Consider the following 227,405-nt stretch of genomic DNA (forward strand, 5'->3'; position numbering starts at 1 on the left):
CCGACAGCCCCGGCCAGGTGACGCCGGTGGTGGCGGGCGACGATGTCGCGGGTCGCTATTTCACCGCCGGCGTGCGAGTGAAGTTCTGATATGCGGGGATTGAGCAGCAACTGGTTCGCCGGCGCCGCGGCATTTGCCGCGGCGCTGGTCGCCCCGATCGCCGGGGCGCAGCAGATCGGGGTCCCGCAGGCCGGGGCGCGGGGCGATCGCTATTCCGGGCAGTTCTGGGCGACGAGGTCGCCGGTGATCGCACGAAACGGTATGGCCGCGACCGCGCACCCGCTGGCGACGCAGATCGCGGTCGACATCCTCAAAAAGGGCGGCAGCGCGATCGATGCCGCCATCGCCGCCAATGCGGCGCTGGGGTTGATGGAGCCGATCTCCGCCGGCATCGGCGGCGATCTCTTCGCGATCGTCTGGGATCCGAAGACCCGCAAGCTCTACGGTTATAACGCTTCGGGCAAGGCACCGGCCGGGCGCGATCTGGCGCAGATGATCGCCAAGGCCAAAGCGATCTCGGCCCGCATGGGCGTGCCCTATGTGCCGCACGTTCCCCGCTACGGCTCGCTGTCGGTGACGGTGCCGGGCGCGGTCGATGGCTGGTTCGCGCTGCACGATCGTTTCGGCAAGCTGCCGATCGGCGACGATCTCGCCCCGGCGATCGGCTATGCCCGGGACGGCTTTCCGGTCACCCAGATGATCGCGCAGAACTGGAAGCGCAACATGGGCCTGTTCGAGGCCGGCCGCGCGATGATCGAGGAATTCGACAATGCGCGCGGCACCTATCTGATCGACGGCCATAGCCCGGCCGAAGGCGAGATGTTCCGCAACCCCGATCTCGCCGCCACGCTCGGCAAGATCGCGGCCGGCGGTCGCGACGTCTATTACAATGGCGAGATCGCAAAGACCGCCGACAGCTATTTCAAGCGGATCGGCGGCGACCTGCGCTATGCCGATTTCGCCGGCTTTCGCGGGGAATGGGTCGAGCCGCAAAGCGTCAAGTATCACGGTTACGACGTGTTCGAGCTGCCGCCGAACAGCCAGGGCTTCGGCGTGCTGCAGATCCTGCGCCTGCTTGAACCCTATGATCTGAAGGCAATGGGGACGGGCAGCCTCGCCAGCGTCACGACCGTGCTCGAGGCCAAGCGCCTCGCCTATGAGGATATGGCGAAATATTATGCCGATCCGCATTTCGCGAAGATCCCGCTGAAGGCCCTGCTCTCGACCGGCTATGCCGACCAGCGGCGCACGTTGATGAACATGGACAAGCCCGATCCGGCGGTCGGCCCGGGCGAGGCGCAGTTCAGCGTCGGCGACACCACCTATCTCACCGTCGCCGACAAGGACGGCATGATGGTGTCGTTCATCCAGTCCAATTATCGCGGCATGGGCTCGGGCCTGGTCGCCGACCGGCTCGGCTTCATGTTCCATGACCGGGCGGAGCTGTTCTCGCTCAACCCGGCCTCGCCCAATGTCTATGCGCCGGGCAAGCGGCCGTTCCACACCATCATCCCGGGCTTCGTGATGAAGGACGGCGATCCCTTCCTGTCCTTCGGCGTGATGGGCGGCGACATGCAGGCGCAGGGGCAGGTGCAGCTGCTCGTCAACATCATCGATTTCGGGATGAACGTGCAGGACGCCGGTGACGCCGCGCGCTGGTATCACGGCGGCAGCACGACGGTGATGGGCGATCCGTCGGAAGGCCTCGGCACGGTCGCGATCGAATCCGGCTATTCGGACGCAGTGAAGGCCGGGCTGCGCGCCCGCGGCTTCAAGGTGATTCCGCCCGGCTGGGAATATGGCACCGACGAATTCGGCGGCTATCAGGCGATCCAGTGGGACAAGGCGCACAAGGTCTATTGGGGCGCGAGCGAGATGCGCAAGGACGGCGCCGCGCTGGGCTATTGATCGGGCGCGGATGGCGCCTTTGTGCGGGCGGGGCCTGGCGGTATCATCGGCCAGCCCCGCATGCGCAAAGGCCCGCCCATGAAGACGATATTCCCAAGCATCGCCGCACTCGCGCTTGCGGGCATGACGATCGGCGCCGCGGCCCAGCAGGGGCCGCCCGCTCCGATGATCGCCGAGGCCGATTATGTGGTGCCCGAGTTCCGCTTCCACACCGGCGAGACCCTGGCGGGGATGAAGATCCACTATGCGACGCTCGGCACGCCGAAGCGGGATGCGCAGGGTCACATCAGCAACGCCATCCTGCTGCTCCACGGCACCGGCGGCACCGGGCGCGGCATGGCCTCGGGCGATTTCGCGAGCGCGGTGTTCGGGCCGGGCCAGGTGTTCGACACCACCCGCTATTTCATCGTCCTGCCCGACGCGATCGGCCATGGCCGGACCGCGAAGCCGAGCGACGGGCTGAAGGTCAGGTTTCCGAAATACGATTATCGCGACATGGTCGACGCGCAGCATGCGCTGGCGGAGCATCTCGGCATCCAGAGGTTCGAACTGGTCGGCGGCCAGTCGATGGGCTGCATGCATAGCTGGACCTGGGCCACTGCCTATCCCGAGGCGATGAAGCGCGTCCTCGCACTTGCCTGCACCCCCACCGAGATCGCCGGCCGCAACCGGCTGACGCGGAAAATGGCGATCGAGAGCATCAGGAACGATCCGGCCTATCAGGGCGGCAACTACGCCACGCCGCCACTCCAGGGCCTGCGCGCGGCGACCTTCATCCTCAGTTTCTCGAATACCACCGCGGCAGTCCAGCAGCGGCAATTCCCGACCCGCGCCGCGGCTGACGCCGAGGTCGACCGCATGCTCAAGGCTGTGCCGGACCGCGATGCGAACGACATGATCTACCAGTTCGACGCCTCGCGCGATTACAATCCGGAGCCGGATCTCGCGAAGATCAGGGCGAAGATCCTGTGGATCAACAGTGCCGACGATCTGGTGAACGCGGCGGACGCGGGCGAGGTCGCGCGCATGGCGGCAAAGCTCGCACCCGGGCAGTTCATGATGATCCCCACCGGCCCCGAGACCGTCGGCCACGGGACGACGATGAAGCCGAAACTATGGGGCGATCGCGTCGCCGACTTGATGCGTGAATAGCCCCGCGCCTTTCGCGCACGAAAAAATTTGCAGGACCTTGTCGATTTCCGGAAACCCCGTTCGTCGTTCCGATGTCAGGCCGATGAGCCCGGCTCGAACCATGGAGACAGCCAATGCATGTGATGGTGTTCGTGAAGGCGACCGAAGACAGCGAAAAGGGTTTCGAACCCACGCCCTGGACGACCGAGATGATGGAGGCGATGGGCAAGTTCAACGACGAACTGCGCGATGCCGGCGTCCTGCTTGCTGCCGACGGCCTCAAGCCTACCTCCGAGGCCAAGCGCATCGCGTTCGATGGCCCCGGCCGCACGGTGATCGACGGGCCTTTCGCCGAGACCCGGGAGCTGGTCGCCGGCTTCTGGCTCTGGAACGTCAAGGATATGGACGAGGCGGTCGCCTGGGTGAAACGCTGCCCCAACCCGATGCCGGGCCCAAGTGAAATCGAGATTCGGCCGCTGTACGAAGCATCTGATTTTCAATGAAATTACGGCGCGATCGACATGGATGTGTTCCGGTCGTCGCGCACCCATCCGGAGCCTGCCATGACCATCACCATCACTGCCTTCGAGAGTTCCCCCGATCGCGGAAAGGGGCTGGCGCGCGACATGCGTGTCCGCTGGGCACTCGAAGAAGTGGGCCAGCCCTATGACGTCCGCCTCGTGTCGTTCGCCGAGATGAAGCAACCCGCGCACTGTGCGCTCCATCCGTTCGGGCAGATCCCGACCTATGAGGAAGGCGGGCTCGCCCTGTTCGAAACGGGCGCGATCATCTTCCACATCGCGGATCGCCATGCCGGCCTGCTGCCCGACGAGCCGAATGCCCGCGCCCGTGCGATCACCTGGATGTTCGCGGCGGTCAACACGGTGGAACCGCCGATCCTCGACCTCGTCACGGTGAAGCTCCTCGAGGGCGACAAGCCCTGGGCCGAGCAGCGCCTGTCGCTCGTTCAGGATCGCATCCGCGCCCGGCTGGCCGATCTTTCCGCGTATCTCGGCGATGCCGAGTGGCTCGACGGCGCGTTCAGCGCCGGCGACCTGATGATGGTGACGGTGCTGCTCCGGCTGAGCGCATCCGGGCTGTTGGTGGAATATCCGAACCTCGCTGCCTATGTCGCCCGCGGCGAAGCGCGGCCGGCCTATCAGCGCGCGTTCGCCGATCAACTGGCGGTGTTCACTGCGGCCTCGACCGGCTGATCCAGGTCCGCTCATCGCTGGCGCCCCGCTTGCCTCCGCCGTGCCTCTGCCCGACAAGGCGGCATGGCAGCAGGCGAGACGCATCAGGCGATCGAGGCGATTTTCCGCATTGAACGGGCCAGGCTCATCGCGGGCCTGGCCCGCTTCATGGGCAATGTCGACCGTGCCGAGGAAATGGCACAGGATGCCCTGGTCACTGCCCTGTCGGAATGGCCCAGGACCGGCGTTCCGGCCAATCCCGGCGCCTGGCTGATGACGACCGCCAAGAACCGCGCCATCGATGCGATCCGCCGCGACCGGATGCGCGAGCGCAAGCATGAGGAGATCGCCCGGGACCTGGACGAGGCGGTCGACGACACGGACCCGGGCGAAGCGACAGACGGCGATCCCGGCGACGAGTTGCTGGGCCTCATCTTCACTGCCTGCCACCCGATCCTCTCGGCCGACGCGCGCGCGGCGCTAACCTTGCGGGTCGTCGGCGGCCTGACGACGGACGAGATCGCCCGCGCTTTCCTGTCGAGCGAAGCGACCATCTCCCAGCGCATCGTCCGCGCGAAGAAGACGATCGCGAAGGCCGGCCTCGGCTTCGAGGTGCCGCGCGGCGCCGAGCGTGCGGCGCGGCTCTCCTCGGTGCTGGAGGTCATCTACCTTATCTTCAATGAGGGCTATGCCGCCACCGCGGGCGACGACCTTGTCCGGCCGGGCCTGTGCCTGGAGGCGCAAAGGCTGGGCCGCATGCTGGCCGCGCTGATGCCCGAGGCTGGCCGCGAGAACGCAGAGGTGTTCGGCCTGCTGGCCCTGATGGAGATCCAGGCATCGCGCCTGGGCGCGCGCATCGGGCCGGACGGCGCCCTGCTGACCCTGACCGACCAGAATCGCGCCCGCTGGGACCAGCTGCTGATCCGCCGGGGCCTCGACGCCCTGGCCCGAGCCGAAGCCCTTGGAGGCGATGGCCCTTATGTGCTGCAAGCCGCGCTTGCCGCCTGCCATGCGCGGGCGACCAGGGCCGCCGACACCGACTGGCCCCGGATCGCAGCGCTCTACGACCGGCTGCGATCGGCGATGCCTTCGCCGGTGGTCGATCTCAATCGCGCGATCGCACACAGCATGGCCTTCGGGCCCGAAACGGGCCTGAAGCTGCTCGACGAGATCGGCGACGAGGCGGCCCTGCGCAGCTATGCGCCGCTGCCGGCGGCGCGGGGCGACTTCCTGTTCCGGGCCGGCCGATTGAGCGAAGCGCGCGCCGCCTTCGAGGCAGCGGCCGCGCTCACCCGCAACGCGCGGGAAAAGACTTTCCTCCTCGCCCGCGCGAACGCTTGTGACTGAGGGCATCGGCCTCCAGTGCCGGACATAACCGCTGCACTTTCCACTAACAGCCGATCGGCGTACCCAATGGCGTATCGATCGACGGCCCGGGCCGATGATGGAGAGCGATTGCCATGCCACGCGTGACGGTGCGCCAGCTTCTTCGGTCGGCCGGACGCTGCACGATCGGGTTGGGAACGGCCTGCGTTGTCTTCGGCCTTGGTGCGCCGGCCTTTGCTGATCCGGTGCGCGGGCTGCCCGAAGGCTGGCTCATGTCCGATGACGCGACCTATGCGCCCGCCGACAAGCGCTGGGCCTATCGCGCACCCGCGACGCGGCGCGGCACCTATGCTCATGGCGCCAGCGGCGAGCTTGAAACGGCGCCCGGTATCGATGCCCAGGCGGCGGCGATGGCATGCTATCGCCGCACCGGCAGCTTCCCCGACACGGACGTGCAAGGAGAGGAATACTGGTATTTCGAGGCCGGCGGGGAAGCCCTGCTCCTGCTGAAATCGAACCTGCTCAAGGGGTACGATGCCGATTGCCGGGCAATGATCGGGGCGACTTTCACCGTCGAGCGCGCGGTGATTGGCCGCGATGGATTCACCCGCTTTGTCGAGACCGCCACGGGCTGGCACGGCGAGACGCGTCAGTTCACGGAGTATCGCAGCGCCCGGATCGACGACATCTTCGTGGGCAATGCGCGGCCGGCGCTTGCGCGGTTCGTGGTGCGCAAACGCCGCCTTTCCGACAGCGACCGCGGCGGCCGGATCGGCAAGGTCGAAACGCATTGCATCGCCTATTCGAGCCCGCCCGATGCGGGCGGCGGCCAGTGCTGGGCTGCGGGATCGGGCCCGGGCAAGGGCATCGTGACCTCGGACTATGAGATCCTCATGGGTTCACCCTATATCTATCAGTCCGTGTCCGATCTCGAGGACGGCGTCGCGCTCGACGGACGCTTGTTCGAATGGGATCGACCGATCCGCAACAGCGGCGCGGGCGCGCAAGGTACGGAACCCGCCACGCCGATGAAGGGCCAGCAATGACGATCCCCGCCAGCACGGACCAGTTCACCGGCGGTTGCCTGTGCGGTGATGTCCGCATCGTGGCATCGGGGCGCCCATATCGGGTCGGCATCTGCCATTGTCTCGATTGCCGCAAATATCATGGCGCGCTGTTCCACGCCTCCGCGATCTTCCCGCAGGATGCGGTGACGATCACCGGCGAGACGCGCGATTATGCCGGGCGGTTCTTCTGCCCCCGCTGCGGCTCGTCCGTGTTCGGCCGCAGCGACGACGAGATCGAAGTGAATCTGGGATCGCTGGACGCGCCCGACCAGCTGAAGCCGACTTACGAACTCTGGACCATCCGCCGCGAAACCTGGTTGCCGCCTTTTCCGCTTGCGAGGCGATATGAGCATGATCGAGGCGCGGGCCGTTTTGAGGAATAGGGCCGTTATCAGTCGAAGTGGATCGCTGGCCAACGACTCAATTGCAGACGTCAGTTATCGGATGCATGCTCCTCGGATGAGACGCTAACGCATTAGTGGAGCTATGCTGTGCGCACGGGGCGAAGTCGGCTTGGCGGGGGCAGATCGCGACGTCGGCCGCAATGCCGAATTGCGATGCTGGGTGCGCTCGGATTTTTGGCGGGATGCCAGCTGGATAATTCAGCTACCACGTCTACCAATACGGGTGTCAACGCCAGGGCTGCTTCTGCAGCGGCCTCCAACGGCAGCGATCCGCAGGTATATTGCAGCCATTGCGACGACCCGCCCCCGCCGACGCGGGAGGAATCCGTGCTGCCCGAATACAGGAAGTGTGGCGTTTCCGAACGTGATTCGTACGAAGCAGGGTCGCTGGGATTCATGGCAGCTCTTCCTGCCGACCGGGGCGCGGCGTTGCGCGTCGCGACTTGCCTTTTAAAGATGCCTGGTTCCGGCGCTACGCACTTGATAAGTGGTCACGCATACCGTCTTAGCTTACGGGATCCTCGCGGAGCAATATTGTTGCTGATGGCAGCAATCGATCAGGGCATGGCCGAGGCGCCGGGACCGAGCGCCAAATGCCCGCTTGCGTCCATCCCAGCGATCGATGCGGTTCGTATGCTCGACGCGCTGCGCGAGGACGGATTGGCACTTTTACCCGCCGAACGCAGCAAGCTGGCCAATGCCAAGGCCTTGGCCTGCCTGTAGCCGGGCTTATCGGTGGTTTACGCCTTCCGCTTTCTACCACCTCCGATCGTTCCCACCGCCTTCCACGCCCTTGCCAGCCGCCCTTCATGCGGGCAGCATCCGGCCATTCCGGGCGCTGTGGGGAGCGGGCAATGTCGAACGAAGTCGGTCCTGTCCTGAACCGGAACGCGGTGGTGGAACTGCGGGTGCAGATCTCGCCCGCCGGCCTGTTGTCGATCGCCGCCATCGTCCTCGCGGGGGCGGTGGTCACCGGGGTCGCGATCCGGGAAGCGCGGCGGCCAGTGCTGCCGCCCATGAAGCGGGGCATCGATCCCGACGACAATTGAGGGCGCGGGCGTCAACCGAACCGCGGATTCCAAGTTGGTATCGGGCTCGCGGTTTTCGGAGATAAACCCAAGCGTTTACTGCGTCTCGGAGAGCATCGTACGGGGGGAATGAATGCTTGGAATTGCCGCACTCGTCTTCATTTTTGCCTATGGCAGGATGTCCAAATCCTTCTCCTTGCGCTCAGTCGCGATCCTCGCGGTGATCGCCCTTTCGCTTACCTATGTTTCGGCGCTGCTGCTCCATGCCCCGCCCGACATGAGATTGCTGGTCGCCGCGGGCGCGCAATTCGTCTTTCAGCTGATCCTGTTCGCGCTCGGGGTGCTTCTCGGTAAATGGCTGGATCGCGACAAGGACGCTGCCTGACCAGGGCGGATCGACATTCGATGCGCGGCCTTCCTCTCCAGTGGGAGAGGATACGGAGACTTGAGAGCGTAGCGATCTAGTCGGAGTTGGTGAGGGGCTCCGGGAGCTATCGAGAGCTCCCGGAGCCCCTCACCAAGTTATGCTAGGCAGCAAGCTGCCAAGCTACACTATCCTCTCCCACTGGAGAGGAACAATTGTATCGCCGCTCGGTGAGACAGTCGCGGGCCATAGCTGACAGCCGGCCTCAAATCGGCAGCCGCGTCGTCGCCTTCACCTCCTCCAGCACCGCATAGGTCCGCGTCTCGCGCACGCCGGGGATGCTGGTCAGGATCTCGCCCAGGAACCGGCGATACGCCGCCATGTCCGCCACCCGCACCTTGAGCAGATAGTCGAACCCGCCCGCCACCATATGGCATTCGAGCACTTCGGGAATGTCGCCGACCTGCGCCGCGAAGGCCGTGAACACATCGTCGGTGGTCCGGTCGAGCACCACCTCGACGAAGATCAGCAATGCCTGCCCGAGCTTCGCCGTGCATTTGAACGCTCCGCCCATTGCGGACATTGCGGCATCTTCCAATCACTGGCACGCGTGGTGCCATGCTTCAGCTTCCAACCAAGCACGCGTTGTGGGTCGTCGAATATGGCGAGACCGACGAAAATGAGCTGACGATCAGCCTCATCGAGGCCAAAATCTCGTCCGAGGTCGTGCACACGGAATTTGGATCAGCACATCCGATCTACCCGGACGAGAGCAGTTCGGTGTTCACCGTGACATGGAGCGATTACGTTGCATTCGCAGTGAGAAACGAGAGCTTTGCTCTCCCCGAAGAGGGAGCGGCACTGGGATATGGCCTCGGGAAGAAGGCTCACTCGCATTTTCGTACTTATGTTGCTGCTTCAACATTCGCGGATGATGAATATCCCGGCCCACTGACCCATTGGTTCTTGAATGCTGAGAGGCATTGCTTCGATGTCATTTCTGCCAACGCTCCGGGGATTAGCGAGTTGGCCCCGGAAGAAGCTGCGAGCGTGCGGGCGCGGTATCGGCAAGGCCGCTAGCTAGCACCGAAAGGCATTCGTGATCTGATGCTGTCCAAACCGAATAACCCGCCCTCAGATCGGCAGCCGCGTGGTCGCCTTCACCTCTTCCAGCACCGCATAGGTCCGCGTCTCGCGCACGCCGGGGATGCTGGTCAGGATCTCGCCCAGGAACCGGCGATACGCCGCCATGTCCGCCACCCGCACCTTGAGCAGATAGTCGAACCCGCCCGCCACCATATGGCATTCGAGCACTTCGGGAATGTCGCCGACCTGCGCCGCGAACGCCGTGAACACATCGTCGGTGGTCCGGTCGAGCACCACCTCGACGAAGATCAGCAGCGCCTGGCCCAGCTTCGCCGGGTCGAGCAGGGCCGTGTATCCCGCGATCACACCGCTCGCCCGCAGCCGCTTCACCCGGTCGAAACAGGCCGCGGGGGACAGGCCCGCGCGGCTCGCCAGCTCCTGGTTGGTGATGCGCCCGTCCTCCTGCAAAATCCGCAGGATTCGCAGGTCGACCGCGTCGGCCGAAGATTCCATGGCTCGGGCGCTCATTTGTAAAATTCCTTCGGTATCGGTGCCAATATAACGAAGCACGTTCAGCCTGGAAAGCAGTATGACGAAGATGTTCAGCCATCTCCGCCACGCACCAAGGAACCCTTCGATGCCACGCTCGCCCTGGGACATGATCGACGACGCCAAATATCGCGACGAGGCGGAGACCATCGCTGAGTTGCTGGCACGCCAGCCGCTGTCCGTCCCCGAGCGCAAAGCCGTGGTGGCCGAGGCCGTCGCGCTGGTGGAATCGGCGCGCTCCGCGGCGAAGAAGCAGGGTGTAGTCGAGGATTTCCTCCAGCAATTCTCGCTCGGCACGCGGGAGGGCCTCGCGCTGATGTGCCTCGCCGAGGCGCTGCTGCGCGTGCCCGATGCCGAAACCCGTGACCGGCTGATCGCCGAGAAGATCGGCTCGGCCGACTGGGCCAGCCATGTCGGCAAGTCCGACAGCCTGTTCGTCAACGCCTCGACCTGGGGCCTGCTCCTCACCGGCAAGCTGGTCGAGGCGGACGAGACCGCGAAGAAGGATATCGGCGGCTACATCAAGCGCATCGCCGCGCGCATCGGCGAGCCGGTGATCCGCCAGGCCGTCGCGGCCGCGGTGCGTATCATGGGCGAGCAGTTCGTGCTCGGCCGCACGATCGAGGCGGCGCTCGCACGGGCGAAGAAGGAAGACACGCTCTGCTCGTTCGACATGCTGGGCGAGGGCGCCCGGACCGAAGTCGACGCCGCGCGCTTCGAGCGCATCTATGCCGAGGCGATCGAGACGGTGGGCAAGGCCGCGGCGGGCGCCGGGCCGGAGCTTGGCCACGGCGTGTCGGTGAAGCTCTCGGCGCTCCACCCGCGCTATGAGGCAGTGCAGGAAGCGCGTGTCTGGGACGAGCTGTATCCGCGCGTGAAGCGCCTCGCGCTGATCGCCGCGCGCCACGACCTGAATTTCGCGATCGATGCCGAGGAAGCCGATCGTCTCGTGATCTCGCTCAAGCTGGTCGACCGGCTGGTGCGCGAGCCCGAGCTTGGGGCATGGCAGGGGCTCGGCGTTGTCGTCCAGGCCTATCAGAAGCGCGCGCCGCTGGTGATCGCCGCGCTGGCCGATCTGGCGAGGGAGACCGGCCGCCGGATCATGATCCGCCTGGTCAAGGGCGCCTATTGGGACAGCGAGATCAAGCGCGCCCAGGTCGCCGGCCGGCCCGACTATCCCGTCTACACCACCAAGGCCGCGACCGATCTCAGCTATCTGGTCTGCGCCAAGGCGCTGATCGATGCCTCGCCCGCGCTCTATCCGCAATTCGCGTCGCACAACGCGCATACCCTCGCGGCGGTGCGTCACATGGCCGATGCGGCGGGCGTCCGCATCGAGCATCAGCGGCTGCACGGCATGGGCGAAGCGCTTTATGCCGGCGCTGACCAGCGCTATGGCGGCATCATCCTGCGCGCTTACGCGCCCGTCGGCGGGCATGAGGAGCTGCTGCCCTATCTCGTCCGCCGCCTGCTGGAGAATGGCGCGAACACCAGCTTCGTCCATGCCCTGCTCGACGAGGAAATCCCGGCTGCCGAGGTCGTCCGCGATCCGATCGCGATCGTCGAGGCGCACCCTCGCGCGCATGCCAAGATTCCGGTGCCGCAGCATCTCTACGGCGCTGCCCGGCGCAATTCGCAGGGCCGCGACTTCTCGCTGCTGGCCGCGCGCGACACGGCGGGCAAGGCGCTCGCGGTGGTCCGTGCCGAGAAGCTCAAGGCCGGCCCGATCGTCGGCGGCAAGCTCGTCACCCGCCCGACCGAGCCAGTGACCAACCCCGCCGATCGCAGCATGACGATCGGCCAGGTCGGCAGCGCGGTGCCCGCCGATATCGATGCCGCGATCAAGCTCGCGCGGAAAGCGCAGCCGCGCTGGAACGCGCTGACCGGCATTGGCCGCGCGGTCGTGCTGCGCGCCATGGCCGATGCGCTCGAGGCGGAGGAGGATCGGCTGATCGCTTTGCTCTCGCTCGAAGCGGGCAAGACGCTCAACGACGGCGTTGCCGAAGTGCGCGAGGCCGTCGATTTCTGCCGCTATTACGCGATGCTCGCGGAACGCCAGTTCGGCGCCCCGGTGATCCTCGACGGCCCGGTCGGCGAGGTGAACAGCCTCGAATTGCACGGCCGCGGCGTGTTCGCCTGCATCTCGCCGTGGAATTTCCCGCTGGCGATCTTCACTGGCCAGATCGCCGCCGCGCTCGCCGCGGGCAATGCCGTGCTGGCCAAACCCGCCGAACAGACCCCGCTGATCGCGGCCGAGGCCGTGCGCCTCTACCACAGGGCCGGGCTCGATCCGGCGTTGCTCGCGCTCGTGCCGGGTGACGGCGCGGTGGTCGGCGCGGCGCTCGTCGCGCATCCGGGCATTGACGGCGTCGCCTTCACCGGCGGCACCGACACCGCCGGATCGATCAACCGCACCCTCGCCGCACGCCCAGGCCCGATCGTGCCGTTCATCGCCGAGACCGGCGGGCTCAATGGCATGTTCGTCGATTCGACCGCGTTGCGCGAGCAGGTCGTGGACGACGTCATCCTCTCCGCCTTCGGCTCGGCCGGGCAGCGCTGCTCGGCGCTGCGCCTGCTGTACCTGCCCAAAGACACCGCCGAGGAAACCATCGCGACCCTGGTCGGCGCGCTCGAGGCACAGGTCCTCGCCAACCCGAGCGACCCGTCGACCGATATCGGCCCGGTGATCGACGAGGAAGCGCGCGAGGCGCTCAACAGGCATGTCGTGCGGCTGGAAAAGGAGGCGCGTATCGTCGCCCGCCTCGACCCCGGCGCGCTGGGCACGCGCGGCAGCTTCTTCGGCCCGGTGATCGCCGAAGTGCCGACCCCCGACTTTCTCGAACGCGAGGTGTTCGGCCCGATCCTGCATATCTATCGCTACGACCCGAACGATCTCGAAGCGGTCGCCGGCAAGCTGGCGGCGAGGGGCTATGGCCTGACGCTCGGCGTGCACAGCCGGATCGACCGCTTTGCCGAGGAAGTCCGCGAGGCGGTTCCCGCCGGCAACGTCTATGTGAACCGCTCGATCATCGGCGCGGTGGTCGGCGTCCAGCCGTTCGGCGGCGAGGGCCTGTCGGGCACCGGTCCCAAGGCCGGCGGCCCGCACGCGCTGCTGCGTTATGCGCTGGAACGGGCGGTCTCGGTCAACATCACCGCCCAGGGCGGCGACCCGGCGCTGCTCAATCTCTGACAGGGAGCTTGACCGAACTCGGCGCGTTACGGATAGGCGGGTGCGGAGCGCCCGTGGCGCGTAACGGCAAAGAGGGAAAATCGACGTGGCGGCTGACAAGATGGACATCGACCTGTCGACGCTTCTCGACAATGAGCACGAGCAGCAGGTCGAGTTCACCGGCGAAGTGGACGGCGACGAATATGAATTCGCGGTGCAATATGCGGTGCTCGAGGCGCTGAGCGGCGACGCGCCGGAAGACGACGCGATCGACATGTTCAACCGCTTCAGCGACACGATCGCCGAAGCCGGCCTGGTCGCGCTCGCACGCAACAGCGATCAGGCGCTGATCGTGATCAGCGAGAACGACCTGGAATAGTCTCGGGGCTGTCCGGCACTGCGAAGAGTCGATTCACGCGAAGACGCGAAGAGAGACGTGCAAGGATGGTTTGGCACGTCAGGGCCAATCCGATCGTCACCCCGGACTTGTTCCGGGGTCCACTGCGCCGCACATCAAGGCGCCGATGGGTGCGCGTGCCGTGGATGCCGGAACAAGTCCGGCATGACGGTTAAACCTGATCGCCAATAACCTTAGCCTTGCAAAATGCATGCTTCCCCGGCGAAGGCCGGGGCCCAGTTGGGAGCGGCCAGTTGGCTGGCGTCGCGTGCTGTTATTCGAGCCTTCCCAACTGGGCCCCGGCCTTCGCCGGGGAAGAAGAAATTATATGCTTCGGGGATATCTTCGCGTCTTCGCGCCTTCGCGTGAATCCGCTCTTCCGTGCCCGGACGCCAAAGCCCGAATGTTCACCCCAGCCGCTCCACCAGCGCCCGCGCCGCAGCGGTAACGTCGTCCCACGTCGTCTCGAACCCCTCGTCCGTCCCGTAATAGGGATCCTTCACCGCCTGACCCTCCCGCCCGGGCACGACATTCAGCAAAAGATCCAGCTCAGCAGTCCCGTCTGGAGGAGCGATCGCCAGCAAATCCCGCAAATTCTGCGGGTCGAGCGCGAAGATATGGCTGAACCGGCGAAAATCCTCCGCCTCCACCTGCCGCCCGCGATAGCCGGAAATGTCGATGCCGTGGCGTTTCGCCGTCGCCAGCGCGCGCCGGTCGGGCGCATGGCCGATATGCCAGTCGCCGGTGCCTGCGGAATCCACCTCCACCTCGAGCCCGGCCCGCTCCGCCTCGGCGCGAAACGACGCTTCGGCCAGCGGCGACCGGCAGATATTGCCAAGGCAGACAAACAGGACTGCGGGCGGCGAGGGATGATCGTTCATGCGTCCGGAATATCGGGTAGAGATTGTTTTGTCATCGCCCGCTGGCCTCATTATTCCATTAAGTAATTCATATACAAAGATATACTATAAAAATCACGTGCGTCGAAAATGTCAGCAACCCTCATGACATTCCCAACCACCCCTCCCATTTCCCACCCCCTCGATTCAACGCGCCGCGCCTGTGGTGCAGCATGCCGCCATGGCCCGTCCTTCACTCTACCGCCCGGAATTCGCCCGCTACGCTCGCATGGCATGCCGTGTCGGTGCCTCGAACGAAGATCTCGCCCGGCTCTGCTCGGTCGGGCTCGCGACTCTGTATCGCTGGCTGGATCGGCGCGCCGACTTCGCGACCGCTGTTGCCATTGGCCGAGCGCAAGCCGCCGCGCCGAAACGCAGATCGCTCTACCGGCGCGCCATCGGCGGCGATTATCTGGCGGAGCGCGTCTATCATGTCCGCGGATTCGGCACCCCGGTCGTCGCGCGCTACCGGCGGCGCATTCTCGCCGAGCCAAAGGCGGCGTTCCGGTGGCTCAGCGTGCGCCGCCCGGACGAATGGCGCATCGGTACCAAAGTAGAAGCGGAGAACAGGCGACAGTCGGCGATAGACGCGTTATGTCACGCCCTCCGCATTCTTTCCCCCGCACGATCAGGCCAAGACGGTACAAACCATTCTCATAACTCTGATCTACCTTATAGCCTAGATGGGCAGTCAGGTGCAGAGGATGGAGTACAAGCATACCCGTACACTATGGCCGTACTTACATCATTACTCGAAGTATATTTGCGATACCTGATAGGCGTCGAAAAAATCGACCCCCACGTCGGGTGGCGGAAACCCTCGAATACTATCGCCTTTACTTGCGCGGGTGCCGAACACGGGTCGCAGAACCGCCCTGCGCAGGCGGAATCAGGCGCGGGGCGTGAAATCCTCGACCAGATCGTAGCGATCGCCTGGGAAAAGCTGCTGCGCGACAGTAACCGGCGCGCCGTTCCGCCAGGTCCAGCGCTCGATCCGCAGGCAGGCGGCATGGGCCGCGATGCGCAGGTGCCGCGCGATGGCGGGCGGGGCGGGGACGGCGCTGATCCGGTGGCGCGCATCTGTCCAGGGCACATGATCGAGCAGCCAGGTGCCGGGCGCCAGCGCGCTGAAATCCACGTCCCGGGCCTCGGGCACGGTGCCCAGATCGAGCCAGCGCTCTTCCCAGCCGAACGGATCGGCGCCTGCGTGATGGACGCCGCACAGCCGCAACCAGGGCCCCGCCGAGTCCGCCACGTCTTCGGGCGGATCGGTGTCGATCGCCCGCGAGTCGAGCTGCCAGCGATAGGCCTCGCCGCGTGCCGCGATCAGCGCGCCGATATCGGGCACGCCTATCACGGCGGAGCGGATGCGCGGATGGGCAACGAACGAGCCCGCGCGCCGCCGCCGCTCGATCAGGCCTTCGCGCGCGAGCCGGCTGATCGCCTTGTTCGCCGTCGCGCGCGCGCAGCCATAGGTCACGACCAGCTCATGCTCGAACGGGATGCGCGTGCCGGGCGCCCATTCGCCGGAGCGGATGCGCTCCTCGATATCGCGCCGGATGCGCGCCTCGATCGTCATGCGTCGATCAGACGAGTCAGGACGGCCGCGAAGCGCCGCCGCGTCTCATCTCTGCGCACGTGCCTGCCCCCTTCGACCAGCCGCACGCCCCGGCGCCAGACACAGTCGATCCCAGCGCGCGACGCAAAAATCCAGCTGTCGAGCAGCCTGTCGCCCGACCGCGCGACGAGCGCCGGGTCATTGGCATCGAGCGAGACGAGATCCGCCGGATGACCGACCGCAATGCCGCCCGCCACGCCGAGCGCGCGCGATCCGCCGGCAAGGGCGCCCGCGAACAGGGTCGCACCGACCGATGCCCGCGCGCCGGCGAGCACACAGCGCTCGTGCCGGCTCAGTCGCTGGCCATAGTCGAGCAGCCGCAATTCCTCGGTCGCGGAGATCAGCACGTTGGAATCGCTGCCGATCCCGAACGCGCCGCCTTCGGCAAGATAGGCGGCGGCCGGGAAGATCCCGTCGCCGAGATTGGCCTCGGTGATCGGGCACAAGCCCGCGACCGCGCCGCTCCCGGCGATGGCCGCGCGTTCGGCATCGGTGACATGAGTGGCATGGACCAGGCACCAGCGCTCATCGACCGGCAACTCGTCGAACAGCCACTCTACCGGGCGCAGGCCGCACCAGGCGAGGCAGGCAGACACCTCCTTGAGTTGCTCGGCGATATGGATGTGGACCGGGCCGCCCGCCGCAAGCGGCAGGATCGCGCGGATTTCCTCGGGCGTCGCCGCACGCAGGCTATGCGGCGCGATGCCGACCACCGCATCCGGACCAACGGCATCGCGCGCACCCTCGACCAGTCGCGCAAACCCATCGGGATCGCTCAGGAACCGCCGTTGCGCCGCCCCCGGCACCGCGCCGCCAAAGCCACCATGCGCATAGAAGACCGGCAACAGGGTGAGGGCGATTCCGCTCGCCTCGGCCGCCGCGGCCATCCGCGCCGCCATTTCGGCCGGGTCGGCATAGGGACGGCCATCCACATCATGGTGGAGATAATGGAATTCCCCGACGCGGGTGAACCCGGCCTCGAGCATCTCGACATAAGCCAGCGCCGCGATCGCCTCGACATCCTCGGGGCCGAGCCGGTCGAGGAAACGGTACATCAAGTCGCGCCACGACCAGAAATCGTCGCCGGTCGTGCCGCGCTGTTCCGCAAGGCCGGCCATGCCGCGCTGGAAGGCGTGGCTGTGGAGATTGGGCAGGCCGGGCAGGCCGATCGCGTGGCGCTCGTCGCCGGCTGCGGGATCGACGCCGGTCGCGATGGCGGAAACCAGCCCGTCGGAAATCTCCAGCCGGACTCGATCGGCCCAGTCTTCGCCGACCAGCGCGGTCTCGAACCACAATGCGGACATCGGCACCTCCTGTCGAATATGTCTAGACATATTCATCGCTTTGGCCAAGTCTGTATCGCATGACGACTCCGGACCATCCCCGCTGCGACCGGCTGTGGCGCAATGCACGGCTGATGACCTGCGTCGATGACGGACTGGGGTTGGTCGAGGATGGCGTGGTCGCGGCGCGCGATGGGCGGATCGCCTATGCTGGCCCCGCGAGCGACGCCCCGGCCTTCAATGCGGCCGAGACGATCGACTGTGCGGACCGCTGGATCACCCCGGGCCTGATCGACTGCCACACGCACCTCATCCATGCCGGCGACCGCGCCCGCGAGTTCGAGATGCGGCTCGACGGCGCGACTTATGAAGAGATCGCCCGGGCAGGCGGCGGCATCCGCTCGACCATGGCCGCGACCCGCGCCGCGAGCGAGGCCGATCTGGTCGCCACCGCGCTCCCCCGTCTCGACGCGCTGATCGCCGGGGGCGCCACCACGGTCGAGGTCAAGTCGGGCTACGGCCTCACGCTCGACGATGAGCTGAAAATGCTCCGCGCGGCCAGGGCGCTGGGCGAGGCGCGCAAGGTCCGCATCCGCACCACCTTCCTCGGCGCGCACGCGCTCCCGCCCGAATATGCCGATAACCCCGATGGCTATATCGACCTCATCTGCGACTCGATGATCCCCGCTATCGCCGGCATCGCCGATGCGGTCGACGCCTTTTGCGAGGGCATCGGCTTCACCGCCGCGCAGACCGAACGTGTCTTCGCTGCCGCGGCCGCGCACGGCCTGCCGGTCAAGCTCCACGCCGAGCAACTGTCCAACCTCCACGGCGCCGCGCTCGCCGCGCGTTATCATGCGCTGTCGGCCGACCATCTCGAATATCTCGACGAGGCCGGCATCGCCGCGATGGCACGGAGCGGCACCGTCGCGACCCTGTTGCCCGGCGCCTTCTACTTCGTGCGCGAGACCAAGCTGCCGCCGATCGGCGCGCTGCGCGCCGCCGGGGTGCCGATCGCGCTGGCGACGGACTGCAACCCGGGCACTTCGCCGCTCACCTCGCTGCTGCTCGTCATGAACATGGGCGCGACCCTGTTCCGCCTGACCGTCACCGAATGCCTGCGCGGCGTCACCGTCAATGCCGCCCGCGCGCTCGGGCTGCAGGACGAGACCGGCACGCTCGAGGCGGGCAAGGCCTGCGACCTCGCCATCTGGGATGTGGGGCACCCGTCCGAACTCGTCTATCGCATGGGCTTCAACCCGCTCCATGCCCGTATCTGGAGTGGCCTATGAGCGCGATCACCCTGAAACCCGGCGCCGTGCCGCTGGGCGAGTGGCGGGCGATCTACCGCGGCGCGGACGCGCGGCTCGATCCCGCCTCCGCCGGTGCGATTGCCGCGAGCGCCGCTGCGGTCGAGCGCATCCTTGCCCGGGGCGAGCCCGTCTACGGCATCAACACAGGCTTCGGGAAGCTCGCCAGCGTGCGGATCGCGGGCGAGGATCTCGCCACGCTCCAGCGCAACATCGTGCTGAGCCATGCCGCCGGGACGGGCGGACCCTCGCCGGTCCCGGTCGTCCGCCTGATGCTGGCGCTGAAGCTCGCCAGCCTCGCCCAGGGTGCCTCCGGCGTGCGGCCGGAGACGGTCGCGCTGCTCGAGGCGATGCTGGTCCGCGGTCTGACGCCGGTGATCCCGGGACAAGGCTCGGTCGGCGCTTCGGGCGATCTCGCGCCGCTCGCGCACATGGCCGCGACGATGATCGGCGTCGGCGACATCCTGGTCGATGGCCAGCGCCTGCCTGCGGCTGACGCGCTCGCCGCAGCCGGCCTCGCGCCACTGACGCTCGGGCCGAAGGAAGGCCTGGCGCTGCTCAACGGGACGCAGTTCTCGACCGCGAACGCCTTGGCCGCACTGTTCGAGGCGGAGCGGCTGCACCAGTCGGCCCTGGTCACCGGCGCGCTCTCGACCGAGGCGGCCAAGGGCTCGGACACCCCGTTCGATCCGCGCATCCATACGCTGCGCCGCCATGCCGGGCAGATCGAGACCGCGGCGGCGCTCCGCACCCTCATGGCGGGCTCGGCCATCCGCGCCTCGCACGCGACGGGCGATGAGCGCGTGCAGGATCCCTATTGCCTGCGCTGCCAGCCCCAGGTGATGGGCGCGGTGCTCGACCTGCTGCGCCAGGCCGCCGGGACATTGGAAGACGAGGCCAATGGCGTCTCCGACAATCCGCTGATCTTCCCCGACACCGACGAGGCCTTGTCGGGCGGGAATTTCCACGCCGAACCCGTGGCCTTCGCCGCCGACATTATCGCGCTCGCTCTGTGCGAGATCGGCTCGATCGCCGAACGCCGCATCGCCATGCTGGTCGATCCCGCGCTGTCGGGCCTGCCGGCTTTTTTGACTCCGCGGCCCGGGCTCAATTCCGGCTTCATGATCCCGCAGGTCACGGCGGTGGCGCTGGTCTCGGAGAACAAGCAGCGCGCTTATCCGGCGAGCGTGGACTCGATCCCGACTTCGGCCAATCAGGAAGACCATGTGTCGATGGCCGCGCACGGCGCCCGCCGGCTGCTCGACATGGCGGAGAATCTCGGCGCGGTGATCGGCATCGAACTGCTCGCCGCAGTGCAGGGCTGCGAGTTCCATGCCCCGCTCACCTCGTCGGATGCGCTGGAGGCGGCCCGGTCGCGGCTGCGGCAGGACGTGCCCTGGCTCGACCATGACCGCCACATGCATCCGGATATGGAAGCGGCGAACGCGATTATCCGATCAGGTGCGCTGATCGAGGCGGTTGATGTCGCGCTACCGGGCGTCGCGGCATGAGCGCCGAGCCCACCCCCTGCCGTCACCCCGGACTTGTTCGCGAGTTAAGCGACCCACCCAAAAGCTGCGTCCCCGGCGAAGGCCGGGGTCCAGTTGGGGGACGATCGTGGTTCGCGTTGCGCGTCGTTACAGCAGCTTTCCCAACTGGACCCCGGCCTTCGCCGGGGAAGGGCGGGGTTTGTGGAACCGCTTTTCCATGTCCACCGTCGTTGCTGGTTGCACGATGGATGCCGGAACAAGTCCGGCATGACGCGTGGGGAGTGTTCGCATGAGCGTCGAAGTCCGGCGCGGCACGGCGCCGCTGGTCGTCAGCTTCCCGCACACCGGCACCGATATCCCAGCCGAGATCGAACCGGGCTTCGTCTCGCTTTGGCTGGCGCGGCGCGACGCCGATTGGTGGATCGACCAACTCTACGACTTTGCCGCCGATCTCGGCGCGACGACCGTGCGCACCACCATCTCGCGCAGCGTGATCGACGTGAACCGGGACCCTTCGGGCGCATCGCTCTACCCCGGGCAGGCGACGACCGAGCTGTGCCCGACCACGACCTTCGACGGCGAGCCGCTCTACCGCGAAGGCCAGGAACCCGATGGCGAAGAGATTGCTCGCCGACGCGCGCGCTGGTTCGATCCTTATCACGAAGCGGTGGCGGCGGAATTGGCGCGGCTGCGCGCAGAACATCCTAAGGTCGTGCTCTACGACGCGCATTCGATCCGCAGCCGCATCCCCCGGCTGTTCGAGGGCGAACTTCCCCAGTTCAACATCGGTACCTTCTCTGGAGCGAGCTGCGATCCCGCACTGGCCGACGCAGTCGAGGCCGAATGCGCGGCATCCGGCCTGAGCCATGTCCTCAACGGTCGCTTCAAGGGCGGCTGGACCACGCGCCATTATGGCCGCCCGTCGGACGGTATGCACGCCATCCAGATGGAGCTGGCGATGCACGGCTATATGGCTGAGCCCGAAACGCCGACCCCTGACACCTGGCCCACCGAACTTGACCCCGCCGCGCCGCTTCGCGCGCCGCTCACCCGCATCCTGAAGGCTTGCCTCGCCTTCGCCGAAAAGGACGCCGCATGAATCGCCTCGACAACAGCCGTATCATCCGCCCCGCCACCGGCACCACGCTTACCGCGAAGAGCTGGCTGACTGAGGCGCCATTGCGCATGCTGATGAACAACCTCCACCCCGACGTCGCCGAGCGGCCCGAGGAGCTGGTCGTCTATGGCGGCATCGGCCGCGCCGCGCGCGACTGGGAAAGCTATGATCGCATCGTTGCTGCGCTGACCCGGCTCGAGGATGACGAGACGTTGCTGATCCAGTCGGGCAAGCCGGTCGGCGTCTTCCGCACGCACTGCGATGCGCCGCGCGTCCTGCTCGCCAATTCGAACCTCGTGCCGCACTGGGCGACCTGGGAGCATTTCAACGAACTCGATCGCAAGGGCCTGGCGATGTACGGCCAGATGACCGCTGGCTCCTGGATCTATATCGGCACTCAGGGCATCGTTCAGGGTACCTACGAGACCTTCGTCGAAATGGGCCGTCAGCATTATGGCGGCGACCTCACGGGCCGCTGGCTGCTGACCGCAGGGCTTGGCGGCATGGGCGGCGCCCAGCCGCTCGCCGCGGTGATGGCCGGCGCCTCTTGCTTGGCGATCGAGTGCCAGCCGAGCCGGATCGAGATGCGGCTGCGCACCGGCTATCTCGATCGTTCGGCCGATACGATCGACGAAGCGCTGGCGATCATCGATCAGGCCAAGGCCGATGGAAAACCTGTCTCGGTCGGCCTGCTCGGCAATGCGGCGGACATCCTGCCCGAGCTGTTCGCCCGCGGCGTGCGCCCCGATCTGCTGACCGACCAGACTTCGGCGCATGACCCGCTCAACGGCTATCTGCCCAAGGGCTGGTCGCTGGAGGATTGGGTTCAGGGCCGTGAGCGCGATCCGCAATCCGTGATCGCCGCGGCCAAGGCGTCGATGGCGGTGCATGTCCGCTCGATGCTCGACTTCCAGGCCGCGGGCGTGCCGACGGTCGATTACGGCAACAATATCCGCCAGGTCGCCAAGGACGAAGGCGTAGCCAACGCGTTCGACTTTCCCGGCTTCGTCCCCGCCTATATCCGCCCGCTCTTCTGTCGCGGCATCGGCCCGTTCCGCTGGGTCGCGCTGTCGGGCGATCCCGAGGATATCTACAGGACCGACGCCAAGGTGAAGGAGCTGCTGCCCGACAACAAGGCGCTCCACACCTGGCTCGACATGGCGCGCGAGCGGATCAAGTTCCAGGGCCTGCCGGCGCGGATCTGCTGGGTCGGGCTCGGCGATCGCCACCGGCTCGGCATGGCGTTCAACGAGATGGTGGCGAGCGGCGAGCTCAAGGCGCCGATCGTCATCGGCCGCGACCATCTCGATTCCGGCTCGGTCGCCAGCCCCAATCGCGAGACCGAAGCGATGCGGGACGGGTCGGATGCGGTGTCCGACTGGCCGCTGCTCAACGCCCTGCTCAACACCGCGTCGGGCGCGACCTGGGTGTCGCTGCACCATGGCGGCGGGGTCGGCATGGGCTATTCACAGCATGCCGGCATGGTGATCGTCGCCGACGGCACCGAAGAGGCGGCGCGGCGGCTGGAACGCGTGCTGTGGAACGACCCGGCGACCGGCGTGATGCGCCATGCCGATGCGGGCTACGACATCGCAGTCGATTGCGCGCGGGAGAAGGGGCTCGATCTTCCGGGAATTCTCGGCTGAGCAGCCATCGCATCCTGCGGGCGGCAACGCGCCACCAGACGCCGTGGCGCAATGGCGGCGGGATGACGACGGAGGTCGCCACCTTCCCGCCGGGCGCTGGCATGGACGATTTCGTCTGGCGGGTGAGTATCGCCGAAGTGCGGGAAGCCGGGCCGTTCTCCGACTTTCCCGGCATCGATCGGACATTGTCGGTACTGGAAGGCACGCTCTCGCTGGCAGTGGCGGACATGCCGGAGCAGCGCCTGGACGCGGCGGCCGCGCCCTTCGCCTTTCCCGCCGACGTGCTCGCTTGGGGCGCACCGATCGATGGCGCGGTCCGGGATCTCAACGTGATGGTTCGCCGAGGCCATTGCACGGCGGCGGTCGAGCGGCTGCCGGTGGGAACGGCGCCGGTCGGCGGCGGCACTGCGACGTGGCTGATGATCGTCGCCACCGGCGATGCGACCGTTGCGCACGATACCGGGATCGAGACCCTGGCCCGGTTCGACGCGATCCTGTTCGAAGGCCCCATCCCGGAGGCAATCACGGTCGGAAGCGATCTGCCGAGCTTCGCGATCCGGTTGCAGGGCCTGTCCGCTCTGATTGACATTGATAACCGTTCGCAATAGCGAACCCATGACCGAAAAGGGGTTCAGCTTGCGCATTGTCATGTCCAGCCGCGGGGTCGCGCGATGCTGATCGCGATTCCCGATCTGCTGTCGTCCGGGCAGCTTGCCGAGGTGCGGGCGATCATCGACGCGGCGGCATGGGTCGACGGCAATGTCACCTCGGGCCATCAGTCGGCCCTCGCCAAACGCAACGAGCAGCTTCCCGAGGAGTCGGAGGCCGCGCGCCGTGCAGGCGGCATAGTGCTCGATGCACTGTCCGCCTCTCCCCTGTTCGTTGCGGCCGCACTGCCGCTCAAGGTCTTCCCGCCCTTGTTCAACCGCTATGCCTGGGGCCAAGCGTTCGACACGCATATCGACAATGCGATCCGCATCCGCCGCGGCAGCGATTTCCGCATCCGCAGCGATCTTTCCGCGACGCTCTTCCTCGCCGATCCCGACAGCTATGACGGCGGCGAGCTGGTGATCGAGGGGCAGTTCGGCGAGCAGAAGGTCAAGCTGCCTGCGGGGCATATGGTGCTTTATCCCGCCTCGAGCCGCCATCACGTAACGCCGGTGACGCGCGGCACCCGGGTCGCGTCCTTCTTCTGGATCCAGTCGATGGTGCGCGACGAAAGCGCGCGCAACATCCTGTTCGACCTGGATTCAGCGGTGCAGGCGGTCGCGGGCGACCGCGGGCAGGATGATGTGGCGGTGGTGCAGTTGACCGGGGTCTATCACAATCTGCTGCGCCGCTGGGCTGACGTCTGAGCCAATCTCGCAAACGATTCGCAATTGCAACACCGAGTGTGGATGCTAAAGCTCGGCGTGGGTCATCAGCGAGGGACTAAGGATGAGCAAGCTGGCGCTGCGGCGCACATGGTTTCAGGTGCACAAATGGATCGGCCTGATCCTCGCGATCCTGATCCTTCCGATCTCGGTGACCGGCGCGGCGCTCGTCTGGGACGAAGCGCTCGACCATGCGATCAACCCGCAGCGTTATGCAGTGAGCGGCGGCACCCTGATCGATCCCGATCTCTATGTGCAGGCAGCCCGCGGCGCACTCGGCCCGGGCGACCGGGTGACCACGCTGACTCTGCCCGACGACGATGGCGATCCCGTCATGGTCGCCGCCAGCGTGGCGGGCCCCGCCGCGCGGAGCGGCCCGCCGATGCGCACGACGCTCTATCTCGATCCGCCGACGGCGCGGGTGCTCGACAGGGCGACCGGCAATTCGGGCCTGATCCGCACCATGCATGTCATCCACGGCAGCTTGATGGTGCCGGGCCTGGGCCGCCAGATCGTCGGTTGGATCGGCGTGGCGATGATGTTCTCCTGCTTCACCGGGCTATGGCTGTGGTGGCCGACGGTGGGGAAATGGGTGCGCGGGCTGCGCTGGCGGCGGCACAATAATCTCGACACCAACCTTCACCATCTGATGGGATTCTGGATCGCGTTGCCGCTGTTCGTGCTGTCGCTGACGGGGGCCTGGATTTCCTTCCCGCAATTCTTTGGGTCACTCGGCGGGGGCGGGCAGCAGCGTGGGGCAGGGCCGGATCGCGCCGCGCAGGCGCGCGCAAGGCCGCTGGAGACGACGCGGCTATCGCTCGACACCGCGATCGCCAGCGCCCAGGCGGTGGTGCCGGGCGATGTGCGCCAGGTGATCTGGCCGACCGATCTCAAGCCGGAATGGCGCGTGGCGCTCGATGGCAACCCGCAGCCGACCGTCACGATCGATGACGGGACCGGCGTCGCCAAGGCCGGGCGCGTGCAGAAAGAGGATACGGCGCGGCTGATGCGGCGCATCCATGACGGCACGCGCATGGGGCTGCTCTGGCAGGTGATCATCGTGCTTGGCGGCATCCTGCCCGCGCTGCTGGCGATCACTGGCGTGATCATGTGGTGGCGCGCGCGGCGCTGGAAAGCCGACCTCAAGGCCCGGCAGGCGGCAAAGGCGGCCGCCGGATAACAGGGCTTGCCCTGACGCGGCGTGAAGCGGCATAGGCGCCGCCCTGTGTGCTGCGTCGGAGGTCGGCAATGGAAGATGTTGCCGCACGCACCGCGATCGGCCTGGATTTCGGAACCACCAACAGCGTGCTCGCCCGCACGGACGCTGACGGCGGCGCGACCCTGGTAGAATTCGACGGGCCGGAGGAGCGCGGCGCCGTGTTCCGCTCCGCGCTCTGTTTCTGGCATGACGATGACGCGCGCGGCGGGATGGCAGTCGAGGCCGGCCCCTGGGCGATCGCCGAATATCTCGATTATCCGCAGGACACGCGTTTCATCCAGTCGTTCAAGTCAGTCGCCGCCAGCCCGGTGTTCGAGCACGCCTCGGTGTTCGAGAAGCGCTACCGCTTCGAGGATCTGGGCCGGCTGTTTCTCGACAAGCTCTCCGCGCACGCCAGCGGCCTGAAGACACGGCCGCAGCGCGTCGTGGTCGGGCGTCCGGTCGAATATGCCGGCGCGCGGCCCGACGCCGCCCTGGCCCGCCAGCGCTACGACGCAATGTTCGCGGGCTTCGGTGCCGAGATCCATTATGTCTATGAGCCGCTCGGCGCCGCGTTCAGCTATGCGACCCGGCTCGAGGAGCCTGCCACCATCCTCGTTGCCGATTTTGGTGGCGGCACCAGCGATTTCTCGGTGGTGCGTGTCGCCGCACCCGGTGCGGCGAAACGCTGTGTGCCGCTCGGCCATGCCGGCATCGGCATTGCGGGGGATCGCTTCGATCAGCGCATCGTCGACCGGCTGGTGCTGCCAATGCTCGGCAAGGGCGGCAGCTATCGCTCGTTCGACAAGATCCTCGATATCCCGGGCGGCTATTTCGCCGACTTCGCCGATTGGTCGCGGCTCGCGCTGATGCGCAACCGCCGGACGCTGGAGGAACTGCATCGGCTGCAGCGCTCGGCGATCGATCCCGCCGCGATCGGTCGGATGATCGCGTTGATCGAGAACGAGCTTGGCTTCCCGCTCTACGATGCGGTCGGTCGTTTGAAGCGTGCCCTGTCGGCCGGGGACAAGGCGCATTTCCACTTCTCGGGTGCCGGGCTCGAGATCGAGGCCGATGTCGCCCGCACTGAGTTAGAGAGCTGGATCGCGGACGATCTGCGTCGCATCGACGCGACAGTCGATCGCGCGCTGTCGGTTGCGGGGCTTGGGGCGGACGGGATCGACCGGGTGTTCCTGACCGGCGGCTCCTCGCTGATCCCCGCCGTCCGCGCGCTGTTCTCCCGTCGCTTCGGCGATGCAGCGATCAGCTCGGGCGGCGAACTCACCTCGATCGCGCACGGTCTCGCGCTGATCGGGCAGCAGGACGACATCGCCGCCTGGTCGGCCTGACATCGAACCGCAACCTTGCCGTCATCAAAGCTGCATCGATCACCGGTACGCTGCCACATGTGATCGACTTTCGGGAGCGAACGGCATGATTCACCTCGGCGACATGGTGGCGGACCGGATCGACCTGCTGGCGCGGTTCAGCGCCACCTTCGGCCAGGACGTCTGGGTCCACCGCACCAATGGCTGGACCCTGATCGGCCTGGACGCGGCGTCGTTCGGCAAGGAAGCCGTTAACGGCCTGCAGACGGCCTGGCTGCGCGAGACCCTGCAGGGCTGTGACGGGCCGATCGGCCTGTTCCTGCACGAGCCCTGGTTCGGCGATTCGGCCGGTCGCGAGGTACCGCCGGCAATGCGGCACCATCTCGAGGCGCTGTTCGACGGGCACGACCTGTGCTTCGTGGTGAAGGGCTATACCCATCAAATCCAGCCGCATCCCGCCGACGATATCGGTACGGGTTGGGTGCCGGCGATCGGCTTCGCCGTGCCGGCCGCTGTCGAGGGCGATAGCCGGCTGGTCGGACTCGCCCGGCTGACGCTGGATCGCGACGGGCACCGGTTCGACTATGTCGAGGTGCCCGGCATGCCGCGCCTAGACCCAGCTGAGTATGTCACCGCCTTTGCCGCGCCTGCTCGGCGCGAACTTGCCGCCGCTTGAAGGCTCAGCCCTTGTAGAAGGGGAAGACGCCGAGCAGCAGGCAGGTGATCATGAACACCGCGCAGGAGCCGAGCGCCCAGCGGAAGGTGAAGCGCTGGTGGTCGCCCAGCTCGACCCCGGCGAGGCCGACCAGCAGATAGGTCGAAGCGACGAGCGGGCTGAGCAGATGGATCTGCTGCCCGATCAATGATGCGCGGGCCAGCTCCATCGGAGTCAGGCCATATTGCACGCCGGTCTGGCCGAGTACCGGCAGCATGCCAAAATAAAAGGCGTCGTTGGAGATCAGCACGGTGAAGGGAATGCTGACCAGCGCGGTGATCGGCGCCATGTACGGCCCGAGCGCGGGCGGGATGATGTTGATGACGGAGTCGGCCATCGCATCGACCATCTTGGTGCCCGACAGGATGCCAGTGAAGATGCCCGCGGCGAAGATCAGGCTGACCGTACCCAAGGCATTCCCGGCATGGGCGGCGATGCGTTCCTTCTGCTGCTGCAGCCGCGGATAGTTGACCATCGCGGCGATCGCGAAGGCGAGCATGAACAGCACGACCAGCGGCAGCGACCCGATCACCAGCAGCACCAGCAGAGTGGCAGTGAGCGCGAGGTTGAACCAGAACAGCTTAGGCCGGCGCATGCTGGTGTCGCCGCCCATCTCGTCGTCGATCACCTCCTGCGCGGTCGTCTGTTCATTGTCGTCGGTGAGCGCGAGAGCCGCGAGCCGGCGCCGTTCGCGCTTGCCGAAGACCCAGGCAACGAAGAAGGTCCAGACTGCGGTCGTCGCCATCGCCGGGATCAGCCCGACGAACAGCTCGCGCGGATCTACGTGCAGCGCAGTCGCGGCGCGGACGGTCGGGCCGCCCCAGGGCGCGATGTTCATGACCGCGCTCGACATGATGAGCAGGCAGGTCATCATGCGCAGGTCCATCTTCATGTGCCGGTAGAGCGGCAGCAGCGCGGACACGGTGATCATATAGGTTGTGGTGCCGTCGCCATCGAGCGAGACGATGAGGGCGAGCGCGACCGTGCCGATCATGATGCGCATCGGATCGCCGTGCACCAGGCGCACGATCAGCCGGATCAGCGGATCGAACAGGCCGGTATCGATCATCAGGCCGAAATAGAGGATCGCGAACAGCAGCATCACGCCGGTCGGCGCGAGCTCGATCACGCCCTTCACCATCATCGGGCCGAGACCATGGGTGAAGCCGGCGCCGATGGCGAACAGGGTCGGGATCAGGATCAGCGCGACGAGCGCGGAGAGCCGCTTCGTCATGATCAGCGTCATGAACGTCGCGACCATGACAAAAGCCAGAATAGCCAGCATCTTCCCTGCCAGTCCCCCCTGCCGGCGGAGGGCACATTTCCCCCCGCTCGGTTCTTAGCAGTCTGATATGCAGGCCGCTGCTGTCATCGACCTGTCATGGGCGATAACCGTATCGGTCGCCAAATCCTATTCGCAAACAGCCGCTTGCGGTGGGGAGCGGCCCGGCAATCCGCACTAGCCGCGGAGCGCGGCGGAGATCGCCTTCAGACCGCCCTCCAGCTCCTCGGCGGTGGGCCAGCCATAGCCGAGGCGGAAATAGGTGTCGGGCAGCTCGAACCAGTGGCCCGGGCCGACATAACAGCCATGCTCTTCGAGCAGGCGCTTGTAGAAGGCATCGGTGCCGCCGGGAGGTTCCCGGCGCATGCGCGGGAAACAGACCACGCCGCCGCTGGGCGCGACCCATTCGAGCAAATCCTCGCCCGCCATCCACTCCGTGATCCGCGCGAGGCGGCGACGCATCTCGGTCAGGACAGGCTGGAGGATCTCGTCGCGGCGCGACAGAATCTGCTCGCCGACCCATTCGTCGATCACGCTGCCGCAGATGCTGATCTGCTCCTTGGCGGCGAGGAAGCGCTCCTGCAGCGCCGGGTCCCTGCTGATGATCCAGCCGATGCGAATGCCGGGCACGCCATACGCCTTGGACAGGGAGGCAACACTGATGACATGGTCGCCGAGCGACGCGGCGAGCGGCAGCGTGCCGTCGAGCGACAGGTCGCGATAGGTCTCGTCGACCAGCAGCACGCAGCCGCGGTCTTTCGCCAGCTCGACCAGCGCGCGCAGTTCGGCCTCGGCGAGCATCGTGCCGGTCGGGTTGTGCGGGGTGGTGACGCTGATGATGCGGGTCTGCGGCGTGACCGCGGCGGCGATGGCGGCGGGATCGATACGGAAGCCGGACTCGAAGTCCAGCTCGACATGGGTGACCTTGCAGCCGATCGCGCGAGGGGTCTCCAGGTTGGTGGCATAGTTAGGCCGGACCACGACGAGATGGTCGTCGGCGCCGAGCAGGGCGGTGGCGATAATGAACAACGCACCGGCCGCACCGACGGTGACCAGCACGTCGTCTGCCTCGACGCCGCCGCTGGCCTCGGCGATCAGGCGGCGCAGTTCGGCGCCGCCGCGATGCTCGCCATAGAGCAGGGTGAGGTCGGGGACGGTCAGGCCGAGGCCGTGCACGGTGCGGTCAGCGACCGAGCTCTCGGAAAGATTATAGCGGATGCGGCCATAGCCATATTCCTCGGGCGACTCGACCTCGATCGGCATCCGGACATAGCGCATGGGGTTCTCCTTTGAATCGATGTGCCGTCGAAACTGCACGTGCGGCGCCGACAGCGCCATCCCCCGGAGGAGGGATCAGTGGAGGCTGCGCTGGCCTGCGAACAGCTCGGCGAGCGAACCGATGCCGAGCTTGCGGAAGATCGCCTTGCGGTGATCCTTCACGGTGTGGCGGCTGATCCCGAGCCGCAGCGCGACCGCTTCCGACGAGCAGCCGAGGAGCAGCAGGTCAGCGACCTCGCGCTCACGCGGCGAGAGGACCGCGTGCCGGTGCATCGGGGTAAGGCGGGCATGGCAATCGAACGCCGCCGTGATCGGCGCCTCGAGCGCGCCGAGCAGCCTGAGCGTGCGCGGCGACACCGGGCGGGCGGTACGCTCGCGGTAGAAGCCGCATTCCATGACTCCGCCACAGGCGGGGAAATAGAGGCCGACTTCCTCCAGCCGTTCGGGCCAGCCGATGGTGCGAAAGCCGAGCTCCTCCTCCGGCGCCGGAACGAGGTGTCCGATGCAGCCCTCGACCCGCCGGTCGGACGGGATGCGATAGTCCCGTGCGCGGAGGGCGCCGCGCGCGGGATGGCCGGTCAGGATCGGGTTGATGCGGTGGGTGACGCCGACATAATTCTCGATGCCCTGCCGCCCGCCGACCCGGTCGAAATTGTCGAACAGGGCGATCGGGACCTCGCTGCGGCGATGCAGGATCACGGCGGCGAGATCGAAACCGATCAGGCCGCCGACCAGGCCGGCCGCGATCGCTTCGAAATCCGCCTGCCCGATGGCGCCGATGATCCCTGCGATCGTGCTTTCCCTGGTCGCTATCATGGTCAGGCCGCCAGCGGCCGGCGAGTGTCGAGCGCGGCGATCGCGCCCTCGATCGTCGACACGACATGCGCGCGCTCCGCGCCCACCAGCGGCAGGCGCGGCGCGCGCGTCCATTCCGGCGCGCCATAGACAAGATGCTCGGCGAGCTTGATGTACTGCACGAGCTTCACATGGGTATCGAGGTGAAAGCTCGGGGTGAGGATGTGGTACAGCTCGCGCGCCTCGGCATAACGCTGCTGCGCGCAGAGATTGAAGATCGCGACGCATTCGGCTGGCCAGACATTGGTCATGCCCGATACCCAGCCGGTCACGCCGAGCGAACTGCTCTCGACGATGAGGTCGTCGACGCCGCAGAAGACGCTGAACCGGTCGCCGAACTCGATATAGGTGTCGGTCACGCGGCGGATGTCGCCGGTTTCTTCCTTGATGCAGACGATCTCCGGCACATCGACCAGGTCCCGCAGCACTTCGGCGGTGACGTCCACGCCGTAAGCGATCGGGTTGTTGTAGATCATGATCGGCAGCGAGGAGGCGCCGGCGATCTCGCGGTACCAATGAGCAGTTTCGCGCGGATCGGTTTTGTAGCCTAGGCTCGGGAAAACCATCATGCCGCGCGCGCCGAACCGCTCATAATCGCGGGCATGCGCCTTCGCTGTCTCGAGCGTGATCTCGGCCAGGCCGGAGAGCAGCGGCACGCGGCCGGCGACTGCCTCGACGCCGGCGCGGATCACCGTCTCGCGCTCGGTGGGCGCCAGCGAGGCGTTCTCGCCCAGCATCGGCAGCACGATCACGCCCGACACGCCGTTATCGACCAGCCGCGCGATGCTGGCCTGAGTCGCTGGCAGGTCGATCTCGCCTGCCTCGGTCATCTTGGTCGTGACGGCGGGGAATACCCCTTTCCAGATCGCCATTGTCTTCTCCGATACGTTCAAACAGGTGCGCGTCAGTGCTTCTTCTTCGCGTCGAGCGCGGCGATGCGGCGGGGGTCCGACGAAGGCTCCCAGACATCGGACGCGGTCGCGACCAGCTCCTTGCGTGTCGTCCAGGGGCGTCCGCCCGGCACGGTCTTCTGGCCGAGCGCGGCGGCGCGGGCATAGGCGACCATGCGCGCTTGCACTCGCTTCTTCTCGGACTCGGGCCAGGTCTCGTAGGGGTGGGGGCCACGGACCACGACCAGCTCCTTGGGGCCGTTGACCCGGCTGTTCGAATCCATCGAGCCTTCGAGCCCGGCGGCGTAGTCCCACAGGCCGCGCGCCTGGAAGAGGCTCGGCCATTTGTGGATGCCGGCGAGCACTGCCGAGCTGGGGAAGAACACGATGTTCTGCTGAAGCTCGGTACCGACGGTGAACAGCCCGCGATCGTCGCCAAGGCCGCGCGAATTGTCCTCGTCGGTCATCTGCGCGGGGACATAGCCCATGCCGCTGGAGAATTCGGAGAAGAGGATCGCGCCGCGGATCGTCTTGTCGCCGATCGCGGGGCCGCAATCGAGATCGGCCAGGTCGTAATGGCAGGTCTTGTCGAAGTTCATCGTCATGGCCCAGCCGCTGGCCATGGTGCCGCGCGAGCTGCCGAGGAACAGCACCGGCACGCCGGTGGCAGGCGCGGTGCCGCGGATCGAGGCCGCCGCGGCCTGGCCGCTGAGCGCCTGACCCCTGGGTGTCAGGGCACGCATGCCCTCACCCGAACGCAGGCTGGCGACGATCGCGAGCAGGTCGCGGCCCTGCTGCAGCGTGTTGGTGTCCGCCACACCAGTCGACAGGCCGACCCCGCGTCGATCGAAGATCAGCACGTCGAAGCCGGCGCGGTAGAGCACATCGGCGGTCTTGCGCCAGGTACGCTGGCCGACCGAGCCCGAGGTCTTGTTGGGATAATCGTTGAGCTCGGTCTCGCCGTTGGGGAGGATGCGGTAAAGCGTGTCGCGCGGATCGTCGATCGCCGCGACGCGCTGGCCGCCGCCGCCGCTCATGATGACGAGTGCACGGGTCCTGCCGCCCTTGTCGTTGGCGATGCCGGTGCCGCGCAGATACCAGCCGCGCAGCTTGACGGGGGTGTCCTGCTTCAGGTGGATCCGCTCATAGGGATCGACGGGTGCCGTGAACTCGACGGTCCAGCTGTTGGCGTCCGCCTGGGCGAAGGATTCGGTATAGGGCGCGCGGGCGAAGAAGGCGGGGCGGCGGATCGCCTTGAGGTCGATATTCTCGCCGACCGGTGGCTTCCCGAGCAGATAGAGCGCGTGCGGATCGGTGATGCGCGCTTCCTTGTTGGGTGGATGGCGCGCATCGACCTGATGCTGGACGCGTTTGGCGCAGGCCGTATCGGCCATGCAATCCTTGTAGCGCTGGCGCAGCTTCTCGTCGGTGAACTCGTTGACGTAGAAGTCGCCCGTGTAATCGGCGGGGGGCTGGGCGGCGGCGGTGGTGAAGCCGACACAGGTATCCGGGCCGAGCGCGGTCTTCATCCTGTAGCCGGGGACCTGCAGATCGCGGTCGAAGCCGGCATGGGTGACGCAGTCCGGCGGTTCGCTGCGCGGCTTGGCCGGGCTTGCGTCTGCGGGCGTCTGCGCGAAGGCGACTCCCGGGCTTGCCAGCAACAGCGCGGCCAGGCCCGCCCTCAGCATTTCGCTCTTCATGCTCGATCCCCTTCCATTCCTTGTCGCGAGGCTATCCGGTGATTGCCGTCACCAAGCTGTCACGAAACATCAGTCCTCCCGGCCGAGCTCCATCGCGCCCATGAAGGTCTCGACCGAGACGTTGCGGCCGCACAGCACCACCGCGACCTTCTTGCCGCGCCATGTTTCCGCGGTCTGAAGCAGCCCGGCGACGGCGACGCCGGCCGATCCTTCGATCATCCAGCGCTCGGCCTCGGCGATGCGGCGCATGCCGCGCGCGATCTCGATCTCGCTGACGGTCAAGGTCTCGTCGATCACTTGCTGGCAGATCGGGAAGGTGACCGATCCCTGTTCCACCGCGCCGGTCGATCCGTCGGACAGCGTGTCATATTCGGGCGTCTCGATGATGTGGCCGGCCTCGAGCGAGTCGAGCATGCAGCGTGAAGCCTGGGGCCAGACGCCGACGATTGTCGTGTTCGGGCTGAGTTGCTTCATCGCGGTGCCGACGCCGCTGATCAGTCCGCCGCCGCCGACGCAGATGAACACGGCGTCGAGATCGGGCGCCTGGTTGAACAGCTCCATACCGAGTGTGCCCTGGCCGGCGATCGTGTCGTAGTCATTGTACGGCGCGACATAGGGCTTGCCCTGCAGATCGGACTGGCGCCGTGCCTCGAGCTCGGCCTCCAGCGAGGGGCCGTCGAACACGACCAGGGTGGCACCGAGCGCTTCGATCGCGCGCATCTTGGCCGGCGGCGCCGAGCTGGGGAGGTACACGGTGACGGGAACCCCGGCGAGCTTGCCGGCGCGGGCGACGCCCTGACCGTGATTGCCGGTCGACGCCGTGATCACCCCGCCGCGGGCCGCCTCGCCGAGGGTGCGGATCTTGTTGGCTGAGCCACGCACCTTGAACGAGCCGGTCGGCATCAGGTGATCGGTCTTGAGCATCACCTCGCAGCCCAGCGCCCCGGACAGCTTGGCGCTGTACTCAAGGCCCGACACGGGGACTTGCGGGCGGATGCCCTTGTCCGCTTCCATGATTCGCTCGAACAGCGTGGCCATCGGGTTCTCCTTGCACGGCACGGTGATTTGGATAATAAGTCTAATCTGGACTTGATAGTCAGGAAAGTTTGAATGCGCAAGCTGGCGGAAAAAGAGACGGCGGATCTGGTCGCGGCATCGCCGTTGCGACCGCACTTCGCGGTGGCACGGGGCATCGCGGCGCTGTTCACGCCCTTCGTCGAAGTGGCGGTGCACGACCTGGTCAGCGACAGCGTGGCCTGTGTCGCCAACCCCTTTTCGCCGCGGAAGGTCGGCGATCCGTCGGACCTGCGCGAGAGCCGATTCGCCGACGATGTCGATGTGCTCGGGCCGTACGATAAGGTGAATTATGACGGGCGGCTGATCAAATCGATCTCGATCGTGCTGCGCGACGATCATCTCAAGCCGGTCGGTCTGATGTGCATCAACGCCGATGTCACCGAGTTCGACGCGGTCCGGCGGATGCTGCACGGTTTCCTCGGAGCGGCCGAGTCGACTGACGCGACGATCGCGCTGTTCAAGGACGACTGGCACGAACGGATCAACCGTTTCATCGCCGCCTGGACCAAGGAACAGGCAACGACGGTCGACCGGCTGGACCGCACCGGGCGCCGTACGCTGATCGAGGCGCTGTTCGTCAGTGGCGGATTCGAGGGCAAGCGCGCGCCGGAATATGTCGCGGCGATCCTGGGGGTCAGCCGGGCGACGATGTATGGCGAGCTTGCGCGGCTGAGGACCGGCGCATGAGAGTGGTCGAGCTTCCCGAGATCCTCGCCGCGATCGACGCCGACGAGATCACCGCCGCGATCGAGGAGGGTTTCCGCCGGTACAGCTCGGGCCAGGCCGAGGCGATGGCGGTCGGGCATCTGTCGTTCGACGATCCGCCGGGCGATTGCCATGCCAAGGGCGCCTGGTTGCGCGGCGACGATGTGTTCGTGTGCAAGCTGACCACCGGCTTCTACCGCAACGACCTGGTCGGGCTGCCGACGAGCAACGGGTTCAGCGCGGTGGCGAGCGCCAAGACCGGGGAGATCCTGGCGATCCTGCACGACCTTGGGCAGCTCACCGATCTGCGCACCGCGCTGGCCGGGGCAATCGCCGCGCGACTGATCGCGCGCGCCGATACGCGGGTGCTCGGTGTGGTCGGGTCCGGAACTCAGGCAGCGCTGCAGGCCAAGTGGATCGCGAAGGCGCTGGGAATCGAGACCGTGCTGGTCTGGGCGCGCGACCCGGCCAAGGCGGCGGCGATCGGCGAGGCCGTGCCGCTCGCGGAGCTGGCGGCGCGGGCCGACCTGATCGTGACGACCACGCCGTCGCGGGAAGCGCTGATCACCGCGGAGATGGCGCGGCCAGGCATGCGCATCGTTGCGGTCGGCTGCGATACGCCGGGCAAGAGCGAGATCGCGCCGGAAGTCATGGCGCAGGCCCGGATCGTGGTCGATTCGCGATCGCAGTGCATCGACCATGGCGACACCGCCAATGCTGTCGCGGCGGGGCTGATCGACGGGAACGGCCTGATCGAGCTGGGCGAGCTCATCGCCGCGCCGATCGCCTTTGCCGCGGAAGAGATCGTCGTGGCGGATCTGACGGGGGTCGCGGTGCAGGACGTGCAGATCGCCAAAGCGGTGTGGGCGAAGCTCGCGGCGTGATGACAGCCTGATGACAGCCGGCCCGCCATAGCCTCCCCATGCCCGCACCCAAGCCCCGATCAACGGCAGGCTGTCGACGGGCATTTTTGGGGGACATATGGTCTGGCAGAAACTCGTCGCGGCAGGTCTTGGATTGACGTTGGCCCTGGCACCCGCCGCCGCCCAGAAGGAAGGCAAGCTCGACGCCTCGGTCGACACCGAGTCGAAGGATGTGCAGACTCGGCTCGAGGCGCAGCAGCATGATCAATATGCGACTCAGCAGCTGCTTTATGCAGTCTTGTTCAACCAGACCTATGGCGACCAGGTGAAGATGCGGCAGGTGCTGTATCCCAACCGGGACGGCGACTTCACCCCGGCCTATGTTTTCACCCAGCGCGGCCAGTCGGTCGGCAAGAGGCCCGGGCTGGTCGTGGTCCACGGCTCCTATCACGGCAGTCTGGACCCGAACATATTCGGCCTGATCGTCGATGCGGTGGGCAGGGGCTATGTCGTGATCTTCCCCGAATATCGCGGCAGCCGCGGTTACGGGAAGGCGCACTATGACGCGATCGACTTCGGCGGGAAGGAAGTGGACGATGTGGCTGCCGCCGCCGAGTATCTCGTCCATACCCATTCCGAGGTCGATCCGAAGCGGGTCGCCATTTACGGCCGCAGCAAGGGCGGGATGATCACGCTGCTGGCAATCCAGCGCTTCCCCAACCTGTTCGCGGCGGCCGTGGACAATGTCGGCATTACCGACATGGTCGCCTATATGGCGTATAAGCCCAATTTCCGCGGCGACGACGTGGCCAGGCAGCCACGCTTCGGCGGCAAGACCCCGGCGCAGGACCTGGCGCCCTATATCGACGTGTCGCCGCTCAATCATGTCGATCTGATCCAGACGCCGCTGCTGATCCAGTCGACCACCGGCGATCGTTCCGTCCCCGTCGCGCTGCACGCCGGGCGCCTGATCGACCTGATGAAAGCACGCGGCAAGGTGTTCGAATCGAAGATCTACGACATGGCGCCGGGCGGGCACCAGTTCGCGCAGGTGGATTCCGACCAGGCGCATGACGCGCAGGACGCGGTCTTCACGTTCCTCGACAAATATGTCGGTCGATAGGGCGGCTGTTTCCTCCAACATTTCGGCTGTTTCGCGGTTCTGATTTTTCTTCCGCTGTTATGTTGGATTTTCGGGGCGGATTCCGCCTTGTCGATCAGCAGCTTGGTGCGGGTTTTCCCTGTTATGCATAACAGCGGAAAAATCGCGCTGTTCGGGCGCGGTTTTTCCGCTGCTTTCCGCTGAAAGGCGGGGAAAAACCGTCCAACATTTATGGATGACGATGAGAAAGAGCAGGTCGAGGCCTGGTGGTGGCTCCGGCCGTTCGACGCTTGCACGGCTTCCTAGCGGGTTGAATCGACCTGCTGCCTGTTCCCCGAACCGGGTCCAGTAAGGAAAGCTCAGGAAAAGCTTAGCCCCTGCCGCTCAGCCGCGTGACGATTTCCGGCAGCAGGCCGCCGCCGGCGAGCATGGCGACTTCGCTCATCGTCTCGATCGCGGCGCGAGCGGGGATTGGCTCGATCGAGCCGTCGGCGCGGTACACCGATACCGACACGGGGCCTCGCGGATCGAGGTCTGCCACATCTACATCGATCGCGATCCGGTCTCCCGGGCGCAGCGTGCGCAGGGCAAGGGCGGTCTCGCGCGGGACCTCGATCGGCAGGATGGCGAGGTTGATCAGGTTGCTGCGGTGGATGCGCTCGAAGCTCGATGCAATCACGGCGCGCACGCCGAGCAGCCAGGCGCCCTTGGCCGCCCAGTCGCGCGACGAGCCCATGCCGTAGCGATCGCCCGCGACGATCGCGAGCGGGGTGTCGCCGTAGAGGCGCGCCGCTTCCCACAAGGGCAGGCGGGTGCCGCTGGGGGCATGGATGGTCCAGCCGGCGGGCAATTCCTCGCCAAGCAGATTCCGGACCGCGGGGTTGGTGAACAGGCCGCGGACCATCACCTCCCAATTGCCGCGCCGCGACGAGAAGACGTTGAGGTCGGCGGGGTCGGCGCCATGCTCGACCAGCCAGCGCGCAGCGTCGCTGCCGCGCGGGATCGCGCCGGCGGGGGAGATATGGTCGGTGGTGATGTCGTCGCCGAGTACGAGCAGCGGATGGGCGAGCATTGCCTGCGACACGCGCCGCGCGTCCACGCTGGCGAAGGGCGGCGGGCGCAGATAGGTCGAGGCGGGATCCCAGGCGAACAGCGGATCGGACGGCGCGTCGAGATCGCGCCAGGCCGGGCTTTCCTCCGCCGTGTCGAAGGCGCGCTGGACGTCGGCCGGATCGGCCGCGCGGGCGAGCACGGCGTCGATCTCGCCGCCGGTCGGCCAGAGATCGGCGAGGTGGACCGGATTGCCGTCGGTGCCGAGGCCGATCGGATCGCGCGCGATATCGCCGGTCGCGTCGCCGTGCAGGGCGAAGGCGACCACCAGGGGTGGGGAGGCGAGGAAGCTCGCCTCGACCTGGGGATGAACGCGGCCGGGAAAGTTGCGGTTGCCCGAGAGGATCGCGACGGGCGAAAGGCCGCGCCCGACCGCCTCGGCCATAGCCGGCACGAGCGGCCCTGAATTGCCGATACAGGTGGTGCAGCCGATGCCGACAATGGCGAAACCCAAGGCCTCGAGCGAGTCGAGCAGTCCGGCACGGCGCAGCAATGCAGCGGCGGAGGGCGATCCGGGCGCGAGCGAGGTCTTGACCCAGGGTTTGACCGAGAGGCCGGCGCGCCTTGCCTTTTGCGCGAGCAGCCCGGCGGCGATCAGCAGCCTTGGATCGCTGGTGTTGGTGCAACTGGTGATCGCAGCGATGGCGACGGCGCCGTGCGGGATGGTCGGATCGGGCGCGCCGATCGAGGGCGGGACCTTGCCGGCAATCTCCTCGAGCGCAAGCAGGTCCTGCGGGCGCGAAGGGCCGGCGACCGAGGGCTGGATCGCGCCGAGATCGATATCGACGATCCTGTCGTAATCGGGCGTAGCCTGCGGATCGAACCACAGGCCCTGGGCCCGGGCGTAGGTGCGGACTCGCTCAGTCGCCTCGGGGCTGCGCCCGGTCGCGACGAGATAGTCGATGGTGCGGATGTCGATCGGGAAATAGCCGGTCGTCGCGCCATATTCCGGCGCCATGTTCGCGACCACCGCGCGCTCGCCGGCGGAAAGCGTGCCGACGCCGGGGCCGAAAAACTCGACGAAGCGGCTGGCGAGATCGACCTGGCGCAGGATGTGAGTCACCGCGAGCGCGAGGTCGGTCGCGAACACGCCCTCGCGCAGCTGGCCGGTCAGCCGGACGCCGACCACGCCTGGCACGCGCAGCATCACCGGCGCGCCGAGCATCGCTGCCTCCGCCTCGAGCCCGCCGACGCCCCAGGCGAGCACGCCGATGCCGTTGACCATCGGCGTGTGGCTGTCGGTGCCGATCAGCGTGTCGGGGATCAGCCAGTGTTCACCGTCATGCTGCTCGACCGTGACGACCGTCGCCAGCCGTTCGAGGTTGAGCGTGTGCATGATGCCGGTGCCGGGCGGGTGGACGGTCAGGTTCGCCATGGCCTGGCTCGCCCATTTCATCAGGCGGAAACGCTCGGCATTGCGGCCGGCCTCGCGCGCGAGGTTCAGGCGCATCGCGTCGGGCGTGCCGAAATGGTCGACCGCGATCGAATGGTCGGTCGAGACGTCGACGCGGATCACCGGATCGAGCGCGCGCGGATCGCCGCCCGCCGCGGCGACGCCGTCGCGCGCGGCGGCGAGATCGACCAGCGCCGGAACGCAGGTGGTGTCGTGCATCATGATGCGCGCGGGATAGAAGGGGATTTCCGCATCGCTGCGGCCATCACGCAGCCACGCCGCGAGCGTCGCCATCGCTGCCCGGTCACCCGCGCTGCGGCGGAGCAGATTCTCGATCAGGATGCGGTGCACCCAGGGCAGGCCGGTCATGGCAGGGCCGATCGCCGCCGGCAGGTCCAGGGTGCGGAGCGGTGCCTCCGCGATATCGGCAGTCACGCTTCTTCGGTCCTTGAGTCGGAGCTCAGCCAGGCGAACCACACCATCATGAAGGCGATGAAGATCAGCACGGCGAGGAAGATGAGGCCCGCGATGGCACTGCCGGTCGAATCCTTGACCAGTCCGATCAGATAAGGTCCGGCAAAGCCGCCGAGATTGCCGACCGAATTGATCGCGGCGATCGCGATCGCGGCGGTATTGCGCGAGAGGAACAGGCCGGGCAGCGCCCAGAAGGGCGCCTTGAAGGCATAAAGACCCGTCAGCGCGACGCTGATCAGCGCGACGGCGACAAAGGTGTTCGCGGCGAGGCCGATCGCGCCGAGCGCGAGCGTCGCGGCGAGCAGGGGCAAGGCCGTGTGCAGATAGCGCTCGCCCTGTTTGTCCGAATGGCGCGACCAGACGACCATGCCGATGGTCGCGACGATATAGGGCAGGGTCGAGATCAGCCCGACTTCGAAGGTCGATGCTTCGGTCGACAGGCCCTTGACGATCTGGGGCAGCCAATAGCCGACGCCGAGGCTGCCGCACTGATAGGCGAAATAGATGACGCCGAGGTACAGCACCTTGGGGTGGGTGATCGCCGCGAAGGTGCCGAGCGTGCGGCGGTTGGCGGCGGGGGCATGCTCGGTCGCCATCTCGCTCGCGAGCCAGGTCCGCTCGGGCTCGGACAGCCATTTTGCCTGGTCGGGACGGTCGGTCAGCAGCCAATAGGTCGCGATGCCGCCGAGCAGAGCGGGGACGCCCTCGATCAACATCATCCAGCGCCATCCGCTGAGGCCGAAGCCGCTGACATGTTCCATGATCAGCGTGCTCATCGGCCCGCCCAGGATGTAGGAGACGGGGATTGCCGCGGTGAACAGCGCGATCACCGTCGCCTGTTCCTTGGTGCGGAACCACAGCGTCAGATAGAGGATGATGCCGGGGAAGAAGCCGGCCTCCGCCACGCCGAGCAGGAAGCGCAGGACGTAGAGCTGCGCCGCGGTCTGCACGAACGCGGTGAGCATTGAGACGACGCCCCAGCTGAGCAGGATGCGCGCGATCCATTTGCGCGGGCCGAACTTCAGCAGCGCGACGTTGCTCGGCACCTCGAACAGGAAATAGCCGATGAAGAAGATGCCGGCGGCGAAGCCGAAGGCCTGGCTGGACAGAGCCAGCTCGGCATTCATCTGGAGGGCGGCATAGCCGATGTTCGCGCGGTCGATATACGAGATGATGTAGAGCGCGAAGCAGAAGGGGATGATGCGCCAGAACACTTTGCGCGGGACGGTGCGCTCCATCCTCTCGTGATCGCTTGCTGCGGCAGATTGCATCGGAGTCCCCTCGTCTTATGGGGATCCAATACATTATGTGAATGCAAAGTGCAATCTGATGCGTTGAGCTATTCCGTCAGCCGGTGGACCGCGCGTTCCTTTACCGTGAGCGCATGGCCGATATGCACGCGCAGGAAGTCGGCGGCGAGCAGGATGTCGCCGCGTTCGAGCAGGTCGAGCAGCGCGAGATGCTCGCGGCATTGCTGGTCGAGCCGGCTGCGGTCCGCGGTGACGCGGAACTCGATCAGCCGGCGCAGGCGGTTGATCCGCCGCAGCGAATCGAAAAAGAACGGGTTGCCCGACCAGCCGACGATGGTCTCATGGAAGCCGGAATTCAGCTCGAACAACCGGGCGCGGGACAATTCCTCGATCGTGCCGTCGAGCAGGTCCTGCTGCTCCCCACGCAAGCGGACGAGTTCCTCGGGCACGACCTTGTAGCCCGGCTGGAGCAGCGCCTGGGTCTCGATCATGCCGCGGAAGCGATAGGCCTGTTCGTAGGATTCGGCGGTGTGCAGGGTGGTGCTGAATTGCCAGCCATGGCCGGGCAGCCGTTCGACCCAGCCTTCCTCGGCAATCTGCCCCAGGGTGCGTTGCAGCCGGCTGCGGGTCACGCCGAAATGGCGCATCAGCTCGTTCTCGCTGACCTTGTCGGGCAGGGTCTCGCTCAGCCGCTGGTCGACGATCGCATTGTACAGGCCATCCTCGTCATCCTCGCCCGAATCGGGGAGCGGCGCCTCATCGACTGCATCGCCGACGAAGAAGCCGCGGTTCGGCACCGACCGCACCGCGCCGGTCTGTTCGAGCGCGCGCAATGCCGCGGTAACCGGCGCGCGCGAGACCTTGAACAGGTCGGCCAGTTCCTGCGCGACGAGGTGCGTGCCCTCGGGGAGTTCCCGGGCACGGACATGCTCGACGATGCGTCGCGCGACCCGATCCGCCAGCCTCTCGCTCATTCCACCCTCATGACAATTACCCTATGGACTTTTGTGTTCGCAAAATGCAAATGGCCACCAACAAACTTGGCGAGGCGGGCAGGAACGGCTGTGGCGGACGATCGCATCGAAAGGCCTATAGCATCAGCGCCGCGCGCTGCCACGGTCATCGCGCGCCGTACCTTGCTGGGCTCGGCGATGCTCGCCGCGACGGCGATCGGCGCGAGTCGCCTGGCGGCCGAAGGCGGTCTGTTCTCCGGGGAGGGACGAGATATGAGCGATCCGGCATCAGAATATCTGGCCTATATCGGTTGCCGCACCACGCGGGAGCGCAATGCGCGCGGCAACGGCATCACCGTCGCGCGGATCGGCCGCGAGGGCGCGTGGAGCCAGGTCCAGGCGCTGGACGGCATCGCCAACCCGGCATTTCTTGCCTTCGACCATGAACGCCGTTTCCTGTTCACGGTGCATGGCGACGGGACCGAGGTCAGCTCCTTCGCGATCGACCCGAAGCATGGCACGCTCAGCTTCATCGGCAAGCAATCGTGCCAGGGACGCAACCCGGTGCACCTGGCGGTCGACCCGTCGAACAAATTCCTGGTCGTCGCCAATCACCTGACCGTCGGCGATTATGTGTCGAACGTCGCGGTGCTGCCGATCGGCGCGGATGGCCGGATCGGCGCGGTCACCGAGCTGGTGCCGCTGAAAGGGCCAGTCGGCCCGCACCGGGTCGAGCAACCTTTCGCCAAGCCGCACCAGATTTGCTTCGCCCCGGCCGGCGGATTGATTGCGGTGCCCGACAAAGGCCTCGACCGGGTCCATAGCTTCCGCTTCGATGCTTCGGGCAAGCTCAGCCAGGCAGCGCCGCCGCTGGTGGCGCGCGAAGGGGCCGGGCCGCGGCACCTGGCGTTCCATCCGCGCCTGCCCTTTGCCTATGTGATCGACGAGCTGGATTCGACGGTGATTGCCGCGCGAGTCGATGCGGTGGCCGGATCGCTGGTGCCGTTCCAGATCCTCTCCGCGCTGCCCGACGATTTCACCGGCAACAGCCGCGGGTCGGAGATCGCGATCTCGCCCGACGGCGCTTTTGTCTTCGCCTCCAACCGCGGCAGCGACACGATCGTGTCCTTTGCGGTCGATGCGAAGAGCGGGCGGCTGGGTGCCGGCACATGGCAGGGCTGTGGCGGGAAGACGCCGCGCTTCTTTGCCGTCGCACCGGGCGGCGGCGCGCTGTTCGTCGCCAATGAGGAAAGCGACACGATCGTTCGCCTCGCGCTCGATCGCCACGGCAAGCTCGCCGCGCCGGTGCAGGTCATGACCACGGGCAGCCCGACCTGCATGGTGTTCGCGCCCGCCCCAACATCCTGGAAAATCTGATGCGTCTGCTCCTACTGCCCGGTGACGGGATCGGCCCCGAAATTTCCACGGCGACGCTGGCCGTGCTGAACGCCGCGGCGGCGGTGACCGGCGTGACGTTCGAGATCTCCGAGATGGATATCGGGCTGAAGAGCCTGGCCGAGCAGGGCACGACCCTGCCCGACACCGTGATGGCCGCGATCCCCGAGGCGGACGGCGTGATCCTCGGCCCCGTCTCGCATTATGATTATCCCAGGGGCATGCCCAATCCGTCCGCGGCGCTGCGCACTCAATTCGCGCTTTATGCCAATATCCGGCCGTGCCGGTCGCGCGAGGGGCTGAGCATCCTGCGCAAGCCGATGGACCTGGTGATCGTGCGCGAGAACACCGAAGGCTTCTACGCCGATCGCAGCATGTTCATGGGGCCGGGCGAGTTCATGCCCGACGAGAACAGCGCCTTTTCGATCCGCAAGATCACTGCCTTGGCCTGTGCACGGGTCGCGCGGTCGGCCTTCACTTTGGCGATGGGCCGCGACCGGCGGGTGACGGCGGTGCACAAGGCGAATGTGCTGAAGCTGACCGACGGGCTGTTCCTGCGCGAAGTGCGTAAGGTCGCGGCCGACTTCCCCGAGGTGACGCTCGACGAAGTGATCGTCGATGCGGCCGCCGCGCTGCTGGTGCGCAGCCCGGAACGGTTCGACGTGATCGTCACGACCAACATGTTCGGCGACATCCTGTCCGACGAGGCATCCGAGCTGAGCGGCAGCCTGGGGCTGGGCGGGTCGATCAACCAGGGCGACGAGATCTGCGTCGCGCAGGCGCAGCATGGATCGGCGCCGGATATCCAGGGGCAGGGCGTGGCCAATCCCACCTCGCTGATCCTGTCGGCGGCGATGCTGCTCGACTGGCAGGCGCGGCGGACCGGGGACCAGGCGCTGGCCGAGTGCGGGCGGCGGATCGAGGCAGCGGTCGAAGCGGTGCTGGCCGATCCGGCGCGACGGACGCGCGATGTCGGTGGGCCGCTCGGGACGCAGGCGTTCGCCGATGCGGTGATCGCGGCGCTGGCGGCATGATCGTCTCGATCAATCCCGCCACCGGTGCCGAGGTCGCGCGCTTCGAGGCGCAGAGCCCGGCCGAGGTCGATGCGATGCTCGAAGCGGCGGCGGGGGCACAGCGCACCTGGCGGACCGCGCCGGTCGCCGGGCGGGTGGCGCTGCTGCGCTCGATCGCCGCGACGCTCCGCAGGCGCAAGCCGGCGCTTGCCGCGCTGATCACGCAGGAGATGGGCAAGCCGATCGGCGAGGCCGAGGGCGAAGTCGAGAAATGCGCGTTCAACTGCGATTTCTACGCTGAATCCGGCCCGGCGATGATCGCGGATGTGCCGGTGCCGGGCGTCGCCAATACCGAGCTGATGTTCGATCCGCTGGGCGTCGTGCTGGCGATCATGCCGTGGAATTATCCTTTCTGGCAGGTGTTCCGCTTCGTCGCGCCGGCGCTGATGGCGGGTAATGGCGTGGTGTTGAAGCATGCGGCCAATGTCACTGGCTGTGCCCGGGCGATCGCGGATGTGCTGGCCGGGGCGGGGGCGCCGGCCGGGCTGTTCGGGCTGCTGGTGGTCGAGCCCGACAAGATCGAGGGTGTGATCGCCGATCCGCGCATTGCGGGCGTTACGCTGACGGGATCGACTCAGGTCGGCATGATCGTGGCGGGGCACGCCGGCCGCGCGCTCAAGCGGCAGGTGCTCGAGCTGGGCGGATCCGATCCGTTCATCGTGCTGGCCGATGCCGATCTCGACCATGCCGCGCGCATGGCCACGAGCGCGCGCTTCACCAATGCCGGGCAGAGCTGCGTCAACGCCAAGCGCTTCATCGTCGAGGCGGGCGCGATGGATGGGTTCGTCGAGCGGTTCATCGATCATGCGACGCGGCTGAAGAGCGGCGATCCGACGGATCGGGCGACGACGCTCGGGCCGCTCGCGCGCGCCAATCTGCGCGCGGCGATCGACGATCAGGTGCAGCGCAGCGTTGCCGGCGGCGCGCGATTGCTGACCGGCGGCGCGATGCCCAATGGGCCGGGCTTCTTCTATCCGCCGACCCTTCTCGGCGACGTATCCCCGGGGATGGCGGCGTTCGACGAGGAGACCTTCGGGCCTGCCGCCGCCATTGTCCGCGCGGCGGACGCCGACGAGGCGATCGAGCTCGCCAACCGCACGGCCTTCGGGCTGGGCGCGTCGATCTGGACTGCGGACCTCGACCGGGCGCGCGGGCTGGTGCGGCGGATCGATGCGGGCGCGGTGTTCGTCAACGCCGTCGTCGCATCCGACCCGCGCGTGCCTTTCGGCGGGATCAAACAATCGGGCTATGGCCGCGAGCTCGGCGAGCATGGGTTGAGGGAGTTCACCAACATGAAGACCGTGCGTATCGACCCGGCACCCGCAAAGGCCGCGGCATGAAGGGCGTGATCCTGCACCCCGCCGACCTGCCGGTGAAGGATCGGGGCGGCGGCATCCGGACGATCCCGCTGGTCACGTACGGTGTCGGATCGCGCTCGATGCTCAACGGCATCACCACGCTCGATCCCGGCGCCGCGGTGCCGCTCCACACGCATAATTGCGAGGAGAGCGTGGTCGTGCTGTCGGGGCATGCGCGGGCCTTTATCGACGGGGTCGAGACCGATCTGGAGGCGCGCGACACGACCTGGATTCCGGCGGAGGTGCCGCACTTCTTCCGCAACATCTCCGACAGCGAGCCGATGTCGATCCTGTGGACCTATGCCTCGATCGATGCGACGCGAACGATCGTCGCGACGGGCGTGACGACGCGGATCGACGAGGAGCATCGGCCGGCATGATCCAGGAGATCGCGCGTCTCGACGTGACGCCGGGCGAGGAGGCAGCGTTCGAAGCCGGTGCGACTGCTGCGGTGGCATTGTTTCGACGCGCGGCCGGGTGTCATGCGATGCAGCTCAGTCGCTCGCATGAGCAGGCCGGGCGCTATTGGCTTATCGTGTCGTGGGAGACCGTCGAGGCGCATCTGGCGTTTCGCGAGACGGCGGATTTCAGCGAGTGGCGCCGCCTGGTCGGTGGACATTTTGCCGGTCCGCCCCAGGTCGAGCATGGCATCCCCACCCAGGCCGGTTTCAGCAACATTGTGTCTGCTACGCGTCAGCCTCATGTCAGTTGATGTCGCTATGACCAAGTCCGCACATCACGGGCGGATCATCGACCATGCACATTGCTCTTCGCCGGACCGACTGCGCGCGGCCGCGCAAGCTCCGCGCCTTCTCCGCGAAACTTTCCTGCGGGCCGGCCTTCGTTTTGGCCTGCTTCCTGTCGGGTGGACAGGCCAAGGCGCAGGACATGTCGATCGACGACATCCAGGCACGCATCGTGGCGCTGGAGGCGGAGAATGAGCGCAAGATCGCCGAGATCCGCAAGGAAAATGCCGAGCAGATCGGCGCGCTGAAGGCAGCGCTCGCACAGGTCAGCGGCAGGCCGCTGCCGGCTACGACCGCGGCGGCACCGGCCCCCATAGCGGTCGCCGCCACCGGCCAGACCGGCGGCATCACGCTCCAGCCGCGCGCGACGGTGGACAATTCTGCGCTGCCCGTGGCGGTGCCCGTGAAGGTCGCGAACAATCTGCAGATCAGCGGCGACATGCGCGTGCGCTACGAGCAGAATTTCGGCGAACCACGGCGCGACCGCGGACGCGGCGTGCTGCGCGCGCGGTTGCGGGCGACCTATCAGATCGACAGGAATTTCAGCCTGGGCGCGCGCATCGTCAGCGGCGACCCCGATGATCCCAACAGTGCCGACATCACCTTGACTCAGTTCGACGACGATCTGGTCGTCGGGCTCGACCAGGCCTTTGCCAAGGCGACCTTCGGGGCGCTCGATCTCTATGCCGGCAAGTTCGACAATCCCTTTGTGCGGACCGATCTGGTGTGGGACGGCGACGTCAATCCGGAAGGGGCTTCGGCGACTTTTGCGCGCAACCTCGGCCCCGTGAAATTGCGCGCGAGCGGGCTGTATTTCATGATCGACGAGGCGACCAATGCGCGCGACAGCTCCATGGCGGGCGCACAGGTCGCACTGGCCGGCAAGCCCGGGTCCGACTGGCAGGCCGAGCTGGCGGGCGGGTATTACGACTATACGCTCGACCTGCTGACGGACGCCGATGCGGGGGATTTCCGCACCAATCTGCTGCGGCCGGGCGGCGGCTATCTCTCCGATTTCAACCTGGTCGATGTGGTGGGCAGCCTGACCTATGCCGGGCTTGGCCCGCGCTGGCCGATCCGGCTGACCGGCGATTATGTGAAGAATCTCGGCGCCGCGGTGAGCGATGACGAGGGCTTCGGTGCTGACCTGTTCGTCGGCCGTGCCGCGGACAAGGGCGATTGGCGCTTCCAGTACGGCTATGCGCGGATGGGCGTGGACGGCACGCTGACGGCCTTTTCCCACGACAATACCGATCTCGCGTCCAACTATGTGCAGCACACGCTGGCAATCGACCATGTTCCGGCGAAGCGCGTGACCCTGAACGCGACCTATTACCGGTACCGGGTGAAGAACCCGCTCTACACGCCGGGATTCGTGCCGGGGGACTGGTATAACCGGCTGCGCCTGAACCTTATCTACGCCTGGTAGGCGGTCAGTCCGTCGAGAGCGAGAAGCTGAAGCGCACGCCGGCTACGAGTGCATCGTCGCGCGATGAGACCCAGCCGGGGTTGATCACATATTGCAGGTCGGGCTGGACGGTGAGCCAGGACGTCACCGGGCGGGCATAGGTCAGCTCGATCGTCGTCTCGGCGCGGTCGGTGCCGCCTTCTGCGGCCAGGGTCGCGCGGCGGCCGGGCGTGCCGAGCTGGGCATGCGCCACTGCCAGACCGATTTCGTGCTTGTCGGTGCGCCACGCCGCGCCGCCGCCGAGATAGAGGCCGATCGGATTGGTCCGGTCGCTCGCCACGCCGATGCGGGCCCAGCCGAGCAGGGCTGCCTTGTCGCGTTTGGCGAGGGTGCCCTCGACCAGCGCGTAACCACCCTGGCTTGTCGCCTTGCCAGTGGCGGCGGGGTCGATCAGGTCGAAGTGGGTGGTGTAGTGCCACAGGCCGAGCTGGATCTCGCCGTCGCCGGGAAGCTTGCGCTCGACTTCGCCGACCAGCAGCGCGCCGCGCTGGCCGGGGATGCGGAACACGGTGCGGCGCGGGTTGGACAGGCTGCCGGCGACCGCGTCGAATATGCCGACGCGCGCGGCCCAGTCGTCATCCTCGTAGCGGAGCAGCGCGGCGGTGGCGGGGGCGGGGAAGATAGAGGGGCCGTTGACGCCCGTCTGCGAGAAATCGGGGCCGATGCCGAACGAGCTGTTGAGGAAGGTCCGGCCGACATCCTGCACGTCGAATTCGGTGTTGAGGTCGATCAGCCCGGCCTTGACCGTGAAGCTTTTGCCGAGCGGGACGGCGAGCCAGGCTTCATAGGGTCGGATCGCGCTGTTCGCCTGGACGTTGCTGACGGTCTGGGCGTCGCCGACATAGCGGCCGGAAAAGTCGGGCGGGTTGACCCCCATCACGTCGACGAAGAATTCCGCGCCGTCGATCCCGAACACGCGCCCGTCGACCGAGACGGTGACGTCGCCCCGTCCGAGCCAGGCCGTGCCGCGTCGGATGCCGCCATCGACCACGGACAGCACATCGGTCACATAAGTCGCGCCGAGTTCGACGGGCGCGCGCTCATCTTCGGCGTGCGCCGGGGAAGCGAGACAGGAGGCCGCCGCCACCATAAGAGTGACGGCAATTCTCATCAGGCGCGAATGCCCCGCAGATCGTGCACCTGGTCGGCGACCCGGTCTGCCTCGAAGCTGGCGACGGGATAGGCGCAATAATCCGCGGCATAATAGGCGCTGGGGCGGTGATTGCCCGAGGCGCCGAGGCCGCCGAACGGCATCGAACCGGCCGCGCCCGTGGTCGGGCGGTTGCGGTTGACCACGCCGGCCCGAATGCGGCGCTGGAACTTGTCCCACAGCGCGTCATCGTCGCTGATGAGCCCAGCCGAGAGGCCGAAGCGCGTGTTGTTCGCGGCGGCGATCGCGGCATCGAAATCGGCGACGCGCGTCACCTGCAGCACGGGGCCGAAAATCTCCTGGTCGGGCACATCGAGGCCCGTCACGTCGAGGATGGTCGGGCCGACGAATGCGGTCGAGGGGCCGGGGCGCCCTTCGAACGGGCGGATCGCCTGGGCGCCGAGCTTCATCAGCTCCTCGGCCTGGAGCGACACGCGCGCTGCGGCGGCCGGCGAGATCAGCGGGCCCATGAAGGGCTCGGGTGAGTCGTTCCACGCGCCGATGGTGATCCGGTCGGACAAGGCGGCGACCGCCGAGACGATCGCCTCGCCCTTCGCGCCTTCGGGCACGATCAGGCGGCGCGCGCAGGAGCAGCGCTGGCCGGTGGTGATGAAGGCCGAGCCGACCACGATCGAGGCGATCGCGTGCGGATCGCCGTCCCAGGCGATCAGCGGGTTGTTGCCGCCCAGCTCGAGCGCGAGGATCACCTTGGGGCGTTCGGCGAAGATGCGCGTGAAATGTGCGCCGGCGCCGGCAGAGCCCGTGAAGAGCAAGCCGTCGATATCTTCGGCGAGCAGTGCAGCGCCAGTGTCGCGGCCGCCCTGGACGACGGTGAACACGCCTTCGGGCAGGCCCGCCTTGCGCATCGCCGCGCCGATCAGCTCGCCGACCAGGGGCGTTTCCTCGGACGGCTTGAACAGGACCGTGTTGCCCGCGAGCAAGGCGGGGACGATGTGGCCGTTGGGCAGGTGGCCCGGGAAATTATACGGGCCGAGCACGACCATCACGCCGTGCGGGCGATGGCGCAACACGGCGCGGCCGAACGGCGCCTCCTGCTCGCGGCTGCCGGTGCGTTCGGCGTGCGCGGCGATCGACAGATCGACCTTGCCGATCATCGAGGCGAGCTCGGTCTTCGTCTCCCAGAGAGGCTTGCCGGTCTCGCGCGAGATTGCCGTGGCGATGGCCTCGGCATCTTCCCTCAGCGCATCGCGGTAGCGATGGACGAAGGCGATGCGTTCTTCCTCCGTCGTCGCCGACCAGTCGTTAAAGGCGGCGCGTGCCGTCGCGACCGCGGCGGCACAGTCTTCCGCTGACGCTTCGGGTCCGGACCATACCACCTCACCGGTGGCGGGATCGTTGGAGTGGAACAGGTTGCTCATGTCAGGCCGCCATTTCGCTCAGCATCGCGTTGCAGGTCTCGTCCATGCGCTCGAGCGCAATGTCCGCTTCCGCGTGCGACAGGTTGAGCGGCGGTAGTAGCCGGATGCAGTTCTCGCCGCCACCGGCGACCAGCAGCAGCCGGTCGCGCGCGGCGGCCATGAAGGCGCGATTTTCGACCACCATCTTCACGCCGACGAGCAGGCCCTTGCCGCGGACCTCGGCGATCGTCTCGGGATAACGTGCGGCGAGCCGGGCGAGTCCGTCGCGCAGATGCACGCTGATCTCGCGGACATGGTCGAGCATCTCGGGCGTGGCGATCTCGTCGAAGGCCGCGATCGCCACCGCCATCGCCAGCGGATTGCCGCCGAAGGTGGTGCCATGCACGCCGGGCACCATGCCGCTCGCCGCGTTGCGGGTGGCGAGGCAGGCGCCCACCGGGAATCCGCCGCCAAGCGCCTTGGCGATCGCCATGATGTCGGGCTCGACACCGTTGAACCATTGATGCGCGAACAGTCGGCCGGTGCGGCCCATGCCGCTCTGCACTTCGTCGTAGATGAGCAGCACGCCATTGGCGCTGCACGCCTGGCGCAGATTGCGCAGCAGTTCCTCGGGGATCGCGCGTGCGCCGCCCTCGCCCTGGACCGGCTCGATGATCACGGCGGCGGTGGTGGGCGCAGCGATGGCGGCGGCGATCGCCTGCCAGTCGTCGAGGCCGAGCTGGAGATAGCCGGGAAGGGCCGGGCCGAAGCCGTCGAGATAACCGGCATTCCCCGACGCGTTGATCGCGGCATAGGTGCGGCCGTGGAACGAGCCCTTGAAGCCGATGATGACGTTGCGGTCGGCGTTGCCCCGCGCGCTGTGATAACGACGCGCCATCTTCAGCGCGGCCTCGATCGCCTCGGTGCCCGAATTGGCGAAGAAGGCGAGATCGGCGAAGCTCGCCCTGGTCAGCCGCTCGGCCAGTGCTTCCTGGCCGGGGATCCTGAACATGTTCGAGATGTGCCAGAGCTTGCCGGCCTGCTCGGTCAGCGCCGCGACGAGCTTGGGATGGCAATGGCCGAGCGCGTCGGTCGCGATACCGCCGACACAATCGAGATAGCGGTCACCATTCTCGGCGATCAGCCAGCTGCCTTCGCCATGCGTGAAGGTGACGGGTGCGCGGTTATAGACGTTGAGGAGTTGGCTGGTCATCATTCGCTCCAGATGCTGGGGATGCATCGATCCATAGCGAATATGGGTGCGAGAAACCTCAGCTTCCTGTGCTGAACCGGCGATAGTTCATCAGCAATTGATGATGATATGGAATGAATTGTCGTCGTCACGATGCGAGTCCCTTGCGCAGCGCACGCCGTGTTGCCGCCGGTGCATCAGCCCAGGGGAAATGGCCTGCCTGCGGGATCACGATAGTGATGGCCTTCGGCCAGGTCTCGCGCAGTCGGGCCTCATATGCGCGAATCCAGTCCACTTCGCCGGCCAGGATGACGACGGGAAAGGTCGCGCCCGTTGCGGTCGTGCGGACATCATAGTGGCGGGCGTAATCGTCGGAGAGCGGTGCGACGTCCTGATGGATCGCTGAATCGGGGAGGGTCTTGAGGAACACGAGGCCCCTGGCGCGGTGGTAGAAACTGCCGAGGAACTTGATCTTCATCGCGGCCACGCGGTCGCCCTTTGCACGCGCCGCGTCATAGCGTGCCAGCTCGTCCGGGTTGAGGCGTGTGCGCCAGCTGTCGAGCGGGGCCGTCGGCGGCCGCATGTCGGGGCCGACCGAGTTCATCAGGATCAGCTTTGCGACATGATCGGGATGGACGGCGGCATAGGCCTGGGCGATGCCGCCGCCGAAGGAATGGCCGATCAAGGTGATGCGATCCGACCCGAGCGACCGGCGGAGCGCCTCCACATCCGCGACGCTGCCCGCAACGGTGAGGCGGCTGCCGTCGCCGAGCGCGGCGCGAGAGGCGCCGGTGCCGCGCTGATCGAGCAGGATCGCGCGGCGGCCGCTCGCCGCCACGTCCAGCGCGACATCGAGCATGTAGGCCGCGTCCAGCCCGGGTCCGCCGGGGAGGATGATAGTGACCGGACCTTGGCCGCAGCTCCGATAAGCGAGGTCACCCTGATCGGCGGCGAAGCGATGCGCGGCGCACGGCGTCGGCCGTGCCGTCGCGACCGAAGGCAGCGCGCATGTCGCAAGGATCAGGGCGAGCGCGGGTCTCACCGGGCCGCGGGTTTCGCGACCGGGAAATAGCGGTCGAGCCACGCAGTGACCTTGTCGAGCGCCTGGTGGTTGATCGCATCGTCGGGGCCGCCTTCGGGCACCTTGGCGAAGCCGTGCGAGACATTGGGGTAGAGGACAAGCTCGCTCGGCACGCCCGCGGCGCGGAGCGCATCATGGAGGCGCTGCGCCTGTTTTGGCGACACGGTGTCATCGGCCGTACCGTGCTGGATCAGGAAGGGCGGGTCGTGCGGATCGATATAGGCAAGCGGGCTGGCCGAGCGGGCGAGGCCGGGCGGGCAGGTGCGGCGGATCACGCAGCCGAGATATTTGTCCTCGCTGGCGTTGATGCCCGATGCGTCGTCCTTGCCCAGATCCGCCGCATGACCCTCCAGATCGATGATCCCGTACCAGTCGATCACGCCCTGCACGCAGGGCGAAGGCTGTAGCGACTTGCCCGCCGGCGGTGCGATCTTCGGGTCGTCGCAGCCAGTGCCGATCAGGGTGGCGATCTGGCTGCCGGCCGAGGAGCCCCAGGCGACGACGCGGGCGGGATCGATATTGTAGGTCGATGCGCGACGGCGCAGCCACTGGATGGCCATCTCGACGTCCTGCACCGGGCCGGGGAAGCGGGCCTCGCCGCTGAAACGGTAATTGACGCTGGCGACGACATAGCCGCGCGCCGCATAGGAGGCGAGGACGGCGGGGAAATCGCGGAAGGTGCCGCCGTCGCGCGCGGTACGATGAACCCAGGCGCCGCCATGGACAAAGACGATCACCGGCCTGGGCGCGCCGCCGTCGGGGGGCAGATACAGGTCGAGCGTCAGCGGACGGAAGCCGGAGAGTTCGGCAAAGGCGACGTCGCGCAGGCTGCGCACCCCGCCGGGATATTCCACCGCCGCGGTCGGCAGGTAGCGCGACGGGGCGTCGTCCTTATCCTGTGCGACTGCCGGGGCGGACAGCGCGATCAGGCAAGCGGCAAGGGCGGTGCGGTACAGCATCAATGAGTCCCCGGAACTGGCGGTGCGATGATATCCGTCTCATGCACTTCGACCACGCCGCGGCCCATCAGGCTGTGGCGATAGCCATAAGCGAAATAGAGCAGCAGCCCGATGCCGCCCCAGATCGGCAGGACCATCTTGGCGTCGAAGGGCAGGCGCAGATACAGGATCAGGCAGCCGAGGATCGTCAGCGGGCCGACCAGCCAGACCAATGGCGTGCGGAACGGCCGCGCGCGGCCCGGATCGGTGCGCCGCAGCACCATCAGCGCGATCGCCACCGCGACAAAGGCGAACAGGGTGCCCGCGTTGCACATGTCGGCGAGCTTGCCCACGGGCAGGAAGGCCGAGCCGAGCGCGACTCCGGTGCCGGTGATCATGGTGATGATGTGCGGCGTCTTCCACTTCGGATGGATGCGCGACAGGCGGGCGGGCAGCAGGCCGTCGCGCGACATCACGAAGAACATGCGCGCCTGGCCGTAGATCATCACGAGGATGACGGACGGCAGGGCGACGAAGGCGGCGAGCCCGACCAGGTTGCCGAGCTTCATATAGCCGATCTCGCGCAGGACATGCGCCAGCGCTTCGTTCGAGCAGGCGAGCGGCTCGACCGCGCCGCCGCCGACGATGGCGGCACAGCGGGCGGCAAGCTCGGCCGATCCGGGTGCCAGCCAGTGGCCGGTGGCGCTCATCACTGGCTGCGCGCCGAGCGGGGAGCCGATCGCCCCCGCCGCGACGAGCATGTAGAACACCGTGCAGATCACCAGCGAGCCGATCAGCCCGAGCGGCACGTTGCGCTGCGGGTTCTTCGTCTCTTCCGCCGCGGTGGAGACGGCGTCGAAGCCGATATAGGCGAAGAAGATCGAGGAAGCCGCGCTGACCACGCCGGCCCCGTCGCCGCTGGCCCAGCCAAGCGGCATCAGCGGATGGAAATTCTCGGCGCGCATCGCCGGGATCGACAGGATGACGAACAGGGCGAGCGCCGTGACCTTGACGCCGACCAGCATGGCGTTGACTCGCGCACTCTCGCTGGTGCCGATCATCAGCAGCCAGGTGATGAGCAGCGAGATGGTCACCGCCGGCAGGTTGATCAGACCGCCGGCATAGGGGCCCTGGGTGAGTGCCATCGGCAAGGTGATGCCGAACCAGCCGTGCAGTTGCCCGACGAAATAGCCCGACCAGCCGACCGCGACGGCGGAAGCGGACACGGCATATTCGAGGACCAGCGCCCAGCCGACCAGCCAGGCCATCACCTCGCCCATCACCGCATAGGTGTAGGTATAGGCCGAGCCCGATACCGGGATCATCGCCGCGACCTCCGCATAGCAAAGCGCTGCGGTCGCGCAGACGAACGCTGCGATGACGAAGCTGATCACCATGCCAGGGCCGGCCTTTTGCGCTGCCTCCGAGGTGAGCACGAAGATGCCGGTGCCGATGATCGCGCCGACGCCGAGCAGAGTCAGTTGCCACGCGCCGAGCGTCGGCTCGAGCGCGTTCCTGCGGGCCGAGGCCATGATGGCGTCGAGCGGCTTGATGCGCAGGAAGTTCATCGCCAGCATTCCGCTCCTCGATTATCGAGCTGCAGAAACCACCGGCTTGCTGTCATCTTGCTGTCATGCCGGCTGGAGCCCTCAGCGCAGCAGGAATCCGCCCCGAAGCGCGTCGTCCGGCTCGATCCAGAAGCTGTTCCGGCCAGTGAAGGAGGCGCTGCCGCGCACCTGCGGGATCACGGCGTCGTGCGGGCCGAACCGCGTCGTTTCAGCGACCTTTACGGTCATGGTCGTGTCGAGGATGCTCTCGATCACGATCTCCTCGCCGACGCCGATCTCGCCCCGGCTGAAATGGAGCGCGGCACGTGCGCTGACGCCCGATCCGGTGGCGGAGCGATCCACTTCGCCATCGGCGAAAATGCAGACGTTGCGGCTGTGATGCGCCGGGTTCCTGGGCGGTCCGGTGAAGATCGTGCCGTAGAGGAAGCTGAGGTCGGGCTCGGTCGGATGGATGACCGGGAAGGCGGCAGCGACGGCGTGCTTGATGCGCCGGCCATGGTCGATCAGTCGGTCATGATCCGCAGGCTCGATGGCGAGGCCGAGCGGTGCCGCCTCGACCAGGGCGTAATAGGCGCCGCCATAAGCGATGTCGAAAGCGACCGGGCCAATGCCCGGCACGTCGACCGAGGCGCCGGCCAGGGCGACATAAGAGGGCACGTTGCGAAAGCTGGCCGAGGCGACCCTGCCGCCCTGCCAATGCGGTCGCGCGACGATCCTGCCGCAGGGCACGTTGAAGACGATCTCCTCCCGCTCCGGCTCGACCAGCCCGGTCTCCGCCGCCAGCCGGGTCAGCGCGAGGATCGCGTGGCCGCACATGGTGCTGTAGCCCTCATTGTGCAGGAAGAAGACGTCGAAATCGCCGTCGGTCGAGCGATCCATCACCGTGCCGTACATGTCGGCATGGCCGCGCGGCTCCCACATTAGCGCGGTGCGGACATGGTCGAGATTGTCGCGGAACCAGCGGCGCTTTTCGAGGCAGTTGGTGCCCTGAAGCTGGGGCAGGCCGGAGACGATCACGCGGAGCGGTTCGCCGCCGGTGTGCATGTCGATGGTTTCGATCTGCAGCCAGTCGGCGTGAGGCGTCCAGGCCCAGTCGGTGAAGGGGTTGTTCATTGAGACAGCTCCTGGCCGAGGCCGCGTTCGACGACGATCGCTACCGCCCGCGAACAGGAGTGCCGCCATCGCCCGGATCGAGACAAGGCTGCGCGATTTCCTGTGATTTGTGAGAAAAAGGGACGGGGTTGCAAGAACCCCGTCCCTGGCAGTCATGCTCAGAACACCGTGCCGATCGAGAATTTGATCGTCGAGGGGGCGCCCTGTGCAAGCAACAGGCCGGCGGTCGATGCCCAGTAGCGCTTGCCGCCGATATTCTCGCCATTGATGCGGAAGGTCAGCTTATGGCCGTCGATCTCGGTCGTGTAGGATCCGCCCAGGTCGAACAGCGTGTAGCCGTCGATAAAGCCCTGGTTGGTCGGATTGATCGCCCGGTTGCCGACATAATAAGCGGCGGCACTGATCGCGAGGCCGGGAAGGACTGGCGTCAGGCGATATTCGCCGGCGACCGACCAGGTGGTCTTCGGCGTATTCTCCACGCGGCGGCCGACGAGCGTCGGAGAGATCGGCGTGCTCGTCAGGTTGGTCGGCGCGCCCGAGGTGTATTTCGCATCGAGGAACAGCGCGCTGGCGTAGATCGACAGGTCCTGGGTCAGGTTACCGGTCAGGCTCAGCTCGACGCCCTTGAAGGTCTGGCGACCGTCCTTGACGTAGAAATTGGCGCCGTTGACCACCGCGGAATCGCGCTGGATGTTGAAATAGGCCGCCTGGAACAACAGGCCGCGCTTCGGCTCCCACTTCACGCCGCCTTCATACTGGGTCGACTGGCTCGGCCCGAGCTGCACATTGGGGTTGTTCGAGGTCAGTGGCGCGCCCGGAGTGGATTCGAGGCCCTCGATATAGGTGCCATAGACGCTTACCGAGCTGATCGGCTTGACCACGACGCCACCCGACAGCGATGTCGGCTTGGCCTTGAAGGTCTTTACGCCAGTGTCGAGCCGCTTCTCGCTATAGTTGGATTTGCGCACGCCGCCCAGAACCTGCAGCCAATCGCCGAGCTTGATCCGGTCGAATACGAAATAGCCGATATCGGTGATCTGGGTCGGGTTGTTGAGCGTGTTGAGCGGCTCGCCGAGCTGCGGGATCGCATGTGGAGCGGTGATGCTCTGGCGGCAGGTCTGGCGGGTTGCACCGGCCGGTACCGGGGTGGTCGGGAAGCCGCCGCCCAGCAGCGTGCCGGTGCTGCTGTAGAAGCAGGTTTCCGCCGTGCTCGCCGAAGAACGGTTGGCACGCGTATTCTGCGAGGCGCCGATCAGGATTTCATGCACGAATGGCCCGGTGCTGAAGGTACCGGTGACCTCGGCGCGGTAGTTCTCGTTATTGTACTTGGCGAGCGGCTGATAGCTGATCGACAGCGGGTATTCGCCCAGCGGCCCGTTTGCGGCATTGGTATTGGGGTTGTTGGGATCGAGCGTGTTGAAATGCCGCGCGCGCTGGAGCTGCGACATGCCGGCGCTGGCGACGAATTCCCAGGCCGGCGAGAATTTCCAGATCACCTTGCCGAGAAGGTTGGTTTCCTCGGTCCGGTTCGATGCCCAGTCTGGACCGAAATTGGTCGACGGATCCTGCAACGCCGGGATCTTGATCGCCGGGTAGAGATTGCCCGCGGTGATCGCCGGCGTCAGGATGAAGCGGTAGATGCCGGGCTCATTGACGCGCTTGAAGAGATGCTCGCCGTCGAGCTGGATCGTGATCGTGTCGGTCGGTTTGATGTCGAACGCGCCCGCGATCACGGTGCGGATGCCGCGCGTGTTGTCGATGCCCGAATCCGGCTGTGCGTAGACGGCGTTGAGGCGATAGCCGAAGATGCCGGTGGTGCCGCCGACGTCGATATGGCCGCCGACCGCGCCATGGCTGTTGCCGAAGACATTGGCGGCAAAATACGGCGCCGCGGTCGGGCGCTTCATCGTCAGGTTGATGATGCCCGATGGCGTGGTGAAGCCGTAATAGAGCGCCGATGCGCCCTTCAGCGCTTCGACGCGCTCCTTGTCCTCGAGCGGCATGTCGGTGAGGTTGATGATCGGCAGCGTGCCGTTGAGGCGATAGTTGCCGCGGTTTTCGACATCGATGCCGCGGATCGCCAGGTTGTTGTAGACGGTCGGGGAGGTCTGCGACGTGGTGACGCCGGCGGTGTTCCGCAGCGCGTCGAGCAGGCTGATCGCCTGCTGCGTGTCGAGCACTGCGCGCGGGATGACGCTGATCGTCAGCGGCGTATCGAGCTGCTTTGCGCCGCGGAAGCTGCCGACCTGCACTGCCTCGGTGCCGGTACGGTCAGCAGTGACGACGATGTCCTCGAGCTGGGGGCCGTCGCTCGCGGGCTGAGCCTTGTCCTGTGCCGGGGCGGTGTCCGCCGCTGCCTGTGCGGTCGCCATGCCCGGCGCCAGCGTCAACGCGCCGATCGCGGTGGCACTGGCCAGAAGCATGTTTCGCAATGTGATCGTCGACATTTTTGGTCTCCCTTTATGCTTTGCGCGATTCCGAACGGCTTGTTTTTCCTGTTCGGAATCCTCATCGTTTATCTATGCCTGCCCCCCGCAGGCTGGGGTTCCTGTGATGCGAAAATGGTATGGATGAGCGGTCTCGCCGGCTGCTGCCGCCGATCGGTGCGCTGCAGAGCTTCCTGGCGGCTGCGCGGCATGAAAGCTTCTCCCGCGCGGCGGACGAGGTCGGGCTGACGCAGAGCGCGATCAGCCGGCAGATCGCCGTGCTGGAGGACTGGCTGCAGACCGAGCTGTTCGACCGGGTCGGCCGCAGCGTGACGCTCAATCCGGCCGGCCGTGGTTATGCCGAAGCGATCGCCCCGGCGCTGGCGGCGATCCGCGTCGCGACCGCGCGCGTGATCGCGCGGCCCGACGAGAATGCGCTGAGCATCGCGACCCTGCCGAGCTTCGGCATGCGCTGGCTGGCGCCGCGGCTGGGTCGGCTGACGCGCGACATGCCCGAGCTGGTGATCAACGTCGCCGCCCGGGTGCATGAATTCGATATCGATGCCGAGGGCTTCGACGCCGCGATCCATTTCGGCGCGCCGACCTGGCATGGCGTCGAGCACGACCCGCTGTTCCGCGAGCAATCGATCGTGGTGAGCGCGCCGGGCCTGCTTGCCGAACGACGGATCGAGACGCCGGACGATCTGCTGCAGGTGCCGCTGCTCGCCCAGGCCGAGCGGCGCGGGGCGTGGCGCCAATGGTTCGCCGCTGCCGGCGTCGACGAGGGCGCGAAGACCGAGGGTCCGGTATTCGAGCATTTCCTGATGGCCGCGCAGGCGGCGGTTGGTGGAGCGGGCGCGGCGCTGCTGCCCGAATTCATGATCGAGCCCGAGCTGGAGAGCGGGGCGCTCGTCCGGCTGTTCGACCAGCCGCTGGAGAGCGAGGGCTCCTATTACCTCGTCTATCCGGCCGACCGGCTGACGCGGCCCGCCTTTGCGCGCTTCCGCGCCTGGATCCTGGCGGAGGCCGCCACGGGCTGAGGCGTGAAGTGACGTCATGCCGCCGGATCCAGCGAGCCCGGCGACCAGCGTAACGTAGTGCCGGTCTGGGCATCCAGCGCCCGCGTTGCTTCGGCGGTCAGGGCGATCTCGTTGCCGGAGACCTGGGCCGAGGCCATGACCACGCGGAAATCGATCAGGTCCTCGTTGCAGACGAGATGCGGCGTTGCGGCAGGCGCAGCGTTGGGGGAGAGCATCGTCGGCAGCGCCTGGCGCGAGCGGGCGACGGTGGCGACCTGGTCGCGGTCGCAATGCATTTGCGGGCCCGCGTCGAACACGTCGACATAACCTTCGTAGCGGAAGCCCTCGCTCTTCAGCAGGGCCATGGCCGGCATCGAATTGGGGTGCGGTTTGCCGATCACGGCGCGCGCTTCTTCCGGCAGCAGCTCGATATAGATCGGGTGCTTGGGCAACAGCTCGGCGATGAAATCGGCGCCGCGTGTCGCGCTCAGCCGGTCGGCGGTGGCGAAATCCATGCTGAAGAAGCGCGCGCCAACGGCGTTCCAGAACGGGTTCTCGCCCTTCTCGTCCTGCCAGCCGCGCATCTCGCCCATCAACAGCGGCGCGAACAGATCGGGGCGGATCGCGACGAGCATGTAGCGGGCGCGGGCGAGCAACCGGCCGGCGCCGCTGCCTTTCAGCGACGGGTGGATGGCGAGCGTGCCGACTTCGGTCGTGCCGGTATAATCATTGGCGAGCGTCAGCATCTCGACATTGCAGCTGACATCGACGGCCTGGCTGCGCTGAACCAGCCGGAGCCGCTTGTAGGAGAAGAAGCCGTAAGGCAGGCCGACATGCGGATAGAGCGCCGAGGTGCCGAGCACCGTGCCGTCGCCGTCGTCGAGCACCAGCAGGTAATGCGCCTCGTTCCGGTCGATCTGGCCGAGGAAGCTTGCGACCGAGCGCTCGATCTTCTCGGCCAGCACAATGCGGTCGGCGGGCAGGGTGGTCATGCCCGAGCCAAGGCTTTCCGCCAGCGCGACGACCCCGTCCAGGTCGCGCATCTCGGCAGGGCGGACGGCACGCATCAATGGGCCTCCGCGACCGGCACGGCGGCGGCGCGGGCCGCGCGGTTGCGGCTCTTCTGCCGGCGGCGCGAATACCACAGCCACAGGCCGGTGGCGGACAGGCCGGTCAGCGAGACGCCCGAGAGCAGGAACAGCAGCTGAGTCAGCGTTCCGCCGAACATGCCGGTATGGACGGTGTAGAGCCAGTCGATGAACTCGCTGCCGGCGGGCAGGGCGCCCGCGACGTAGTGGCCGAGATCGTCGCCGGTATAGGCGTTGTAATAGATTTGCTTGGTGCCGTCGGCGCGGATGGTCAGGTCGCTGTCGAGGAAGACCGCGACGACCCGGCCGCCGCTGGAGAAACGCACCTGGCGGAGCGGAGTCTCGCCATATTCGGCTTTGGCGCGGGCGACGAGCCGATCGATCGGCACCATTGCCTGGCCGGGGATCTTCGCGACCTTGGGGGTCGGCTTGTCAGTGACCGGGCCGAGGCTGCGGAGCGCCACCCGGGCCTCTTCCTTCCACACCATCAGTACGCCGGTGGTGGCGGAAACCAGCAGCAACAGGGCCGCAGCCGCGCCACCGGCGCGGTGGATCGTGCGCCAGCGGCGGTCGACATTGCCCTTCCACATCACGCGGAAGCCGGTGCCGATCCGCTTGAGGCCGGGCCACCAGATAATCGGCCCGGTGATGGCCATGAACAGCAGCGCCAGCCCTTCGATGCCGACGATCGTCTCGCCGGTATCGCCGGCGAGCAGGGTGTAGTGGATCTGGAAGATCAGCTCCATCGGCCAGGTCAGCAGGCCGCCGTCGCGCAGGATGGTGCCGCGGAACGGATCGACCGACATCAGGCGCAGCGCCTTGGTGTCGGGATCGGTCAGCTTGACCAAGGCCGCACCATCGTCCCAGCGCGACAGCTCGACGCGGGTGATGGTCTCACCCGGATGCGTGGCGCGGGCGGTATCGAAGATCTGCTGTACCGGGATGCGTGTCGGCGCGACCGGCACGACGATCTCCGGATGGATGACCCGGTCGAGCTCGTCGCGGAACACGATGACGGTGCCGGTCAGCCCCTGGATCAGCAGGAGCAAGCCGACGCTGAGACCGACCCAGCGATGCAGCTTGAGGAGAAGGGGACGCAGCTTCTTCACCGCGCGGCCCCGTAATTCTTGATCAGGCGATAGAGGAATTCGCGCGCGTTATAGAGCGAGGCCACGCGGACGCGCTCGTCCAGGCCGTGCACGCCGTTGCCGTCGGGATCGACGAACACCGCCGAGACGCCATAGGTCGGGATGCCGGCGGCCATCAGGAAACGGCCGTCGGTCGCGCCGGTGCTGAGGATCGGCACGACGGGCACGCCGGGCCAGATCTCCGCGGCTACCTTCTCGATCGGCTTCATGATCGCGGGGGTGAGCGGCGGGGGCGGACTTTGCGGGCCGGGCTCCTCGGCCAGCTTCAGGTCGATCTTGGGATCGGCGACCTGCTCGATGAGCTGGCGCTGGATGTCGGGGATCTTCTCGCCCGGCATGATGCGGCAATTGACATTGGCCTTCGCGCTTTGCGGCTGGGCGTTGGGGGCGTGGCCGCCTTCGATCAGGGTCGCGATGCAGGTCGTGCGGATGAACGCGTTCCAGTAAGGCGACTGGGCCGCGATGCGGGCATAGGCCGCGGCATCGGCGGTGCCGGCGGCGACGGCGATCATGTCCTGGCTGGTCTGGCCGGAGAAGGACGCGGCCGAATTGCGGAAGAAGCTCTTGCTGCCTTCGGTCACATCGACCGGGAATTTGTACTTGCCGATCCGGGACAGCGCATCGCCGAGGCGGACGATGGCGTTGTCGTCGGTCGGGCGGGCGCTGTGGCCGCCCGGTGCGGTCGCGGTCAGGGTGAAGTCCTGATAGATTTTCTCGCCGGTCTGGACGCCGAACGAGATCGGCTTGCCGGCCGCGTCGAGCGTGCCCTTGCCGCCTTCGTTGATCGCGAAGCCTGCCTTGAGCGTGTCCGGCGCGGTCTTGAGGAGGTACGAAACGCCGTTGAAATGGGAGTCGGTCTCCTCGCCACAGGTGAGGGCGAGCTTGATCGTGCGGCGGGGCTTGAAGCCCTCTTCCTTGTAGCGGATCAGCGCGTCGACATAGGAGGCGGCCATCGCCTTGTCGTCGATCGCGCCGCGCGCGTAGAAATAGCCATTCTCCTCGACGAGCTTGAACGGATCGCGCTTCCAGTCAGAGCGTTTCGCCTCGACCACGTCGATATGCGCGAGCAGCAGCACGGCCGGCAGCTTCGCGTCGCTGCCGGTCACTTCGCCGACCAGGCTACCCTGTTTCGGGAATTCGGGCGGCACGACGGTGCGGAACTGGGTCGCGCCGTACCCCGCCGCGACGAGCCGCGCGTTCATCCGCTCGGCGGCGAGCGTGCAGCTGCCGTTCGAGAGCGACGTGTCGGTCTCGATCAGCTCCTGATAGAGCGCGCGGAAGCGCGCCTGATGGGTGTCGGCCTCAGCCGCGTGCGCGGGGATAGCCGCGACGAGGCCGACGAGCGCAAGGGCCGCGGGAAGTCGGCGATCAATGCGCGATAAGTTCAGCAATGCTGTTCTCCGTTTCAGTGCGGATGCCGCCCTTGCGCTTGTGCCAGTCCTGCCATTCGGCATTGTCGCGAAGGGTCACGCGGACCTTGTCGAGCACCTGCTGGCGCTTCCCGAAGGCAGCGAAATCGCGGTAGCGCTGGATGAACAGCGAATCCCAGGGCGCACCCACGGAATAGCGGTTCATGTAGAGCTGGTAGCCCGAGAGCGCGCCTTCGCGCATCCAGCCGTCGAACTGCGGCAGGACATAGGCCTTCACATAATCGCGATACTCGCCGGCATCGCGATATTCATAGGGAATGACGTAGAAGACCTCGCCATTGTTCAGCGGCGCGGCGCTCTTCGTCCAGCTCAGGTCGACCGAAGAGGTCATCACTGGCTCGGCGAGCGCGAGGCCGGCGGCGTCGAGGCCGCCCGGTGCCGTCTTCTCCAGCATGTTCCAGCCAGTGACCGAGGCATAGGTAGGGAAATGGAGGACGATCATCGCGTCCCAGACGGCGGGCTGGCGATACCAGCTGTAATAGATTTCGAAGCCTTCGATCCTGCCCTGCGCCTTCATCGCGCGGAGCTTCGTCGCCATGGCGCCGGTCAGGTAACTGCGGAAGGCCGGGCGTTTAGCGGTCGTGGTCCGATAGGCGATGACGAGGCCCTTGGGCCCGTCCTGCAGCTCGGCTTGCGCCTGAGCCGGCGAGGCGATGGCGATCGGCGCGATCGATACCAGCGCGCCAAGCATTGCCTGTTTCAGAAATCGTTCGAGTCGCGAAGGCATGTCTGAACCGTCCCCTTATGCGCCGTCCGCTGGACGGCAGGCGCGCCCGTGGTTCGGGCGTCGTTAGGGAAAGCCTATGCCGTGATCCTGTCACGTTGCTGTCACGCTTCTGTCAGACGGAAAGCGACGGATTTCTGCGGGAAATCAGCTTCGAGCCGGATCGAAGGGCAGGCGAATCTCGACCCTGAGTCCGGAGCCCGATGAAGCGTCGGCCAGGGCCACGGATGCGCCGATCGCCTCGGCCAGGGCCTGCACGATCGCGAGGCCCAGGCCGCTGCCGGGATGGCTCTGGTCGCGGTCGAGGCGGCGGAATCGGGTGAAGACCAGAGGCCGGTCCTCGACCGGGATGCCGGGACCGTTGTCCTCGACCACGACCAGTGCGCCGTCGCTTTCGGCCTGGACCGACACGGTCACCACGCCATCGGCCGGTGTGTAGTGGATCGCATTGTCGACCAGATTGCCGATCAGCTCGCCGGCGAGGTCGCCGATGGTCAGAACCTTGAGGGCGGGGACCGCGGGATCGAACTGCAGGTCGACCGAGGATCTGAGGGCGCGGGGCGCGTGCTCCTCGGCAACGGTGCGGGCGACCGCGACGATATCGGTCGGGCGTGCCCGCGCCATTGCCGCTTCGCGCGAGCCCTCGGCGCGAGCGAGCGCGAGGAGCTGGGTGAGCAGGCGCTGAAGCCGGGTGGTGGCCGCGTCGATATCGGCGGCCGACTGGCGGGCAGGGCCTTCGGGCAGCACCACCGATGCCTTGAGCAGATCGATATGGGTGCGCAGGATGGTGAGCGGCGTGCGCATCTGGTGCGAGGCGTCGGCAGTGAAGCGGCGGATACCCTGCACGGCATTGTCGAGGCGCGCGAGCAGGCTGTTCACTGCGGCGATCAGGCTGCGCAGCTCATTGGGGACGTGGTCCAGCGGCAGGGGATCGAAATCGGCCTTGCGCCGTCCCTCCATATGGCGGCGGATCGCCTCGAGCGGGCGCAGGCCCCAATGCACCGCGATCGGCAGCAGCATGAGCAGCAATGCGAGCAGCATCAGCTCGAGGATCGCCAGCGCGCCGAGCATGCGGTCGCGCAGCGCGCGCCGGGCGTCGAGCGTCTCCGCCACCTCGACGATCACCAGCGACTGCACGCGCGGCACCTGGCGCGCCATCGCCGCGATGCGGATCGGGAATTCGCGGAAGCGGGCATATTCATAGACGATCTGGCCGTCGTCGACCGGCGGGCGGCGGACGCGGGGCAGATCGGGATAGCCAGTGATCAGATCATTGCCGGCGCGGACGCTGTAATAGACGTTATCGCGCGCGTCGTTCTCCAGCATGCCCAGGGCGGAGGGCGGGATGTCGAGCGTGACCTGGTCGTCCTCGAGCGCCAGCGTCTCGGCAATGGCGCGGGCCGAGGCGCCGAGGATGCGGTCGTTCACGCCCTCGACGATGTTGTTGATGGTCAGCGCGCCGCCCAGGCCGAGCAGCAGCGCCAGCGCGGCCATCGGCAGGCCGAGACCGAGCAGCATGCGGCGGGTGAGCGAGGTCGACCGGACAAACTGGGCGGCTGGGACCATCCGGTCAGTCCTCCTCCATCAGATAGCCGAGGCCGCGCAACGTACGGATCGACGGGCCGTCCGGCTCGAGCTTCTTGCGCAGGCGGGCGATATAGACCTCGATCGCATTGGGGGCGACCGCCTCGTCATAGCCGAACACCTCCGACGCCAGCCGGTCCTTCGACACGACCTGGCCGACGCGCGAGATCAGCCGTTCGAGCAGCACCCACTCACGCCGGCGAAGCTCAAGATCGCGGCCGTCGATCGAGGCGGTGTGGTGCGACCGGTCGAACGCCAGCCGGCCGACATGGATCACCGGCGAGGGATCGACCTTGGGCCGGCGCAGCAGCGCACGCAGCCGGGCGGCCAGCTCCTTGGGCTCGAAGGGTTTCAGCAGATAATCGTCGGCACCGAGATCGAGCCCGCGCACCCGATCCTCCACCGCGTCGCGGGCGGTGAGCATCAGGACAGGCGCGCGGCACTGGCGGGCGCGCAACGTCTTGAGCACGTCGAAGCCCGACATGTCGGGCAGGCCGACGTCGAGCGTGATGACGGCATAGGGTTCGTCGGCGGCCATCATCAGCCCGGACGCGCCGTCATAGGCGGGATCGACCGAATAGCCTTCGGCGATCAACGTCGCGGTCAGACCACGCGACAGGGCCGCGTCGTCCTCAATGAGCAATATGCGAGCCAAGGGCGAATTCCGTGTGACAGCCGGGTGAAAGGTTGGCCGTGTTCCTGTAACAAACAAACAGAAAAGAGAGGGAAGGCGCAAGGGTGTTAAATTCGGGACGGCAACGGCGACTCTTGGCGAAGGCAGGGCTGGCCCTGCTTGGGTGGACGCTGTTGTCGGCAGCCGCGCCATTGCCGCGCGGCTATCCCCGATCCTATCGCCAGATCGCCACCAATGCCGAGTCCGAGCGGGCGCTGGTGGTCTATTCGACGATCAACGGCGGCGATGTCGCCGACCTGCTCAAGGAATTCCGCGCCGCCTATCCGGCGGTCCGCCTGCAATATCGCGAACTGTCGTCCACCGAGGTCTATTCCACTTTCGTCAATGAGACGCGCGCCGGCAAGCCAAGCGCCGACCTGTTGTGGAGCGCCGCGATGGACCTCCAGACCAAGCTGGTGAATGACGGCTATGCCCAGGCCTATGCCTCGCCCGAAAAGCCGTATTTGCCGCCCTGGGCGGTGTGGAAGAACCAGGCTTACGGCGTAACGGCCGAGCCGATCGTCTTTGTCTATAACCGCAAGCTGGTGCCGGCCGCCGACGTGCCGCGCACGCATGCCGACCTGATCCGCCTGCTCCGGGCCAAGCGCGCTTTCTATCGCGGGCGCGTTGCGACCTACGACCCGGTCCGGTCGAGCGTCGGCTATCTCTATATGAGCCAGGACCTGCAGCTCAATCGCGACACCAGCAGCCTGATGAAGACCTTCGGCGCGACCGGCGTCACCTTGTTCGATTCCTCCTCGTCGATGCTCGACGCGCTGTCTTCGGGCAAGGCGCTGCTCGGCTATAATGTGATCGGCTCTTACGCGCTCGAACGCCAGGCGCATGACAAGTCGATCGGCGTGGTGATGCCGACCGACTATACGCTGGTGACATCGCGCGTTGCGTTGATCGCGCGCGAGGCGCGGCACCCCAATGCGGCGAAGCTGTTCCTCGATTTCCTGCTGTCGCGGCGCGGGCAGTTCCTGCTCTCGCGCCGCTACATCACGCCCGCGCGCGCCGATGTGCCGTCGCATGCCGGCGCCCGCGCGCCCGCGCCGATCGCCCGGGCGATCCGCGTCGGTCCGGCGCTCATCGCCAATCTCGACCAGATCAAGCGCCGCCATTTCGCCGCCGAATGGGCAGCCGCGCTCGCACCTCCTGCCCCATAAGGATATCCGCATGACCTTCACGGACCCGCTTTCCCGCCGTCGTTTTGGCGTCCTTGCGATGGGCGGTGCCGCCGCACCGCTGGTGCCGGGCGTGCTGAGCGGTTGCGCCAATGCGGCGCAGGCCGGTCCGGCAGTCGGCCCGGTCGCGCCGCATCTCTCCGCGCATGATGGCCTGCCACGCGCGCTGCCCGAAGCGAAGGGCGTGTCGTCGGAGCGGATCCTCGCCTTTCTCGACGATGTCGCGGCGGCCGGTCTCGAGCTGCACAGCTTCATGGTCGCGCGCCACGGCTCGGTCGTGGCGGAGGGCTGGTGGTGGCCCTATCAGCCGCAGCGTATCCACATGACTCATTCGCTGACCAAGAGCGTGATGGTGTGCGGCGTCGCGCTTGCCCTCGACGAGAAAAGGTTCGGGCTCGACGACAAGGTCGTCTCCTTCTTCCCCGAGCATGTGCCCGCCGACGCCAGCGACAATCTGAAGGCGATGACGGTGCGCAACCTGCTGACCATGCAGTGCGGCCACGAGAAGGAGACGTCGGGATCGGTATGGCGCCCGATCAAGACGAGCTGGGTGGCCGAGTTCATGAAGATCCCGGTGCCGATCACGCCCGGCACCAAGATGGTCTATACCAGCGCCGCAAGCTACATGCTGTCCGCGATCGTCACCAAGACGACGGGCATGAAGCTGGCCGATTACATCAAGCCGCGCCTGCTCGATCCGATGGGTATCAAGGATTTCCACTGGGACGTCAGCCCCGAGGGCGTGACCCCGGGCGGCAACGGCCTGAGCTGGACGACGGCGGATTCGATGAAGCTCGGCCTGCTTCATGCGCAAAAGGGCAAGTGGCAGGGCAAGCAGCTTCTGTCGGCGGAGTGGGTGGCCGACGCGACCCGCTTCCAGACGCCGGACGACGATGGCGGCGTCGGCTATGGCTATCAATGGTGGATGGGGCCGAGCAAAGCCTATTTCGGGCTCGGGCTGTTCACCCAGATGGCGATCGTTTTCCCCGAGCAGGATGCGGTGGTGGCCTTCTTCTCGGCGATCGACGGCAGCAAGAAACTGAAGCCGCTGATCTGGAAGCATTTCCCCGCGGCGTTCGTGGAGGCGACCCCTGCCACGCCTGCGACTGCGGCATTGCGCAAGCGCACGGAGTCGCTGCGGTTGCTGCCGACGCTTTCCAAAACCCGTTCGCCCGTCGCGGCGCGGATTGCGGGCAAGACCTTCACCCTGGCGGGGAACGACCAGTCGGCGAGGTCGGTCACGTTCGATATGGCCGGCGACCGGCTGCGCTACACGCTGGTCGACGATCGCGGTACGCACAGCATCACGTCCGGGCTCGGCGAATGGCTGGAGCAGGACACGACGATGACGGGCGCGCGGCTGCATCATGAATATGAGCCGGACAGGATGCGCGTCGTCGCAGGCGCGCGCTGGGTCGACGACAACAGGCTGGAGATGACCTGGCAATATGTCGAGGCGGCGTTCCGCGACACATTGGTCTGCACGTTCGACGGCGACAAGGTGTCGATCGATCGCAGCGTGAACCTGAACTCGGGCGAGCGGAAGCTGCCGACGCTCAGCGGGACGATCTGACGGGGTCATCGGCGCGGGGGTATCTGTTCCGCGCGATGGGTTGAATCGAGGTTGGGGAGATATGGGACACCGTGTGTCCCATATCTTTTTTTGCGGGATTTTATATTAAACTTTGTATTTCAATGCGTTGTATGGAATGCGTCGGGCAGCCATCCTGTCGTCACCCCTGACTTGTTCCGGGGTCCGTGGTTCCGCGCACGCACTGGTTGCGGCGCTTGCGGGACGATGGATGCCGGAACAAGTCCGGCATGACGGAGGTGGACGTGGTGGGCTACACAGCCGTCGCTTATCTTCCGGTCCAGCGGGGCGAGCGCTTCTCTACGAAGGCGCGGACGCCTTCCTTCCGATCTTCGGACTCGAGTGCAGGCGCTGCAAAGGCGCGTTGCGCTTCCCAGCCTTCCTCGCCCCAGTCAGGTGCGCGGCGCAGGATGTTGACGGTTGCCGCGAGTGCGGTCGGTCCATTGGCCAGTAGTTCGGCGGCGAACGCCAGCGCTTCGTCCAGCGCCTGGCCGCGCGGCACCAGCCGGTTGACCAGTCCGTGCCGGTGGAAGAAGTCGGCCGGATAGGGCTTGCCGGTCAGCGCGACCTCCGCCGCGAGATTGGGCGGGATACGGCGGGGCAAGCGAAGCAGGCCACCGCCGCTCGCGATCAGGTTGAAGCGCACTTCGGGCAGGCCCATCCGGGCATCCTCCGCCGCGACCACGAGATCGCAGGCCAGCACCATTTCGAAGCCGCCACCGAAGGCGCCGCCTTCCACCGCGGCGATGATCGGCTTGGCGGGCGGATGCCGGCACATGCCCATTGCGCCGCGCTCGGTGCTGGCGCCGCTGCGCCCTTCCGAAGCGGCGACCTTCAGGTCGGCCCCGGCGCTGAAGAAGCCGCCGGCCCCGGTCAGCACGCCGAGGACGATCGAGGGGTCGGCTTCCATCGCGTCGAATGCATCGCTGAGCTGGCGCGCGGCGGCGGCGTTCATCGCGTTGCGCACCTCGGGTCGATCGATCGTGACGATCAGGATGGCGCCGCGCCGCTCGGTGCGGACAAGCTGTTCCCTCAACGGTCCGGCTCCTCTCCCGGACATTCAGCGCGCAAAAGGCCCGCGTCACAAATGACGTTTGATGGGCGCGAAATGAGAAAATGTCGGCTGGTTGGCAGGCCGGCGCGCGCTTAGCCTCCCCGCCAAGCAGGCTCGGTCGGAGAGGATCGGAAAAGCGCGCATGTCGGACGAGGATATCAGGCTCACCAACCCGACCTTCTTTGCGAAGGGCGATCCGCATGCGATCTGGCGGCGGTGGCGGACCGAGGACCCGGTGCACTGGACCGAAGGGCGGCTGCACCGGAAATTCTGGTCGATCACGCGGCATGCGGACGTGAAGTTCGTGCTGATGAACGACCACCGCATCTTCAGCGTGCAGCGCGCGGGCGCGAATCTGCCCGCAGGGCCTGAATTCGAGAATCCCGAGGATTCGCTGTTCACTGAGCTGACACATAGCGGGCAGCAGCTTGCGACGATGGACGGCCAGCCGCACAGCGTGTTGCGGCGCTATTTCTCGACCAAGTTCACCTCGTCGAGCATCAACAGCCTGGAAAGCCTGGTGCGGTCGATCACCGATGAGGTGCTGGCCGGCATCCTAGCGCGGGGCGCGTGCGACTTCACCACTGAGTTCGCCGGCCGCATCCCGACCGCGGTCATTGCCGCGATCCTCGGCGTGCCGCGCGACCTGTGGGACGATCTCTACCGCTGGAACAACATGCTCGCCGCGCCCGAGGATCCGGAATTCTCGATCGGCACTCCGGTCGAGACCAGTACGGCGGGCGTGACCGAGATCATGCGCACCTGCATCGAGCTGGCCGAACAGAAGCGTGGCAAGGGCGGGGACGATCTGCTCACCGCGCTGACCGAGGCCGAGGTCAACGGCGTGCCCCTCACCCCGACCGAGATCGGTTTCAACGGGCTGATGTTCTTCGCGGCCGGACATGAGACCACACGCGCGTCGATGAGCATCGGTCTCGCTGAATTGTTGCGCGATCCGGCGCAGCTCGCCTGGCTGCGCGCCAACCGGCACGACCCCCAGATCCTGCGCAGCGCGGCGGAGGAGTTCGTGCGCTATAGCGCGCCGCTGACTCATACGCTGCGCACCGTCACCGAGGACGTCGTGGTCGGTGGGCAGGAGATCAAGGCGGGCGACTGGGTGGTGTTGTGGTTCCACGCCGCCAATCGCGATCCGGCGGTGTTCGCCGATCCCGAGAAGTTCGACGTGACGCGTACACCCAACGACCATCTCGGGTTCGCGGTAGGCAAGCATTTTTGCCTGGGGGCGCATCTCGCGCGGCTCGACATGGCGGTGATGCTCGGCGCGGTGCTCGATCATATGGATGATATCGAGCTGGCGGGGGAAGTCGAATGGGCGAGCTCGAACCTGTTCTGGGGGATCAAGCATATGCCGATCCGCTTCAAGGCGCGGGCTGCTTCGGAGCCGGTCGAGGCGGTGTCCGCCTGACCCCGTTTTTAGCTCTTCATCCTTCCTGTTCCCCGGCAGAGGCCGGGGCCCAGTCGGAAGGCTGTTGTAAGGATGCACAGCGCCAGAACTTGACGTCCCCCAACTGGGCCCCGGCCTTCGCCGGGGAAGCAAGGGGGACATTCGCCCTTCCCGAAACACCCATGAGAGAAGGGCATGGCGCCGCAAGCTTTACTGGTTTGTCGGTCGCCAGGTGCCTCGATAGCTCTCCATACTAACAATAAAAGTGGGGAGAGCGTGATGGGCAGTCCGACCAAGCGGCGCGTTGCGGGGCGCGCTTTTCTGTTCCTGATGGCGACGGCATCGCCGCTGGCCACGGCTTATGCGCAGGATGCGCCGGCGCCGCAGGCCGCTGCGGCCGAGGAGGAGCGCGGCGTTCCCGACATCGTCGTGACTGCCCAGCGCCGGGCCGAGAATCTGCAGGACGTGCCGATCTCGGTCGCGACCGTCTCGCCGGCCGAACTGCAGACCTCCGGCGTGATCAGCAGCCTCGATCTGCCGCGCATCGCGCCGGGCGTGACAACCTCGCCGACCGCGGCGAATTCCTTCTTCATCCCCTATATCCGGGGCGTCGGATCCAACTCGCCGGCGACCGGCAACGACAGCTCGATCGCGGTCTATATCGACGGCGTCTACCAGTCGGACAAGGCAGCGAACGTCCTGGAATTCAACAGCATCGACCGGATCGAAGTGCTGAAGGGACCGCAGGGCACCTTGTTCGGGCGCAACGCGACGGGCGGCGCGATCAACATCGTCACCCGCCAGCCCGAATTCACCTTCCACGGATCGGGCGAGATTTCCTATGGCCGGTTCGACCAGATCGTCGGCAGGGCCTATCTGACCGGCCCGATCAGCGACACGCTCGCTTTCAATGTCAGCTATCAGCACAGCGATGGCGGCGATTTCGCGACCAATACCGGCACGCGTTATCCCGGCAAGTTCGGCGGGGCGACGAGCAATGCGGTCGATGCCAAGCTGTTGTGGCGGCCATCCGACGCGTTCGAGATGACCCTGGGTGCGATGTACACCAAGCGGGATTCGACCAACCTCAATTCGAACCTCAATCCCATTCCGGGGACGACGCCGGTCGGGTCCTTCTTCGGCGGGACCTATGATCCCGACACCTATCAATATCAGGGCAGCCCCAATCTGTTCAGCGTCGAGGCGTTCCGTGCGACGGGCAAGATGCGCTACTCGTTGCCGGGCGTCGATATCGTCTCGATCACTGGTTATGTGCACACCCGCGATATCTCGAAGCTGGACTATGACGGCACGTCGGCCGACTTCTTCTTCTTCGACGAAGTGCAGGGCGTGAAGGATTTCTCGCAAGAATTGCAGCTTCTCTCGACTGGCAAGGGGCCGCTGCAATGGGTGGTCGGCGGTTATTTCTTCGATGGTCGGGCGCGCATCTACCCGCTGAACATCGTGCAGAACGTGCCTTATGATTCGACGCTCGCCCAGGCAGCGGCGATCCCGGGCGGCTTCATCACCAGCGTCCAGGCCAACGGCCCGACCCGCGCTTATGCGGCGTACGGCCAGGCGACCTATTCAGTGACCGACAGCACGCGAGTCACGGCTGGCCTGCGCTACACCAGCGAGCGGCGCGGTTATGATTTCAGCGTATCGGGGATCGGGCAGATCGCGGCGGGTTTCTATTCGCCGACGCTCATTACGCTGGTGTCCGACAGCGGCCTGCACAAGACCTTCGACAAGCTGACCTGGCGGCTGTCGGTCGACCAGGATCTGGCGCCTGACGTGATGGGCTATGCAAGCTGGAACCGCGGCTTCAAGAGCGGCACGTTCAACATGAACGACTTCACGCCGGGCCAGAAGCCAGTCAATCCGGAGAAGCTCGACGCGTTCGAGCTTGGCGTGAAGAGCCGGCTGTTCGACCGGGTGCTGCAGCTCAACGCCTCGGCCTTCTATTATGATTATACCAACATCCAGCTCGACATCATCGTGGCGAGCGGGGGCGGCGGATCCTCCACCACGTCGCTGCAGAATGCCGCAAGCGAGCATATCTACGGGCTCGATCTCGACGCCATCCTGCAACCCATGCCGAACCTGCAGCTCCGCGCGAGCACGACACTGCTGCACGCGCGCTACAAGTCCTTCCCCAACGCGGTCGCTTTCGTGCCCAATGCCTTCGGCAATGGCGACCAGGTTGTGGTCGATGCGAGCGGCGATCGCGGGCTGTTCTCGCCCGACTGGTCCTTCACCCTGGGGGCGGACTATACCGCCGAGCTGGGCGGCGGGACCAAGCTGATCTTCAACACCAGCTATTACCGGACCGCGTCGTTCAAGGTTGGGATCGGGCCGGCTGACCGGGTGAATGAATATGACTCGCTGGGCGCCTCAGTGACGTTGAAACCGGCCGGGCTGCCGGTCGATGTGCGGGTATTCGGGGCCAACCTGACCAACCGGAAGATCATCGGGACCAGCCTGTCGGCGCTCAAGGGATCGCGGCAGGAGATCGTGCCGTTGACCTATGGGGTGGCGGTGGGTTTCCACTTCTAGACGGGACAAAAGGGGGAAGAGGGGCGGTGCCGCGGGGCGCCGCCCCTTTTTGTGCCCGCACGTTCCCCTCCGTCATGCCGGACTTGTTCCGGCATCCATGTTTCCGCGTGCGCCGCAGCCGTTGGGTTTGTGGAGCGATGGACCCCGGAACAAGTCCGGGGTGACGGTGTGGGTGGGGCGTCTACAGGGCACAAAAATGGGGCGTGCCGGCGGCACGCCCCTGGCCTTGAGGAAGGGTGTTATTTCCCGCGGAACTTGACCCCCAGGGTCACACCATAAATGATCGGCCGGGCATCGACCTGCTGAAAGGCGAGTGCCTGGGGCGAGATGTAGATGGCGTGCTTGTTGTTGGTGACATTGTCCGCCCAGAGCCGCACCGAGTAGCGGTCGTCGGCGGCGTAATAGGTCGCCGCGAGGCTGGCCGATTCATAGCTGCCGATATGCGCGAAATAGCCGCCCGGCGTGACGTCGTAACCGTCATTATAATAGAGCGACCCGGTCAGCACGACGCGGGCCTCGCCCACCGGAATGGTATAGTCGGCGGCGATGTTCGCGGTCAGCTTGGGCGAGAAGATCAGGTCGAGCCCATTGGCATTGAGCGAATAGGAGCAGCTTCCCGCGAACTTCGGCAAAGCAGCCAGCGCCTCGGCCTGGGCCTGGGTGATCGATGGCGGCGGTGCGGTGCAGGCGGCCGCGGACGTCTTGGGCAGGAAGATCTGCGCGTTGGTGTAGTTCTTGTACTGGCTATCGAGCAGGTTGAGCGCCGCGCGGATGGTGAGGTTGTCGGTCGGCGCCGCGGTGACGTCGAGGTCGAGGCCGTAAACCCGCGCCGCAGCGGCATTCTGCACCGCTGTCACGCCGGCGGATGTGATCAGGCCGACCTGGATGTTGGTATAGTCGTAATAAAAGGCCGACGCGTTCACGCGCAGGCGGCGGTCGAGGAATTCCGACTTGAAGCCGATCTCATAGGCGTCGAGTATTTCGGGATCGACCGGCACCGCCGTGGTCGAGAGCGAGGTCGGGTTGTAGGTGCCGCTCTTGAAGCCGCGATTATAGCTTGCATAGAGCATGACATCGTCACTGACCTTATAATCGAGCGCGGCGCGCCAGGTCAGCTTCGAGAAGGTCTTGTCGCGCTTGGTGATCGAGCTGGCGGCGACCGTCTGGCCGAACACCAAAGGCTCGGGTCCGAGCACGGTGTTGAACAGATCGACATTGGTGTTCCCCGCCGCCGGCAGCGCGCTGTAGGAATAGCGGAAGCCGTCGATCGCGTGGTTTTCCGTATTGTAGCGCAGGCCGCCGGTGAAGCGCAGGCCGTCGGTCAGTTCGATGTCGCCTTGCGCGAAGGCGGCATAGGCATTGGTACGCATGTCGACATGGAAGCCGGTCGCGCTGGCGCCCGGGAGCGACAGATCGATCGGGCGGATCGGCGAGGGCAGGTTGGAGGCGGAGAGCAGGTCGGCGAACCCTTCCCGGATCCAGCCATAATAGCCGCCGACGATCCAGTTGACCGCGCCGCCGCTATCGGACTGGATCTGCAGCTCCTGCGTGAACTGCTCGCCCGGCTGGTCGCGCGAGCCCGAATAGCCGAGGCTCAGCTCGGACGCCGGCGAGTTGGAGAGGGTGCCCGCCTTGGCCTTGATATAGCCGCTGAGCGAGACGACCCGCACTGGCCCGAGATCGTAGTTCAGCTCGAGCGAGCTGCGATAGCCCGAGGTCGTGACATAGGTCTTATGGTTCGAGCGCATCTGGAAAATGCGGTATTCCGGCACCGGCAGACCGCCCGCACCGGTCGGCGAAGTCCCGGCCGGAATGGTGCCGGGCACGACGCGCGGCGCGAGGAAGGTCGGGTCGTTATGCTCGTAATAGGAACCTGACAGGCGCGCGGTGAACGCGTCGCTTGGCTTCCACACGATCTTGCCCATCGCGATGAGGTTCTCGGACGGGTTCGCGTCCTGCTTCAGGAAATTATTGTAGATATAACCGTCGCTCCAGCGGCCGGCGAAGCTGATGCTGGCGGCGAGCGTGTCGGTGACGGGCGTCTGGGCGTAGAGCTTGGCGCGGCGCTCGTCGTAACGGCCATAGCCGATCTCGGCGGCGATCTCTGGCGTCTGGTCGGGATCGCGGGTGACGATGCTGATCGCGCCGCCGGTCGCGTTGCGGCCGAACAAGGTGCCCTGCGGGCCCTTCAGCACTTCGATCCGCTCGATGTTCGGCAGGTCGAAGGTGTTGGCGCTCTTGGTCGCCTGATAGATGCCGTCGAGATAGATCGCGACCGGGCTTTCGAAGCCGGGGCTCGACTGGTTGGAGCCGATGCCGCGCAGGAAGGGCAGGACCGAGGCGCCGGTCTGATAGACCTGCAGTCCCGGCGCGACACGTTCCAAGTCGAGCACATTATAGGCACCCGATGTGGCCAGCGCATCGGCGGTGACCGCAGTGATGGCGATCGGCACGTCCTGAAGATTCTGCGCGCGCTTCTGGGCAGTGACGACGATGTCCTCGAGGCCGCCCTGATCCTGCGGCTCTTCGGCGGCAGGGGCGGGGGTGGCTTGCGCATAAGCGGGCGCGGCCTGCAGCGTCGCGATCGCCATGCCGCTCGCGATGAGCAGCGTCCGGTGCCTGAACTTCGAGAATCTCGCGGCCGTCTTCATGATGCACCCTCCCCAGGATATGTGACACTCCGGTGCCGGTCTCGCCGCCGCAAGGCATGGCCGCCGATAATTCCGGGTGTATTTCGGTCCATCGATACTGGGTTAGGGCGGGTATCGTCTCAAACGAGTTTAATCGGGTCGATCATGAGCAGGCGTCATGATGGGACGATCTTGTGTCGGGGAGCATCAGCGTCCGATCTCCTGGCCACCATCGACGGTGAGCGTCTGCCCGGTCATCCAGCGGGACAAAGGCGAAGCGAGGAACAGCACGACATCCGCGATCTCTTCCGGCGTGCCGAGGCGGCCGAAGGGAATCTGCGCGACGATACGCCGGTAATCTTCGGTGTCGTCGCGTTTGCGTTGCTCCCAGAAATGGCCGGGGAACGTAATGGCGCCGGGCGCGACGGCGTTGACGCGGATGTTCTGCCCGGCGAACGCGAGAGCCTGGCTGGCGGTATAGTGGACGATCGCTGCCTTGATCGCGCCATAGGGCGCCGCGCGGGGGGTCGGGTGGAAGGCGGAGATCGAGGCGATGTTGATAATCGCGCCGCCGCCGCTCGCGGCCATGACCGGCACGGCCGCGGCATTGGTACGGACCACGCCCATCATGTCGACCGAGAAGGCGGTGTTCCAGCCCGTCTCGTCGTCGGTCCGGGCGAAAGCCGAGCCGTTGTTGACCACCACATCGATCCCGCCGAGCAGGTCCGCCGCCGTCGCGACCGAACGGACGACCGCGTCGGGATCGGCGAGGTCGCATAGTCCGACATGCGCCGACGAGCCACAGGCGGCGCGGGTCTCTTCCAGTGCCGCTGCGTCACGGCCCGAGACGAAGACAGTCGCTCCGGCATGCGCAAAGGCGACGGCGATGCCGCGGCCGATCCCGCGGCTGCCGCCGCCGATCAGGACGCGCTTGCCGGCAAAGTCGAACGGCGCGGTCACGCCGCCGCCGTCAGCTCCCGGTTGCGCTCGGCCTCATGCTCGCGCAGCCGCGGCATGACCTGCTCGGCGAACAGGGTCATGCTGTCGACCGTTTCCTCATGACTGAGATAACCGGCCTGGGCGAGCATCAGCAAATGGCCGAAGCCGCCGGTGCGGTCGTTGAACGAGCTGATCTGCTCGTAAAGCTGCTCGGGCGTGCCGGCGAACATGATGCCGCCGTCCGCCATGTCCTTCAGCGTCGGGTTCTGCGGCAGGCCGAAATTGATGCGGCCGGTGATGCCTTTCTTCAGCGCCATCGCGTTCAGTTCGGCGGTCTCATAGCCCGGCGGGTTCGACCAGGCTTTCGGCGTGCGCGGCTGGACGTCGAGATAGGGTTTCACCTTGGCGACGCGGTCGGCGACCTCCTTCTCGTTGCGGCCGCACACGACGATGGCGAGATAGGCGAAGCGGTCGGGCCCTGCCTCATGGCCGTGGGTCTTGAGATATTCCTCCTTGTACGCCTCGAACAGCGGGCGCGTGCCCGCGCCGTTGAAGAAGGTCGCGCAGACATAGCCAAGCTGGGCGATGCGCCGGCCGGTGCTCGCGCCCGAGGCGGTGATCCACATCGGCGGCATCGGCTGCTGATAGGGGCGCGGCCAGACATTGACGTTGCGATAATTGTAGAACTCGCCTTCCCAGCTGAATGGGCCGCCCTGATGAGTCAGCGCCTTGACGATGAAGTCGTGTGCTTCCCAGTAACGGTCCATGATGCGGGCCGGGCTCTGGTTCGACATGGCGAGCTCGAAGGGCGAGGCCTTGACCAGGCCGATCTCGAGCCGCCCGCCTGAGATGACGTCGATCATCGCCAACTCTTCCGCCACCCGGTAGGGATCGGTGCGGTTGGTGACCGGCACGCCGAGGCAGAGCAGCCGCGCCTTCTTGGTCTGGCGCGCGAGAATCGACAGAGTCAGCAGGCACGAGGCCGACATGCAATTGGCCGAGGCGTGATGCTCGTTGACGAAGATATTGTAGCCGAGCTGGTCGGCGACGATCCATTCGTCGAGATAGCGGTTGTACAGCTCATGCGCGACGACCGGGTCGCAATGCCTGTTGTCGACCGTCACCTTGGTGGGCCCGTCGATCTCGCTCCAGGCGGGATGCATCGACTGTTCGCTGAAGTGCCAGAATTCCATGTGTCTCTCCTGCTGGCAGGCCGGGGCGCTCAGGCGCCGAGAAAGCCCGTGATCTTGTCGGCAAAGGCCTGGGGCTGTTCGAGATAGCCGTAATGGCCGGCGTCCTGGACGATCTCGATCCGCGCATCGGGGATCGCGGCGGCATAGTTGCGGCCATAGTCGACCGGGACGATCCGGTCCTCGGCACCCCACAGCACCAAAGTCGGCACCTTGATGCGGTGGAGGCGGCCCTTGAGTTTCGGATTGTAGAGCGTCGGTGCCCAGCCGAAGAGCGTCAGCGCCTCGCGGTTGCGGGCGAAGCGCAGGGCGATCTCTTCGGGCAGGTCCTTGAAGTCGAGATTGTTGAGCGCGGCCAGGCCCTTTGTCTCGTCGGCGAAGAAGAGTTCGGGGATCTGCTGCGCGGTGGTCGCGTAGATATCGGTGATGTCGCGCGTCTCGCGGTCGCCGAACTTCACCCCGACCGGATCGATCAGCACCAGCTTCGCGATCCGGTCCGAGCCCTTGGTCGCCAGCTCGGCCGCGATCCAGCCGCCGAAGGAAACGCCGACCAGGATGATGTCGGTGAGACCCAGGTCCTCGATCAGGTCGAGATAGCGATAGGCGATGTCGTCGACCGTATCGACGCCGTCGGGGCGCGGCGAGGCGCCGAAGCCTGGGTGCGAGGGCGCGATCACCTTGTAGCTGGCGGAGAGGCGTTCGATCAACGGGTCCTCCGCGTCGAAGCCATGGCCGGCATGGAGGAAGAGCAGGGGCTGGCCCTCGCCCTTGATCAGGATCTCGGTCTCCGCGCCCGCAAAAGTGCGACGGTCGGGTAGGGGCGACATGAACATGGGTGGTTCCCCGGCTTTTCTATCGGTGGAGGATCATCGCAGCGCCGCGGCGTCGGCCTGGGCATGCGGGAGAATGTGGACGCTGGGGCGGCGATCGCGCCCTTCGCGCCGGTAACAGATCAGGTCGGCGATGGTGATGATGCACAGCCCGTGCGTGCGGGCGAAGCGCAGCAATTCGGGCGTGCGCGCCATCGACCCGTCGTCGCTGACGATCTCGCACAGTACACCCGCGGGAACGCAGCCGGCGAGCCTGGCGAGGTCGACGGCCGCCTCGGTATGCCCGGGGCGTTCGAGCACGCCGCCGGCCCGGGCGCGGAGCGGGAACATATGGCCGGGGCGCATCAGGTCGTGCGGCGCAGTTGCCGGATCGATCAGCGCGGAAACGGTGTGCGACCGGTCGGCGGCGGAGACGCCGGTGGTCGTGCCGGCGCGCGCATCGACGGTGACGGTGAAGGCGGTGCCATGGCGATCGTCGTTGGCGGGGACCATCGGCTCGAGGCCCAATCGGTCGGCGCGATTGCCTTCGATCGCGACGCAGACGATGCCGGTAGTGTGGCGGACGATGAAGGCGAGAGCGGCGGGCGTGGCATGCTCGGCGGCGATGATCAGGTCGCCCTCATTCTCCCGGCCCTTGTCGTCGAGGACCACCACCATCTCCCCGCAAGCGAGCGCGGAAAGGGCGTCCTCGATGCTGTCCATCGCCATCTCGACTATGTTGTCCATCACCAGCACCTCTCGTCGAGTTAGATCGCATAGTGGGATGCATCCCGCAATATAAAACACGGAATGCCATTGGGGGGCCTCCACGAGTTTTTCTCAGGGAAGCCGATCGAGGCATTGGAGACGGTCGAAAGGTCATGCTGAACCGGGGCTCGCATCACCTAACGGCGCCCCACGCCACCTAACTGGGCATGCCCGGGACCGGAGCGCATTTCCGGAAAACGCGGTCGGCTCCGCATCGGCCGCGCCAACCCTTTTTCGGGAGACCCGCCATGCCTCGTTTCTTTTCGTCGCGACTGTCACGCCGCAGCATGCTCGCCAAATCCGCCACGGCCGGCGCGGGCGGCGCCATCCTGCTCGCCTCGTCAGGCGGTGCGGGTGGAGCGCTCCTCGCGGGCGATGCCATCCGGCCCTTCCACTATCATGCGTCCGATACCGAGCTCGCCGACCTGCGCCGGCGTGTCGCTGCGACGCGCTGGCCCGACCATGAGACGGTCCAGGATTCGTCGGAGGGCGTGCAGCTCGCGACGATCCAGAAACTCGCGCACTACTGGGCGACCGAGTATGACTGGCGCAAGGTCGAGGCGCGGCTGAACGCGTTGCCGCAGTTCATGACCGAGATCGACGGGCTCGACATCCACTTCATCCATGTCCGCTCGAAACATCCGAACGCGATGCCGGTCGTCGTCACCCATGGCTGGCCGGGCTCCGTGATCGAGCAGCTCAAGATCATCGACCCACTGGTCAACCCGACCGCGCATGGCGGCAGCGCCGCGGATGCCTTCGACGTGGTGATCCCGTCGATGCCGGGCTACGGCTTTTCGGCCAGGCCAACCGCGACCGGCTGGGACCCCACCCGCATCGCCCGCGCCTGGATGGTGCTGATGAAGCGCCTCGGCTATCAGCGCTATGTGGCGCAGGGCGGCGACTGGGGTGCCCTCGTCACCGAGCAGATGGGCGTGCTGGCGCCTCCCGGCCTGATCGCCATCCATACCAACATGCCATCGACCGTGCCCGTGGAGATATCCGCGGCGCTGTCGTCCGGTACCCCGCCCCCCGGCCTTTCGGCTGACGAGAAATTCGCGTTCGACCGGCTGGTCTTCTTCTTCACGCATGGCCTGTCCTACGCCCAGCAGATGGCGAACCATCCGCAGACGCTTTACGGCATCGCGGATTCGCCGGTGGGGCTCGCGGCCTGGTTCCTCGATCACGACCTGCTCAGCTACGAGCTGATTTCCCGCGTGTTCGACGGGAAAAGCGAAGGGCTCACGCGCGACGATGTGCTCGACAATATCACGATCGCCTGGCTGACCAACACGGCGATCTCCGGCGCCCGTCTCTACCGCGAGAACAAGCTGCCCTTCTTCTCCCCGATGGGCGTCAAGATACCCGTCGCGGTCAGTGCCTTTCCCGACGAGCTCTATCGGGTACCGCGGAGCTGGGCCGAACGCGCCTATCCCAACCTCATCCACTTCAACAAACTTCCCAAAGGCGGGCATTTCGCCGCCTTCGAGCAGCCCATGTTGCTGACCGAGGAACTGCGCGCGTCGTTCCGCTCGCTGCGTTGATGCAGGGACGGGCGCTGCCGGAACGGTGGCGCCCGTACCGCTGCCGATCAGTCCTCGATCGGTGCCGCCGCGGCCTCGGCGAAGCCGGTGCCGGCGAGACGCCGGAGCGCCGCTGCATATTTCTGCGTATCGAGATAGGGGTGCAGGCTGACGATCTTGCCCCAGCGCAGCCGGATCACGTGCACGCCGTCATTGACATAGGACGTATCGCCATCGGCCATGACCGCGAAGTCGCGCCACTCGATCACCGCGGTCGTGTCCCAAGGGGTGCCGCTCGAGGCGATGTGCTTGATCTGGAAACGAAGCTGCGGATGGACCTTGAACAGGCGCTGGAACCAAGCCTTGAGTCCCTGCTTCGTATGCCGGACGCCGCCAAGCGCATGATCGCCGGGAAAGATGTGTTCGAACCGCTCGGCCATCCCGGCGAGCGCTGCTTCCCAATCGCCCCGGCTGAGACCTTCGAAGATCTTGCGGACCTGGTGACGAACGATGGCGTGGTACATTTTCAAACTCCTTCTGCTAGTGTTGACAGCGTCAATATGGGCGCGATATTGACGATGTCAACACCGCGTGGCACAGGCATTTCATGAGCACTGAAAAAACCCGTTCGGCCTATCATCACGGCGATGCCCGCAACGCCCTGTTGAAGGCAGCGGGCGCGTTGCTCGAGCATAGCGGCGCGGCGGGCCTTTCCCTGCGCAGCATCGCTGAACGCGCCGGTCTCTCCCGGCAGGCGCCGTACAACCATTTCGCCGACAAGGCGGCGTTGCTGGCCGACCTGATCGTTGACGGATTCGCGCGGTTGCACGACGCGATGTCGGTAGCCGAACGGGAGGGAACCACGCCGTTCGAGCGGCTCGAACTGGCGGGCCTTGCCTATATCGCGTTCGCGCAGTCGTCGCCGGCGCTGTTCAGGCTGATGTTCGCAAGCGAACTCGTCGATCCCGCCAGCCATCCGCAAATAAGGGCCGGACATGTCTCGGCACTCGCGATCGTCAGCGGCATCCTGGAGAGCATGGCGGAAGCGGATGACGCTGCCGACCTGACCCTCGCGGCCTGGTCGCTGGTGCATGGTTACGCGACGCTCTGCATCGAAACGGGGTTGGAAGGGCCGGACCGCCGCGAGGCGCGCGCCGCGTTGTTCGCCCGAGTCATCGCCGCCGCAGCGAACCGGTAGCGCTTCGCTATCGTCCGGGCGAACCGCCGGGCTGGCTTTTGATGAAGTCGACAAACGCCCGCAGCGGCGCGGGGAGATAGCGGCGGCCGGCATAATAGAGGAACGGCCCCGAGAAGCGCTGCCACCAGGGCTCGAGCACCGGGACCAGCGCGCCGCTGTCGAAATGCGGTTTCAGCCAGTCCTCGAACAGATGGATGATGCCGAGCCCGTTGACCGCGGCATCCACCGCGAGGTCGAAGGCAGCGCCGGGCTGGACCAGCAAGGGACCGTTGGGTTCGATGCGGATGATCTCGTCGTCGCGTTCGAACTCCCAGATCGGGGTTCGGCCACTCGAGAAGCGGCCGCGCAGACAGGCATGGTCGAGCAGGTCGCGGGGATGTTCCGGCCAGCCATGGGCGGCGAGATAGGCGGGGGAGGCTCCGGTCGCGATGCACTGGGTGCGCGGGCCGATCGGCACGGCGATCATGTCCTGCTCGAGCCGCTCGTCATAGCGGATGCCGGCGTCGAAGCCGGCGGCGAGCACGTCGACGAATCCGTCCTCGGCGGTCACCTCCAGCCGGATGTCGGGATAGGCCTGGAGGAACAGCACGACGATCGACCGCAGCACGGTGCGCGACACATTGGCGGGGACGTTGAGCTTGAGCGTGCCGGCGGGCCGATCGCGAAAGGCGTTGACCACGTCCACTGCTGCCTCGACCTCGCCCAGCGCCGGGCCGAGGCGTTCGAACAGGCGCGCGCCAGCCTCGGTCGGCGTGACGCTGCGGGTAGTGCGGTTGAGCAGGCGGACGCCGAGGCGCGTTTCCAGCCGCCGCACCGCTTCGCTGAGGCCGGAGGCGGAGGCATTGCCGGCGCGGGCAGCGTCGCGGAAACCGCCAGCGCGGACCACCGCCGCGAAGGTCGCCAGATCGTCGAGTTCGGTTGCCATTGTGCATTATACCGCACGGCCCGTGCCGATTGCCACATCTTATCGTCCGGTGCTTTCGCGCGCATATCCTGCGCAGTGAAACCGGAGACTGGACATGACCGACAAGACTTTCCGCCTCGGCGACCGCATCGTGAATCGCATGGGCTATGGTGCGATGCAGCTCGCCGGCCCCGGCGTGTTCGGTCCGCCGAAGGACCGTGACGCCGCGCTCGCCGTGTTGCGCGAGGCTGTCGCGAGCGGCGTGAATCATATCGACACCAGCGACTTCTACGGTCCGCACGTCACCAACCAGATCATCCGCGAGGCGCTTCACCCCTATCCCGAAGCACTTACGATCGTAACCAAGGTCGGTGCGGTGCGTGGCGCGGATGCGTCGTGGCTTCCCGCGATGAGCCCCGCCGAGCTGACCCAGGGCGTGCACGACAATCTGCGCAACCTCGGCGTCGAGGCGCTCGATGTGGTCAATCTGCGTGTCCTCGGCGAGGTCCATGGTCCGAGCGAGGGCTCGATCGCGGAGGGGTTCACTGCCCTGGCCGGCTTGCAACGCGAGGGGCTGATCCGGCATCTCGGGCTGAGCAACGTGACCTCGGCCCAGGTCGCCGAGGCGCAGGGTATCGCGCCGGTGGTGTGTGTGCAGAACCAGTATAACCTGGTCCACCGCGAGGACGATGCGCTGGTCGACGAACTGGCGGCCAAGGGCATTGCCTATGTGCCCTTCTTTCCGCTGGGCGGCTTCTCCCCGCTGCAATCCTCCTCGCTGTCGGATGTCGCCGCGCGGCTGGGCGCGACGCCGATGCAGGTCGCCCTGGCCTGGCTGTTGCAACGCTCGCCCAACATCCTGCTGATCCCGGGCACGTCCTCGACCGAGCATCTGCGGGAGAACCTTGCTGCGGCCGACCTCGCGCTTTCGGACGAAGTGATCGCTGAACTCGACCGGATCGGCATGGCCGCGGCGTAAGTGGAGAAGGCGCATCATGGGAGCAGCGGACTCGCTTTCCTGTGACGCGCCGCTTCACGGCTGTGGCATCCGGATCACACTCAGCGACGCTGAATCCAGCCGGGGCTTTCCGGAACGTCACGACTGGTTGCCGCGGATGCCGCGGCGCGCCTAAACCGGCGTTGAAGGCCGCCGGGGGTTCAGCGGCCATTTTCCGGAAAGACCAGCATGCGCCGTTTCGTCATCCTGTCCCTGCTGCTCGTTGCCGCGTCACCTCTGGGTGCTGCTGCACCCGACAAGGCCTGGGTCGCGGTCAGCGACCAGAACGCAAAACTGGTGGCGGAGGCGCAGGCGAAGTTCGATCCGGAATCCGCCTCGCAGAACGGCATGACTGCTTATGATGGGCTGGCGACCGATCTCGGGCCGAAGCTGGACGAGCGCACCGCCGACGCGATGGGCAAGGTGACGGCAGAACTGAAGCGCCGGCTCGCGGCAGAGAAAGACCCCAATGTCCGGCAGGACCTGGAGATCATGATCCGGTCGGTCGAGTCCGATCTCGAAGGCACCCGCCTGCGGCGCAAATATTTCCTGTCCTGGAGCGACGCGCCCCGCGCGATGTTCGGCGGGATCAAGGGGCTGCTCGACGACCAGGTCGTGCCCGCGCGCCAGAAAAAGGCGGTGGAGCTGCTGCGGCGCTATGTCGGCGACTATCCGGGTTCGACGCCGCTGACCGATCTGGCCAGGGCGCGCTTCGCCGAGACGCGCAAGCCCGGGCTGCTCGGGCCGGACAAGGTCGCGCTGGACAATGCGCTGACCAATGCCGGGACTTATGCCGAGGGTATCCGCAAGCTGTTCGCCAAATACAAGATCACCGGCGCCGAAGCGGCGCTGGCCAAGCTCGACAAGCAGATCGCCGATTATACGGCGTGGGAGCGCGCCGAGGTGCTGCCGCTGGTGCGTACCGATTTCCGCCTGCCGCCTGAAGTCTATGCGTACCGGCTGAAGCAGTTCGGCATCGATATCGACCCGCGGCTGCTGATCCAGCAGGCGCAGATCGAGTTCGCCGAGACGCGCGCCGCGATGACCGCGCTGGCGCCGCTGGTGGCGAAGGAAAAGGGATTGAAGGGCGGCAGCTATGCCGAGGTCATCCGCCAGCTCAAACAGGCGACCATTCCGAACGACAAGCTCGAGGCAAGCTATGCGGACGTGATCCGCGCCAACGAAGCGGCGATCAAGCGCGAGCGCATCGTCGACCTGCCCGACCGGCCGATGCAGATGCGGCTCGCCAGCGAAGCGGAGTCGGCAGCGTCGCCCGCGCCGCACATGGAACCGCCGCCGCTGATCGGCAACAAGGGCGAGCGCGGTACTTTCGTGCTGCCGTTGAGCGTCGCAGCGTCGGGTCCGGACTCGGCCTATGACGATTTCAACTTCCCCTCAGCGCAGTGGACCGTCGCCGCGCATGAAGGTCGGCCGGGGCATGAGCTGCAATTCACGGCACTGGTCGAGCGTGGCGTGTCGCAAGCGCGGATCTATTTCGCGTTCACCAGCGTCAATGTCGAAGGCTGGGCGCTGTACGCCGAGGCCGAGGCGCTGCCTTATCACCCGCTCGACGGGCAGTTGATGGCGCTGCAGGCGCGGTTGCTGCGCGCAGGCCGGGCGATGCTCGATCCGATGCTCAATCTCGGACTGATCTCGAAGGAGGACGCGCGGCGCATCCTGCTCGAACAGATCGTCGCCTCGCCGGCGATGGCGAAGCAGGAGATCGAACGCTACACGTCGCGCGCGCCGGGCCAGGCGGGCAGCTATTTCTACGGCTATACCCGTATCCTGCGCATCCGCATGGATACCGAGCTGGCGCTGGGCGCCAAGTTCGACCGGCTGGCGTTCAACAATTTCCTGCTCGATCAGGGGCTGTTGCCGCCAGATCTGTTGGCCAAGGCCGTGGCGGAGCAATTCGTGCCGGCGCAGAAGGCAAAATAACGACGGCGCCGGACCTCGGGCGAGGTCCGGCGCCACCGTTTCGATCGATCGGCTTATTTGGCCGAACCGCGGGCCGCTTCCTCGATGATCGAGGCGACGACGGCCGGCTTCGAGACATAGATGGCGTGGCTGCCGGCCGCTTCCTGGACCTTGGCCCCCGCACGCGCTGCCATCTGCCGCTGGGCTGCCGGTGGGATCATCTTGTCCTCGCTGGCGACCAGGTACCAGCTCGGCTTCACGCGCCAGGCCGGGTTGGTGACTGCACCCGCCAGCGCCTCGACGCCCCAGGGCACCTGCGAGTCGGCCATGAACTGCGCGATATCGGGGCGGACGTCGGCGGCAAAGGAGGCAGCGAACTTGCCGCTGTCGAGGAACAGATAGCCGTCCTTGGGCGGGAGGATCGGCGGCACCGGGGCGCCCGGTGCAGGGTTGGCGATCAGCGAGCCGACCGACTCGCCCTTGTCCGGCGCGAAGGCAGCAATGTAGACCACGCCGGCGACCTTGGGGTCAGTGCCCGCCTCGGACACCACCACACCGCCATAGCTGTGGCCGACCAGGATGACCTTGCCGTCCGCCGCGGCGATCGCGCGCTTGGTGACCGCGACATCGTCGGCCAGCGAGTTGGTCGGGTTCTGGACGATCGTCACCTTGTAGCCGTCCTTCTTCAGGATCTGGTACACGTCCTGCCAGCCGGAGCCGTCGACGAAGCCGCCATGAACGAGCAGGACCGACTTGATCGGGGCGCCGGCCTTGTCTTGGGCGTGGGTCATGGCAGGGGCCGTGCCGAGAGCGAGCGTGGCAGCGGCGGCGAGCAGCATCTTGGACTTGGTCATCTTCAGTCTCCTTTCATCGGTTAGTGCGATATTTGTTATCGCGATAACTAATGGCTACTCCACCGTTTTACCCTTGTCAAAAGGAAATTTATCGCGATATGTATTTTTGTGATAATGGATTGATCTGGAAGCAGGATTTTTTAATGACCGACCCCGGCAAGGAGCCGCTGCCGCTCGACGCGCAGCTCTGTTTTTCGCTTTATTCGACCACGATCGCGATCAACCGGCTTTACAAGCCGATGCTCGATTCGCTCGGCGTGACGTATCCGCAATATCTCGTGCTCAGCACCTTGTGGGAGGAGGATGGCCAGACGATCACGGCGATCGCCGACCGGCTCGCGCTCGAGCCGAGCACGATCACGCCGCTGATGAAGCGGCTTGAAGCAGCGGGCTTCGTCGATCGTCGGCGCAATCCGCAGGACGAGCGCCAGGTGCAGGTGTTCCTGACCGGGAAGGGCAGGGGGCTGCGCGCCCGAACGTCGTGCCTGACCGACTCGCTGTTGGAGAATTCCAGATTGACGGTGCCGGATATGATCGCGCTCAACGACCAGGTGCAGCGGTTGCGCGATGCCCTGACGGCCAAGGGCGCGTAGAAAGCTAGCCCTTCACGCCGATCATGCCGGTCTGCTGGCCGGCCGCCTCGGCCTGGTCGGCCTTGCCGAACTTGGCGAAGGTTGCCTGGGCCGCCGCGTGGCTTGCGTCGCTGAACTCGACCGAATGCGCCTTCCACTCGTCATAGGATTCGTCGCGTCGGGCATTGGCGCCCGAGAAATGCGGGACGACGAAGCGCATATAGAGTTCGTAGGATTTCTTGGTCTGCTCCCAGTCCGCCCAGTCATGCGCCTGGTGGAGGAAGCCGCCGAAATGGCCCTGCTTCTCGCGGAGCTGCTCGAGCACCTTGATCGCGTCGTCAGGGGTGCCGATGACGATATGACCCGAATCGAGCATCACATCTACCGGATCGCGCGACCCGAAATCGCCGTAGCGGCCGGGGGTGAGGGTGCGGGCATATTCGATATATTTTGCGAGCCCGAAGCGGACATTCTCGCGCGCCTTTTCGCGAGTCTCGGCGATGTGCATCGGGCCCATCAGGCGCAGCTTGTTGCGGTTCATGATGTTGCCGTGCTCGGCCGCCGAATCCATCGCGACCTTCCAGTTGACGTCGAGCACGTTGAACCCGCCGCGCGGATCGGTCGCGGCGACGCAGAGCATCATGAGATTGTGCTTGCCGGCGAGCTTGCCGCCCGATGGCGTGGCGGCGCTTGCCACCGCGATCTCGGGGCGCGGCTGGGTATAGGGCATCAGGTGCACGCGCGCGTTGACCAGATTGTACCATTCAGTCTTCTCGGTCACCGTCTCGCCAGCAAGCAGGCGCAGGATGACGTCGAGCGATTCAGCCATGCGATCGCGCTGTTTCTTGGGATCGATGCCGAGCATCGCCGCGTCGGAGACGAGCAGGCCTGGGCCAAAGCCGAACATCACCCGGCCACGCGTCTGGTGATCGAGCTGGATGATGCGGTTCGCGACCATCAAAGGCTGGTGATAGGGGAGGGATATGACGCCGGTGCCGAAGCGCAGCGTCTTCGTCCGCTCCGCGGCGGCGGCGATGAACAGTTCCGGGCTGGCGATCGTCTCGAACCCACCCGAGTGATGCTCGCCGATCCACGCCTCGTCGAAGCCGAGCTTGTCCAGCCATTCCATCAATTCGAGATCGCGGTGGATCAGGCTGTTGGGGTTCTCGTCGACGGCATGGAGCGGCGCGAGGAAGATGCCGTGGCGCATATTGGGGTTCGACATGGGTACCGACCGCTCCTGTTCACCGACTCACGCGCACGCCTTGCACAGCGATCTTTGCGCCATTTGAAGGGGATTCATACCAAGCATTATTGTGCTGTAAAATGGAATATATCTCATAATGCAAACTGCATGGCGCATCAGCAATCGTCCGGGCCAGCGATGATCGAGCGATCGTGCAGGGCGCCGATCGCGCCCGAGGAAAGGCCGAGCAGGTCGGCCAATACGGCATCGGTATCCTGGCCGAGTACCGGGCCGGCGAGGGGCGGGATCGCTTCGATCGCGGAGAAAGCGATCGGTGTACGCGCAGTGAGGGTGCGGCCCAAGGCGCGGTGCTCGACCTCGGCGAACATCGGATTGGCGGCCGAGACCCGGGGGTCCTCGGCGAGCATCTGCCCGACATCCTGATAGGGACCCCAGCAGGCGCGGGCGGCATCGAGATCGGTACGGGCCTGGGCGAGCGTGCGGGCGTCGAACCAGGGGCGGAGCCAGGAGACGATCGCCTCGCGCGTCCCGAAGCGATCAGCTTCCAGCGTGAGGTCGACGCCGTGCGCCCGTTCATGGGCGGCGACTGGGTCGGCAATGCCGGTCGCGCGGATCAATGCCTGCCATTGGCCGGCGCTGACCGCGGCGACCATCAGGCGGCGGCCGTCCGAGGTCGCGAAGTCGTGGCCAAACGCGCCATAGATATGGTTGCCGTGGCGTTCCCGCGCGGCGCCGTTGATCTGGTGCTCGGCGAGATAGCCTAGGTCGCTGACCACAGCGAAGGCGACATCCGAGAGTGCGATCCGGATGCGCTGGCCTTCGCCGGTCATCCGTCGGTGGCGTTCGGTCGCGAGGATCGCGGTCGCCATGCTCATGCCCGCGAGCAGGTCCCAGGCGGGCAGGACATGATTGACCGGCGCATCCGACCCTTGCGGGCCCGTGATGCCGGGAAAGCCCGTCGCGCAGTTCACCGTGTAGTCGAGCGCGGTCGATCCATCATGGTTGCCGACAATCGTCGCCAGGATAAGGTCGGGACGTAGCGCCCGGAGCACCTCGTCGCCGAGCCAGCCGGTCGCGGGCAGGTTGGTCGCGAAGATGCCGCCATTCTCGCCCGGCGCGGTGATGATCGCCTGGGCAAGCTCGCGCCCCTCCTCGCTGCGGATATCGACGCGGACCGATTTCTTGCCCTTGTTCAGCCCGGCCCAATAGAGGCTGCGGCCCTGGGCGGTGACCGGCCAGCGGCGATAGTCCAGTCCGCCGCCGATCGCGTCGATGCGGATCACCTCGGCGCCCAGTTCGGCCAGCGTCATCGTCGCATAGGGACAGGCGATGAAGGCGGCGCATTCAGCGATGCGCAGGCCGTGCAGAATGCCGGACATGGTCCCTCCGTCGAAGTGGAGCCTCGCATAACAGGCGTCGGCGCGCATGCGGCAGAAACTTTGTAATGTCCCGGAAGACAATTCGTCATTGTTGTGATCGGCGCGACGCGTGATAGTCGCCCCCGCCATGGCGGTTCCCATCGATCCCGAGATCCTCGCCGCACGGGCGGCACAGGCGACGCGTTTCCCCGCGTTCGATCTGATGGCTTTGCCGCCGGCCGAGGCGCGGGCGCGGATGAACGCGGCATCCGCCTGGTTCAACGATGGCCTGCCCGAGATGGGCGGCGTGGAGGAACATCGTATCCGGGGCGCCGGCGGATTGATCCGCCTGCGCGTCTATACGCCCTTTGCAGCGACGGCGCGGGGTGGCATTTTCTATCTTCATGGCGGCGGCTGGTTCGCCTGCGATGTCGACACGCATGACCGGATGATGCGGCTGCTGGCGCAGCAAAGCGGGGCGGTGCTGTTCAGCGTCGACTATCGCCTGTCGCCCGAACATCCGCATCCGGCAGCGCTCAACGATTGCCTGGCGGCTTGGGACTGGATCGAGAAGCGCGCCAAGCGCTATGCGCTCGATCCGGCCCGCTTCGCTTTTGCGGGGGACAGCGCGGGGGCCAATCTGGCATTGTCGCTGGCGATCCGGCTGCGTGATGCGGGGCGGGTGACGCCGGTCGGATGTGCGCTGCTCTATGGCTGTTTTGCGCCGGGGCTGGACACCGAAAGCGCGCGGGCCTTCGGGGCCGGGGGCTACGGCCTGACGGCGGAACGGATGGCCTGGTATTGGGGAAATTACCTCGGCGCCGCGCGGGATGAGCCGCCGGTCGAGGCGATACCACTGCAGGCCGATCTGGCGGGATTGCCGCCGATCTTCCTGGGAGTTGCCGAGGCGGACACGGTAGCGGACGACAGCCGGTTGCTGCTGGAGCGGCTGGAGGCGGCCGGGGTGTCGGCGGAGTTGGTTGTCTGGCCAGGCGCGGTGCACGGTTTTCTGCAGATGACGCGCGATGTGGCCCTGGCGCGCGACGCAGTCGGCGACGTGGCGCGCGCAATCCGGGAATGGATCGTCTAGCCTTGGTGGAAAGGCGGGGCGGCGGTGCCGCCCCGCCGTCGAATCAGGGCTTCAGGCCCTTGGCCATGTTGAGATGCGCCGTCACGGTCGGGACCAGCCCGGTCGCGAACGTCTTCAGTTCGGGGACGTCGCCGGTCGCCGAATAGGTTTTCAGCGCATCGAGTGTCGCCTGGTGCGCGGCAACCTGATCGGCTGCATAGGCCGTATCGAAATCGGCACCCGTCTGCGCCTTGAGCGCGTCGAGCTTCTGCTGCTGTTCGGCCGTCAGGGTCGCATCGGGCGTGATCGCCGGCGTGGCGCTGGCCGCGGCTGCCTTCAGCTTCGTGGTCGATCCGGTATGGGCGTCGATCATCTTCTGCGCGAAGGCCTTGATCGCCGCGGATTTCGACGCGGTCTGGGCGAGCTGCGATTCAGCGATCTCGAACGCGTCGCTGGAGGCTGCGGCGTTGGCGAAGGCCTGACCCGGGCTGAGGACCGGCGTCGTCACATTGGTGTCGACCGTCAGCGAGTCCGCCTGGGTGGTGACGCTGTTCGTCGTGGTGCTCGTCTCGGTCTTCGACCCGCCGCACCCGGCGAGCGCCAGCGCGCTTCCCGTCAGCAACGCAATAATTGTGTAGCGCATCATCCTTACTCCTGCTGATCGCGCGCTGAGGCGCCCCGCGCACAAACCTCCGGCGGCGGATGATCGTTCCGTGCCATGATGTTTATCGGGGTGATGGCAGCCGGGGACCTTTTTGCGTCGGGCCCCGTTCTAGCGGGCACGCGGCCCGGCCGGTCGAAGGACGTCAACCAGGAGAAGAGCAATGGGCATTTTCGGCAGCATCATGGACAAGATCTTTCATCACAAGGCCGCCGCGCCGCAGGCGGCGCCCGCCGCTCCCGCGCCCGCTGCGGCGCCGGCCGCTGCTCCTGCCCCGGTGGCGCCGGCGGCACCTGCCCCCGCCCCCCAGAATGTCGATGTCGGCGCGGTGCTCAGCGAGATGGCGTCGCTGAAGGGCGGCGGCGGCAACTACCAGACGTCGATCGTCGACTTGTTGAAGCTGCTCGACCTCGATTCCAGCCTCTCCGCGCGGAAGGAACTGGCGGAAGAGCTTGGCGTGAGCGGTGAGGACGGCAGCGCCGAGAAGAATATCGCGCTCCACAAGGCCGTGATGGCCAAGCTTGCGGAGAATGGCGGCGTGGTGCCGGACAGTCTGCGCAACTGAACGATAGAGGCCGGCAGCGCCGGCTGTCGGCCTTAATCCTCGAGATACCGGATCCGCACGGGATCCGACCCATATTGCGCGTCGCGGATGCGGATCGCCTGGCGCACGCCGTGCTCCTTCACGTCCGCGCGCCATTTCTGGCGGCCCGGCCCTTGCGACAGATGCGCACGGGCATCGGCTTCCAGCGCGAAACCCTGCGCCATCTTCGCGCCTGACAGATCCATCGCGACATTGACGATGCGCTTCTGCGCGGCGCTGATCTCCGGGTCGAGGATCGCGATGCGTTTCGCCAGCGCCTCGACCTCGGCATTGAGTTCCGCCGCGGGAACGGCGTCGAGCACCATGCCGATCCGCGCGGCGTCCTTGCCCGTCACGCTGTCGCCGGTGAGCAGCAGGCGCTTCGCCCATTGCGGGCCGACATGGTAGAACCAGTAATTGACCGGCGGCGATCCGATGCCGCGCGCGCCGGGATGGCCGATCTGTGCATCGTCCGCGGCGATGACGATGTCGCAACACAGTGCCAGCTCCGCGCCACCCGCCAGCGCGCGACCCTGGATCTTGGCGATGACCGGCTTGTGGATTTCGGGGATGATCAGCATCTTCCCCATCTTGCGCTGCATCGTCCAGATATCGTCATCGAAGGTGCCGATGCGGCTGCGGTATTTGCCCTCGGTATCGGCCTGGTTGGCCGGATTGGCGCCGAAACCGAGATCGTACCCCGCGCAAAAATCCTGCCCCGCGCCCTGCAGCACGATGACATGCACGCTGGTGAGGTCGTCCGCCTCGAGCATCGCGTCATGGACTTCCTGGATCAGCTCGGGCGAGAGCGCATTGCGTTTCTCCGGCCGGTTCATCGTGATGTACGCGATCCGATCCTTCACCTCGAAGGTGATGAAGTCCTCAGACTTCAGCCATTTCGCCATGTGCGTTCTCCGTTGGAACTGGGGGTGTCGGACCGAACGATCAGCGCATCCACCGCGACCGCGCCGTCGGGGCGGCAGATCACCGGGTTGACGTCGATCTCCGCGATGCGATCGGCCTGGTCGAAGGCGAGTTCGGAGACCGCGACGATGATGCGTTCGATTGCTTCGATGTCGACGGGAGCCGAGCCGCGGAAGCCGGTCAGGAGCGTGTAGCCTTTCAGCCGGCGCAGCATTGCGCCGGCCTGGTCGCGGTTCACCGGCGCCAGTTCGGCGGCGGAATCCTTGATCAGCTCGACCATGACGCCGCCAAGGCCGACCACGACCATGGGGCCGAAGGTCGGATCATTCTGCGCGCCGATGACGAGTTCGACGCCCTTCGCGATCATCGGCTGGACCAGCACGCCGGCGATATGGGGTGGAGGCTCCAAGCGGGCGGCGGCGGCGATGATTTCGGCATAGGCGTGACGCACCCCGCGTTCGTCGGTGAGCCCGAGGCGGACGACGCCGGCTTCGGTCTTGTGCGGGATGTCGGGGGATTCGACCTTGAGCACGACCGGGAAGCCAAGCGCGGTTGCCGCGTCCACTGCCGAGTCCGCGCTACGGACCACCTGGTCGGTCGCGACCGGAATGCCATAGCTGGCGAGCACTGCCTTGGCCTCGCGCTCGGTCAGCCGGTCGCCGGCGAGGCGGAGCAGGGCATAGGCGTCGGGGTTGATGCCGGCGATGCGGGCGCGGGGTTGCGGGGCGGAGAGTGCGGTCGCCCATCCGTGCCAGGCAGCAAGCGTGCGAAAGCATTGGTCGGTCGACCGGAACAGCGCGACATGCGGGTCGGCCTCGCATTGCTCGGCGCCGGGGCCGCTGGTCCATTCGGACATCCAGGACAGGCACACCGGCTTGCCTGCCGCTGCCGCCAGTTCCGAGAACATGGCGATGTTGCGCGGGGTCATCGCCTCGCTGATGCTCGGCGCCATCACCACCAGTGCGCCGTAGGACGGATCGGCGAGTAGCGCCTCGGCGCAGGCAGCATAGGAGGCGGGGTTGGTCGCGACTTGGGCAGTGATGTCGCACGGGTTGGTCGGCGATCCGAAATCGGGCACGTTCGCCTCGAGCACCGCGCGCGTTGCGGCCGCGGGCAGGGGCATGGCCACGCCCGCCGCCTCGGCCTTGTCGAGCGTGATGACGCAGGCGCCGCCCGAGGCCGCGACCGCCGCAACGCCCCTGGCCTTGGGTAGCCCCGCTTTCGCGAGGAAGGCGGCCACCGGGTAAAGGTCCTCGATATTGTCGGCCTTGATGATGCCGACGCGGCGATAGGCGGCGTCATAGGCCGCGTTCGACCCGGCAAGTGTGCCGGTGTGCGACATCGCTGCCTGGGCGGACGCCGCGCCGGTCGCAATCTTGTACATGACGATCGGCTTGCCCGCGGCGCGCGCTGCTTCACCGGCCTGGAGCAAGCGCTCACCGTCGTTCAACCCTTCCGCGATGCAGGTGATGACCCGACAATCGGGGTCGCCGGCGAGGTAGCTCAGATAGTCGCAGACATCGATATCGCAGCTGTTGCCGGCGGCGAGGAAATGGCTGAACGCGCCGCCCCGCTCGGTCACCTGTGCGAGCGCCTGGCCGAGGCCGCCGGATTGCGAAACGAGGCCGATCGGGCCCTGCCGCCCCGGCGCTGCGCCATAGCGGCCCGAGAAGCTCAGGCCCGCACGCGACATGTTGTTGATCAGGCCGAAGCAATTGGGGCCGACGATGCGCATGCCCGCCGCGCGGCCGATATCGCCGATGCGCTGCTGGAGGGCGATACGATCGGGAAGTGCGGTCTCTGCAAAACCCGAGGCGTAGATGATACAGCCGCCGACGCCCGCTGCAGCGCACTGAGTCACGACCTGCTCGACCGCTTCCATCGGCACGGCGAGGACGGCGCAATCCACCGGCTCAGGAATGTCGGCGAGCGTCGCGAAGCACTGCACGCCGTGGATCAGGCCGCCATTCGGGTTCACGCCGTAGAGGCGACCATTGAAATGCGCAAGGTTGGCGGCGGTCCGTGCGCCGAACGACGTCTCGTTGCGCGAGAGGCCGACAATCGCGACCGTCTCCGGCGCGATCAGGCGCTTCATCTCGGTATGGCTATAGACTGCGCGCCGCATCAGCGCAGGCCGGTCGGGATCTGGTTGAACGGCAGGCCCTTGTCGGCGCGCACATCGCCGGGCAGGCCAAGCACGCGCTCGGCGATGATGTTGCGCAATATCTCGTCGGTACCGCCGGCGATCCGCTTGCTCGGCGCATAGAGCAGCGCCTGCTGGAACCAGCCGTTCATTGCCGCCACGTCGGGGTCGGATATCGCGCCGGCCATGCCGATCAGGTCGATGCCGAAGGTCGCGATCTCCTGCAGCTTGGGCGCGCTGACCAGCTTGCCGATCGAATTCTCCGGCCCCGGCGCCTTGCCGCGCGACAGCGCCGTCTGCGCGCGGAGGCGGGTGTATTTCAGGCCGGCGCTCTGGACATACCAGCGGGCGAGGCGTTCGCGCACCGCGCTGTCGTCGACCGCGCGCTTGCCGTCGAGATCCACGCTGCGGGCAAGTGCGAAGATATCCTCGAAGTCCGGCCCCTCGGCCCGGCCGACGGTGAAGCGCTCATTGGCGAGCATGGTCAGCGCGACCTTCCACCCCTCGCCGACCTTGCCGAGCCGCTGGCTGTCGGGGATGCGGACGTCAGTGAAGAACACCTCGCTGAAATTGGAGCTGCCGGAAATCTGGCGGATCGGGCGGATCTCGATGCCTGGTATGCGCATGTCGACAATGAAGAAGGTCAGCCCCTGATGCTTGGGCAGGTCCGGGTCGGTCCGCGCGACCATCATGCCGAAATCGGCGAAATGCGCGTAGGAGGTCCAGATCTTCTGGCCGTTGATCACCCAGTCGTCGCCCTCTGCCACGGCGCGGGTGCGCAGCCCGGCGAGGTCGGAGCCGGCGGCGGGTTCGGAGAAGAGTTGGCACCACACTTCGTCGCCCATCAGCGCGGGGCGGGGATAGCGGGCGAGCTGGTCGGGCGTGCCGAAGCTCATCACGGTGGGCATCGCCATGCCGACGCCCTGGTTGAACACCGTGGTCGGGACGGCGTAGCGCTCTTCCTCCTGGCCGAAGATGATCTGCTGCATCGGCGTGCCCTCGCGCCCGCCATATTCCTTCGGCCAGAGGATGCCGGCGAAACCTTTCTCCGCCTTGATGCGCTGCCAGGCCCTGGAGGCGGCGACATCCTCCGGCGTCATTGCCCGGCTGGTGACGCGGCCCTGCTTGAGCGGCATGTGCGCGTCGAGGAACGCGCGGGCCTCGGCGCGGAAGGCGGCTTCTTCGGGGGTGTCGCTGAAGTCCATCTCAGGCAGCCTCATCCAGCCGGTCGATCAGCCGGTCGCGCCAGTAGCGCGTACTGCCCATGACCAGCGCCAGCTCGCGGGCGCGGCGGTAATAGAGGTGGCAGTCGGACTCCCAAGTGAAGCCCATGCCGCCATGCGTCTGAATATTCTCCTTGGCGGCGAGGCTGAACGCATCGATCGCGGCGAGCCGCGCGGCGGCGGCCGCGACGGGGAGTTCGGGCGCGTCATTCTCCAGCGCCCAGGCGCCGTACCAGGCATTGGAGCGCGCCAGTTCGAGCGCGACATAGATGTCAGCGAGCTTGTGCTTGATCGCCTGGAAGGACGCGATCGAGCGGCCAAAGGCGTAACGCTCCTTTGCGAACGCCACGGCCATGTCGAGTGCGGCCTGCGCCCCGCCGACCTGTTCGAAAGCGGTGAGGATCGCGGTGCGATCGAGCAGGCGCTGCACGTCGTGCCAGCCCTTTGCGCCATCGAGCCGTTCGGCCGTGGCGCTGTCGAGGGTCAGGCGGACGCTGTGGCGGACGAGGTCCAGCGCCTCCAGCGGCTCGCGCTTCACGCCCGGCTGGTCGAGTTCGACGACCCACAGCCCGTCCCTGGTGGCGACGATGCAGAGATCGGCGATGTCGCCGTCGATCACCGGGAGCTTGGTGCCGGTAAGACCGTTCGCGAAGCTCGTAGCGAGGGCATCCTCGCGCGGATCGCCTGTGCCTTCCGCCAGCGCGAAACAGCCGATCGTCTCACCGCTGGCGAGACCGGGCAGCCAGCGTTCGCGCTGGGCGTCGCTGCCGAACAGCAGGATTGCCTCGGCTGCCTGCTGGATCGAGGAAGCGAACGGCACCGGAGCCACGCCGCCGCCGATCTCCTCGGCGATCATGCACAAGGCTTCATATCCCAGGCCAGATCCGCCGAGGCGTTCCGGGATGGCGACGCCGAGCCAGCCCATCTCCCCGATCGACCTCCAGAATGCCCGGTCGAACGGCGCGCCGGCATCGACCGCCTGGCGCACGCTGCCGCGCGGAAAACTGTCGCGCAGGATCCTGCGGACCTCCTCGCGCATCAGCGTCACATCTTCGGAAAAATCGAAATTCATCGCCTGTCTGGCACCCGCTCCATCGTGCTTCGGGCATCCGGCAAAGGCCGATGCGCATCAACCCGATATAATCTGATAGAGGCGTGATAATCTGTCATTTGGCAAGTCTTCCGAATAAACAATAAGCCACTGATGATGAGAAACGGCCGGAAGAGCAGGAGAGAGTGATGGGCTATCCCGAGCTGAAATTCCTGATCGGTGGGGCATGGCGCACCGCCGCGGCCGGGGAAGAGGTGATCAATCCGTCCGACGGCACGGTGCTGGCCTCGCTGCCGCATGCCGGCAGGGCCGAGCTGGACGATGCCATCGCGGCGGCGGAACATGGCCTGAAGGCATGGCGCGACGTGTCGCCTGCCGATCGTGAAAAGATATTGCTGCGGGCCGCCGACCTGCTCGGCGAACGGCGCGAGCGCATCGCCCTTGCCATCGCGCTCGACCAGGGCAAGACGCTGGAGGAAGCGCGCAGCGAGGTCGATATCGCCCGCGCGCGGATCATGTGGGATGCGGGCGAGGGGCGGCGGCTCTATGGCCGGATCATCCCGGCCCAGCCCGGTTTTCGCAAGATGGCGCTACGCTATCCGATCGGGGTCGTCGCCGCTTTCACGCCGTGGAATTACCCGCTGGCCTCGCCGACTCGCAAGGTTGCCGGCGCATTGGCGGCGGGATGCTCGATCATCCTGAAGGGTGCCGAGGAGACGCCGTCCGGCCCGATGGCGTTGGTGGAGGCGTTCCACGATGCGGGCGTGCCCGAGGGCGTGGTCAATCTGGTGTTCGGCAAACCCGCGGAGATTTCCGACTATCTCATCGCGCACCCGTCGATCCGGCTGGTGACCTTCACGGGATCGGTTCCCGTGGGCAAGCATCTCGCCGAACTGTGCGGGCGCCATATGAAGCCGGCGATCATGGAGCTTGGCGGCAATTCGCCGGTGATCGTGTGGAAGGATGCCGATGTCGATGCGCTGGGCGCGCTGGCAGCCAGGGCCAAGTCGCGCAATGCCGGGCAGGTCTGCGTGTCGCCGACGCGGTTCTTCGTGCATGATGCGGTGTATGAGCGGTTCGTCGAAAGCTTCGGCGCCGCGGCGTCTGCGTTGCGCGCGGGCCCTGCGCTGGCTGAGGAAACCGAGATGGGGCCGCTGATCAACCAGCGCCGCATGACCGCGATCGAAGGATATGTGCATGATGCGCTGGAGCGCGGCGCCCGGCTGGCGAGCGGCGGCGCGCGCCAGGGGAATGAGGGGTTCGTCTATCCGCTGACGGTGATCGCCGATGTTTCGGCTGACGCGCGCGCCATGGTGGAGGAGCCGTTCGGACCCTTGGCCCTGGTGAGCCGGGTGTCGGGGGTGGAGGAAGCGATCGGGCGGGCCAATGCGGTGCCATTCGGTCTGGCTGCCTATGCGTTCACGGATTCGGCGAGCGTGACGGCGAAGCTGATCGACGGGGTCGAATGCGGAAGTCTGTCGATCAACCATTTCACTTCATCCTTTCCCGAGGTGCCGTTCGGGGGGATCAAGGATTCGGGATATGGCCGTGAGGGTGGGTCCGAGGGGCTCGATGGCTACACATATGTGAAGGGCGTGACTCAACTGACAGTCTAACCCCTCTCCCAGCGGGAGAGGGAGGGGCCCATTGCGAAGCAATGGGAGGGTGAGGGCGACGGGCTGGTCCTGCCCTCAACCGCACCCCGCGCTGCTGCGCAGCTTGCCCCTCTCCTGAAAGGAGAGGGGAGGTAGTGTTAAAATCTCGGCTCGCGCTTTTCGCGGAACGCCGCATAACCCTCGGCGAATTCCGACGACATGAGGCATGCCGCCTGGTCGCGCGCTTCGCGGTCGAGTTGCAACACCTGCTCCGCATCGCCGCGCAGGCGCCGTTTCAGCCGGGCGAAGGCCCCCGGGGCAAGGCGGGCGAGCGCCTCCGCACGGGCGACCGCCTCTTCCATCACGCGAGCGTCCTCGACGACCTGATCGGCAAGCCCGAGCGCCAGCGCACGGTCGGCCGCAACATTGCCACCCGTCGCGAACAGTTTCGCCGCCGCTTCCGCCCCGGCGCGGCGCGGAACCGTACCGGAGAGGCCCCAGTCCGGCACCAGTCCGAGACGGATGAAGGGAAAACCGAACACCGCCTTCTGCCCGATGACGATCTCGTCGCTGAGCAGGGCCAGGCCGGCCCCCGCGCCGATCGCGAACCGCTCCACCGCGGCGACGACGGGCTTGGGATAGGTCCAGAGGAGCGACACCAGCCGGTGCCCCTCGCGTAGCCGGGCCAGCGCTGCATCCTCGCTGATGCCGACCAGGCTCGGCAGATCGCCGCCGGCGCTGAACATGCCGCCGGCGCCGGCGATCACCAAAGCACGGATTGCCGGATTGGCCTGCGCGGTCGTCGCAGCATCGATCAGGCCAATGCGCACATTCGCGTTGATCGCGTTGCGCGCGTCGGGGCGGTCGATCAGGAGGCGCAGGATGCCGGGTACCGGCATGTCGGTCCGGACGCTCATACCGCTTGCTGCCCGAGCCACAGGCCAAGCAGCGCGCGGCGGCGCAGCCACAGGCTTGGGCGATAGCGGGGATCGCCCGTCACTCGCTGCAACGATTCAAGGATGGCGAGCACCCGCGCCGCGCCGATCCGGTCGCCGAGCGCGAGCGGCCCCATCGGATACCCCAGGCCGATCCGCACCGCCGCGTCGATATCGTCGGGCGACGCGATGCCGCGCTGGGCGATTTCGCAACCGGTGTTGACGATCATCGCCAGCACGCGCTGCGCGACGAAGCCGGGACTGTCGCTGATCACGCTGACCTTCGTGCCGTCGCTCGCCAGCAACGCGTGCGCTGCGTCGACGATGGCGTGGCGTGTGACCGGCGACGTCATCAAAGTGCGGCGGCGTTCGAAATCGGTGATCGGATCGATCGCGACGCAGCGTGTCGGGTCGAGGCCAAGACGGACGGCGGCGGAGGTGAGGTCCTCGCCCCAGAGCGCGAGCAGCAGGGCGGGATCGGTCGGATCGTCGGGCCGTTCCACCAGCGTGAAACCGGCGTTCGTAACGAGGGCGGTCACCGCCTCTATATCCACTCCTTCACCAAGCCAGATCGGATGCTTCGCCGCGGGAACACCGGCTTCGGCCGGCTCCTGCTTCTGGCCGTCGGGATAGGCGTAGAAACCGCGCCCGGTCTTGCGCCCGTACAGCCCCGCAGCGATCCGGGGCGGGATCAGCGCCGAGGGGCGGTAACGCGGATCCTGCAGAAACTGGTCGTAGATCGACTGCATGACATGACCCGACACATCGAGCCCGGTAAGGTCGAGCAGCTCGAACGGGCCCATGCGAAAACCGAGCCCCTCGCGCACGATGCGGTCGACGCCGACATGGTCGGTCACGCCTTCCTCGACCACGCGCAGACCCTCGGTATAGAGCGCGCGGCCGGCATGATTGACCAGGAAGCCGGGCTGGTCCGCAGCGGTGACGGCGCGGTGGCCCGCGCCCTCGACCAGTGCCTTGAGGCGGTCGGTGACGATTGGCGCGGTCATCACGCCGGGGATGATTTCGGCGAGCTTCATCAGCGGCACGGGGTTAAAGAAGTGCAGTCCGGCGACTCGTTCGGGATGTGCGCATTTGGAAGCGATGGCGCTGATCAGCAGAGAGGAGGTGTTGCTGGCGAGGATGCACTCCGCGCCGACCAGTGCCTCCAGCTCGCCGAACACTTGCTGCTTCACATCGAGCCGCTCGACAATCGCCTCGATCACCACCTCGCAGCCGGCGAGATCGGCGAGCGCGGTGCACGGAATGATGCGGCCCTTGACCGACTCTCCGGCCATGGCGTCGATCGTGCCCTTGGCCACCTGCCGGTCGATCATGCCCGCGACGAAGCGGGCGGCCTCGGCCACCGCCTCCGGGCTGGTGTCGTAGAGCCGCAGCTCATGGCCGGCCTGGGCGAAGAGCTGGACGATGCCGCGCCCCATCACGCCGGTGCCGATCACGCCGATCACCGCCATGTCAGTTCCCCCGCGCGAGCAGGCCGCGCGCGATGACCTGCGCCTGGATCTCGGCCGCGCCCTCGAAGATGTTGAGGATGCGCGCGTCGCACAGCACCCGGCTGATCGGATATTCGAGCGCGAAGCCATTGCCGCCATGGATCTGCAGCGCATTGTCGGCATTGCTCCAGGCGACGCGTGCGGCGAGCAGCTTGGCCATGCCGGCATCGATGTCGCAGCGCTTGCCTTCGTCCTTCTCGCGCGCCGCGACATAGGAGAGCTGGCGCGCGATCATCGTCTCCGTCGCCATCCAGCCGAGCTTGCCGGCGATGCGGGGAAAGGCAGCGATCGGCTCGCCGAACTGGATCCGGTCGGCGGCATAGGACAGGCCAAGCTCGAGCGCGTTCTGCGCCACGCCGACCGCGCGCGCCGCGGTCTGGATGCGCGCGCTCTCGAAGGTTTCCATCAGCTGCTTGAAGCCCTGGCCCTCGATCCCGCCGAGCAGGGCGCTCTCCGGCACGTCGAAATCCTCGAAGGCGATCTCATATTCCTTCATGCCGCGATAGCCGAGCACTTCGATCTCGCCGCCGCTCATGCCGGGGGCGGGAAAGGGGTCGGCGTCGTCGCCGCGCGGCTTCTCGGCGAGCAGCATGGAAAGGCCGCGATACCCCGTCTGCGACGGATCGGTGCGCACCAGCAAGGTCATCAGGTCGCTGCGCGCGCCGTGCGTGATCCAGGTCTTGTTGCCGGTGACGCGCCACACCGGCTCGCCGGCGGCATTGGTCGCGCGCACCGCGCGGGTGCGCAGCGAGGCCAGGTCCGATCCGACATTGGGCTCGGTGAACACGGCGGTCGGCAAGATCTCGCCCGAGGCGAGGCGCGGCAGATAATGGTCCTTCTGCGCCTCGGTCCCGCCGAGCCGGATCAGCTCCGCCGCGATCTCGGACCGGGTACCGAGCGAGCCTATGCCGATATAGCCGCGCGAGAGCTCTTCCGAGACAAGGCACATGGCGAGCTTGCCCAGGCCCGCGCCGCCATAGGCCTCGGGCACGGTCAGGCCGAACACGCCCATGCCCGCCATCGCGGTCACCACGTCGAGCGGAATATAGGCATTGTCGAGATGCCATTGATGCGCATGCGGCGCGACCTTGTCCTCGACGAAGCGCGAGAACTGGTCGGCCATCACCTCGAGCAGCTCGTCGCCCAGCGCCCGGTCCGGCCCCGCGCCGATACCGAGCGACGCGGCGACGCGGGCGCGGGCGTCGCTGCCGCCGGCTGCAATCAGCGCCCGACAGGCCGGGTCTGCAAGGCACGCGGCTGCCTCCTCCTCGAGCCCGAAATCGCTCGGGCGGATCATCTCGACCTGACTCATCGGGATGCCGCCACCGATCTGGGCGAGATATTCAGCGAAACCGCTCGTGAGGATCAGTCGCTCGACCTCGCGCAGCGGCCGCTCCGCCGTCAGCCGCTCAGCCCAGCCAAACAGCGCGCGAAGGGCTGCGTCATAGGTGGCGATCCAGGCCAGGCCATGTGCCGCATGCTGGTGACGATTGAGCAGCGCACCATCGACCTTGCCGCCCGCCGATACGCGTTCTTCCACCGCGATACGGACCGACGCGAGATAGCGTCCGACTGCGCGCAACGCTGCAGCGCAATCGGCGAGCACCATACCGTCCCGATCCCGAACCTCGGCCTCCATCAGGAGCCGCGGGCTTCCCGCCTCCGGCGCTGGCGTTCGCGCCATGCGGTCATCAGACGCTTGGGTTCGTCGGTGGTGTGGGCGCGGCCGACCGCGCGGACCCCCGCCTGCACCGCGTCGCTGATCGACATCTGTTCCCAGTCACGGCACAATTCCTTCTGGATGCGGATCGCGCGCGGCCCCGCCTCGCAGATCGCCCGCACCCAGGTCTCAGTCTGCCGGTCGAGGTCTTCGGGGGCAACCAGCTTCTCGACATAGCCGAAATGATAGGCCTCCTCGGCGGAGATCATCTCGCCGGTGAACACCAGCTCCATCGCCTTGCCCCACCCGACCAGTCGTGGGATCAGGCACGCCTCCATGCCCGAGGGCACGCCGTATTTCACTTCGGGCATGCCGAAACGCGCTCGCGTCGTGGCGACGCGCATATCGCAAGAGGTGGCAATCTCCATGCCCGCGCCCAGGCAATAGCCGTCGATCCGGGCGATCACCGGCACCGGCATGCGGCGCATGCTGTCACAGGCATGATGCGTGGTCTTGCTGCCGGTCTCCGCCACGACGGGGTCGGGAAATTCGGACATCTGGCCGATATTGGCGCCGCCGATGAAATCCTCGCCCGCACCGGTCAGCACGGCGCAGCGCAGCTCCGGCTCGGTTGCCAGCTCGGTCATGATCTTGGCCAGAAGCGCGCGGCCTTCGACGGGCAGGGCGTTCTTCTTGGCGGCGTTGTTGACGGTGACATAGGCGACCCAGCCGCCCTCGGCGCGGTCTTCGCGGCGGACGAGGATCAGGTCTTCCCGCTCGAATTCGTGGGTTGCCACCGATGCCATGCTCACTCCCCCGGACGTTCGCGCAAGTCGGGAACCGCTGGTCGATGCCGTGCGATGCCGCGCTGTTCGTCGCTCCAATCCGCCGGTTTCGGGACGATCAACAAGCCAATTTTCCTGCCCGTTTGATGAGGCCAACTCATGCCGGAGCCGGCGGCATCGCCGGCGAAGGCAGTTGCATGCAAGGGATGCGGGATGCATTCTGCCATGCAGCACATTTCGTGACGGGAGAAGCGCTTGGGATCGATCCCGCACAGGACGATGGCGGAACAGAACCGCTGGCTGGCGGGCGCTGTCGAGGCGGTGATCGATCCTGCCCGGCGGATCGTCGATGCGCATCATCATCTCTGGTGGCGCCCGCCCGAGGCGTATCAATTGCCCGAGCTGATGGCCGACCTGGATTCGGGCCACGACATGCGTGCATCCGTCTTCGTTCAATGCAACGCGATGTACCGCGCGGACGGCCCCGAGGAGATGCGACCGGTCGGCGAGACCGACTATGTGAACGACATGGCGGCGATCGGCGCGAGCGGCCTGTACGGCGATCGGCGGCCCTGCGCCGGGATCGTAGGCTATGCCGATCTGCGGCTGGGTGATGCGGTGGCCCCGGTGCTCGAGGCGCATCTCGCGGCCGGGGACGGGCGCTTCAGGGGCATCCGCCAGCAGGCGCAATGGGACGCGAAGGTCGGCGCGCTCGCGAAGATCACGCCCCCCCGCTATTTGCTCGCCGACAGCGCGTTTCGGCGCGGCTTCGCCCGGCTCGCACCGCTCGGGCTCAGCTTCGATGCCTGGGTCTATTTCACCCAGCTCGATGAGGTGGCGGCGCTGGCCGCCGCCTTCCCGGACACGCCGATCATCCTCGACCATATCGGCGCGCCGCTTGGCGTCGGCCCCTATGCGAAACGGCGCAAGGCAGTGTTCGAGACGTGGCGGGAGGGGATCAACCTGCTGGCACGGCACGCCGGGGTGACGGTCAAGCTCGGCGGGCTCGGCATGGCAGCCTATGGTTTCGGCTTCGAGGCCCGCGAGCACCCGCCTTCGTCCGAGGAACTGGCCCAGGCCTGGGGGCCATACATCATCCATTGCATCGAGGCGTTCGGCCCCGATCGTTGCATGTTCGAAAGCAATTTCCCGGTCGACCGGCAGAGCTGCAGCTACCGGACCCTGTGGAACGCGTTCAAGCGCATCGCGGCCGATTGTCCGGAGGCTGACAAGGACGCGCTGTTCCACGGCACCGCGACCCGCGTTTATCGGCTCGAGCATGATCTGGGGTCGGATGACGGCGACAAATAATCGTGCGGAGCGGCGAGGCGGCCCCGCCTAGATTGCGGGGCACATGGGAGAGGGACACATGGCCTCCATATTCGAAGCCCCGACGGCGCCGGCCGATGCCGCTGCGACCGCCTTCCTCGGCGCAGGCGCGACAAAGCTGCTGATTGGCGGCGAATGGGTCGCTGCGCGATCCGGCGAGACGTTCGCCGCGATCGACCCAGCCACCGGCGAGACGCTCGGCGAGTCGGCGGCGGGCGACAGGATGGATGTCGATGCGGCGGTCGTTGCGGCGCGGGCGGCGTTCGACCAACCGAGCTGGGCCGGCATGTCGCCGCACGAGCGATCCCGCCTGTTGTTGCGCATCGCCGACAAGATCGAGGCGCATCAGGAGGAGCTGGCGCAGATCGAATCGCGCAACAACGGCGCGCCGCTCACCATCGCCCGCGCGCTGGTCGCGGGGGTGGTCGAGACCTTCGTCTATTATGCCGGCTGGCCGACCAAGATCTATGGCGAGACCAACCCGTCGGCGGGCGGTATGCTCAACTATACCTTGCGCGAGCCGGTCGGCGTATGCGGCCATATCGTGCCGTGGAACGGACCGCTCGGCAGCGCCGCGTGGAAGATCGCGCCCGCCCTGGCATGCGGGAATACGGTGATCTTGAAGCCCGCCGAGCAGACCCCGCTCAGTTCGATCCGGCTGGGCGAGTTGCTGCTCGAGGCGGATGTGCCGCCGGGCGTGGTCAACATCGTGACCGGCCTCGGCCATATCGCGGGCGCGGCAATCGCCGAGCACCCCGGCGTCGACAAGGTCGGCTTCACCGGGTCGACCGAGGTGGGCAAGAAGATCCTCATTGCCTCGGCCGGCAATCTCAAGCGGGTGACACTGGAACTGGGCGGCAAATCGCCCAACATCGTCTTCCCCGATGCCGATCTCGATGCCGCTGCGGCAACGGCCGCGCAGGGTTTCTGCTTCCTCTCGGGCCAGATCTGCGTCGCCGCCTCGCGCATCCTGGTCCATCGCAGCGTGCATGACGATTTCGCCCGGAAGCTCGCGGCGCAGGTGGGCGCGTTCAGCGTCGGCGATCCGTTCGACCCCTTGACGATGATGGGGCCGGTCGTATCGCGCGAGCAGTTCGACCGGGTGACCTCCTATTTCGATGTTGGCCGCGCCGACGGAGCCCAACTGCTGACCGGCGGCGCAGCGCTCGACCGGCCGGGATTCTTCGTCGAACCCACCATCTTCGCCAATGCCGACAACCGCATGCGCATTGCCCGCGAAGAGGTGTTCGGTCCGGTCACCGTGCTGATCCCGTTCGACGACGAGGCGGAGGCGATCCGCATCGCCAATGATACGGAGTTCGGGCTGGCTGCGGCGGTCTGGACTCGCGATCTCGGCCGCGGCCACCGGGTGGTGAAAGCGCTCCGGGCCGGCACGGTGTGGATCAACACCTATCTCCATGTCGATCTGATCTCGCCTTTTGGCGGCTATCGCCAATCGGGCATCGGGCGCGAACTGGGGCGGCAATCGATCGATGCCTATACCGAGGTGAAGTCGGTCTATGCGCGGATCGACTGAACGCGCTTAATGCCGTTGCTCATTGTCGATTTTGCATAAGTCTTTGATATTAAAGGCAATGAGTAGATTGAAAATGTCAGCTACCTGCATGACATTTTCAACATGCTGTCGTCGTCCCGGTTCGATTCAACCCGCCGGTTCGCGGCGCTAGTCCGACTCAATGTTTGCCCGCTCCTTATCCTGTCTGCGCCAGCACCTTGCGCGCCTGGCTGAGATGCGGCTGGTCGATCATCTTGCCGTCGAGCTTCAGCGCCCCTGCGCCCGGATTTGCGGCGAAGGCTTGCACCACTGCGCGAGCATGCGCGATCTCCGCCTCGCTCGGGCTAAAGCCGGCGTTGATCGTCGCGACTTGGGCCGGGTGGATCGCCATCATGCCGGTAAAGCCGTCGCGCCGGCCACGCGCGACATAGGCGGCGAGGCCGTCGGTGTCGGCGATGTTGGGATAGACCGTTTCGATCGCCGTCACCGCTGCGGCATGGGCACCGAACAGGGTCAGCGCGCGGACCATCTCATAGGGCGCGGTATAACTCCCATCGGCGTTGCGCGAGGCAGTCGCGCCGATCGCGGCAGGCAAATCTTCGGCGCCCCAGGTCAGGCCGGCGAGATGGGTCGCGACCTCGCCATAGGTGGAGAGCTGGAACACGGCGGCAGCGGTCTCGCTGGCGATCGGCAGGATCGGCGGGGTCGAGCCACCGGCAAGCTCGATCAGCGCGCGGACCGACGGGGCGCCCTCCGCCTTCGGCAGCACGATCCCGTCAGGCCCGGCGGGCAGGATCGCGGCCAGATCGGCGCGGGTCTCGTCGCCGCCAAGCGGATTGATGCGGACGAAGCAGGGCAGGGTGCGTCCGTCCTTCAGCCACGCAGCGATCGCCGCACGCGCCTCGGGCTTCTTTTCGACCGACACCGAATCCTCGAGATCGAGGATCAGCGCGTCGGCGCCGCTCGCCGCCGCCTTGGCGAAGCGATCGGGGCGGTCCCCGGGGACGAACAGCAACGACCGGAGCTTCATTGTCTCACCTTCATCGACACACATCACTATTGCCGCTCTGGCACATGCACGACGATTCCGTCCATGGCAGCGGTCAGCGTGATCTGACAGCTCAGCCGGCTGGTGGCGCGGCGTTCGGCCTCGGCCGCGTCGAGCATCTCGTCCTCGTACGGCGACATGGGCGGCAGGGCGCTCACCCATTCCGCCGCGACATAGACATGGCAGGTCGCGCAGCGGCACGATCCACCGCACCGCGCGAGGATGCCCGGCACGCGCCCCTCGGTCGCGGCGATCATGACGCTGTCACCGACATCGCCCGGAATCCTCCTGCGCGTGCCGTCGACCGCAACGAACTCGATTTCCGGCATGCCGCCTCCGCTTTTGACACGCGATTGATGGACGCGGGCACAGGCCGTCGCACGATGAAAAATTGACAAAGCCGGGGGAAATTTTCTCCGCAGCCGCGACAGCCGCGATCCGACCTCGCATAAGGACCCACGTGGATATCGAGCATCTCAAGTCATGGATCGGTCGCGAGGAGCGGGCCGTCGACCAGGCCTCGCCGGCACCGCTGGCCGGCCTTGCCGCGCTGCTCGACCATGAGGCGCAGCTCCCCGGAGAGGTGCCGCCGCTCGGTCACTGGCTCTATTTCCTGCCGCACGCGCGCCAGTCCGCCATCGACGTCGATGGGCATCCGAAGCGCGGCGACTTCCTTCCGCCGGTACCGCTCCCCCGGCGGATGTGGGCCGCAGGGGAGATAGTCTTCCACGCGCCAATCCGCATCGGAGCGTCGATCGAACGCGTATCGACCGTCGCCGACGTGACGGCGAAGACCGGATCGAGCGGCGAGATGGTCTTCGTCACGATGCGCCATGCGATACGCTGCGACGGCGTGCTGGTCATCGAGGAGCGGCAGGACCTGGTCTATCGCGGGGACGGTAGTGCCGCCGCGCCGCCGCCGGTAGAAGCGCGCGTCGCAGAGGCCACTCGCATCGTCACGCCCGATCCCGTCGCGCTGTTCCGCTATTCGGCGCTGACCTTCAACGGGCATCGCATCCATTATGACCGCGGTTATGCGCGGGGCGTGGAGGGCTATCCGGGGCTGGTCGTTCACGGCCCCTATGCCGCGACCCTGCTGATGGATCACTTCCTGTGCGAGACACCCGGCGCCCGGGTGAAACGCTTCGCTTTCCGTGCGCGCCGGCCGCTGTTCGATACCGCGCCCTTCTCATTGAACCTCAAGCGGACGGGGCGCGGCGCCGAGGTCTGGACCGCTGACGCGGCCGGTCAGCCGGCGATGACCGGGATCATCGAAACGGGAGAATGACTGTGCGCGACGTGGTGATTTGCGAGCCGTTGAGGACGCCGGTCGGCCGCTTTGGCGGCGTGTTCAAGACGCTCAGCGCACATGAGCTTGGCGCGATCGTCGTGCGTGGGCTGCTCGACCGGACCGGCCTGCCGGCCGGAGAGGTCGAGGATGTCCTGTTCGCGCAATGCTATCCCACGATGGACGCGCCGGCGCTCGGCCGGGTGGTCGCGCTGAACGCCGGGCTGCCGATCGAGGTCGGCGGGTTGCAGATCGACCGGCGTTGCGGATCGGGGCTTCAGGCAGTGATCTATGCCGCGATGCAGGTCGCGACCGGTGGCTCGGACCTGGTGCTGGCGGGCGGCGCTGAATCGATGAGCAACGCGCCCTTTTATTCCACCGCCCTTCGCTGGGGCGCGACCGGGGACGGGATGAAGTTCGACGATGCCCTGGCGCGAGGCCGGATCACCGCAGGCGGCGCCCACTATCCGGTGCCCGGCGGCATGCTGGAAACCGCCGAGAATCTCCGCCGCGATTATGCGGTGCCGCGCGCGGAGCAGGATGCTTTCGCCGCGGAATCGCATCGCCGCGCAGTGGCGGCGCAGGATAGCGGCGTGTTTGCCGAGGAGATCGTGCCGGTCGCCGTGAAGACCCGCAAGGAAGAGATGCTGGTCGAGTCGGATGAGCATCCGCGCCGCGGCGTGACCGCGGAATCGCTCGCGTCATTGAAACCGATCCTCGGCGCGAAGGATGCCGAGGCGACGGTGACCGCAGGCAATGCCAGCGGGCAGAATGACGGCGCCTCGGTCGCGATCGTGACCACGGTGGAGAAGGCAGCGGCGCTTGGCCTCAGGCCGTTCGCACGGCTCGTCTCATGGGCCGTCGCTGGCGTACCGCCAAAGACCATGGGCATCGGGCCGGTGCCCTCGGTCGCCAAGGCGCTCGATCGCGCCGGTCTGACCCTCGCCGACATCGACCTGATCGAACTCAACGAGGCATTCGCCGCGCAGGTGCTCGCCTGCACCCGCGAGTGGAAGTTCGGCGCTAGCGATTTCGAGCGGATGAATGTCCATGGCTCGGGCATCTCGCTCGGCCATCCGGTCGGCGCGACCGGCGGGCGGATCATGGCGACCCTGTTGCGCGAGATGGACCGGCGCGGTGCGCGCTACGGCGTGGAGACGATGTGCATCGGCGGCGGGCAGGGGCTGGCGGCGGTGTTCGAACGCCGCTGCGGGTGACCGTGCACGGCCGCGGCAGGCTGGCGGCGTTCACCGTCGGGCTTGCCGTGACCATGTCGGTGCTCGACGGCGTGATGCTCAACATCGCGCTGCCGTCGATCGCCGGGCAACTCGGGGTCGGGCCGGCTGAGGCGATCTGGGTGGTCAATGCCTATCAGCTCGCCGTCGCGCTGGTGCTGCTGCCGATCGGCAAGGCAGCCGACATTTATGGCCATGCGCGCCTCTATCTCGGCTGCATCGCGCTGTTCGGGGTCGCCTCGTTCGGCTGCGCGATGGCGGACGATCTCTGGTCGCTCGCGGCGTGGCGCTTCGTCCAGGGCTGTGGCGGGGCGGGCATCATGGGCGTCACCAATGCGATGTTGCGCTTCGTCTATCCGCCGGAGAAATTGTCGCGCGGCATCAGCGTCAACAGCCTGCTCGTCGCCCTCGCGCTGGCCGGCGGGCCGAGCTTCGCCTCGCTCGTCGTGTCGCTGACGAACTGGCGCTGGCTGTTCATCGTCAACCTGCCGGTGACCTTGCTGCTGCTCGTGATCGGCATCGCCTCGCTGCCCAAGGCGGCCGAGCGCAACGGCGAGCGGCTCGACGCGCTGAGCGTGGTGCTGAGCATGGCGACCTTCGGGCTTGTTCTGCTCGCGCTCGATGCCGTTGCGCATCGCGACGGGGCGGCGGTGCCGCTCGCGCTTGGGATAAGCGGCCTCGCCGCCGGCGTGTTGCTGGTCTGGCGCCAGACGGGCATGGCGATGCCGCTGCTTCCGGTCGATCTGCTGCGCACCCGGCGCTTCGGCCTGTCGGTCGGCACGGTGTTCGCGGCCTCGGCGGCGCAGCTGCTCGCTTATGTCGTACTGCCCTTCCACTTCCAGCAGGATCTCGGGCGGACCCAGATCGAGACCGGCCTGCTGTTCCTGCCCTGGCCGTTGATGCTCGCGGCGGTGGCGCCCTTTGGGGGATGGCTCGGGAACCGGATCGAGACCGGGCCCCTCTGCGCGATCGGGCTGGCGATCTTCGGCAGCGGACTATTGTCGCTCGCCTTGATTCAACCGGGCGCCGGCGTGTGGGATATCGCGTGGCGGATGGGGTTGTGCGGGTTCGGCTACGGAATCTTTCAGCCGCCGAGCAGCAAGGCGGTGATCCTGGCGAGCCCGATCGAACGGAGCGGCAGCGCAAGCGTGATGGGCGCGACGGCACGGGTGCTGGGGCAGGCGAGCGGCGCCGCGGTGGCGGCGCTGATGTTTCGCCTGCTGCCGGCCGAGGGGCGAGTCGTCGCGCTGCTCGTCGCGGCGCTGTTCGCCGCGGCCGGGATCGTCACCAGCCTGTCGCGCGGCCCTCAGCCATTGGCGGCGCGCAGCACCGGATAGGCTTCCTCGCCATGATCGAGCTCACTCAGCTGGTCGAGCAGCCAGTCCCGGAAGATCGCGACATGATCGGCATTGCGCCGCTCGCGCGAGACGGTGAGGTAATAGCCCCGGTCTCGCTTCAGCACCGTCTCGAACGGCGCGATCAGCTGGCCATTGGCGATCTCGTTCTGGAAATAGGCCCGCTGCGCCATGGCGATGCCGACGCCGGAGATCGCCGCCTGGTTAGCCACGCTCAGTTCGTCGAACACCAGATTGTCATGCGGCACCAGTTCGGGATGGCCGGCGGCCGCGAGCCAGTCGGCCCAGTCGTGGCGCCGTCCGTCATGATGGAGCAGCACCTGTTTCTCCAGCTCGGCGAAACTCATCGTCGTCGCGCCGGGTTCGAGCAGCTTGGGGCTGCACACCGGGCGCAATTCCTCGCGGAACAGCAGGGTGCTGTCGAAGCCCTGCCAATGGCCATGCCCGTACCGCAGCCGTACATCGACCTGCTCACGGTTGAAATCGGTGCTGTCGGTCGCGGAGATCAGCCGAACCTTGATGTTGGGATGCTTGACCTGGAAATCGGGGAGCTTGGGGATCAGGAAGCCGATCATGAAGCTGGTGTACGTCCACACCGTCAGCACATGCGATGTCTTGGAGCCGACGAACTCGTCGGTCGCATCGGCGAGCTGGACGAAGATGTCGGTCAGCTTGTGCGCAAGGATTCGGCTCTTCGGCGTCAGCTCGAGCCCGTTGCCGAGCCGTTTGAACAACGGCACGCCGTAATAATCCTCGAGCGTCTTCACCGCGCGGCTGATCGCGCCCTGAGTCACGCAGAGCTCGTCCGCGGCGATGGTGAAGCTCATGTGGCGCGCGGCGACTTCGAAGGCGCGCAACGGGTTGAGTGGGCCGGTGCGGCGGACTGCGCGTCGAACGACGGACATTCTCTCATCCTCTCATGGCTATATTTTATTTGAATGCGGTTCTAACAGCATTCTATACGAATATCCAGCATGCAACCCGACATTCAGCACAGAATGACCGGGAGGACACACTACCCATGACGGGAAGTCATGGCGCGAGGAGAGCCGGATGGAGCGTTTGAGCGGGCGGGTGGCGATGGTGACGGGCGGTGCCAACGGCATCGGCCGGGGCTGCGCCTTGCGGCTTTCGTCGGAGGGTGCGGCGCTCGCGGTGATCGACCGCGAGGAAGATACGCTCGCCGCGCTCAAGGCCGAGGTCGAGGCGGCGGGCGGCACGATCCTGGTGCGTGCGGCCGATTGCACCGATCGGCAGGCGGCGTGGGATTTCGTCGCCGAGGCGGAAGCGCGGTTCGGCAGGATCGACGTGCTGATCAACAATGTCGGCCAGGGCGCGCGCGAGCGGAAATCGCGCTTCCTCGTGTCCGAGGAAGAGGTGTGGCGCTTCGTGATCGAGCTCAACCTGTTCACGACGATGCGTTTCTCCCGCGCGGTCGCGCCTGGCATGGTCGCGCGAAAATATGGCCGGATCATCAACATGGCGTCGGAGGCGGCGCTGACCGGCCCGATCGGCAGCCATGATTACAGCGCGGCCAAGGCCGGGATCATCGGCTTCACCCGGGCGGTGGCGCGGGAACTGGCGCCCGACGGGGTGACGGTCAATGCGCTCTGCCCGGGCCCGATCCTGACGCGGGCGCTGACCACCAGCAAGGATCCGGTGGTGGCGGAGACCATGGCGCAGATCCCGGTCGGCTTCGTCGGCGAGCCTGAGGATGTCGCGGCGATGGCGGCGCTGCTGGCGAGCGACGAGGGGCGATTCATCACCGGCCAGTCGATCGTGGTGAATGGCGGGCGCTGGTGGGTTTGATGCGCCTCACCACACCGTCATGCCGGACTTGTTCCGGCATCCATGGTTCCGCGAGAGCTGCGGTTGGTGCGTTTGCGGGACGATGGGCCCCGGAACAAGTCCGGGGTGGCGGGTCATGATGCTGCTCGAACACGACGCGAAGACCCTGCTCGCCGAACTCGGCCTGCCGGTCCCGTATGGGCAACTGGTCCGCGTCGGCGACGCCGTCGACGCGACCTCTGGCGCGGTGAAGGCCCAGGTTCCGGTCGGCGGCCGCGGCAAGGCTGGTGGCATCAAGGTCGCGCGTGATGCGGCGGCGGTATGCGCGGGACTCGACGCGATCCTCGGCATGATCATTCGCGGGCACAAGGTCGCGGCCTGCCGCATCGAGGAACTCGTCGACTACCAATATGAAACCTATCTCAGCTTCACCCTCGACGCCGGGCCGGCGATGGTCCGCGTGATGATGTCGCCGCAGGGCGGCGTTGATATCGAGGAGGCGCACGACGACCTGATCGGCGAGAGCGTCGCGCTCGACCCGGCGGCAATGCGCGATGCGGTGGAGCGACTGTCGGCAGCGCTGCCTGATGCGGTGCGGGGCCCGATGCGCGAGGCGGCCGAGGCGCTGATCCCCGCGTTCTTCGAATACGAAGCGTTGCTGCTCGAGATCAACCCGCTCTTCATCCGTGCCGATGGCAGCTGGATCATCGGCGACACCAAATTGGCGATCGACGAGAACGCACTCGAACGCCGGCCACGGCTGGTACGCGTGATCGAGGAAAACGCCGATCTCTACCCGGAAGCCGCACTGAAGCTGGCGCAGGGTTTCGATTTCGTCCGGCTCGACCCGCGAGGCGATATCGGGCTGATCACCACCGGTGCGGGGCTCAGCATGCAGTTGATCGACGAACTGGTCGCGCGTGGGCGCGGCCCGTTCAACTTCTGCGACATTCGCACCGGCCAATTCAAAGGCGACCCCGCCCGGCTGATCCAGGTGATGGAGTGGATCGCGGAGGGGCCGAACATCAAGTCGGTGCTCATCAACTTCTTCGCCGGCCACACCCATCTCGGCGAGATATCCCGGCTGCTGATCCAGGCGATCGCCGCCGTGCCGCAGTTGAAGGCACCGATCACCGCGCGCTTCATCGGCAACGGGCTGGAGGAAGCGCGGGCGATCATCGCCGAAGCGGGCAACCCGATCGCGATCGAGACCGACCTGGAGCGCGCGATCGATCTCGCCATCGAGCGGGCCGGCGCGGAGACCGTCGATGCGTGAGAGCTTCCTGAGCGCCGATGCGCCGGTCATCGTCCAGGGCATGACCGGGCGGGCTGGGCGGACTCACACTCTCTCGATGCGCGCTTATGGCACCAATATCGTCGGCGGAGTCAGTCCGCGGGACGAGGATGTCGGGGGGATCCCGGTGTTCCGCACCTGCGCCGAAGCGGTCGCGGTGACCGGCGCCGTGGCGAGCGTCGCGATCGTGCCGCCGCTTGCCGTGCTGCCCGCGATCCTCGACGCCATCGCCGCCGGTATCCGAACAGTGGTGACGATCACCGAGGGCATGCCGATCCATGATGCCGTGAAGGCGAAGCACGCGGTCGCAGCGGCCAGCGCGCGCTGGATCGGGGCATCCACCCCGGGCATCGCGATCCCGGGCAGGATGAAGCTGGGCTTCCTCCCCGACGTCTCGCTCGCGCCCGGCCGGCTTGGCGTGATGGCGAAGAGCGGCACGCTTTCCTACGAGGTCTGCCACCGCCTCGTCGCGCGCGGGCTCGGCCAGAGCCTGTGGGTCGGGGTGGGTGGTGATCCGGTCAAGGGTACGCGCTTCGCTGACATGCTGCCGCACTTCGCGCAGGATGCCGGCACCGACGCGCTGGTCATCATCGGCGAGATCGGCGGCAATGAGGAAGAGGAGCTGGCGGCGGCGATCCGTGACCAGGGCTTCGCGAAACCCGTCTATGCGCTGGTCGCCGGCCAGGCTGCGCGCGAGGGCGTGACGATGGGCCATGCCGGCGCGCTGATCCACGGCAATGTCGGCACGGTGGAGAGCAAGAGCGCCGCGTTGCGCGGCGCGGGCGCGCTGGTGTTCACGCGGATCCAGGATCTGGTGGACGCAGTGGCGGGGTGAAGGCGAGGGTGGCCATGGTGCCGGAGCGCTCGCCCTTTCTTAACCCGGCCGATATATCAGCCTCGCGACACGATCCGGGGGAAGAGCATGTTCGGGTGGTTCGGAAAACGAACCCGCGAGACGCGGGACGACAGCATAAGGCAGATCATCCCGCGGGAGCTGTGGGAGGACGAGATCGGCACTGCGATACATGACGCAGGGCTGTCGCCGGACGATGGCACCAATCCGGCGCCGATGGATCCGGTCGATGCGCGTATCGCTGCGGAGAAGCTGGCGCATGAAGCCGTGCTCGCCGGGGAGAATGCGCGGATCGGTGCGGAGCATCCGGGCTGTCGCGTCGCGACGCAATTCATCCTGACCGACGATATCTGGAACGGCCCGCATGCCGAGCTGCTGCTCGATGTCCTGGAGCTGACTCCCTATTGGCAATTCAACACGCGGTTCCTCCCCGCCGATGAAGCGTCCGCGCGGACCATGGGGCTGCCGGTCCACCATCTGGGCCAGTTCGGCGACGTCCTCGGCGTGGCGGACGGCCATATCGCCGACCTCGCCGAGCGCTGCGGTCTGGGCGATATCGCGACGGGGCGTACCGCGAGCGACGAAGCGAAGGAGGAGATGAAGCGCGAACTCGCCGGGCTCACCAACCATTATTACGAAGAATGCATCCTGCCCTTGCTGCGCGAGAACCCGTATCCCGCCGGCGATTGAGTAGTCTGGCGGTGCGGTCCGCGATGGCATCCGCACCATGAATGATGCACACAGCGGCCTGTGGGAGATATCGGGGACGATCCGGACAATGACCTGGTCGCCGCCGCCATTGGCGGCGATCGCGACGCGTTCGGTACGCTGCTCCAGCGTCACTATAACCGGATCCACGGCCTCGCCTGGCAGCTGACCGGATCGCGCGCCGACGCGGACGATATCGCGCAGGATGTCTGCTGTACCCTGGTCGAGAAGATCGCCGGATTCCGCGGCGAGGCGAAGTTCACCACCTGGTTGTGCGGCATCGTGGTCAATGCCTGTCGCGACCAGAAGCGCCGGCGCCGATCGTTCCTCGGCTTCACCGAACGGCTCGGCGTATTGACCGGGCTCACGCGCGGACCGGACGGGCGCGACCTGCACGACGCGATGTGGGTGAGGAGCGCCGTCGCACGACTGAAGCCGGCCTATCGCGATGCCGTGGTCCTCGTCGCGGGCCAGCAGCTCAGCCATGCCGAAGCGGCCGAGATATTGGGGGTGGCGGAATCGACCGTCTCCTGGCGCATGCACGAGGTGCGACGGCTGCTCGCGACCGACCGGCCCGAGGGCGGCTGACCGGCGCCGCGGCTCTTCAAAAATAATTTCAGGGGCTCCCAAGGATATCCCGGCGAGCGGCGTCGAAGGGACATGCGGACGATCGTGCGCCGCTGTCACCAGGGAGAGTTTCTATGCCCCGCCTACACCCGGCCGCCGTCATCGGGCTGACCGCCATGCTCCTCGCCTCCTGTGCTAGGTCAGGCATCGAGTCAGCTGGCCCGCCCGCCACTCCATCCGCCCCTGGGGCAAACGATATCGTCGTCACCGGCACGCGCTCGGAGGCGCCGTCCGTCGCCCAGAGGCAAACTTCTCCAGTGACCGTTGCGGACCAGTCGGCGATGTCCGCACCACCGCCCCCGCCGCCGCCGCCCCCGCCGCCATCTCCGGAGCCGGTGCCGGTCGTCACAGGTAAGATGATGGCTTCGCGCGCCTATGCCCCGGTGGCGGAGGAGCGTTTCCGCATGCCGTCGCCAGTGTATCAGGACGTCGGACGCGACAAGTTCACCGCCACGGCGGAAAATCCGTTCAAGGTCGTGCGGGAGGACCCCGTCTCGACCTTCTCGATCGACGTCGACACTGCTTCCTATTCCTTCGTCCGCGCGTCGCTCAACCGCAATGTCCTGCCCCAGCCGGCGGCGGTGCGGACCGAGGAGATGGTCAATTATTTCCCCTATAGCTATGTGAGCGCCCGCTCCGCCGATCAGCCGTTCAGCACCAATGTCGCGGTCTTCCCCAGCCCCTGGACGGCGGGGCGCAAGCTCGTCCGCATCGGCATTCGCGGCTATGAGATTCAGCGCGCGACCCGGCCGCGCGCCAATCTCGTCTTCCTGATCGACACCTCGGGGTCGATGAACGCCCCCAACAAATTGCCTCTGGTCAAGCAGTCGCTGGCCATGCTGCTCGATCAGCTCGACGCCAATGATCGGGTCTCGATCGTCACCTATGCCGGCTCGGCCGGTACCGCCCTCGAGCCGACCCGCGCGAGTGAGAAGGACCGGATCCTGGCGGTGATCGACCGGCTCGGCGCGGGCGGCAGCACTGCGGGTGCCGAGGGCATCCGCCAGGCCTATGCGCTGGCGGAAGCCAATCTCGATCCCAGGGGCGTCAACCGGGTCATCCTGGCGACCGACGGCGATTTCAATGTCGGCATCACGAACCAGGATGAGCTGAAGGGCTATATCGAGCGGGAGCGCGGCAAGGGCGTCTTCCTCTCCGTGCTCGGCTTCGGCATGGGCAATTACAACGACGCGCTGATGCAGGCGCTGGCGCAGAACGGCAATGGCGCCGCCGCCTATATCGACACGGTCAGCGAGGCGCGGAAGACGCTGGTCGACGAAGCGACCTCGACCCTGTTTCCGATCGCCAAGGACGTGAAGATCCAGGTCGAGTTCAACCCCGCCACCGTCGCCGAATATCGCCTGATCGGCTATGAGACGCGCATGCTCGCCCGCGAGGATTTTGACAATGACAAGGTCGATGCGGGCGATGTGGGGTCGGGCCAGACGGTGACCGCGATCTATGAGGTGGTGCCGGTCGGCGGCCCGCGCAGCATCGGTGACCTGCGCTATTCCCAGCCTGCGCCGGTCGCGGATCGCGTGGCCTCGCGCGGCAGCGAATATGGCTTCGTGAAGATCCGCTACAAGCTGCCCAAGTCGGATACGAGCCGGCTGATCTCGACCCCGATCGACCGCACGTCCGAGGCATTGCGGTTCGAGGACGCGCCGCGCGATGCGCGCTTCGCGACTGGCGTCGCGGCCTTTGCCGAGCTGCTGCGCGGCGGCAAGAATAACGGATCGATGACGTATGACGATGTACTGCGGATCGTCACCGCGACGCGCGGCGAGGATGATTTCGGCTATCGTACCGAGTTCGTCCAGCTTGTCCGTGCGGCGAAGTCGGCGGGGGCGCTCGCCCGGCTGGAGCGCTAGCGCCGGGGGCGGGTGCGGCGGACACCGTCGCATCCGCCTGGTTGCGGCCGATCGCGCATTCGACCAGCCCGTAATTGAGGCTATAAGGCCGGCAGATGTCCCTTTCGTCCCCTTGCTTCAGGCTCCTGCCGGATTGCCGCGTGATCCGCTCCGCCGACGGGGCGTCGTGAATGTCCACCGATAGCGACCTCTCGGCATCGCTGCCCGAACCGCCGCCGCCCCGGCCCGACCGGCGCGACGCGGCGATCGAGGCGGCGATGCGCCGTTTCGACGGGGTGGCCGACACGTCGCGTGCCCCCGATGGCCCGCGCGCGGCAGGGCCGGCGCCGTGGCGGATCGGCCGGCCACAGATGGGCGCGCTGGTCACCGCCGCGCTGGTCGCGGTGATCGGCCTGCCGGTCTGGATGGCGACCAACGATCGTTTCGCCACTACCGACGGGGAGGCCCCAAGCATGCCGACGCCCGGGCCGATGGCCGGTCAGCCGATCCCGCCACGGCCGGTGGCGACCCCTGACGGGGCGCCGGTCGTTCAATCATCCGGGAGCAAGCCCACCGTTTCAGATTCTGCGGCCTCCACGCCCGCCGAGCGCGACGCCGGCAAGGCCGAAGGGCAGGCGGAAGAGCCCGCGGTTGCTCCCGCCCCGGAACCGGCGCCGTACGCCGCGTCGCCGCCGCAGGCCGTGCAGATGAAGCAAGTGGAAACCATGGCTGACCGCGTCGCGTCGTTCCGGCACGCTGATGCGGCGCCACCACCTCCGCCGCCTCCGCCTCCGCCTCCGCCAGAACCAGTGCCGGTGATCGCGGCACCCCAGGGGGCACCCGCGACCATGGGGATGCGGGAGGAGCGCGCCTCCAACAACGACATCGTCGTGACCGGCACGGCGGTACGGTCGCCCGCGGCCTTGCGACGTGCGCGCAAGGCGAGCGAACGCGGCGACTGGAACGCCTGCACGGTGAACGATCCGGGCGCCGATCTCGCTGCCTGCAAGAAGCTGGTCGATCCAGGTGCGTCGGGCGCCGCCGGTCGCGCAGCGGCCCATGTCGCGGACGGCCTCTCACGCGCCTGGCGGGGCGACACGGACGGCGCGATCGTCGCGTTCGATCAGGCCATCGGGATCGCGCCGAAGCTTGCCATCGCGTGGCTCAACCGGGGCCTCGCCCATCAGCGCAAGGGCGAGCTGGATCATGCCATTGCCGATCTCGACAAGGCGGTGCGCTATGCGCCCGGCACGGCGCGGGTCTATTATAACCGCAGCCTGTTGTTTCGGCAGCGGGGCGATGTCCGCCGCGCTGACGCCGATGCGGAGCGCGCGCTGGACCTGGACGCGCGCTACGAGGCAGTGATCGAATAGATAACAGGTTGGCGGGAGGCGGTCCGTTATCTGCACCTAGGATCGCGCTGGCTAGGCTCCGATCGTGCGATCGCGCAGGTTGATGCTTTCGTACAGTGCAAGCAGCCGGTCCGTTTCAGCGATTACGCTCTTCTGTTCCGTCAGCCAGCGCTGGGTGGCGTCAGTCATCGGCTCGCCCTCACGCCCGTCATGCAGCGTGGCACCGCCTTCGATCAGCCAGACGATGTCGCGCGCCCGGGTGCGTTGCAGGCGCAAATGAGTCATCCATTGCTCGACCATGTCGGACGGTACGGCACGGTCCATGACCTTCTCCATTCGCTCCGCTACGCCGGTCGCCATGGATCAGCCGGCGACCATCGGCATTGCGGGCCGGGGTTGACCGGCAAACCCCCGATCAGGGTTTTCGCTCAACGTCCGATCCCAGGAAATGGGTCCGGTCGTCGTGTCGGTGGTCAGGCCGGCCTGCGCCTGGCGTGCTTCCCGCCGCTCGGCCAGCACGGCTTCCTTGCCCCAGGCGTTCGCGGCCCCGGTGGCGATGTTGCGGACATTGTCGAGATGGGCTTCGGCCGCGCGCGACCGTTGCTGCGCTTCCTGCGTGCGGCAGAACTTGGCTGTGGGTTGCATGGGTCGTCCTTTCGAAGGAGGGAGTCGCGTCGACGGACCGTGCCGTCGGCTCAGCGCGCCAGCGAACTGCCCCAGGGCGTGCGGATCACCGGCCCCTTGATCACGCGCGACCCAAAGGCCTTGGCGACGATGGCGCTGCCGTCGGCATTCATGAAGACGACGCGCGTGCCGCTGGGTTGAAGGGCTTCGATCGCGCTGATCACCGCGCCGTGCTTGGCGGCCATGGCCACCACTTCGTCGTGCGTTGCGTCGACATTTACTGCGCGAGACATGAGATGCTCTCCAACATGCGAGGCCGCGCCAAAAGGCACGGTCTTCCCGCCAGAGCGGGAGCATGAAGCATCTCTCAGTCGCACCCGTGCTCATGATGAAGCGGGGCGATGGCGTCTATATGGGGTCGCGACGGCCGATTTACCAGTTGCGATGGCGTAATGATCCGCCGGGCGCTGGTTTAGTCGCCGGGAATCAGCAGCACTTTCGACGTTTCGCCAGCACGGCACAGGGCGAACGCCTCGATCGCCTGTGACAAGGGCAGGCGATGGGTGATGAGCGGGGCGAACGCCTCGGGTCGCTTCGCCATCAGCGCGATCACGCTGGGCCAGATGCGCGGGGGAATGCGCGAGACGCCGCGGACCTGCAGGCGCTTGCGCACCAGCAGGCCGATATCGAGTGGCCCGCTTGCTTCTCCCATACCGGCCATCGCCAGTATCCCGAGTGGGCGAAGCAGCGCCAGCGCCTGATCGATGACGCTGGCAACGCCGGCAGCCTCGATCGCGATGTCGAAGCCGTCGCCGGCGAAAGCGGACAGTCGTTCGGCCGCGTCGGGTTCGCTCATGTCGAACAGGTGGTCGAAGCCGAGCGTCCGCAGTGTTGTGAAGCGTGCCGCGTCGGACAAGCCGACCACCGCGACCTCCGCCGCACCCATCTCGCGCGCCAGCACTGCTACACCCTGGCCGATCGGGCCGGGACCATAGACCAGCACGCGCTGGCCGGGCTCGAAGCCGGCCACGTCGAGCGCATAGGCAGCGACGCTCAGCGGCTCGACCAGCGCACCGAGTTCGAGCGGAATGTTGGCGGGCAGGCGGTAGACATAGCTTCCCGGTACGTTGAGCAACGGCGCGAATGCGCCGTCCATCACCATGCCGACCGGGCGGCGATCGAGGCAACCGACCGGATCGCCGGCGCGGCAGCGGGCGCAGTCCCCGCACGCCACCGCCGGATTGACCACCACGACATCGCCGATCGCGACCGAGGTGACGCCGTCGCCGACCGCGATGACGTGCCCGACCGTCTCATGTCCCAGCGTGACCGGCAGCGCCTTCGCCATCATCGCACGGTAACCGGCGCCCCATTTCTGGATGCCGAGGTCGGTGCCGCAAATGCCGGTCGCCGCGACGCGGATCCGCACGTCGGCGGGGCCGGGCGGCGGCGGCTCGGGCACGTCGCGCAGCTCGAGACCCTGGTCGTCGCGCCTCTTCTGCAACGCTAGCATTCGTCTCTCCCGGCCCGACGCCCTTGCCGGAAAATTATCACCGAACGCGGACGTTCGCGCGGATTTAATCTCATGCCGGCATGACGGTCGCCCCGCACTCGATGAAGTTGCGCACCATCGGCCGCTCGTCGTCGCTCCGGCGCGCGGCGCAGATGGTCGAACGGATCGGGGAGTCGATCCGGCGATAGACGATACCCGGCAGTTGCAGGCTGTCGACGCTCTCGGGCAGGATGGTGACGCCGAGGCCGGAGCCGACCATCGAGATCGCGGTCTGCCAGCCCGGCACTTCCTGCACCACGCGCGGGGTGAAGCCCGCCTCCACGCAGAGCGCGATCACCGACTCCATGCTGGTCGACGCCGGATTGCGCGGGAACAGGATGAAGGGATCGTCGGCCAAACCCGCGAGATCGAACGGCACGCCGGGGTCGGCGAGAACATGGCCCGCGGGCAACACGGCGACGAACGGCTCGGTGTGGAGCGTGACCAATGCCGCGCCCTCGATCGGATGGGCGTCGCGGAGCAGGGCCGCATCGATCTCGCCGCGCCGCAGCGCCTCGAGCAGCGCGTCAGGCATCAGTTCGGACAGCGCGATCTCGACCCGGGCAAAGTCGCGACGAAAACTGTGGACGATCGCGGGCAGGAGCCTGAGCGCGGTGGTCGGAGTGAAGCCGACCGCGAGCCGTCCCGCGTCGCCGGTCGCCACCGCGCGCGTACGTTCGATGCCGAGCGAAAGCTGCTGGAGCACCGTGCGTGCCGTCTCGGCAAAGGCTTCGCCTGCCGGGGTGAGCGAGACGTTGCGGGTATCGCGATCGAAGAGCGGGTGGCCGAGCGACTGTTCGATCCGCCGTATCTGCTGGCTGAGCGGCGGCTGGGCGATGCCGAGCCGGATCGCCGCGCGCCCGAAATGCAGCTCCTCGGCCACGACCAGAAAGGCATGGAGATGCCGAAGCTCGATCAGCGGCGGCGGACGCAGCGTGGTCATCGTCTTTTCGGGGGAGTGGGGCAGAGTCGATCTCCCGGCGCAGGCATCGAGCATATCGGAAGGGCTCCCGTACGAGTCATGATTTTTTGCCCGGCGCCGACGCGCGAGTCATCGCCGCATGAGATAAGCTCGTTTCGCGATTCCCCGACGCCCGGTGATGCTCCGGCGATGGAGAGACCCGAACCGGCCGCGCCCGCGGGGCGCCTGCACTCCTGGTATGTGCTCACGCTGCTGTTCGGTGTCTATGTGATGAACATGGCGGATCGCCAGATCGTCGGCATCCTGGCCGAGGACATCAAGCGCGACCTCCACCTGACCGACGGACAGATCGGCATCCTTGCCGGGCCGGCTATCGCGTTCTTCTATGCGATCCTCGGCGTGCCCATGGCGTATTTCGCTGACCGCACGCATCGCGTGCGCTTCATCGCTGCCTGTATCGCCGTGTGGAGCGTCATGACCATGCTCGGCGGGCGCGCGGGCAACCTGATCGAGCTGGCCGCGACGCGCGTCGGGGTCTCGATCGCGGAGGCGGGCGGATCGCCGTCCTCGGTATCGCTGATCGCGGATCACTTCCCGGCGCGGCGACGGGGAACGGCGATGGCGATCTGGACCTCGGCGACGACTGTTGGGCTGTTCGTCGGCTTCGCGATCGGCGGCGTGGTCAACCAGGAGCTTGGCTGGCGGACGACCTTCTTCGCGGCCGGCATGCCCGGGCTGGTCCTGGCGCTGTTGCTGGTCTTCACCACGCGCGAGCCGGTGCGCGGTGCGGCAGATATGACGCCGGGCGTTGCGGCGGGATCGAAGAACCTGTTCGCGACCTTTGCGTTCCTCTGGCGGATCAAGGCGTTCCGCCAGTCGATCTTCGCGGTGGCCTTGTGCAATTTCTGCGTGTTCGCAGTGCTGAGCTGGGCGCCGTCCTTCGCGGTGCGCCGCTTCGCTTTGGGCACGGCCGAGGTCGGCGGCGTGATGGGCACCGGCATCGCACTCGCCGGCGGCACGATGATGATCCTGGCCGGCATCGCGACCGACGGGCTCGGCCGGCGCGGGCTGTGGCGTCCGCCCGTCGCCGTCGCGACGATGCTGGTGCTGTCCGCAGCGCTGTTCACCGGCGCCTTCCTCGCGACTGACTTCCGTACCTTCGCCGTGCTGTTCGTGCTCGGCTATGCGGCGCTGATGACCAACCCGCCGATCAGCTGGGTGATCCTGCAGACCTATAGCCCGCCCGAGATGCGCGGCATGGCGACAGCGGTGCTGCTGCTGGTGATCGCACTCTGCGCCAGCGTGCCGGCGCCTCTGATCGTCGGCTATGCGAGCCAGGCCCTGGCGCCGAGCGTTGGCGCAGCGAGTCTTGGCTACGCGCTGCTCGCGGCGCCGATTGCGGTGGTCGCGGCGGCGATCCAGTTCCTCCGGGTAGCCCGCACGATCCGTCGCGAGGGTCCGCGGACTATGTAATTTTGACGTCTCAAACTCGCGTGAATCGGTATTTGACGATGAAGGCGCAGAGGAAGATCGTCGGCGTAGGAACTGAGGAGAGAGACATGGCAACCGCACACGCCACCCGCCTGATCCCCAAGCATGTCGTGACCCCGGCCGAGGCCGAATCCTTTCGCGACCTGGGTTTCGTTCTGCCGGCGCAGGGCCTGGATACCGAGACCACCGCGGCGATGGTCGGAGCGATGGAGGATGTCTTCACGGCCAACCCCGACTGGCACAATCTCGTCCGTATGCCGCATATCCCGCTGCGCCCCGGCGTGCTGGAAGGGGTGATCGGCGGCGAGGAGCTGTTCAAGATCGCGATCCACCCGACGATCCTCGCCGCAGCGCGCGATCTGATCGGCCCGAACCTGATCCTGTGGGGCGGCGAGATCTTCGCCAAGCCGGCGAGCATCGGAAAGGCGACGCCGTGGCACCAGGATTGCTACAACCCTTCGGTCAAGGCCGGGCCGGGGCGCAGGGACCCCAAGAGCGTGATGATCTGGATCGCGGTCGACGATGTGAATGTCGATAATGGCTGCCTGCGCTTCGTGCCGGGATCGGGCAAGAACGGGCGGATCGAGCATATCATCGGCACCAATGACGATGCGCTGCTCAATTTCGAGGTCGACAAGACCGTGGTGGATTTCGACAGCGCGGTAAATGCGGTGCGGGCGCCCGGGCAGTTCTCCGGTCATGACGTGTTCGTGGTACACGGTGCCAATGCCAACACGTCGGGGCGGCGGCGGGCGGGGCTGACCTTCCACTATATGGATGCGGCCGACACCTATGATCGCAGCTTCGGCATGGCCAAGGGGACGGGTGCCGCGGGCAAGCCGGCGCCGATCGCGCAGCGGCCGATCTGGCTGGTGCTGGGCGAGAACCACAACCCGCTCAACGATTTCGCGACCGGGCACCAGCATCTCGGGGATCTGGATGCGATGGCGGAGGAACAGCGGGTTCGGTTGAACGCCGAATGGGCTGAGCCTCGCTAAGCCGGGGCTACGGTCCGATCGAGGTTGATCACGATCTCGTCGGGCGGGATGTGCGCGAAGGGAGAATCGAAGCCTGACGGCTCCAGTGCGATCTCCGCCTCCAGCGCATCGCGCACGCCGCGCGCAACGTCCTCGTCATCTGCCGCCGCTAGGTCCGAGCCGCTGATCGCGATCGAGGCCAGCACTTGGCCGTCGGGATCGCGCACCGGCAGTGCGAAGGCCGACTGATCCTCGCCGGTGGAACGCTGCGCCAGGCCTGCCGCGCGGACGGTGGCCAACGATGCTTCCCAATCACCCCCGGCATCGTCCGGATGCCGCCGGGCGATGAAGGTGCGGTAGGCCGCCACGGCCTCCTCCGGCAGAAAGGCCAGGATGCCGAGCCCCGAGATGTTCCGGTGCAGCGGCGTCACCTCGCCGAGGCGGTCGCGGTGATAGATGTCGTGACTGCCATAGACGCCGGCCAGCCGCAGCCCGTACCAGCCGAGCCGCACCGTCAGCGATGCGGTCTCGCCGGTCCGTTCGGCCAGCGCACGAAGGTGCGGGCGGCTCGCGGCGTGCAGACGGAAACGATGGACCAGCGCGCGGTTCAGCAGTTGGGGCATCTGCCCCAGCTCGTAGCGCGGCATGTTCTGATGGCGGACGAGATAGTCCGATTCCTCGAGCGTGATCAGCGCGCGGTAGACGGTCGAGGCGGGCAGGCCGAGGCGCCGGCTGATCTCCGACACACCGAGCGGCTCCTCGGTACGCGCGACCAGGCGCAGTACCTCGAACACATGGATCGCGGAGGAGTTGATCGCGGTCCGCGCCATCAGTTGAGCTCCGATCCGGCGTCGTCCGCCGGGAACAGGCGCGACCGGCGGTTGAGGTCGGCGACGATCTCGATCAGCTCGGGCATCTGGTCTTCGAGCTGCGCCGCGAAGCGCTCGCGCGGGCCGCCGACCGAGATGCTGCCGTGCAGCCGGTTGTCGAGGTCCCACACCGGGAAACCGACCGACACCATCTGCGGCGCGCTGGCGCGGACCACGCGGGCCTGGCCCTCGCGGCGGATCTTCTCGACCTCGGCGAGCAGCAGGGCGGACTCGACCAGTTCGCCGGTGCGCGGATTCCGGAGCGGTTCGTTGCGCGCGATATAGTCGCGGATCGCTTCGTCATCGTCGAACGCCAACAGCACGCGGCCGCTCGCAGGACCGAACAGCGGGAAGAGCGCGCCGACCCGTACACGCCAGACGCCATGCTTGCGCGTCTCGACCCCGTCGATCAGCACGGCATAGTCGCCGCCACGCACGGCGAGGCCGACCGATTCCCCGGTCAGCGCGTTGATCCGCCGGACATAGGGCGCGCACAGGGTGCGGAAATCGGGTTCGACCGCGAGCGGGTTCTGCAGCTCGAGCACACGGTAGCCGAGCTGGTAGCGCGACCCATCCTTCTCGCGAACCAGATAGCCCTGTTCGACCAGGGTGGTCAGCGCGCGATAGGTCATGTTCTTGGTCATGCCGAGCAACAGGCTCAGCTCGGTCACGCCATAGCCCGACACGTCGGACGCGAAATTGGAAAGGACCTGGAGCACGCGGACGGTCGCCTTGTTGAGCTCGCGTTCGCCGCCCACACTTTCCGTCTTCGTCGCCACCATAAGGCTTCCCTATGGCATTGGCCGGGCGGGCGCAATTTGTCCGGCAAGATGTTTTCGCAATGACCTAAGCTGGTCGCGCAATGAGTTTTAATAGCTTCGCCGCTTGCGCCAACGGCGCCAAATACAACGCCCAAGGAGAGCGACGATGAGCGGGACAATGCGCGCCTATCAACTGGTGCGCGCCGGCGAGGCGCAAATGGTCGATCTGCCGATTCCCGAGCCGGGGCCGGGGCAGGTCCGGCTGCGCATGGCGGGTGCTGGCCTGTGCCACAGCGACCTGCTGGTGATCCACGCCGACCCTGCGTTCTTCCCGCTGCCCGCGATCCTGGGCCATGAAACCACCGGCTGGGTCGACAAGCTCGGCGAGGGCGTCGAAGGCGTCGAGTTGGGCGCGGCGTACGGCATCTATTTCCCCTGGGGATGCGGCCAGTGCAGCCCGTGCCGGCGCGGCGCGGAGAATGTCTGTGACAAGGCGCCGATGGTTCCCGGCTTCGGCTGCGGGGTGGACGGGGGCATGGCCGAGTACGTCATCGTCGATAATGTCCGACACTTGATCCCGCTCGGCTCGCTCGACCCGGTCGCGGCAGCGCCGTTGATGTGCGCGGGCATCACCACCTATCACGCCATCCTCCAGGCCGAGCCGCTGCTGGGTCCGGGGTCGAGCGCGGTGGTCATCGGCGTGGGCGGGCTCGGCCATATCGCGATCCAGGTCCTGCGGACGCTGACGCCTGCGCGGATCATTGCGGTCGACCGGCAGCCGGAAAAGCTTGTCCATGCCCGCGCGCTCGGGGCTGACCTGGCGATCGAGGCGGGCGAGGCCGCCGCCGCTGCCATCCGCGCGGCGACCGGGGGGCTTGGTGCAGGACTGGTGCTCGATCTGGTGGGCAACGATGCGACGCTCGCTTTTGCGCAGAGCGTGCTGGCGCAGGGCGGGCAGTTGCAGATCGTCGGGGTGGGCGGCGGCACCCTGCCGCTACGCTTCCACGAGATGCCGCGCGATGCGACCGTCGCGGTGCCCTATGCCGGGACCTGTAGCGATCTTCGCGCGGTGGTGGGGCTGGCACAGCAGGGCCACGTCCATGCCGAGATCGTCGAAGTGCGGTTCGACGAGCTTGCCGATACCTATCGCCGGATGGAGGCGGGAACCTTGCAGGGCCGCGCCGTCCTCGTGCCGGAGCGCTGAGCGTGGCGGCACCGCTCATCCTCGGCATCGGCGGCACCACGCGGGCCGGCTCCTCGTCGGAAACCGTGCTGCGCGCGGCACTCCGCGAGATCGAGGCGCTCGGCGCGACGACTGAAATCCTGGCCGGGCCCGATCTCGTCATCCCGCTCTACGCGCCGGAGAATCCGGAACGCGATCCCGCCGCCGCGCGGCTGGTCGACCTGTTCCGGCGCTGCGACGGCGTGATCATCGCCTCGCCCGGCTATCACGGCTCGATCTCGGGCATGATCAAGAATGCGCTCGACTATGCCGAGGATACCGCGCGCGACGACCGGCCCTATCTCGATGGACGCGCGGTCGGCTGCATTGCCTGCGCCTATGGTTGGCAGGCGACCGGATCGACCCTCATCGCGCTGCGCACCATCGTCCATGCGCTGCGCGGCTGGCCGACGCCGCTCGGCGTCGCCGCCAACACCACGATGACGCTGTTCGACGAGGAGGGTGGGTGCATCGATCCGGGGCTCAAATCCAACCTGTCGATCATGGCCGGCCAGATGATGCATTTCGTCCGCTGAAGGAAACCCGATGACTGTCCTGCGCCACTACAAGATGACCGCCGCCGAGGATCGCGCGACCGATCTCCACGCGGCGCTCGTCGATCTGGCCGTGAAGGTGACGCCGCTTCCCGGGTGCGAGAAGGTCGAGTTGTTCGCCGATCCGAAGGACGGCGCGACCTTCGTCTTCGTCGAGCATTGGCGATCGATCGAGGACCACGAGGCCGCCGGTGCGGCACTCGGCAAACATGCCTTTGCGCCGGTCGCCGCCACGCTCTCCGCGCCGCCCGAGGGCCGCTATCTGGAGCCGATTCCGCTCGGGTGATCGCCCGCGCCGTTTCCGGTGCTATGACCGGCGAAACGGAGAGACGGATGCTGTTCGAACTGGGCGTACGGGATACGCAGGAACAGGGCGAGATTCGCCGCGCGGTGCGCAAGCTCTGCGCCGACTTCCCGGGCGACTATTGGCGCGCGAAGGATCGCGACCGGGCCTATCCCACCGAGTTCGTCGCCGCGCTGACCCAGGCCGGCTTCCTCGCCGCGTTGATCCCCGAAGATTATGGCGGCTCGGGTCTGACGCTCGGCGATGCGGCGGTGATCCTGGAGGAGATCCAGGCATCGGGCTGCAACGGCTCGGCCTGTCACGCGCAGATGTATGTGATGAACACGATCCTGCGCCATGGCAGCGCTGACCAGAAGGCGGCGTATCTCCCCAGGATCGCAACCGGCGACTTGCGCCTGCAGGCCTTTGGCGTGACCGAGCCGGGATCGGGCACCGACACGCTGGCGCTGCGCACCACGGCGGTGCGCGACGGAGACCGCTATATCGTCGACGGGCAGAAGATCTGGATCTCCCGCGCCGAGCATTCGGACCTGATGCTGCTGCTCGCGCGCACCACGCCGCGTGATCAGGTTGCGAAGAAGACCGAAGGCCTGTCGGTGTTCATGGTCGACATGCGCGAGGCCTTGGGCAACGGCATGACGATCCGCCCGATCCGGACGATGATGAACCACGGCACGACCGAGATCTTCTTCGATCGGCTGGCCATTCCCGCCTCAAGCCTGGTCGGCGAGGAAGGGCAGGGGTTCCGCTACATCCTGTCCGGCATGAATGCGGAGCGGATCCTGATTGGCGCCGAATGCATCGGCGACGCCAAATGGTTCATCGAAAAGGCCGCCGCCTATGCCGGCGAGCGCGAAGTGTTCGGCCGGCCGATCGGCCAGAACCAGGGCGTGCAGTTCCCGATCGCGCGCGCTTATGCCCAGATGCGCGCGGCCGAGCTGATGGTGCACGAGGCAGCCACGCTCTACCAGTCGGGCGCGAACGCCGGAGCTGAGGCGAACATGGCGAAGATGCTCGCGGCCGAGGCGAGCTGGGCTGCGGCGGAGGCCTGTGTGCAGACGTTCGGCGGGTTCGCCTTTGCCGAGGAGTATGACGTCGAACGCAAGTTCCGCGAGACCAGGCTGTACCAGGTCGCGCCGGTCTCGACGAACCTGATCCTGTCCTATCTCGCCGAACATGTGCTCGGGATGCCGCGCTCCTATTGAGCGGCGGGCGCCCGGGGTACGTGCATCGAGATCAGCACCAATTCGCCATCGATCGCGGTGAACTGGTGCGGCGTGTTTTCGGGCACGACGAAGAAATCGCCCTTTGCGACCTTCCGGTCGGTGCCGCCCTCGATGCTTGCCGGCGGTGGCGGCGCGCCAGCTGCGACGGCGGCCCTGACCATCTTGCCGCCCGTGGTGAGCGTGCCGCTGCCGCGGATCACGAAGAAGAACTCGGCCTGCTTCTCATGGATGTCGGCGCCCGCCGGCGTCATGCGGCGATGGATGATCGGACGATAAGGTGCGAGCTGGAGCAATGGCTGCGTGATGACGGTCGTTGCCGCGCGCGGGTCGCTCTCGGCCTTGGCGATCATCGCCGCTATTTCCGCAGCAGGTACATAGGTCTTGTCGGGTGTCGGCGCAGTTTGCGCAAAGGTGGGTGTGGCGAGCGTGAGCAGCGCGATCCCCGCGCATAGGTGACGGTTCATAGATCCTCCCCTGGCCTGGCGTTCGCTGCCGGGAGATCGTCGCACCCCGGATCGACGCCTATGTGCTGCCGCAATAATTGCACACAATCTGGTGAGGTGTATACAATTCATTGTGGAGGGCCGCAGGCTCGTGTATCCAGGTCTGCATAACCCGTGCGGGACCGGTACCCGCACGAACGCGGAACGATAGTGAGGCCGTGTAGCTGGCCGCTTCTCTCGCTGACATCGTCCGCTGGGAAAGCCGGGGGAGGATGATCATGCGAGCACCATCGCGCACTTTGCTGTGCGCCACCGCGTCCGCCATGGCGGCGGCCTTCGCGCTGACGGCGTCGCTACCGGCGCAGGTCGTGCCCCAGACACTGCCGCCGATCACTGACCCCGCCACTTATGTCGGTTTCGCACCACCCTCGGTGACACCCACGCCCAGTGCTGTGCCAGCCGTTGCAGCGCCGCCGGCGCCGGCGGCGCCTCAGGTTACCGCTCCTTTCGCGCGGCACATTATCTCGCAGAATATTCGCGGCGCGTACGTCGTCCTCGCGGCGGACATGAACAAGGACGGCAAGACCGATGTGATCGCGCTCGGCCAGCGCGAGGATTATTTGATCTGGTACGAGAACCCCTATTGGACGCCGCACGAGATAATTACGCCGATCCCGTTGAAGCAGATGGTCAATATGGACTCGGCCGACACGGACGGCGACGGCATTCCGGAAATTGCCGTCACCTATGCCTTCAATGCGGATCCGAAGCTCAGCATCGGCAACATCGCCATCCTGCACAACAGCGGCGGCGACGCGACCGCGCCCTGGACGATGAAGGTGTTCGATCAGGTGCCGGCACCGCACCGCGTGCGCTTCGCCGATCTCGACGGCAGCGGGAAGCTTGCGCTGCTGGTAGCCCCGATCCTCAACGCGAAAGCGCAACCGGTGCCGACCAATGATCCCGATCGGTTGCCGACCCCGCTCTATGCCTATCATGCGCCCGACTGGAAGCGGGAGCTGGTGAGTGTGGAGAATATCGGTGAGGTCCATGCGCTGCGCCCATTCGACTGGGATGGCGACGGCCGGCAGGAAGCCATCACCGGCGGGCAGAGCGGCATCTACGGCCACAGCTTTGGCACGGACGGGAAGTGGAAACGCTTCCTGATCGCCAAAGGCAACCCGGCACCCTGGCCCGATAACGGCGCGAGCGATGTCGGTTTCGGCAAGCTCGGCGCCAAACCCTATTTCGCGGCGATCGAGCCGTTCCACGGCAATCTTGTCGTGGTCTACACGCTGGATGGGCGGGGCAGATACCAGCGCAATGTGATCGACAACGAACTGAAGCGCGGCCACGGCATCACCATGGTCGATGTCGATGGCGACGGCGTGACCGAGATCGTCGCGGGCGGCGGCGGCGGCGCGGCCAACACCTTCCTCTACAAGGCGACCGATGCGACCGGCCGGACGTGGAAGAAGATGCTGATGGACACCAGCATGGCCGTGCAGGATTGCGTGACCGCTGACCTGAAGGGCGATGGCAGGAAGCGCGACGTGATCTGCCTCAGCGGGCAGGTGCCGAACAACCTGACCTGGTACGACTATGCGGGGAAATGAAGGCGCGGCCGCACCAACGAGAATTTCCCTGTTCCTGGCGATTAACAGGGAAATTAACAGGGAATTTCTTTTTTCCGGCGCGATTTTAGCTGAAATTGATGCATTTTTATTCATTAAAACAGCTAGTTGACCAGCAATTCCCTGTTCCTGAATAACAGGGAATTCCTCGGGAATAACAGGGAATTTCCCGGCTCGAACAGGGAAATCCCTGGGCAATTGTCCAATGCTGAGAAAGAGCGCGGCAGGCCCCGAGACCTGTCCAGCGCCATGTTGTCCAATCCTGCTCCTTGTTGAATCGATCCGCTCAGTTTTTCTCGACCAGCAGGATGCCTGCCTTGGCCAGCACGACGAGGCTCTTCTTCAGATTGGCGATGGCGGTGTCGCCGGTCAGCCGTGCCGTCAGCTCCAACACCGGCACCGCACGCGTGTCGCGTAACTGCTCGAGCGCGGGCACCAGATCGGCGGGCAGCACATAGAGCTTGCCGTTCGCCTTGAACTCGACATTCGTGCCGGCCGCGATGAAGGCCAGCCGGTGCCCTGCGGTCAGCCGGATGGTGCTGCCATCCGCGATCGGCCCGAACTGCTCATAGGGTGCGCCGGGCAGGTTGACACGCGGGCGGGGGAAGCTGTCGCCTTCCCACTCCCGCTGGAAGGCAGCGATCAGGTCGTCGTCCATCGCCTGGGCCAGCAAGGTGCGGAGCGTTTCCAGATGGACCTGCTGCCCCGCGGCATCGTCGAGCGCGGGCAGGTCCTGCCGCACCGCCTCATGCCGCGGTAGCCTGGCGATCATCCAGCGCAGCAGGTCCATGCCGTTCGGGGGGATGGTCGCGAAGGTCAGGTGCAGGCTCGGCTCGTTGACCGGATAGGCCATGTGCCACCAGCCGCGCGGAATATAGATCGCGTCGCCATCCTCCAGCAGCCCGTCCCACACCGGCGGACTGGTCGGGCGCGGCGGGGCCTCGATATCCTCCTGCAGCGGATGGAGCCGGGTCGGCTTGTAGACCTGCCAGCGCTTCCTGCCCGACAATTGCAGGATCACCGTATCCTGGCTGTCCCAGTGCAGGTCGAAGCCGTTCTGGCTGTGCCATCCGGCATAGAGGTTGACGTAATTGCCCGACCGCAGCGCCTCGCGGAACGAGTCCGACAGGTCGCGCACGCGCGGCGCGAGTTCTTCCACCGCGTCGAGGATCAGGGTGGCGCCCCCCGCCAGGCAGGCAGCGAACTTGCCCGAATCGAGCCGCGGCGTGCCACCCAGGCCCGGCGAGAGGTAGCGGTTCGGGTCGAGCGAGCGCCCGTCCTGGGCCAGCTTGAAGCGAGGCGGCGAGAGCCGGTGCCGTTCGAGGATCGCGTTGAGATCGTCCCAGGTCAGCAGGCTGGTGAAGCGTCCGGCCGCGCCCTTCATCTGCGTAAAGCTCTTGCCCCAATGATCGGACAGGAATGCCTGTCGCGTCAGGGGAGCGATGACGTCGTCGAAATTCATGTCGCGAATGCTAGGCCGCGCCGGCCATCCCGGCAAATCCGCCGGGTGGAGGCTGGTCAGCGCGCGGTGCCCACGCGTTGCACGAACCGCTCGGCGACCGACATGCGGATCGGCTTGCCGTCGCGCATCTTGACCCAGGTGTTCACGCTGATGCCGAAGGTCTCCATCACGCAATCCGCGGTCTGTGCGCGCAGCCGGTCCCGGGCGTTGCGGACCAGATCGGGATGGACGTAGCAGAGCTGCGCCCGGCCCGAGCGGCCGGCGGGGATCATGCCCTCCCCGAGCGAAGATTTGGCGCCAAGCGAGGATTTGGTGTCGGACCGGCGGTCCATTGCTGAGATGCTCACAACATATGCTCCGTGGGGGCTAGAATATCTTCCCGCGCGCCTCTTCGATGATCCGCTTGGCGCGCACGGGGTTGAAGATGCCGCACGAACAGAAGCGGCTGAGCGATGCCGTCGCCTTGTCGGGCGAGAGGCGGTTCTCCTTGACCATGTCGATCATCTTCTTGGCGAGCGACTGGCTGATCATGCCGTGGCCGCACATGGTCGAAAGCGACAGGACGTGCCGGTTGGGCGCATTGTCCTGGATGCCCTCGAAGCCGAGCGAATAGCCGACGCTGTGCCGCGTGATGCCGGCCGCCTTGCAGCAGCCGAGCGCATTGGCGATCGACGAGGAGATGTTGATGCTGAGGCCCAGATCCTCCTCGACGATGCGCGTGACGAACGCTTCGGCATCCTCCTTCGTGGCGAACACGGCGGAGAAGGTCGTCGGGTCGCCGGCGCCGTCGATCACCTGCTGGAAATCGGGCTTGGTCGGGCGCTTGGCGAAATGCTCGAGCGCGTGGCTATGCTCGGTCGGGCGGGTGGCGCCGCCATGCATCGCATCGCCGATGTTCACCGGGTTGTATTCCATTGCGATCTCGAGGAAGCGCTTGAGCGCCGGCTTCGGATCCCCCTGCTGCGCGCCGCCCTTGGCGGGCAGCGCGAAGATCACATAATCGTCCTTGAAGCTCTCGGCCGTGCCGTAGCGGTGAAGGGTGTTGGTCATGCTGTCACCGCCTCCTTGGCCGACGCCGAATTTTCATGGGGGGCTTCGTGGGTGAGTTCGCGGATCTGCAGCTTGCCGAGACCGAGATTGGTCTTGGCGCGCTTCAGCGTGTAGCCGAGGCTTTCCAGGATCGGGGCGACGACGCGCTCCTCGCCATCCTCGTCGCAGCGCGTGCCGACGCCGAGCACCACGATGGTGTCGATCTTCTTCTCGACCGCCCAGACGGTGCGGATGATCTCCTCGGTGCGCTCGACCGGGACGGTGATCTCGAGGATCGCGGACAGCACTTTCTCGTTCAGGATGTCGTCGCGGATCTTGCCGGTCTCGACATCGCTCATCATCGCGGTGACTGGGTTCTTGGGCTGGATCTTCACGCCCAGCGCCGCGAGCGCCATGCTCATTTCCTGGATCTGGTAGAAGCGCACGCCGACGCCGGGGCGGCCGAACTCGATGGTGAAACCGACCATGCCGACCGCGATTCGGTTGGAGATCTCGTTGGTCTTCACTTCCTCGGTGCCGCGGCCGGTGACGCCGGTCGATTCGTGCGGGACGCGCGGATCGGAGAAGGCGCGGCGTACGACGCGCGGCCAGCTCAGCTCGTCGGGCACGAGCGCATCGGTCGGGCAGATATCGGGATCGGGCTCGAAACGGAGCCACAGCTTGGACATCATGCGGCGCGTGAAGCGCACCGTCCTGGGCGGGAGATGCTCCTTGCTCAGCCCATTATAGCAGGCATAGCACTCCACGCACTCGTCGCTGTTGACGGTCGCCTTGCGCGTCTTCGGGTCGATATAGATCGCCCCCATCGTGCAGGCGTAGGTGCAATTGCCGCACCCGACGCATTTCTCCTCACTGATCTTCATGCCCTGCCTGACCTCCCCAGACATTCGGGTGAAATTGCTTTCCCCGATGTTTTGCCCACCGTAGTTGCCGTATGTTGCATACTAAAATACCTATTTGTATGCATCAAGGCATTGGCCGAATGTGTCAAGGTCTTCATGTTCCGATTCCGACCAAAGCTCTCAAATTGGGAGACGAAACCGCGCCGTCACACGGGCGCCGGATCGCCCCGGTACAGCGGTTTCGACGCGTCGATCCGCAGGAACAGCAGCGCCGCCGCGAAGCACAGCACCGCCAGCACGAAAAAGGCCGGGTTCCAGCCGGCATAGGTGACGATATAGCCGGTCGCGAACGACGCGATCGCGCCGCCGATATTGCCGCAGGTGTTCATCACCGCCGAGACCGAGCCGGCATAATTGCCGCCGATATCGAGCGTCACCGCCCAGGACACGCCGACCGTCAGCTCGAGCCCGAACACCGCGAGGCAGAACCAGGCGACGCTGGTCATCGGATCGGGGGACAGCACCGCCATCGGGATGGTCGCGGCGGCGAGCAGGAAGCCGACCATTGCGACGAGCCGCCGCGACATGGTCAGGTTGCCCGATTTATGCGCCATCCGGTCCGAGATCCAGCCGCCCGCGATGTCGCCCGCCACGCCCGCCATCAGCGGCAGGCTGGCATAAAGGCCCATCTTGGTCAGGTTGAACTCGTGCGCTTCCTTCAGATAGGTCGGGAACCAGGTGAGGAAGATGCCGATGCTGTAGGCGTAGCAGAAATACATCGCCGACAGCGTCCAGATCTGGCTGTTGCCGAGCAGCTTCGACCACGGCACCTTGACCGCGCGGCTCGGCTTTGGTGCCGACCCCAGCGCCTCGGTGATCAGCGCCAGCTCGGCGGGGTTCACGCTTTTATGCTCGCTCGGCAGATCGCGGTAGAAGAAGAACCAGAACGCCGCCCAGATCAGCCCGACACAGGCGAACACGAAGAAAGGCGCGCGCCAGCCGAAATCGGCGATCAGCAACACGACGAACACCGGGGTGATCGCCCCGCCGAGTCGCGCGCCGGCATGGGTGACGCCCTGCGCGAAGCCGCGCTCCGCGGGCAGCATCCAGCGCGACAGCGACCGGGTCGCGATCGGGAAGGCGCCGGCCTCGCCCGCGCCGAACAGCGCGCGGCAGACCAGCATCGATCCGGCCGACCAGGTCATCGCGGTCAATGCGGTGAAGCTCGACCACCACACCACGATCCAGGTCAGCGCCCGGCGCGGGCCGAAACGGTCGCCCAGCCAGCCGCCCGGGATCTGGAAGATCGCATAGGTGATTTGGAAGGTGCTGAAGATCCAGCCCATGGTGATCGCGGAGAAGCCGAACTCCTGCTGGATCGACGGTGCCGCGGTCGAGATCACCACGCGGTCCATATAGGTGATCATGTAAGCGAGCACCGTCAGCCACAGCACGGCGTGGCGGACGCGCGTCGGCCGCCGCCGCGCCGGGGTGTTGTCGTTCGCTTCCATCGTCATTGCGCGACCGAGCGCACCTTGCGGCCCGCGATATAGACCGAGTTGATCTTGCGGGTGTTCTTGATGTCCTGAAGCGGGTTGGCATCAAGCACGACGAAGTCGGCCCATTTGGCCCGCTCCAGCGTGCCAAGGTCCTTCGCGCCCAGGACTTCGGCACCATATTCGGTCGCTGCCTGGATCGCCTGACCGGGGGTGAAGCCGTCCTTGACCATCAGCTCCATTTCCCAATGGCCCGAATAGCCGGCGACGCGTCCCGGAGGGCCGGAATCGGTGCCGAGGCCGTAATGCACGCCCGCCGCCGATTCGCGCTTCAGATTGCCCATCGCGGTTTCGAAGAAGCTCGGCAGCTTCGGATAGGCGGGGGAGGAAGCGACCGTCTTCTGCCGTTCCGGGCTTGCCAGCAGCCTCAGCGCCTCGGGCGACAGGGATTGCTGGAAAAAGGGATCGCCCAGCTGCGGCGCCGGCTTGCCATAAGCGAACATCGCTGCCTCGCGGCTGAGCGTCGCTGCGACCTGCACGATGCCCTTTTCCTTCATGGCGTCGGTCAGGGCCTTGTCGATCGGCTGGTCGCGTACGCTGTGGACGAACCCGTCGACTCCCTGAGCGGCAAGGCGCTTGGCGTCTTCCAGATAGAAGATATGGGCAAAGACCTTCAGCCCGTTGCGGTGCGCCGCGTCGATCACGGCCTTGCTGATCTCGGGCGGCATCTTGGGCATGGTGCCCAGCTCGTCGTCGAGCCAGAACTTGATATAGTCGGCACCCTTGGCGGCCTGGGAATCGACCTCGATCGCCGCTTCCTTGGCATTGGTGACGGGGCGATTAATGCCCGGCACGCCGCCATAACCGCCGCGGAACACGATGCCCTGGCCGGCGGTGAACAGCCGGGTCATGGTCGGGCGCCCGGCACGCTCGGCATTGCGCACGGCGAAGACCGAGTCCTTGTCGGTGCCCATCACCGCGACGGTGGTGAAGCCATAGGACGCATAGGTCTTCAGGTCGGCTTCGACATTCTCGGTCGTGTAGAAGCGCTCGTCCTGAGTCAGGTCATGGACGTTGCCCATATGGATATGGGTGTCGATCAGGCCGGGGATGACATATTTGCCGGTCAGGTCGACCGCATCGGCGGCGGCCGGTGCCTGGGCGGACGGGCCGACCCAGACGATGCGCCCATCCTCCACCACCATCGCCGAATTCGGTTCGGCGGCGCCGCCGCGGCCGTCGATCAGGGTGAAGTTCTTGACCACCAGCGTCTCCGCCAGCGCGGGTAGGGCGGCGAACAGCCCGATCGCACCCGCGGTCGCGGCGAGCAGGCGGCCAGTCAGCCGTGCCTTGCGTCCGCGCCGTGCGGCGGTGTCGTTCTTCGGCATGATGGCGTTCCCCATAGTCACTCTCCAGTTGGACCGTCCCGTCTCGGCGGGCGCGTCTTCGATCGATTACGCCTGAACGGCACCCCGCCGGGCAAGGTCGCGCATCAGCGACGAAATGCCATAGGTCCAGGGCGGTGCATCCTCGCAATGGCATACCTTGTTGGTCAGCGTGCCGAGCTTCGGCGTCGCGACTTTCACGGTGTCGCCGATCTTGTGGGTGAAGCCCCGCCCCGGCTCGCCGCGATCGTCGCCCGGCGCGAACATCGTGCCGAGGAACAGCGCGAAGCCGTCGGGATATTGGTGGCTCTTGCCGATCGTCTGGCCGACCAGGTCGAGCGGATCGCGGCTGATCAGCCGCATGTTGGAGCGGCCCTCGAGCCTGTAATTGTCCTCGCCCTCGATCAGCAGCGAGACCTCGGCGTTGCGGATGTCGTCCATGGTGAAATTGTCGTCGAACAGGCGGATGAACGGGCCGAGCGCGCAGGACGCGTTATTGTCCTTGGCCTTGCCCAGCAGCAGCGCGCTGCGCCCCTCGATATCGCGCAGGTTCACGTCGTTGCCCAGCGTGGCGCCGCGCGCATTGCCGGCGGAATCGGCGATGATCACCACTTCGGGCTCGGGATTGTTCCAGTGCGAATCGCTGCGGATGCCGACCCAGGCGCCGGATCCGACGGCGGAGAGCACTGGCGCCTTGGTGAAGATCTCCGCATCCGGGCCGATCGCCACTTCGAGATATTGCGACCAGGCGCCGCTCGCGATCAGCATTTCCTTGAGGTTCATCGCCTCGGGCGAACCCGGACGGACCGACTGGATGTCGCCGCCGATCTTTTCCTGGATCTCCGCCCGGAATTGCGCCGCGCCGGCCGAGTCGCCGCGTGCGCGCTCCTCGATCACTCGCTCCAGCGCAGAAACCGCGAAGGTGACGCCCGATGCCTTGACGCAGTGCAGGTCGATCGGCGCGAGCAGGCGGCCGGGTCCGGCCCCATCCCAGGCCGGCCGCAGATCGAGCGCCTCGATCGGGCCCAGGCTGCGGCCAATCGGCAGCTTTCCGCTCGGCGGCATCGCCTCCAGCAGACCGGATACCGTTGCCGCTTCTCCGGAAAGATCGAAGACATGGCCGTCGACGACGGAGATGGGAATCGGGCCTTGCTCGGTCGCCAATCGTCCGACCAGCGTCGCGTCCTGGCTGTCTTCCGGAAGCAGGTCGCGCACTCGTCATTCTCCCGACTCCGGGTCGCGTGAATACGCCCGATTTCCTGTATGCATACCAACCGTCTTGCATACAGACAACCGGATATTGCCGGATTTTATATCCGTCTCAGGGGCAGCGACGCCATATGGGCGGCGTGTGGCCGCTCATGGATTGAGGGAAGGGCCCTAGCTGATCACGCCCGCGTAGATCTCGGCGCGGCGGCTGGCGCGCTCGCGGGCCTCGTTCTTCTTCATGCTCTCGACGCCCTTGGCGAAATGGCTTTCGAGCAGCTGCTTGAGCAGCTTTTCGTCGCGCGCCTGAATCGCGGCGTTGATCTCGCAATGTTCGGCAAAGGCCTCCGCCCAGCGGTCATGGTCGAGCGTGGTGACGTGGCGCGCACGCTCGGCGCGTGGCAGCAGCAGCCGCCAGGCGAGCATCAGCGACGGGCTCTCGGCCGCCTGCACGATATGTTCGTGGATCAGGCGATTCGCTTCGAGATAGCTCAGCCGGTCCGACTTCTCGAAATAGGCGGCAAGATCGGCCTGCAGTTCGTCGAGGATCTCGATCTGCTCGGGCGTCATGCGGCGGCAGGCAAGCTGTCCGGCCAGGCCTTCGAGCACGCCGAGCACGGTGAAGACATCCGCCGCCTCCGACTTGTCGGGCACGCTGACCACGACGCTGCGATTGGGCAGCAGGTCGATCAGCCCTTCGGCGGCGAGTGTACGGAATGCTTCCCGGATCGGGGTTCGCGACATGCCCAGTGCCTCGCTCAAGGCGACTTCGCGCAGGCGTTCGCCCGGCGGCAACTCGCCGAGCAGAATCATCTTCCGAATTGTCTTCACCGCATCAAGACGAAGCCGGCCCTTGCGCGGTCCAGCACTGGCAGCGTTCTTTGCCGGAGCCTTGGCTCGGACGGCTTTGGTCTTGGTGCCAGTTTTTACAGTTCGGCTCATCATCTCAGCGCCTAATTGTGATTTTTTGGGAGGTTAACGTCGTGAGACAGCGTTTACCTAAAGGCCGGAACGGCACTTATCAAGCTGATGCGCCCGGCCCCGGACGCGGCTTCCCGATCGGATTTTGTGGACGATCCCGTCATCCTTCCCCCTCGTCTTTTTCTGGTTGTACGAATAACCTAACCCGATCAGCGGCCTAACGCAACTTGCATGCAAGTTGTATGTAACGCTATATTTTACATGCAAAATGGATGAAAAAATACGCGACTAAAGTCGGGGGTGAACGATCCAGACGAGTCGTGCGTACACGAAAAACAGGGGAGAGGATTGATGGACAAGCGCGAATTCCTGCGGGCTGGCCTTGGTATCGGACTAGGCCTTGGTCTGGGACGGGTGGCGACGGCGCAGGACACCGACCAGGCAAGGAAGGACAGGGACGCCGCCCGGATCGCACGCGAGACGCGCCCGGCCGCCATTGTGCCGCATCGCAAGGTACGCACCACCGACCTGTTCCTCAGTCCGGAAGGCTATCCCAATGCGATCGATTCGCAGCCAGAGGGGCTGTGGGTCGCGGAGCAGCTGACGGCGGAAGGCGTCGGCGTGTCGAACGATTGTTATCTGGTCGACTGGAGCGGCAAGATACTGCGCAAGGTCAAGACCGAGTCGAAGAACACCAGCGGCATGGCATTCGGCGGCGGGCATCTCTGGATGGGTGCCAATGCCGCGCCTAACGGTATCTTCGAAACCGATCTGAACGGGCGGACCGTCAGCCATCGCCAGATTCCGCTGGGGCCGGCCGACAATGGCGGCGGCTGCCACGGCGTCGCTTATGCCGGCGGCAAGCTCTACATCACGGCATTGCGCATGCGGGGCATCCTCAAGCTCGATCCGAAGAGCTGGGTGCCCGAGCTGTTCATCCCGTGCCAGGCGCCGCGCCTGCACGGCCTCGCGGTGAACGGCGAGGCGATCTGGATCGTCACCGGCGATTCGAACACCGATCCCAACTTCAAGCCGGGCCTCGCCAAATACGAGCTTGCGACCGGCCGGCTGCTCGAGACCGCCGAGTTCGTCCCCGGCAGCGCCGACCCGCACGGCCTGACCTTCCGGGACGGGGTGATGTATGGCTGCGACGCCGGGATCCATCCCGGCTGGCCGGATCGGGCGAGCAAGTCGAGCGGGAAGATCTTCCGGGTGGAGTTCGAGTAGGGCGGGTCGCCATTCAGATGCGGCGCCTTCATCCTCTCCCACTGGAGAGGGGCGATGGTTCGTGTCGGCAAAGCTCGACAACGACACGAGTCGAATGAGGTTGAGCGATATCGGCTGACGAAAAAAGGGGCGGCCGCGAGGCCGCCCCTCTCTTTTCCGAATGCGGTTCGGGCTATTCGCGCCCCTTCATCATCTCGGCGAGCTCGGCCTTGCTCATCTTCATCTGGTCGGGATGCTCGTCGACCCATTTGAGGAAGGCGGCATTGATCGCCGGCGTCCATTTCTGGTCGATCTCGCCCGGCGTGAAACGCTGCTCGCGCAGCATCTGGTGGCCGAAGCCGTCGCGCATCGCGATGTATTCGGCGCCCTTCACGACCTTCTCGGCCATGATCGCCGGGATGAAGACGACGCCCTCGCGCTTCGCCAGGATCAGGTCGCCCGGCAGCACGGTGGCGCGACCGATGCGGATCGGCCCGTTGATGCGGACCATCTCCATCTCGCGAATCGCCGAGGGGTCGTAGCCACGGGTGAAGGCGTTGAACCCGTCGATCGCGGCGAGGCCGGCGACGTCGCGCACGCCGGCGTCGAACACCACGCCGGTCTTCGACTTGGCGTAGATCGAGTTGCCGAGATTGTCGCCGATCAGGGTGCCGTCGATGATCTTGCCGTAACCGTCGCCGACATAGACGTCGCCGACCTGGAGCATGTCGATCGGCCAGCTGTTATGGCCGCCGGAACGCTTCTCCTTCACGCCGAGCGCGCTGATCGCCTTGTTCATGTCGGGGCGCATGGGAAGGTACTGGACGGTCAGCGCCCGGCCGACGAACGGCCGGTCGTTATGCACCATCTGGAAGCCGCCCTCGAACTGGTTGTTGTAGCCGGCCTGGCGGAGGATGCCCCACGCCTCTTCCGTGTTGACGTCGAGCAGGCGCTTGAGGATCGCGTCGGGTACCTTGGGCCGGCCGTCGGGGAAGCGCTCCCCGGTCCAGTCCGAGGTGTAGAACAGGATTTCCTCTTTCGTCGCCTGGGTCTGGGCCTGGGCGGGTGTCGCCATCGCGAGCGCGGACGCGCCCAGGGCGGCGGCCAGTAATAGCTTTCTCACTGCATCTCTCCCTTGTTCTTGTGATTGTCGCATCCGCCATGGCCGGGGATGTGCTCAGGTATCGGCGGGGCACGCATTTTCCGCTGCTTCGATTCCCCCTTTGCTTGGGCCCGGAGGGATGGTCGAACCAGCCCGGGGCCGTTCGGCAAAATTTGCATACAATTATTATGAGTTCAATACATTTGCTGCAAGACGGCGCGGAGTCCATGGCCAGCACACCAGCCGAAAGAAGCCTTGGAATCCGGTTGTACTTTATTGCGCACAGAAAGGCAGCACGACTCCGCTATTTGCCGCCGCGCGCGTGCGCCTGACGAGCAAGGCGACTCGTTCGAAAGGCTGAAGACGGTGTTTAGTAAGTTACGAGATCCATGAGCAAAAATCATGATGGGCGCCCGCCCGGGTCGGGGTCTTTAGGCGCGATCAGTGGTGATCCGGTCAGTTGAGCGCATCGCTCGTCAAATAAATCGTATTTTTCGTGTCGCAATGCAGCACAAAATAGCATCTTGTATTCAACGATCAGAATTGTATCCAAGAGAACTGTCCCCCGGACTCGGGAGACAGGCGGGTGACGGGATAACCGGCGCCAGCGACGTCAACGGCAAAAGCCGCGGCGAGATGAAAAGGGGAGAATGCCTTGACCGGGATTCGCATCGCGACCCGTTGCCGGAGCCTCGTGCCCGCTTGCCGGGAGCCCGAAGGCCGCGACGCTGCACCGTTCAGCCACGACACCTCTCACGCCGCTCGCCAGGCCGCGCCGCGCTGCGCCGGAGCCTCCTGATCGCGACCCACAGAATCAACCGGGGAGAAGAAACAGTGACCAAGGTGTTGCCCATGCTCAAGCTGAGCGGTTCGACCATCGCACTTGCAGCCATGTTCGTGTTCGGCCCCGCGGCCGTAGCACAGGAGCAGACCCCGGCGGCGGCAGTGGCGCAGAATTCTCCGGTGCCGCCATCGGCCGGTTCGGGCCAGGAGGCGCCTGACCAGGACGCAGCCGACCTGGCTGCCGACATCGTGGTCACCGGGTCGGCAATCCGCGGCGTCGCGCCGGTCGGCTCGAACCTAGTGTCGGTCGGTCAGGAAGCGCTCGCCAAGACAGCCGCGACCTCGACCACGGAACTCGTCAACACAGTCCCTGCGATCACCACTGCCGGCTCGACCCCGCAGGCGCAGAGCTCCTATTCCTATTATGCGCCGCAGATCCACAGCCTCGCGGGCAGCGGCAGCAACACCACGCTCGCGCTGATCGATGGGCTGCGCATGCCCGGTGGCGGCCTGCAATATGCCCAGACCGATCCCAACATCATCCCGACCCCGGCACTGCAGCGGGTCGAGGTGCTGGCTGACGGTGCCTCCTCGATCTACGGGTCCGACGCGGTCGCCGGCGTGGTCAACTTCATCACGCGCAAGACCTTCGAGGGTGTTCAGGTCAACGGCCGGGTCGGTTTTGCCGATAATTATCGCAGCTACGATCTCAACGGCATCTGGGGCACCAAATGGGATACCGGCGGCGTCTATATCGCCGGGCAGTTCCTGAAGCAGCAGGAGATCACCAACGACAAAAGGACGTTCCTGAGCCGCGGCGACTATCGCGACATCGGCGGCAGCAACACCAACACCTATAACTGCTCCCCCGCCACGATCCGCGGCAGCTCGGCCGCGACCGTGATCTATCCGAGCGCCGACGCCACTTCGACCCTGCCGAACAACCAGGCGGCCAACGGCATGTGCAACACCACGATCTACGGCAGCGCCGTGCCGGGCGTGCAGCGCGAGGGCGTGCTCGTCGTGGTCAACCAGGAGCTGGGCGATCGCATCACCTTCACCGGCAAGTTCGTGTTCAACCACCTGCAGCATTTCTCGACGGGCACGCCGGGCACGCTGTCGAACGCACAGACGTTCGGCGACGGATCGGGCAAGGGCACGCAGATCAACCCGTTCTTCCGCGCACCCGCCGGATCGGGCTTCACGCAGGAACTGGTCAACTGGCTGGCGCTGACCCCGAGCGGGAATTACGGCACCAACAACTATCAGAACACGACCTTCTACACGACCGGCGTGGTCGACTATAAGGTCACCGACAAATGGTCGCTGACCGCCAGCGGCGTGCTTGCCCGCTCCAACAGCTACCAGCGCGGGCGGAACACTTTCTGCAGCACCTGCGCTACCTTGTCGCTCAATGGATCGCCGGCGCTGAACGGCACGATATCGAGCGTCCTGCCGCAGCCGGGCCAGACCGGCTCGGTCAGCCAGGCCCTGACCACCACGAACGCACTCGATGTCTGGAACGGCCTCGGCAACAACCGCACTTCGGCGGCGGTGTGGCAGTATCTCTATACGAACAACACCAACAACGAACACCAGAACAACATGTACCAGCTCAAGTTGGAGGCGCAGGGCGAGCTGTTCGATCTGCCGGGCGGCGCACTGCGCATGGCGGCCGGCGGCGAATTCATGCACGTCACCCAGGACGTGTACGGCCTCAACCCGAACAGCACGGGCACCGGCTACACCAACTTCATCATGAACCTGGGTCCGCGCAACGTGAAGTCGGGCTATCTGGAAGTCTATATTCCGGTGGTCGGCGAGGACATGGACGTCCCGCTGGTCAAGAAGTTCGACCTGAGCATCTCCGGCCGCATCGATCATTACAGCGACTTCGGATCGACCACCAACCCGAAGGTCGCGGCCAACTGGCAGATCAACGACTGGATCAAGATCCGCGGCAACTGGGCGGAATCCTTCGTGGCGCCGCCGCTCAACCAGATCGGCGACGCGCGCCAGGGCTATCTGCGCGGGGCGACCGGTACCGGCGCCAGCGCCGTGCTCGACGTGCCGGTCGCCGCCTATCCGGAGGTGAAGCTGCTTCCGGGCTGCGAAACGGCGACGGTCACCTGCCGCGTCGGCGCGAATACCGGGCGTGAGGGTCTCGACCGGTCGCTCGGTGCGGGCTTTGCTGGCGTCGTGCCGCAGACCGGCAGCAGCTGGTCGGTCGGTCTCGACCTGAACCCGGATTTCATCCCCGGTTTCACCATGAACGTCACTTATTGGGCGAACGTGTTCAAGGGCGGCGTGGCATCGCCGGCGCAGCCGCTGATCATCAACTCGGCCGCGCTGCACGACCGGCTGACGATCTGCCCGACCAGCTGCACCGCCGACCAGATCCGGACCTTCACCAATGTGGCGAACGGCGCGACCACCGCGGCGACCTTGCCATCGACGGTGTATTTCCTGATCAACCGCGACGTCGGCAACGTGCTCAACCTCAACGTCCAGGGCATCGACGCCCAGTTCAACTATCGCATGCCGACATCGGGAGCGGGCACCTTCACCATTGGCGGGTCGCTTACCTATTTCACCCGCTTCATGCAGGATTTCGGCGACAAGCCGTTCAGCATCCTCAACACCTCGGGCTATAACTCGCAGTTCCCGTCGATCCAGACCAAGGGACGCGGCCAGCTCGGCTGGGAGATGGGCGGCTTCTCGCTCGATCTGTTCGGCAACTATACCGGCGCCTATCGCAACTGGATCCAGACATCGGTCAAGCCGGTGACGCTTGGCTCCGACGGCAACCCCATCGGTGGCGGCGACCATGTGAAGCCGGACTTCACGGTCGATCTGCACGCTGCCTATGAGTTCAAGGGCAGCTTCCTCAACGGCAGCCAGATCTATCTCGACGTGAAGAACCTCTTCGACCGGGAACCGCCCTTCTACAATGGCAACACCACCGGCGCTGGCGGCGTCGGCGCCTGGGGCTTCAACGGCTTCACCTCGAACCTGCTCGGCCGCCTCGTCTCGGTCGGCTTCCGGGCGAACTTCTAAGCACAAGTCGACGTCATGAAATGAAAGAAGGGGAGCCCATGAAGTCCGCATCCAGCCTGATCGTCGCCGCGCTGTTGCTGGCGGGCTCCCCTCAACTCCATGCTCAGATCGCCGTCTCGGCCAATGACGGCAAACAACTCCGCCCGAACGAGGGCAAGGAAACGCGCACCCCGGATACGGTGTCGATCATCGACCTGCGCGGGGCCGCGCCGAAGACCCTGGCAACCATCCCCGTCCCGGCGAGCATGATCGGCCCGCCGGCGGCGGTGGCGGTCGCCCGCAACGGCCGCTTCGCCCTGGTGACCGCGGCGCAGCGGCTGAACGCGGCGGCCGATATCGAACTGAACGATCAGGTCTCGGTGATCGACCTCGCCAGACCGGCATCGCCGCGCGTGGTGCAGGCCGTGCAGGCGGGGCCTGGCGCGAGCGGGGTGGCGATCAACCATGCCGGCACGCTCGCCCTGGTCGCGAGCACCGGCGACGACACCATCTCGATCTACTCCATCGCCGGCAACCGGTTGACGCCCGAAGGCAAGCTCCAGTTGGAGGCCAAGACCCGGCCGACCGATGTCTCTTTCGCGCCCGACGGCAAGACTGCGATGGTCGTCGGCCAGCAGGCGAACAAGCTGATCCTGCTCTCGGTTATGGGCAAGCAGGTCGGACTGGCCGGCGCGACGATCGACGTGGGGCAGCAGCCTTACGGCGTCGTCTACAGCCCTGACGGACGCTACACTTACAACACCAATCTCGGCGGCCGGCCACTTGCGCCCGGCGCCGCGCCGCCCGCGCGCGACGGCACGCCGCGGATCGGCACCGTCGCTGCAGTCGATCTCAAGACCGGTGCAGTCAACAATGTCGATGTCGGCCAGACGCCCGAACATGTCGCTTTGTCGGCGGACGGGAAATATCTCGCGGTGGTCGTCGCCAATGGCTCGGCGGCGCAGGCGACCGCGCCGGGCTATCATCCTTACGGCCTGCTCCAGATCTACAGCGTCCAGGGCACTAATCTGACCCGGGTCGCCGAGGCGCATAGCGGCGCCTGGTGCCAGGGTGCAGTGTTCAGCGCGAACAACCGAACCGTGCTGCTGCAATGCGCGATGACCCGGGCGATCGAGGTCTATCGTTTCGACGGCAAGGCCGGTCTGACCCAGGATGCCGCCGCGACCCTGAAGTTCGATGCCCGGCCGGGCGCGATCGCCGTCGCGACCAGCCGCTGACCAGATGCGGAGGGCCGCGCTGCTGGACACGCCCTTTCCGATCCACCTCCAGCAACAAAGGGGAAGCTCATGGACATCAACAAGCGCGAACTCCTGATGGCCGGTGCCGCCGTCGGCGTCGGCATCGCCGCGACTCAGGCCGTGGCGCAGAACCGCGCCGCCCGCCCGATCAACACCGGCAAGCAGCCCTCGTCGGTGGACATGAACTACAAGCCGCGCCGGCTGAACAAGTGCATCGAGCTGTGGGAGGACGGTCAGCCGATTTACTACACCGGCTCAGGCGTCGGCCCGAACGTCGATCCGTACGAACAGGGCAAGAAGATGTGCAAGACCTGGGCGGACGCGATCAGCTACGAGATGGAGCATGGCTGTTTCGACCTGAAGGAATTGCGCGAATTCATGCGCGGCCTGAAGGACGGCGGCGGCACCAAATCCGGCCACCGGCTCCCCACGGTGTTCGTCTCGCCGCCGATCATCGGCCTCGACGAGCCCTATGCCCGCGCCAATACCTGGGTGATCGAGCAACTGCTCTGCACCGGCGTGATGGGCATCCATATCTGCCACGCGCGCGATCCCAAGGCGATCGAGACCTATATGCATATGGGCGCGCGCTATCCCTTCCCCGACTTCCCCAACACCCCCAAGGTCGCGATGCGGGGCCTGCGCGGCAACAGCGCCAGCTATGCCGCGGACATCTGGGGCGTGTCGGGCGGCACTTATCAGCACATCGCCGATCTCTGGCCGCTCAACCCGCGCGGCGAGATCATGTTCGGGGTGAAGATCGAGGATACCTATGCCGACAAGACCGTCGCGCAGACTCTGGCGCTCCCCGGCCTGGCCATGGCCGAATGGGGCCCGGGCGACCATAATCTCTGGCTGAACGGCTATCACGGCGTGGAGGATGGCGGCCTGTCCGGTCATCCCGTGGTGCGCGATGCGGCGGGGAAGGTGGTCGAGGACGTCTCCGCGCTGCCCAATATGGAAGCGGTCCGCGCCAAGGTGCTGGCCGAGTGCAAGAAGAACAAGGTCATGTTCCTCAACGCCGCCGAGACCGAGCCGGGCCACAACAACGTGATCCAGCAGATCAAGGACGGCTGCATGGTCGTGGCGGCGGGGCAGGGCGGCGAGGACGTCGCGATCATGGGCCGCGAATTCACCAAGCGGAAAATGCCTGTCTGAGCGGTCGACCTCGGACTCTCCTCGGGGGTCGTCCACACGGACGGCCCTTTTTTTTGGCGCTAGGCGATCCGTCGTCCTGCCGGCCGCACCGTGGCGCAAGCGGGAGTGCCGTCCTTGCCGGTCCCGTTGACCGATATTTCGATGACACCGCCGCCCGCTGCGCGATCCAGCAGGTCCTGCTCGATATCGTGGATGTCGATCTTCATCCGGCGAGACCAGGGCGAGGACGGGTCGCCGGCCAATTGCCCGATACGGATATAGACGAACCGGCGCTCCGGGCCCTCACGTCTTACCTGATCGCCGAAGAATTTCGGGCCTGGCCCGACGCGGATCGTGAAATCGAACGCCAAAGGCTCGCCCGCGCCGGACAATTTCGGATCGAGCGGTTGGTCGTCCCCGGCCTGCAAGCTGTGGCGCACGCCGACGACCGGCTGCTCGATGACGATCCGCATGCGAAGCTCGTTCTGATCCCTCCGTGGCATGACGACTTCATAAGCTGATTGGCGCGTCGCTGAAAGGCGCTGGTCGATCGCAGAATGGCGCCGCGACGGGCATCGCTCCGCAGGTGAGAGACGCGAGTTGGCGCCCCGAAGCGGGCTGACGAATCTATTGACAGTATCAGTGAATGGGAAGATGCATGCACGCAGAGTAATGTGTATGCATTACGAACGAGACTGCCGATGGGGGTCGGCAGAACCCACCAATATGCGACACTAGATCGCTGATAATACGGAGAATTTACCACCATTTCGAGGCTAAAAATGGCCCGGAAAAATCAAAAAAGGGGAGACTGAAAATGGCAAAATCCTATAGCGGCCTGTTGTTTGGCGCATCCAAACTCATCCTTCTGACAGCGACGTCCTGGTCGGCCACGGCCTGGGCGCAGGTGACGCCGGCGGCCACGCCGGAGACCATCCAGGCTGAACAGGCGGCGGATTCGTCCGATGCGAACCCGGAAGACATCATCGTCACCGGCACCAGCATCCGCGGCGCCCCTCCGGTCGGCGGCAATCTCGTGTCGGTCGGTCGAGAGGCGATCGAGGAAACCGGCGCGATCAACGTCCAGCAGATCCTCAAGACCGTGCCGGCGATCACCGGCATCGGCAGCGGCGGCGTCGGTCAGAATGCCGGCAACTCCTATTATGCGCCGACCATCCACAGCCTTGGCTCCTCGGCGTCGAACTCCACGTTGGTGCTGATCGACGGCCACCGCATTCCGCTCGGCCACACCTCGCTGGCCTTGCCCGATCCGTCGATCGTCCCGCCGATCATGCTCGAACGCGTCGAGGTCCTCGCCGAAGGCTCCTCCGCGACCTATGGCTCGGACGCAGTCGCCGGCGTGGTCAACTTCATCACGCGCAAGCGCTACAACGGGGTGATGGGCACGGCGCAGGTCGGTTTCGGCCATAGCTACCGCACCGTCGCGCTCGGCCTGCTCGGGGGAAAGAGCTGGGACAGCGGTTATGTCACGCTGGGCCTCGGCTTCTCCCGCTCCAGCGCAGTGCCGTACGACTATGACAACCGGCCCTATCTGCAGCCCGACCATCGCGACGAGGGCGGCACCAACTTCCAGAGCTTCAACTGTTCGCCCGCCACCATCCAGCTGAACGGCGCCGGCAATATCTATCCCTCGGCGACCGCGACGGCGGCGCAAAGCTACGCCAATATCCCCGCCAATGCGCCTTGCGACAACCAGCCCTTCGGCGATCGTATCGGGCGCGAGCGCCGCTACAATGCCATGGTCAAGCTGTCGCAGGACATCACCGACACGCTGACCCTGTCGGCCGATTTCGTCTATTCGGATCGCGATACCCTTACCAACAACGCCCGCGGCGGCATCCAGGCCACCGTGTTCCGCGACACCGCGCAGGCCAACCCCTTCTATGTGAATCCGCCCGGCATTTCGGACACCCTGGCCGACGGCGTCACGCGCAATCCGGCCGCCTTCAAGCAAACCATCCGCTGGAACGCGGATCAGTTGCTCGGTCCGGGCGCGTTCACCGACAATGGTGCGAAGACCTATATCGCGACCGCCAACGCCGAGTGGAATTTCACCGAGAATTTCCGCTTCACCGCCATGGCCCTGTTCGGTGAGGATCGCACCTCCCAGGTGTCGGAAGGCAGCCTCTGCACGAGCTGCGCGACCCTTGCCCTGAACGGCACGGTGCAGACCAATGGCAGCATGACCACGCCGGTCGCGGGCACCAACCTGATCCCGCTCAACCTGCCGCTCACCACCGCCAACGCGCTCGACGTGTGGAACCCCGCGGCAACCAACCGGACCTCGGCGGCGGTGCGCGCGATGCTCACCGACAGCCGAAGCTCGATCAGCCATGTCAGCACCATCCGTCAGTTCCGCGCGGGCATCGACGGCTCGCTGTTCGATCTGCCCGGCGGCGCGGTGAAAGTCGCGGTCGGCGGCGAATTGCAGAACTGGGTCCTGAACACGACCGTGGTGCGTCCGCTCAATTCGGGGCCGGCCAGCCTGGGTTCGACTCAGCGTTATTTCCCGCTCGATCGTCAGGTGCAGTCGGCTTACGGCGAGCTCCTGATCCCGGTCGTGTCGCCGGACATGGACACCTTCCTGTACCGGGTCGATCTCAGCGCCTCGGGCCGCTACGATCACTACAGCGATTTCGGGGGCACGTTTAACCCGAAATTCGCCGCCAATGTGGAGTTCATCCAGGGCATCAAGCTTCGCGGCAACTGGGCGCGCTCGTTCGTGGCGCCGTCGATGCGATCGGTCGGCGATCCGGTCTTCGGTACCTACAGCAACTCCACCGCATCGCTGACCAGTGCCACGGCATCGGTCTCGGTCGCGCGCTTCCCGACGATCGCCAATATCCCGGGCATTCCGTGCGCCAACGGCTTCTGCACGATCGGCGGCAATATCCAGGGTGTGATCGTCGATACCGGCAATCCGAAGGTCGGCCCGCAAAAGGGCACGACCTGGTCGATCGGGCTCGATCTCGCACCGACCTTCCTGTCGGGCTTCCGCGGATCGGTCACCCTGTTCAACAACAAGCTTCGTGGCGGCATCACCTCGCCCTGTGCCCCGGGCTGCATCCTGAACAACGGCGCGCTCAACTATCTGCTGACGATCTACCCGAACGGCGCCACCCCGGCGCAGCTCGCGGCGCAGATCAACGACGTACCGATCACCACCGCATTGCCGTCGACGACCTATTATGTCTTCCGTCGTCCGCAATCCAACGCGCTCGATCTCGACCTGACCGGGCTCGACATCGCCCTCAGCTACGAATTCAATACCGGCGTGGGCAAGTTGGACTTCGGCGGTTCGGTCACCGAGTTCCTGAAGTTCAAGCAGGGCTTTGTCGGGGGGCCGAAGTTCGACATTCTCAACACCGTGGGCGTCAACTCGACCTTCCCGTCGATCAAGCGCCAGGCGCGCTTCAATGTCGGCTGGAACTATGAAGGCGCCTCGCTCCAGTTCTTCGCCAACCATGTCGGCGCCTACAAGAACTGGGGCAGCGGCACGGTCAACCTGCTGGTGCTCGATGCGGCGGGCAACGTCGTCGGCGGCGGCGACAAGGTGAAGTCCTGGACGACCTTCGACATGCACGCCGGGTACAAATTCTCGAAGGGCGGCGCGCTCGGCGAGAGCGAGATCTATCTCGACGTGAACAACATTGCCGACAAGGCGCCGCCCTTCTTCAACACCGCCAATGGCTATGATCCGTTCGGGTCCAACCCGCTCGGCCGGGTCGTCAGCGTGGGCCTGCGCATGAAATATTGAGCCCCCTCTGCGGCGCCCTCCTTCGTGGGAGGGCGCCGATTTTCTCCGGTTTTCGGGAGCTAGTCATGAAGAAGATCTGGGTTCCATTATTGCTGTTGTGCGCGACGCCCGCCGCTTCGCAGACCGACCCCCATCGCACGGTCGATCCGACCTTCCTCCACCGCTTCGTGCCTAATGTGAAACCGGTCACGGTGCCGATCAGCAGCCCGACCGCGCATTACAAGGCGCTGTTCGGAGAGGGCGATGCCAACGCCAAATTGCTGCGCACGATGAGCCGCTTCGGCGAGCTCACCGTCGATCCCAACGGCAAGAGCAGCCTCGTCAGCTATCCGCGCGAGGAGCATATGTTCGTGATCCTCGATGGCGAGGGCACCGTCTCCTACGGCGGCAAGACCTTCCCGGTGAAGAAGGAGGATTTCCTCTATCTGCCGCCGACCGTCGAGTTCGGGCTGAATGGCGGAGCCAAGGGTGTGAAGGCCGCGTTCATGGGCTTCAAGATCCCGGAGGCCATGCCGCTCACCATCCCGGACACGCTGAAGATCTCGAACATCGCCGATGTACCGCTCGTCAATGTCGGCGGGCATCCGCTCGATACGCTCTACCGGCTGATGATGGGCGATACGAAGAGCACTCGCGACAAGCTGTCGACCGGCCATGTCATGATCAGCCTGTTCGTCATGGAGTTCGCGCCGGGCGCCACCAACTTCCCGCACCATCATGAGACGCAGGAGGAGATCTACCTCATGCTTGACGGCAAGGGCGAGATGGTCGCCGGCAGCGGCATGGACGGGATCGAGGGCAAGTTCCCGGCGAAACCCGGCGACGCTTATTACTACCGCGCCAACACCACGGTCGGTTTCTACAACGACAAGGCGCTCAGCCCGAAGCCCGCGCGCATCCTCGCCGTGCGCTCCAACATGCCGCCGCCCAAATGACCGCGAACAGGAGCTGAGTAGATGAAGTCCATCGGACTGTGCCTTGCCGGGCTCGCGCTCGGCCTGACCGCGAGCGGCGCCCAGGCGCAGCTCGCGGTCTCCGCGAACGACGGCAAGCAGCCGCGCCTCGGCCAGAAGCCGAGCGACGTGAAGCCCGACAATGTCACCGTCATCGACCTCAACAGCTATCCGCCTAGGGTGATCGGCAAGGTCGAGGTGCCGGTGAGCATGATCGGCCCGCCGACTATCGTCGGCGTCGCCCGCGACGCGAGCTTCGCGATCGTCACCAACGGCCAGAAGCTCGATCCGGCCGACAATTCGAAGTTCATCCTCGACGACACAGTCTCGGTCATCGACCTGAAGGACCCGACCAACCCCAAGGTGATCCAGACGATCAAGGCCGGCGACGGCGCGTCGGGCGTGGCGATCAACCGGGCGGGCACGCTCGCGCTGGTCGCGGCGACGGGCGAGGGCACGATCTCGGTCTATTCGATCGCGAACAAGACGCTGACCCTGGCCAACAAGCTGCAGCTCGACGCCAAGGCTGGCCCGGTCGACGTCGCCATCTCGCCCGACGGCAAGACCGCGCTCGTCACCCAGCGGCGCGGCAACGGCATCTGGCGCCTCGCGATCGACGGGACAAAGGTCACCGATACCGGGACGATGTATCCGACCGGCGGCAACCCCTACGGATCGGTATTCAGCCGCGACGGCCGCTATGCCTATAACACCAACCTGCAGGGCACTCTGCCGCCCGAGGGCACGCCGCCGCAGCGCGGACCGCGGATTGGCACGGTCAGCGTGATCGATCTCAAGACCGACAAGATCGTCAACCAGGTCGAGGTCGGCCCGACGCCCGAGCATGTCGCGATCTCGCCCGACGGGCGCTATCTCGAAGTGACGGTGGTCAACGGCTCTTCGGCCAACCCGACCTCGGCGCAGTTCAGCCCGTTCGGCCTGTTGCAGGTCTATCGCCTCAACGGCCCCATACTGACGCTCGTCGCCCAGGCGCAGACCGGCCAATGGGGGCAGGGTGCGACATGGAGCAAGGATAGCCGAACAATCCTATTGCAGGGCGCCGTCGCACGGGAGATCGAGGTGTACCGCTTCGACGGCACGTCGCTGAAGCGGGACATGGACGCGACCCTGAAGTTCGACACAAGGCCCGGTGCGATCAGCACCGCGCAGAGCCGCTGAACGGCGGGAGGAGAGGAGCATGCGCGGATATTATCTGGCCGGCATTGCGGCGGCAGCCTTGTTCGCCGGCAGCGCGTTTGCGCAGGCCGATGCGCCGGTAAAGGGGCCGGCGAAGGACGGCACGCCGGCCTGGTTCCTGCAAGGGTCCTTCCCCGATCCGGGCGGGCGCACGACGGTGGAACATGGCGGAAAGGTCACCGCTTTCCCCCGGCCGCCCGGCGGTCCCACTGGCGCCGCGGCGGCGGGCTCGGGCAATTATCGCCCCGGCTGCTACCGCTCCCCGGTCTGCGACAACCCGCATGGCCTCGCCCGCCAGGCGTTGCAGCGCGTCCAGTACGCGCAGACCATGGGCTATAGCTTCACCTATCCGGTCGATCTGCCGCCCGGCTTCGGCGGTGTGCCCGCCGTGGGGCTGGATTCGAAAGGAAATCTCTGGGTCTATCAGCGCAAGCCCGTCGGCAGCCCGCAGCTCCTGAAGTACGACCGCAACTACAAGCTGATCCTGTCGGTCGGCGACGATGTGATCGGCCATGCGGAAAAGGCGCACGGCATGGCGGTCGATGCCGAGGACAATGTCTGGATCCTCGACACCACACTGGCCACTGCGAAGAAGGTCAGCCCCGGCGGCAAGCTGCTCCAGACGATCGGTACGTCGGGCCATCCCGGCGACTGGGACGAGGCCAAGGGCCAGCGCCTGCTGTGGCAGCCGGTGATGATCGCGTTCGGCCCGACCGGCGATATCTTCATCGCGGAGGGCCACGCCAACGAAAGTCCCAACGATACCGAGTCGGACGACCCGACCAATAACATCGGCGCGTCGCGGATCATCCACCTCGACAAGGCCGGCAGGTTCGTCAACCAATGGTATGGCAACGCCAATGGCCGCGGCAAGTTCGAGGGCGCGCACGGCTTTGCGATCGACCCCACCAATGGCGACGTCTGGATCGGCGACCGCGAGCAATATCGCATCGTCGTCTACAACGCCAAAGGCCAGTTCCTGAAATCGATCGTCTCGCAGAATCTGGTCTGCGCGATCCAGTTCGATGCCCAGGGCAATCCCTGGATGGCGAGCGGCCAGGACGGCCAGTTCCTGAAGATGGACCGCAACGGCAAGGTGCTCGGCGCGATCGGCAACGGCATGGGCATCGGCCCCGGCCAGTTCATCGAAGCGAGCTACTGGGTCTTCGACAAGCAGAACAACCTTTACGCTGGCGACACCAGCGTCGGCCGCGTCACCGTGATGGTGGCGCCGAAGAAGTGAGCGGGCGGGTCGTCCGGCATGGTATCAACAGCCCCCTTGGGAGAGTAAGAATGAACGTACGTAATCTGGCCGGCGTCGCGGCCGGTGCATTGGGCACCGCGCTGATCGTCACTGCGGCGCTTGCCCAGACGGTGCCGCCGACCAAGGGGCCGGCCGTCGACGGTTCGCCCGCATGGTTCCTGCAGGGCTCCTTCCCCGATCCCGGCGGCCGTACCTCGGTCGACGCCAATGGCGTGGTGACGGTGATTCCGCGGCCCGAGGGCGCCCCCTTCGCGGCGGGTGCGCGTCCCGCCTCGATCCAGGGCTGCCGCCATTCGACTGCCTGCCAGAACCGCAACGGTCCGCAGCGCGGCCAGCTGCAGCGCGTCCAGTGGGAACAGAAGCTCGGCTATAATTTCTCCTACCCGATCCAGCTCCCGCCCGGCATCGGCGGCGTGCCCGCGGTCGCGCTCGATTCGAAGAACAATCTCTGGGTGTTCCAGCGCAAGCCCGCAGGCAATGCGCAGCTGCTGCGCTATTCGCCCGCCGGCAAGCTGACTCTGTCGGTCGGCGACGACGTGATCGGCCATGCCGACAAGGCGCATGGCATGGCGGTCGATGCCGAGGACAATGTCTATGTGATCGATACCGCCAACGCGACGGTCAAGAAGGTCAGCCCGGACGGCAAGCTACTCCAGACCATCGGCACCTCGGGTCATCCGGGCGACTGGGACGAGGGCAAATCGCAGCGCCTCCTCTGGGAGCCGGTGATGATCGCCTTCGGCCCCAATGGCGACATGTACATCGCGCAAGGCCATGGCAACGAGAGTCCGAACGTGGTGGATTCGGACGATCCCACCAACAATATCGGCGCCGCCCGCGTCCTGCATCTCGACAAGGCCGGCAACTATGTCGGCCAGTGGTTCGGCCACAATACCGGCCGCGGCAAGTTCCAGAACGCGCATGGCCTGGGGGTCGATCCCAAGACCGGCGACGTCTGGGTCGGCGACCGCGAGGATTACCGCATCATCATCTTCAACAGCAAAGGCGAGTATCTGCGCCAGATCGCGACCGAGAACCTCGTCTGCGCGATCCAGTTCGATCATAATGGCGAACCCTGGATGGCCAGCGGCCAGGACGGCCAGTTCCTGAAGCTCGATCGCAAGACCGGCAAGGTCGTCGGCGCCACCGGCAACGGCATGGGCATCGGCAAGGGCCAGTTCATCGAGGCCAGCTATTGGGTGTTCGACAAGCAGAACAATATGTGGGCCGGCGATACCAGCGTCGGCCGCGTGACCCGCATCGCGAAGTAAATGCCGGGATCGGCCCGTCCGCGTCGAGGCGCGGGCGGGCCGGCCGCATGTGGAACACCGCACCAAAAGGTGTTCCAAACAGCCCCGGGAGGTGTTCCATATTGCCCCGGAGGTGTTCCACCAAGAGTGTTCCATCCGTCGCGACCAAGCAGTGCGGTGCAGGTGATTATCGGCATTTGCCGCGCCAATATCAAATAAATGGCGGAATTCCGCCGATTATTACTCCCAATTTTCGTTATTTTTTCACCAGCCCCCTTGTTCCGGCGCGCCGCGCCCGGCAAATGTGGCGCAGGTCACCGTGGAACACGGTGTTCCGACTTTGGCATAACGTGGATTCCCGCACTGTTCCTTATAGTTGACGGGTCGCCGGGGAGCGGGGGAAACCAATATGCTGATCCAGGAATTGCCAGTCGCTCATATGCGGGTGGGCCTGCGCACCGAATTCGGGCTGATTGAAAAGGCCCGTCACATCCACAACCAGCGCCGTCTGCGGGACGAGGTGCTGGGCAACGAGTTGTTCGGCGATCCCGGCTGGGATCTGATGCTCGATCTGTACATCGCCCAGGCCAGCGGCAAGCGCGTCTCGGTGACGAGCGCGGCGATCGGCTCGGGCAAGCCGATGTCGACCGGGCTGCGCTGGGTCAAGCTGCTGATCGAGCGCGCGCTCGTGGTGCGCGAGGCCGATCCTTATGACGGCCGCCGCTCCTATCTTCGCCTGACATCCACCGCCTATGACGCGATGGAGGATTTCCTCGCCCGCTGCTGAGCGCGGGCAGGGACGTACATCGCCGGGTCGCACCGAAGGGCCTGCATCCAACCTCCCCATGTTGCGGAGGGTGGATGCAGGCCCTAACGCGTTGGCGGGCTTAACGGGAGATCATGATGCTGGACGGTGCGGTGCTGGTTACGGGCGGTGCGGGCTATATCGGGAGCCACGCAGTCCTCGCGCTGCTCGACGCTGGACACCGCGTGGTGGTCGTTGACAATCTCGTCACCGGCTTCGACTGGGCGGTCGATCCCCGCGCCACTCTCGTCCAGGCCAATATCGAGGATGACGGCCCGGTCCGCGCCGCGATGCGCGAGCACAATGTGCGCGCGGTCATGCATTTTGCCGGATCGGTCGTGGTGCCTGAATCGGTCAGCGATCCGCTCAAATATTACCGCAACAACACCGCCGCCAGCCGCGCGGTGATCGAGAGCGCGGTGGTGAGCGGCGTGCGCCACTTCATTTTCTCCTCGACCGCGGCGACCTATGGCACGCCCGAGAAGATCCCCGTCGCCGAGGGCGACCCGCAGTCGCCGATCAACCCTTATGGCATGTCGAAGCTGATGACCGAGGCAATGCTGCGCGACGTCGCCGCCGCGCATCCGATCAATTTCGCGGCGCTACGCTATTTCAACGTCGCCGGCGCCGACCCCAGGGGCCGCAGCGGCCAGTCCACCGCCGGCGCCACGCATCTCATCAAGGTCGCGGTCGAGGCGGCGACCGGCAAGCGTGATGGCGTTTCGGTCTATGGCACCGATTTCGACACACCCGACGGCACCGGCGTGCGCGACTATATCCATGTGAGCGATCTCGCGGCCGCCCATGTCGCCGCGCTCGACCTGCTGGTCGCCGAGCCGACCCGCAGTCATTTCCTCAATGCGGGGTACGGCCGCGGCTTCTCGGTCCAGCAGGTGCTCGACGCGGTCGACCGGGTCACCAACATGAAGATCGAGCGCCGCCTCGAGGGCCGCCGGCCCGGCGACCCGGCCGAACTGATCGCCGACAACCGCGCGATCCTCGCGACGCTCGACTGGAAACCCGCGCTCGACGATCTCGACACGATCGTGAAGGACGCGCTGGCGTGGGAACGGGTGCTGGAACAGCGCGGGCGCTGAGGCCCTAGAGGTCCTCCAGCGCCGCCAGCCGTTCCCGCAACCGCGGCACTGCCCAGTCGAGGAACGCCCGGACCTTGACCGGCAGCATGCCCTGGCCGGCATAGACGAGCTGCACCGGGATCGGGCCGGGCGCGAAATCCTCCAGCACCGGCACCAGCGCGCCCGACCGTAGTTCGTCCACCACCTGATAGGACAGGAGCCGGACGAGCCCGAGTCCCGCCACCGCCGCGTCGATCGCCGCTTCGACGGTGTTCAGCGAGACACGCGGACGCGGTTCGACCAATGCGTCATTGTCCCCGCGAAAGTTCCAGCCAGGCTGTGTCGAAAAGGCGCGAAGGCTGATCCCGTCATGCCCGGCCAGATCCGCCGGCACACGTGGCATGCCGCGCCGCGCCAGATAGTCCGGGTTGGCGCAGATCAGCCGCCGCACCTGGCCGACCTTCGCCGCCATCAGCGCGCTGTCCTCGAGATGCCCGAGCCGCACGCCGATATCCAGATGCTCCTCGATCAGATTCACCTGCCGGTCGACCAGCGACAGGCGCAGGTCGATCAGGGGGTGCGCCATCAGGAAGTCGGCCGCGAGCGGCAGCACGTGCCGCCGGCCGAACATCACTGAGGCAGTCAGGGCAAGCTCGCCGCGCGGTTCGCTATATTCGCCCGCGGCGGCACGCTCCGCTTCTTCCAGCCGCTCCAGGATCTGCCGGGTCGCTTCGACAAAGCCGTGCCCCGCATCGGTCAGCGCGACCCGCCGGCTGGTCCGTACCAGCAGCCGCGTGCCGAGATGCCGCTCGAGGTCAGCGATCTTGCGGCTCACCGTCGCCAGCGGTGCGTGCAGGCGCCGCGCCCCGGCGGAGATGCTGCCCTCCTCCACCACTGTCAGCAGCACGGACATGGCGTCGAACCGGTCCATCACATCCTCCCGTAAAGTGGGAGGATATATCCCATTTCCTCGGACTACTAGCGAAGATCGTCAAGGCATAGCTTCCTGTCGTCGACGGCACCACGCCGCCGGGTTCAAGGAGAAGACCGATGTTCCGAAAATGGCTGTTGCTCACCGCCGCCACCGTCGCGCTGACCGGCGTTCCCGCCGTCGCGCAAACTGCCACCCCGGCCACGCCCGCGATGATCGCCGCCGCGCAGGTCCACTACCGCTCGGCCGTGGTCGACGGCACGAAGATCTTCTACCGCGAGGCTGGACCAAAGGATGCGCCCACCCTGCTGCTGCTCCACGGCTTCCCGACCTCGTCGCAGATGTTCCGTGACCTCATTCCGCTGCTGTCCGATCGCTATCACATCGTCGCGCCTGACTATCCGGGTTACGGCTATAGCGACGCGCCCGACCGCGCGACCTTCGCCTACACCTTCGATCATTATGCCGAGCTCGTCGGCAAGCTGACCGAGCAGCTCGGTGTCGACCGCTATGCGCTCTATGTCATGGATTACGGCGCGCCCGTCGGCTTCCGCATCGCGACCGCGCATCCCGAGCGGGTGACCGCGCTGATCGTCCAGAACGGCAATGCGTATCTGGAGGGCATCACCGGCTTCTGGGATCCGATCAAGGCTTATTGGAAGACCGGCGCCGCGCCGGAACGCGAAGGCATTCGCTGGCTCACCTCGCGCAAGGCGACCGACTGGCAGTACAGCAACGGCGTGAAGGACCTGACCCTGGTCGATCCCGATGCCGCCACGGTGGACCAGGCGCTGCTCGACCGCCCCGGCAATCAGGAAATCCAGCTCGACCTGTTCTACGATTATCGCACCAACCTGCCGCTCTATCCCGCCTGGCAACGCTATTTCCGCCGCGCCAAGCCGCCGACGCTCGTGGTCTGGGGCAAGAATGACGACATCTTCGTCGCGCCCGGTGGCGCGCCCTACGGGCGCGATATCCCGGATGCCGAGATCCACATGCTCGACACCGGCCATTTCGCGCTCGAGACGCACGGTCCGGAGATCGCCGGCCTGATCCGCGACTTCATGGACCGCAAGGTCGCCCGCTGATCGTAACCGGGGCCGGTCAGGCGCCGGCCCCGCGAGGAGACAGGTCATGACGCATCGTTTCGGCGCGCTGATGTTCACGCCGCACGTGAAGGCGCTGCAGGAGGAGCAAGGCTCGCGCGCCTCCTATGCGCGCTTCGAGGCGCCCGACGCCCCCGCCCGGGACCGGCTGGAGACCCGGGAAATCGATTTCATCGCCGCGCGCGACAGCTTCTACATGGCGACGGTGTCGGAGACCGGCTGGCCCTATGTCCAGCACCGCGGCGGGCCTCCGGGTTTCCTGAAGATCCTCGACGATCGCACGCTCGGCTTCGCCGATTATCGCGGCAACAAGCAATATGTCAGCATCGGCAACCTCGCGACCGACGATCGGGTGTCGCTGTTCCTGATGGACTATCCCAACCAGCGGCGGCTCAAGCTGCTCGGCCATGCCCGCACGGTCGATGCCGAGTCCGATCCCGCACTGCTGGCGCGCCTGCAGGATCATTACCCGGCACAGGTCGAACGCGGCATCGTCATCGCGCTCGAAGGCTTCGACTGGAACTGTCCACAGCACATCACGCCCCGCTTCAGTGAAGCCGAACTGACGGAAGCGCTCGCCCCCATCCGCGCGCGCCTCGCCGCGCTGGAGGCGGAGAATGCCGCGCTCAAGGCGGCACGCTGAATACCTTTGCTTCCCCGGCGAAGGCCGGGGTCCAGTTGGGGGACGAATCTGGCGACGTGCTGCGCTCCGTTACACAACGCCCGATACTGGACTCCGGCCTTCGCCGGGGAAGCGCCCTTTTTCTGGAGCCGGGGTGGATTGAACTGCCCTTCCTCGATGGAATTCAGGCCGCTAGGCTCGCCTTCCATATCGAGGAAGCGCGTTCATGGAATCCCGATCCCCGACCGTGCAGGCCGGCAACGAATGGCGCAAGGGCTGGCCGCTGGTCGCCGCCGGCATGATCGGTATCGGCACCGGCCCCGGCCTCTTCCAGAACGTCTCCAGCCTCTTCACCGCCGGCATGACCGCCGAGTTCGGCTGGACTCGCGGCGAGATCGCCACCGCCGCGGGACTCGGTCTGGCCGGCGCGCTCGCGGCGCCGTTCATCGGACGGCTGGCCGATCGGATCGGGGTGCGCGCCGTGATCGTCGCGGCCATGCTGCTGCTCGGTCTGGCCTATTGCGGCATGTCGCTCCTGACGGGCCTGCTCTGGCACTATCAGTTGCTGGTCGTCTGCCTCGCGCTCTCCGTTCCCGGCACGAGCGCGCTGGTCCATGGCAAGCTGATCTCGTCGGTCTTCGTCAGCCACCGCGGGCTCGCGCTCGGCATCGCGACCTCGGGCCTGTCAGTGACGACGATCGTCGTGCCGCCGCTCCTCGCGCTGGTAATCGCCGTGTCCGGCTGGCGTGGCGGCTTCCTCGCGCTCGCGGGCCTCACCGTCCTGCTGGCGCTGCCGTTGGTGTTGCTGCTCATCCGCGGCGCCTCCTCCAGCCCGGCGGGCCTCGCGGTCGACGCGTCGGGCGCGGCGCTGTTGTCCGGCGCGACCGGCGCCCAGGCGCGGCGCAGCCGCTCCTTCTGGCTGCTCGCGAGCAGCGTGATGCTGATCAACATGGCGACGATCGGCCTGGTCACCCAACTCGTGCCGTTCGGCCTGGATCGCGGGCTGAGCGCGGCGCAGGCGGCGTTGCTGCTCGCCAGCTACGGCGCCTCGCAGGTCGTCGGCCGGCTCGCCATGGGCGCGCTGGTCGATCGCTTCAGCCCGGCCAGCATGGCGGCCTGCGCCGCGATCCTCTCCGCGATCGGCTTTGGCCTGCTCCAGCTGCCCATGCCGGGCTTCGCGCTGCTGATGCTGGCCGTGTTCGTCGCCGGGCTGATGAACGGCGCCGAGCATGATCTTTTGCCCTTCTTCGCGGCGCGACTGTTCGGCCTGCGGGCCTATGGCGAGATCTACGGCACGTTGCTCATGCTGGCGCTGGCCGGCACCGCGACCGGGATCGTCGCTTTCGGCCGGCTGCATGATGCGACCGGCGGTTACGGCGTCGCACTGGCCATCGGGCTCGCGGCGATGCTGCTGGCCACGCTCGCCTTCCTTGGGCTGGGCAAGGCTCGCCCCTACGCGAGTCGTGAGCCGGCCCCGGGCACTCCCTCAGCCTAGCTTCCCGTCTCCGGGAATGCCGAGTCGTAGTCGGCCAGGCTCAAGCCGCGCCCTGCAGATATACTAAAGTTTGTACTTGACTATCAGTGCGACTCTCGTAATACTCAAGTCTGTGCTTAACAATCATCCCATCGATCTCCTGCTGGCCGCCCTGGGCGAGCCGACTCGCCGCGCGATCGTCGAGCAGCTCGGTCGCGCGCCCGCGAGCACGAGCAGCCTGGCCGAACCGTTCGACATGTCGCTCGCGGCCGTGGTGCAGCATCTCCAGGTGTTGGAAGCGGCCGGCATCGTCGCCAGCGAAAAGATCGGCCGGGTGCGCACCTATCGGCTGGTGCCCGGCGGGATGGACGGCATCGCCGGCTGGATCGCCGACCGGCGCAGCCCGGCCGAACGGCGCCTCGACCGGCTGGAAGAGTTTCTCCCTGATCCTCCCTCAATCAAGACGAAAGGAAGCAAGAATGACCAATGAAGCAAGGCCCGCGGTGCACAGCACGTTCCGCCTCGAACGCCAGTACAACGCGTCTCCGTCGCGTGTGTTTTCCGCCTTTTCGGACACTGCGGCGAAACGGCGCTGGCTGGTCGAAGGCGAGGGTTTCGAGGTGTTCGAACACACCGCCGATTTCAGCGTGAATGGCCGTGAGGTATCGCGCTTCCGCTATGGTGATGGCCCGGAGATCCTGAACGAGGCGGTCTATCAGGATATCGTGCCCGACCAGCGCATCGTGTTCTGCTATCGCATGGCGATCGGCGCCGCGCCGATGTCCGCCTCGCTCACCACGATCGAACTGACGCCGTCGAATGGCGGAACGCTGCTGACTCACACCGAACAGGGCACCTATCTCGACGGATCGGACGACGGGACCGGACGGAAGGAAGGCACGCTCGGGTTGCTCGAAATCCTGGCGAAGGAAGTAGAGGGCTGAGGCCGCTGATGAACGACATGGCCGGGCACCCCCGGGGCAAGCGCCTCACGGAGCCCGGCCCGATTCCTGCGCGATTTCCGACAAGGCGATCCGCCGCGTGATGTCGATCGCCTCCAGGAACGCCGTGTCGTGGCTCACCACCAGCAACGCGCCGTCATAAGCGCGCAACCCCGCCTCGACTGCCTCGATCGAGTCCAGGTCGAGATGGTTGGTCGGCTCGTCCAGGATCAGCAGGGAAGGGGGCTTCGCACCGCCCAGCACGCAGGCCAGCCCCGCGCGCAGCATCTGCCCGCCGCTCAAGGTCGAGACGATCTGCAACGCCGCATCCGCCCGGAACATGAAGCGGGCAAGCGCCGCGCGGCAGGCATTCTCGTCGGTCGTCCCGTTGATCCGCGCATAATTGTCGCGGATCGAGCTGCCCGGATCGAGCAGGCTCACCCGCTGGTCGAGCAGCGCCAGATCGACCGGAACCCGTACCGTCCCGCTCCATGGTGTCAGCGCCCCGGTGATTAACCCCAGCAAACTCGTCTTGCCCGACCCGTTCGGCCCGGTCACCGCGACGCGCTCCGGCCCGCTGATGGTCAGCGACAGGTCGCGCAGCACCGGTCTGCCGGGCTCATATCCCGCCGTCACGCCCTCGATTTCCAGCACGGTCCGGTTCGCCGGCAGACCGGTCGGCGCGAGCGTCACCGCAAAGGGCTGGAGGATTTCCACCCGCTCGCGCGCTGCCGTCGCGGCCTCGACCGCCTGGGCCCGCTGCCGCTCGGCGAGCCGCCGGTTCTCGCCGCCGCTGTCCTCGGCGCGGTCCTTGCGCGCGCCGATCAGGATGCGCGGCATGTCGCCCCTGGCACCCTTGCGCTTGCCCGCACCGTCCTTGCGCGCCTTGCGCTCGGCCGTCTCCTGCGCGCCGCGCGCCACGTCGGTCACATGACGTTCGGCTTCGGCCAGGTCGCGCTCCGCCGCCGCCAGCTCGATTGCCTTGCGCTCGCGATAGCGGCTCCAGTTGCCGCCATACCGCGTCGCGCCCAGGCTGGTCATCTCGACGATCGCGTCCATCGTCTCGAGCAGCGCGCGGTCATGGCTGACGACGATCGCCCCCGCCCGCCACCCGGCGAGCAGCGCGATCACCGCCTCGCGCCCCTCCCGGTCGAGATTGTTGGTCGGCTCATCCAGCAGCAGGAAATCGGGTTCCGAAAAGATCGCGCCAGCCAGGCTCGCCCGCGTGCGCTGCCCGCCGGAAAGCGCGGTCAGCGGCGTCTCCGGCACGGCTGCGAGCCCGACCCGGCCGAGTGCTGCGGCGATGCGATCCTCCAGCGTCCAGTCGGCCTCGCTCAGTTCCTCGATGCTGGCGATACCCTGCTCCGCGCGCCGTAGCAGCGCGAGCGCGTCGGTCGCTCCGAACAGGTCGGCGACGGTTTCGTGTGCGTTCACCTGCACGGTCTGGCGCAGCACGCCGATCGTGCCGCTGACGGAGATCCGGCCCGACTGGACCGGCAATTGCCCGGCGATCAGCTTGAGCAGCGTGGATTTGCCCACGCCGTTACGCCCGACCAGCCCGGCGCGCTCGGCAGCGAAGCTCAGGTCGAGATCGGCAAAGACCGCGCGGTTGTCAGACGTGGACCAGGCGAGATGGGAGAGGGAAATGGCAGGCATGATGAAGGTCCCTGAAGGCAAGGCAGGCTGGCATTGCGGTCAGGGAGAAGGTCATGGTGCACATCCGGTCGGAGGGCCGTTGTCAGTGGCCTGATGGGTTGAAGTAGAGGCGGTGGTGGCGCCTTGCAAGAAGCGGAGGGGCCAGCCGCAGCCTCCACCTGCCCTATCGCGCGGGCGGCGCATCCCGGAATTCGGGGAAGAGCCGCTCGACGGCGGCCTGCAGGTCGCTTGGGCCGGGGAGCAGCCCGAAATGATCCAGGAGGCCCTTCACCAGGCGCGCCCGGTGGGGGCCGATGCCGGGCACCGTCTCCAGGCCGGGAAAGTCGGGATCGGCCAGCCTGTCCGCCAGGTCGCCGAGCGTCCGGTATCCCGATGCGGTCAGCTTTCGCCGCAAGCCGGAAGGCAGGACGGATTGGTTGACCGGCAGGTCGCGGTCGGTCGCCTCCGGCCTGGTCGAGCGCAGCCGGGTGCGGGCGCCCTTCTCGCGCTTCAGCGCCCGGCGAATATGGCCGAGCTGGCCGGACGTAAGCCCGAGCCGGCGACCAATCTCGCGATAGGGCGTGCCGGAAGCGCGCAGGCCGCGCGCCTGCTCCAGATTCTGTACGGCTTGTTCGGGCTGGCTAAGCATCGGTGATCGGACATCCTGACCGCGACAAACCGCTACGGCACGGACGGGATAGACGACAAGCGGAATGACGCAGGTCGTCGATCCGGGGCCGGTTTGGACCCTAGCCCGTCAGGCGCGCGCGCCCGTGGGGTTGCCCACACCCTCCGCATAGGTGCCATGCCCTTCGATCACCAGCGCCCCGGCGAATTTCAGCACCTCGCAAACCCGGGCCTGTTTCTGATTCATATAGGCGATGACGAGACAGTCGATCCCGACGAACACCGTATCGACCGAAAAGCGCAGGTCCGGAATCCGCGCGATGCCGATCGCCCAATAATCCCTGATCGCTGCTTTCCCGATCAGCCGGCCCTCGCTCGCGGGAAAGACCAGCGCAGCAAAGGGCGAGGAGAAGGTCGCGTCGTCATGAAAATGGCGGAGCACCGCTTCGATGTCATGCGCATTCCAGGCGGCGGCCCATTCGGCGGCAAACTGCCGCGGGTCGATCTCCATGCACCCTCTCCACTGCGCGGCCGGCTCACTCTTCCGTCAGCGACCCCGTCGGTCGAATGACGCACCATCCTGCTCGCCGCTCTCCGAACACCTCAACTGATGGTTCGGGAAAATCCATGTCGGCAAACCCGCCCGCCGGGACTGACACCATGCCCGGCCGCACCTCGATCTCATAGAATACCGACGTCCCGCATTGGGGGCAGAAATGGAAATCCGCCCAGCGGCCCTCGTCGCCGGTCCGGCGATAGGTGCCATGCTCCCCCTTCGTCGACACCTGGGCGGCGTCATAGCTCGCGGTGTACGCAAAGGCGCTGCCGCTTCGCCGCTTGCAGTTCAGGCAATGGCAGACGGAAACGCGTGCCGGCGCCCCGCGACAGGTCGCGCTCAGGGCACCGCACAGGCATTCAGATATCCGCTCTTCGGTCATGCTCTGCTCCGCACTCTCAACCGGCTGGGCCGACGATTACCTTTCCGCGAAGATCGGGCGCGGCGAAATTCGTCTCGCCGTCGCCACCATAAATATTCCCGATCAGCGCGAACAGCGTCATATAGGTCTCGATCGCCAGCAGGGAGCCGTCGCAGAACAGCCAGCCCGGCGGCGCGTCATTGCCGGCATAGGCGATGATCTGGCCGATAAAGCCCTGCTGCACGGGCACTGAGGCGGACGGGGCGGCATTGGGCCAGACGCCGTTGAAACAGATGAGATAGTTGAGGCACACGCCCTGAAGCGGCCCGCCGCCGATCATCGTGCCGACTGTCGTGACCGGCCATCCCGGCGCGTACGGCGCGCCGGCGCCGATGACGACATTGTCGGTCAGGCGCGGCAAGGTGACCTCCGTCGTCGTCAGCCAGCCAAAGGCATTGCCGAACAGCGCGAAGAGCTGGGGATATTGCGCCTGGGTGAAGAACGATCCGTCGCACGCCACCCAGCCGGAGGGGACGACACTGCCCGCGAACGGCACGACCATCCCGGCCGCGATTCCGGCGATCCCGTCAAAGCCGGGCACGCTCTGCGTCGCCATGAGCCACTGCATCGCCACCGTGTTCGCTGGCGGCGCGACGCCGGGATTGCTTCCGACCACTGACCGCCCGCGCAGATCGGGCAGGGCGAAGCTCGGAGGCTCGCCGCCGAACTGGTTCATGATCACGGAATACAGCGGCGCGTCGGCCATGTGGGCCTGATCGACGGTGAGCAGGCGGCCATCGGGGGGCAGCGCATTGAACGGGGCCTGTCCGGCCTGGCCGATCGCGGTATGGATCATCGCCAGCAGGAACATCGGCGTGCCAGGGCCATCCGCCGACGGATATTCGCCGGTCGGTGCGATATAGGAAGGAAGGGCGATAGGGATCGGCTGGCTCCCCACCGGCCGAGGATCGCCCACGCCGAGGGTCGCTGGCGTGACGATGTCAGGATGCGGCTCCACGGGCTCTTGTCCTTGTTCCGGCGGGGCTGGCGGCTTCGGCCCTTGGCCCAGGAGGCTACACGTCTGGCGAGGATGCGCAATCGCGCGATAAGTACCCCGTTACTGCTTCCCCGGCGGAGGCCGGGGCCCAGTTGGAGGGACCTGTTTGATGGGCGCTTTGCGTAGGTACTTCTGCCTTCCCAACTGGACCCCGGCCTCCGCCGGGGAAGCAAGGTTAGTTCAGGCCGGCGGCACCAGCGCCCACACCCACCTGCGCTGCAAACCACGGCCCGATCCGCCGCAACGCCTCCTCCACCCGGTCGGTCGAGACCGCGAAACTGAACCGCATGAACCGCCGTCCCTCCACCGGATCGAAATCGATGCCCGGCGCGGTCGCGACGCCGGTATCGGCCAGCAGCCGCGTGCAGAAATCCATGCTGTCATCGGTCAGATGCCCGATGTCCGCCCAGATATAAAAGGCCCCGTCGGGTGGCGCGATCCGCTTCAGCCCGAGCGCGGGCAGGGCAGCGAGCAGCAGGTCGCGATTGCGCGCATAGGCCCTCACATGCCCCTCCAGCTCGTCGCGGCAATCGAACGCCACCAGCCCCGCATGCTGCGCCAGCGACGGCGGCGTCAGGAACAGATTGCCCATCCGCGCCCGCGCCGCATCGATCAGCGCCGGCGGCACCACCAGCCAGCCGAGCCGCCAGGCGGCCATGCTGAAATATTTGGAGAAGCTGTTGATGATCAGTGCGTCGGGGTCTTCCTGCAGCACTGACCGCGCCGGACCGACATAGCTCAGCCCGTGATAGATCTCGTCCGAGACGATGCGGATGCCACGCCTGCGGCACACCGCGACGATCGCCGCCAGCTCGTCTGCGGCGATGATCGTGCCGGTCGGATTGGCCGGGCTGGCGAGGATCAGCCCGTGCGGCGCCGGGTCGAGCCGCTCGATCGCCGCCGCGGTGATCTGGAACCGCTCCGCTTCGCCGCAACCGATCTCGACCGGCTCCAGGTGAAGCGCCTTCACCGTGTTGCGATAAGCGACATAGCCCGGCCGCGCGAACGCCACCCGGTCGCCCGGCGCGAACAGGCAGGACAGGGCGAGCACGAAGGCCGGCGAGGCGCCGCAGGTCAGCACCACCTGCTCGGGGTCGATCGCGACGCCGTACGCCTCGTCATAATGCCGCGCGATCCGCGCCTTGAGCGGCATGCTTTCCCAATAGCCCATGCCGTCGGTCGCGAGCACATGCTGCGCGGTCGCGATCGCCGCGGCCGGCGCGCCGGTCGAAGGCTGGCCGAACTCCATATGGATCACCGATCGTCCCTCGGCTGACATCCTGTGGGCCAAACGGCTGACGGCGATGGCGTGGAAGGGATCGATCTCGGCTGACATACTGCCCGCTTACAGGCTCGGGCGGCGGGCACAATCGGCTTGTCGCCGATGGTGTGCCCGATCGGATTGGCGGCGCCAGCGCGAACCGGTAAGCCGGGCCATGGCGATCTTCGAAGTCGAGCTTGATATCGGCGCTACGGGCACGCCGCTCCGGGCGCAGCGCTTTCATCGGCAGCTCAGGGAGGCGATCCTGGGCGGGCAGCTCAAGCCGGGCGCGCGGGTGCCGGCAAGCCGCGCCGCGGCCACCCGGTACGGCCTCGCGCGTACCACGGTGGTCGGGGTCTATAACCAGCTGCTCGACGAGGGGCTGCTCGCCTCACGGCATGGATCCGGCACCTATGTCGCTGAACGGCCCGTACCCCTCGCGGATATGGCCGCGCCCGGTGCGGCGCCTGAAGCCCGGCTCAACCCCTTCTGGCTTCGCCCTGACGTGGCGTCGGCGTTCGGCTTCTTCAACGACGCCACTGTCGCGCCCGACATCGCGGCGTATCCGACTGTCTTCGATTTCCGTCCCGGCCTGGTCGATCTGAAGCACTTCCCGTTCGACATCTTGCGCCGCGTCTCGGCGCAGAAGCTGCGTGCGTTCGAACAGGCGCCGTTCAACTACGGCCACCCGCAGGGCAATCCCGATCTGCGCGCGGCGATCGCGATGCATTTGTCGGTGATGCGGGCAATCGCTTGCCAGCCCGACGATCTGGTCGTCACCAGCGGTGCGCAACAGGCGTTCGATCTGCTCGCCCGGCTGTTGGTGAAACCGGGGCGGTCGGTCGTGGCGGTCGAGAATCCGGGCTATGCGCCCACTCGCATCCCCTTCGCTGCGGCCGGCGCCCGCCTGCATCCGGTCGAGGTCGATGCCGAGGGGATGATCATCGACCGATTGCCCCGCGATGCCGGCATCGTCTGCGTCAGTCCGTCGCACCAGTTTCCGCTCGGATCGAGCCTTTCGAAGGAGCGGCGCGCGGCGCTGATCCGCTTCGCGCGGGAGAATGGCGCGCTCATCGTCGAGGACGATTATGACGGCGAGTTCCGCGCCGCGCGCGGGCCGATCAGGGCGTTGAAGACGGTCGATGAGGACGATGTCGTCTTCTATGTCGGCACCTTCTCCAAATCGACCCTGCCCAACATCCGCCTCGGCTTCATCCTGCCGCCGCGCTGGGCGGTGCGGGCGCTGGCAACCGCCAAGATCTGCGCCGACGGGCCCTGTTCGATGCCGACCCAGGCGGCGGTGACCGGCTTTATCGGCGGCGGCCATCTGACCCGGCATATCGGCAGGATGCGGCGGCTCTACGGGGAACGGCGCACCCTGTTGCTCGATCTGCTGCGCAGCGATTTCACTGCCTGGCTCGATCCGATCGAATCCGCCTACGGCATGCATGTCACGGCGATCTCGAACGGCACCGTCGATGTCGACGCCCTGTCCCGCACGCTGGCGCGCCGCAACATCCATATCCGCAGCCTCAGCCGATACTATCACGGGCCGGCGACTCAGGCGGGGCTCGTCTTCGGCTTCGGCATGATGGACCCGCCCGCGATCCGCACGGCGATGGCGATGGTCCGCGAGGCGATGGAGGAGGGATCGTGAGGGTTGAAGCGCAGGTGAGCGATCCGGACCTAAGAGTGAATTCGATCCACTTCAATGAGCCCCTCCCCTTCAGGGGAGGGGTTAGGGGGTGGGGGCGCGCGTCTGCGCGCTCAAAAAGACTCGTCTCGCCAAGCACCGGAGCGTTGATCGGGGCATCGAGCCCCGCTTAACGCTGCCCCACCCCTAACCCCTCCCCTAACGGGGAGGGGCTGAATTTGCCTCGCGCTCAAACCTGATCGATCCGGGTCCTAAAGCACATAGTTGATCGCCACCGCAGGCGTAATCGACGGCACCGTGTTGCCGGAACGCGGAACGATCCGCGCGGCGATCAGCACCCCGAGGTTCGGCTTCCAGCTATATTCGATCCCCGGCGCGATCGCGAAACTGTCGCTCGCCCCGGATCGGCGGACGATCGGCCCGCCACCGCGATCGACGCCGGTCACGCGGGTCGGCGCTGTGTGATCATAGGTGAGGTCGAGCGCCAGCACCCAGCGTCGCGTCACGCTATATTCGACCGAACCGCCCACATCGAAGGACGCGCCGGGCCGCGCCTCGCCGCGAAAGCCATGCCGGGTGCCATAGACGCTGACATCCTCCACCCGCGCCTTGCCCGGCAGCGATGTCGACAGGTTCAGCCGAGTGCGCAACAGGCGCCCATTGCCCAGCCAGCTATAATTCTGCGCATAGACCGCAAGCGTCGTGGCATGTGCCCCGCTACCCAGCCCGTCGCCGGGCCGCGTGCCGAGCCGGTCATATTTCCCCGTCGGCAGGCTGTGCTGCAGCGACACCGCGATCGCCGGCTTCCAGGGATCGGCCCGGAACGACGATAGCCGATATTGTGCCTGCAGGGTGAGGTCGCCCATGCCCATGGCCGAGGCGCTGCCGGCCGGATTGAACCCGAACATCGGCCGCGCGCCCAGGGTCAGCGTGTCAGTCACGCCGTAGAGCAGATAGGTCAGCGATCCATAGGAACTGGTGCCGCCCGAGATCTGGTCGAAGACATAGGTCTCGATCAGGGCGTGGCCGCGCGGTAGGGTCGCGGCCGAATTCGCCAGCATCGGCCCGGTCCACCAGGCATCGTCGAGCGATTGCCGGGCAGGCGGGGGCGCGACGGGCGGCGGCTCCTCGGCCAGTGCCGGCGCGGCAGCCAAAGCGAGCGCCAGGCACCATGAAAAGCGGGCCGGGTTCACGATCGGGGTTTTCTGAACCTGAACAGGAACTGGTCGGTATGGCCTCGGATCGACGGGTCGAACGGACCGGCGGTGTGCGGGTCGAGGGGGTTGGCGAGGATCGCGCTTTCGGATTCGAACACGAAGCCCGCCGCTTCGATCTCGCGCCGCACCGTCGACGGTTCGATCCGGTGCAGCGTGTCGGTGACATTGGCGGGCGATCCCTTCGCTGCGACATGGTCGAGTATGACATAGGCGCCGCCCGGCTTCAGTGCGGCGAACACCGCCCGGTTGAACGCGCTGATGTCGACCGGCCCCATGAAGGGGTCCTTCAGGTCGTGATAATTCTGCCCGATCCAGAAGAGATCGAGCGGCTCGGGATAGGCCGCGGCGGGCAGCGCGGCGGCAAGGGTGACCGTGACATTGGGGTGAGAGGCTGCCCAGATCTGCGTATCGGAGATGGCCTTGACGGTATTGGGGAAGGTGAACAGCTCGGCTGGCACCGAGGCATAGACATGGCCCTTCGGTCCCACCACCGACGCGAACAGGCGGGTGAAATATCCCGCGCCCGATGCATAATCGGCGATCCTGTCGCCCGGCTTCGCGCCGATAAACGCCAGGGTTTCCACCGGCTTGCGATTGGCATCGCGCGCCGTGTCGGTTGCGGGCCGCGACGAGTCCGCGATGGCAGCGGCGATGGCCGGCGGAACGGCAGGCGTCTGGGCATGGGCCGTGATCGGAAGGAGCGCCGGAACCAGCAGCATGGCCGTGGCGGCGAGAAGCGGATGGCGCATAGGCCCGTCCTCGATTGTTTGCGGGAAGCCACGGATTTCCGCCGCCCGCGCGTTTCCGGCAAGCTCCACATCCCGTAAAATCGGGTGGTCCACTTTGGGACGGACGCTCGACCACGCCTTCGGATTCAGCTGTTTGCTCGGTGAAGTGGTCCAGCGGGAATCCAGAAACTCGGGGCATATCGGTCGCGACGATATTTGGGCCGGCAGTCCGTCCAACGGCGCGTCCGGTCAGCAACCGTTCACTCGAAAAGGCGCACTGTCGCTCGCGCTGCGGTAAAAGGATGTGGTTGATGTCCCAGTCGATTCGGCGAACTGCCTGTGCCCTGGTCGCTCTGGTTACGGCGATCTCCCCGATCTCGGCCTCGATGGCCTCAGCCCAGGATTATCCGCCTCCGCAGCCCCAGACGGGTTATCGCGAGCCGGAGCCGCAGCAGGGCTATCAGGATCCGCCACCGCCGCCCGAGCAAGGCTATGATGAGCAGGATGACGCGCCGCCGCCCGGCTATGACGGATCGGAACCGCCCCCGCCACCGCCCGGCTATGTGTCGGATCAGGCCGACACGGTGCAGGGCGACCAGGATCGCCGCTACGAAGCCTATGCCGAGGACTGGTCGGCGCGAAACTGCGTCAAGGCCCGCAGCAACTCTACCGCCGGCGCGGTGATCGGCGGCGTGTTCGGCGCGCTGCTCGGCTCGAGCATCGCGGGCCGGCACGATCGTGGTGCCGGCGCCCTTGTCGGCGGCATCGCCGGTGCCGCCGGCGGGGCCGCGCTCGGCGACCAGAGCCGTTACGACACCAGCCCCGGTTGCCCGCCCGGCTTCGTCGTCCGCAATGACGCGCCGGCCTTTTATTATGACGGTTATGACGCGCCTTATTATTATGCCGCGCCGGGCTGGTACCGGCCCTGGGTCTATTATGAGGGCCGCTGGAACTACCGACCCTATCCCTATCACGCCTGGTATTACCGCCATCGCGGCTATGCCCGACCCTATCACTATCGCGGCTATCGCGGCGGCTATCGCCACCGCCGCTGGTGACGGCTGGGACCGGCCTCTCAAAGGCGTGCCCAACGCCAGTGATGAGGAACGCCCGTGTCCCGGATCAGCTTGCAACAGGCCAACACGATCATCGAGGCCGCGCTGACCCGGGGTGGCATCGCCGCCGCGGGGCTGACGGCGCAAGGGTAACGGGCCGGGGGCGACGAAGGGCGCTATCGCGCCGGCTTCGTCGCCATTGCTGCCGCGATCAGCGGGCGGCGGTCGCGAACAGGCGGCTGGCCGCGCTCCAGTCGATCGCTTTCATATAAGCGTCGACATAGGCGCCGGCCTTGGCGCCATAGTCGATCGCATAGGCATGTTCGTACATGTCGAGCGCCAGCAACGGTGTTCCGGCGGCCAGGGTCATGCTGTGGTCCGCCGCCCATTGATTGACCAGGCAATGGTCGCGTGCGCTCCAGGTGAGCAGCACCCAGCCAGATCCGCCGCCGAGTGCCTTGCCCATCGCGGAAAATTCGCCGGCCCAGCGGGCGTGGCTGCCGAAGTCGCGCTCGATCGCGGTCGCCAGCGGCGTACCGGGAGCGACCGGCGCGCCGAGTCCGGAAAAATACAGCTCGTGAAGGATCATCGAATTCCATGCGATCAACTCTTCCCGCTTCAGGCCGTTGATCGTGAAGGTCGGGGCAGTCGCGGGGTCGAGCGCGGCGAACTCATTGGCTATTGCGCCCAGCCGTTTCACCGCCCCGACATAATTATTGTCGTGGTGGCTGGTGAGCAGTTTCTCGGAAAGGCCAGCGACCGAGCCGGGTTCGAACGGAAGCGGTTGCGGCGTGAAGCTGCGCCCGGTTTTCGCCGGCTTGATCTGCGCCATCGCCGGTGCGGGTATGGCGCTCACGCCCAGTGCGGCACTCGCGACAAGCAGGCTGCGGCGATCGATCATGGCGTCGGACATCGTGTCACTCCTCGGTTTCGATCGCTGCTCCGGATGCATCGCGTGCGTTCGGTTCGATCATGAAAGGCGATTGTCGATCTTCGGCGCACAGGGTGCATCCCTGGGTCCGTTCGAGACACGATTCTTCGGCATTTGCCTCATGAGGAGATCGTGGTCCCCATGATCTTTCAAGGCCCGAACTGGCTCCTTACTGTCAAGAAAGACCTTGGATCATGACGGATTTGTAATGTCGGCGGGGCCGTCATCGCTTGCCACGCGCATCGTCTGCTCTACCATTCTCGCCATGAAACGCCTGCTTCCGGTGCTGCTGTTGTGCCTCGTGCCGGGTCTTCTGAGCGCCGCGCCCGCGGTCGCGCAGGTCCATGGTCGCATTTATCCTGCGCCCAGGCTGCCGGTGAGCATCGCCGGCTTGCCGGCCGGCGCTGCGATCCTGGAGGTGCAAACCGTCGACGGCCTGACGCTCAAGGGCATCGAGATCGCGCCGCAGGGCGGCAAGCCGACCCTGCTCGTTTTCCACGGCAACGGGTCCAGCGCGATGCGATCGGTGGAGTGGTTCGCCCCGCTGATCGCTGAGGGCTATGGCATCGTCGCGGCGGAATATCGCGAATATAGCGGCAATCCGGGCAAGGCGAGCGAGGCCGGCCTCGCCGCCGATGCCGACGCCTTTTACAACCGCGCCCACAGCCTTGCGGGCAGCGGCAAGCTGATCGTGGTCGGCCACAGCCTGGGCGGTGGCGTCGCCTTCGGGCTCGCCACGCGCCAGCATGCCGACGCGCTGGTCACCATCGGCGCCTTCACCCGGCTGCGCGACATGGTGTCGAAGCTCCTCCGCGCCGCCGTGCCCAACGAGTATGACAATGTTGCCGCGATCCCGAAGCTCGATGAGCCGCTCTACCTCATCCAGGGGACCGCCGACGACACCGTGCCGTGGCAGATGGGCGAGCAACTCGCCAAGGCAGCCGGGGCGGCGCACAAGCCCGGCGCGGCCTTCGTGATCAAGGATGCGGGCCATGCGCCCGATGGCGCGGTGGTGGCGATGATCCTGCGGGCGATCGTGGCCAAGCTCGACGGGGACGGCGCGACGGTGAAGGTGACGCTTCCGGAGACCGTGCACCCGTACCCGTTCGGTCAGTAAGCGTCCGACTCTCCCCCCTTTTCTTGCTTCCCCGGCGAAGGCCGGGGCCCAGTTGGAAAGGCTCCGGTGATGTGCGCCACGCCAGCCAATTCATTTCCCCCAACTGGGGCCCGGCCTTCGTCGGGGAAGGCAGAAGGGGGAGGCGCCCAGCGTCCCGATTCAACCTCTCGCAACACGCGCTATCGTCTCTCGCCCGGCGCTCCACGCCGAAGCCCGAGAGAGACGCAACCCGTGCCAGTAAAGATTCCAGCCCCCAACTACCCGCAAGAACAGCCCGAACAATTCGTGATACCCCTCGCGAAATTCGGCAAGAATTCGCTGAATTCCTTGCGTCCGATATTTCAGGGAGCGTTTCTTGCGCTTCCAACACCGCTTCTGCCGCTCCAAATAAACCCGCTGCAGGCGCGAAATAGCGCTCGATTTTGCCCCCCTCCTAAGTGGGTCGCAAAATTCGACGAATATTTGGTGTTTCTCGCCCGGTTCCAACGTGATTACTTCGTATCCGGTCTTGGGCATGGGGCGCCATATCGACAGCGCCTGCGCCGTTCAGCGCTTGCGTGGCTTCTCCGGCTCCGCTGCCGCCGGTCTCGGCGTGCCGGTGAACGTGCGTTTGAGGATGACGTCCACAACCCCGTCGACCGCAGGGGTACGCTTGGGCTCGGTAAACGCCTTCTCCACGACACCGCCCTTGATCACCATGGTGACATCGCGCACCGCCGCCACATCCCGTGTCGGATCACCGTCCACCGCGATCAGATCGGCGAGCAGCCCGGCCTTCACGGCGCCCACCTTGCCGTCGAGATGGAACGCCCGCGCATTGCCGGACGTCGCCGCGATCAGCACCTCGGCCGCGGGCATCTCCTGCTCCGCCATCAGCTCCATCTCGCGCGCATTGTCGCCGTGCGCGAACACGCCGACATCGCCGCCCATGCAGATCGGCACGCCGGCCGCACGGGCGAAGTGGAAAGCCTTCCAGCTATCGAACACGCCCTGCGGTACCGTTCCGGTTCCCGTCCACCCGCGATAACGCGCCACCGCATCAGCGGCGGCCAGCGTCGGGCACAACGTAATCCCCTTCGCCGCCATTGCCTTGAAGATTTCCGGCGTCCCGCCATAACCATGCTCGATCGTGTCGACCCCCGCCGCGATCGCGCGGCGCATGCCCTCGGCGGTCGAGGCATGGACCGCGACCGTGCGGCCAGCGTCATGCGCTGCCTCGGTCGCGGCGGTGATCTCGGCCAACGACAGGGTAGCGCGGCTCGGCTCGCCCGGCCCCCAGCGGTAATCGGCATAGAGCTTCACCACATCGGCGCCCGCCGCGATCTGGCTGCGCACCGCGCGGACCATGTCGTCGATGCCGCTCACTTCCTCGGCGCCCTGCGGAATCGCGACGCCCGGCTCGAATCCTTTGGGACCATAAGCCCCGAGCGCCACGATCGCGCGTGTCGCCACGCTCATCCGCGGCCCCGGCACCACGCCCTGGTCGATCGCCTGGCGCAGCCCGACATCGGCATAGCCTGCGCCTTCGGTGCCGAGGTCGCGCTCGCTGGTGAAGCCGGCCATCAGCGTCGCGCGTGCCTGCGCCACTGCCTGCGCGGTGCGCAGCGCCAGCGGCTCGTGCAGTACCTGATCGTCCCAGCTCGTCTCGTTATAGGGATGCAGGAACAGATGGCCGTGCCCCTCGATCATGCCGGGCATCAAGGTCTGGCCAGGCAGGTCGATCGTGCGCGCACCGGCGGGGGCAGTCAGTTTCGGCCCGACCGAGACGATCTTGCCGCCCTCGATCAGCACTTCCCAGCCCGGATGCGGCTTCGGGTCGACCCCGTCGAACACCTGTGCCGGGCGCAGCAGGATGGGCGGCTCGGCCGCCGCCACGGGCGCGGCGATCGACAAGGTCAGTGCCAGCAGCCACTTCATCGCCCGTTCTCCTTGCCGCGCCACGATGCGCCGGATAGCCCTTGCTTCATGGATAGACTCAGCCGCCGCCTTCGCAACCCGCTCCTCGCGCTTGCTCTCCTCACCCCCGGCATCGCCCACGCGGCGCCGGACGAGAAGGCCGGCTGGAAGGCCCAGGCCGCCCGCGTCATCATCACCCGCGACGATTGGGGTATCGCCCATGTCGTCGGCAAGAGCGACGCGGACACCGTGTTCGGCGCGATCTACGCTCAGGCCGAGGATGATTTCAGCCGGATCGAGGCGAACTATCTCACTGCGCTCGGCCGCACGGCTGAAGCGGAAGGCGACAGGGCGATCTGGGCCGATCTGCGCCAGCGCCTCTATGTCGATCCGGTCGTGCTGCAGAAACAATATCGCGAGAGCCCCGCCTGGCTCCGCAAGCTGATGCAGGCCTGGGCCGACGGGCTGAACTATTATCTCGCCACCCATCCCGACACCCACCCCAAGGTGTTGCAGCGCTTCGAGCCCTGGATGGCCCTGTCCTTCACCGAAGGCAGCATCGGCGGCGATATCGAACGCATCTCGCTCTCGGAGCTGGAGAGCCTCTACGGCACCCGCCAGGTCGCGATGACCGACGAGGAGCTTGGCCGCATCCCCCGCGAACCGCGCGGCTCCAACGGCATCGCCATCGCGCCGAAGAACACGGTGGACGGCCATGCGCTGCTGCTGATCAACCCGCACACCAGCTTCTATTTCCGCTCCGAGTTGCAGATGACCAGCGGGGAGGGGCTCAACGCGTACGGCGCCTCCACCTGGGGGCAGTTCTTCATCTATCAGGGCTTCAATGCCAACGCCGGCTGGATGCACACCTCCTCGGGCGTCGACAATGTCGATGAATTCGCCGAGACCTTCGTGTTCAACTCGGGCAAGCTCTCCTATCGTTACGGCGACAAGCTGCGCCCGGTCGACCGCAGCCGCATCTCGATTTCCTTCCGCAAGCCCGACGGCACGATGGGCACCCGCGCCTTCACCGTTCAGCGCACGCATCATGGACCAATCGTCGCCAAGCGCGACGGCAAATGGATCGCCACGTCGTTGATGTGGAAACCGATCCCCGCGCTCGAGCAAAGCTGGCTGCGCACCAAGACGACCGATCTCGCCTCGTACATGGCGGTGGCGGAGCGTCAGGCGAACAGTTCGAACGACACGCTGTTCGCCGACAGCAAGGGCGAGATCGCCTATCTCCACCCGCAATTCGTGCCGATCCGCAACGACAGCTTCGATTATACCCGCGCCGTCGACGGCTCGGATCCCGCGACGGACTGGAAGGGGCTGCATGCGATCGCGACCCTGCCCAATGCGATCAACCCGCCGGTCGGCTGGGCGAAGAACTCGAACGACTGGCCCTGGCAGTCGGCCGGCCCCGACAGTCCGAAGGCGGCCGACTATCCCAAATATATGGACCAGGCCGGGGCGAATGCGCGCGGCACGCATTCCGATCTGCTGCTGACCGGCAAGACCGGCTTCACCCCCGAGGGCCTGCGCGCGGCGGCCTATGACTCCTATCTCCCGGCCTTCGCCAAGCTGATCCCGCAACTCGTGTCTGCCTGGCAGGCGCTCCCGGCAAACGATGCCCGCCGCGCGAGGCTTGCCGCGCCGATCGCGGCGCTCAAGGACTGGGACTATCGCTGGAGCGCCGCGTCCGAGCTCACGTCGCTCGCTATCTTCTGGGGCGATACGCTGTGGAAGGATGTCGGCGGCTTCGCCCGCGCCGAGCGCATGAACGTGCCCGACTATATCGGCGCGAAAGTGACGCCCGAGGCGAAGCTCGATGCGTTCGTCCAGGCAGTCGACCGCCTGACCCGCGACTTCGGCGACTGGCGCGTGGCGTGGGGCCGGATCAACCGCTTCCAGCGCCTCGACGATTCGATCGACGCCCGGTTCGACGATTCAAAACCGAGCATCGCCGTGCCATTCGTCTCCGGCCAATGGGGGTCGCTGGCGAGCTATGGGGCGAAACCCTATCCGAACACGAAGAACTATTACGGCACCAGCGGCAACAGCTTCGTCGCGGTGGTGGAATTCGGCCCGCGGCTCAAGGCCTGGGCGGTCACCGCGGGCGGCGAGAGCGGCAACCCCGCGTCACTCCATTTCAACGACCAGGCCCAGCGCTACGCCGACGGCAATCTCCGCCCGGTCTATTTCTACCCGCAGGACCTCACCGGCCATGTGGAGCGGAAATACCAGCCGGGGGAGTGAGGCACGGTGTCCGCAGTTATGTTCCTTCCCCGGCGCAGGCCGGGGTCCAGTTGGGGGACCTGGGTTGGAGAAGTTGCGCTTCGTTACCGCAACCTCTCCAACTGGACCCCGGCCTGCGCCGGGGAAGCCCCCATCAAATCCCGCCCGCTTTGGTCCGCTCCCACGCACCGATCACCGCATCCACCGTGACATCCGCCTCCGCCATCGTCGTCGCAACCGAGGAGACCGAAACCCGCATCACCCACCGCCCCCGCCACAGCGCCGATCCGATGAACGCCACCGCATCCTCCTGCACCTGCTTCACTGTCGCGAGCGTCAGGTCATCATCGTCGCCGAAGCGCACCATGAACTGGTTGAGCTCCACCGGGCAGACCAGCTCGATCCCGGGCACCGCCGCGAGCCGCTCGGCCATGTGCGTCGCGATGGCGCAATGCTCCGCGACCATCGCCGCAATCCCTTTGCGCCCGAACTGCCGGATCATCGCCCATGCGGCAAAGCCCCGCGCGCGCCGCGACAGCTCGGGCACATAGGCGGAAGGGTCGCGCTCGGCGCCTTCGGCCGGCGGCAGATAGCTCGCGGTGATCGCCATCGCCCGCCGATGCGCCTCCGCATCGCACACGATCGCAAAGCCGCTGTCATACGGCGTCTGGAGCCATTTATGCCCGTCGGTCGCCCAGCTATCGGCCAGCTCGACCCCGGCGGTAAGATGGCGATGCTGCAGGCTCGCCTGCGCCCACAGCCCGAACGCGCCATCGACATGCAGCCAGGCACCCGCCTCCCGCGCCATCGGTGCGATTTCGACGAAAGGATCGCACGCGCCGGTGTTGATCTGCCCCGCCTGCGCGATCGCGATCACCGGCCCCGTTGCCTCTGCCAGCGCCCGCGCAAAATCGTCGGCCAGCATCCGCCCGCTCGCATCGCACATGACCCGCCGCACCCGCTGCGCGCCGAGCCCGAGATACTTGATCCCCGAATAGACCGTCGCATGCGCATCGTCGCCGATCAGCACCGTGATCGGGGGCGCACCGAACAGCCCGTCAGCCTCGACATCCCAGCCGGCACGCCGCAGCACTTCGCTCCGCGCGGCGGCGAGGCACACGAAATTGGCCACCGTCGCGCCGGTGACAAAGCCGACCGAGGCGCTCGCCGGAAGCCCGAGCAGGTCGAGCAGCCAGTCCGCCGCAACCGCCTCGATCGCGGAGGCAGCGGGCGCGGCGTGGAGGTTGGCGGCGTTCTGGCCCCAGGCGGTGGCCAGCCAGTCGGCCGCGACGCCGGTCGGGTGCGAATTGCCGATCACCCAGCCGAAGAAGCGCGGCCCGGTCGAGGCGCGAATGCCTGGCGTGGCCAGAGTCGCCAGTTCCTCGATGATCGCCCGCGGATCTGCACCCCGCTCGGGCGTCGGCGCGGCGAAGGCGGCGAGCATCTCGGCGTAGCTCGCAACGGGCGTATGCTCCGCCGTCGCGATGCCGCGCCGATAGGCGATGGCGTGCTTCGCGGCATCGGCCATAGCGGCATAGCCGTTATCGATATCGTCCGGTTCCATTGCCCGACCATGTCACACCGGCCGGGGCGGGCGCCATCCGCTTCTGGCCTTCAAACCGCCGCCTCAGTGGAACGCCGGCGCCGCCTCCACTGCGTCCTCGCCGGAGAGCCGCGATTTGGGGCCCAGCCCGCCGAACAGGGCGATCGCCACATAGGCGATGGCAGGCAGCACGAAGGTCATCCCGATCGAAGTCGCGTCCGCGATCCAGCCGGAGAACAATGGCAGCAATGCGCCGCCGACGATCGCCATGCAGAGCAACCCCGATACCGATGCGCTCGATGTCTTCGAGCGCTCCATGGTGATGCTGAAGATCGTCGGGAACATGATCGAATTGAAGAAGCCGACCCCCAACGCCGCATAGGCCGCCGCCGGTCCGTGCAGCAGGAACGCCGCCGCGGTCAGGCATGCTGCCATCGCCGCGGCCCCGGTGAGCAGGTAGCTTGCCCGAACTTTGGTCAACACCACGCTGCCGACGAAGCGCCCGACCAGCGCGCCGCCCCAGTAATAATAGGCCAGCACCCCGCCCGCCGCCTCGAGCGTCAGGCCAAGCACGTCGGGCCGGTTGAGGAAGTTGATCATCACGCTGGCGATGGTCACTTCGGCGCCGACATAGAGGAAGATCGCGACCGCCCCGAACACTGCCCAGCCGGACCTGAGTGCCTTGAGCGGCGAGGCGCCTTCGATGCTGATGTCGGCAGCCGATGCGTTGATCCGATTGCGAAAGACGAAGATCAGCAGCGCGAGCGCCGCCACCGCAAAGGCGATCAGCACAAAGGCATGGTCGATCGCGCCCAGCGCCGTGCTGCGCGGCACATGCGGCAGGATATGCCCGCCCTCACCAAACACCTCGGGCCGCAGCATCAGCTTCGATCCGATGCTGACGCCCAGCACCACGCCGAGCGAATTGAATGCCTGGGCGAAGGTCAGGCGGAAATGGCTCCGCTCAGGCGTGCCCAGCGATGCCGCCAGCGGGTTCGCCGCGACCTGCAGCACGGTGATGCCGCCCGCCATCACGAACAGCGCCACCAGCACCATGGTGTAGGCCTGCATGTGCGACGCGACGAGCATCAGCCCACAAGCGCCGATCATCACCATCAGCGCGGTGATGATCGTGCGGCTATGCCCCAGCTTCGCGAGCAGCGCCGCGGCAGGCAGCGATACCACGAAATAGGCGAGGAAGAAGGCGAACTGAGTCAGCATGCCTTCCGCCACGTTGAGCGTGTAGATGCCGCGCATCGCCGCGATCAGCGGGTCGGTGTTGGAGGTGATGAAACCCCAGGCGAAGAACAGGCAGGTCACCACCGCAAAGGCGGCGCCGGCACCGGCAGCGGTCTTGCCGCCCTCGGTTGCGGTCATTGCGGGCACCCCGCGACGCCGTTGGCGCTGACGAAGCGGATGTCGGAGATCGACAGGGTCGCCGCCCCGTCGCTCGCCAGGGTGAGCGGCGCGCTCACCCGCCGAGGGTCGAGCCCGGCGGTGGCGAAGCAGTTGAGCGGCAAGGTGAGGGTGGCCCATTGGCCGACCGTCGCCGCGCGCAGCACCCCGGTGATCGGCACCGTCCCTGCGCAATTGTTGCCGCACTGCATGCCCAGCCGCACGGTGCCCGTGGGCGCCGCATCCACGCGATATTCGATGACCATATTATATTGTGCATTGGATTCGCGGCCGATGTCGATCGGCTTGTCGGCGGCGATCCGCGCCGTGCCCCCGGCGGCGCCCCACACGATCCTGCGCGCATCCTCCTGCGCGCGTCGGTCGACGCTCGACAGGCGGATGGCGCCGCCCCCCGTCGCACCCGCATTGCCGGTCACCGGCTCGGCGACCCCGCCCGGCTCGGCCAGGTCGAAGCGCCAGCCCGGGGGCAAGGTACCGCGCGCGAATACGGTGCCATCGGGCCGTGTGGCAGCGGCGGGACGATCCTCGGACAGCGCGGGGAGGTCGCCCTTATCCTTATAGGTCAGCCCATAACCGAAGGCGAAGAGCGGGTCGTACACGGCGTCGCCCTTGTTGAGCGGTGTCTGGTCGATCCGCTTCGGCCAGGAGAAGGACAGCGTGCCGCGGAAATCGTGGCGAGGCTTGCCGTCGGCGCCGGCCAGCAACACATCGGCCACGCCGCCGCCTTCGCCGCCGGGCAGGAACGCGGCAACGAACGCGTCAGCCGCGTTGAGTTCCGGGTTCACCCAGAGTGGCCGGCCCGAGAGGAACACGGCCACGACGGGAATGCCCTGCGCTTTCAGCTTCTTCAGCAAGTCGAGGTCGCGGCTGTCCCCGGCGCGGTATTCGACCGTCGGCCGGTCGCCCGCGAACTCGGCATAAGGGTCCTCGCCGAATATGACGATTGCCGCGCCGGGCTTCTTGGTGAAGCTGCCGTCGACGCTCAGGGTCGCGCTGCCGCCCGCTGCCTTGGCTGCCTCGGCAATGCCGGCATAGATCGACTGGGCGTGCGGGAAGTCGGCATTGGTCATGCCGGTGCCCTGCCAGCTGATCGTCCAGCCGCCGCTCTGCTTGGGGATATTGTCGGCACCGTCGCCCGCCACCAGCAGGTCGAGCTTGGGCGACAAGGGCAGCACATGGCCCTGGTTCTTGAGCAGCACCAGCGACTCCCGCACCGCCTGCCGCGCGACGGCGCGGTGCTCGGGCGATCCGAGCAGCTCGAACTTGCCGGCAAAGGGGCGGGACGAAGGCTTGCCCTTCTCGAACATGCCCGCGCGCAGCTTCACACGCAGGATGCGCCGTACTGCTTCGTCGAGCCGGGCCTTCGAAATCTCGCCCGATTTCACCTGGGCGATCGTGCTGGCGTAAAAGCCTTTCCAGCTGTCCGGCGCCATCACCATGTCCATGCCGGCGTTGATCGCCGCGGCGCAGGAGGTGTTGGTGCAGCCCGGCACCTGGCCATGCGCGTTCCAGTCGCCGACGGTCAGTCCGTCGAACCCCATCTGGTCGCGCAGTGCGCCGGTCAGCAAGTCCTTGTCGGCGCTCAGCTTGGTGCCGCGCACGCTGGAGAAGCTCGCCATCACGGCCTGCACGCCAGCGGCGATCGCGGGAGGATAGCCGGCGCCATGGATGTCGCGGATCTGCTCAGGGGAGGAAGGATTGTCGCCCTGGTCGATGCCATTGGCGGTGCCGCCATCGCCGACGAAATGCTTGGCGGTTGCGATCACCTTGCCGTCGCGCAGGAATTCCTTGGTGCCCGCCTTGCCCTGCAGCCCCTCGATCATCGCGCCGGCATAGTCGTGCACCACCGACGGGTCCTCGGAAAAGCCCTCGTAACTGCGGCCCCATCGATCGTCGCGCACCACCGCGAGCGTCGGCGAAAAGTCCCAGTCGATCCCGGTGACCGCCATCTCCTTGGCGGTCACTTCGCCGATCTTCCGGATCAGGTCGCGGTCGCGCATCGCGCCCAGGCCGATATTCTGCGGGAAGATCGTCGCGCCGATGATGTTGGCATGGCCGTGCACCGCATCGATGCCCCAGATCGGCGGGATCACCGGGCGGCCGTCGTCGCGCTTGGTCACGGCGTCCCACGCCGCATCGGCATAGGCCAGCCAGGCGGGGGCGGGGGCCTTGTCGTCGCGATTGGGGCCGGAGCTGCCTCCGGCCAGGATCGATCCGAACTTGTACTGGCGGATCTCGTCGATCGTCAGGCTGCCGATGTCGGGCTGGACGACCTGCGCGACCTTGTCCTCATCGGACATTTTCGCGAGCAGCGAATCGATCCGTTTTTCCATCGCCGGATCGGCCGGCAAGGGCGATCCGACATGCGGCCAGGCGGCACCGGGCGTCTGCGCCGCGCCGATTCCCGTTGCCGTCCCGATGGTCACGAGGCTTGCCACCCCGAGCGCCACCTTCAGCCTGCGCCTGCCGAACATACTCTCACTCTCCCAAACCGATCGTTCATTCGCCCGATCAATCGGGTCATGGCAGCCCTTACATCATCTGGTGACCTACGTTGTCAATTCCAATCACACGCCATGACGGCGGGATTGTCATGTCTAACCCAGATCAACTCAAGCGGTAGGTGCCGGCCCGGTGGATTGGCGATGAACAAGGGCAACCGGGTGCTCGATCAGGTCCTCATGGGGCTTCTTCTCGAGCATCGCGACGAGCATGGCGGTCGCGTCGCGCGCCATGTCGAACACCGGCTGGTGGATGGTGGTCAGGCGCGGCCAGACGATCTGCGCGATGGCGCTGTCGTCGAACCCGGCAACCGACAGGTCGCGCGGCACGTCGATCCCCAGATCATGCGCCGCCATGATCGCGCCGGCAGCCATGTCGTCATTCTGCGCGAAGATTGCGGTCGGGCGGTCGCGTCGGCCGAGCAGGCGGGCGCCGGCCTGGAGTCCGGATTCGAAGTTGAACATGCCCTGCTCGATATCGTCGAGCCGCATCTTCAGTCCGGCCGCCGACAGTGCGTTGGAATAGCCGAGCAGGCGCGCCTCGCTCGCCGGGTGGCTGGGGTCGCCCTTGATCATGCCGATGCGTTTGTGGCCGAGCGAGATGAGATATTCGGTCATCATCCGCGCCGCGCCGACATCGTCGGTCAGGGTGCGCGGGCCGAGCTCGGGCGAGCGGGTCGGCGCGATGCGCACGAACGGGAAGCGGGCTGCCTTGAGCTGTTCCAGCACGACGGGATGGTCGGACGCGGGCGGCGTCAGCACCACGCCGTCGAGCGCGGCCGATCGTACCAGCGACACGATCTTGTCGGCGATCGCGGAGACCTGGCCTACCGGCAACACCACCAGCCGGTATTTCTCGCCCTGCAACCGGTCGAGCGCGCCCTGCTGCAGCTCGACGACATAGTTGGGGCTGGGGTTCTCGTAGAGCAGGCCGAGCAGATAGGAGCGTCGGCCGACCAGGCCCTGCGCGACGACATTGGGGTGGTAATGCAGCGCGGTCGCGACCTTCATCACCCGCTCGCGGGTCTTGGGCGTGACGTTGGGCGCATCGTTGAACACGCGCGACACGGTCTTGATCGACACGTCCGCCTCTCGGGCCACATCGATAATGGTTGCGCGACGCCCGAGATCCATATCCGCCCCGCTAGCATGGGAATTACCGCTGCGGTAGCCCGCACGATGGCGCGCGGTACAGCAAGCGGCGCCCATACTGCCTTCCGGAACGGGCACGAAACAAGGGGTTTTGTGACGAAGGGTCGAATTATGACAACGTTGACCTGCATTTCGGCCGGGATGGTGCTTCACCGCTCCCGGCTCTTATGGTCTAACGCGCCGATGAATCGCATCACGGTCATCGCCGCCCTGTGCCTTGGCACCGCGGCCAGCCTCGCCACCGCGCAAACGGCGCCGGTTTCCTCCGCCGCACCGATCGATTCGGTCGATCCCTTCATCGGTACTGGCGGGGAAGGACACACCTTCCCCGGCGCGGTCGCGCCGTTCGGCATGGTGCAGCTGAGCCCCGACACGGAGATCAAGCCGTTCAAGCAAAGCTACAAATGGGCAGCGGGCTATCGCCATGAGGATTCGTCGATCCTCGGCTTTTCGCACACCCATTTCTCCGGTGCGGGACACAGCGATCTGGGCGACATCCTGGTCAGCCCGGTGGTTGGCGATACGGTGTCGCTCGAACCCGGCGATCCGGCCAAGCCCGGTTCCGGCTACCGCTCGCGCTTCAGCCATGCGAGCGAGGTCGCGACGCCCGGCTATTATGCGGTGACGCTCGACGATCCTGGCGTCCGCGCCGAGCTGACCGCCGGCACCCGTGTCGGCGTGCATCGCTATGGCTTTCCCAGCGGCAAGCCGGCGCATCTGGTCGTCGATCTCCGGTCGAGCATCTATAATTATCCCGGCAAGATCCTCTGGTCGTCGGTCCGAGTCCAGCCGGACGGCACGATTACCGGCATGCGCGAGACGCGCGGCTGGGCGCCCGCGCGGAAATTGTTCTTCGCGATGCGCTTCTCCGCGCCGCTGACCGGTCACGCTTTCGTCAACCGCGAGGAAGACGTGCCGTACAAGGGCTTCGAGGGTCCTGGCCGCGGCGATGATTCGGTGCAGCAACTGGCGGGCAGGGCGCTCGTCGCCCGGCTCGATTTCGGGGCGCTGCCCAAACCGCTCGAAGTCCATGTCGCGATCTCGGGCGTCGACGAGGCGGGGGCGCTCGCCAATCTCGCCAGCGAGCCCGGCAGCTTCGATACGATCCGCGCGCAGACTCGCGCTGCCTGGGAAAAGGCGCTCGGCGCCGTGGTCCTCGACGCGCCCGTGCCGATGAAGAAGACGGTCTATACCGCGCTCTATCACACGCTGGTCGCGCCGAGCGTCTATGGTGACGCCGATGGCCGCTATCGCGGGCCCGACGATCAGGTCCACCAGGCGACCGGCTTCACCTATCATTCGACCTTTTCGCTCTGGGACACGTTCCGCGCCGAGCACCCGCTGCTGACCCTGATCCAGCCGGAGAAGCGCAACGCGGATTTCGTCAATTCGCTGATCGCCAGCCGCCAGGACAGCCCCTTCGGCATCCTGCCGGTCTGGCAGTTCAACGGCCGCGAGACCTGGACGATGATCGGCTATCATGCCGTGCCCGTCATCGCCGATGCCTATCTCAAGGGCATCAAGGGGTTCGACGCGAGGGCCGCGCTCGATGCGATGGTCGCGAGCGCCGACTATGCGCCTTACGGCGGCCTCGGCGATTATATGAAGCTTGGTTACGTGCCGATCGACCACGAGCCCGAAGCGGCCTCGAAGACGGTCGAATATGCCTATGACGACTGGACGATCGCGCGGATGGCGCGCGCGATGGGGCGCAAGGACGTGGCCGACCGCTTCGACAGGCGCGCGCTCAACTGGCGCAACAGCTTCGACGTGAAGACCGGCTTCCTGCGCGCCCGCAAGGCGGACGGCAGCTACCGCGAGCCGTTCGATCCGACCGCGATCAACTATGGCAGCGACTATACCGAAGGGAATGCCTGGCAATATTCCTGGTTCGCCCCGCAGGACCAGGGTGGCCTGATCCGCGTGCTCGGCGGCGATGCGGCGACTGTGAAGAAGCTCGACGCGATGTTCGACTTCGACAATTCGAAGGTCGATTACAGCCATGCCGAGGATATCGCCGGGCTGATCGGCCAGTATATCCATGGCAACGAACCGAGCCACCACGTCGCCTATCTCTACAACTATGCCGGCAGCCCATGGCGCACGCAGGAGCGGCTGAAGCAGATCGTCGACAGCCAGTACAAGCCGACGCCCGACGGCCTGTCGGGCAATGACGATCTCGGCCAGATGTCGGCCTGGCTCGTCTTCACCTCGCTCGGCTTCTATCCGGTCGCGCCGGGCACGGGCGAATATGTCATCGGCCGGCCGTTCGTGGATCGCGCGGTGCTCAACCTGCCGAACGGCAAGCGCTTCACCATCCGCGCCGATGGGTTGTCGGATAGGAACCGCTATGTCGGCCAGGTCCTGCTCAACGGCAAACCGCTGCCGCGCGGCTTCATCCGCCACAGCGAGATCGTCGCCGGCGGTGAGCTCCGTTTCGTGATGCAGGCAACGCCTAACGCAAGCTGGGCGACGGCTGAAAGGGATCGTCCGTATTCGATGACGGGTTATTCCGCGGGAAAGTAAACTGAATGTTCTACCTCGACGCCTATCTAGCCCGCATCGCCCTTACGGAACGGCCGCCCGCCGATGCCGAGGGCCTCGCCGCGCTCCAGCGCGCGCACCGCCTCGCCATTCCGTTCGAGAATCTCGACGTCATCCTCGGTCGCGGCATCCGCATCGACAGTGCGTCGGTCTTCGCCAAGTTGGTGACCGCGCGGCGCGGCGGCTATTGCTTCGAGCATAACCGCCTGTTCCTCGATGCGCTGACCGCGCTTGGTTTCGAGGCGCGGCCGCTGCTCGCCCGGGTCTGGCTCGCCGCGACCGACACGCCGCCGCTCACCCACACCTTCAGCCTGGTGACGATCGACGGCGAGGACTGGATCGCCGATCCCGGCTTCGGCGGCAGCTACACGCCGATCATGCGGCTGGTCGAAGGTGCGACGGCGGCCGCGCCGGACGGCGCCCGCTTCCGGCTCGATCGCGATACGGTTTATGGTTGGATGCTGCTCCGCGACGGTCATCCCGGCAGCACCGATGGACGCAGCACCGGTCCGGGTTTCCAGCCGCAATACAGCTTCACCCTGGGTCAGGTCTGGGACGCCGATCTTGAATTGAGCAACCGCTGGACCTCGGCGGCGCCCGAGAGCCGCTTCATGCAGGCCCGCCTCGTCAGTATCGTTTTGCCGTGCGGCCTCGCGGGCATGACCGAGCGCGTATATCGCCACCGCGACGGCGAGCACGACATCACTGCGGCCATCGACGAGTCGGACGTCTATCGCGAGCACCTGAACCAGACATTCGGCATCAATTTCACCGCCGAGGACGTGGCTGCGCTCGGTCTGTTCCCGGCGACATAAAGGGAGGCAGCAAAAGCTATTGCTCTTGATTCAACATTACAGCGGTTTGTCGCACCATGATGCCGGACCGGTTCATGTGATGGGTCCCGCTCTTTCTCAGGTGCCGGACGATGATTTCCCTGATCCAGCGGCGGAATTCCCTGTTATTTCGCAGGAACAGGGAATTTGAGCCCGTTCGATCGCTACCCCGAAAGCCGCCCCAGCTCGACCATGATCACCCGGTCGCACCGCACCAGGCTCTCGGCGCGGTGCGAGATCATTACGATGGTCGGCCGCGGATCGAGCGCGGCGAGCCGTTCGAGCAATGCCGCTTCGCCCGCCGCGTCGATCGCGTTCGCCGCTTCGTCGAGCACCAGCAGGCGTGGGTCGCGCAGCAGGGCGCGGGCGATCGCCAGCCGCTGGCGCTCGCCGCCCGACAGCGCGATGCCGCGCTCGCCGACCAGTGAGTCGAGTCCCTCGGGCAGCCGCGCCACGATCTCCCCGGCACCCGCGAGGCGCAACGCGTCCCATAGCCGCGCATCGTCGATGCCGGTCGTTCCCCAGGTCAGGTTGCGGCGCACACTGTCGTTGAACAGGAAACCTTCCTGCGGGACATAGGCAAGGCTCTCGCGCCATCCAGCCTGCCGCGCCGCGTCGAGCGGTTCGCCGCCGACCAGCATCCGCCCGGTCTGCGGCTCCTGCAGGGTGGTGAGCAACTCGACCAGGGTCGTCTTGCCGGCGCCCGACGGCCCGGTGATACCGACGAACGATCCATGCTCGATCCTGAGATCGGCCGGATGCAGCCCGCCGCCGCCGGGATGGAGGAAGGACGCACCCTGCAACTCGATCGCGCCAGCCGGCGGCTCGACCGGGGTCGGGGCCGGGGCCGCACTGGCGTCCAGGTCCTCCTCCAGCTTGCGGATCGCCTCGAAAGCGGGGAGGCCGAAGAAGAAGTTCTGCACTGATTGCTGGATCACCATCGCCGGCCCGCTCATCCGCGCGAAGATCAGCACCAGGGTGATCAGCACCGCGGGCGGGATCGCCGCCGCATAGCCGGTCAGCACCACGACCGCGCCCATCAGCGCGGAGCCGATCGCGAAGAACTGCCGGCTGCGCGCCTGGCGCTGGATGAATTCGAGCTGGCGCGCCCGGACCGAATGCTGGATCGCCGCGAATTCGTCGGCGAAACCATGCTGCGCATTCTGCGCCGTCGCTGCCTTCAGCCCGCCGAGAAAGCCAGCGGCGCTGCCCATCATGCGGTGATTGGCATCGACCAGCCCAAGGCCGAGATTGCGGATATGCTCCTGCGCGAGCAGGACCACCGTGCCGCCGACCAGGAAGATCGCCCCGATGGTCAGCGCGAGTGCCGGTGCCAGCACGAACGCCAGCGCACCCTGCACGAACAGCATCACCAGCGCGATGCCGCCCTGAATCAGGAATTGCGCGCCCGTGCCGATGCGGTTGACCTCGACGCTGACCAGGCTGGTGACCCGGGCATGGCTGAGCGCGGCGATTCGGCTCCACGGGGCGGCGGCCAGCGATCGGATGATGCGATTGCGCTCATGCTGGGCGAAATCGCCCTGCAGCCGCCCAAGCTGCATGTCGCGGGCATAGAGGACCACTGCGCGCAGCAGGGACAGCGCGACGAACGCCGCGATCAGCGCCGCAAGCCTGCCCAACGGGCTGTGCACGCCGAGGCTGTCGAAGATGGCGCGTGTCGGCAGATAGCCGCTGTCCGGGCTGACCACTGCCTCGACGATCGGGATCAGCAGCACCAGCCCCATGCCGTCGAGGATTGCCGCAAGCCCGACCAGCGCGGCGGCAATCCAGCCGCGCATACCCGCGAAGCGCGCAAAGGCACCCAGGAAAAGGGCGGCCTGGCGCCAGAGCGCTTTCATCGAGGCGAACGTCATCGCCGATCCTTTCCCACGCGCGCGGCCCGCCGTCGAGAAGCTGCGTGTTTTCGAGCTGGGACTTGCATCCGGTGCGCGAACTTCCTGTAAGCGGGCAAACCGTTCGCAGGAGCCGCCAATGACCATCCGCCCCTATCGCAGTGCCTTGTTCATGCCCGCATCGAACGGGCGTGCCGTGGAGAAGGCGCGCAGCCTCGATTGCGACGTGGTGATCCTGGACCTGGAGGATTCGGTCGCACCCGAGTTGAAGGCGACCGCACGCGATCAGGCCATCGCCGCAGCGGCGGCCGGCGGATTCGGCGATCGCGCGCTGTTCGTTCGCGTCAATGCGCTCGATACGCCCTGGGGCGCCGATGATTGCCGCGCGGTGGCGGGTGCCGGGTTCGGGGCGGTGGTGCTGCCCAAGGTTTCTCGTCCGGGGGATCTGCAGGCAGCCAGCGCGCTGCTCGACGGGTTGCCGCTCTGGGCGATGATCGAGACCTGCGCCGGAATCCTCGATCTGCCGGCAATTGTCGCCTCGGCGGAGGTGACCAGGCTTCAGGGCCTGCTCGCCGGCACCAACGATCTCGCCAAGGAGATGCGCTGCATCCCCGGGCCCGATCGCACCCCGCTGCTCGGCCATCTGGCGATGATCGTCACGGCCGCGCGCGCCGCCGGGCTCGTGGCGCTGGACGGGGTATGCAACGTGATCGAGGACGGCGCGGTGCTCGCGGCCGAATGCGCGCAAGGGGCGATGTTCGGCTTCGACGGCAAGTCGCTGATCCATCCCGCGCAGATCGCTGCGGCCAACCGTGCCTATGGTCCGACGCCAGAAGCGGTAGCCTGGGCCGACCGCATCATCGCCGCCTTCGGGCTCCCGGAGAATGCGGGCAAAGGCGTGATCCGCGTTGCGGGCGAGATGGTCGAGTTGCTCCACCTCGAACAGGCGCAGCGCATCGCGGCGATGGCGGCGCGTTAGAAGAAGAAGCTGCTCAGCAGTTTCACGTTGAGGCCGATCACCGTCGCGGCGATCACCCAGGCGGCGATCTTCAGCCACAAGGGATTGGCCAGCGCCCCCATCTGGCGCTTGTCGCTGGTGAAGGTGACCAGCGGCACGATGGCGAAGGGCAGCTGAAGGCTCAGCACCACCTGGCTCAGCACCAGCAGCTTGGTCGCGCCCGAATCGCCGGCGATGGCGACCACAATCACCGCCGGCACGATCGCCAGCAGCCGCGTCACCATGCGCCGCAGCCAGATCGGCAGCTTGAGGTCGAGAAAGCCCTCGGCGACGATCTGCCCGGCGAGCGTGCCCGTCACCGTCGAATTCTGTCCCGAGGCAAGCAGCGCTACCGCGAACAGCACGCTCGCGGCACCCGCGCCGAGCATCGGGGTGAGCAGCTTATAGGCCTCGCCGATCTCCGCCACGTCGGTGCGCCCGGCGGTGTGGAAGGTCGCGGCGGCGAGGATCAGGATCGAGGCGTTGATGAACAGCGCGAGCGTCAGCGCGACCGTGCTGTCGATCGTCGCATGCTTCACTGCGTCGCGCTTGCCCGCCTCGTCTTGGGCGAAGCGGCGGGTCTGCACGATCGAGCTGTGCAGATAGAGGTTGTGCGGCATGACCGTCGCGCCGAGGATGCCGATCGCGATATAGAGCATCGCCGGGTTGGTGACGATCTGGGTCGAGGGGACGAGCCCGCCCATGATCGCCGCGACGCTCGGCTGCGCCATGGCCAGCTCATAGGCGAAGCAGCCCGCGATCACGATCAGCAGCGCGACGATGAACGCCTCGAGCTTGCGAAAGCCGAAGCGCTGCAGCGCCAGGATCAGCAGCACGTCGAACGCGGTCAGACACACGCCCGCGACCAGCGGCAGGCCGAACAGCAATTGCAGCGCGATGGCGGTGCCGAGCACTTCGGCCAGGTCGCAGGCGATGATCGCCAGCTCGCAGAGCACCCACAGGCAGAAATTGACCACGGGATTGTAATTGGCGCGGCACGCCTGGGCGAGATCATGCCCGGTGACGATGCCGAGCTTGGCCGACAGCGACTGAAGCACCATCGCCATGATGTTCGACAGCAGGATGACCGAGAGCAGGGTATAACCGAACGCCGATCCGCCTGCGAGGTCGGTCGCCCAGTTGCCCGGGTCCATATAGCCGACCGCGACCATATAGCCCGGCCCGGCGAACGCCGCGGTCTTGCGCCAGAAGCCGCCCTTGCCCAGCGGCACCGCGATGGTGCGATAGCTTTCGGAGAGCGATGGACGTTGCGGGCGCATGTCGTTCATGCCGTCATATCCGGACGCGGTGGTGGCTGAAGGCGGCGGCGACATGCGGTAACCTCTCCTATGCGCGTCATACCGTCAATTGCCGGAGCCGCATTTCGGTTGTGCCTTAGCCGAGGACCCGGCCCGCGACAGCATCGAGTTTCGCCAGCATTGCCGGATCGCGCGCCTCGGGCGCCGTGATCAGCGCATAGTCGAGCACCGTATCGAGCGGGGAGGGCGTGCGCTCCGCCGGCAGCGCGGCGACGAATTCCAGCACGGCCTTGCGCGCGATCGTACCATTGGCCGACATCTGCTTGATCACTTCGCTCACCTCGACGAACGCCGCTTCCTCGCGCCAGCAATCATAGTCGGTGACCATCCCGATCAGCGCATAGGGCAGCTCAGCTTCGCGGGCGAGCTTGGCTTCGGGCATGGCGGTCATGCCGATCACGTCGGCGCCCCATTGGCGGTAGAGCAGGCTTTCCGCGCGGCTGGAGAATTGCGGGCCCTCCATCGCAAGATAGGTCGCGCCCTTGGCGATCGATCCGCCTGCAGCGTGCACGGCTTCGGCGGCAAAGGCGGAGAGGCGTGGGCAGACCGGCTCGGCCATCGAGACATGGGCGACCATGCCGGTGCCGAAAAAGCTGGAGGTGCGCGCGACCGTGCGGTCGATGAACTGGTCGACCACCACGAAATGTCCGGGCGGCAATTCCTCGCGCAGGGATCCGATCGACGAGATGGCGAGGATGTCGGTGCAGCCGCTGCGCTTCAGCGCGTCGATGTTCGCGCGGAAGTTGAGCTCGGACGGCGGGATGCGATGGCCGCGGCCATGACGCGGCAGGAAAACCAGCTCCACATCGCCGATCGACCCGAACAGGAGATCGTCCGACGGCGCCCCCCAAGGGGTGGAGACCTGACCCCATTCCGGGTTCTCCAGCGCGTCGATCGCATAAAGGCCGGAGCCACCGATGATCCCGATCTTCCACTTGCCGCTCATTCGATGCTCCCGTTCGCTGCGTCCAGGCGGTCGAGCCATGCCTGTGCCTGTTTCGGTTCGCCCACCGCATGCGCCTTTACCGGCCCGCGTGCGGCGAGGAATTCCTGGTGGAGGGCGAAGGGCTCGATCGACAATTGCGCGCGCAGCTCATCGATCTCGTCGCCCAGGTCGATGAGCTCGTCGATCAGCGGCGCCGCCTTCGTGCGGGCCGCCTTGTCCTGGGTGTGGCCGAACAGCCCCCAGCGCCCGCCGGCAGTCAGGCGCAGGGCGGCGATCAGCGCCGCGCGATATTCCGCTTCGATCTCGGTTCGCCGCTCATCGAGGCGGGCAAGGCGGTCGGCTTTGGCCATCGCGCCTTCCCCTAGATGGGATGCGGCGTGCGTCAACCGCGGACAGAGCGAGGAACTGAATCATCTTGCCCTTCGGAATGCACGGCTTATCGATATCGAGCGGGACATTGGTCCCGCCCCGGGAGCCGTACATGCGTTTTGTCTTCGTCCTTCTGCTTGCCTTTGCGTTTCCAGCGACCGCCCAGGCCGCCGATCTGATCACCGGCGACTGGGTGTCGCAGGACGGCAAGGGCGTCGTCACGATCGCCCCCTGCGGCAAGGCGCTGTGCGGGCACATCACGCGCCTGACGGAAAAGGCGCGGGTGGAAGGTCCGACGACCGACAGCAACAATCCCGATCCGGCGCTGCGTACCCGCTCGCTGGTCGGCGTGCAGGTGCTGTTCGGCTTCACCGCGCAGAGCGACGGGAAATGGCAGGGCAAGATCTACTACCCTTTCCAGGGCAGGACCTACCGCGCCTATATCAGTCGCAATCCCGACAAAAGCCTGAAGGTGCAGGGCTGCTGGCTGGTCATCTGCCGCACGGTGCAATGGCCCGCCGCTGGCTGATCGGTCGGTCAGATCACCTTCATGTCAGCGGCATAATGATGCCAGGCGAAGATCGCCGCCGCACCGCGGTGCGGCCGCCATGCTTCGGCCACTTCGCGGGTCAGCTTCTCGCTCGGCCGTTCGGCATGGCCCAGGATCCGGCCGATCTCGATCTGCACCGCCAGGTCGCCTGCCGGCCAGATGTCGGGCCGTCCTTCGGCGAACAATAGATAGACCTCGGCCGACCAACGGCCGATGCCCTTGATCCGGACGAGCGCGGCCACCGCCTCTTCATCGTCAGCCGGAAGATTGTCGAAATCGAGCCGCCCGCTGGTCACCTCGTCGGCCAGGCTGCGCGCATAGCTCGCCTTTTGCCGCGACAGGCCGGCTTCGCGGAGCTGCTCGTCGCTGGCGCGCGTGATGTTGCCGGGGTCGTTGAGGCTGCCGACGATCCCCTCGAGCTTGCGCCAGACCGATTCGGCTGCCTTGGTGCTGACCTGTTGGCCGACGATCGTGCGCAGCAAGGTGGCATAGCCGCGCGCACGGATTCGCGGCGGCGGATAGCCGGTGCGGTCGATCGCGGCGGCGAAGCACGGCTCGCTCGCGGCCAGTATGTCGAGCGCTGCGCGCAGCTGTTCGGCGCTCAGGCCCATGGAGTCGTCCCTTGATTAGCGGCGCCCGGGGCGGCATGGCGACGCCGAACCCTTGAGGAGGAATGGATGCCCAAGCTTATCGTCGTGACCCGTGAAGGGGAAGAACGCGAGATCATGGGCGAAACCGGGCTTTCGGTGATGGAGGCGATTCGCGACGCCGGGATCGACGAGATCCTGGCGCTGTGTGGCGGCTGCTGCAGCTGCGCCACCTGCCATGTCCATGTCGACCCGGAATTTGCTGCCAAACTGCCGAAGATGAGCCCGGATGAAGACGACCTGCTCGATTCGTCGTCCGACCGCGACGAGCGCTCGCGCCTGTCTTGCCAGATCGAGCTGACCGACGCTCTGGATGGCCTGAAGGTAACGATCGCAGCGGAAGATTGACCTTAAAAGCCCCTCCCCTTCAGGGGAGGGGCTTAGAGGATTACTTCGCCAGCCTCAGCACCGCGCTTGGCGCGTCCTTGGTCAGCGGGGTCGCCTTCCAGGTGATCGTCTTGCGTCCGCTGGCGGCCGGGACGGCGCCTTCCTCGTTGTTCTGGCTGACGATCTCGGCATTGGTGTCGAGCGTGAAGACGCCGTCGAGCTGGCTCGACGCCTTGTCCATTCCCGGCATGCCCATGCTGCTGGTGCTCTTGCTGCTGTCATTGGCGAAGGCGGGTGCCTTCATCCGCACCGTGCCGTTGGCGCGCAGCTCGATCGCGATGAAGGGGAACATGAGTTCCGCATCGACATTATACGGCCACAGGAAGGCGTGATCGAGCGTACCCGAGATCGCATAGTCGATGCTGAACTTGCCGTCGCCGAGATAGGTCACCTTGCGGTATCCGGCCTCTTTCGACAGCGTCTCGGCAATCGTCCGGTTCTTGGCCTCCGCCGCGGCTTTCTTGGCGGCTGCCTTCCTGGCGTCCTCGGCCTTGTTGTCCCCGTCCCCATCCCCGCCTTTATCCTGGAAGGCGAGCTTCTGCAGCACTGCCTCGCCGTCGCTGCTGGTCGGATCGGTCGGCGTCTCGGATGAACTATCGCCCAGGCCCTTCATCATGTCGTCGCCGATATCGAGCGCGAGCACTTCGCCGACATAAGTGAAGGTGAAGTGCCGGTCGGCGTCGATGCGCAGGGTCGAAACGAACTTGCCCGGCGTCAGCACGCAGCTCGCCAGCGCGAACGGCATCAGCAACACAAGCATCAGCCGCGAAAGTCGTGCCGCCATGGTCTTGCCCCCGGTTAGGTCCGTTGTGGTCAGCCCCGTGTCGTCACCGCATAAAGTGCGATTGCCGCCGCATTGGACACGTTCAGGCTTTCCACCTTAGGCGAGATCGGCAGGCGCGCAAGCTCGTCGCAATGCGCCGCAGTGTTCTGGCGCATGCCCTCGCCCTCGGCGCCGAGCACCAGCGCGACGCGGGTCTCGCCCATCGCCTCGGCCAGGGTCTGGGTCGCCTCGCCGGTCAGGCCGACGCGCCAGAAACCGGCCTCAGCGATCTCTTCGAGCGCGCGGGCGAGGTTCACCACGCGCACCCAGGGCACGATCTCGAGCGCACCCGAGGCCGAACGCGCGATCGTGCCCGATTCGGGGGGCGCGTGGCGATCGGGCGTGACGATGCCGAGCGCATCGAACGCCGCCGCCGAGCGCAGGATCGCGCCGACATTGTGCGGATCGGTCACCTGGTCGAGCACGACCAGCGGCCTTTTATCGTCGGCACCCTGCAGGAGCAGATCGCCCAGCCAGATATCCTCAAGCGGATCGACCTCCGCCACCAGCCCCTGATGCGGCGCGTCGCCCGGCACCAGCCGCGCGAGATCGGTGACTTCGGCATAGACGATGGGAATGACCGGCGGGATGTCGAGCGACGCCAATGCTTCGCGCGTCGCCCACAGCTTGCGCACGACACGCTCGGGATTGGCGAGCGCGGCGGTCACCGCATGCCGCCCCCAGAAACGGGGGCGGCCGGCGGGTGCCTGGGAAGGGCGGTGTCCTTTGCGGGCCATCAATCGTCGTCCACGGTGTAAGCGAAGGGATCGGTCACGACCGGTTCTACCGGCAGCGGCGGCCGCGGCAGCGCCTTGTCGGCATTGGCGGCGTTGGCGAGGAAAGAGGCGAGGATGATCGACCCCTGGCGCATGTCGTCACCCTTCAGATGGTCGAAGGTGTCGATGCTGGTGTGGTGCACGCGGCTGCCATAGTCGAGCGGGTCCTGGATGAACTGGAAGCCGGGCACGCCGACTGCCTGCATGAAGACGTGATCGGTGCCGCCGGTCTTGCGGATCACCACGTCCTTCGCCCCCATGCCCGAGAAGGGCGCGAGCCAGTCACGGAAGATCGGCGCGACGGCTTGGTTGTTCTCGACATAGATGCCGCGAATCTTGCCCGAACCGTTGTCGAGGTTGAAATAGGCAGCGAGATCGCCCCAGCCGGGCTTGGGCGTGATCGGCCAACGGCTCGACCAGCTGTAATAGCTCTTCATGCCGGTCAGGACCGGATCGCTCGCCTTGCCGCGGGTGGCGAGGTGCTGCTCGACATAAGCGCGGCTGCCGAGCAGGCCCTGCTCCTCGCCGGTCCACAGGGCGAAGCGGATCGTGCGTTTCGGCCGGATGCCGCTGGCGGAAAGGATGCGCGCGGCTTCCATGATCATCGCGGTGCCCGCGCCGTTGTCGGCGGCGCCGTCGCCCGCGACCCATGAATCGAGATGCGCGCCGGCCATCACATACCCCGCCTTGGGGTCAGTGCCGGGGATCTCCGCGAAGATATTGTACGCCTTGCTGTCGCTGTCGTCGAAGCGGACATCGCTGTTGATCTCGACCGTCGGCGCGGTGCCGACCTTGGCGAGGCGGGCGAGGCGGCGATAATCCTCGGCGGCGATCTCGACGCCCGGCACTTCCTGCGTCTCGCCGACGCCGAACAGATAGCCTTCGCCGTGCACCAGCTTGTAGTCGAGCCGCGACATGGTGGCATAAGCGACCGCACCCTCGGCCTTCAGAAAGGCGTCGAGCTTCTTGGAATAATCGAGCCGCTTCAGCCGGCGGTCGGCGGTCTCCGGATCATAGGTCGGCTGCTGGTATTGATCGAGCTTGGCCAGTTCCTCGGAAGTGTAGCGCTTGAAGGCGGGCTCGCCCGGCTCGCCGCCGGTGTTGGGCTGCGTGATCATCACGATCTTGCCCTTCAGCTTGCCGCGCCATTTGTCGAAATCGCGCTCCTTCGACATCGGGGCGACGAAGACGGGAGCGCTGATCGTGCCGTTGGTCGAAGGTGTCCAGGCGATCGGGATCGCGGTCAGCACGATCGGGCGCGGGGTGACCATGCGCACGCTCGAGCCGTTGATCCACCAGCCGCGACCGAACTCATAGCCTTCCTTGTGGACGTTCTTCAGGCCCCATTCGCTGAACTTCGCCTGAGTCCAGGTCTCGGCCTGGCGCATCGACGGCGAGTTGGTCAGGCGCGCGCCGATCACGTCGGACAGATGCTCGGCGGTGAGCATCACCTGGCTGCGAGTCGTGCCTTCGTCGATGAGGCGATTCACCTGGCTGCGATCGACCGCCTGGGGAAAGGCAGGGGAGGCGATGGCGAGCATGGCGGTGGCGAGCAGGAGCGAACGACGCATTGGAACCCCCAGAGACGTTGAAAGATTGTTGCGAGGCCTATTCGTCGCCGTCGCCCCGCGCAAGGCCCCGGCCATAAGGTCTTTCGGGCGTTGACAGCATGGGTTTCGGTCGGCATGGGACCGCCTCGCTTTTGAGCGGCCCAGTGGACAGGTGGCCGAGTGGTTAAAGGCAGCAGACTGTAAATCTGCCCGTGCAAGCGTACGCTGGTTCGAATCCAGCCCTGTCCACCACTTCTTTGAAACCGCCGCGCCATGGCGGTTCGCAAGCTGCGCAGCGAGGCGCTACCGGCCGCGACCCGCAACCGCCGGCCCCCGCAAAATCGACGTTCGGACGCAAACGCCTCGCGCGTCGATCCGTGGGCCGACAGCACCTTCCTCCGGCCGCTTCGCGGTGAAGCCCCGGCGGAAAGGATCGCGATGATCTTTCGAAGCATCTTCCTCCTCATCGGCCTGCTCCTGACAACGGCAACGAGCGCGCTGGCGCGCGATCGTGACGTCGATGTCGCGCCCGACATCAGTCTCCACGTCATCGATTCCGGCCCGGAGGACGCCCGTCTGCCGACGCTGGTGCTGATCCCCGGCTGGGGCTTTGCGGGGTCGATCTGGTCGGCACAGATCGACGCGTTCGACGACCACCGCCGCGTCATCGCGATCGATCCACGGTCGCAGGGCGATTCGACCAAGACGGCCGACGGCTACACGCCCGAACAGCGCGCCGACGATCTGCATGTCCTGTTGGGCAAGCTCGGCGTCCGGCGTTTCGTCCTGGTCGGGTGGTCGCAGGGGGTCCAGGATGTCGCTGCCTATGTCCTGCGCCACGGCACCGCGCCGGTCGACGGCGTCGTACTGGTCGATTCGATGATCTCGGGCGGCGCGGCAAGCGTCGCGGCATCGCCCGGCATGGCGGCACAACAGCTCGGATTGTTGCCCATCCTGGCCGCATCGCCGCGTGACTATACCGAGGGGTTGATGCGCGCGGTCATCACGCGGCCGCTTGCGCCAGCCGAACTCGACGCGCTGATCAGCGAGGCGCTCAAGACGCCGACGGCGATCAGGGCGGCCATGCTCGTCGCGGACATGTTCGGAGCCGATCGCAGCGCCGCCGTCGCGAAGATCGACAGGCCGGCATTGATCATCGCCTCGCCGCGCTCGTCCGAGCTTGCAGCGCAACGGGACATGGCGGCGAAGATTGCGGGCTCGGAATTCCATATCGTCGACAATGCCGGCCATGCCGTGTTCTTCGATCAGCCCGCCCGGTTCAATGCGCTGCTCGGCGAATTTCTTGCGCACCTCTCTTCCACCGCGCCGCGCCCGGCGGGGGCGGGCTGACCGCAACGACATTATCGCGGGTCCGAAAGTAAGCTTTTGGTAATCTAAACCATCGACGGTTCGACGCCTGTTCTGGCGTTGGAGTGATGATGGCCCTGATTGCGCGCGTGTACCGTTCCGATCCGGACGAACGGCGCGGGGCACCCCGATATCCGGTGCTGGTCGATGCGACCCTGCGCGCGTCGGACGAGGGTATGCCGCTCGACGTGCTGATCTACGATCTGTCGATGACCGGGTTCAGGATGGAGACGTCCGAGGCGCTCGATCCCGAATCGATGATCTGGATCGGCATCGCCGGCACCAGGGTCAACGCCGCGGTGGTGTCGCGGCGCGGGCCCAATGGCTATGGCTGCGAATTCGTCACGCCGATAACCTTCTACCAACTCACCGAGGCGCTGAACCCGCCCTCGACCGTGGTGTCGCTCGAACGGCCCCACCGGCCGGAAGGGATGCCCGCCCGCATTTCGTGGAATCGCGTGGTCCTCGGTGCGATCGCTGGCGCCGCCTTCATCCTCTGCATCGTCTCGCTCTGGCTCGCCTGAGCCGCGTCACGATGCCAAAGTGAGCTGCTCCGTCAGCCAGTCGTTCGTGATGCAATCGATCACCAGATGAACCCGGTCGGTCGTGCCGCGATTGGCCACGCTGTGCGGATCGGACAGGCGCAGATACCAGGCGCTGCCTGCCTCCATCGCAACGGGTATCCGGTTGACCGTGAACTCGACCTGCGGGTTGGTGGTGATCGGGATATGGACTCGCGCCGCGCCCCATTCGGCGGCCAGATCGTGATCGAAATGTTCCTTGATGATCGACCCTGGCGCCAGCCGCATCAGCCGCACCGTCTGGAGGCCGCACTGAAACCAGTCGATCGCGGCGCGGATCGCGGGCGCCGTGTCGAGCAACGGGCTATAGGCATAGTCCGTCACGGACGGGTCGGAGTAAGCCTGCATGATCGGGTGCGTCGCAGCCGCCGAATAGCGGAGCGGCAGCACGCTCCAGTCGCCTTCGTAATTCTGCTTCACGAAATGATCGACCCAGGTCGCCCCGGATATCCGCTCCAGGTCCTCGGCCAGCCGATCGCCGTCGAAGGTGACGGGCAGGCGCACCCGGTCGGCGAAGATCAAGGGCGATTGGCTCTGCATTATTAGCATGATAGGCAAACCATCCAGCGCGGGCGCGACGCCCGTTTCCGGATCAGCCTATCGGCCGCGGGGGCGGTTGGAAAGAAATCGTTCGCGGTCCTTCATGACAGACACCAGCCTTCTCGACGCGGCCGCACCGATCGACCGCTTTCGCACGGTGCTGATGGCCGACTCCGCGCTGCAGCAACGGCTGAGCGGGATCGCCGAGCAGGAGATCTTCGTCGACGCGATGATCGCGGCTGCGGCGGACGCGGGTATCGCGATCACGCCGGATGAGGCGAACGCCGGGTTGAAGTCCGATCCACTCGGCATGTGGCGCTTCAGCGGTGCGCCGATCACCAGCCACACCGCGCCGGAAGGGGATTGGCTGCCGATTGCGATCGTGCCGAGCATGGGCGAACTGGCGGTGGATTGGGCCCATTTCGCCGGGCGGCCTCTGGCCGATTCCTTCTTCGAGGATTCGCTGCGCCGGGCACGGCATCAGCCGCTCAACCGGCTGGTGCGCCCGCGCACGCCGCTCCAGGCGCTTGCCGCGCCAGCCGGCGAGGAACCGCGTGCCCCGGCGGGTTTCGTCTTCCACCAGTCGCGCTGCGGTTCGACCCTGGTGTCGCAGATGCTTGCGGCCGATGTCCGCAATGTCGTGGTGTCGGAAGCGGCGCCGATCGATTCGATCGTGCAGCTCGTGGCGGCGCGCACCGACGTGCCGGTCGAGCAGCGGGTTGCGCTTCTGCGTGCGATCGTCGGCGCGCTTGGCCGCGACCGGCTGGGCGGGGGCGGCCATTATGTCGTCAAGCTCGACAGCTGGCATACGCTCGCGCTGCCGCTGTTCCGGCTCGCCTTTCCCGACACGCCCTGGATCTTCCTGTACCGCGATCCGGTCGAGATCCTCGTCTCGCATGCGCGCATGGCGGGGGCGCAGACCGTCCCCGGCGCGATGCCGTTCGAACCCTATGGTATCGAGAACGCCGCCGAGATGGCGCCGGACGATTATGCCGCTCGCGCGCTCGGGCGCACCGCCGAGGCGGTGATCGAGCATCTCGGGCTCGGCGGGGGCATGCTGGTCAATTATGAGGAGCTGCCGGAAGCCGTCGAGGCGCGCATCCTCCCGCATTTCGGCATCGTCCCCGACGAAGCGGCAAGGGCTGCGCTGGCGGCGGCATCCGGCCGCGATGCGAAGGCGCCGCTCGAACGCTTCGCCCAGGACAGCGACGCGAAGCAGCAGGCCGCGAACGAGAAGCTCCGCGCCAATGCGGCGCTCCATATGGACGACCCCTATCGCCGGCTCGAAGGGCTTCGCCGCGCCGGCAAAAAATGAGCGCGATCTTCGGCATCGTTCGATTTGACGGCGACCCCGTATCGGCACGCGAGCTCGAGCGGATGGGCCACATCCTCGTGCACCGTGGCCCCGACGGCCGGTACACGACGATTGAAGATGGTGCCGGCATTGGACATTGCCTGCTGCGGGTGAATCGGGAGGATTGGTACGAGGCGCAGCCGATCCAGGACGGTGGCCTGACCCTCGTCGCCGACCTGCGGCTCGACAATCGCGAGGCGCTGGCCGGGGCGATCGGCATCGCCGCCGATGTGCTGCGCGACATGCCCGACAGCGAAGTGCTGCTTGCTGCCTACCGGCTTTGGGGTGAGGATTGTATCGACCATCTGCTTGGAGATTTCGTCTTCGCGCTCTGGGATGCGCGCTCACGCACGTTGCTGATGGCGCGCGATCCGATGGGCCAGCGCGGCGTCTATTTCCATCATGGCGATGGCTTCTTCGCCTTTGCCAGTGAGGTGAAGGCGCTCTGGGCGGTGGAGGGCGTGCCCCGCCGCCTTTCCGAGCTGGGCATTGCCCAGCGCGTGCTCGCGCCGCTCGATCCCAATCCGGGCGGGACGATCTATGACGCGATCGGCACGCTGGGGGGTGGTATGGTGCTGCGCCTGAACGCCGACGGTGCAGTGTCGAAGCGCACCTATTGGGAGCCTCATGCCGCGCCAGAGCATCTCGGCCGTGACGAGGCCTATTATGTCGACGCCTATCGAGCCGTGGTGACGGAGGCGGTGGCGTGCCGGGTGCGCCGGCTGGCCCGCGCGCCTGCGCTCTGTTTTAGCGGGGGCTTCGACAGCGGCAGCATCGCGGCGATCGCCGGCCCGATCGTCGCGGCGCAGGGACGCCGCATCGTCGCGGTCGCCTCGGTCCTGGACGAGGGCGAGCGCCGGCTGGTCAGCGATGCCCGCGCGGCGGTCGAGGCCTTCCGACCCTATCCATTCCTCGACCTCCATTATTATGTCCGCGGGGAGGAGGGGGTCTTCACTGACCTCGAGACAAGCTTCGCGATGTCGGACGAGAATGCCGGGACGCCCTATGTCCGGCGCGGCCTGCTCCGCATCGCGGCATCCGCCGGCGCCCGGCTCGTGCTGGACGGGCACGGCGGCGACTATACCGTCAACGTGAATGCCAAGGCGATGCTCGGGCGAATCCTGCGCCGCGGCAAGCTGGGGCGTTTCGTGCGCGAGTTCCGGCTGCGCGTGCGGGTGACGGGGCGAACCTGGCAGCAGGTCGTGCGTCACGACGTCCTGCCGGCCCTGCTCCCGTTGCGGGCGTCGCTCGTTGGGCACCTCTTGCGGAACCGGCTGACGCCGGTCTGGCGCAACCGCCCGGTCAATCCGGCATTCGCCAAGACGATGTTCGCAGACGGCGCCATCGATCCCGCGCGGTTGCGCGACGCGCGCGTGATCCATCATCGCTGGCGCGCCTTCTGCCTGCATCATCTGCGCAAGGTGGCCGCGATGCAGCCGACTCACCCGACCCTCGCCGCGGCGCACGGGATGGATTTCTCGCGGCCCTTCCACGACCGGCGTGTGGTGGAGCTTGGTCTCGCCATCCCGGAATCGCTTGAGTTCAGGGGCGGCCTGGAACGCCATCTGGCGCGCCATGTCTTTGCCGATATCCTGCCGGCGCGGCTGCTGGCGCGCGGGCCCGGCAATGATGCCGAGGAGCCCGACATGTTCCGCATGGCGAGGGAGGGTGCGCCTGCCGCGCTTGCCGAGGCGCGGCGGCTGGATCGCGATGGGCGGCTATCCCGCTATCTCGATCTGGACAGGATTGAAAAGATGGTGGCCGAGGCGGACGAGGCGCGAAAGCCCGGACACGCCGCCATATATACTGCAGCCCGGACGATCGCGCTTGCGCGCTTCATCGCGTGGTTTGACGCCAGCAACCGATGATGCGGCAGGCCGCGCGGCCTGCCTGTGCCCTAAAGATCAGGATCCGTACGGGCCGAAGAAGGTCGTGCTGCCGTCTGGCGGATTGTCGGCGACATGGGCCTCGGCATTCTGTGCCACCGAAACGATGACGCGCGGAGTCGACCAGGGTTTGCGCGACTCTGCAGCGGTAGCCGTCAAGGTGTCGGACAGGTCGATAGCAGGCGTGATTGACGTCATGACGAACGATACCCCCATGGCGCATGTTGCACCGAAACAGTTAACCTTGGGACTATGACAGAACGAAAAATGCTGCGCAACAGCGGCGATTGTACGGCGTCGCTGTTGCTGTCCGATTTTAGGTCTCGCCGGCGACATGACCATTTTGTCACGAATAAATATGCGTGATTGCTCATGCGGTTACCAGCTTGTCTTGGTGCGGTGAGAGACTGAACCGACTTTGGCTGCTATTTGCTATTGAGTCTTTGGGGCACACGGTTACAACCATCAGGTCAACACTCGGGGGGCTGGTGTTGCACGATGCTGCGCCTCCTGAAGAACGCGTGAGAGGCTGCCATGACGCAACCATATATCGGTGAAATCAGGTTCTTTGGGTTCAACTTCCCGCCGCGAGGTTGGGCGAGCGCCGCCGGGCAGCTTCTGTCGATCGCGCAGAACCAGGCGTTGTTCGCGCTGCTCGGCACCACCTATGGTGGCAACGGCGTCACGACCTTCGCGCTGCCCGATCTGCGCTCTAGGGTACCGGTCGGCCAGGGTAACAACGGCGGTGTCGGTACCTACGTCATGGGGCAGAAGGACGGCTTTGAGAATGTAACGCTTCTCCAGACCCAGATTCCGCTGCACAACCATTTCCTTGTGGGCACCACGATGACCGCGACGCACCGCCCGCCGATCGGGCGTACGCTCGGCGCGGACACATCCGATACCATCGATTTCTATGCGCCTGGCGGCACGCCGGTGACCCTGGATCCCGCATCGATTGCGACTGCTGGCAGCACCCAGCCACACAACAATATTCAGCCCTATACCACGCTGAATGCCTCCATCGCGCTGCAGGGTCTCTTCCCGTCGCGAAATTGAGGTTTTGAGAAGCGCGGCAGAACGGCACGGAGGACGAAATGAGCAATCCTTTTCTTGGTGAAATCAGAATGTTCGCGGGCAATTTCGCGCCACGCGGCTTTGCGCTCTGTGCGGGGCAGTTGATGTCCATCGCGCAGAACGACGCGCTCTATGCGCTGATCGGCACGACCTATGGCGGCGACGGGCAGGTGACCTTTGGCCTTCCTGACATGCGGGGGCGGCTGCCCATCAACCAGGGACAGGGCCCGAGCCTGTCGAATTATGTCATAGGCCAGATGGCTGGAACGGAATCCGTCACGCTGACGGTCCAGCAGATGCCGGCGCACAGTCACCTGCTTTCCGCGACGACGGCCACCGGAAGCCAGCCCGCGCCTACCAATACGTCGTTTACGGCGACTCTGCTCGGCACAGCCGAGCTGTACGCCGTCCCTGGAGCGAACCCGCTCAAGCAGGGCGCCTTGAACACCAACAGCATCAGCGCGCTGGGCGGCAACCAGCCGCACGAGAACCGGATGCCCGCGCTGGTGATCAATTTCATCATCGCGCTGGAAGGCGTCTTCCCCAGCCGCAACTAATTCGGAGAGCGACCGTGACAGCACCATTCATTGGCGAGATCAGGATCTTTGGGTTCAACTTTCCGCCGCGCAACTATGCGTTTGCTCAGGGCCAGATTCTGCCGATCGCGCAGAACACCGCGTTGTTCTCCATCCTCGGCACTACCTATGGCGGCAATGGCCAGACGACCTTCGCGCTGCCGAACTTCAGCGGCTATGTGCCGATGGGTAACGGCGACGGGCCGGGGCTTTCGTCCTATGTCCTGGGCGAGATCAGTGGCGCGCCGACCGTCACGATCGACACGACTACGATGCCCAATCACAATCATGGCCTGAACGCGGCCGCGCCGAATCCCCAGAATCCGTCGCAGATCGTGGGGACCCCGACGAACACCGCTTTCCTGTCGGCCTCCGGCCCCGGCTCTGCCTATACGAACCCGCCGATCACGCCGGGGACGCTCGTGAACATGGCGCCGACCGCGATCAGCCTCACCGGTGGCGGCCAGCCGCACTCGAACCAGCAGCCCTTTCTGGTGCTGAACTTCTGCATCGCGCTGCAGGGTATCTTCCCACCGCGCAACTGATCGGGACTGTTCCTGGTGATATCGGACAAGGCGCCGTCGGCATTTTCCCTGCCGGCGGCGTTGCTTTCACAAGGCTATAGGCTGCGCCCCGAAACGGAGGACGATACCGTCTTCCTGATGCAGCTCTTCGCCACGACCCGCGCCGACGAGCTGGCCCGGACTCAGTGGAACGACGACCAGAAATGGTCCTTTATTGCGCAGCAATTCGAGTTGCAGCGCCTCCACTATCGCACCTACTATGCCGACACCGCGTTCGACGTGATCGAACATAATGGCCTGCCGGCCGGGCGATTCTATCTCCAGGAAGTCGGGCAGTTCCGCATCATCGATATCGTGCTGATGCCGGAATGGCGCGGCAAGGGTGTCGGCACGGCGATCGTCGAGGCGCTGATCGAAACTGCCCGCGCCCGCGGCAAGGACATCGACATCTTCGTCGAGAAGTTCAATCCGGCGCTCGAATGGTATCGCCGCCTGGGCTTCAAGGAGTTCGACGACACCGACATCTATCTCGAGATGAGATGGATCGTGGACGAAGCCGCCGCAGCACCATCCGGCATCGCCGACAGCTGAGCAATCAACCAGCTCTTGCCCATCCGCATGGGCAGGAATGATCACATCACCGGCAGCGAATAGCGCCGATCAGTTGAACGTCGCGCAATATCGTACGCCGTCCGCGCCCTTGGCGACCGGCACGATGAAGATGGCGACATCGCCGATCGCGTCATGGCGGAACTGATACAGACCCTGCGGCAGGAGCTCGTCATTGCCGCGAAAGATCAGGTCGAAGGGAGCGCGCAAATCCTGCGAATTGTGCTTCAGTGCCTTGATTTCCTCGAGCAGCATCGGCAACGGCGGCAGGCCTTCGGCGACGATCGAGAACGTCGTTCCCACATGCGGCTCGAAGTCCTCCAATTCCTTCCTGTCGATGGCAACGTCCGTCATTTCCAACTCCGCTTGCTCCGGCGATCCCCCGCCGCGTGACGCTGATTGAGTGCCCCAAGCATGCGGGACAATCAAGCGCCGCGGCTGCCCGCACCGGCACGGCACCCAGGCAGGACAGGCTCAGACGAAGCAGCCCAGCTCCGCCATATGCGGGGCGACCGGATAGCCGGTGACCTTCACGCCAGCGGCGTCGAGCCAGGCATGCGCATCGATCGGTTTCGCGTCGCTCTTGCCCGCGCCGAAATGCATCACACTGGGAATGCCGCGCCGGCGCAGCATCGCCTGCGCGGCCATCGCCTGTTGCAGGCACACCGACCTGAACGGCATCCACGGCGCGCTGGTGCGCACCGCCCAGCCGATCTCCTTCGCTATGCGCGCCTGCGCCTCGCCGATGCCGCGGGCCTGGGTCGCGACGCGCGGATCGGTCGGCGACACGAATGCGCCGAATCCCTTGGAGACGCGCCGGAACGGGAAGATCGCCAACGCCAGACGCGCCGCGAGCATGCTCGCTGCCGCTTCGGCCACGAGCAGCTGTCGCCGTGGCCCGAGCGTCAGCGCGGTGCGGAGCTTATGCGCGATCGACCGAGACGGCGCCATGCTTCTCCATCTCCGCCAGGAAGCTGCCGACCTCTGCCTCGCAATCCTCGGGTGACACCTCGAACTCGCGTACCAGCGTCGCACAGACGGTGGCGATGTCGGACGGTGTCTCGATCAGTTCCCAGATACGCGCGCCGACTTCGTTCATGCCGATATATTTGCCGTGCTCGGGGCTCATCATCATGATCTCGTCGCCCACACGGGCGCTGAGCCAGTCTCCCTTCCGCTCGATCAACTTGCGATCCTTTCTTCACCGGCATTCGACAATGGATAGCCCAGGCGCAGCATCATCGCCGCATGATCGGCCTCGATCCGGGCGACCTGGCCGGGCGTAAGCTCGTCGTGCCATCCCCCTGATACCCCGCGCCGGAAAAAACCGCCACCCGGCCGCGCCCGCGGTGCCTCGCGGAATCCGCGCTCGGTTTCCTGCTTCTTGAGCTCGCCGAAATCGGCAAAGCGCACGGCTTGCGCGGCTTCCTCCCGCGTCACCTCGACATCGGCAAAGGCGAGCGCCCGGCGGAAGGTGCCGGCGGCATCGGCCTGCAGATCCTCGTACCGGACGAGATGGACCGGCAGATCGGCCTGGTCGAGCCAGCTTTGGTTGTAACCGCTCCAGCCAGGCAGTTGCTGGCGGAGCTGGTTGGGCTGCCGGTCGCGTTCGCCGCAGAAGGCGGCGTCGGGCCGGCCCATGAACATGATCGACTCGTCGATGGGCCGCGTGCCGTGATTGGCCAGGCTCGGCGCCACGTCGCGCGGATCGCGCACGATCAGGATCGCGCCGTCCGCGCCTTTCAATCCCCCGAGCAGGGGCTCGCCGTCGCTGGTATAGGTCCAGGCGTCATGGGTCTTCACGAAGCGGATATCGCCGATCATGGTCTCGCGTTCGGCTTCCTCTTCGTCGCCCTGCGCGATCGACGCGTAGACGCGGGGGCGCAACCGGTCGCATTCCTCATGAGTCAGCAGGCCGGACGGAAACAGCATCGCATTGTCGAACCAGGCGCGCGCGCTGGCGATGCCGCCCTGGCGGGGCAGGTCGTTGATATCGACCGCTGCATCCTGCCGCAGGTTCGCGACCAGCAACCGGAACCAGGTGTTGCCCGATTTCGGATAGGAGGCGAGCCACCAGGTCTTCTTCAAGCCGCCCGCTCCAGCAGCCCCAGTTCGCGCCAATGCGCTTCGAGCCAGTCCATCACCACCGGCATCTGGGTGAAGGTCATCTCCCGCGTCAGCGTGAACACGCCCGCCCGTTGCGAGATGGTCGCCGCCGCCTGGAAATAAAGGTCGGCCTGCGCCATGCGCCGCACCATCACCGGGCGATAGGCATTGTTGCGCACCATCAGCCCGCCATCGACGATGTTGGGCCGCTCGATCCCCGGCGCATGCGGCGGGCGCGCCTCGCGCAGCACATAGATGGCGGAGAGCGGCAATGCAGCGGCGGTCGCGGCGCGCGGCTCGACATAATATTTCTGGATCGCCGGCCGCACCGGCGCGGCGACGCGTTCGGTCAGCGAGAGCCGGTCGATCGAATTCTGCCACAGCTTCAATTGCCGCCCGTCGGGCTCGACCCAGGGCGTGCCGTCAGCATGGACCGAGATGCCGCAAAAATCGTCGGTGACCAGATCATATCCGGCATCGACCAGCGCTGCCGCCAGAGTCGATTTGCCCGCACCGGACGGGCCGCAGAACAGCACCGCGCTGTCGCGCACGCGCACCGCGCTGGCGTGCAGCACGATGCGGCCGCGCTGGTGCAGCAAGATGCCGAATCCGGTGCTGCTGATGAAGATCGCGGCTTCGTCGATCGAGCTGCCGTCCTGCAGCGCGAACAGGATCTCGCGTCCGCCCGTCAGCAGGATACGCACCACGCCCGGGACTTCGAACAGGAACCGATCCGGCGCGATCTGCCAGTTCACGCCGCTGATCTCGGCTTCATCCAGCGCCGTCGGCACATCGCCGGCGCGGATCGTGACGTCGATGGCCGGCGCGCCGCCTGGATCCAGCGCGATCAGGCCCGGCAGAGCAAGCTCGCTGGCGACGTTAAGTCCCGAAACCAGATAGGAAAACAAATCCATACCCCCGACATGTCGCGCGGCTGGATGGGCCGCAACGACGCTACGCGCTGTGATCGATCCCCGTTCACGCCGCAACCATAGGACCGCGATTTCGCCTTGCGATCAAGCCTCTTGCGTCAAGCCTGCGTCCGGGCGCGGGGCAAATACTGGCGCGCTGCCGCAGGCTGCGGCATGGAGGCGCCATGAACCCGATCTATGCGTCGCTCGGCACCACCATCTTCGAGGCCATGTCAGCCCGCGCGCGGGAGACCGGCGCGATCAACCTGGGCCAGGGTTTCCCTGACGGTCGCGGGCCGGAGGATGTCCTCGCCGAGGCAGCCCGCGCGCTGCTCGAGGATTCGAACCAATATCCGCCGATGCCCGGCACCGCGGCGCTGCGCCAGGCGGTGGCCGATCATTATGCGGTGCATCAGGGGCTCGACCTCACCTCGCAGGAAGTGATCGTCACCTCGGGCGCCACCGAGGCACTGGCCGCGGCGATCCTCGCGCTGATCACGCCGGGCGACGAAGTGGTGATGTTCCAGCCGCTCTACGATGCCTATCTGCCGCTGGTCGAGCGCGCGGGCGGCGTGGCGAAGCTGGTGCGGCTCGAGCCGCCCGAATGGCGCATCACGGCCGAGGCGCTGGCGGCGGTGGCTGGTCCGCGCACCAAGCTGCTGATCCTCAACAACCCGCTCAACCCTACGGGCACGATGATGACCGACGCCGAGCTGTCGCTGCTCGCCGATTTCTGCATCAGCCATGATGCGATCGCGATCTGCGACGAGGTGTGGGAGCATGTCGTGTTCGACGGCGCCGCGCACCGCCCGCTAATTGCCTTTCCCGGTATGCGCGAGCGCACGGTGAAGATCGGGTCGGCCGGCAAGATCTTCTCGCTGACCGGCTGGAAAGTCGGCTGGATGTGCGCCGCCCCGCCGATCGCGCAGGTGCTGGCCAAGGCGCATCAGTTCCTCACCTTCACCACCCCGCCCAATTTGCAAGCGGGGGCGGCGTACGGCCTGGGTAAGGACCCGGCTTATTTCACGGACATGCGCGCGGGCTATCAGCGCTCGCGCGACCGTCTGGCGTCGGGCCTGGAAAAGCTCGGCTATGCCGTGCTGCCCAGCGCCGCGACCTATTTCCTCGCGATCGACCTGCCGCGATCGGGCGTGAACATGGGCGACGTGCAGTTCTGCAACTGGCTGATCGAGGAAGCGGGGGTGGTCTCGGTGCCGTTCTCCGCCTTCTACGCGAAGGACGCGGTGACCAGCGTGGTGCGGCTATGCTTCGCCAAGCAGGATGCGACGCTCGATGCGGCATTGGAGCGGATGGTCAGGCGGCCCTGAGCTTTTCGGCGCGGACTTTTGTCATGCCCCTACGGCATTTTGCGCCGTGACGAACATCGACATTATCAGATAATATCATTATATATTAATGGCTTAATTGGTATCCGGAAATCGTCCTTTTGTTGGAGAGTGTGACATTAATCGTCAACTCGATCCAACAGCCCGCGCTCCGTGAGGTAGCCGGTGACCAGCCGCGCTGGTGTCACGTCGAAGGCCGGGTTGGCCGCGCCTGACGCCGTTACACGGATTCTGCCGCCTTCGCCAACAACGTGAGTCACCTCGTCGGCGCTGCGTTCCTCAATCGGGATGTCGGCGCCGGTGGCGGTCGCCGCATCGAAGGTCGTGTAGGGCAGCGCGACATAGAAGGGCACGTCATTGTCCTTCGCCGCGAGGGCCTTCAGATAGGTCCCGATCTTGTTGCATACATCGCCATTGGCGGTGACCCGGTCGGTACCGACGATCACCGCGTCGACCTGCCCCTGCATCATCAGATGCCCGCCGGCATTGTCGGCGATCACCGTATGCGGCACGCCGTGACCGGCCAGCTCGAACGCAGTGAGCAGGGCGCCCTGGTTGCGCGGGCGGGTCTCGTCGACCCAGACATGCACGGGAATGCCGGCATCATGCGCCAGATAGATTGGCGCGGTCGCGGTGCCGTAATCGACCGTCGCCAGCCACCCGGCATTGCAATGAGTCAGGATGTTGAGCGGCCGGTCAGGGTTCTTTGCGTGCATTTCCCGGAACAGCTCCAGCCCATGCTCGCCGATCGCGCGGTTCAGCTCCACATCCTCGTCGCAGATCGCGTCGGCCCGCGCGAAGGCGGCGGCGGCGCGCTCGCCCGGGGGCAGGGGGCGCACGGCTTCGACCAGCTTGTCGAGCGCCCAGCGCAGGTTGACCGCCGTCGGCCGCGCGGCGAGCAGGGTCGCATAGGCGGCATCGAGCGCTGCGTCCGACCCATCCTCGGCGAGCGCCATCGCCAGGCCATAGGCCGCGGTCGCCCCGATCAGCGGTGCCCCGCGCGTCCACATTTCGCGGATCGCCCGCTCGGCCTCGGCGGCGGTGCGCAGCTCGATCCAGACGATCTTCCACGGCAGCTCGCGCTGATCCATGATGCAGGCGCCGCGCCCGTCGGTGGTGCGCCGGATCGATCGCTGGTGCGACCCTTCGAGCTTCATGCCGTGATATCCCCGAAAGTTGTGATGTCGCCCGAGCTGCCGTCGCGATCGATCAGCAGGGCCTGCATGCCGGCCCCGCGCGCAGCGGCGATCTCCTGCGGCGTATCCGACAGGAACAATATGTCGCCCGGTTCGAGCCCGATCGCGCCGGCGATCGCCGTATAGGACGCGGCCTCGCGCTTCGGCCCAGTGGTCGTGTCGAAATAGCCCGAGAAGAGCGGTGTCAGGTCGCCCGCGTCGCTGTGCCCGAACAGCAATTTCTGCGCCGCAACCGACCCTGATGAGAAGACGTAGAGCGCGATTCCCGCCACATGCCAGCGTCTCAGCGCCGCTACCGCATCGGCATAGATATGTCCGGTGAACGCGCCCTCGCGATAGCCGTCTTCCCAGATCATCCCCTGCAGCGTCTTGAGCGGCGTGGCCTTACGATCCTCGTCGATCCAGCGCGTCAGAGTCGCGACGGGGTCGCCCGGCTCTGCTGCAGCCACTTCGGCGAGGATCGGCGCGGCCGCATCCGGGTGCGCCGCGACGAAGGCCCGCAACCGCTCGCGCGCATAGGGAAACAGCGTCTCTGCCACGAAGGCGATGCTTGAGGTCGTGCCCTCGATGTCAGTCAGGATCGCGCGGGGCATTCAGGTGAGGGCGGGTTCGTGGCGCGGAAAGCGATCGGCGATGCTGTCGCCGGTGAAGCGCGCCACCCAGCCATCCGGATTGACGAACAGCCGGATCGCAGTGAAGCGCGGCGCCGGCCCCATGTCGAACCAGTGCTTCATGCCGGCGGGCACGGAGATCAGGTCGCCTGTGGTGCACAGCATGTTGAACACCCGGCCGCCCTCATGCAGCGTGAACAGACCCTCGCCATCGACGAAGAAGCGGACCTCGTCCTCGCCATGCGTATGCTCGGACAGGAATTTGCTGCGCAGCATTTCGCGATCGGGATGGTCGGGCGCCAGCGCCACCACGTCGACCGACCGATAACCGGCCTCAGCCTTCAGCCGTTCGATCTCAGGCGCGTAGACATCGAGGATCGCTGCCGCATCGGGCAGGGGACGCGTCGGCCAGCGTTCGAACCGGACGCCGATCGTTGCCAGCTCGGCGGCGATCGTCGCTCCGTCGGACGTGTCGAGCAACGGGGTGGCGCCGTCGGTCTCATCGAACACCTGCAAATGGCTCATGCTTCGCTCCCCCGTCCTGAAACGTACCGGAAACCAGCCTCGGCCAGTTCGGCGGCGATCATCCATTCGACCGCCTCGATCACGCGCTCTGCCTCGGCCATGTCGCGGCCCCAGCCGTACAGGCCGTGGCTGCGGATAAGATAAGCGGGTGCAGCGCCCGGCGCCAGCAATCGCGGTGCCATCGCGGCATCGATCACGGCCATGTCCTGGCTGTTGTCGACGATCGGCAGGTCGATGCTCGTTTCGTGTGTGGCGATGCCGGGCAGCGCCTTCAGCATCTCGTGCCCGGCGAGTGTGTAGCTGTGATCTGGAAAGGCCCGGCTCAGGCCCACCGCAGCGGGCGAGTGGCTGTGCAGCACTGCGCCCGCATCGGGAAAGTCGCGATAGAGCGCGAGGTGCAGGGCGGTTTCGGCCGACGGTTTCTTGCCGTCGAGCGAAACGCCGGCTGCATCGACCCGCATCACATCATCCTCGGTCAGCCGGCCCTTGTGGCGGCCCGACACCGTCACCGCGAACGTGCCGTCGTCCAGCCGCATCGAATAATTGCCGGCGGTAGCGGGGGCCCAGCCCTTGCCGTCGAGCCAGCGCCCGACCGCAACGATCGCGGCCCTCGCCTCGGCAAGCGTGGTGGCGGCCATACGGTGCTGATCCCACACAGGTTGGTTGTGGAGCGGGTAGCGGGAATCGAACCCGCGTATTCAGCTTGGAAGGCTGCTGCACTACCATTGTGCTATACCCGCGCTGAGGGCGAATTACCGGCAAGCGCCGATGCGCGCAACCCGCACCGTTCGCGGAGAAGGTGCTTTTGCGGAGCGGCGCGCCGATGGGCCAAAGCCCAAGCCGCTCACCCTCACCCTTCCGCCGCCTTCGGCGGCTCCCTCCCTCTCCCGCCGGGAGAGGGAAGGGGCCCGCTCGGCGAAGCCGAGTGGGAAGGGTGAGGGTGACTGGAATGGGTGACGCAAGTCGCAGCTCGCCCTCTATCCTTCACGGCTTGCTTACCATTCCCGCGCTATCTCCTCGCGCGATGTTCCACGACACGTCCCTCGCGAGTGCCGCCAAGGTCGATCCGCGGCCGAAATCCGCCGTCAGCACCGGTGTCGGACTGGCGGGCCTCGCCGGCCTGCTGACCTGGGTGGGCATCGCGCGCTGGTTCGGCATGGACGGGCCCTATGCGGCTTTGGTCAATGTCGCTGCCTGCGCGCTGCCGATGATCCTCTGGTCGGTGTTTGTCGACAAGGTCCACCGCAATCCCACCACCGGGCTCGACTGGTCCACCGCGAAGCCATGGCGCGAGACGATCGATGTGAGCATGACCAAGCTCGCCGGGCTGTGGCTGACCTGGGCCGGTATCGCGTTGATCTACGGCACCGGGCGCTTCTATTGGGAGGGCAATTTCGCTTTCGCCATGTGGTGCTTCGGCCTCGCCGCGCCGGTGCTGTTCGTCGCCTCCATTCCCTATATCCTCATCCTCGATCGTTATGCGGTCGAGCCGAAGGACGGCTGCTGGTCGCTCGGCGCCTGGCTGATGGGCCTGAAGGAACCGGTCGACCGCGAGGCGATCTTCAATCATCTGCGCAGCTGGGGCGTGAAGGCGTTCTTCACGGCCTTCATGGTCGCGATCGTGCCCCCCGGCTTCGGCGAGTTCATCCGCGCCGACACCAGCCAGGTGCTGCACGATCCCGTGGCGATGGCGAACTGGCTGATCACTTTCATGTTCACTATCGACGTCGCCTTCGCGACCGTCGGCTATATCGTCGCGCTGCGCCCGCTCGATTCGCATATCCGCACCGCCAACCCTTATGCGGCGGGCTGGATGGCGGCGCTGATCTGCTATCCGCCCTTCATCCTGATGAGCGACGGCGGCCCGCTCGATTATCATATCGGCACGGCTGACTGGACTCACTGGTTCCAGGGCCATCCGATCCTGCTGGGGCTGGTCGGTGCGATCCTGGTCGGGCTCACCGGCATCTATGCCTGGGCGACGATCGCCTTCGGCTTCCGCTTCTCGAACCTGACGCATCGCGGCATCCTGACGCATGGCCCCTATGCCTTTTCGCGCCACCCGGCCTATCTGTCGAAGAACCTGTTCTGGTGGATCTCGACCATCCCGTTCCTGACCACGGGCAGCGTCGTCGATGCCGGCCGCGCCGTGCTGCTGATGAGCGCGGTCAGCGGGGTCTATTACTGGCGGGCGAAGACGGAGGAGCGACATCTCGGCCTCGACCCGGCCTATCGCGACTATTCCGACTGGATGGCGCGCAACGGCATGGTGCCGCGCTTCATCGGCTGGATGCTGGGCCGGCCGGCTCCGGTGCGGGACTAAGCGAGCGCGGCGGCGCGCTCCTCCATCAGTTTCCGTTCCCGAACGCTGCGCGCCAGCGTCGCCGCCTTGAGCAAGGCGCATCGCGCCTCATCGTTCCGCCCCAGCCGGGTCAGGAACTCGCCCCGCACGCTGAACAGCAGATGATAGTCGCCGAGCGACCCTTCAGCGATGATCCCGTCGACCAGCGCCAGCCCCACAGCCGGCCCATACGCCATCGCCTTCGCGACCGCGCGGTTGAGATCGACCACGGGCGAGGGCAGCACCCGGTACAGATCGTCATACCGCGCGGCGATGCCCGCCCAATCGGTCGCTTCCGGCGTCAGCGCGCGGGCATGGCAGGCAGCGATGGCGGCCTGCAGCGTGTAGGGACCTGACGGCGACGTTCGTTCCGCGACCGCCAGTGCCTTGAGCCCATGCTGGATCAGGGTCCGGTCCCAGCGCGACCGGTCCTGGTCGAGCAGCAGCACCGGCGCACCGTCCGGCCCGGTGCGCGTGGGCAGCCGCGATGCCTGCAACTCCATCAGCGCGATCAGCCCGTGCACCTCGGCATCCCCCGGGGCGAGCCCGGCCAGGATCCGCCCGAGCCGCATCGCTTCCTCGCACAGCGCCGGCCGGGTCCAGGCATCTTCAGCCGCCGGGGAATAGCCTTCGCTGAAGATGAGATAGATGACCTCGAGCACGGAGCAGAGCCGCGCATCGCGCTCGGCGCCACGCGGCACTTCATAGGCGACATCGGCATTGGCCAGCGCTTTCTTGGCGCGCACGATCCGCTGCGCGACCGTCGTCTCGGATGTCAGGAACGCGTTGGCGATCTCTTCGGTGGAAAGACCCGCGATCAGCTTGAGCGTCAGCGCGACCCGCGCCTCGGTGCCGAGCACCGGGTGGCAGGCCGTGAAGATCAGCGCGAGCAGCTCGTCGCCGATATCGTCATCGATCCTGTCCTCGATCGTCTCGGCCGACAGGTCGACTGGATCGAGCTCGTCGGCCAGTTCCCGGTGCTTGCGCTCGATCATGCTCGACCGCCGGAAGCCGTCGACCGCGCGGCGCTTGCCCGCCGCCATCAGCCAGGCACCCGGATTGCGCGGCACGCCTTCCTCCGGCCATTGCCGGAGCGCTGCCTCGAGCGCTTCCTGCGCCAGCTCCTCGGCCTGCGAAAGATCGCGGGTGAGGCGGGCCAGCCCGGCGATCAGCCTGGCGGATTCGATCCGCCAGACCGTCTCGACCGCCCGCAAGGTCTCCACCGTTCCCATGGCGGCTTTCTAGCCATGGGAACGGCCGGGGCAAGTCGGGTAGATCGCCGCCTTCTTCCTCTCCAGTGGGAGTTTTGCCTGGAGTCAGGTCAATCATGCCCCCGGCATGATTGAGAAATGCCCGGGGGGCATTTCGACCTGTCGCCCGGCAAAACTGATAGTGAAGCTTGGTAGCTTGCTGCCTAGCGTAACTTGGAGAGGGGCTCCGGGAGCTCTCGATAGCTCCCGGAGCCCCTCACCAACTTCGACTAGATCGCTGCGCTCTCAAGTCTCCGTATCCTCTCCCACCGGAGAGGAGGGTGGTATCGATTCACCTACGCTTTGGATTCGCCGTAATTGCCGGTCTGGTTGCGCATCGCCTCTTCGCGCGCCTGCAGTTCGGGCGTGAAGGCTTCGCCGAAATCGGCGGCTTCGAATACCCGACGGATCTCGATCTCGTGATGCGCCCCGTCGGTGTTGGGCACGCGGCGGACCCACTCGATCGCCTCGTCCATCGATTTGACCTGGAGCAGCCAGAAACCGGCGATCAGCTCCTTGGTCTCGGCGAACGGGCCGTTGAGCACGCTGGTCTTGTCCTTCCCCTCGAAGCGGACGCGGGCGCCCAATGACGAGGCGCGCAACCCTTCGCCGCCCAGCATGAGGCCGGCCTTCACCAGCTCTTCGTTAAAGGCCGTCATATCGGCCAGCAGCTGCTCGCTCGGCATGATTTCGGCTTCGGACTCGGCACTTGCCTTCATGATCACCATTACACGCATCGATAGTCTCCTCAGGAGCGATCCCGGGATGCTCCATCCCGTTAAAGATACACTCTGCAGACACGTCGAGCGAGCCGTGCGGGAATCGACACGGTCGCAAAAAATTTTTCAAAAAAATTTTTCGGCGACCCTCCAAGGGAGCCGGAGGGACTAGAATCGCATCTCGTCATAGACCTTCGAGACGTCGCCGCCCCAGGCCCCATGATATTTGTCCAACAGCACCTGCGCCGGCACCTTGCCCGATCGCACGATCTCGCGCAGCGGATCGAGGAAGCCCGTCTCGTTGCTGCCCGACGCATCGAAGCGTGCCCGCGCGGCGAGGCCGGCATTGGCGATGTCGAGCACTTCGCCTGCAATGTCGCGCAGCTTACCGCCGCCGGGGATCGGCGCGCCGAGTGCCAGCCTCGGCACTGAATCGCGCAGCGCCTGGCGCTCGTCGATCGTCCAGTGCTTCACCACGTCCCATGCCGCATCGAGCGCGGTGCCGTCATAGAGCAACCCGACCCAGAGCGCAGGCAGGGCGCAGATCCGCCCCCAGGGCCCGCCATCGGCACCGCGCATCTCGAGGAAGGTCTTCAGCCGCACCTCGGGAAAGGCGGTCGAAAGATGGTCGTTCCAGTCGTCGAGCGTCGGCAGCTCGCCCGGCAGCACCGACAGCTCGCCCTTCAGGAAATCGCGGAAGCTCAGGCCCGCCGCGTCGATATAACGGCCGTCGCGGTAGACGAAGTACATCGGCACATCGAGCGCGTATTCGGCATAGCGCTCATAACCGAACCCGTCCTCGAACACGAAGGGCAGCATGCCGGTGCGCGCCGGATCGGTGTCCGACCAGATATGGCTGCGATAGCTCAGCATGCCGTTGGGCTTGCCCTCGGTGAAGGGCGAATTGGCGAACAGCGCGGTCGCCAGCGGCTGCAACGCGAGCCCGACGCGGAACTTCTTCGCCATGTCGGCTTCGGTCTCGTAATCGAGATTGACCTGGATGGTGCAGGTCCTGAGCATCATGTCGAGGCCGAGGCTGCCGACGCGCGGCATGTGCCGCAGCATGATGGCGTAGCGCCCCTTGGGCATGATCGGCAGCTCGGCGCGGGTCTTGTCCGGCCACATGCCGAGGCCGAGGAAACCGATGCCGAACTTGTCGCCGATCGCCTTCACCTGCTCCAGGTGCCGGCCGGTCTCGGCGCAGGTCTCGTGCAGATTGTCGAGCGGCGCGCCCGACAGCTCGAACTGTCCGGCGGGCTCGAGGCTGATATTGCCGTCCGGGCCGGCCAGCGCGATCACCTTGCCGCCCTCCTCGACCGGACGCCAGCCGAAGTCGGTCAGGCCGTCGAGCAGGTCGAGGATGCCGCCGGGCTCGTCATAGCTCGGCGCGTGATGGTCGGAGAGGGAATAGACGAACTTCTCGTGCTCGGTGCCGATCCGCCAGCGATCGACCGGCTTCTCGCCCTTGGCGAAGCTCTGGATCAGCTGGTCGCGGTGCTCGATGACCGCTGCGTTGCTCTTTGAAACGGTCTTCGTGCTCATGGCGCGCATGTAGCGAGCACAAAGGTCCGAAGCTAGAGGGACCAATCCCCGGCCGCTGCCATCCATAAACTCACCGCCGCCGCCGCTGCGGTATCGGCGCGCAGGATGCGCGGCCCCAGCCCGATCCCCACCGCATCCGGCAGTGCCCGGATCGCCTCCCGTTCCTCCGCATCGAACCCACCCTCGGGCCCGATCAGGATCGCCGCGGGCCCTTTGGCCGCGCGCATCGCCTCAAGTGCGGGCACGCCGCCGGTCTCGTCCGCGAAGAACAGGGTCCGCCCCGCCGGCCAGTCGCGCAGCAACGCCGGCAGCTTCACCGTCTCCGCCAGTTCGGGCACCGCGGTCCGGCCGCATTGCTCGGCCGCCTCGATCATATGGGCGCGCAACCGCTCGGTCTTGGGTCGCTCGACCACTGAACGTCGGGTGACGACCGGCACCAGCCGCGCGACGCCCAGCTCGCAGGCCTTTTCCACCATCCAGTCGATTCGCCCCTTTTTCAACGGCGCTGCGCACAGCCACAGGTCGGGAACTGCCTCGCGCTCGCGCAAAAGCTCGGTCACATCGAGCATCAGGTCGCGCTTGTTGACCGCGGTGGCGATGCCGAGCCACTCGCCGCTCTCGCCATCGAACAGCTTCACCGGATCGCCCGGTTTCGTCCGCATCACTGACAGGAGGTAATGCGCCGGCGCGCCCTCGACGCGCAACTGCACGCCTTCGCTAAGCGGCGTCTCGACGAAGAGTCGCGGTGTCGATTGCGGCGGCCAGGCGGGGGTAGCGGTCATGACCGACTGTTAGCGCGTCGGGGCCGCTCTTGTCGAAGTCTCTCGGATCGCCTGCGCAATCTGCATACACATTGATCCAAGTTACTGAAATTGCGGAGGTCCTGGGTACCTCCTCTTAACCAATGCCGGCGCATGCTGCGTATCGGCACGGGGGATGCCATTAAAACGTACCGACCACCGGGGGGAGGGGCAATGCTGCACAAGGTGCGATCGGATCAGGCGCGGCTGGGCATGTTCGTCCATGCGCTTGACGGATCGTGGTTCGATCACCCGTTCGTGCGGTCGAGCTTCCTCCTGACGCCGCGCACGCTGCAGATGCTCCGCGACAGCGATATCGACACGGTGGTCATCGATGACGAACGGGGCCTAGGTCCGCTGCCGTCCTCCGCGCCGCTGGCGCCCGACCCGGCGGCGGCGCCGCCCGCCATCGAGCCGGCACGCAAGGCATCGCGACCCGGCGTGCCGCGCGCCTTCCTGTCGCACGAGCCGACCGACATGGAGCAGGAACGCAAGCGCGCGATCCAGATCGTCGCCCGCTCCAAGGCGGCGATCGTCCGCACCTTCGAGCAGATCCGCCTCGGCAACCTGGTCAGGGCCGAACAGCTCACCCCGCTGGTGGACGAGATCTCCGCGTCGATGGCGCGCAACCCCTTCGCGCTGACCAGCGTGACTCAGCTCAAGGCGCGGCACGAATATACCTATCTTCATTCGGTCGCGGTCTGCGCGCTGATGATCAGCCTCGGGCGGCGCCTGAAGCTCGACGAGACGCTGATCCGCGATGTCGGTCTTGCCGGCCTGCTCCACGATATCGGCAAGGCCAGGATTCCCCAGCATCTGCTCGACAAGCCCGGGCCGCTCACGGACGAGGAGTTCGCGATCGTCCGCACCCATGCCGAGCGCGGCTATCGCATGCTGCTCAAATGCGGCGGCATTCCGGAGATCGCGCTCGACGTTTGCCGCCATCATCACGAGCAGGTCGGCGGCGCGGGCTATCCCGATCGGCTGGGTGGGCCGGCGCTCAGCCTCTATGCGCGGATGGGCGCGATCTGCGACGTCTATGACGCCGTCACCTCGGCCCGGGCCTATAAGGAGCCCTGGTCGCCCGGCGAAGCGCTGCGCTGGATGCAGAGCTCGGACCGGCATTTCGACCAGGATGTGCTGGAAGCCTTTGCGGGGTGTATCGGCATCTATCCGATCGGCGGGCTCGTCCGCCTGCGCAGCGACCGCCTTGCCGTGGTGCTCGACAGCAATGCTGCCAATCCCATGGCGCCGCCGGTCCGCGCGTTCTTCTGCGCGATCAGGCGCCGCCGGCTGACGCCCGAGCATTGCGCCCCCGGCCATGACGAGATCATCGGGATCGAACGCCCCGACCGCTGGGGCTTTGACGACTGGCCCCATCTGCGCGCGGAGATGATGGCGGCGCACTGAACGAATTCGCGCGATCCAACTCCCACTATTATGATATGCTTTCGCTGGACGGGTGGGAGAGAAAGCATGCAAGCGTCGTTACTTGCCGTACTGATCGCGGCTGTTGCCCTTGGCGGCTGCCAGCGGGCAACCGTATCGGGGGACTCGCCACAGATGCGTCACGGCCGCTACGCCGGCATCGGTCTTTATGCGGCCGACCCGCTCTGGTCGCAGATGAAGGTGGCGGACAAAACCAAGGATCAATCCAGCGCCACGACGGCGGACGATCAGACGATCATCGTCGTGGTCGACAGCGAGACGGGCGAAGTCCGCCAGTGCGGCAACATGTCGGGCTATTGCGTCGGCATGAATCCCTGGACCGGGCCGCTGGGCAAGGAGCGTAGCGCGCCCGCCAGTCTGTCGAAGCATCTGGCCGAACTGGGAAACGACTCGGCTGTCAGCAATGAGGCCGAGGTCGTCACCGAGAACGCCCAGTCGCGCTAAAGACGGATTGCCGCCCGCGTCCGCCGGGTTACAGACGGGGCATGACCATCGTGCCCGAGATCGTCCCCGACACCGAGCATCGCGGCCTTGTCGGCCTGTTGCCGCCGGCGGCCCGCCCCTATGCGCTGCTCGCCCGGTTCGAT

Annotated in this window: 209 protein-coding genes and 2 tRNA genes (2 of these 211 cut by a window edge); 103 read left to right on the forward strand and 108 right to left on the reverse strand. The window is 66.4% G+C overall.

Annotated features, from left to right (window positions below; all coding sequences use genetic code 11):
• The 11 genes from WC729_RS22520 to WC729_RS22570 form a co-directional block, all read left to right on the forward strand.
• A protein-coding gene (locus WC729_RS22520) for a TonB-dependent receptor plug domain-containing protein (protein WP_372856690.1) crosses the window boundary here: on the forward strand, positions 1-89 show its final stretch. The gene continues 2,797 nt to the left of window position 1, outside the view; only the last 89 of its 2,886 coding nucleotides appear in the window; its start codon lies beyond the left edge, outside the window; the stop codon is at positions 87-89.
• Between the two features lies 1 nt (position 90).
• On the forward strand, positions 91-1,908 hold the full coding sequence (locus WC729_RS22525; RefSeq protein ID WP_372856691.1) for a gamma-glutamyltransferase family protein: 1,818 nt from the start codon (positions 91-93) through the stop codon (positions 1,906-1,908).
• 78 nt (positions 1,909-1,986) lie between these two features.
• Positions 1,987-3,060, forward strand: coding sequence for an alpha/beta fold hydrolase (locus WC729_RS22530; protein WP_372856692.1), 1,074 nt, complete (start codon positions 1,987-1,989; stop codon positions 3,058-3,060).
• A 113-nt stretch (positions 3,061-3,173) separates the two neighbouring features.
• The gene (locus WC729_RS22535) at positions 3,174-3,542 is read left to right on the forward strand and encodes a YciI family protein (protein WP_372856693.1); all 369 of its coding nucleotides are present in this window, start codon (positions 3,174-3,176) and stop codon (positions 3,540-3,542) included.
• Positions 3,543-3,602: 60 nt separating this feature from the next.
• Positions 3,603-4,253, forward strand: coding sequence for a glutathione S-transferase family protein (locus WC729_RS22540; RefSeq protein ID WP_372856694.1), 651 nt, complete (start codon positions 3,603-3,605; stop codon positions 4,251-4,253).
• 63 nt (positions 4,254-4,316) lie between these two features.
• Positions 4,317-5,579 (forward strand): RNA polymerase sigma factor, encoded by a 1,263-nt coding sequence (locus tag WC729_RS22545; protein WP_372856695.1) that lies wholly within the window; start codon positions 4,317-4,319, stop codon positions 5,577-5,579.
• 128 nt (positions 5,580-5,707) lie between these two features.
• Positions 5,708-6,604 carry a hypothetical protein gene (locus tag WC729_RS22550; protein ID WP_372856696.1) on the forward strand — a complete coding sequence of 299 codons (897 nt, stop codon included), beginning with the start codon at positions 5,708-5,710 and terminating at the stop codon, positions 6,602-6,604.
• A complete protein-coding gene (locus tag WC729_RS22555) occupies positions 6,601-7,008 on the forward strand; it encodes a GFA family protein (protein WP_372856697.1) in 408 nt (135 codons plus the stop codon). The genes WC729_RS22550 and WC729_RS22555 overlap by 4 nt, the downstream gene beginning before the upstream one ends.
• A gap of 558 nt (positions 7,009-7,566) precedes the next feature.
• Positions 7,567-7,752 carry a hypothetical protein gene (locus WC729_RS22560; RefSeq protein WP_372856698.1) on the forward strand — a complete coding sequence of 62 codons (186 nt, stop codon included), beginning with the start codon at positions 7,567-7,569 and terminating at the stop codon, positions 7,750-7,752.
• A gap of 131 nt (positions 7,753-7,883) precedes the next feature.
• Positions 7,884-8,078 (forward strand): hypothetical protein, encoded by a 195-nt coding sequence (locus tag WC729_RS22565; RefSeq protein ID WP_372856699.1) that lies wholly within the window; start codon positions 7,884-7,886, stop codon positions 8,076-8,078.
• Between the two features lie 157 nt (positions 8,079-8,235).
• A complete protein-coding gene (locus WC729_RS22570) occupies positions 8,236-8,442 on the forward strand; it encodes a hypothetical protein (protein WP_372856700.1) in 207 nt (68 codons plus the stop codon).
• A 244-nt stretch (positions 8,443-8,686) separates the two neighbouring features.
• Here WC729_RS22570 and WC729_RS22575 read toward each other — a convergent pair whose 3' ends face one another.
• Positions 8,687-9,004: an Lrp/AsnC ligand binding domain-containing protein gene (locus WC729_RS22575; protein ID WP_372856701.1), complete on the reverse strand. Its 318-nt coding sequence runs from the start codon at positions 9,002-9,004 to the stop codon at positions 8,687-8,689.
• A gap of 35 nt (positions 9,005-9,039) precedes the next feature.
• Between WC729_RS22575 and WC729_RS22580 the strand changes: the two genes are divergently transcribed.
• Positions 9,040-9,501 (forward strand): hypothetical protein, encoded by a 462-nt coding sequence (locus WC729_RS22580; RefSeq protein WP_372856702.1) that lies wholly within the window; start codon positions 9,040-9,042, stop codon positions 9,499-9,501.
• A gap of 54 nt (positions 9,502-9,555) precedes the next feature.
• Here the strand turns inward: WC729_RS22580 and WC729_RS22585 are convergent, their stop codons facing one another.
• On the reverse strand, positions 9,556-10,035 hold the full coding sequence (locus WC729_RS22585; protein ID WP_372856703.1) for an Lrp/AsnC ligand binding domain-containing protein: 480 nt from the start codon (positions 10,033-10,035) through the stop codon (positions 9,556-9,558).
• Between the two features lie 109 nt (positions 10,036-10,144).
• Here WC729_RS22585 and putA point away from each other — a divergent pair, with 109 nt between their 5' ends.
• Positions 10,145-13,246: a bifunctional proline dehydrogenase/L-glutamate gamma-semialdehyde dehydrogenase PutA gene (putA, locus tag WC729_RS22590; RefSeq protein WP_372856704.1), complete on the forward strand. Its 3,102-nt coding sequence runs from the start codon at positions 10,145-10,147 to the stop codon at positions 13,244-13,246.
• A gap of 85 nt (positions 13,247-13,331) precedes the next feature.
• The gene (locus tag WC729_RS22595) at positions 13,332-13,604 is read left to right on the forward strand and encodes a DUF1488 family protein (RefSeq protein ID WP_372856705.1); all 273 of its coding nucleotides are present in this window, start codon (positions 13,332-13,334) and stop codon (positions 13,602-13,604) included.
• A 425-nt stretch (positions 13,605-14,029) separates the two neighbouring features.
• On the opposite strand, the gene WC729_RS22600 is transcribed toward WC729_RS22595, so the two are convergent.
• The 3 genes from WC729_RS22600 to WC729_RS22610 form a co-directional block, all read right to left on the reverse strand.
• On the reverse strand, positions 14,030-14,503 hold the full coding sequence (locus WC729_RS22600; RefSeq protein ID WP_372856706.1) for a low molecular weight protein-tyrosine-phosphatase: 474 nt from the start codon (positions 14,501-14,503) through the stop codon (positions 14,030-14,032).
• Between the two features lie 907 nt (positions 14,504-15,410).
• The gene (locus tag WC729_RS22605; RefSeq protein WP_372856707.1) at positions 15,411-16,100 is read right to left on the reverse strand and encodes a UTRA domain-containing protein; all 690 of its coding nucleotides are present in this window, start codon (positions 16,098-16,100) and stop codon (positions 15,411-15,413) included.
• A complete protein-coding gene (locus WC729_RS22610) occupies positions 16,097-17,443 on the reverse strand; it encodes a formimidoylglutamate deiminase (RefSeq protein ID WP_372856708.1) in 1,347 nt (448 codons plus the stop codon). Before WC729_RS22610 ends, WC729_RS22605 begins: the two co-directional genes overlap by 4 nt.
• A 59-nt stretch (positions 17,444-17,502) precedes the next feature.
• On the opposite strand from WC729_RS22610, the gene hutI reads away from it, so the two are divergent.
• From hutI to WC729_RS22655, 9 genes are all read left to right on the forward strand, one after another.
• Positions 17,503-18,714 (forward strand): imidazolonepropionase, encoded by a 1,212-nt coding sequence (gene hutI / locus WC729_RS22615; RefSeq protein WP_372856709.1) that lies wholly within the window; start codon positions 17,503-17,505, stop codon positions 18,712-18,714.
• A complete protein-coding gene (hutH, locus tag WC729_RS22620) occupies positions 18,711-20,243 on the forward strand; it encodes a histidine ammonia-lyase (protein ID WP_372856710.1) in 1,533 nt (510 codons plus the stop codon). The genes hutI and hutH overlap by 4 nt, the downstream gene beginning before the upstream one ends.
• Before the next feature lie 268 nt (positions 20,244-20,511).
• A complete protein-coding gene (gene hutG / locus WC729_RS22625) occupies positions 20,512-21,321 on the forward strand; it encodes an N-formylglutamate deformylase (protein WP_372856711.1) in 810 nt (269 codons plus the stop codon).
• Positions 21,318-22,985: a urocanate hydratase gene (hutU, locus tag WC729_RS22630; RefSeq protein ID WP_372856712.1), complete on the forward strand. Its 1,668-nt coding sequence runs from the start codon at positions 21,318-21,320 to the stop codon at positions 22,983-22,985. Before hutG ends, hutU begins: the two co-directional genes overlap by 4 nt.
• Positions 22,940-23,593, forward strand: a complete 654-nt coding sequence (locus tag WC729_RS22635; protein ID WP_372856713.1) for a HutD family protein — start codon at positions 22,940-22,942, stop codon at positions 23,591-23,593. The genes hutU and WC729_RS22635 overlap by 46 nt, the downstream gene beginning before the upstream one ends.
• Positions 23,594-23,656: 63 nt before the next feature.
• Positions 23,657-24,340 (forward strand): Fe2+-dependent dioxygenase, encoded by a 684-nt coding sequence (locus WC729_RS22640; RefSeq protein WP_372856714.1) that lies wholly within the window; start codon positions 23,657-23,659, stop codon positions 24,338-24,340.
• Positions 24,341-24,422: 82 nt separating this feature from the next.
• Positions 24,423-25,538 (forward strand): PepSY-associated TM helix domain-containing protein, encoded by a 1,116-nt coding sequence (locus tag WC729_RS22645; RefSeq protein WP_372856715.1) that lies wholly within the window; start codon positions 24,423-24,425, stop codon positions 25,536-25,538.
• A gap of 68 nt (positions 25,539-25,606) precedes the next feature.
• Positions 25,607-26,905: an Hsp70 family protein gene (locus tag WC729_RS22650; protein WP_372856716.1), complete on the forward strand. Its 1,299-nt coding sequence runs from the start codon at positions 25,607-25,609 to the stop codon at positions 26,903-26,905.
• An 85-nt stretch (positions 26,906-26,990) separates the two neighbouring features.
• Positions 26,991-27,560 (forward strand): hypothetical protein, encoded by a 570-nt coding sequence (locus WC729_RS22655; RefSeq protein WP_372856717.1) that lies wholly within the window; start codon positions 26,991-26,993, stop codon positions 27,558-27,560.
• Positions 27,561-27,564: 4 nt separating this feature from the next.
• Here WC729_RS22655 and WC729_RS22660 read toward each other — a convergent pair whose 3' ends face one another.
• The 6 genes from WC729_RS22660 to WC729_RS22685 form a co-directional block, all read right to left on the reverse strand.
• Positions 27,565-28,884: a CitMHS family transporter gene (locus WC729_RS22660; RefSeq protein ID WP_372856718.1), complete on the reverse strand. Its 1,320-nt coding sequence runs from the start codon at positions 28,882-28,884 to the stop codon at positions 27,565-27,567.
• A gap of 174 nt (positions 28,885-29,058) precedes the next feature.
• A complete protein-coding gene (locus WC729_RS22665) occupies positions 29,059-30,159 on the reverse strand; it encodes a pyridoxal phosphate-dependent aminotransferase (protein ID WP_372856719.1) in 1,101 nt (366 codons plus the stop codon).
• Between the two features lie 75 nt (positions 30,160-30,234).
• Positions 30,235-30,975, reverse strand: coding sequence for a LuxR C-terminal-related transcriptional regulator (locus WC729_RS22670; RefSeq protein ID WP_372856720.1), 741 nt, complete (start codon positions 30,973-30,975; stop codon positions 30,235-30,237).
• Between the two features lie 2 nt (positions 30,976-30,977).
• Positions 30,978-31,886, reverse strand: a complete 909-nt coding sequence (locus WC729_RS22675) for a dihydrodipicolinate synthase family protein (protein WP_372856721.1) — start codon at positions 31,884-31,886, stop codon at positions 30,978-30,980.
• Positions 31,887-31,918: 32 nt separating this feature from the next.
• On the reverse strand, positions 31,919-33,604 hold the full coding sequence (locus WC729_RS22680; protein WP_372856722.1) for a hypothetical protein: 1,686 nt from the start codon (positions 33,602-33,604) through the stop codon (positions 31,919-31,921).
• Between the two features lie 69 nt (positions 33,605-33,673).
• A complete protein-coding gene (locus WC729_RS22685; protein WP_372856723.1) occupies positions 33,674-34,642 on the reverse strand; it encodes a threonine/serine dehydratase in 969 nt (322 codons plus the stop codon).
• A 72-nt stretch (positions 34,643-34,714) separates the two neighbouring features.
• Here WC729_RS22685 and WC729_RS22690 point away from each other — a divergent pair, with 72 nt between their 5' ends.
• The 3 genes from WC729_RS22690 (at position 34,715) to WC729_RS22700 (ending at position 37,372) form a co-directional block, all read left to right on the forward strand.
• Complete coding sequence (locus WC729_RS22690) at positions 34,715-35,368, forward strand: transcriptional regulator (protein WP_372856724.1); 654 nt, start codon at positions 34,715-34,717, stop codon at positions 35,366-35,368.
• Positions 35,365-36,270, forward strand: a complete 906-nt coding sequence (locus tag WC729_RS22695) for a hypothetical protein (RefSeq protein WP_372856725.1) — start codon at positions 35,365-35,367, stop codon at positions 36,268-36,270. The genes WC729_RS22690 and WC729_RS22695 overlap by 4 nt, the downstream gene beginning before the upstream one ends.
• A gap of 97 nt (positions 36,271-36,367) precedes the next feature.
• The gene (locus tag WC729_RS22700) at positions 36,368-37,372 is read left to right on the forward strand and encodes an alpha/beta hydrolase family protein (RefSeq protein ID WP_372856726.1); all 1,005 of its coding nucleotides are present in this window, start codon (positions 36,368-36,370) and stop codon (positions 37,370-37,372) included.
• Positions 37,373-37,721: 349 nt separating this feature from the next.
• Here the strand turns inward: WC729_RS22700 and acnA are convergent, their stop codons facing one another.
• From acnA to WC729_RS22715, 3 genes are all read right to left on the reverse strand, one after another.
• Positions 37,722-40,289 carry an aconitate hydratase AcnA gene (gene acnA / locus WC729_RS22705; protein WP_372856727.1) on the reverse strand — a complete coding sequence of 856 codons (2,568 nt, stop codon included), beginning with the start codon at positions 40,287-40,289 and terminating at the stop codon, positions 37,722-37,724.
• Positions 40,286-41,599: an MFS transporter gene (locus tag WC729_RS22710; RefSeq protein ID WP_372856728.1), complete on the reverse strand. Its 1,314-nt coding sequence runs from the start codon at positions 41,597-41,599 to the stop codon at positions 40,286-40,288. The genes acnA and WC729_RS22710 overlap by 4 nt, the downstream gene beginning before the upstream one ends.
• A 68-nt stretch (positions 41,600-41,667) precedes the next feature.
• Positions 41,668-42,552: a GntR family transcriptional regulator gene (locus WC729_RS22715; RefSeq protein ID WP_372856729.1), complete on the reverse strand. Its 885-nt coding sequence runs from the start codon at positions 42,550-42,552 to the stop codon at positions 41,668-41,670.
• Positions 42,553-42,642: 90 nt separating this feature from the next.
• Here WC729_RS22715 and WC729_RS22720 point away from each other — a divergent pair, with 90 nt between their 5' ends.
• The 6 genes from WC729_RS22720 to WC729_RS22745 are packed head-to-tail and all read left to right on the forward strand — an operon-like array spanning position 42,643 to position 48,532.
• Positions 42,643-43,908 carry a lactonase family protein gene (locus WC729_RS22720; protein ID WP_372856730.1) on the forward strand — a complete coding sequence of 422 codons (1,266 nt, stop codon included), beginning with the start codon at positions 42,643-42,645 and terminating at the stop codon, positions 43,906-43,908.
• Positions 43,908-44,960 carry an isocitrate/isopropylmalate dehydrogenase family protein gene (locus WC729_RS22725; RefSeq protein WP_372856731.1) on the forward strand — a complete coding sequence of 351 codons (1,053 nt, stop codon included), beginning with the start codon at positions 43,908-43,910 and terminating at the stop codon, positions 44,958-44,960. The genes WC729_RS22720 and WC729_RS22725 overlap by 1 nt, the downstream gene beginning before the upstream one ends.
• Positions 44,957-46,339: an NAD-dependent succinate-semialdehyde dehydrogenase gene (locus tag WC729_RS22730; RefSeq protein WP_372856732.1), complete on the forward strand. Its 1,383-nt coding sequence runs from the start codon at positions 44,957-44,959 to the stop codon at positions 46,337-46,339. The genes WC729_RS22725 and WC729_RS22730 overlap by 4 nt, the downstream gene beginning before the upstream one ends.
• Complete coding sequence (locus WC729_RS22735; RefSeq protein ID WP_372856733.1) at positions 46,336-46,737, forward strand: cupin domain-containing protein; 402 nt, start codon at positions 46,336-46,338, stop codon at positions 46,735-46,737. Before WC729_RS22730 ends, WC729_RS22735 begins: the two co-directional genes overlap by 4 nt.
• Positions 46,734-47,069, forward strand: a complete 336-nt coding sequence (locus WC729_RS22740; RefSeq protein ID WP_372856734.1) for a putative quinol monooxygenase — start codon at positions 46,734-46,736, stop codon at positions 47,067-47,069. Before WC729_RS22735 ends, WC729_RS22740 begins: the two co-directional genes overlap by 4 nt.
• A 44-nt stretch (positions 47,070-47,113) precedes the next feature.
• Positions 47,114-48,532 carry a putative porin gene (locus WC729_RS22745; protein WP_372856735.1) on the forward strand — a complete coding sequence of 473 codons (1,419 nt, stop codon included), beginning with the start codon at positions 47,114-47,116 and terminating at the stop codon, positions 48,530-48,532.
• 4 nt (positions 48,533-48,536) lie between these two features.
• On the opposite strand, the gene WC729_RS22750 is transcribed toward WC729_RS22745, so the two are convergent.
• The 8 genes from WC729_RS22750 to WC729_RS22785 form a co-directional block, all read right to left on the reverse strand.
• Positions 48,537-49,658 (reverse strand): carbohydrate porin, encoded by a 1,122-nt coding sequence (locus WC729_RS22750; protein WP_372856736.1) that lies wholly within the window; start codon positions 49,656-49,658, stop codon positions 48,537-48,539.
• 23 nt (positions 49,659-49,681) lie between these two features.
• On the reverse strand, positions 49,682-51,100 hold the full coding sequence (gene astD / locus WC729_RS22755) for a succinylglutamate-semialdehyde dehydrogenase (RefSeq protein ID WP_372856737.1): 1,419 nt from the start codon (positions 51,098-51,100) through the stop codon (positions 49,682-49,684).
• Position 51,101: 1 nt separating this feature from the next.
• Positions 51,102-52,292, reverse strand: a complete 1,191-nt coding sequence (locus WC729_RS22760; RefSeq protein ID WP_372856738.1) for an aspartate aminotransferase family protein — start codon at positions 52,290-52,292, stop codon at positions 51,102-51,104.
• A 127-nt stretch (positions 52,293-52,419) separates the two neighbouring features.
• Positions 52,420-53,313, reverse strand: a complete 894-nt coding sequence (locus WC729_RS22765) for an alpha/beta fold hydrolase (RefSeq protein WP_372856739.1) — start codon at positions 53,311-53,313, stop codon at positions 52,420-52,422.
• Positions 53,310-54,311 carry an alpha/beta hydrolase fold domain-containing protein gene (locus WC729_RS22770; RefSeq protein WP_372856740.1) on the reverse strand — a complete coding sequence of 334 codons (1,002 nt, stop codon included), beginning with the start codon at positions 54,309-54,311 and terminating at the stop codon, positions 53,310-53,312. Before WC729_RS22770 ends, WC729_RS22765 begins: the two co-directional genes overlap by 4 nt.
• Positions 54,311-55,858, reverse strand: coding sequence for an amino acid permease (locus WC729_RS22775; RefSeq protein WP_372857181.1), 1,548 nt, complete (start codon positions 55,856-55,858; stop codon positions 54,311-54,313). Before WC729_RS22775 ends, WC729_RS22770 begins: the two co-directional genes overlap by 1 nt.
• An 81-nt stretch (positions 55,859-55,939) precedes the next feature.
• Positions 55,940-56,971 (reverse strand): proline racemase family protein, encoded by a 1,032-nt coding sequence (locus WC729_RS22780; RefSeq protein ID WP_372856741.1) that lies wholly within the window; start codon positions 56,969-56,971, stop codon positions 55,940-55,942.
• Between the two features lie 158 nt (positions 56,972-57,129).
• The gene (locus WC729_RS22785; RefSeq protein ID WP_372856742.1) at positions 57,130-59,418 is read right to left on the reverse strand and encodes a TonB-dependent siderophore receptor; all 2,289 of its coding nucleotides are present in this window, start codon (positions 59,416-59,418) and stop codon (positions 57,130-57,132) included.
• A 119-nt stretch (positions 59,419-59,537) separates the two neighbouring features.
• On the opposite strand from WC729_RS22785, the gene gcvA (WC729_RS22790) reads away from it, so the two are divergent.
• Positions 59,538-60,437, forward strand: a complete 900-nt coding sequence (gene gcvA, locus WC729_RS22790) for a transcriptional regulator GcvA (protein WP_372856743.1) — start codon at positions 59,538-59,540, stop codon at positions 60,435-60,437.
• 14 nt (positions 60,438-60,451) lie between these two features.
• On the opposite strand, the gene WC729_RS22795 is transcribed toward gcvA (WC729_RS22790), so the two are convergent.
• The 6 genes from WC729_RS22795 to WC729_RS22820 all read right to left on the reverse strand — a co-directional run bounded on the left by WC729_RS22795 (position 60,452) and on the right by WC729_RS22820 (position 67,045).
• Complete coding sequence (locus tag WC729_RS22795; protein ID WP_372856744.1) at positions 60,452-61,483, reverse strand: arginine N-succinyltransferase; 1,032 nt, start codon at positions 61,481-61,483, stop codon at positions 60,452-60,454.
• Positions 61,483-62,613 carry a PepSY-associated TM helix domain-containing protein gene (locus tag WC729_RS22800; RefSeq protein WP_372856745.1) on the reverse strand — a complete coding sequence of 377 codons (1,131 nt, stop codon included), beginning with the start codon at positions 62,611-62,613 and terminating at the stop codon, positions 61,483-61,485. The genes WC729_RS22795 and WC729_RS22800 overlap by 1 nt, the downstream gene beginning before the upstream one ends.
• Complete coding sequence (locus tag WC729_RS22805) at positions 62,610-64,043, reverse strand: M20/M25/M40 family metallo-hydrolase (RefSeq protein ID WP_372856746.1); 1,434 nt, start codon at positions 64,041-64,043, stop codon at positions 62,610-62,612. The genes WC729_RS22800 and WC729_RS22805 overlap by 4 nt, the downstream gene beginning before the upstream one ends.
• Complete coding sequence (locus tag WC729_RS22810; RefSeq protein WP_372856747.1) at positions 64,021-64,809, reverse strand: hypothetical protein; 789 nt, start codon at positions 64,807-64,809, stop codon at positions 64,021-64,023. Before WC729_RS22810 ends, WC729_RS22805 begins: the two co-directional genes overlap by 23 nt.
• Before the next feature lie 144 nt (positions 64,810-64,953).
• Positions 64,954-66,372, reverse strand: coding sequence for a sensor histidine kinase (locus WC729_RS22815; protein ID WP_372856748.1), 1,419 nt, complete (start codon positions 66,370-66,372; stop codon positions 64,954-64,956).
• Between the two features lie 4 nt (positions 66,373-66,376).
• Positions 66,377-67,045 (reverse strand): response regulator transcription factor, encoded by a 669-nt coding sequence (locus tag WC729_RS22820; protein WP_372856749.1) that lies wholly within the window; start codon positions 67,043-67,045, stop codon positions 66,377-66,379.
• A gap of 113 nt (positions 67,046-67,158) precedes the next feature.
• Here WC729_RS22820 and WC729_RS22825 point away from each other — a divergent pair, with 113 nt between their 5' ends.
• Together WC729_RS22825 and WC729_RS22830 are read left to right on the forward strand one after the other, a co-directional pair.
• Positions 67,159-68,232: an ABC transporter substrate-binding protein gene (locus tag WC729_RS22825; protein WP_372856750.1), complete on the forward strand. Its 1,074-nt coding sequence runs from the start codon at positions 67,159-67,161 to the stop codon at positions 68,230-68,232.
• 10 nt (positions 68,233-68,242) lie between these two features.
• Positions 68,243-69,823 carry a serine hydrolase domain-containing protein gene (locus WC729_RS22830; RefSeq protein WP_372856751.1) on the forward strand — a complete coding sequence of 527 codons (1,581 nt, stop codon included), beginning with the start codon at positions 68,243-68,245 and terminating at the stop codon, positions 69,821-69,823.
• A gap of 286 nt (positions 69,824-70,109) precedes the next feature.
• Here the strand turns inward: WC729_RS22830 and WC729_RS22835 are convergent, their stop codons facing one another.
• A complete protein-coding gene (locus WC729_RS22835; protein WP_372856752.1) occupies positions 70,110-70,877 on the reverse strand; it encodes a crotonase/enoyl-CoA hydratase family protein in 768 nt (255 codons plus the stop codon).
• A 160-nt stretch (positions 70,878-71,037) separates the two neighbouring features.
• Here WC729_RS22835 and WC729_RS22840 point away from each other — a divergent pair, with 160 nt between their 5' ends.
• Positions 71,038-72,321 (forward strand): cytochrome P450, encoded by a 1,284-nt coding sequence (locus tag WC729_RS22840; protein WP_372856753.1) that lies wholly within the window; start codon positions 71,038-71,040, stop codon positions 72,319-72,321.
• A gap of 258 nt (positions 72,322-72,579) precedes the next feature.
• Entirely contained in the window at positions 72,580-74,856 is a 2,277-nt protein-coding gene (locus WC729_RS22845) for a TonB-dependent receptor (RefSeq protein WP_372856754.1), read from the forward strand.
• A 239-nt stretch (positions 74,857-75,095) separates the two neighbouring features.
• Here WC729_RS22845 and WC729_RS22850 read toward each other — a convergent pair whose 3' ends face one another.
• From WC729_RS22850 to ribB, 5 genes are all read right to left on the reverse strand, one after another.
• A complete protein-coding gene (locus WC729_RS22850; RefSeq protein WP_372856755.1) occupies positions 75,096-77,507 on the reverse strand; it encodes a TonB-dependent receptor in 2,412 nt (803 codons plus the stop codon).
• Positions 77,508-77,693: 186 nt separating this feature from the next.
• A complete protein-coding gene (locus WC729_RS22855) occupies positions 77,694-78,446 on the reverse strand; it encodes an SDR family NAD(P)-dependent oxidoreductase (protein ID WP_372856756.1) in 753 nt (250 codons plus the stop codon).
• Positions 78,443-79,618: an LLM class flavin-dependent oxidoreductase gene (locus WC729_RS22860; protein ID WP_372856757.1), complete on the reverse strand. Its 1,176-nt coding sequence runs from the start codon at positions 79,616-79,618 to the stop codon at positions 78,443-78,445. Before WC729_RS22860 ends, WC729_RS22855 begins: the two co-directional genes overlap by 4 nt.
• A gap of 29 nt (positions 79,619-79,647) precedes the next feature.
• Positions 79,648-80,448, reverse strand: a complete 801-nt coding sequence (locus WC729_RS22865) for an alpha/beta fold hydrolase (RefSeq protein WP_372856758.1) — start codon at positions 80,446-80,448, stop codon at positions 79,648-79,650.
• A gap of 33 nt (positions 80,449-80,481) precedes the next feature.
• Positions 80,482-81,171: a 3,4-dihydroxy-2-butanone-4-phosphate synthase gene (gene ribB, locus WC729_RS22870; RefSeq protein WP_372856759.1), complete on the reverse strand. Its 690-nt coding sequence runs from the start codon at positions 81,169-81,171 to the stop codon at positions 80,482-80,484.
• Positions 81,172-81,440: 269 nt separating this feature from the next.
• Here ribB and WC729_RS22875 point away from each other — a divergent pair, with 269 nt between their 5' ends.
• On the forward strand, positions 81,441-82,736 hold the full coding sequence (locus WC729_RS22875) for an epoxide hydrolase family protein (protein WP_372856760.1): 1,296 nt from the start codon (positions 81,441-81,443) through the stop codon (positions 82,734-82,736).
• Between the two features lie 47 nt (positions 82,737-82,783).
• On the opposite strand, the gene WC729_RS22880 is transcribed toward WC729_RS22875, so the two are convergent.
• Positions 82,784-83,239 (reverse strand): nuclear transport factor 2 family protein, encoded by a 456-nt coding sequence (locus tag WC729_RS22880; RefSeq protein WP_372856761.1) that lies wholly within the window; start codon positions 83,237-83,239, stop codon positions 82,784-82,786.
• An 83-nt stretch (positions 83,240-83,322) separates the two neighbouring features.
• Between WC729_RS22880 and WC729_RS22885 the strand changes: the two genes are divergently transcribed.
• Entirely contained in the window at positions 83,323-83,913 is a 591-nt protein-coding gene (locus WC729_RS22885; RefSeq protein WP_372856762.1) for a TetR/AcrR family transcriptional regulator, read from the forward strand.
• Positions 83,914-83,920: 7 nt separating this feature from the next.
• On the opposite strand, the gene WC729_RS22890 is transcribed toward WC729_RS22885, so the two are convergent.
• Positions 83,921-84,838, reverse strand: a complete 918-nt coding sequence (locus WC729_RS22890) for a LysR family transcriptional regulator (protein ID WP_372856763.1) — start codon at positions 84,836-84,838, stop codon at positions 83,921-83,923.
• Between the two features lie 94 nt (positions 84,839-84,932).
• Between WC729_RS22890 and WC729_RS22895 the strand changes: the two genes are divergently transcribed.
• Together WC729_RS22895 and WC729_RS22900 are read left to right on the forward strand one after the other, a co-directional pair.
• Positions 84,933-85,796 carry an aldo/keto reductase family oxidoreductase gene (locus WC729_RS22895; RefSeq protein WP_372856764.1) on the forward strand — a complete coding sequence of 288 codons (864 nt, stop codon included), beginning with the start codon at positions 84,933-84,935 and terminating at the stop codon, positions 85,794-85,796.
• A 207-nt stretch (positions 85,797-86,003) separates the two neighbouring features.
• The gene (locus WC729_RS22900) at positions 86,004-87,755 is read left to right on the forward strand and encodes a DUF885 domain-containing protein (RefSeq protein ID WP_372856765.1); all 1,752 of its coding nucleotides are present in this window, start codon (positions 86,004-86,006) and stop codon (positions 87,753-87,755) included.
• Positions 87,756-87,808: 53 nt separating this feature from the next.
• Here WC729_RS22900 and WC729_RS22905 read toward each other — a convergent pair whose 3' ends face one another.
• A complete protein-coding gene (locus tag WC729_RS22905; RefSeq protein ID WP_372856766.1) occupies positions 87,809-88,588 on the reverse strand; it encodes an alpha/beta hydrolase in 780 nt (259 codons plus the stop codon).
• A gap of 143 nt (positions 88,589-88,731) precedes the next feature.
• On the opposite strand from WC729_RS22905, the gene WC729_RS22910 reads away from it, so the two are divergent.
• Positions 88,732-89,181, forward strand: a complete 450-nt coding sequence (locus tag WC729_RS22910; protein ID WP_372856767.1) for a MarR family winged helix-turn-helix transcriptional regulator — start codon at positions 88,732-88,734, stop codon at positions 89,179-89,181.
• 4 nt (positions 89,182-89,185) lie between these two features.
• On the opposite strand, the gene WC729_RS22915 is transcribed toward WC729_RS22910, so the two are convergent.
• Together WC729_RS22915 and WC729_RS22920 are read right to left on the reverse strand one after the other, a co-directional pair.
• On the reverse strand, positions 89,186-90,385 hold the full coding sequence (locus WC729_RS22915; protein WP_372856768.1) for an LLM class flavin-dependent oxidoreductase: 1,200 nt from the start codon (positions 90,383-90,385) through the stop codon (positions 89,186-89,188).
• A 137-nt stretch (positions 90,386-90,522) separates the two neighbouring features.
• Entirely contained in the window at positions 90,523-91,746 is a 1,224-nt protein-coding gene (locus WC729_RS22920; protein ID WP_372856769.1) for a CoA transferase, read from the reverse strand.
• 127 nt (positions 91,747-91,873) lie between these two features.
• Between WC729_RS22920 and WC729_RS22925 the strand changes: the two genes are divergently transcribed.
• Entirely contained in the window at positions 91,874-92,815 is a 942-nt protein-coding gene (locus WC729_RS22925; RefSeq protein ID WP_372856770.1) for an alpha/beta hydrolase, read from the forward strand.
• A 43-nt stretch (positions 92,816-92,858) separates the two neighbouring features.
• Here the strand turns inward: WC729_RS22925 and WC729_RS22930 are convergent, their stop codons facing one another.
• A complete protein-coding gene (locus tag WC729_RS22930) occupies positions 92,859-93,437 on the reverse strand; it encodes a DUF4142 domain-containing protein (protein ID WP_372856771.1) in 579 nt (192 codons plus the stop codon).
• Between the two features lie 181 nt (positions 93,438-93,618).
• Between WC729_RS22930 and WC729_RS22935 the strand changes: the two genes are divergently transcribed.
• Positions 93,619-94,020, forward strand: coding sequence for a DUF3597 domain-containing protein (locus WC729_RS22935; RefSeq protein WP_372856772.1), 402 nt, complete (start codon positions 93,619-93,621; stop codon positions 94,018-94,020).
• A gap of 32 nt (positions 94,021-94,052) precedes the next feature.
• Here the strand turns inward: WC729_RS22935 and WC729_RS22940 are convergent, their stop codons facing one another.
• The 4 genes from WC729_RS22940 to WC729_RS22955 are packed head-to-tail and all read right to left on the reverse strand — an operon-like array spanning position 94,053 to position 99,400.
• Positions 94,053-94,943, reverse strand: coding sequence for a crotonase/enoyl-CoA hydratase family protein (locus tag WC729_RS22940; protein ID WP_372856773.1), 891 nt, complete (start codon positions 94,941-94,943; stop codon positions 94,053-94,055).
• Positions 94,928-97,087, reverse strand: coding sequence for an acetate--CoA ligase family protein (locus WC729_RS22945; RefSeq protein ID WP_372856774.1), 2,160 nt, complete (start codon positions 97,085-97,087; stop codon positions 94,928-94,930). Before WC729_RS22945 ends, WC729_RS22940 begins: the two co-directional genes overlap by 16 nt.
• The gene (locus WC729_RS22950) at positions 97,087-98,310 is read right to left on the reverse strand and encodes an acyl-CoA dehydrogenase family protein (RefSeq protein ID WP_372856775.1); all 1,224 of its coding nucleotides are present in this window, start codon (positions 98,308-98,310) and stop codon (positions 97,087-97,089) included. The genes WC729_RS22945 and WC729_RS22950 overlap by 1 nt, the downstream gene beginning before the upstream one ends.
• Position 98,311: 1 nt before the next feature.
• Entirely contained in the window at positions 98,312-99,400 is a 1,089-nt protein-coding gene (locus tag WC729_RS22955; protein WP_372856776.1) for an acyl-CoA dehydrogenase family protein, read from the reverse strand.
• Positions 99,401-99,567: 167 nt separating this feature from the next.
• Between WC729_RS22955 and WC729_RS22960 the strand changes: the two genes are divergently transcribed.
• Positions 99,568-100,995: an NAD-dependent succinate-semialdehyde dehydrogenase gene (locus WC729_RS22960; RefSeq protein WP_372856777.1), complete on the forward strand. Its 1,428-nt coding sequence runs from the start codon at positions 99,568-99,570 to the stop codon at positions 100,993-100,995.
• A gap of 137 nt (positions 100,996-101,132) precedes the next feature.
• Here the strand turns inward: WC729_RS22960 and WC729_RS22965 are convergent, their stop codons facing one another.
• Genes WC729_RS22965 through WC729_RS22980 form a run of 4 tightly spaced genes read right to left on the reverse strand, consistent with a single transcriptional unit; the run spans position 101,133 to position 105,877 of the window.
• Positions 101,133-101,891 (reverse strand): enoyl-CoA hydratase/isomerase family protein, encoded by a 759-nt coding sequence (locus WC729_RS22965; protein WP_372856778.1) that lies wholly within the window; start codon positions 101,889-101,891, stop codon positions 101,133-101,135.
• The gene (locus tag WC729_RS22970; protein ID WP_372856779.1) at positions 101,888-103,381 is read right to left on the reverse strand and encodes a 3-hydroxyacyl-CoA dehydrogenase; all 1,494 of its coding nucleotides are present in this window, start codon (positions 103,379-103,381) and stop codon (positions 101,888-101,890) included. Before WC729_RS22970 ends, WC729_RS22965 begins: the two co-directional genes overlap by 4 nt.
• Position 103,382: 1 nt before the next feature.
• Positions 103,383-105,059 carry an acyl-CoA dehydrogenase family protein gene (locus WC729_RS22975; protein ID WP_372856780.1) on the reverse strand — a complete coding sequence of 559 codons (1,677 nt, stop codon included), beginning with the start codon at positions 105,057-105,059 and terminating at the stop codon, positions 103,383-103,385.
• Positions 105,059-105,877, reverse strand: coding sequence for an enoyl-CoA hydratase-related protein (locus WC729_RS22980; protein WP_372856781.1), 819 nt, complete (start codon positions 105,875-105,877; stop codon positions 105,059-105,061). The genes WC729_RS22975 and WC729_RS22980 overlap by 1 nt, the downstream gene beginning before the upstream one ends.
• A 243-nt stretch (positions 105,878-106,120) precedes the next feature.
• Between WC729_RS22980 and WC729_RS22985 the strand changes: the two genes are divergently transcribed.
• The gene (locus WC729_RS22985) at positions 106,121-107,176 is read left to right on the forward strand and encodes an amidohydrolase (RefSeq protein ID WP_372856782.1); all 1,056 of its coding nucleotides are present in this window, start codon (positions 106,121-106,123) and stop codon (positions 107,174-107,176) included.
• Positions 107,177-107,234: 58 nt separating this feature from the next.
• Entirely contained in the window at positions 107,235-108,731 is a 1,497-nt protein-coding gene (locus WC729_RS22990) for an aldehyde dehydrogenase family protein (RefSeq protein WP_372856783.1), read from the forward strand.
• A 175-nt stretch (positions 108,732-108,906) separates the two neighbouring features.
• Here WC729_RS22990 and WC729_RS22995 read toward each other — a convergent pair whose 3' ends face one another.
• Both WC729_RS22995 and WC729_RS23000 read right to left on the reverse strand, forming a co-directional pair.
• Positions 108,907-109,740, reverse strand: coding sequence for a CoA ester lyase (locus tag WC729_RS22995; RefSeq protein ID WP_372856784.1), 834 nt, complete (start codon positions 109,738-109,740; stop codon positions 108,907-108,909).
• Positions 109,741-109,766: 26 nt separating this feature from the next.
• Positions 109,767-110,087, reverse strand: a complete 321-nt coding sequence (locus tag WC729_RS23000) for a 2Fe-2S iron-sulfur cluster-binding protein (RefSeq protein ID WP_372856785.1) — start codon at positions 110,085-110,087, stop codon at positions 109,767-109,769.
• A gap of 131 nt (positions 110,088-110,218) precedes the next feature.
• Here WC729_RS23000 and WC729_RS23005 point away from each other — a divergent pair, with 131 nt between their 5' ends.
• The 3 genes from WC729_RS23005 to WC729_RS23015 are packed head-to-tail and all read left to right on the forward strand — an operon-like array spanning position 110,219 to position 113,618.
• Positions 110,219-111,046 (forward strand): MaoC family dehydratase N-terminal domain-containing protein, encoded by an 828-nt coding sequence (locus WC729_RS23005; protein WP_372856786.1) that lies wholly within the window; start codon positions 110,219-110,221, stop codon positions 111,044-111,046.
• 2 nt (positions 111,047-111,048) lie between these two features.
• The gene (locus tag WC729_RS23010; RefSeq protein WP_372857182.1) at positions 111,049-112,263 is read left to right on the forward strand and encodes an acetyl-CoA C-acetyltransferase; all 1,215 of its coding nucleotides are present in this window, start codon (positions 111,049-111,051) and stop codon (positions 112,261-112,263) included.
• Positions 112,260-113,618 carry an MFS transporter gene (locus WC729_RS23015; protein ID WP_372856787.1) on the forward strand — a complete coding sequence of 453 codons (1,359 nt, stop codon included), beginning with the start codon at positions 112,260-112,262 and terminating at the stop codon, positions 113,616-113,618. Before WC729_RS23010 ends, WC729_RS23015 begins: the two co-directional genes overlap by 4 nt.
• On the opposite strand, the gene gcvA (WC729_RS23020) is transcribed toward WC729_RS23015, so the two are convergent.
• A complete protein-coding gene (gcvA, locus tag WC729_RS23020) occupies positions 113,588-114,541 on the reverse strand; it encodes a transcriptional regulator GcvA (protein WP_372856788.1) in 954 nt (317 codons plus the stop codon). The two genes, WC729_RS23015 and gcvA (WC729_RS23020), sit on opposite strands and share 31 nt — an antisense overlap.
• A gap of 148 nt (positions 114,542-114,689) precedes the next feature.
• On the opposite strand from gcvA (WC729_RS23020), the gene WC729_RS23025 reads away from it, so the two are divergent.
• The 7 genes from WC729_RS23025 to WC729_RS23055 all read left to right on the forward strand — a co-directional run bounded on the left by WC729_RS23025 (position 114,690) and on the right by WC729_RS23055 (position 122,129).
• Positions 114,690-115,445, forward strand: coding sequence for an SDR family NAD(P)-dependent oxidoreductase (locus WC729_RS23025; RefSeq protein WP_372856790.1), 756 nt, complete (start codon positions 114,690-114,692; stop codon positions 115,443-115,445).
• Positions 115,446-115,560: 115 nt separating this feature from the next.
• Complete coding sequence (locus WC729_RS23030; protein WP_372856791.1) at positions 115,561-116,700, forward strand: ATP-grasp domain-containing protein; 1,140 nt, start codon at positions 115,561-115,563, stop codon at positions 116,698-116,700.
• The gene (locus tag WC729_RS23035; RefSeq protein WP_372856792.1) at positions 116,693-117,553 is read left to right on the forward strand and encodes a succinate--CoA ligase subunit alpha; all 861 of its coding nucleotides are present in this window, start codon (positions 116,693-116,695) and stop codon (positions 117,551-117,553) included. Before WC729_RS23030 ends, WC729_RS23035 begins: the two co-directional genes overlap by 8 nt.
• An 87-nt stretch (positions 117,554-117,640) precedes the next feature.
• Positions 117,641-118,261 (forward strand): hypothetical protein, encoded by a 621-nt coding sequence (locus WC729_RS23040; RefSeq protein ID WP_372856793.1) that lies wholly within the window; start codon positions 117,641-117,643, stop codon positions 118,259-118,261.
• Between the two features lie 60 nt (positions 118,262-118,321).
• On the forward strand, positions 118,322-118,867 hold the full coding sequence (locus tag WC729_RS23045) for an RNA polymerase sigma factor (protein ID WP_372856794.1): 546 nt from the start codon (positions 118,322-118,324) through the stop codon (positions 118,865-118,867).
• Positions 118,868-119,265: 398 nt separating this feature from the next.
• On the forward strand, positions 119,266-120,777 hold the full coding sequence (locus WC729_RS23050; RefSeq protein WP_372856795.1) for a von Willebrand factor type A domain-containing protein: 1,512 nt from the start codon (positions 119,266-119,268) through the stop codon (positions 120,775-120,777).
• 170 nt (positions 120,778-120,947) lie between these two features.
• Entirely contained in the window at positions 120,948-122,129 is a 1,182-nt protein-coding gene (locus tag WC729_RS23055) for a tetratricopeptide repeat protein (RefSeq protein WP_372856796.1), read from the forward strand.
• Positions 122,130-122,180: 51 nt separating this feature from the next.
• Here WC729_RS23055 and WC729_RS23060 read toward each other — a convergent pair whose 3' ends face one another.
• The 5 genes from WC729_RS23060 to WC729_RS23080 all read right to left on the reverse strand — a co-directional run bounded on the left by WC729_RS23060 (position 122,181) and on the right by WC729_RS23080 (position 125,227).
• Complete coding sequence (locus tag WC729_RS23060) at positions 122,181-122,432, reverse strand: hypothetical protein (RefSeq protein ID WP_372856797.1); 252 nt, start codon at positions 122,430-122,432, stop codon at positions 122,181-122,183.
• Between the two features lie 39 nt (positions 122,433-122,471).
• Complete coding sequence (locus tag WC729_RS23065; protein WP_372856798.1) at positions 122,472-122,753, reverse strand: hypothetical protein; 282 nt, start codon at positions 122,751-122,753, stop codon at positions 122,472-122,474.
• A 50-nt stretch (positions 122,754-122,803) separates the two neighbouring features.
• The gene (locus tag WC729_RS23070; RefSeq protein ID WP_372856799.1) at positions 122,804-123,025 is read right to left on the reverse strand and encodes a hypothetical protein; all 222 of its coding nucleotides are present in this window, start codon (positions 123,023-123,025) and stop codon (positions 122,804-122,806) included.
• Positions 123,026-123,204: 179 nt separating this feature from the next.
• A complete protein-coding gene (locus WC729_RS23075; protein ID WP_372856800.1) occupies positions 123,205-124,245 on the reverse strand; it encodes a zinc-binding dehydrogenase in 1,041 nt (346 codons plus the stop codon).
• A gap of 70 nt (positions 124,246-124,315) precedes the next feature.
• The gene (locus WC729_RS23080) at positions 124,316-125,227 is read right to left on the reverse strand and encodes a LysR substrate-binding domain-containing protein (RefSeq protein WP_372856801.1); all 912 of its coding nucleotides are present in this window, start codon (positions 125,225-125,227) and stop codon (positions 124,316-124,318) included.
• Between the two features lie 168 nt (positions 125,228-125,395).
• On the opposite strand from WC729_RS23080, the gene WC729_RS23085 reads away from it, so the two are divergent.
• Both WC729_RS23085 and WC729_RS23090 read left to right on the forward strand, forming a co-directional pair.
• A complete protein-coding gene (locus tag WC729_RS23085; RefSeq protein WP_372856802.1) occupies positions 125,396-126,679 on the forward strand; it encodes a spinster family MFS transporter in 1,284 nt (427 codons plus the stop codon).
• Positions 126,680-126,765: 86 nt separating this feature from the next.
• Positions 126,766-127,695, forward strand: coding sequence for a phytanoyl-CoA dioxygenase family protein (locus WC729_RS23090; RefSeq protein ID WP_372856803.1), 930 nt, complete (start codon positions 126,766-126,768; stop codon positions 127,693-127,695).
• Here the strand turns inward: WC729_RS23090 and WC729_RS23095 are convergent.
• Together WC729_RS23095 and WC729_RS23100 are read right to left on the reverse strand one after the other, a co-directional pair.
• Positions 127,692-128,504: an IclR family transcriptional regulator gene (locus WC729_RS23095; RefSeq protein ID WP_372856804.1), complete on the reverse strand. Its 813-nt coding sequence runs from the start codon at positions 128,502-128,504 to the stop codon at positions 127,692-127,694. The two genes, WC729_RS23090 and WC729_RS23095, sit on opposite strands and share 4 nt — an antisense overlap.
• Complete coding sequence (locus WC729_RS23100) at positions 128,504-129,322, reverse strand: IclR family transcriptional regulator (protein ID WP_372856805.1); 819 nt, start codon at positions 129,320-129,322, stop codon at positions 128,504-128,506. Before WC729_RS23100 ends, WC729_RS23095 begins: the two co-directional genes overlap by 1 nt.
• A gap of 148 nt (positions 129,323-129,470) precedes the next feature.
• On the opposite strand from WC729_RS23100, the gene WC729_RS23105 reads away from it, so the two are divergent.
• Genes WC729_RS23105 through WC729_RS23120 form a run of 4 tightly spaced genes read left to right on the forward strand, consistent with a single transcriptional unit; the run spans position 129,471 to position 132,589 of the window.
• Positions 129,471-130,508 (forward strand): alcohol dehydrogenase catalytic domain-containing protein, encoded by a 1,038-nt coding sequence (locus WC729_RS23105; protein ID WP_372856806.1) that lies wholly within the window; start codon positions 129,471-129,473, stop codon positions 130,506-130,508.
• Positions 130,509-130,510: 2 nt separating this feature from the next.
• Entirely contained in the window at positions 130,511-131,062 is a 552-nt protein-coding gene (locus WC729_RS23110; RefSeq protein ID WP_372856807.1) for an NADPH-dependent FMN reductase, read from the forward strand.
• Between the two features lie 10 nt (positions 131,063-131,072).
• On the forward strand, positions 131,073-131,366 hold the full coding sequence (locus WC729_RS23115) for a putative quinol monooxygenase (protein WP_372856808.1): 294 nt from the start codon (positions 131,073-131,075) through the stop codon (positions 131,364-131,366).
• A gap of 47 nt (positions 131,367-131,413) precedes the next feature.
• Positions 131,414-132,589 (forward strand): acyl-CoA dehydrogenase family protein, encoded by a 1,176-nt coding sequence (locus WC729_RS23120; protein WP_372856809.1) that lies wholly within the window; start codon positions 131,414-131,416, stop codon positions 132,587-132,589.
• On the opposite strand, the gene WC729_RS23125 is transcribed toward WC729_RS23120, so the two are convergent.
• A complete protein-coding gene (locus WC729_RS23125; protein ID WP_372856810.1) occupies positions 132,583-133,074 on the reverse strand; it encodes a cupin domain-containing protein in 492 nt (163 codons plus the stop codon). The two genes, WC729_RS23120 and WC729_RS23125, sit on opposite strands and share 7 nt — an antisense overlap.
• Before the next feature lie 257 nt (positions 133,075-133,331).
• On the opposite strand from WC729_RS23125, the gene WC729_RS23130 reads away from it, so the two are divergent.
• The gene (locus WC729_RS23130) at positions 133,332-134,669 is read left to right on the forward strand and encodes an FG-GAP repeat domain-containing protein (RefSeq protein WP_372856811.1); all 1,338 of its coding nucleotides are present in this window, start codon (positions 133,332-133,334) and stop codon (positions 134,667-134,669) included.
• A 304-nt stretch (positions 134,670-134,973) separates the two neighbouring features.
• On the opposite strand, the gene WC729_RS23135 is transcribed toward WC729_RS23130, so the two are convergent.
• From WC729_RS23135 to WC729_RS23170, 8 genes are all read right to left on the reverse strand, one after another.
• Entirely contained in the window at positions 134,974-136,149 is a 1,176-nt protein-coding gene (locus WC729_RS23135) for a cupin domain-containing protein (protein ID WP_372856812.1), read from the reverse strand.
• 56 nt (positions 136,150-136,205) lie between these two features.
• A complete protein-coding gene (locus WC729_RS23140; RefSeq protein ID WP_372856813.1) occupies positions 136,206-136,496 on the reverse strand; it encodes a hypothetical protein in 291 nt (96 codons plus the stop codon).
• 19 nt (positions 136,497-136,515) lie between these two features.
• Entirely contained in the window at positions 136,516-137,199 is a 684-nt protein-coding gene (locus WC729_RS23145; RefSeq protein ID WP_372856814.1) for a hypothetical protein, read from the reverse strand.
• Complete coding sequence (locus WC729_RS23150) at positions 137,196-138,062, reverse strand: ferredoxin family protein (RefSeq protein WP_372856815.1); 867 nt, start codon at positions 138,060-138,062, stop codon at positions 137,196-137,198. Before WC729_RS23150 ends, WC729_RS23145 begins: the two co-directional genes overlap by 4 nt.
• Positions 138,063-138,247: 185 nt before the next feature.
• Positions 138,248-139,558, reverse strand: a complete 1,311-nt coding sequence (locus tag WC729_RS23155) for an MFS transporter (protein WP_372856816.1) — start codon at positions 139,556-139,558, stop codon at positions 138,248-138,250.
• Complete coding sequence (locus WC729_RS23160) at positions 139,555-140,940, reverse strand: amidohydrolase family protein (RefSeq protein ID WP_372856817.1); 1,386 nt, start codon at positions 140,938-140,940, stop codon at positions 139,555-139,557. The genes WC729_RS23155 and WC729_RS23160 overlap by 4 nt, the downstream gene beginning before the upstream one ends.
• Before the next feature lie 51 nt (positions 140,941-140,991).
• Complete coding sequence (locus WC729_RS23165; protein ID WP_372856818.1) at positions 140,992-142,137, reverse strand: fumarylacetoacetate hydrolase family protein; 1,146 nt, start codon at positions 142,135-142,137, stop codon at positions 140,992-140,994.
• A 165-nt stretch (positions 142,138-142,302) separates the two neighbouring features.
• Entirely contained in the window at positions 142,303-143,073 is a 771-nt protein-coding gene (locus WC729_RS23170; RefSeq protein WP_372856819.1) for a GntR family transcriptional regulator, read from the reverse strand.
• 327 nt (positions 143,074-143,400) lie between these two features.
• Between WC729_RS23170 and WC729_RS23175 the strand changes: the two genes are divergently transcribed.
• Entirely contained in the window at positions 143,401-144,276 is an 876-nt protein-coding gene (locus tag WC729_RS23175; RefSeq protein WP_372856820.1) for a hypothetical protein, read from the forward strand.
• A 172-nt stretch (positions 144,277-144,448) separates the two neighbouring features.
• On the opposite strand, the gene WC729_RS23180 is transcribed toward WC729_RS23175, so the two are convergent.
• Complete coding sequence (locus WC729_RS23180; protein WP_372856821.1) at positions 144,449-145,378, reverse strand: RraA family protein; 930 nt, start codon at positions 145,376-145,378, stop codon at positions 144,449-144,451.
• A gap of 813 nt (positions 145,379-146,191) precedes the next feature.
• On the opposite strand from WC729_RS23180, the gene WC729_RS23185 reads away from it, so the two are divergent.
• From WC729_RS23185 to WC729_RS23195, 3 genes are all read left to right on the forward strand, one after another.
• Positions 146,192-149,197, forward strand: a complete 3,006-nt coding sequence (locus tag WC729_RS23185; RefSeq protein ID WP_372856822.1) for a TonB-dependent receptor domain-containing protein — start codon at positions 146,192-146,194, stop codon at positions 149,195-149,197.
• Positions 149,198-149,235: 38 nt separating this feature from the next.
• Complete coding sequence (locus tag WC729_RS23190; RefSeq protein ID WP_372856823.1) at positions 149,236-150,414, forward strand: YncE family protein; 1,179 nt, start codon at positions 149,236-149,238, stop codon at positions 150,412-150,414.
• Positions 150,415-150,483: 69 nt separating this feature from the next.
• Positions 150,484-151,593 (forward strand): hypothetical protein, encoded by a 1,110-nt coding sequence (locus tag WC729_RS23195; RefSeq protein WP_372856824.1) that lies wholly within the window; start codon positions 150,484-150,486, stop codon positions 151,591-151,593.
• A 59-nt stretch (positions 151,594-151,652) separates the two neighbouring features.
• On the opposite strand, the gene WC729_RS23200 is transcribed toward WC729_RS23195, so the two are convergent.
• A complete protein-coding gene (locus WC729_RS23200) occupies positions 151,653-152,075 on the reverse strand; it encodes a DUF5990 family protein (protein WP_372856825.1) in 423 nt (140 codons plus the stop codon).
• Between the two features lie 314 nt (positions 152,076-152,389).
• Between WC729_RS23200 and WC729_RS23205 the strand changes: the two genes are divergently transcribed.
• From WC729_RS23205 to galE, 7 genes are all read left to right on the forward strand, one after another.
• Positions 152,390-155,350, forward strand: a complete 2,961-nt coding sequence (locus tag WC729_RS23205; RefSeq protein WP_372856826.1) for a TonB-dependent receptor domain-containing protein — start codon at positions 152,390-152,392, stop codon at positions 155,348-155,350.
• A 65-nt stretch (positions 155,351-155,415) separates the two neighbouring features.
• Positions 155,416-156,285 carry a cupin domain-containing protein gene (locus WC729_RS23210; protein WP_372856827.1) on the forward strand — a complete coding sequence of 290 codons (870 nt, stop codon included), beginning with the start codon at positions 155,416-155,418 and terminating at the stop codon, positions 156,283-156,285.
• A 21-nt stretch (positions 156,286-156,306) separates the two neighbouring features.
• On the forward strand, positions 156,307-157,482 hold the full coding sequence (locus WC729_RS23215) for a hypothetical protein (protein WP_372856828.1): 1,176 nt from the start codon (positions 156,307-156,309) through the stop codon (positions 157,480-157,482).
• Positions 157,483-157,501: 19 nt separating this feature from the next.
• Complete coding sequence (locus WC729_RS23220; protein WP_372856829.1) at positions 157,502-158,743, forward strand: hypothetical protein; 1,242 nt, start codon at positions 157,502-157,504, stop codon at positions 158,741-158,743.
• Between the two features lie 50 nt (positions 158,744-158,793).
• On the forward strand, positions 158,794-160,035 hold the full coding sequence (locus WC729_RS23225) for a hypothetical protein (protein WP_372856830.1): 1,242 nt from the start codon (positions 158,794-158,796) through the stop codon (positions 160,033-160,035).
• A gap of 388 nt (positions 160,036-160,423) precedes the next feature.
• Complete coding sequence (locus WC729_RS23230; RefSeq protein ID WP_372856831.1) at positions 160,424-160,801, forward strand: hypothetical protein; 378 nt, start codon at positions 160,424-160,426, stop codon at positions 160,799-160,801.
• Positions 160,802-160,917: 116 nt separating this feature from the next.
• On the forward strand, positions 160,918-161,916 hold the full coding sequence (gene galE / locus WC729_RS23235; protein ID WP_372856832.1) for a UDP-glucose 4-epimerase GalE: 999 nt from the start codon (positions 160,918-160,920) through the stop codon (positions 161,914-161,916).
• A 4-nt stretch (positions 161,917-161,920) separates the two neighbouring features.
• On the opposite strand, the gene WC729_RS23240 is transcribed toward galE, so the two are convergent.
• Positions 161,921-162,826, reverse strand: coding sequence for a LysR family transcriptional regulator (locus tag WC729_RS23240; RefSeq protein ID WP_372856833.1), 906 nt, complete (start codon positions 162,824-162,826; stop codon positions 161,921-161,923).
• 119 nt (positions 162,827-162,945) lie between these two features.
• On the opposite strand from WC729_RS23240, the gene WC729_RS23245 reads away from it, so the two are divergent.
• The 5 genes from WC729_RS23245 to WC729_RS23265 all read left to right on the forward strand — a co-directional run bounded on the left by WC729_RS23245 (position 162,946) and on the right by WC729_RS23265 (position 166,972).
• Positions 162,946-163,914 carry an alpha/beta fold hydrolase gene (locus tag WC729_RS23245; protein WP_372856834.1) on the forward strand — a complete coding sequence of 323 codons (969 nt, stop codon included), beginning with the start codon at positions 162,946-162,948 and terminating at the stop codon, positions 163,912-163,914.
• Between the two features lie 46 nt (positions 163,915-163,960).
• Positions 163,961-164,575 carry a pyridoxamine 5'-phosphate oxidase family protein gene (locus WC729_RS23250; RefSeq protein ID WP_372856835.1) on the forward strand — a complete coding sequence of 205 codons (615 nt, stop codon included), beginning with the start codon at positions 163,961-163,963 and terminating at the stop codon, positions 164,573-164,575.
• Between the two features lie 205 nt (positions 164,576-164,780).
• Positions 164,781-166,049 carry an MFS transporter gene (locus tag WC729_RS23255; protein ID WP_372856836.1) on the forward strand — a complete coding sequence of 423 codons (1,269 nt, stop codon included), beginning with the start codon at positions 164,781-164,783 and terminating at the stop codon, positions 166,047-166,049.
• A gap of 112 nt (positions 166,050-166,161) precedes the next feature.
• Complete coding sequence (locus tag WC729_RS23260; protein WP_372856837.1) at positions 166,162-166,518, forward strand: ArsR/SmtB family transcription factor; 357 nt, start codon at positions 166,162-166,164, stop codon at positions 166,516-166,518.
• A complete protein-coding gene (locus WC729_RS23265) occupies positions 166,508-166,972 on the forward strand; it encodes an SRPBCC family protein (RefSeq protein WP_372856838.1) in 465 nt (154 codons plus the stop codon). The genes WC729_RS23260 and WC729_RS23265 overlap by 11 nt, the downstream gene beginning before the upstream one ends.
• A 45-nt stretch (positions 166,973-167,017) precedes the next feature.
• On the opposite strand, the gene WC729_RS23270 is transcribed toward WC729_RS23265, so the two are convergent.
• From WC729_RS23270 to WC729_RS23295, 6 genes are all read right to left on the reverse strand, one after another.
• A complete protein-coding gene (locus tag WC729_RS23270) occupies positions 167,018-168,625 on the reverse strand; it encodes an ABC-F family ATP-binding cassette domain-containing protein (RefSeq protein ID WP_372856839.1) in 1,608 nt (535 codons plus the stop codon).
• A gap of 163 nt (positions 168,626-168,788) precedes the next feature.
• The gene (locus WC729_RS23275; RefSeq protein ID WP_372856840.1) at positions 168,789-169,253 is read right to left on the reverse strand and encodes a hypothetical protein; all 465 of its coding nucleotides are present in this window, start codon (positions 169,251-169,253) and stop codon (positions 168,789-168,791) included.
• Positions 169,254-169,361: 108 nt separating this feature from the next.
• Positions 169,362-169,742: a nuclear transport factor 2 family protein gene (locus WC729_RS23280; RefSeq protein WP_372856841.1), complete on the reverse strand. Its 381-nt coding sequence runs from the start codon at positions 169,740-169,742 to the stop codon at positions 169,362-169,364.
• A 25-nt stretch (positions 169,743-169,767) separates the two neighbouring features.
• Positions 169,768-170,169 (reverse strand): GFA family protein, encoded by a 402-nt coding sequence (locus tag WC729_RS23285; RefSeq protein WP_372856842.1) that lies wholly within the window; start codon positions 170,167-170,169, stop codon positions 169,768-169,770.
• 16 nt (positions 170,170-170,185) lie between these two features.
• Positions 170,186-171,166: a tail fiber protein gene (locus WC729_RS23290; protein ID WP_372856843.1), complete on the reverse strand. Its 981-nt coding sequence runs from the start codon at positions 171,164-171,166 to the stop codon at positions 170,186-170,188.
• Between the two features lie 214 nt (positions 171,167-171,380).
• A complete protein-coding gene (locus WC729_RS23295; RefSeq protein WP_372856844.1) occupies positions 171,381-172,541 on the reverse strand; it encodes an aminotransferase class I/II-fold pyridoxal phosphate-dependent enzyme in 1,161 nt (386 codons plus the stop codon).
• A 100-nt stretch (positions 172,542-172,641) separates the two neighbouring features.
• Between WC729_RS23295 and WC729_RS23300 the strand changes: the two genes are divergently transcribed.
• Entirely contained in the window at positions 172,642-174,123 is a 1,482-nt protein-coding gene (locus WC729_RS23300; protein ID WP_372856845.1) for a PLP-dependent aminotransferase family protein, read from the forward strand.
• A gap of 248 nt (positions 174,124-174,371) precedes the next feature.
• Here the strand turns inward: WC729_RS23300 and WC729_RS23305 are convergent, their stop codons facing one another.
• Together WC729_RS23305 and WC729_RS23310 are read right to left on the reverse strand one after the other, a co-directional pair.
• A complete protein-coding gene (locus WC729_RS23305) occupies positions 174,372-175,313 on the reverse strand; it encodes a transporter (RefSeq protein ID WP_372856846.1) in 942 nt (313 codons plus the stop codon).
• Positions 175,310-176,086: a class I SAM-dependent methyltransferase gene (locus WC729_RS23310; RefSeq protein ID WP_372856847.1), complete on the reverse strand. Its 777-nt coding sequence runs from the start codon at positions 176,084-176,086 to the stop codon at positions 175,310-175,312. Before WC729_RS23310 ends, WC729_RS23305 begins: the two co-directional genes overlap by 4 nt.
• Before the next feature lie 290 nt (positions 176,087-176,376).
• Here WC729_RS23310 and WC729_RS23315 point away from each other — a divergent pair, with 290 nt between their 5' ends.
• The gene (locus WC729_RS23315; protein ID WP_372856848.1) at positions 176,377-177,123 is read left to right on the forward strand and encodes a glycine zipper domain-containing protein; all 747 of its coding nucleotides are present in this window, start codon (positions 176,377-176,379) and stop codon (positions 177,121-177,123) included.
• A 208-nt stretch (positions 177,124-177,331) separates the two neighbouring features.
• On the opposite strand, the gene WC729_RS23320 is transcribed toward WC729_RS23315, so the two are convergent.
• Positions 177,332-178,033, reverse strand: coding sequence for a superoxide dismutase (locus WC729_RS23320; RefSeq protein ID WP_372856849.1), 702 nt, complete (start codon positions 178,031-178,033; stop codon positions 177,332-177,334).
• Between the two features lie 283 nt (positions 178,034-178,316).
• Here WC729_RS23320 and WC729_RS23325 point away from each other — a divergent pair, with 283 nt between their 5' ends.
• On the forward strand, positions 178,317-179,168 hold the full coding sequence (locus WC729_RS23325) for an alpha/beta hydrolase family protein (RefSeq protein ID WP_372856850.1): 852 nt from the start codon (positions 178,317-178,319) through the stop codon (positions 179,166-179,168).
• Positions 179,169-179,714: 546 nt separating this feature from the next.
• On the opposite strand, the gene WC729_RS23330 is transcribed toward WC729_RS23325, so the two are convergent.
• On the reverse strand, positions 179,715-181,085 hold the full coding sequence (locus WC729_RS23330; RefSeq protein WP_372856851.1) for an amidohydrolase family protein: 1,371 nt from the start codon (positions 181,083-181,085) through the stop codon (positions 179,715-179,717).
• Positions 181,086-181,133: 48 nt separating this feature from the next.
• On the opposite strand from WC729_RS23330, the gene WC729_RS23335 reads away from it, so the two are divergent.
• Positions 181,134-183,323: a penicillin acylase family protein gene (locus tag WC729_RS23335; protein ID WP_372856852.1), complete on the forward strand. Its 2,190-nt coding sequence runs from the start codon at positions 181,134-181,136 to the stop codon at positions 183,321-183,323.
• 133 nt (positions 183,324-183,456) lie between these two features.
• On the opposite strand, the gene WC729_RS23340 is transcribed toward WC729_RS23335, so the two are convergent.
• From WC729_RS23340 to WC729_RS23355, 4 genes are all read right to left on the reverse strand, one after another.
• Positions 183,457-184,866, reverse strand: a complete 1,410-nt coding sequence (locus tag WC729_RS23340) for an aspartate aminotransferase family protein (protein ID WP_372856853.1) — start codon at positions 184,864-184,866, stop codon at positions 183,457-183,459.
• Between the two features lie 63 nt (positions 184,867-184,929).
• Positions 184,930-186,222: an MFS transporter gene (locus WC729_RS23345; RefSeq protein ID WP_372856854.1), complete on the reverse strand. Its 1,293-nt coding sequence runs from the start codon at positions 186,220-186,222 to the stop codon at positions 184,930-184,932.
• The gene (locus tag WC729_RS23350; protein WP_372856855.1) at positions 186,219-188,735 is read right to left on the reverse strand and encodes an exo 1,3/1,4-beta-D-glucan glucohydrolase; all 2,517 of its coding nucleotides are present in this window, start codon (positions 188,733-188,735) and stop codon (positions 186,219-186,221) included. Before WC729_RS23350 ends, WC729_RS23345 begins: the two co-directional genes overlap by 4 nt.
• Before the next feature lie 138 nt (positions 188,736-188,873).
• A complete protein-coding gene (locus tag WC729_RS23355) occupies positions 188,874-189,971 on the reverse strand; it encodes a LacI family DNA-binding transcriptional regulator (protein WP_372856856.1) in 1,098 nt (365 codons plus the stop codon).
• 126 nt (positions 189,972-190,097) lie between these two features.
• On the opposite strand from WC729_RS23355, the gene WC729_RS23360 reads away from it, so the two are divergent.
• Together WC729_RS23360 and WC729_RS23365 are read left to right on the forward strand one after the other, a co-directional pair.
• Positions 190,098-192,440, forward strand: a complete 2,343-nt coding sequence (locus tag WC729_RS23360) for a GH92 family glycosyl hydrolase (protein ID WP_372856857.1) — start codon at positions 190,098-190,100, stop codon at positions 192,438-192,440.
• 5 nt (positions 192,441-192,445) lie between these two features.
• A complete protein-coding gene (locus tag WC729_RS23365; protein WP_372856858.1) occupies positions 192,446-193,273 on the forward strand; it encodes an arylamine N-acetyltransferase in 828 nt (275 codons plus the stop codon).
• A 182-nt stretch (positions 193,274-193,455) separates the two neighbouring features.
• Here the strand turns inward: WC729_RS23365 and WC729_RS23370 are convergent, their stop codons facing one another.
• Positions 193,456-195,165 (reverse strand): ABC transporter ATP-binding protein, encoded by a 1,710-nt coding sequence (locus tag WC729_RS23370; RefSeq protein ID WP_372856859.1) that lies wholly within the window; start codon positions 195,163-195,165, stop codon positions 193,456-193,458.
• A 118-nt stretch (positions 195,166-195,283) separates the two neighbouring features.
• Here WC729_RS23370 and WC729_RS23375 point away from each other — a divergent pair, with 118 nt between their 5' ends.
• A complete protein-coding gene (locus WC729_RS23375) occupies positions 195,284-196,123 on the forward strand; it encodes a CoA ester lyase (protein ID WP_372856860.1) in 840 nt (279 codons plus the stop codon).
• Here the strand turns inward: WC729_RS23375 and WC729_RS23380 are convergent.
• From WC729_RS23380 to WC729_RS23390, 3 genes are all read right to left on the reverse strand, one after another.
• On the reverse strand, positions 196,120-197,475 hold the full coding sequence (locus WC729_RS23380; protein ID WP_372856861.1) for an Nramp family divalent metal transporter: 1,356 nt from the start codon (positions 197,473-197,475) through the stop codon (positions 196,120-196,122). The two genes, WC729_RS23375 and WC729_RS23380, sit on opposite strands and share 4 nt — an antisense overlap.
• 61 nt (positions 197,476-197,536) lie before the next feature.
• The gene (locus WC729_RS23385) at positions 197,537-198,406 is read right to left on the reverse strand and encodes an S-methyl-5'-thioadenosine phosphorylase (protein ID WP_372856862.1); all 870 of its coding nucleotides are present in this window, start codon (positions 198,404-198,406) and stop codon (positions 197,537-197,539) included.
• Entirely contained in the window at positions 198,403-198,756 is a 354-nt protein-coding gene (locus WC729_RS23390) for a hypothetical protein (RefSeq protein ID WP_372856863.1), read from the reverse strand. The genes WC729_RS23385 and WC729_RS23390 overlap by 4 nt, the downstream gene beginning before the upstream one ends.
• Before the next feature lie 131 nt (positions 198,757-198,887).
• Between WC729_RS23390 and WC729_RS23395 the strand changes: the two genes are divergently transcribed.
• The gene (locus tag WC729_RS23395; protein ID WP_372856864.1) at positions 198,888-199,304 is read left to right on the forward strand and encodes a DUF2147 domain-containing protein; all 417 of its coding nucleotides are present in this window, start codon (positions 198,888-198,890) and stop codon (positions 199,302-199,304) included.
• Positions 199,305-199,312: 8 nt separating this feature from the next.
• On the opposite strand, the gene WC729_RS23400 is transcribed toward WC729_RS23395, so the two are convergent.
• Positions 199,313-199,936, reverse strand: coding sequence for a DNA-3-methyladenine glycosylase (locus WC729_RS23400; protein WP_372856865.1), 624 nt, complete (start codon positions 199,934-199,936; stop codon positions 199,313-199,315).
• Between the two features lie 66 nt (positions 199,937-200,002).
• On the opposite strand from WC729_RS23400, the gene WC729_RS23405 reads away from it, so the two are divergent.
• Entirely contained in the window at positions 200,003-200,320 is a 318-nt protein-coding gene (locus WC729_RS23405; protein ID WP_372856866.1) for a 2Fe-2S iron-sulfur cluster-binding protein, read from the forward strand.
• Positions 200,321-200,360: 40 nt separating this feature from the next.
• Here the strand turns inward: WC729_RS23405 and WC729_RS23410 are convergent, their stop codons facing one another.
• From WC729_RS23410 to WC729_RS23420, 3 genes are read right to left on the reverse strand one after another with little or no spacing between them, the layout of a single operon-like run.
• The gene (locus WC729_RS23410) at positions 200,361-201,143 is read right to left on the reverse strand and encodes a hypothetical protein (protein ID WP_372856867.1); all 783 of its coding nucleotides are present in this window, start codon (positions 201,141-201,143) and stop codon (positions 200,361-200,363) included.
• A 29-nt stretch (positions 201,144-201,172) separates the two neighbouring features.
• On the reverse strand, positions 201,173-201,919 hold the full coding sequence (rlmB, locus tag WC729_RS23415) for a 23S rRNA (guanosine(2251)-2'-O)-methyltransferase RlmB (RefSeq protein WP_372856868.1): 747 nt from the start codon (positions 201,917-201,919) through the stop codon (positions 201,173-201,175).
• On the reverse strand, positions 201,919-203,529 hold the full coding sequence (locus WC729_RS23420; protein ID WP_372856869.1) for a M20/M25/M40 family metallo-hydrolase: 1,611 nt from the start codon (positions 203,527-203,529) through the stop codon (positions 201,919-201,921). The genes rlmB and WC729_RS23420 overlap by 1 nt, the downstream gene beginning before the upstream one ends.
• A gap of 145 nt (positions 203,530-203,674) precedes the next feature.
• Between WC729_RS23420 and WC729_RS23425 the strand changes: the two genes are divergently transcribed.
• From WC729_RS23425 to WC729_RS23435, 3 genes are all read left to right on the forward strand, one after another.
• Positions 203,675-203,760, forward strand: a tRNA-Tyr gene (locus WC729_RS23425).
• 21 nt (positions 203,761-203,781) lie between these two features.
• Positions 203,782-204,858: an alpha/beta fold hydrolase gene (locus tag WC729_RS23430; RefSeq protein ID WP_372856870.1), complete on the forward strand. Its 1,077-nt coding sequence runs from the start codon at positions 203,782-203,784 to the stop codon at positions 204,856-204,858.
• Positions 204,859-204,947: 89 nt separating this feature from the next.
• Positions 204,948-205,400: a PilZ domain-containing protein gene (locus WC729_RS23435; RefSeq protein WP_372856871.1), complete on the forward strand. Its 453-nt coding sequence runs from the start codon at positions 204,948-204,950 to the stop codon at positions 205,398-205,400.
• Between the two features lie 6 nt (positions 205,401-205,406).
• Here WC729_RS23435 and WC729_RS23440 read toward each other — a convergent pair whose 3' ends face one another.
• Positions 205,407-205,979, reverse strand: a complete 573-nt coding sequence (locus WC729_RS23440) for an aspartyl/asparaginyl beta-hydroxylase domain-containing protein (protein ID WP_372856872.1) — start codon at positions 205,977-205,979, stop codon at positions 205,407-205,409.
• A gap of 121 nt (positions 205,980-206,100) precedes the next feature.
• On the opposite strand from WC729_RS23440, the gene WC729_RS23445 reads away from it, so the two are divergent.
• Both WC729_RS23445 and WC729_RS23450 read left to right on the forward strand, forming a co-directional pair.
• On the forward strand, positions 206,101-207,312 hold the full coding sequence (locus WC729_RS23445; RefSeq protein WP_372856873.1) for a hypothetical protein: 1,212 nt from the start codon (positions 206,101-206,103) through the stop codon (positions 207,310-207,312).
• Positions 207,309-209,219, forward strand: a complete 1,911-nt coding sequence (locus WC729_RS23450; protein ID WP_372856874.1) for an asparagine synthase-related protein — start codon at positions 207,309-207,311, stop codon at positions 209,217-209,219. Before WC729_RS23445 ends, WC729_RS23450 begins: the two co-directional genes overlap by 4 nt.
• A gap of 36 nt (positions 209,220-209,255) precedes the next feature.
• On the opposite strand, the gene WC729_RS23455 is transcribed toward WC729_RS23450, so the two are convergent.
• Positions 209,256-209,435 carry a hypothetical protein gene (locus tag WC729_RS23455; protein ID WP_372856875.1) on the reverse strand — a complete coding sequence of 60 codons (180 nt, stop codon included), beginning with the start codon at positions 209,433-209,435 and terminating at the stop codon, positions 209,256-209,258.
• 336 nt (positions 209,436-209,771) lie between these two features.
• On the opposite strand from WC729_RS23455, the gene WC729_RS23460 reads away from it, so the two are divergent.
• From WC729_RS23460 to WC729_RS23475, 4 genes are read left to right on the forward strand one after another with little or no spacing between them, the layout of a single operon-like run.
• Positions 209,772-210,296 carry a phage tail protein gene (locus WC729_RS23460; protein WP_372856876.1) on the forward strand — a complete coding sequence of 175 codons (525 nt, stop codon included), beginning with the start codon at positions 209,772-209,774 and terminating at the stop codon, positions 210,294-210,296.
• 38 nt (positions 210,297-210,334) lie between these two features.
• Positions 210,335-210,871 carry a phage tail protein gene (locus tag WC729_RS23465; RefSeq protein WP_372856877.1) on the forward strand — a complete coding sequence of 179 codons (537 nt, stop codon included), beginning with the start codon at positions 210,335-210,337 and terminating at the stop codon, positions 210,869-210,871.
• A gap of 14 nt (positions 210,872-210,885) precedes the next feature.
• Positions 210,886-211,434 carry a phage tail protein gene (locus WC729_RS23470; RefSeq protein ID WP_372856878.1) on the forward strand — a complete coding sequence of 183 codons (549 nt, stop codon included), beginning with the start codon at positions 210,886-210,888 and terminating at the stop codon, positions 211,432-211,434.
• 15 nt (positions 211,435-211,449) lie between these two features.
• Positions 211,450-212,004, forward strand: a complete 555-nt coding sequence (locus tag WC729_RS23475; protein ID WP_372856879.1) for a GNAT family N-acetyltransferase — start codon at positions 211,450-211,452, stop codon at positions 212,002-212,004.
• 69 nt (positions 212,005-212,073) lie between these two features.
• Here WC729_RS23475 and WC729_RS23480 read toward each other — a convergent pair whose 3' ends face one another.
• From WC729_RS23480 to WC729_RS23500, 5 genes are all read right to left on the reverse strand, one after another.
• Positions 212,074-212,376, reverse strand: a complete 303-nt coding sequence (locus tag WC729_RS23480; RefSeq protein WP_372856880.1) for a hypothetical protein — start codon at positions 212,374-212,376, stop codon at positions 212,074-212,076.
• Between the two features lie 120 nt (positions 212,377-212,496).
• Positions 212,497-212,973, reverse strand: coding sequence for a lasso peptide biosynthesis B2 protein (locus WC729_RS23485; protein WP_372856881.1), 477 nt, complete (start codon positions 212,971-212,973; stop codon positions 212,497-212,499).
• On the reverse strand, positions 212,945-213,208 hold the full coding sequence (locus WC729_RS23490; RefSeq protein ID WP_372856882.1) for a PqqD family protein: 264 nt from the start codon (positions 213,206-213,208) through the stop codon (positions 212,945-212,947). Before WC729_RS23490 ends, WC729_RS23485 begins: the two co-directional genes overlap by 29 nt.
• Positions 213,205-214,110: a sulfotransferase domain-containing protein gene (locus WC729_RS23495; protein ID WP_372856883.1), complete on the reverse strand. Its 906-nt coding sequence runs from the start codon at positions 214,108-214,110 to the stop codon at positions 213,205-213,207. The genes WC729_RS23490 and WC729_RS23495 overlap by 4 nt, the downstream gene beginning before the upstream one ends.
• Positions 214,107-215,042, reverse strand: a complete 936-nt coding sequence (locus tag WC729_RS23500) for an HPr kinase/phosphorylase (protein WP_372856884.1) — start codon at positions 215,040-215,042, stop codon at positions 214,107-214,109. The genes WC729_RS23495 and WC729_RS23500 overlap by 4 nt, the downstream gene beginning before the upstream one ends.
• A 182-nt stretch (positions 215,043-215,224) precedes the next feature.
• On the opposite strand from WC729_RS23500, the gene WC729_RS23505 reads away from it, so the two are divergent.
• Positions 215,225-216,367 carry an aminotransferase gene (locus WC729_RS23505; RefSeq protein ID WP_372856885.1) on the forward strand — a complete coding sequence of 381 codons (1,143 nt, stop codon included), beginning with the start codon at positions 215,225-215,227 and terminating at the stop codon, positions 216,365-216,367.
• A 137-nt stretch (positions 216,368-216,504) separates the two neighbouring features.
• Here WC729_RS23505 and mtnA read toward each other — a convergent pair whose 3' ends face one another.
• From mtnA to WC729_RS23530, 5 genes are all read right to left on the reverse strand, one after another.
• Positions 216,505-217,542: an S-methyl-5-thioribose-1-phosphate isomerase gene (gene mtnA, locus WC729_RS23510; RefSeq protein ID WP_372856886.1), complete on the reverse strand. Its 1,038-nt coding sequence runs from the start codon at positions 217,540-217,542 to the stop codon at positions 216,505-216,507.
• On the reverse strand, positions 217,539-218,174 hold the full coding sequence (gene mtnC / locus WC729_RS23515; RefSeq protein WP_372856887.1) for an acireductone synthase: 636 nt from the start codon (positions 218,172-218,174) through the stop codon (positions 217,539-217,541). Before mtnC ends, mtnA begins: the two co-directional genes overlap by 4 nt.
• Positions 218,175-218,717 (reverse strand): acireductone dioxygenase, encoded by a 543-nt coding sequence (locus WC729_RS23520; RefSeq protein WP_372856888.1) that lies wholly within the window; start codon positions 218,715-218,717, stop codon positions 218,175-218,177. It abuts the gene before it with no gap.
• Positions 218,714-219,355 (reverse strand): methylthioribulose 1-phosphate dehydratase, encoded by a 642-nt coding sequence (locus tag WC729_RS23525; protein WP_372856889.1) that lies wholly within the window; start codon positions 219,353-219,355, stop codon positions 218,714-218,716. Before WC729_RS23525 ends, WC729_RS23520 begins: the two co-directional genes overlap by 4 nt.
• A 28-nt stretch (positions 219,356-219,383) precedes the next feature.
• Positions 219,384-219,457 (reverse strand) — tRNA-Gly (locus tag WC729_RS23530).
• A 284-nt stretch (positions 219,458-219,741) separates the two neighbouring features.
• Between WC729_RS23530 and WC729_RS23535 the strand changes: the two genes are divergently transcribed.
• A complete protein-coding gene (locus WC729_RS23535; protein WP_372856890.1) occupies positions 219,742-221,040 on the forward strand; it encodes an isoprenylcysteine carboxylmethyltransferase family protein in 1,299 nt (432 codons plus the stop codon).
• On the opposite strand, the gene WC729_RS23540 is transcribed toward WC729_RS23535, so the two are convergent.
• From WC729_RS23540 to WC729_RS23555, 4 genes are all read right to left on the reverse strand, one after another.
• Positions 221,037-222,290: an RNA polymerase sigma factor gene (locus WC729_RS23540; protein WP_372856891.1), complete on the reverse strand. Its 1,254-nt coding sequence runs from the start codon at positions 222,288-222,290 to the stop codon at positions 221,037-221,039. The genes WC729_RS23535 and WC729_RS23540 overlap by 4 nt on opposite strands.
• Before the next feature lie 314 nt (positions 222,291-222,604).
• Positions 222,605-223,045, reverse strand: coding sequence for a YciI family protein (locus WC729_RS23545; protein ID WP_372856892.1), 441 nt, complete (start codon positions 223,043-223,045; stop codon positions 222,605-222,607).
• 150 nt (positions 223,046-223,195) lie between these two features.
• On the reverse strand, positions 223,196-224,569 hold the full coding sequence (locus WC729_RS23550) for a glutamate--cysteine ligase (RefSeq protein ID WP_372856893.1): 1,374 nt from the start codon (positions 224,567-224,569) through the stop codon (positions 223,196-223,198).
• Positions 224,570-224,601: 32 nt separating this feature from the next.
• Positions 224,602-225,351 carry a 16S rRNA (uracil(1498)-N(3))-methyltransferase gene (locus WC729_RS23555; RefSeq protein WP_372856894.1) on the reverse strand — a complete coding sequence of 250 codons (750 nt, stop codon included), beginning with the start codon at positions 225,349-225,351 and terminating at the stop codon, positions 224,602-224,604.
• Between the two features lie 192 nt (positions 225,352-225,543).
• Between WC729_RS23555 and WC729_RS23560 the strand changes: the two genes are divergently transcribed.
• The 3 genes from WC729_RS23560 to ubiA form a co-directional block, all read left to right on the forward strand.
• Positions 225,544-226,779 (forward strand): HD-GYP domain-containing protein, encoded by a 1,236-nt coding sequence (locus tag WC729_RS23560; protein WP_372856895.1) that lies wholly within the window; start codon positions 225,544-225,546, stop codon positions 226,777-226,779.
• Positions 226,780-226,845: 66 nt separating this feature from the next.
• A complete protein-coding gene (locus tag WC729_RS23565; protein ID WP_372856896.1) occupies positions 226,846-227,262 on the forward strand; it encodes a hypothetical protein in 417 nt (138 codons plus the stop codon).
• A gap of 41 nt (positions 227,263-227,303) precedes the next feature.
• Positions 227,304-227,405: the 5' end (the start) of a 4-hydroxybenzoate octaprenyltransferase gene (gene ubiA / locus WC729_RS23570; RefSeq protein WP_372856897.1), read on the forward strand. Its footprint extends 843 nt past the window's final position; only the first 102 of its 945 coding nucleotides appear in the window; it begins with the start codon at positions 227,304-227,306; its stop codon lies off the right edge, out of view.

The organism is Sphingomonas sp. (genome assembly GCF_041661825.1).
Classification (GTDB): Bacteria; Pseudomonadota; Alphaproteobacteria; order Sphingomonadales; family Sphingomonadaceae; genus Sphingomonas.

Excerpts from the sequence above, each read along its gene's own strand:
- WC729_RS22525 (WP_372856691.1), top strand. The coding sequence starts at position 91 with ATGCGGGGATTGAGCAGCAACTGGTTCGCCGGCGCCGCGGCATTTGCC.
- WC729_RS22530 (WP_372856692.1), top strand. The coding sequence starts at position 1,987 with ATGAAGACGATATTCCCAAGCATCGCCGCACTCGCGCTTGCGGGCATG.
- WC729_RS22535 (WP_372856693.1), top strand. The coding sequence starts at position 3,174 with ATGCATGTGATGGTGTTCGTGAAGGCGACCGAAGACAGCGAAAAGGGT.
- WC729_RS22540 (WP_372856694.1), top strand. The coding sequence starts at position 3,603 with ATGACCATCACCATCACTGCCTTCGAGAGTTCCCCCGATCGCGGAAAG.
- WC729_RS22545 (WP_372856695.1), top strand. The coding sequence starts at position 4,317 with ATGGCAGCAGGCGAGACGCATCAGGCGATCGAGGCGATTTTCCGCATT.
- WC729_RS22555 (WP_372856697.1), top strand. The coding sequence starts at position 6,601 with ATGACGATCCCCGCCAGCACGGACCAGTTCACCGGCGGTTGCCTGTGC.
- WC729_RS22565 (WP_372856699.1), top strand. The coding sequence starts at position 7,884 with ATGTCGAACGAAGTCGGTCCTGTCCTGAACCGGAACGCGGTGGTGGAA.
- WC729_RS22570 (WP_372856700.1), top strand. The coding sequence starts at position 8,236 with ATGTCCAAATCCTTCTCCTTGCGCTCAGTCGCGATCCTCGCGGTGATC.
- WC729_RS22575 (WP_372856701.1), bottom strand. The coding sequence starts at position 9,004 with ATGTCCGCAATGGGCGGAGCGTTCAAATGCACGGCGAAGCTCGGGCAG.
- WC729_RS22580 (WP_372856702.1), top strand. The coding sequence starts at position 9,040 with ATGCTTCAGCTTCCAACCAAGCACGCGTTGTGGGTCGTCGAATATGGC.
- WC729_RS22585 (WP_372856703.1), bottom strand. The coding sequence starts at position 10,035 with ATGAGCGCCCGAGCCATGGAATCTTCGGCCGACGCGGTCGACCTGCGA.
- putA (WP_372856704.1), top strand. The coding sequence starts at position 10,145 with ATGCCACGCTCGCCCTGGGACATGATCGACGACGCCAAATATCGCGAC.
- WC729_RS22600 (WP_372856706.1), bottom strand. The coding sequence starts at position 14,503 with ATGAACGATCATCCCTCGCCGCCCGCAGTCCTGTTTGTCTGCCTTGGC.
- WC729_RS22605 (WP_372856707.1), bottom strand. The coding sequence starts at position 16,100 with ATGACGATCGAGGCGCGCATCCGGCGCGATATCGAGGAGCGCATCCGC.
- WC729_RS22610 (WP_372856708.1), bottom strand. The coding sequence starts at position 17,443 with ATGTCCGCATTGTGGTTCGAGACCGCGCTGGTCGGCGAAGACTGGGCC.
- hutI (WP_372856709.1), top strand. The coding sequence starts at position 17,503 with ATGACGACTCCGGACCATCCCCGCTGCGACCGGCTGTGGCGCAATGCA.
- hutH (WP_372856710.1), top strand. The coding sequence starts at position 18,711 with ATGAGCGCGATCACCCTGAAACCCGGCGCCGTGCCGCTGGGCGAGTGG.
- hutG (WP_372856711.1), top strand. The coding sequence starts at position 20,512 with ATGAGCGTCGAAGTCCGGCGCGGCACGGCGCCGCTGGTCGTCAGCTTC.
- hutU (WP_372856712.1), top strand. The coding sequence starts at position 21,318 with ATGAATCGCCTCGACAACAGCCGTATCATCCGCCCCGCCACCGGCACC.
- WC729_RS22640 (WP_372856714.1), top strand. The coding sequence starts at position 23,657 with ATGCTGATCGCGATTCCCGATCTGCTGTCGTCCGGGCAGCTTGCCGAG.
- WC729_RS22645 (WP_372856715.1), top strand. The coding sequence starts at position 24,423 with ATGAGCAAGCTGGCGCTGCGGCGCACATGGTTTCAGGTGCACAAATGG.
- WC729_RS22650 (WP_372856716.1), top strand. The coding sequence starts at position 25,607 with ATGGAAGATGTTGCCGCACGCACCGCGATCGGCCTGGATTTCGGAACC.
- WC729_RS22655 (WP_372856717.1), top strand. The coding sequence starts at position 26,991 with ATGATTCACCTCGGCGACATGGTGGCGGACCGGATCGACCTGCTGGCG.
- WC729_RS22660 (WP_372856718.1), bottom strand. The coding sequence starts at position 28,884 with ATGCTGGCTATTCTGGCTTTTGTCATGGTCGCGACGTTCATGACGCTG.
- WC729_RS22665 (WP_372856719.1), bottom strand. The coding sequence starts at position 30,159 with ATGCGCTATGTCCGGATGCCGATCGAGGTCGAGTCGCCCGAGGAATAT.
- WC729_RS22670 (WP_372856720.1), bottom strand. The coding sequence starts at position 30,975 with ATGATAGCGACCAGGGAAAGCACGATCGCAGGGATCATCGGCGCCATC.
- WC729_RS22675 (WP_372856721.1), bottom strand. The coding sequence starts at position 31,886 with ATGGCGATCTGGAAAGGGGTATTCCCCGCCGTCACGACCAAGATGACC.
- WC729_RS22680 (WP_372856722.1), bottom strand. The coding sequence starts at position 33,604 with ATGAAGAGCGAAATGCTGAGGGCGGGCCTGGCCGCGCTGTTGCTGGCA.
- WC729_RS22685 (WP_372856723.1), bottom strand. The coding sequence starts at position 34,642 with ATGGCCACGCTGTTCGAGCGAATCATGGAAGCGGACAAGGGCATCCGC.
- WC729_RS22690 (WP_372856724.1), top strand. The coding sequence starts at position 34,715 with ATGCGCAAGCTGGCGGAAAAAGAGACGGCGGATCTGGTCGCGGCATCG.
- WC729_RS22695 (WP_372856725.1), top strand. The coding sequence starts at position 35,365 with ATGAGAGTGGTCGAGCTTCCCGAGATCCTCGCCGCGATCGACGCCGAC.
- WC729_RS22700 (WP_372856726.1), top strand. The coding sequence starts at position 36,368 with ATGGTCTGGCAGAAACTCGTCGCGGCAGGTCTTGGATTGACGTTGGCC.
- WC729_RS22710 (WP_372856728.1), bottom strand. The coding sequence starts at position 41,599 with ATGCAATCTGCCGCAGCAAGCGATCACGAGAGGATGGAGCGCACCGTC.
- WC729_RS22715 (WP_372856729.1), bottom strand. The coding sequence starts at position 42,552 with ATGAGCGAGAGGCTGGCGGATCGGGTCGCGCGACGCATCGTCGAGCAT.
- WC729_RS22725 (WP_372856731.1), top strand. The coding sequence starts at position 43,908 with ATGCGTCTGCTCCTACTGCCCGGTGACGGGATCGGCCCCGAAATTTCC.
- WC729_RS22730 (WP_372856732.1), top strand. The coding sequence starts at position 44,957 with ATGATCGTCTCGATCAATCCCGCCACCGGTGCCGAGGTCGCGCGCTTC.
- WC729_RS22735 (WP_372856733.1), top strand. The coding sequence starts at position 46,336 with ATGAAGGGCGTGATCCTGCACCCCGCCGACCTGCCGGTGAAGGATCGG.
- WC729_RS22740 (WP_372856734.1), top strand. The coding sequence starts at position 46,734 with ATGATCCAGGAGATCGCGCGTCTCGACGTGACGCCGGGCGAGGAGGCA.
- WC729_RS22745 (WP_372856735.1), top strand. The coding sequence starts at position 47,114 with ATGCACATTGCTCTTCGCCGGACCGACTGCGCGCGGCCGCGCAAGCTC.
- astD (WP_372856737.1), bottom strand. The coding sequence starts at position 51,100 with ATGAGCAACCTGTTCCACTCCAACGATCCCGCCACCGGTGAGGTGGTA.
- WC729_RS22760 (WP_372856738.1), bottom strand. The coding sequence starts at position 52,292 with ATGACCAGCCAACTCCTCAACGTCTATAACCGCGCACCCGTCACCTTC.
- WC729_RS22770 (WP_372856740.1), bottom strand. The coding sequence starts at position 54,311 with ATGCTGTACCGCACCGCCCTTGCCGCTTGCCTGATCGCGCTGTCCGCC.
- WC729_RS22775 (WP_372857181.1), bottom strand. The coding sequence starts at position 55,858 with ATGAACTTCCTGCGCATCAAGCCGCTCGACGCCATCATGGCCTCGGCC.
- WC729_RS22780 (WP_372856741.1), bottom strand. The coding sequence starts at position 56,971 with ATGAACAACCCCTTCACCGACTGGGCCTGGACGCCTCACGCCGACTGG.
- WC729_RS22785 (WP_372856742.1), bottom strand. The coding sequence starts at position 59,418 with ATGTCGACGATCACATTGCGAAACATGCTTCTGGCCAGTGCCACCGCG.
- gcvA (WP_372856743.1), top strand. The coding sequence starts at position 59,538 with ATGGATGAGCGGTCTCGCCGGCTGCTGCCGCCGATCGGTGCGCTGCAG.
- WC729_RS22795 (WP_372856744.1), bottom strand. The coding sequence starts at position 61,483 with ATGCGTGCCGTCCGCCCTGCCGAGATGCGCGACCTGGACGGGGTCGTC.
- WC729_RS22810 (WP_372856747.1), bottom strand. The coding sequence starts at position 64,809 with ATGCCTTCGCGACTCGAACGATTTCTGAAACAGGCAATGCTTGGCGCG.
- WC729_RS22815 (WP_372856748.1), bottom strand. The coding sequence starts at position 66,372 with ATGGTCCCAGCCGCCCAGTTTGTCCGGTCGACCTCGCTCACCCGCCGC.
- WC729_RS22830 (WP_372856751.1), top strand. The coding sequence starts at position 68,243 with ATGACCTTCACGGACCCGCTTTCCCGCCGTCGTTTTGGCGTCCTTGCG.
- WC729_RS22840 (WP_372856753.1), top strand. The coding sequence starts at position 71,038 with ATGTCGGACGAGGATATCAGGCTCACCAACCCGACCTTCTTTGCGAAG.
- WC729_RS22845 (WP_372856754.1), top strand. The coding sequence starts at position 72,580 with ATGGGCAGTCCGACCAAGCGGCGCGTTGCGGGGCGCGCTTTTCTGTTC.
- WC729_RS22850 (WP_372856755.1), bottom strand. The coding sequence starts at position 77,507 with ATGAAGACGGCCGCGAGATTCTCGAAGTTCAGGCACCGGACGCTGCTC.
- WC729_RS22860 (WP_372856757.1), bottom strand. The coding sequence starts at position 79,618 with ATGGAATTCTGGCACTTCAGCGAACAGTCGATGCATCCCGCCTGGAGC.
- WC729_RS22865 (WP_372856758.1), bottom strand. The coding sequence starts at position 80,448 with ATGTTCATGTCGCCCCTACCCGACCGTCGCACTTTTGCGGGCGCGGAG.
- ribB (WP_372856759.1), bottom strand. The coding sequence starts at position 81,171 with ATGGACAACATAGTCGAGATGGCGATGGACAGCATCGAGGACGCCCTT.
- WC729_RS22875 (WP_372856760.1), top strand. The coding sequence starts at position 81,441 with ATGCCTCGTTTCTTTTCGTCGCGACTGTCACGCCGCAGCATGCTCGCC.
- WC729_RS22880 (WP_372856761.1), bottom strand. The coding sequence starts at position 83,239 with ATGTACCACGCCATCGTTCGTCACCAGGTCCGCAAGATCTTCGAAGGT.
- WC729_RS22885 (WP_372856762.1), top strand. The coding sequence starts at position 83,323 with ATGAGCACTGAAAAAACCCGTTCGGCCTATCATCACGGCGATGCCCGC.
- WC729_RS22890 (WP_372856763.1), bottom strand. The coding sequence starts at position 84,838 with ATGGCAACCGAACTCGACGATCTGGCGACCTTCGCGGCGGTGGTCCGC.
- WC729_RS22895 (WP_372856764.1), top strand. The coding sequence starts at position 84,933 with ATGACCGACAAGACTTTCCGCCTCGGCGACCGCATCGTGAATCGCATG.
- WC729_RS22900 (WP_372856765.1), top strand. The coding sequence starts at position 86,004 with ATGCGCCGTTTCGTCATCCTGTCCCTGCTGCTCGTTGCCGCGTCACCT.
- WC729_RS22905 (WP_372856766.1), bottom strand. The coding sequence starts at position 88,588 with ATGACCAAGTCCAAGATGCTGCTCGCCGCCGCTGCCACGCTCGCTCTC.
- WC729_RS22910 (WP_372856767.1), top strand. The coding sequence starts at position 88,732 with ATGACCGACCCCGGCAAGGAGCCGCTGCCGCTCGACGCGCAGCTCTGT.
- WC729_RS22915 (WP_372856768.1), bottom strand. The coding sequence starts at position 90,385 with ATGTCGAACCCCAATATGCGCCACGGCATCTTCCTCGCGCCGCTCCAT.
- WC729_RS22920 (WP_372856769.1), bottom strand. The coding sequence starts at position 91,746 with ATGTCCGGCATTCTGCACGGCCTGCGCATCGCTGAATGCGCCGCCTTC.
- WC729_RS22925 (WP_372856770.1), top strand. The coding sequence starts at position 91,874 with ATGGCGGTTCCCATCGATCCCGAGATCCTCGCCGCACGGGCGGCACAG.
- WC729_RS22930 (WP_372856771.1), bottom strand. The coding sequence starts at position 93,437 with ATGCGCTACACAATTATTGCGTTGCTGACGGGAAGCGCGCTGGCGCTC.
- WC729_RS22935 (WP_372856772.1), top strand. The coding sequence starts at position 93,619 with ATGGGCATTTTCGGCAGCATCATGGACAAGATCTTTCATCACAAGGCC.
- WC729_RS22940 (WP_372856773.1), bottom strand. The coding sequence starts at position 94,943 with ATGGCGAAATGGCTGAAGTCTGAGGACTTCATCACCTTCGAGGTGAAG.
- WC729_RS22945 (WP_372856774.1), bottom strand. The coding sequence starts at position 97,087 with ATGCGGCGCGCAGTCTATAGCCATACCGAGATGAAGCGCCTGATCGCG.
- WC729_RS22950 (WP_372856775.1), bottom strand. The coding sequence starts at position 98,310 with ATGGACTTCAGCGACACCCCCGAAGAAGCCGCCTTCCGCGCCGAGGCC.
- WC729_RS22955 (WP_372856776.1), bottom strand. The coding sequence starts at position 99,400 with ATGAATTTCGATTTTTCCGAAGATGTGACGCTGATGCGCGAGGAGGTC.
- WC729_RS22960 (WP_372856777.1), top strand. The coding sequence starts at position 99,568 with ATGGGCTATCCCGAGCTGAAATTCCTGATCGGTGGGGCATGGCGCACC.
- WC729_RS22965 (WP_372856778.1), bottom strand. The coding sequence starts at position 101,891 with ATGAGCGTCCGGACCGACATGCCGGTACCCGGCATCCTGCGCCTCCTG.
- WC729_RS22970 (WP_372856779.1), bottom strand. The coding sequence starts at position 103,381 with ATGGCGGTGATCGGCGTGATCGGCACCGGCGTGATGGGGCGCGGCATC.
- WC729_RS22975 (WP_372856780.1), bottom strand. The coding sequence starts at position 105,059 with ATGGAGGCCGAGGTTCGGGATCGGGACGGTATGGTGCTCGCCGATTGC.
- WC729_RS22990 (WP_372856783.1), top strand. The coding sequence starts at position 107,235 with ATGGCCTCCATATTCGAAGCCCCGACGGCGCCGGCCGATGCCGCTGCG.
- WC729_RS22995 (WP_372856784.1), bottom strand. The coding sequence starts at position 109,740 with ATGAAGCTCCGGTCGTTGCTGTTCGTCCCCGGGGACCGCCCCGATCGC.
- WC729_RS23000 (WP_372856785.1), bottom strand. The coding sequence starts at position 110,087 with ATGCCGGAAATCGAGTTCGTTGCGGTCGACGGCACGCGCAGGAGGATT.
- gcvA (WP_372856788.1), bottom strand. The coding sequence starts at position 114,541 with ATGTCCGTCGTTCGACGCGCAGTCCGCCGCACCGGCCCACTCAACCCG.
- WC729_RS23025 (WP_372856790.1), top strand. The coding sequence starts at position 114,690 with ATGGAGCGTTTGAGCGGGCGGGTGGCGATGGTGACGGGCGGTGCCAAC.
- WC729_RS23030 (WP_372856791.1), top strand. The coding sequence starts at position 115,561 with ATGATGCTGCTCGAACACGACGCGAAGACCCTGCTCGCCGAACTCGGC.
- WC729_RS23035 (WP_372856792.1), top strand. The coding sequence starts at position 116,693 with ATGCGTGAGAGCTTCCTGAGCGCCGATGCGCCGGTCATCGTCCAGGGC.
- WC729_RS23040 (WP_372856793.1), top strand. The coding sequence starts at position 117,641 with ATGTTCGGGTGGTTCGGAAAACGAACCCGCGAGACGCGGGACGACAGC.
- WC729_RS23050 (WP_372856795.1), top strand. The coding sequence starts at position 119,266 with ATGGCTTCGCGCGCCTATGCCCCGGTGGCGGAGGAGCGTTTCCGCATG.
- WC729_RS23055 (WP_372856796.1), top strand. The coding sequence starts at position 120,948 with ATGTCCACCGATAGCGACCTCTCGGCATCGCTGCCCGAACCGCCGCCG.
- WC729_RS23060 (WP_372856797.1), bottom strand. The coding sequence starts at position 122,432 with ATGGACCGTGCCGTACCGTCCGACATGGTCGAGCAATGGATGACTCAT.
- WC729_RS23065 (WP_372856798.1), bottom strand. The coding sequence starts at position 122,753 with ATGCAACCCACAGCCAAGTTCTGCCGCACGCAGGAAGCGCAGCAACGG.
- WC729_RS23070 (WP_372856799.1), bottom strand. The coding sequence starts at position 123,025 with ATGTCTCGCGCAGTAAATGTCGACGCAACGCACGACGAAGTGGTGGCC.
- WC729_RS23075 (WP_372856800.1), bottom strand. The coding sequence starts at position 124,245 with ATGCTAGCGTTGCAGAAGAGGCGCGACGACCAGGGTCTCGAGCTGCGC.
- WC729_RS23080 (WP_372856801.1), bottom strand. The coding sequence starts at position 125,227 with ATGACCACGCTGCGTCCGCCGCCGCTGATCGAGCTTCGGCATCTCCAT.
- WC729_RS23085 (WP_372856802.1), top strand. The coding sequence starts at position 125,396 with ATGGAGAGACCCGAACCGGCCGCGCCCGCGGGGCGCCTGCACTCCTGG.
- WC729_RS23090 (WP_372856803.1), top strand. The coding sequence starts at position 126,766 with ATGGCAACCGCACACGCCACCCGCCTGATCCCCAAGCATGTCGTGACC.
- WC729_RS23095 (WP_372856804.1), bottom strand. The coding sequence starts at position 128,504 with ATGGCGCGGACCGCGATCAACTCCTCCGCGATCCATGTGTTCGAGGTA.
- WC729_RS23105 (WP_372856806.1), top strand. The coding sequence starts at position 129,471 with ATGAGCGGGACAATGCGCGCCTATCAACTGGTGCGCGCCGGCGAGGCG.
- WC729_RS23115 (WP_372856808.1), top strand. The coding sequence starts at position 131,073 with ATGACTGTCCTGCGCCACTACAAGATGACCGCCGCCGAGGATCGCGCG.
- WC729_RS23120 (WP_372856809.1), top strand. The coding sequence starts at position 131,414 with ATGCTGTTCGAACTGGGCGTACGGGATACGCAGGAACAGGGCGAGATT.
- WC729_RS23125 (WP_372856810.1), bottom strand. The coding sequence starts at position 133,074 with ATGAACCGTCACCTATGCGCGGGGATCGCGCTGCTCACGCTCGCCACA.
- WC729_RS23130 (WP_372856811.1), top strand. The coding sequence starts at position 133,332 with ATGCGAGCACCATCGCGCACTTTGCTGTGCGCCACCGCGTCCGCCATG.
- WC729_RS23135 (WP_372856812.1), bottom strand. The coding sequence starts at position 136,149 with ATGAATTTCGACGACGTCATCGCTCCCCTGACGCGACAGGCATTCCTG.
- WC729_RS23145 (WP_372856814.1), bottom strand. The coding sequence starts at position 137,199 with ATGACCAACACCCTTCACCGCTACGGCACGGCCGAGAGCTTCAAGGAC.
- WC729_RS23150 (WP_372856815.1), bottom strand. The coding sequence starts at position 138,062 with ATGAAGATCAGTGAGGAGAAATGCGTCGGGTGCGGCAATTGCACCTAC.
- WC729_RS23155 (WP_372856816.1), bottom strand. The coding sequence starts at position 139,558 with ATGACGATGGAAGCGAACGACAACACCCCGGCGCGGCGGCGGCCGACG.
- WC729_RS23160 (WP_372856817.1), bottom strand. The coding sequence starts at position 140,940 with ATGGGGAACGCCATCATGCCGAAGAACGACACCGCCGCACGGCGCGGA.
- WC729_RS23170 (WP_372856819.1), bottom strand. The coding sequence starts at position 143,073 with ATGATGAGCCGAACTGTAAAAACTGGCACCAAGACCAAAGCCGTCCGA.
- WC729_RS23175 (WP_372856820.1), top strand. The coding sequence starts at position 143,401 with ATGGACAAGCGCGAATTCCTGCGGGCTGGCCTTGGTATCGGACTAGGC.
- WC729_RS23190 (WP_372856823.1), top strand. The coding sequence starts at position 149,236 with ATGAAGTCCGCATCCAGCCTGATCGTCGCCGCGCTGTTGCTGGCGGGC.
- WC729_RS23195 (WP_372856824.1), top strand. The coding sequence starts at position 150,484 with ATGGACATCAACAAGCGCGAACTCCTGATGGCCGGTGCCGCCGTCGGC.
- WC729_RS23200 (WP_372856825.1), bottom strand. The coding sequence starts at position 152,075 with ATGCCACGGAGGGATCAGAACGAGCTTCGCATGCGGATCGTCATCGAG.
- WC729_RS23205 (WP_372856826.1), top strand. The coding sequence starts at position 152,390 with ATGGCAAAATCCTATAGCGGCCTGTTGTTTGGCGCATCCAAACTCATC.
- WC729_RS23210 (WP_372856827.1), top strand. The coding sequence starts at position 155,416 with ATGAAGAAGATCTGGGTTCCATTATTGCTGTTGTGCGCGACGCCCGCC.
- WC729_RS23215 (WP_372856828.1), top strand. The coding sequence starts at position 156,307 with ATGAAGTCCATCGGACTGTGCCTTGCCGGGCTCGCGCTCGGCCTGACC.
- WC729_RS23220 (WP_372856829.1), top strand. The coding sequence starts at position 157,502 with ATGCGCGGATATTATCTGGCCGGCATTGCGGCGGCAGCCTTGTTCGCC.
- WC729_RS23225 (WP_372856830.1), top strand. The coding sequence starts at position 158,794 with ATGAACGTACGTAATCTGGCCGGCGTCGCGGCCGGTGCATTGGGCACC.
- WC729_RS23230 (WP_372856831.1), top strand. The coding sequence starts at position 160,424 with ATGCTGATCCAGGAATTGCCAGTCGCTCATATGCGGGTGGGCCTGCGC.
- galE (WP_372856832.1), top strand. The coding sequence starts at position 160,918 with ATGCTGGACGGTGCGGTGCTGGTTACGGGCGGTGCGGGCTATATCGGG.
- WC729_RS23240 (WP_372856833.1), bottom strand. The coding sequence starts at position 162,826 with ATGGACCGGTTCGACGCCATGTCCGTGCTGCTGACAGTGGTGGAGGAG.
- WC729_RS23245 (WP_372856834.1), top strand. The coding sequence starts at position 162,946 with ATGTTCCGAAAATGGCTGTTGCTCACCGCCGCCACCGTCGCGCTGACC.
- WC729_RS23250 (WP_372856835.1), top strand. The coding sequence starts at position 163,961 with ATGACGCATCGTTTCGGCGCGCTGATGTTCACGCCGCACGTGAAGGCG.
- WC729_RS23255 (WP_372856836.1), top strand. The coding sequence starts at position 164,781 with ATGGAATCCCGATCCCCGACCGTGCAGGCCGGCAACGAATGGCGCAAG.
- WC729_RS23265 (WP_372856838.1), top strand. The coding sequence starts at position 166,508 with ATGACCAATGAAGCAAGGCCCGCGGTGCACAGCACGTTCCGCCTCGAA.
- WC729_RS23270 (WP_372856839.1), bottom strand. The coding sequence starts at position 168,625 with ATGCCTGCCATTTCCCTCTCCCATCTCGCCTGGTCCACGTCTGACAAC.
- WC729_RS23275 (WP_372856840.1), bottom strand. The coding sequence starts at position 169,253 with ATGCTTAGCCAGCCCGAACAAGCCGTACAGAATCTGGAGCAGGCGCGC.
- WC729_RS23280 (WP_372856841.1), bottom strand. The coding sequence starts at position 169,742 with ATGGAGATCGACCCGCGGCAGTTTGCCGCCGAATGGGCCGCCGCCTGG.
- WC729_RS23285 (WP_372856842.1), bottom strand. The coding sequence starts at position 170,169 with ATGACCGAAGAGCGGATATCTGAATGCCTGTGCGGTGCCCTGAGCGCG.
- WC729_RS23295 (WP_372856844.1), bottom strand. The coding sequence starts at position 172,541 with ATGTCAGCCGAGATCGATCCCTTCCACGCCATCGCCGTCAGCCGTTTG.
- WC729_RS23300 (WP_372856845.1), top strand. The coding sequence starts at position 172,642 with ATGGCGATCTTCGAAGTCGAGCTTGATATCGGCGCTACGGGCACGCCG.
- WC729_RS23310 (WP_372856847.1), bottom strand. The coding sequence starts at position 176,086 with ATGCGCCATCCGCTTCTCGCCGCCACGGCCATGCTGCTGGTTCCGGCG.
- WC729_RS23315 (WP_372856848.1), top strand. The coding sequence starts at position 176,377 with ATGTCCCAGTCGATTCGGCGAACTGCCTGTGCCCTGGTCGCTCTGGTT.
- WC729_RS23320 (WP_372856849.1), bottom strand. The coding sequence starts at position 178,033 with ATGTCCGACGCCATGATCGATCGCCGCAGCCTGCTTGTCGCGAGTGCC.
- WC729_RS23325 (WP_372856850.1), top strand. The coding sequence starts at position 178,317 with ATGAAACGCCTGCTTCCGGTGCTGCTGTTGTGCCTCGTGCCGGGTCTT.
- WC729_RS23330 (WP_372856851.1), bottom strand. The coding sequence starts at position 181,085 with ATGAAGTGGCTGCTGGCACTGACCTTGTCGATCGCCGCGCCCGTGGCG.
- WC729_RS23335 (WP_372856852.1), top strand. The coding sequence starts at position 181,134 with ATGGATAGACTCAGCCGCCGCCTTCGCAACCCGCTCCTCGCGCTTGCT.
- WC729_RS23340 (WP_372856853.1), bottom strand. The coding sequence starts at position 184,866 with ATGGAACCGGACGATATCGATAACGGCTATGCCGCTATGGCCGATGCC.
- WC729_RS23345 (WP_372856854.1), bottom strand. The coding sequence starts at position 186,222 with ATGACCGCAACCGAGGGCGGCAAGACCGCTGCCGGTGCCGGCGCCGCC.
- WC729_RS23350 (WP_372856855.1), bottom strand. The coding sequence starts at position 188,735 with ATGTTCGGCAGGCGCAGGCTGAAGGTGGCGCTCGGGGTGGCAAGCCTC.
- WC729_RS23355 (WP_372856856.1), bottom strand. The coding sequence starts at position 189,971 with ATGGGCGCCGCTTGCTGTACCGCGCGCCATCGTGCGGGCTACCGCAGC.
- WC729_RS23360 (WP_372856857.1), top strand. The coding sequence starts at position 190,098 with ATGAATCGCATCACGGTCATCGCCGCCCTGTGCCTTGGCACCGCGGCC.
- WC729_RS23365 (WP_372856858.1), top strand. The coding sequence starts at position 192,446 with ATGTTCTACCTCGACGCCTATCTAGCCCGCATCGCCCTTACGGAACGG.
- WC729_RS23370 (WP_372856859.1), bottom strand. The coding sequence starts at position 195,165 with ATGACGTTCGCCTCGATGAAAGCGCTCTGGCGCCAGGCCGCCCTTTTC.
- WC729_RS23375 (WP_372856860.1), top strand. The coding sequence starts at position 195,284 with ATGACCATCCGCCCCTATCGCAGTGCCTTGTTCATGCCCGCATCGAAC.
- WC729_RS23380 (WP_372856861.1), bottom strand. The coding sequence starts at position 197,475 with ATGTCGCCGCCGCCTTCAGCCACCACCGCGTCCGGATATGACGGCATG.
- WC729_RS23385 (WP_372856862.1), bottom strand. The coding sequence starts at position 198,406 with ATGAGCGGCAAGTGGAAGATCGGGATCATCGGTGGCTCCGGCCTTTAT.
- WC729_RS23390 (WP_372856863.1), bottom strand. The coding sequence starts at position 198,756 with ATGGCCAAAGCCGACCGCCTTGCCCGCCTCGATGAGCGGCGAACCGAG.
- WC729_RS23395 (WP_372856864.1), top strand. The coding sequence starts at position 198,888 with ATGCGTTTTGTCTTCGTCCTTCTGCTTGCCTTTGCGTTTCCAGCGACC.
- WC729_RS23400 (WP_372856865.1), bottom strand. The coding sequence starts at position 199,936 with ATGGGCCTGAGCGCCGAACAGCTGCGCGCAGCGCTCGACATACTGGCC.
- WC729_RS23405 (WP_372856866.1), top strand. The coding sequence starts at position 200,003 with ATGCCCAAGCTTATCGTCGTGACCCGTGAAGGGGAAGAACGCGAGATC.
- WC729_RS23410 (WP_372856867.1), bottom strand. The coding sequence starts at position 201,143 with ATGGCGGCACGACTTTCGCGGCTGATGCTTGTGTTGCTGATGCCGTTC.
- rlmB (WP_372856868.1), bottom strand. The coding sequence starts at position 201,919 with ATGGCCCGCAAAGGACACCGCCCTTCCCAGGCACCCGCCGGCCGCCCC.
- WC729_RS23420 (WP_372856869.1), bottom strand. The coding sequence starts at position 203,529 with ATGCGTCGTTCGCTCCTGCTCGCCACCGCCATGCTCGCCATCGCCTCC.
- WC729_RS23430 (WP_372856870.1), top strand. The coding sequence starts at position 203,782 with ATGGCGGTTCGCAAGCTGCGCAGCGAGGCGCTACCGGCCGCGACCCGC.
- WC729_RS23435 (WP_372856871.1), top strand. The coding sequence starts at position 204,948 with ATGGCCCTGATTGCGCGCGTGTACCGTTCCGATCCGGACGAACGGCGC.
- WC729_RS23445 (WP_372856873.1), top strand. The coding sequence starts at position 206,101 with ATGACAGACACCAGCCTTCTCGACGCGGCCGCACCGATCGACCGCTTT.
- WC729_RS23450 (WP_372856874.1), top strand. The coding sequence starts at position 207,309 with ATGAGCGCGATCTTCGGCATCGTTCGATTTGACGGCGACCCCGTATCG.
- WC729_RS23455 (WP_372856875.1), bottom strand. The coding sequence starts at position 209,435 with ATGACGTCAATCACGCCTGCTATCGACCTGTCCGACACCTTGACGGCT.
- WC729_RS23460 (WP_372856876.1), top strand. The coding sequence starts at position 209,772 with ATGACGCAACCATATATCGGTGAAATCAGGTTCTTTGGGTTCAACTTC.
- WC729_RS23465 (WP_372856877.1), top strand. The coding sequence starts at position 210,335 with ATGAGCAATCCTTTTCTTGGTGAAATCAGAATGTTCGCGGGCAATTTC.
- WC729_RS23480 (WP_372856880.1), bottom strand. The coding sequence starts at position 212,376 with ATGACGGACGTTGCCATCGACAGGAAGGAATTGGAGGACTTCGAGCCG.
- WC729_RS23485 (WP_372856881.1), bottom strand. The coding sequence starts at position 212,973 with ATGGCGCCGTCTCGGTCGATCGCGCATAAGCTCCGCACCGCGCTGACG.
- WC729_RS23500 (WP_372856884.1), bottom strand. The coding sequence starts at position 215,042 with ATGGATTTGTTTTCCTATCTGGTTTCGGGACTTAACGTCGCCAGCGAG.
- WC729_RS23505 (WP_372856885.1), top strand. The coding sequence starts at position 215,225 with ATGAACCCGATCTATGCGTCGCTCGGCACCACCATCTTCGAGGCCATG.
- mtnA (WP_372856886.1), bottom strand. The coding sequence starts at position 217,542 with ATGAAGCTCGAAGGGTCGCACCAGCGATCGATCCGGCGCACCACCGAC.
- mtnC (WP_372856887.1), bottom strand. The coding sequence starts at position 218,174 with ATGCCCCGCGCGATCCTGACTGACATCGAGGGCACGACCTCAAGCATC.
- WC729_RS23520 (WP_372856888.1), bottom strand. The coding sequence starts at position 218,717 with ATGAGCCATTTGCAGGTGTTCGATGAGACCGACGGCGCCACCCCGTTG.
- WC729_RS23525 (WP_372856889.1), bottom strand. The coding sequence starts at position 219,355 with ATGGCCGCCACCACGCTTGCCGAGGCGAGGGCCGCGATCGTTGCGGTC.
- WC729_RS23535 (WP_372856890.1), top strand. The coding sequence starts at position 219,742 with ATGTTCCACGACACGTCCCTCGCGAGTGCCGCCAAGGTCGATCCGCGG.
- WC729_RS23540 (WP_372856891.1), bottom strand. The coding sequence starts at position 222,290 with ATGGGAACGGTGGAGACCTTGCGGGCGGTCGAGACGGTCTGGCGGATC.
- WC729_RS23545 (WP_372856892.1), bottom strand. The coding sequence starts at position 223,045 with ATGCGTGTAATGGTGATCATGAAGGCAAGTGCCGAGTCCGAAGCCGAA.
- WC729_RS23550 (WP_372856893.1), bottom strand. The coding sequence starts at position 224,569 with ATGAGCACGAAGACCGTTTCAAAGAGCAACGCAGCGGTCATCGAGCAC.
- WC729_RS23555 (WP_372856894.1), bottom strand. The coding sequence starts at position 225,351 with ATGACCGCTACCCCCGCCTGGCCGCCGCAATCGACACCGCGACTCTTC.
- WC729_RS23560 (WP_372856895.1), top strand. The coding sequence starts at position 225,544 with ATGCTGCACAAGGTGCGATCGGATCAGGCGCGGCTGGGCATGTTCGTC.
- WC729_RS23565 (WP_372856896.1), top strand. The coding sequence starts at position 226,846 with ATGCAAGCGTCGTTACTTGCCGTACTGATCGCGGCTGTTGCCCTTGGC.